The organism is Paraburkholderia sp. FW306-02-B, assembly GCF_058782725.1.
In genome coordinates this window covers 3,211,777-3,442,462 of record NZ_JBYSXZ010000001.1, presented here as the reverse complement: position 1 = coordinate 3,442,462, position 230,686 = coordinate 3,211,777, and the positions used below count along the sequence as shown (strand labels likewise).

Annotated in this window: 185 protein-coding genes, 5 tRNA genes, 7 pseudogenes and 1 riboswitch (2 of these 198 running past the window's edge); of the genes and pseudogenes, 111 read left to right on the top strand and 86 right to left on the bottom strand. The window is 61.9% G+C overall.

Annotation, left to right across the window (positions count from 1 at the left end):
- A protein-coding gene (gene ppk1, locus AC3WOG_RS15170; protein ID WP_492579812.1) for a polyphosphate kinase 1 crosses the window boundary here: on the bottom strand, positions 1-859 show its 5' end (the start). It extends 1,205 nt beyond the left edge of the window; 859 of the gene's 2,064 nt are visible here — the first part of the coding sequence; it begins with the start codon at positions 857-859; its stop codon lies off the left edge, out of view.
- A 202-nt stretch (positions 860-1,061) separates the two neighbouring features.
- Between ppk1 and ppx the strand changes: the two genes are divergently transcribed.
- Positions 1,062-2,669, top strand: coding sequence for an exopolyphosphatase (gene ppx, locus AC3WOG_RS15165; RefSeq protein ID WP_492578755.1), 1,608 nt, complete (start codon positions 1,062-1,064; stop codon positions 2,667-2,669).
- A gap of 85 nt (positions 2,670-2,754) precedes the next feature.
- Here ppx and AC3WOG_RS15160 read toward each other — a convergent pair whose 3' ends face one another.
- The 5 genes from AC3WOG_RS15160 to AC3WOG_RS15140 all read right to left on the bottom strand — a co-directional run bounded on the left by AC3WOG_RS15160 (position 2,755) and on the right by AC3WOG_RS15140 (position 5,313).
- A complete protein-coding gene (locus AC3WOG_RS15160) occupies positions 2,755-3,567 on the bottom strand; it encodes a GNAT family N-acetyltransferase (protein ID WP_492578754.1) in 813 nt (270 codons plus the stop codon).
- 204 nt (positions 3,568-3,771) lie between these two features.
- On the bottom strand, positions 3,772-4,230 hold the full coding sequence (sixA, locus tag AC3WOG_RS15155; protein ID WP_492578753.1) for a phosphohistidine phosphatase SixA: 459 nt from the start codon (positions 4,228-4,230) through the stop codon (positions 3,772-3,774).
- 280 nt (positions 4,231-4,510) lie between these two features.
- Positions 4,511-4,587: transfer RNA gene (locus AC3WOG_RS15150), tRNA-Pro, on the bottom strand.
- 188 nt (positions 4,588-4,775) lie between these two features.
- Positions 4,776-5,018: a hypothetical protein gene (locus AC3WOG_RS15145; protein ID WP_492578752.1), complete on the bottom strand. Its 243-nt coding sequence runs from the start codon at positions 5,016-5,018 to the stop codon at positions 4,776-4,778.
- A gap of 121 nt (positions 5,019-5,139) precedes the next feature.
- Entirely contained in the window at positions 5,140-5,313 is a 174-nt protein-coding gene (locus AC3WOG_RS15140) for a hypothetical protein (protein ID WP_341314790.1), read from the bottom strand.
- A gap of 156 nt (positions 5,314-5,469) precedes the next feature.
- Between AC3WOG_RS15140 and AC3WOG_RS15135 the strand changes: the two genes are divergently transcribed.
- Positions 5,470-5,640: a hypothetical protein gene (locus tag AC3WOG_RS15135; protein ID WP_492578751.1), complete on the top strand. Its 171-nt coding sequence runs from the start codon at positions 5,470-5,472 to the stop codon at positions 5,638-5,640.
- 241 nt (positions 5,641-5,881) lie between these two features.
- Here AC3WOG_RS15135 and AC3WOG_RS15130 read toward each other — a convergent pair whose 3' ends face one another.
- On the bottom strand, positions 5,882-7,279 hold the full coding sequence (locus AC3WOG_RS15130) for an MATE family efflux transporter (RefSeq protein WP_492578750.1): 1,398 nt from the start codon (positions 7,277-7,279) through the stop codon (positions 5,882-5,884).
- On the bottom strand, positions 7,276-7,584 hold the full coding sequence (locus tag AC3WOG_RS15125) for a DUF2288 domain-containing protein (RefSeq protein ID WP_492578749.1): 309 nt from the start codon (positions 7,582-7,584) through the stop codon (positions 7,276-7,278). Before AC3WOG_RS15125 ends, AC3WOG_RS15130 begins: the two co-directional genes overlap by 4 nt.
- Before the next feature lie 109 nt (positions 7,585-7,693).
- On the opposite strand from AC3WOG_RS15125, the gene AC3WOG_RS15120 reads away from it, so the two are divergent.
- The gene (locus AC3WOG_RS15120) at positions 7,694-8,410 is read left to right on the top strand and encodes a pentapeptide repeat-containing protein (protein WP_492578747.1); all 717 of its coding nucleotides are present in this window, start codon (positions 7,694-7,696) and stop codon (positions 8,408-8,410) included.
- A 658-nt stretch (positions 8,411-9,068) separates the two neighbouring features.
- Here the strand turns inward: AC3WOG_RS15120 and AC3WOG_RS15115 are convergent.
- From AC3WOG_RS15115 to AC3WOG_RS15105, 3 genes are all read right to left on the bottom strand, one after another.
- On the bottom strand, positions 9,069-9,395 hold the full coding sequence (locus AC3WOG_RS15115) for a hypothetical protein (RefSeq protein WP_492578746.1): 327 nt from the start codon (positions 9,393-9,395) through the stop codon (positions 9,069-9,071).
- 172 nt (positions 9,396-9,567) lie between these two features.
- The gene (locus tag AC3WOG_RS15110) at positions 9,568-10,284 is read right to left on the bottom strand and encodes a peptidoglycan DD-metalloendopeptidase family protein (protein ID WP_492578745.1); all 717 of its coding nucleotides are present in this window, start codon (positions 10,282-10,284) and stop codon (positions 9,568-9,570) included.
- Positions 10,285-10,413: 129 nt separating this feature from the next.
- Positions 10,414-11,322 (bottom strand): aldose epimerase family protein, encoded by a 909-nt coding sequence (locus AC3WOG_RS15105; RefSeq protein ID WP_492578744.1) that lies wholly within the window; start codon positions 11,320-11,322, stop codon positions 10,414-10,416.
- A 663-nt stretch (positions 11,323-11,985) separates the two neighbouring features.
- Between AC3WOG_RS15105 and AC3WOG_RS15100 the strand changes: the two genes are divergently transcribed.
- Together AC3WOG_RS15100 and AC3WOG_RS15095 are read left to right on the top strand one after the other, a co-directional pair.
- Entirely contained in the window at positions 11,986-12,816 is an 831-nt protein-coding gene (locus AC3WOG_RS15100; protein WP_492578743.1) for an undecaprenyl-diphosphate phosphatase, read from the top strand.
- A 286-nt stretch (positions 12,817-13,102) separates the two neighbouring features.
- Positions 13,103-13,176, top strand: a tRNA-Arg gene (locus tag AC3WOG_RS15095).
- Positions 13,177-13,253: 77 nt separating this feature from the next.
- Here the strand turns inward: AC3WOG_RS15095 and AC3WOG_RS15090 are convergent.
- A complete protein-coding gene (locus AC3WOG_RS15090) occupies positions 13,254-13,637 on the bottom strand; it encodes a DUF427 domain-containing protein (protein ID WP_492578742.1) in 384 nt (127 codons plus the stop codon).
- A 266-nt stretch (positions 13,638-13,903) separates the two neighbouring features.
- Complete coding sequence (locus AC3WOG_RS15085) at positions 13,904-15,481, bottom strand: acid phosphatase (RefSeq protein ID WP_492578741.1); 1,578 nt, start codon at positions 15,479-15,481, stop codon at positions 13,904-13,906.
- Positions 15,482-15,695: 214 nt separating this feature from the next.
- Between AC3WOG_RS15085 and AC3WOG_RS15080 the strand changes: the two genes are divergently transcribed.
- On the top strand, positions 15,696-17,096 hold the full coding sequence (locus AC3WOG_RS15080) for a cytochrome-c peroxidase (RefSeq protein WP_492578740.1): 1,401 nt from the start codon (positions 15,696-15,698) through the stop codon (positions 17,094-17,096).
- A gap of 39 nt (positions 17,097-17,135) precedes the next feature.
- Here the strand turns inward: AC3WOG_RS15080 and AC3WOG_RS15075 are convergent, their stop codons facing one another.
- Entirely contained in the window at positions 17,136-17,375 is a 240-nt protein-coding gene (locus AC3WOG_RS15075) for a hypothetical protein (protein WP_492578739.1), read from the bottom strand.
- A 263-nt stretch (positions 17,376-17,638) separates the two neighbouring features.
- Between AC3WOG_RS15075 and AC3WOG_RS15070 the strand changes: the two genes are divergently transcribed.
- Complete coding sequence (locus tag AC3WOG_RS15070; protein WP_492578738.1) at positions 17,639-18,046, top strand: hypothetical protein; 408 nt, start codon at positions 17,639-17,641, stop codon at positions 18,044-18,046.
- A 67-nt stretch (positions 18,047-18,113) separates the two neighbouring features.
- The gene (locus AC3WOG_RS15065; RefSeq protein WP_492578737.1) at positions 18,114-18,563 is read left to right on the top strand and encodes an NUDIX hydrolase; all 450 of its coding nucleotides are present in this window, start codon (positions 18,114-18,116) and stop codon (positions 18,561-18,563) included.
- Between the two features lie 43 nt (positions 18,564-18,606).
- On the opposite strand, the gene AC3WOG_RS15060 is transcribed toward AC3WOG_RS15065, so the two are convergent.
- Together AC3WOG_RS15060 and AC3WOG_RS15055 are read right to left on the bottom strand one after the other, a co-directional pair.
- The gene (locus AC3WOG_RS15060; RefSeq protein WP_492578736.1) at positions 18,607-19,521 is read right to left on the bottom strand and encodes a transporter substrate-binding domain-containing protein; all 915 of its coding nucleotides are present in this window, start codon (positions 19,519-19,521) and stop codon (positions 18,607-18,609) included.
- A 234-nt stretch (positions 19,522-19,755) separates the two neighbouring features.
- Positions 19,756-21,465 (bottom strand): glutamine--tRNA ligase/YqeY domain fusion protein, encoded by a 1,710-nt coding sequence (locus AC3WOG_RS15055; RefSeq protein WP_492578735.1) that lies wholly within the window; start codon positions 21,463-21,465, stop codon positions 19,756-19,758.
- A gap of 256 nt (positions 21,466-21,721) precedes the next feature.
- Between AC3WOG_RS15055 and ggt the strand changes: the two genes are divergently transcribed.
- Together ggt and AC3WOG_RS15045 are read left to right on the top strand one after the other, a co-directional pair.
- Positions 21,722-23,476: a gamma-glutamyltransferase gene (gene ggt, locus AC3WOG_RS15050; RefSeq protein WP_492578734.1), complete on the top strand. Its 1,755-nt coding sequence runs from the start codon at positions 21,722-21,724 to the stop codon at positions 23,474-23,476.
- 48 nt (positions 23,477-23,524) lie between these two features.
- The gene (locus AC3WOG_RS15045; RefSeq protein WP_492578733.1) at positions 23,525-24,085 is read left to right on the top strand and encodes an RBBP9/YdeN family alpha/beta hydrolase; all 561 of its coding nucleotides are present in this window, start codon (positions 23,525-23,527) and stop codon (positions 24,083-24,085) included.
- Positions 24,086-24,217: 132 nt separating this feature from the next.
- On the opposite strand, the gene AC3WOG_RS15040 is transcribed toward AC3WOG_RS15045, so the two are convergent.
- On the bottom strand, positions 24,218-25,438 hold the full coding sequence (locus tag AC3WOG_RS15040) for a CaiB/BaiF CoA transferase family protein (protein ID WP_492578732.1): 1,221 nt from the start codon (positions 25,436-25,438) through the stop codon (positions 24,218-24,220).
- A 296-nt stretch (positions 25,439-25,734) separates the two neighbouring features.
- Here AC3WOG_RS15040 and alaS point away from each other — a divergent pair, with 296 nt between their 5' ends.
- Positions 25,735-28,359: an alanine--tRNA ligase gene (alaS, locus tag AC3WOG_RS15035; protein WP_492578731.1), complete on the top strand. Its 2,625-nt coding sequence runs from the start codon at positions 25,735-25,737 to the stop codon at positions 28,357-28,359.
- A 368-nt stretch (positions 28,360-28,727) separates the two neighbouring features.
- On the opposite strand, the gene AC3WOG_RS15030 is transcribed toward alaS, so the two are convergent.
- Positions 28,728-29,633, bottom strand: coding sequence for a LysR family transcriptional regulator (locus AC3WOG_RS15030; protein WP_492578730.1), 906 nt, complete (start codon positions 29,631-29,633; stop codon positions 28,728-28,730).
- Between the two features lie 116 nt (positions 29,634-29,749).
- On the opposite strand from AC3WOG_RS15030, the gene AC3WOG_RS15025 reads away from it, so the two are divergent.
- The 10 genes from AC3WOG_RS15025 to AC3WOG_RS14980 all read left to right on the top strand — a co-directional run bounded on the left by AC3WOG_RS15025 (position 29,750) and on the right by AC3WOG_RS14980 (position 41,032).
- On the top strand, positions 29,750-31,024 hold the full coding sequence (locus AC3WOG_RS15025) for a YbfB/YjiJ family MFS transporter (RefSeq protein ID WP_492578729.1): 1,275 nt from the start codon (positions 29,750-29,752) through the stop codon (positions 31,022-31,024).
- 257 nt (positions 31,025-31,281) lie between these two features.
- Positions 31,282-32,313, top strand: coding sequence for a threonine aldolase family protein (locus AC3WOG_RS15020; protein ID WP_492578728.1), 1,032 nt, complete (start codon positions 31,282-31,284; stop codon positions 32,311-32,313).
- 72 nt (positions 32,314-32,385) lie between these two features.
- On the top strand, positions 32,386-32,916 hold the full coding sequence (locus tag AC3WOG_RS15015; protein WP_492579811.1) for an NUDIX domain-containing protein: 531 nt from the start codon (positions 32,386-32,388) through the stop codon (positions 32,914-32,916).
- 23 nt (positions 32,917-32,939) lie between these two features.
- Positions 32,940-34,088 carry a 4-hydroxybutyrate dehydrogenase gene (gene gbd, locus AC3WOG_RS15010; protein WP_492578727.1) on the top strand — a complete coding sequence of 383 codons (1,149 nt, stop codon included), beginning with the start codon at positions 32,940-32,942 and terminating at the stop codon, positions 34,086-34,088.
- 48 nt (positions 34,089-34,136) lie between these two features.
- Positions 34,137-34,586, top strand: a complete 450-nt coding sequence (locus AC3WOG_RS15005) for an acyl-CoA thioesterase (RefSeq protein WP_492578726.1) — start codon at positions 34,137-34,139, stop codon at positions 34,584-34,586.
- A 4-nt stretch (positions 34,587-34,590) separates the two neighbouring features.
- Positions 34,591-35,529: a branched-chain amino acid ABC transporter permease gene (locus AC3WOG_RS15000; RefSeq protein ID WP_492578725.1), complete on the top strand. Its 939-nt coding sequence runs from the start codon at positions 34,591-34,593 to the stop codon at positions 35,527-35,529.
- Positions 35,522-36,796 (top strand): branched-chain amino acid ABC transporter permease, encoded by a 1,275-nt coding sequence (locus AC3WOG_RS14995; protein ID WP_492578724.1) that lies wholly within the window; start codon positions 35,522-35,524, stop codon positions 36,794-36,796. Before AC3WOG_RS15000 ends, AC3WOG_RS14995 begins: the two co-directional genes overlap by 8 nt.
- Complete coding sequence (locus AC3WOG_RS14990) at positions 36,796-37,548, top strand: ABC transporter ATP-binding protein (RefSeq protein ID WP_492579810.1); 753 nt, start codon at positions 36,796-36,798, stop codon at positions 37,546-37,548. Before AC3WOG_RS14995 ends, AC3WOG_RS14990 begins: the two co-directional genes overlap by 1 nt.
- Positions 37,545-38,258, top strand: coding sequence for an ABC transporter ATP-binding protein (locus tag AC3WOG_RS14985; protein ID WP_492578723.1), 714 nt, complete (start codon positions 37,545-37,547; stop codon positions 38,256-38,258). Before AC3WOG_RS14990 ends, AC3WOG_RS14985 begins: the two co-directional genes overlap by 4 nt.
- Before the next feature lie 446 nt (positions 38,259-38,704).
- Positions 38,705-41,032 carry a hypothetical protein gene (locus AC3WOG_RS14980; protein WP_492579809.1) on the top strand — a complete coding sequence of 776 codons (2,328 nt, stop codon included), beginning with the start codon at positions 38,705-38,707 and terminating at the stop codon, positions 41,030-41,032.
- A gap of 1,025 nt (positions 41,033-42,057) precedes the next feature.
- On the opposite strand, the gene iolB is transcribed toward AC3WOG_RS14980, so the two are convergent.
- The 7 genes from iolB to AC3WOG_RS14945 form a co-directional block, all read right to left on the bottom strand.
- On the bottom strand, positions 42,058-42,858 hold the full coding sequence (iolB, locus tag AC3WOG_RS14975) for a 5-deoxy-glucuronate isomerase (RefSeq protein WP_341314839.1): 801 nt from the start codon (positions 42,856-42,858) through the stop codon (positions 42,058-42,060).
- On the bottom strand, positions 42,855-43,781 hold the full coding sequence (gene iolE, locus AC3WOG_RS14970) for a myo-inosose-2 dehydratase (protein ID WP_492578722.1): 927 nt from the start codon (positions 43,779-43,781) through the stop codon (positions 42,855-42,857). Before iolE ends, iolB begins: the two co-directional genes overlap by 4 nt.
- A gap of 10 nt (positions 43,782-43,791) precedes the next feature.
- Positions 43,792-45,765: a 3D-(3,5/4)-trihydroxycyclohexane-1,2-dione acylhydrolase (decyclizing) gene (gene iolD / locus AC3WOG_RS14965; protein WP_492578721.1), complete on the bottom strand. Its 1,974-nt coding sequence runs from the start codon at positions 45,763-45,765 to the stop codon at positions 43,792-43,794.
- On the bottom strand, positions 45,762-47,801 hold the full coding sequence (locus AC3WOG_RS14960; protein WP_492578720.1) for a bifunctional 5-dehydro-2-deoxygluconokinase/5-dehydro-2-deoxyphosphogluconate aldolase: 2,040 nt from the start codon (positions 47,799-47,801) through the stop codon (positions 45,762-45,764). Before AC3WOG_RS14960 ends, iolD begins: the two co-directional genes overlap by 4 nt.
- Before the next feature lie 65 nt (positions 47,802-47,866).
- Entirely contained in the window at positions 47,867-48,700 is an 834-nt protein-coding gene (locus tag AC3WOG_RS14955; RefSeq protein WP_492578719.1) for an ATP-binding cassette domain-containing protein, read from the bottom strand.
- Between the two features lie 13 nt (positions 48,701-48,713).
- Positions 48,714-49,895 carry an ABC transporter permease gene (locus AC3WOG_RS14950; RefSeq protein WP_492578718.1) on the bottom strand — a complete coding sequence of 394 codons (1,182 nt, stop codon included), beginning with the start codon at positions 49,893-49,895 and terminating at the stop codon, positions 48,714-48,716.
- Between the two features lie 199 nt (positions 49,896-50,094).
- Positions 50,095-51,141 (bottom strand): sugar ABC transporter substrate-binding protein, encoded by a 1,047-nt coding sequence (locus AC3WOG_RS14945; protein ID WP_492578717.1) that lies wholly within the window; start codon positions 51,139-51,141, stop codon positions 50,095-50,097.
- A gap of 272 nt (positions 51,142-51,413) precedes the next feature.
- On the opposite strand from AC3WOG_RS14945, the gene AC3WOG_RS14940 reads away from it, so the two are divergent.
- The 4 genes from AC3WOG_RS14940 to AC3WOG_RS14925 all read left to right on the top strand — a co-directional run bounded on the left by AC3WOG_RS14940 (position 51,414) and on the right by AC3WOG_RS14925 (position 55,749).
- Complete coding sequence (locus AC3WOG_RS14940; RefSeq protein WP_492578716.1) at positions 51,414-52,295, top strand: MurR/RpiR family transcriptional regulator; 882 nt, start codon at positions 51,414-51,416, stop codon at positions 52,293-52,295.
- Positions 52,288-53,310, top strand: coding sequence for an inositol 2-dehydrogenase (gene iolG, locus AC3WOG_RS14935; RefSeq protein WP_492578715.1), 1,023 nt, complete (start codon positions 52,288-52,290; stop codon positions 53,308-53,310). The genes AC3WOG_RS14940 and iolG overlap by 8 nt, the downstream gene beginning before the upstream one ends.
- A complete protein-coding gene (locus AC3WOG_RS14930) occupies positions 53,310-54,362 on the top strand; it encodes a Gfo/Idh/MocA family oxidoreductase (RefSeq protein WP_492578714.1) in 1,053 nt (350 codons plus the stop codon). The genes iolG and AC3WOG_RS14930 overlap by 1 nt, the downstream gene beginning before the upstream one ends.
- A gap of 1,159 nt (positions 54,363-55,521) precedes the next feature.
- Positions 55,522-55,749 carry a sulfurtransferase TusA family protein gene (locus AC3WOG_RS14925; RefSeq protein ID WP_025600552.1) on the top strand — a complete coding sequence of 76 codons (228 nt, stop codon included), beginning with the start codon at positions 55,522-55,524 and terminating at the stop codon, positions 55,747-55,749.
- A 213-nt stretch (positions 55,750-55,962) separates the two neighbouring features.
- Here the strand turns inward: AC3WOG_RS14925 and galU are convergent, their stop codons facing one another.
- Positions 55,963-56,844, bottom strand: a complete 882-nt coding sequence (gene galU, locus AC3WOG_RS14920) for a UTP--glucose-1-phosphate uridylyltransferase GalU (protein WP_492578713.1) — start codon at positions 56,842-56,844, stop codon at positions 55,963-55,965.
- A 72-nt stretch (positions 56,845-56,916) separates the two neighbouring features.
- On the bottom strand, positions 56,917-59,796 hold the full coding sequence (locus tag AC3WOG_RS14915) for a valine--tRNA ligase (protein WP_492578712.1): 2,880 nt from the start codon (positions 59,794-59,796) through the stop codon (positions 56,917-56,919).
- Between the two features lie 1,310 nt (positions 59,797-61,106).
- Between AC3WOG_RS14915 and AC3WOG_RS14910 the strand changes: the two genes are divergently transcribed.
- Positions 61,107-63,458, top strand: coding sequence for a UvrD-helicase domain-containing protein (locus tag AC3WOG_RS14910; protein ID WP_492578711.1), 2,352 nt, complete (start codon positions 61,107-61,109; stop codon positions 63,456-63,458).
- Positions 63,455-64,261, top strand: coding sequence for a 5'-methylthioadenosine/adenosylhomocysteine nucleosidase (locus AC3WOG_RS14905; RefSeq protein WP_492578710.1), 807 nt, complete (start codon positions 63,455-63,457; stop codon positions 64,259-64,261). The genes AC3WOG_RS14910 and AC3WOG_RS14905 overlap by 4 nt, the downstream gene beginning before the upstream one ends.
- A 15-nt stretch (positions 64,262-64,276) precedes the next feature.
- Here AC3WOG_RS14905 and AC3WOG_RS14900 read toward each other — a convergent pair whose 3' ends face one another.
- Positions 64,277-66,181: a propionate--CoA ligase gene (locus AC3WOG_RS14900; RefSeq protein ID WP_492578709.1), complete on the bottom strand. Its 1,905-nt coding sequence runs from the start codon at positions 66,179-66,181 to the stop codon at positions 64,277-64,279.
- Between the two features lie 228 nt (positions 66,182-66,409).
- A complete protein-coding gene (locus AC3WOG_RS14895; RefSeq protein WP_492578708.1) occupies positions 66,410-67,678 on the bottom strand; it encodes an MFS transporter in 1,269 nt (422 codons plus the stop codon).
- Positions 67,679-68,170: 492 nt separating this feature from the next.
- Here AC3WOG_RS14895 and AC3WOG_RS14890 point away from each other — a divergent pair, with 492 nt between their 5' ends.
- Positions 68,171-69,847 carry a methyl-accepting chemotaxis protein gene (locus AC3WOG_RS14890; protein WP_492578707.1) on the top strand — a complete coding sequence of 559 codons (1,677 nt, stop codon included), beginning with the start codon at positions 68,171-68,173 and terminating at the stop codon, positions 69,845-69,847.
- A gap of 941 nt (positions 69,848-70,788) precedes the next feature.
- Here the strand turns inward: AC3WOG_RS14890 and AC3WOG_RS14885 are convergent.
- The 4 genes from AC3WOG_RS14885 to AC3WOG_RS14870 are packed head-to-tail and all read right to left on the bottom strand — an operon-like array spanning position 70,789 to position 75,643.
- Positions 70,789-71,649, bottom strand: a complete 861-nt coding sequence (locus AC3WOG_RS14885) for an efflux RND transporter periplasmic adaptor subunit (protein ID WP_492578706.1) — start codon at positions 71,647-71,649, stop codon at positions 70,789-70,791.
- 13 nt (positions 71,650-71,662) lie between these two features.
- Positions 71,663-71,863 (bottom strand): DUF1656 domain-containing protein, encoded by a 201-nt coding sequence (locus tag AC3WOG_RS14880; protein WP_120345994.1) that lies wholly within the window; start codon positions 71,861-71,863, stop codon positions 71,663-71,665.
- Complete coding sequence (locus AC3WOG_RS14875; protein ID WP_492578705.1) at positions 71,853-74,063, bottom strand: FUSC family protein; 2,211 nt, start codon at positions 74,061-74,063, stop codon at positions 71,853-71,855. The genes AC3WOG_RS14880 and AC3WOG_RS14875 overlap by 11 nt, the downstream gene beginning before the upstream one ends.
- An 11-nt stretch (positions 74,064-74,074) precedes the next feature.
- A complete protein-coding gene (locus AC3WOG_RS14870; RefSeq protein ID WP_492578704.1) occupies positions 74,075-75,643 on the bottom strand; it encodes an efflux transporter outer membrane subunit in 1,569 nt (522 codons plus the stop codon).
- A gap of 155 nt (positions 75,644-75,798) precedes the next feature.
- Between AC3WOG_RS14870 and AC3WOG_RS14865 the strand changes: the two genes are divergently transcribed.
- Together AC3WOG_RS14865 and AC3WOG_RS14860 are read left to right on the top strand one after the other, a co-directional pair.
- Positions 75,799-76,737: a LysR family transcriptional regulator gene (locus AC3WOG_RS14865; protein ID WP_492578703.1), complete on the top strand. Its 939-nt coding sequence runs from the start codon at positions 75,799-75,801 to the stop codon at positions 76,735-76,737.
- A 210-nt stretch (positions 76,738-76,947) separates the two neighbouring features.
- On the top strand, positions 76,948-77,109 hold the full coding sequence (locus AC3WOG_RS14860) for a hypothetical protein (protein ID WP_341314860.1): 162 nt from the start codon (positions 76,948-76,950) through the stop codon (positions 77,107-77,109).
- Between the two features lie 63 nt (positions 77,110-77,172).
- Here AC3WOG_RS14860 and AC3WOG_RS14855 read toward each other — a convergent pair whose 3' ends face one another.
- From AC3WOG_RS14855 to wrbA, 5 genes are all read right to left on the bottom strand, one after another.
- A complete protein-coding gene (locus AC3WOG_RS14855; RefSeq protein ID WP_492578702.1) occupies positions 77,173-77,964 on the bottom strand; it encodes an SOS response-associated peptidase in 792 nt (263 codons plus the stop codon).
- Positions 77,965-78,043: 79 nt separating this feature from the next.
- A complete protein-coding gene (locus AC3WOG_RS14850) occupies positions 78,044-78,850 on the bottom strand; it encodes a metallophosphoesterase (RefSeq protein WP_492578701.1) in 807 nt (268 codons plus the stop codon).
- A 42-nt stretch (positions 78,851-78,892) separates the two neighbouring features.
- Entirely contained in the window at positions 78,893-80,311 is a 1,419-nt protein-coding gene (locus AC3WOG_RS14845; RefSeq protein ID WP_492578700.1) for an FAD-binding oxidoreductase, read from the bottom strand.
- Between the two features lie 50 nt (positions 80,312-80,361).
- Positions 80,362-80,769, bottom strand: a complete 408-nt coding sequence (locus AC3WOG_RS14840) for a DUF2069 domain-containing protein (protein ID WP_492578699.1) — start codon at positions 80,767-80,769, stop codon at positions 80,362-80,364.
- A gap of 56 nt (positions 80,770-80,825) precedes the next feature.
- Positions 80,826-81,428: an NAD(P)H:quinone oxidoreductase gene (gene wrbA, locus AC3WOG_RS14835; RefSeq protein WP_492578698.1), complete on the bottom strand. Its 603-nt coding sequence runs from the start codon at positions 81,426-81,428 to the stop codon at positions 80,826-80,828.
- 121 nt (positions 81,429-81,549) lie between these two features.
- On the opposite strand from wrbA, the gene AC3WOG_RS14830 reads away from it, so the two are divergent.
- The gene (locus AC3WOG_RS14830; protein WP_492578697.1) at positions 81,550-82,866 is read left to right on the top strand and encodes a YihY family inner membrane protein; all 1,317 of its coding nucleotides are present in this window, start codon (positions 81,550-81,552) and stop codon (positions 82,864-82,866) included.
- Between the two features lie 35 nt (positions 82,867-82,901).
- Here the strand turns inward: AC3WOG_RS14830 and AC3WOG_RS14825 are convergent, their stop codons facing one another.
- The 3 genes from AC3WOG_RS14825 to AC3WOG_RS14815 form a co-directional block, all read right to left on the bottom strand.
- Positions 82,902-83,222 carry an Mpo1-like protein gene (locus tag AC3WOG_RS14825; protein WP_492578696.1) on the bottom strand — a complete coding sequence of 107 codons (321 nt, stop codon included), beginning with the start codon at positions 83,220-83,222 and terminating at the stop codon, positions 82,902-82,904.
- Positions 83,223-83,433: 211 nt separating this feature from the next.
- Positions 83,434-84,267 carry an alpha/beta fold hydrolase gene (locus AC3WOG_RS14820; RefSeq protein WP_492578695.1) on the bottom strand — a complete coding sequence of 278 codons (834 nt, stop codon included), beginning with the start codon at positions 84,265-84,267 and terminating at the stop codon, positions 83,434-83,436.
- Entirely contained in the window at positions 84,264-85,634 is a 1,371-nt protein-coding gene (locus AC3WOG_RS14815) for an O-acetylhomoserine aminocarboxypropyltransferase (RefSeq protein WP_492578694.1), read from the bottom strand. Before AC3WOG_RS14815 ends, AC3WOG_RS14820 begins: the two co-directional genes overlap by 4 nt.
- A 239-nt stretch (positions 85,635-85,873) precedes the next feature.
- Here AC3WOG_RS14815 and AC3WOG_RS14810 point away from each other — a divergent pair, with 239 nt between their 5' ends.
- The 3 genes from AC3WOG_RS14810 (at position 85,874) to aroC (ending at position 89,651) form a co-directional block, all read left to right on the top strand.
- On the top strand, positions 85,874-86,335 hold the full coding sequence (locus AC3WOG_RS14810; protein ID WP_492578693.1) for a CBS domain-containing protein: 462 nt from the start codon (positions 85,874-85,876) through the stop codon (positions 86,333-86,335).
- A 182-nt stretch (positions 86,336-86,517) separates the two neighbouring features.
- Positions 86,518-88,455 carry an MFS transporter gene (locus AC3WOG_RS14805; protein ID WP_492578692.1) on the top strand — a complete coding sequence of 646 codons (1,938 nt, stop codon included), beginning with the start codon at positions 86,518-86,520 and terminating at the stop codon, positions 88,453-88,455.
- Positions 88,456-88,550: 95 nt separating this feature from the next.
- Positions 88,551-89,651 (top strand): chorismate synthase, encoded by a 1,101-nt coding sequence (gene aroC / locus AC3WOG_RS14800; RefSeq protein ID WP_492578691.1) that lies wholly within the window; start codon positions 88,551-88,553, stop codon positions 89,649-89,651.
- A gap of 919 nt (positions 89,652-90,570) precedes the next feature.
- Here the strand turns inward: aroC and AC3WOG_RS14795 are convergent.
- Positions 90,571-92,244, bottom strand: coding sequence for an electron transfer flavoprotein-ubiquinone oxidoreductase (locus AC3WOG_RS14795; RefSeq protein ID WP_492578690.1), 1,674 nt, complete (start codon positions 92,242-92,244; stop codon positions 90,571-90,573).
- Positions 92,245-92,432: 188 nt separating this feature from the next.
- Here AC3WOG_RS14795 and AC3WOG_RS14790 point away from each other — a divergent pair, with 188 nt between their 5' ends.
- Positions 92,433-93,209, top strand: a complete 777-nt coding sequence (locus tag AC3WOG_RS14790; protein WP_492578689.1) for an SDR family oxidoreductase — start codon at positions 92,433-92,435, stop codon at positions 93,207-93,209.
- Positions 93,210-93,380: 171 nt separating this feature from the next.
- Positions 93,381-93,812 (top strand): acyl-CoA thioesterase, encoded by a 432-nt coding sequence (locus tag AC3WOG_RS14785; RefSeq protein WP_492578688.1) that lies wholly within the window; start codon positions 93,381-93,383, stop codon positions 93,810-93,812.
- 57 nt (positions 93,813-93,869) lie between these two features.
- On the opposite strand, the gene AC3WOG_RS14780 is transcribed toward AC3WOG_RS14785, so the two are convergent.
- The gene (locus tag AC3WOG_RS14780; RefSeq protein WP_341314876.1) at positions 93,870-94,415 is read right to left on the bottom strand and encodes a LuxR C-terminal-related transcriptional regulator; all 546 of its coding nucleotides are present in this window, start codon (positions 94,413-94,415) and stop codon (positions 93,870-93,872) included.
- Positions 94,416-94,682: 267 nt separating this feature from the next.
- Here AC3WOG_RS14780 and AC3WOG_RS14775 point away from each other — a divergent pair, with 267 nt between their 5' ends.
- The 17 genes from AC3WOG_RS14775 to AC3WOG_RS14695 all read left to right on the top strand — a co-directional run bounded on the left by AC3WOG_RS14775 (position 94,683) and on the right by AC3WOG_RS14695 (position 110,820).
- Positions 94,683-95,387, top strand: a complete 705-nt coding sequence (locus tag AC3WOG_RS14775) for a CoA transferase subunit A (protein WP_492578687.1) — start codon at positions 94,683-94,685, stop codon at positions 95,385-95,387.
- A 2-nt stretch (positions 95,388-95,389) separates the two neighbouring features.
- Complete coding sequence (locus AC3WOG_RS14770; RefSeq protein ID WP_028200193.1) at positions 95,390-96,031, top strand: CoA transferase subunit B; 642 nt, start codon at positions 95,390-95,392, stop codon at positions 96,029-96,031.
- Positions 96,032-96,283: 252 nt separating this feature from the next.
- Complete coding sequence (locus tag AC3WOG_RS14765; protein WP_492578686.1) at positions 96,284-97,195, top strand: alpha/beta fold hydrolase; 912 nt, start codon at positions 96,284-96,286, stop codon at positions 97,193-97,195.
- Positions 97,196-97,278: 83 nt separating this feature from the next.
- Entirely contained in the window at positions 97,279-97,632 is a 354-nt protein-coding gene (locus tag AC3WOG_RS14760) for a RidA family protein (RefSeq protein WP_492578685.1), read from the top strand.
- Positions 97,633-97,694: 62 nt separating this feature from the next.
- The gene (locus AC3WOG_RS14755) at positions 97,695-99,941 is read left to right on the top strand and encodes a RelA/SpoT family protein (protein ID WP_492578684.1); all 2,247 of its coding nucleotides are present in this window, start codon (positions 97,695-97,697) and stop codon (positions 99,939-99,941) included.
- 135 nt (positions 99,942-100,076) lie between these two features.
- Positions 100,077-100,153: transfer RNA gene (locus tag AC3WOG_RS14750), tRNA-Val, on the top strand.
- A gap of 252 nt (positions 100,154-100,405) precedes the next feature.
- Positions 100,406-102,313 carry a threonine--tRNA ligase gene (thrS, locus tag AC3WOG_RS14745; RefSeq protein ID WP_492578683.1) on the top strand — a complete coding sequence of 636 codons (1,908 nt, stop codon included), beginning with the start codon at positions 100,406-100,408 and terminating at the stop codon, positions 102,311-102,313.
- A gap of 49 nt (positions 102,314-102,362) precedes the next feature.
- A complete protein-coding gene (gene infC / locus AC3WOG_RS14740; RefSeq protein WP_084585254.1) occupies positions 102,363-102,887 on the top strand; it encodes a translation initiation factor IF-3 in 525 nt (174 codons plus the stop codon).
- Between the two features lie 237 nt (positions 102,888-103,124).
- Entirely contained in the window at positions 103,125-103,322 is a 198-nt protein-coding gene (gene rpmI / locus AC3WOG_RS14735) for a 50S ribosomal protein L35 (RefSeq protein WP_012433738.1), read from the top strand.
- A 29-nt stretch (positions 103,323-103,351) separates the two neighbouring features.
- Positions 103,352-103,711: a 50S ribosomal protein L20 gene (rplT, locus tag AC3WOG_RS14730; protein ID WP_006052502.1), complete on the top strand. Its 360-nt coding sequence runs from the start codon at positions 103,352-103,354 to the stop codon at positions 103,709-103,711.
- Positions 103,712-103,868: 157 nt separating this feature from the next.
- A complete protein-coding gene (pheS, locus tag AC3WOG_RS14725) occupies positions 103,869-104,882 on the top strand; it encodes a phenylalanine--tRNA ligase subunit alpha (protein WP_492578682.1) in 1,014 nt (337 codons plus the stop codon).
- A gap of 152 nt (positions 104,883-105,034) precedes the next feature.
- Complete coding sequence (gene pheT, locus AC3WOG_RS14720; protein ID WP_492578681.1) at positions 105,035-107,470, top strand: phenylalanine--tRNA ligase subunit beta; 2,436 nt, start codon at positions 105,035-105,037, stop codon at positions 107,468-107,470.
- 69 nt (positions 107,471-107,539) lie between these two features.
- Positions 107,540-107,950: an integration host factor subunit alpha gene (locus AC3WOG_RS14715; protein ID WP_054040433.1), complete on the top strand. Its 411-nt coding sequence runs from the start codon at positions 107,540-107,542 to the stop codon at positions 107,948-107,950.
- 46 nt (positions 107,951-107,996) lie between these two features.
- Complete coding sequence (locus tag AC3WOG_RS14710; protein WP_341314886.1) at positions 107,997-108,404, top strand: MerR family transcriptional regulator; 408 nt, start codon at positions 107,997-107,999, stop codon at positions 108,402-108,404.
- A 64-nt stretch (positions 108,405-108,468) separates the two neighbouring features.
- Positions 108,469-108,545 (top strand) — tRNA-Pro (locus AC3WOG_RS14705).
- Positions 108,546-108,975: 430 nt separating this feature from the next.
- Positions 108,976-109,227 carry a hypothetical protein gene (locus AC3WOG_RS14700; RefSeq protein WP_492578680.1) on the top strand — a complete coding sequence of 84 codons (252 nt, stop codon included), beginning with the start codon at positions 108,976-108,978 and terminating at the stop codon, positions 109,225-109,227.
- Positions 109,228-109,446: 219 nt separating this feature from the next.
- The gene (locus AC3WOG_RS14695; RefSeq protein WP_492578679.1) at positions 109,447-110,820 is read left to right on the top strand and encodes an LLM class flavin-dependent oxidoreductase; all 1,374 of its coding nucleotides are present in this window, start codon (positions 109,447-109,449) and stop codon (positions 110,818-110,820) included.
- Between the two features lie 67 nt (positions 110,821-110,887).
- Here AC3WOG_RS14695 and AC3WOG_RS14690 read toward each other — a convergent pair.
- Positions 110,888-112,090 (bottom strand): annotated as a pseudogene (locus tag AC3WOG_RS14690) (MFS transporter).
- A 462-nt stretch (positions 112,091-112,552) separates the two neighbouring features.
- On the opposite strand from AC3WOG_RS14690, the gene AC3WOG_RS14685 reads away from it, so the two are divergent.
- The 3 genes from AC3WOG_RS14685 to AC3WOG_RS14675 are packed head-to-tail and all read left to right on the top strand — an operon-like array spanning position 112,553 to position 117,466.
- Positions 112,553-115,345, top strand: a complete 2,793-nt coding sequence (locus AC3WOG_RS14685) for a type VI secretion system Vgr family protein (protein ID WP_492578678.1) — start codon at positions 112,553-112,555, stop codon at positions 115,343-115,345.
- Positions 115,342-116,754 (top strand): hypothetical protein, encoded by a 1,413-nt coding sequence (locus tag AC3WOG_RS14680; RefSeq protein ID WP_492578677.1) that lies wholly within the window; start codon positions 115,342-115,344, stop codon positions 116,752-116,754. The genes AC3WOG_RS14685 and AC3WOG_RS14680 overlap by 4 nt, the downstream gene beginning before the upstream one ends.
- A 19-nt stretch (positions 116,755-116,773) precedes the next feature.
- The gene (locus AC3WOG_RS14675; RefSeq protein WP_492578676.1) at positions 116,774-117,466 is read left to right on the top strand and encodes a hypothetical protein; all 693 of its coding nucleotides are present in this window, start codon (positions 116,774-116,776) and stop codon (positions 117,464-117,466) included.
- A gap of 179 nt (positions 117,467-117,645) precedes the next feature.
- Here the strand turns inward: AC3WOG_RS14675 and AC3WOG_RS14670 are convergent, their stop codons facing one another.
- From AC3WOG_RS14670 to AC3WOG_RS14660, 3 genes are all read right to left on the bottom strand, one after another.
- Positions 117,646-118,779 carry an acyl-CoA dehydrogenase family protein gene (locus AC3WOG_RS14670; RefSeq protein ID WP_492578675.1) on the bottom strand — a complete coding sequence of 378 codons (1,134 nt, stop codon included), beginning with the start codon at positions 118,777-118,779 and terminating at the stop codon, positions 117,646-117,648.
- Between the two features lie 12 nt (positions 118,780-118,791).
- Positions 118,792-120,000, bottom strand: a complete 1,209-nt coding sequence (locus AC3WOG_RS14665; RefSeq protein WP_492578674.1) for an acyl-CoA dehydrogenase family protein — start codon at positions 119,998-120,000, stop codon at positions 118,792-118,794.
- A 94-nt stretch (positions 120,001-120,094) separates the two neighbouring features.
- On the bottom strand, positions 120,095-122,215 hold the full coding sequence (locus tag AC3WOG_RS14660; protein ID WP_492578673.1) for a 3-hydroxyacyl-CoA dehydrogenase NAD-binding domain-containing protein: 2,121 nt from the start codon (positions 122,213-122,215) through the stop codon (positions 120,095-120,097).
- A gap of 140 nt (positions 122,216-122,355) precedes the next feature.
- On the opposite strand from AC3WOG_RS14660, the gene AC3WOG_RS14655 reads away from it, so the two are divergent.
- The 3 genes from AC3WOG_RS14655 to AC3WOG_RS14645 all read left to right on the top strand — a co-directional run bounded on the left by AC3WOG_RS14655 (position 122,356) and on the right by AC3WOG_RS14645 (position 124,383).
- Entirely contained in the window at positions 122,356-123,255 is a 900-nt protein-coding gene (locus AC3WOG_RS14655; RefSeq protein WP_492578672.1) for a LysR family transcriptional regulator, read from the top strand.
- A 456-nt stretch (positions 123,256-123,711) separates the two neighbouring features.
- A complete protein-coding gene (locus tag AC3WOG_RS14650) occupies positions 123,712-123,900 on the top strand; it encodes a hypothetical protein (RefSeq protein ID WP_492578671.1) in 189 nt (62 codons plus the stop codon).
- Between the two features lie 102 nt (positions 123,901-124,002).
- Positions 124,003-124,383: a DUF5594 family protein gene (locus tag AC3WOG_RS14645; protein ID WP_492578670.1), complete on the top strand. Its 381-nt coding sequence runs from the start codon at positions 124,003-124,005 to the stop codon at positions 124,381-124,383.
- Between the two features lie 49 nt (positions 124,384-124,432).
- Here the strand turns inward: AC3WOG_RS14645 and AC3WOG_RS14640 are convergent, their stop codons facing one another.
- The 3 genes and pseudogenes from AC3WOG_RS14640 to AC3WOG_RS14630 form a co-directional block, all read right to left on the bottom strand.
- Positions 124,433-126,013: a methyl-accepting chemotaxis protein gene (locus AC3WOG_RS14640; RefSeq protein ID WP_492578669.1), complete on the bottom strand. Its 1,581-nt coding sequence runs from the start codon at positions 126,011-126,013 to the stop codon at positions 124,433-124,435.
- 72 nt (positions 126,014-126,085) lie between these two features.
- A pseudogene (locus AC3WOG_RS14635) lies at positions 126,086-126,337 on the bottom strand (methyl-accepting chemotaxis protein); the annotation flags it as partial.
- A gap of 286 nt (positions 126,338-126,623) precedes the next feature.
- Positions 126,624-128,015, bottom strand: coding sequence for an aminotransferase-like domain-containing protein (locus AC3WOG_RS14630; protein ID WP_492578668.1), 1,392 nt, complete (start codon positions 128,013-128,015; stop codon positions 126,624-126,626).
- 349 nt (positions 128,016-128,364) lie between these two features.
- Between AC3WOG_RS14630 and AC3WOG_RS14625 the strand changes: the two genes are divergently transcribed.
- From AC3WOG_RS14625 to AC3WOG_RS14590, 8 genes are read left to right on the top strand one after another with little or no spacing between them, the layout of a single operon-like run.
- Positions 128,365-128,847 carry an MSMEG_0572/Sll0783 family nitrogen starvation response protein gene (locus tag AC3WOG_RS14625; RefSeq protein WP_054040483.1) on the top strand — a complete coding sequence of 161 codons (483 nt, stop codon included), beginning with the start codon at positions 128,365-128,367 and terminating at the stop codon, positions 128,845-128,847.
- A gap of 19 nt (positions 128,848-128,866) precedes the next feature.
- Entirely contained in the window at positions 128,867-129,901 is a 1,035-nt protein-coding gene (locus tag AC3WOG_RS14620) for a Nit6803 family nitrilase (protein WP_492578667.1), read from the top strand.
- Positions 129,894-130,964 (top strand): MSMEG_0568 family radical SAM protein, encoded by a 1,071-nt coding sequence (locus AC3WOG_RS14615; RefSeq protein WP_492579808.1) that lies wholly within the window; start codon positions 129,894-129,896, stop codon positions 130,962-130,964. Before AC3WOG_RS14620 ends, AC3WOG_RS14615 begins: the two co-directional genes overlap by 8 nt.
- Positions 130,965-130,966: 2 nt before the next feature.
- Entirely contained in the window at positions 130,967-131,554 is a 588-nt protein-coding gene (locus AC3WOG_RS14610) for an MSMEG_0567/Sll0786 family nitrogen starvation N-acetyltransferase (protein WP_492578666.1), read from the top strand.
- Positions 131,551-132,534, top strand: a complete 984-nt coding sequence (locus AC3WOG_RS14605) for a sll0787 family AIR synthase-like protein (protein ID WP_492578665.1) — start codon at positions 131,551-131,553, stop codon at positions 132,532-132,534. Before AC3WOG_RS14610 ends, AC3WOG_RS14605 begins: the two co-directional genes overlap by 4 nt.
- On the top strand, positions 132,531-133,700 hold the full coding sequence (locus AC3WOG_RS14600; protein ID WP_492578664.1) for an MSMEG_0565 family glycosyltransferase: 1,170 nt from the start codon (positions 132,531-132,533) through the stop codon (positions 133,698-133,700). The genes AC3WOG_RS14605 and AC3WOG_RS14600 overlap by 4 nt, the downstream gene beginning before the upstream one ends.
- A gap of 13 nt (positions 133,701-133,713) precedes the next feature.
- Positions 133,714-133,998, top strand: coding sequence for an MSMEG_0570 family nitrogen starvation response protein (locus AC3WOG_RS14595; protein ID WP_492578663.1), 285 nt, complete (start codon positions 133,714-133,716; stop codon positions 133,996-133,998).
- 27 nt (positions 133,999-134,025) lie between these two features.
- A complete protein-coding gene (locus tag AC3WOG_RS14590; RefSeq protein WP_492578662.1) occupies positions 134,026-135,315 on the top strand; it encodes an MSMEG_0569 family flavin-dependent oxidoreductase in 1,290 nt (429 codons plus the stop codon).
- A 95-nt stretch (positions 135,316-135,410) separates the two neighbouring features.
- On the opposite strand, the gene AC3WOG_RS14585 is transcribed toward AC3WOG_RS14590, so the two are convergent.
- From AC3WOG_RS14585 to AC3WOG_RS14570, 4 genes are all read right to left on the bottom strand, one after another.
- Positions 135,411-137,522, bottom strand: a complete 2,112-nt coding sequence (locus AC3WOG_RS14585) for a phosphocholine-specific phospholipase C (RefSeq protein WP_492578661.1) — start codon at positions 137,520-137,522, stop codon at positions 135,411-135,413.
- A 72-nt stretch (positions 137,523-137,594) separates the two neighbouring features.
- Positions 137,595-137,921: a hypothetical protein gene (locus tag AC3WOG_RS14580; RefSeq protein ID WP_492578660.1), complete on the bottom strand. Its 327-nt coding sequence runs from the start codon at positions 137,919-137,921 to the stop codon at positions 137,595-137,597.
- A 132-nt stretch (positions 137,922-138,053) separates the two neighbouring features.
- The gene (locus tag AC3WOG_RS14575; RefSeq protein WP_492578659.1) at positions 138,054-138,515 is read right to left on the bottom strand and encodes a RidA family protein; all 462 of its coding nucleotides are present in this window, start codon (positions 138,513-138,515) and stop codon (positions 138,054-138,056) included.
- 94 nt (positions 138,516-138,609) lie between these two features.
- Complete coding sequence (locus tag AC3WOG_RS14570) at positions 138,610-139,473, bottom strand: IclR family transcriptional regulator (RefSeq protein ID WP_492578658.1); 864 nt, start codon at positions 139,471-139,473, stop codon at positions 138,610-138,612.
- 118 nt (positions 139,474-139,591) lie between these two features.
- Between AC3WOG_RS14570 and AC3WOG_RS14565 the strand changes: the two genes are divergently transcribed.
- From AC3WOG_RS14565 to AC3WOG_RS14555, 3 genes are all read left to right on the top strand, one after another.
- Complete coding sequence (locus AC3WOG_RS14565; protein ID WP_492578657.1) at positions 139,592-140,800, top strand: aminotransferase class V-fold PLP-dependent enzyme; 1,209 nt, start codon at positions 139,592-139,594, stop codon at positions 140,798-140,800.
- A 158-nt stretch (positions 140,801-140,958) separates the two neighbouring features.
- Positions 140,959-142,077 carry a porin gene (locus AC3WOG_RS14560; RefSeq protein WP_492578656.1) on the top strand — a complete coding sequence of 373 codons (1,119 nt, stop codon included), beginning with the start codon at positions 140,959-140,961 and terminating at the stop codon, positions 142,075-142,077.
- A 79-nt stretch (positions 142,078-142,156) separates the two neighbouring features.
- On the top strand, positions 142,157-143,527 hold the full coding sequence (locus AC3WOG_RS14555; protein ID WP_492578655.1) for a GntT/GntP/DsdX family permease: 1,371 nt from the start codon (positions 142,157-142,159) through the stop codon (positions 143,525-143,527).
- A gap of 82 nt (positions 143,528-143,609) precedes the next feature.
- Here the strand turns inward: AC3WOG_RS14555 and AC3WOG_RS14550 are convergent, their stop codons facing one another.
- The 4 genes from AC3WOG_RS14550 to AC3WOG_RS14535 all read right to left on the bottom strand — a co-directional run bounded on the left by AC3WOG_RS14550 (position 143,610) and on the right by AC3WOG_RS14535 (position 148,226).
- Complete coding sequence (locus AC3WOG_RS14550; protein ID WP_492578654.1) at positions 143,610-144,440, bottom strand: alpha/beta fold hydrolase; 831 nt, start codon at positions 144,438-144,440, stop codon at positions 143,610-143,612.
- An 8-nt stretch (positions 144,441-144,448) separates the two neighbouring features.
- Entirely contained in the window at positions 144,449-146,041 is a 1,593-nt protein-coding gene (locus AC3WOG_RS14545) for a benzoate-CoA ligase family protein (protein WP_492578653.1), read from the bottom strand.
- A 90-nt stretch (positions 146,042-146,131) separates the two neighbouring features.
- The gene (locus AC3WOG_RS14540; RefSeq protein ID WP_492578652.1) at positions 146,132-147,739 is read right to left on the bottom strand and encodes a 3,4-dehydroadipyl-CoA semialdehyde dehydrogenase; all 1,608 of its coding nucleotides are present in this window, start codon (positions 147,737-147,739) and stop codon (positions 146,132-146,134) included.
- Positions 147,740-147,758: 19 nt separating this feature from the next.
- The gene (locus AC3WOG_RS14535) at positions 147,759-148,226 is read right to left on the bottom strand and encodes a DUF4863 family protein (RefSeq protein WP_492578651.1); all 468 of its coding nucleotides are present in this window, start codon (positions 148,224-148,226) and stop codon (positions 147,759-147,761) included.
- A 184-nt stretch (positions 148,227-148,410) separates the two neighbouring features.
- Between AC3WOG_RS14535 and AC3WOG_RS14530 the strand changes: the two genes are divergently transcribed.
- The 4 genes from AC3WOG_RS14530 (at position 148,411) to boxA (ending at position 154,044) form a co-directional block, all read left to right on the top strand.
- Positions 148,411-149,403 carry a helix-turn-helix transcriptional regulator gene (locus tag AC3WOG_RS14530; RefSeq protein ID WP_492578650.1) on the top strand — a complete coding sequence of 331 codons (993 nt, stop codon included), beginning with the start codon at positions 148,411-148,413 and terminating at the stop codon, positions 149,401-149,403.
- Between the two features lie 118 nt (positions 149,404-149,521).
- The gene (boxC, locus tag AC3WOG_RS14525) at positions 149,522-151,192 is read left to right on the top strand and encodes a 2,3-epoxybenzoyl-CoA dihydrolase (RefSeq protein WP_492578649.1); all 1,671 of its coding nucleotides are present in this window, start codon (positions 149,522-149,524) and stop codon (positions 151,190-151,192) included.
- Between the two features lie 113 nt (positions 151,193-151,305).
- Complete coding sequence (boxB, locus tag AC3WOG_RS14520) at positions 151,306-152,733, top strand: benzoyl-CoA 2,3-epoxidase subunit BoxB (protein ID WP_341314949.1); 1,428 nt, start codon at positions 151,306-151,308, stop codon at positions 152,731-152,733.
- 72 nt (positions 152,734-152,805) lie between these two features.
- On the top strand, positions 152,806-154,044 hold the full coding sequence (gene boxA / locus AC3WOG_RS14515; RefSeq protein WP_492578648.1) for a benzoyl-CoA 2,3-epoxidase subunit BoxA: 1,239 nt from the start codon (positions 152,806-152,808) through the stop codon (positions 154,042-154,044).
- Between the two features lie 73 nt (positions 154,045-154,117).
- On the opposite strand, the gene AC3WOG_RS14510 is transcribed toward boxA, so the two are convergent.
- Entirely contained in the window at positions 154,118-154,882 is a 765-nt protein-coding gene (locus AC3WOG_RS14510) for a TetR/AcrR family transcriptional regulator (RefSeq protein WP_492579807.1), read from the bottom strand.
- Between the two features lie 301 nt (positions 154,883-155,183).
- On the opposite strand from AC3WOG_RS14510, the gene AC3WOG_RS14505 reads away from it, so the two are divergent.
- From AC3WOG_RS14505 to AC3WOG_RS14470, 8 genes are all read left to right on the top strand, one after another.
- Positions 155,184-156,491 carry a Zn-dependent hydrolase gene (locus AC3WOG_RS14505; protein WP_492578647.1) on the top strand — a complete coding sequence of 436 codons (1,308 nt, stop codon included), beginning with the start codon at positions 155,184-155,186 and terminating at the stop codon, positions 156,489-156,491.
- A gap of 133 nt (positions 156,492-156,624) precedes the next feature.
- Entirely contained in the window at positions 156,625-157,974 is a 1,350-nt protein-coding gene (locus tag AC3WOG_RS14500; RefSeq protein ID WP_492578646.1) for an NAD(P)-dependent oxidoreductase, read from the top strand.
- A 70-nt stretch (positions 157,975-158,044) separates the two neighbouring features.
- Positions 158,045-159,385 (top strand): NAD-dependent dihydropyrimidine dehydrogenase subunit PreA, encoded by a 1,341-nt coding sequence (gene preA / locus AC3WOG_RS14495; RefSeq protein ID WP_492578645.1) that lies wholly within the window; start codon positions 158,045-158,047, stop codon positions 159,383-159,385.
- A gap of 114 nt (positions 159,386-159,499) precedes the next feature.
- Entirely contained in the window at positions 159,500-161,011 is a 1,512-nt protein-coding gene (locus tag AC3WOG_RS14490; RefSeq protein ID WP_492578644.1) for an NCS1 family nucleobase:cation symporter-1, read from the top strand.
- 78 nt (positions 161,012-161,089) lie between these two features.
- Positions 161,090-162,541, top strand: a complete 1,452-nt coding sequence (hydA, locus tag AC3WOG_RS14485) for a dihydropyrimidinase (protein ID WP_492578643.1) — start codon at positions 161,090-161,092, stop codon at positions 162,539-162,541.
- Between the two features lie 345 nt (positions 162,542-162,886).
- On the top strand, positions 162,887-163,669 hold the full coding sequence (locus AC3WOG_RS14480; protein WP_492578642.1) for an amino acid ABC transporter substrate-binding protein: 783 nt from the start codon (positions 162,887-162,889) through the stop codon (positions 163,667-163,669).
- A 22-nt stretch (positions 163,670-163,691) separates the two neighbouring features.
- Entirely contained in the window at positions 163,692-164,369 is a 678-nt protein-coding gene (locus AC3WOG_RS14475) for an amino acid ABC transporter permease (protein ID WP_492578641.1), read from the top strand.
- Complete coding sequence (locus AC3WOG_RS14470; RefSeq protein WP_492578640.1) at positions 164,369-165,136, top strand: amino acid ABC transporter ATP-binding protein; 768 nt, start codon at positions 164,369-164,371, stop codon at positions 165,134-165,136. Before AC3WOG_RS14475 ends, AC3WOG_RS14470 begins: the two co-directional genes overlap by 1 nt.
- Positions 165,137-165,499: 363 nt before the next feature.
- Here AC3WOG_RS14470 and leuA read toward each other — a convergent pair whose 3' ends face one another.
- The 3 genes from leuA to AC3WOG_RS14455 all read right to left on the bottom strand — a co-directional run bounded on the left by leuA (position 165,500) and on the right by AC3WOG_RS14455 (position 169,039).
- The gene (gene leuA / locus AC3WOG_RS14465; protein WP_492578639.1) at positions 165,500-167,218 is read right to left on the bottom strand and encodes a 2-isopropylmalate synthase; all 1,719 of its coding nucleotides are present in this window, start codon (positions 167,216-167,218) and stop codon (positions 165,500-165,502) included.
- A 268-nt stretch (positions 167,219-167,486) separates the two neighbouring features.
- Positions 167,487-168,356 (bottom strand): class I SAM-dependent methyltransferase, encoded by an 870-nt coding sequence (locus tag AC3WOG_RS14460; RefSeq protein WP_492578638.1) that lies wholly within the window; start codon positions 168,354-168,356, stop codon positions 167,487-167,489.
- A gap of 62 nt (positions 168,357-168,418) precedes the next feature.
- Positions 168,419-169,039, bottom strand: a complete 621-nt coding sequence (locus tag AC3WOG_RS14455) for a cadmium resistance transporter (RefSeq protein ID WP_492578637.1) — start codon at positions 169,037-169,039, stop codon at positions 168,419-168,421.
- A gap of 256 nt (positions 169,040-169,295) precedes the next feature.
- On the opposite strand from AC3WOG_RS14455, the gene AC3WOG_RS14450 reads away from it, so the two are divergent.
- Positions 169,296-169,850, top strand: coding sequence for a hypothetical protein (locus tag AC3WOG_RS14450; RefSeq protein WP_492578636.1), 555 nt, complete (start codon positions 169,296-169,298; stop codon positions 169,848-169,850).
- 104 nt (positions 169,851-169,954) lie between these two features.
- Here AC3WOG_RS14450 and AC3WOG_RS14445 read toward each other — a convergent pair.
- A pseudogene (locus AC3WOG_RS14445) lies at positions 169,955-170,392 on the bottom strand (glycosyl transferase family 1); the annotation flags it as partial.
- 36 nt (positions 170,393-170,428) lie between these two features.
- Between AC3WOG_RS14445 and AC3WOG_RS14440 the strand changes: the two are divergent.
- The 4 genes from AC3WOG_RS14440 (at position 170,429) to aspA (ending at position 175,786) form a co-directional block, all read left to right on the top strand.
- Positions 170,429-171,340, top strand: a complete 912-nt coding sequence (locus AC3WOG_RS14440) for a LysR substrate-binding domain-containing protein (RefSeq protein ID WP_492578635.1) — start codon at positions 170,429-170,431, stop codon at positions 171,338-171,340.
- Between the two features lie 178 nt (positions 171,341-171,518).
- Positions 171,519-172,808 carry a dicarboxylate/amino acid:cation symporter gene (locus AC3WOG_RS14435; protein WP_492578634.1) on the top strand — a complete coding sequence of 430 codons (1,290 nt, stop codon included), beginning with the start codon at positions 171,519-171,521 and terminating at the stop codon, positions 172,806-172,808.
- The gene (gene cuyB / locus AC3WOG_RS14430) at positions 172,805-174,274 is read left to right on the top strand and encodes a cysteate racemase (RefSeq protein WP_492578633.1); all 1,470 of its coding nucleotides are present in this window, start codon (positions 172,805-172,807) and stop codon (positions 174,272-174,274) included. The genes AC3WOG_RS14435 and cuyB overlap by 4 nt, the downstream gene beginning before the upstream one ends.
- 93 nt (positions 174,275-174,367) lie before the next feature.
- Entirely contained in the window at positions 174,368-175,786 is a 1,419-nt protein-coding gene (gene aspA, locus AC3WOG_RS14425) for an aspartate ammonia-lyase (RefSeq protein WP_492578632.1), read from the top strand.
- A gap of 327 nt (positions 175,787-176,113) precedes the next feature.
- On the opposite strand, the gene AC3WOG_RS14420 is transcribed toward aspA, so the two are convergent.
- Entirely contained in the window at positions 176,114-176,989 is an 876-nt protein-coding gene (locus AC3WOG_RS14420) for an SDR family oxidoreductase (RefSeq protein ID WP_492579806.1), read from the bottom strand.
- 339 nt (positions 176,990-177,328) lie between these two features.
- Complete coding sequence (locus AC3WOG_RS14415; RefSeq protein ID WP_492578631.1) at positions 177,329-177,964, bottom strand: malonic semialdehyde reductase; 636 nt, start codon at positions 177,962-177,964, stop codon at positions 177,329-177,331.
- A gap of 342 nt (positions 177,965-178,306) precedes the next feature.
- Here AC3WOG_RS14415 and AC3WOG_RS14410 point away from each other — a divergent pair, with 342 nt between their 5' ends.
- Positions 178,307-180,295: an acyl CoA:acetate/3-ketoacid CoA transferase gene (locus AC3WOG_RS14410; protein WP_492578630.1), complete on the top strand. Its 1,989-nt coding sequence runs from the start codon at positions 178,307-178,309 to the stop codon at positions 180,293-180,295.
- An 85-nt stretch (positions 180,296-180,380) separates the two neighbouring features.
- Here AC3WOG_RS14410 and AC3WOG_RS14405 read toward each other — a convergent pair whose 3' ends face one another.
- Positions 180,381-180,557 (bottom strand): hypothetical protein, encoded by a 177-nt coding sequence (locus tag AC3WOG_RS14405; protein WP_492578629.1) that lies wholly within the window; start codon positions 180,555-180,557, stop codon positions 180,381-180,383.
- Positions 180,558-180,945: 388 nt separating this feature from the next.
- On the opposite strand from AC3WOG_RS14405, the gene AC3WOG_RS14400 reads away from it, so the two are divergent.
- Positions 180,946-181,170, top strand: a complete 225-nt coding sequence (locus AC3WOG_RS14400) for a hypothetical protein (RefSeq protein WP_492578628.1) — start codon at positions 180,946-180,948, stop codon at positions 181,168-181,170.
- A gap of 286 nt (positions 181,171-181,456) precedes the next feature.
- On the opposite strand, the gene AC3WOG_RS14395 is transcribed toward AC3WOG_RS14400, so the two are convergent.
- Positions 181,457-181,666, bottom strand: coding sequence for a hypothetical protein (locus tag AC3WOG_RS14395; RefSeq protein WP_492578627.1), 210 nt, complete (start codon positions 181,664-181,666; stop codon positions 181,457-181,459).
- 598 nt (positions 181,667-182,264) lie between these two features.
- Between AC3WOG_RS14395 and AC3WOG_RS14390 the strand changes: the two genes are divergently transcribed.
- The 4 genes from AC3WOG_RS14390 (at position 182,265) to AC3WOG_RS14375 (ending at position 187,169) form a co-directional block, all read left to right on the top strand.
- Positions 182,265-182,822, top strand: a complete 558-nt coding sequence (locus tag AC3WOG_RS14390; RefSeq protein WP_492578626.1) for a Uma2 family endonuclease — start codon at positions 182,265-182,267, stop codon at positions 182,820-182,822.
- Between the two features lie 327 nt (positions 182,823-183,149).
- On the top strand, positions 183,150-183,860 hold the full coding sequence (locus tag AC3WOG_RS14385) for a lysophospholipid acyltransferase family protein (protein WP_492578625.1): 711 nt from the start codon (positions 183,150-183,152) through the stop codon (positions 183,858-183,860).
- Between the two features lie 1,036 nt (positions 183,861-184,896).
- Positions 184,897-185,775 carry a PKD domain-containing protein gene (locus AC3WOG_RS14380; protein WP_492578624.1) on the top strand — a complete coding sequence of 293 codons (879 nt, stop codon included), beginning with the start codon at positions 184,897-184,899 and terminating at the stop codon, positions 185,773-185,775.
- 281 nt (positions 185,776-186,056) lie between these two features.
- Positions 186,057-187,169: an NHL repeat-containing protein gene (locus AC3WOG_RS14375; RefSeq protein WP_492578623.1), complete on the top strand. Its 1,113-nt coding sequence runs from the start codon at positions 186,057-186,059 to the stop codon at positions 187,167-187,169.
- Positions 187,170-187,494: 325 nt separating this feature from the next.
- Here AC3WOG_RS14375 and AC3WOG_RS14370 read toward each other — a convergent pair whose 3' ends face one another.
- The 3 genes and pseudogenes from AC3WOG_RS14370 to AC3WOG_RS14360 form a co-directional block, all read right to left on the bottom strand.
- Positions 187,495-187,698: a hypothetical protein gene (locus AC3WOG_RS14370; RefSeq protein WP_492579805.1), complete on the bottom strand. Its 204-nt coding sequence runs from the start codon at positions 187,696-187,698 to the stop codon at positions 187,495-187,497.
- 16 nt (positions 187,699-187,714) lie between these two features.
- Positions 187,715-188,443 carry a hypothetical protein gene (locus tag AC3WOG_RS14365; RefSeq protein WP_492578622.1) on the bottom strand — a complete coding sequence of 243 codons (729 nt, stop codon included), beginning with the start codon at positions 188,441-188,443 and terminating at the stop codon, positions 187,715-187,717.
- 64 nt (positions 188,444-188,507) lie between these two features.
- Positions 188,508-188,618 (bottom strand): annotated as a pseudogene (locus tag AC3WOG_RS14360) (DUF2844 domain-containing protein); the annotation flags it as partial.
- 333 nt (positions 188,619-188,951) lie between these two features.
- Here AC3WOG_RS14360 and bamC point away from each other — a divergent pair.
- Positions 188,952-190,181 carry an NlpB/DapX family lipoprotein gene (gene bamC, locus AC3WOG_RS14355; protein ID WP_492578621.1) on the top strand — a complete coding sequence of 410 codons (1,230 nt, stop codon included), beginning with the start codon at positions 188,952-188,954 and terminating at the stop codon, positions 190,179-190,181.
- 814 nt (positions 190,182-190,995) lie between these two features.
- On the opposite strand, the gene AC3WOG_RS14350 is transcribed toward bamC, so the two are convergent.
- The 6 genes from AC3WOG_RS14350 to AC3WOG_RS14325 all read right to left on the bottom strand — a co-directional run bounded on the left by AC3WOG_RS14350 (position 190,996) and on the right by AC3WOG_RS14325 (position 198,051).
- Entirely contained in the window at positions 190,996-191,922 is a 927-nt protein-coding gene (locus AC3WOG_RS14350; protein WP_492578620.1) for a DMT family transporter, read from the bottom strand.
- 368 nt (positions 191,923-192,290) lie between these two features.
- The gene (locus tag AC3WOG_RS14345) at positions 192,291-193,889 is read right to left on the bottom strand and encodes an L-lactate permease (RefSeq protein ID WP_492578619.1); all 1,599 of its coding nucleotides are present in this window, start codon (positions 193,887-193,889) and stop codon (positions 192,291-192,293) included.
- Positions 193,890-194,090: 201 nt separating this feature from the next.
- Positions 194,091-194,525 carry a hypothetical protein gene (locus tag AC3WOG_RS14340; RefSeq protein ID WP_492578618.1) on the bottom strand — a complete coding sequence of 145 codons (435 nt, stop codon included), beginning with the start codon at positions 194,523-194,525 and terminating at the stop codon, positions 194,091-194,093.
- A gap of 213 nt (positions 194,526-194,738) precedes the next feature.
- Entirely contained in the window at positions 194,739-194,951 is a 213-nt protein-coding gene (locus tag AC3WOG_RS14335) for a YMGG-like glycine zipper-containing protein (RefSeq protein ID WP_492578617.1), read from the bottom strand.
- 290 nt (positions 194,952-195,241) lie between these two features.
- The gene (gene thiC / locus AC3WOG_RS14330) at positions 195,242-197,173 is read right to left on the bottom strand and encodes a phosphomethylpyrimidine synthase ThiC (protein ID WP_492578616.1); all 1,932 of its coding nucleotides are present in this window, start codon (positions 197,171-197,173) and stop codon (positions 195,242-195,244) included.
- Positions 197,174-197,306: 133 nt separating this feature from the next.
- Positions 197,307-197,425: riboswitch (TPP riboswitch) on the bottom strand.
- 215 nt (positions 197,426-197,640) lie between these two features.
- Positions 197,641-198,051, bottom strand: coding sequence for a GreA/GreB family elongation factor (locus AC3WOG_RS14325; RefSeq protein ID WP_492578615.1), 411 nt, complete (start codon positions 198,049-198,051; stop codon positions 197,641-197,643).
- A 513-nt stretch (positions 198,052-198,564) separates the two neighbouring features.
- On the opposite strand from AC3WOG_RS14325, the gene AC3WOG_RS14320 reads away from it, so the two are divergent.
- From AC3WOG_RS14320 to AC3WOG_RS14295, 6 genes are all read left to right on the top strand, one after another.
- Positions 198,565-199,026 (top strand): hypothetical protein, encoded by a 462-nt coding sequence (locus AC3WOG_RS14320; protein ID WP_492579803.1) that lies wholly within the window; start codon positions 198,565-198,567, stop codon positions 199,024-199,026.
- Positions 199,027-200,184: 1,158 nt separating this feature from the next.
- Positions 200,185-201,033, top strand: a complete 849-nt coding sequence (locus AC3WOG_RS14315; protein WP_492578614.1) for a DUF1223 domain-containing protein — start codon at positions 200,185-200,187, stop codon at positions 201,031-201,033.
- 41 nt (positions 201,034-201,074) lie between these two features.
- The gene (locus AC3WOG_RS14310; RefSeq protein ID WP_492578613.1) at positions 201,075-201,713 is read left to right on the top strand and encodes a cytochrome b/b6 domain-containing protein; all 639 of its coding nucleotides are present in this window, start codon (positions 201,075-201,077) and stop codon (positions 201,711-201,713) included.
- A gap of 23 nt (positions 201,714-201,736) precedes the next feature.
- Complete coding sequence (locus AC3WOG_RS14305) at positions 201,737-202,501, top strand: molybdopterin-dependent oxidoreductase (protein ID WP_492578612.1); 765 nt, start codon at positions 201,737-201,739, stop codon at positions 202,499-202,501.
- A 110-nt stretch (positions 202,502-202,611) separates the two neighbouring features.
- Positions 202,612-202,854 carry a pentapeptide MXKDX repeat protein gene (locus AC3WOG_RS14300; protein ID WP_492578611.1) on the top strand — a complete coding sequence of 81 codons (243 nt, stop codon included), beginning with the start codon at positions 202,612-202,614 and terminating at the stop codon, positions 202,852-202,854.
- 375 nt (positions 202,855-203,229) lie between these two features.
- Positions 203,230-204,180, top strand: coding sequence for an EamA family transporter (locus AC3WOG_RS14295; protein ID WP_492578610.1), 951 nt, complete (start codon positions 203,230-203,232; stop codon positions 204,178-204,180).
- A 66-nt stretch (positions 204,181-204,246) separates the two neighbouring features.
- Here the strand turns inward: AC3WOG_RS14295 and AC3WOG_RS14290 are convergent, their stop codons facing one another.
- Positions 204,247-206,322: a 2,4-dienoyl-CoA reductase FMN-binding domain-containing protein gene (locus AC3WOG_RS14290; protein ID WP_492578609.1), complete on the bottom strand. Its 2,076-nt coding sequence runs from the start codon at positions 206,320-206,322 to the stop codon at positions 204,247-204,249.
- 1,164 nt (positions 206,323-207,486) lie between these two features.
- A complete protein-coding gene (locus tag AC3WOG_RS14285) occupies positions 207,487-208,692 on the bottom strand; it encodes an MFS transporter (protein WP_492578608.1) in 1,206 nt (401 codons plus the stop codon).
- Between the two features lie 214 nt (positions 208,693-208,906).
- Between AC3WOG_RS14285 and AC3WOG_RS14280 the strand changes: the two genes are divergently transcribed.
- Entirely contained in the window at positions 208,907-209,401 is a 495-nt protein-coding gene (locus tag AC3WOG_RS14280) for a DUF2569 domain-containing protein (RefSeq protein ID WP_492578607.1), read from the top strand.
- 13 nt (positions 209,402-209,414) lie between these two features.
- On the opposite strand, the gene AC3WOG_RS14275 is transcribed toward AC3WOG_RS14280, so the two are convergent.
- The 6 genes from AC3WOG_RS14275 to AC3WOG_RS14250 form a co-directional block, all read right to left on the bottom strand.
- Entirely contained in the window at positions 209,415-210,242 is an 828-nt protein-coding gene (locus tag AC3WOG_RS14275; protein ID WP_492578606.1) for a phosphodiesterase, read from the bottom strand.
- A 48-nt stretch (positions 210,243-210,290) separates the two neighbouring features.
- Positions 210,291-211,340, bottom strand: a complete 1,050-nt coding sequence (locus tag AC3WOG_RS14270; RefSeq protein ID WP_492578605.1) for an ABC transporter ATP-binding protein — start codon at positions 211,338-211,340, stop codon at positions 210,291-210,293.
- Positions 211,337-212,248, bottom strand: a complete 912-nt coding sequence (locus AC3WOG_RS14265; RefSeq protein ID WP_492578604.1) for an ABC transporter permease — start codon at positions 212,246-212,248, stop codon at positions 211,337-211,339. Before AC3WOG_RS14265 ends, AC3WOG_RS14270 begins: the two co-directional genes overlap by 4 nt.
- Before the next feature lie 32 nt (positions 212,249-212,280).
- Entirely contained in the window at positions 212,281-213,105 is an 825-nt protein-coding gene (locus AC3WOG_RS14260) for an ABC transporter permease (RefSeq protein ID WP_410837180.1), read from the bottom strand.
- The gene (locus AC3WOG_RS14255; RefSeq protein WP_492578603.1) at positions 213,102-214,181 is read right to left on the bottom strand and encodes an ABC transporter substrate-binding protein; all 1,080 of its coding nucleotides are present in this window, start codon (positions 214,179-214,181) and stop codon (positions 213,102-213,104) included. The genes AC3WOG_RS14260 and AC3WOG_RS14255 overlap by 4 nt, the downstream gene beginning before the upstream one ends.
- Before the next feature lie 92 nt (positions 214,182-214,273).
- Positions 214,274-215,344, bottom strand: a complete 1,071-nt coding sequence (locus AC3WOG_RS14250; RefSeq protein WP_492578602.1) for a LacI family DNA-binding transcriptional regulator — start codon at positions 215,342-215,344, stop codon at positions 214,274-214,276.
- 168 nt (positions 215,345-215,512) lie between these two features.
- Between AC3WOG_RS14250 and AC3WOG_RS14245 the strand changes: the two genes are divergently transcribed.
- Positions 215,513-215,597, top strand: a tRNA-Leu gene (locus tag AC3WOG_RS14245).
- 209 nt (positions 215,598-215,806) lie between these two features.
- On the opposite strand, the pseudogene AC3WOG_RS14240 reads toward AC3WOG_RS14245, so the two are convergent.
- Positions 215,807-216,981, bottom strand: a pseudogene (locus AC3WOG_RS14240) (IS3 family transposase).
- Positions 216,982-217,613: 632 nt separating this feature from the next.
- Between AC3WOG_RS14240 and AC3WOG_RS14235 the strand changes: the two are divergent.
- The 7 genes and pseudogenes from AC3WOG_RS14235 to AC3WOG_RS14205 form a co-directional block, all read left to right on the top strand.
- On the top strand, positions 217,614-218,297 hold the full coding sequence (locus tag AC3WOG_RS14235; protein WP_492578601.1) for an OmpA family protein: 684 nt from the start codon (positions 217,614-217,616) through the stop codon (positions 218,295-218,297).
- A gap of 494 nt (positions 218,298-218,791) precedes the next feature.
- A complete protein-coding gene (locus tag AC3WOG_RS14230; protein WP_492578600.1) occupies positions 218,792-222,934 on the top strand; it encodes an ESPR-type extended signal peptide-containing protein in 4,143 nt (1,380 codons plus the stop codon).
- Positions 222,935-223,220: 286 nt separating this feature from the next.
- A complete protein-coding gene (locus AC3WOG_RS14225) occupies positions 223,221-224,378 on the top strand; it encodes a DUF2827 family protein (RefSeq protein ID WP_492578599.1) in 1,158 nt (385 codons plus the stop codon).
- Positions 224,375-225,529, top strand: a complete 1,155-nt coding sequence (locus AC3WOG_RS14220) for a DUF2827 domain-containing protein (RefSeq protein WP_492578598.1) — start codon at positions 224,375-224,377, stop codon at positions 225,527-225,529. The genes AC3WOG_RS14225 and AC3WOG_RS14220 overlap by 4 nt, the downstream gene beginning before the upstream one ends.
- Positions 225,530-225,679: 150 nt before the next feature.
- On the top strand, positions 225,680-226,807 hold the full coding sequence (locus AC3WOG_RS14215) for a DUF2827 domain-containing protein (protein WP_492578597.1): 1,128 nt from the start codon (positions 225,680-225,682) through the stop codon (positions 226,805-226,807).
- 213 nt (positions 226,808-227,020) lie between these two features.
- Positions 227,021-227,197 (top strand): annotated as a pseudogene (locus tag AC3WOG_RS14210) (SRPBCC family protein); the annotation flags it as partial.
- Between the two features lie 24 nt (positions 227,198-227,221).
- Positions 227,222-227,533 (top strand): annotated as a pseudogene (locus AC3WOG_RS14205) (DUF1801 domain-containing protein); the annotation flags it as partial.
- Between the two features lie 823 nt (positions 227,534-228,356).
- On the opposite strand, the gene AC3WOG_RS14200 reads toward AC3WOG_RS14205, so the two are convergent.
- Positions 228,357-228,731, bottom strand: a complete 375-nt coding sequence (locus tag AC3WOG_RS14200) for a hypothetical protein (RefSeq protein ID WP_492578596.1) — start codon at positions 228,729-228,731, stop codon at positions 228,357-228,359.
- A 119-nt stretch (positions 228,732-228,850) separates the two neighbouring features.
- Between AC3WOG_RS14200 and AC3WOG_RS14195 the strand changes: the two genes are divergently transcribed.
- Both AC3WOG_RS14195 and AC3WOG_RS14190 read left to right on the top strand, forming a co-directional pair.
- On the top strand, positions 228,851-229,513 hold the full coding sequence (locus AC3WOG_RS14195) for a response regulator (RefSeq protein ID WP_492578595.1): 663 nt from the start codon (positions 228,851-228,853) through the stop codon (positions 229,511-229,513).
- Positions 229,513-230,686, top strand: partial view of a hybrid sensor histidine kinase/response regulator gene (locus tag AC3WOG_RS14190; protein WP_492578594.1) — the 5' end (the start) only. It continues 2,069 nt past the right edge of the window; 1,174 of the gene's 3,243 nt are visible here — the first part of the coding sequence; the start codon lies at positions 229,513-229,515; its stop codon lies off the right edge, out of view. The genes AC3WOG_RS14195 and AC3WOG_RS14190 overlap by 1 nt, the downstream gene beginning before the upstream one ends.

Genomic DNA, 230,686 nt, shown 5'->3' with positions numbered 1-230,686 from the left:
TGTCCGACAGACTGCTTTCGTCGAGCAGACGCCGCACGACGTGCGTGGGCGTTTCCGCCGACACTTCCAGCCGCACCGCATTGCCCAGGTGCCGAGCCGGCAATTCGCCCTGCAACGCGACGCGCAGATTGGTGATTTCGTCTTCGTCGACGAATAGTTCGCTATTGCGTGTGATGCGAAACTGATTGCAGCTGCGCACCACCAGATTCGGAAACAGCTCGCCCACAAAGCGTTGCAATAGCGAGCTGAGCAGCACGAAGCCATGCGGATAGCCCGACAGCTCCTGCGGGATCCGCACGAGGCGCGGCAACGCTCGCGGCGCCTGGACGATGCCCATCATCGCCTGGCGGCCGAAGGCATCCTTGCCTTCCAGTTCGACGACGAAGTTCAGGCTCTTGTTGAGCACACGCGGGAAGGGATGTGCCGGGTCGAGTCCGATCGGCGTGAGCACCGGCAGCAGTTCGTCGAAGAAGTAGTTGCGCGCCCATTCGGTCTGCGCTTCGTTCCATGCTTCGGTACCGTGAAAGTAGATGCCTTCTGCTTCGAGCGCGGTGAACACGGTGTCGTGCAGCATCGTGTACTGACGATGCACGAGCCTCTGCGCGCGTTCGACCACGAGGTCGTACACGTGTTGCAGCGACATGCCGTCGGGCGACAGCGCGCCCGGGTTGTCGCGCATCTGCTCCTGCAGTCCGGCCATCCGGACTTCGAAGAATTCGTCGAGGTTGCTACTGGTGATACAGATGAAGCGCAGGCGTTCGAGCAAAGGGACGGCGGGGTCGGCAGCTTGTGCCAGCACACGCTCGTTGAAACCCAGAATGCCCAGCTCGCGATTCAATAACGGGTAGCGGATGGACATCGGCAGCGAGAATGGAATGTCAGGAAGAGAGGCGGAAAGACGCTCGGAAATTCTCACAGTATGATTACGTAGTTATGACATTCTCGATGTCTTAAATTCTACGCTGTATTCTTCGCGTGTCGTCAATATGACGCAGTGTATATGGGACCATGGCGCACACCCTACACTGCGAGGTGACAACGTGAGGTCCGGTACGCTTAAAATGGCGTCTTTGAACAGCGCGGCCGGCTACAAGACGCATACGGCGTCTTCTGCATCCTCGGCTGCCGCGCTCGCGCGCATGGAGTCCGCTCAATCGATGGTCAATACTCCACAACTCCTCGCTGCCGTGGATCTCGGCTCCAACAGCTTCCGGCTGATCGTGGGCCGGGTCGAGGAAACCGACGCGGGCAGCCAGATTTATCAGGTCGACGCGTTGCGCGAACCGGTGCGCCTCGCCGCCGGTCTGTCGAGCGACAAGATGCTCGATCGCGCGTCGCAAGTGCGCGGCTGGGATGCGCTGAAGCGCTTCGGTGAACGGCTGCGCGACTTTCATCCCGATCATGTTCGCGCGGTCGCCACCAACACGCTGCGCATCGCCAAGAACGCCAACGAGTTTCTCGGCGAGGCGCAAGCCGCGCTTGGCTTCCCGATTGAAGTGATCGCCGGCCGCGAAGAAGCCCGTCTGATTTATGCCGGCGCCGCACACTCGGTGCCCGCGAGCTCGGGCAAGCGGCTGGTGGTCGATATCGGCGGCGGCTCGACGGAATTCATCATCGGTTCGCACTACACGCCGATCAAGATGGAAAGCCTGTATATCGGCTGCGTGAGCCATAGCCGCGCGTTCTTTCCAGCGGGCAATGTCGACGAATACACGATGCGCCAGGCCGAACTCGCCGCGAGCCGCGAAATCCAGATCATTTCCGCCGAGTACAAAAAGACCGGCTGGGAGCAGGCGATCGGCTCATCGGGCACGGCGCGCGCGCTGGCCGAACTGGTCGAGGCGAACGGCTTCAACGATCCGGGCGTCACGCACGGCATTTCGCGCGGCGGGCTCGAACGGCTCAAGCGCGCGTTGATCAAGGCGGAGAACGTCAATCGTCTGAAGCTTGTCGCGTTGAAGGCCGATCGGATTCCGGTGCTGGCTGGCGGTTTGTCGATCATGCTGGCGGTGTTCGATGAACTCGGCGTCGATTACGTCGATACAACGGACGGCGCGTTGCGTCTGGGCGTGCTGTACGACCTGCTGGGCCGCGCGCAGCACGAAGACATGCGTACGGTGACCGCCGGGGGTTTCATGCGGCGCTATGGCGTCGATCGTGCGCAGGCGGGACGTATCGGCGAACTGGCGGTGAGTTTCTACGATCAGTTCTCGGAGCCGGATGACGAGCGTCGCGTGGAAAACCGGATGTTCCTCGGTTGGGCCGCGGCTTTGCATGAAATCGGTTTGTCGATTTCGCACAGCGCATATCACAAGCATTCGGCCTATATCGCGAGCAATGCGGACATGCCGGGTTTTTCGCGCACCGATCAGGCGCGGCTCGCCGCGCTGGTGCTCGGCCACGCGGGTAAGCTCGGCAAGCTGTCGCAAACGCGCGAAGTGGAATGGCCGCTGTTGTTCTGCTTGAGGCTCGCGGCGCTGCTGTGCCGTCGGCGTGCCGATGTCGGTTTGCCCGGCATCGCGGTCGCGCAGGCGAACGGTGGCTACGAAGTGCGCTTGCCGAACGAATGGGTCGCGAACAATCCGCTCACGGATTACAGCTTGATTCAGGAGGCTGCGGAGTGGGAGAAGGTTGGCATCCCGTATCGCGTGGTCTACACGGACGAATAAAAAGCGTTGGTTGAAAAAAAGCCCGGCAGAATTCGCCGGGCTTTTTTTATGCGCGTCGCAGATGCGTCGAGCGTCTCCGGGGCAATCAACGCGGCAGCGTATCGCCCAAAAAGTGCCTTGCGTAACGTGCGTTGATTTCGGAAAGACGGAGCAGCGTCAGAAAGTCCGCCGTGTTGAAGTCGGGATCCCAGGCCGGTGCGCCGCAAATTTTCGCGCCAAGACGCAGATAGCCCTTCACCAGCGGCGGCGGTGCGACGTCCGCGCCTGTTTGCAGCTCGTCGACCGGCAGCGGCGTATGCGCAAACGCGCGATATTCCGGCGTCGTCAGCGCATTGTCGCGCAGCGAGCAATACAGATTCGCCGCGTAGTGACCGCCGTCGACCATCGCGACGCTCGCGCAGCCGAGCATCGTTTCGTAGCCGTTGTGCTTCATGTACGCGGCGAGGCCCGCCCACAGCGACATGATCACCGAGCCGCTGCGGTAGTCCGGGTGCACGCATGAACGGCCGACTTCGACCATCTTGGCGCGCAGGTGCGTGAGACGCGATACGTCGAACTCGCTCTCCGCATACAGACGGCCGATACGCGCGGCCTGATGCGGCGGCAACGCGCGATAGGTGCCGACAACTTTCAGCGTGTCGAGATCGCGCACCAGCAGATGATCGCAATACGAATCGAACGAATCGACGTCGAGACCGGCGGGGCCCGTCAGGCGGGCACCCATTTCATCGGCGAACACCCGGTAGCGCAGCCGCTGGGCCTCGCGCAGTTCTTCGTCGGTACGTGCCCATGTGACTTGCAGGCGATGCTGGGCGGTGACCGTCTCTTCGGCGCGCGGCAGACGGCGCAACTCGAAGATCGAAGCGAGGGGCAGGGTGGGCGTCGGCAGTTCTCGCATGTGGCGTCCTGGTCGAAAAAAGGGAGATTTCTTTTTTCGCCAATGTAGTAACGCCTGGTGACGATCGCATGGCAAAGTCGTGACGATTGGATGACTGCCCGTAAGCTGCGGGCTCGCGGCTTGTCATGTCACGCGGATGTGTTGTGCCGGCGCGACCGTGTGTGGCCGCGCCTGGGGTAGCGTTCGAGGCCGCGCCGCGCAGGCTCAGATCAAATCGGGACTCATCGCCGCGCGCAGTACGGCCTGTTCGTCGCCGTTGCGTTCACGGTTGGAGATCCACCACACACCGGCCTTCTTCAGCGGCCAGCTCGCTTCGCTGTTGGCGAGCAGCAGGGCTGCGACGTGGCCGAGGGTCGGCTGGTGGCCGACGATCACGACGGTTTGCGCGATGCCTTCGGGCCAGCCGGCGGCGGTGAGCACGTCGTTGGCGCTGGCGTTGGGGGCGAGCTCACGCACCACGCGATACTGGTCGCTCAAGGTTTCGGCGGTCTGGATGGTGCGCACCGCGGGGCTCGCGAGAATCACCGCGTCCTCGGGCAGGCGGGTGCGCAGCCATTTGGCGACGTTCTGTGCCTGTTTGCGGCCCTTCGTGGTGAGCGCGCGGGCGAGATCGCTCGGGGCGACATCTTCGGCTTCGGCGTGACGCCAGAGGATCAGATTCATGCGTGTCTCCTTGACTCTGGTTGCGGTGGGGAAAGCGGCGCCGGTGTTTCGATCACTGTCGCATGCGGGCTTGCGATGCCGCAAGGCAATGGCCCGGGCGGGTTGTATAAGCGACAGCGTATATCGAAGAAGTCCGCTGGATTTCGCTAGCGATTCGCCGCACGTCAAACGCTGCCCGCAGCGCGCTCAAACGTCCAAACAGACGCCACAATGCCCAAAATGCGGCCCAAAAGCAAAAACCCGCGAAGCCGGAGGCGACGCGGGTTTCGTAATGCTTTCGTGGTCGGAGCGATAGGATTCGAACCTACGACCCTCTGATCCCAAATCAGATGCGCTACCAGGCTGCGCTACGCTCCGACGAATCCGAGATTCTACGTGGCATTGGGTGCCAGAGTCAATGGTGAATTGCGTCGGACTGAAAACGGAGCGCAAAGGCGCATGTCCGCATGCCTATATGCGTCCTATCAACAGCAACCCGATCACGATGATCGACGCGACGCCGGCCACGCCGGAGGGCATCGCGTGGCGATGCCGGCAAGACCGTATCAATGCGCGGTCGCGGTGCTTGTTTGCCGCCTGTTGGAGAGATTGAAGCCCGTGCGCCACAACAGCGCTGCGGCGTGCATCAGCGCGCGACGGTCGGCGGCCGGCAGATCGTCGCGGCGGTTAAGACAGTCGGCGAGCCCGAGGATCGCGCTGTCGACCGTCAGCGCGTCGCCTTCGTGAAGCGCGACGTGCCGGATTTCCCAAACGATCTTATCGAGGCTGCTGCCGCTCATCCTGCTCATGGCTACCCCATCCCTTGCGCGTCGCTGTTAGTGTTCTTTCGAGTGTGCGAGCGCAGTGTATCGGCGGCTTAATAGCCGGAATGTGCGCAAGCGCACAAACGCACGAGCGGGTGGTTCTTCCTCAATGCCGGCGATGCATCCAGTCCGGCAGGTGCTGATGAGTCAGCCAGTGGTGCAGCATGCCTTCGCCGTCGTGTTCGCGCCGGTAGGTTCTCATTTCGAAAATCGACAAGGCGAGCAGCACGAGTAGACCAATTCCGAGTCCGACCAGACCCGCGATCGATTCAGCGTCCATAGCAGTCTCCTTTGATGATGCAGCCATGCCTCCATAGTAGGACACGCGTAACGAAATGGGAGGGGGGAGGCTGTGTGCCGGGGAACCGTGGATTACGCTTTGCAGGTAGACTCTTGGCGCTTTGCCGCCGCTATGTTCATTCTGCCTTGAGAGTCTATGAATCGCGTTCTACTGATTGCGCTGTTGCTGGCTGCCGGCCTGACCGGCTGTGCGGACAACCCATCCGGTCATCATGGCGGGCCACCGCCGAAAGATCCGGCCGACTATCACGGAGTGCCAACCGACGACCGGCCGCCTTCGATGATGCCCTCGCCCGCCGCGCCTTGATGGGTTGTGGTCAGCGTGACGCGACCTGCTTGACGGGCCGCTTCGGAAGCCGCGCCGTGCCGGCCGGGCTCGCTGCTTCAAGGAGAAAAAGGAAAGACGAAGCGCCGGCGCGGGCACGCCGGCGCTTCTGACCCGCGCAGACTGTTCGCGCGGAGAGCACGGGCTGCAAGCATTCTAGGGCGAGCGGTGTGCCGCATATGTATGCGCTTGTTTCAAGCCGTAACGGCATACTGCACAAACGTTAAATGGGCACGCCTGGCGTCCTTGGCACCTTGGGCAGACCGCGCACGACGCCCGGCAAAAAGCGCGCGAGCGTCGCGCCGCGCGCGGCCATGAAGATCAGCATCGCGGCCCATAAGCCGTGATTGCCGTACAGCGTCAGCAACGCCCACGACGCCGCGACGAACACCGCAAACGACACCGCCATCGACATCATCAATTCACGCGTGCGGGTCGCGCCGATGAACACACCGTCGAGCAGAAAACCCCATACGGAAATCACCGGCGACAGCGCCGCCCACGGCAAATAGGCTTCAGCAGTGGCGCGCACCGCAACCTGATCGGTCAGGCGTTCGACGATCCACGCCCCCGCGCCCCAGTACACCAGCGAGAAACCGACTGCGCCGAGTGCGGACCACAGCGCCGTCACCTTGACCGACTGACGGAACGCGTGCCGGTCGCGTGCGCCGATCGCGGCGCCGACCAGCGCTTCGGCGGCGTGCGCGAAGCCGTCGAGTCCATAGGCCATGAAGGTCTGAAAATTGAGCAGCAGCGCGTTGGCGGCGAGCGTGGCGTCGCCCTGTCTCGCACCGAGATGCGCGAACCAGCCAAACGATGCAAGCAGACACAGCGTGCGCACGAAGATGTCGCGATTCAACGCCACCAGACGCTTGAGGGCCGCCGCGTCGAATAATGCGGCGCGGTTCAGCGCGGGCAGGCCGCGCGGCCGTCCGTGCCACAACAAAGCGGCGCCGAGCACGAAGCCGAGCGCGTCGGCCGTGGCCGTGGCCGCGCCGATGCCGGCTACGCCCCAATCGAATACGTACACATACAGCAGCACTGCCACGATGTTCACGCTGTTGATGAACACCTGCGACAGCAGCGCGAGCCGCACCCGCTGCGTGCCGAGCAGCCAGCCGAGCACGACGTAGTTGGCGAGGGCGAGCGGCGCGGCCCAGATGCGCGCGTGGCAGTAGATCTGTGCGTGGCGCTGTACCGCGTCGCTGCCGCCGAACGCGCGCAACGCGTAGCCGATCAGCGGTGCTTGCAGCAGGAGCAGCGCCGCGCCGATCGCGGCCGCCAGCAACAGCGCGCGCACGACGTTATTGCGCAACTCGGCCTGGTCGCCCGCGCCATGTGCTTGCGCGACGAGCCCCGTGGTGCCCATGCGCAGGAAGCCGAAGCCCCAGAACACGAAGTTGAAGAACAGACCGCCGAGCGCGACGCCGCCGAGATACGACGCGCCGTCCAGATGTCCGGCGACGGCCGTATCGACCGCGCCGAGGATCGGTTGCGTCAGATTGGCGAGGACGATCGGAAACGCCAGCGTCAGCACGCGCCGATGCCAGTGTATTGGCACCGCGGGCACGGCGGACGCTGCCGCGTCGAGCACCCCCGCGCCGGGCGCGGTCTCGCTCAACTACGTTCCTGCACACAGACCCACGGCGACACGACCACCGCCCACAGGTCGGGATCGCGCGCGGCGAAATCGGCGGCGGTCTTCGCCTGCACGCGTTCGACGAGGCCGGACGACAGCCATTGCGTGACTTGCGTGGCGTCGTCGCTGGCGATTGCTTCGGCGACGCTGACCAGATCGAGGTCGCGCGCGACGCGCAGCAGCATGCCGCGCGCAAAAAAGCGTTCGAGTTCGGTCCAGCCGATTTTGGCGGTTTCCGCGAGCAGCTTGGCGTACAGCGGGCTATGAGAGGCGTCGTTGGAAGTCATTGTGGGCGGGGTTTCTGACGGGCCGTTACTATAAACCAAAGGCGACGACCGCCATGGCGGCACGCGTTCCGGTACGCTTAGGATCTTTCGATTTTTATTCTCCACCTTCATGTCACAGGATTCAACGGCGCCGGTTTCGGGCGCGCAAGCTCACGTGGTAACCGACGCGACGCTCACGCGCGCCGACGTGGAGCGCCTCGTCGCGCTCAGCAAGGAGCCACTGCATTTCACCGACTGCGATTTCGAAGGTGCCGATCTGTCGCGACTCGATCTGCGCGGCGCCGAGTTTCATCGCTGCACGATCGTCGAGACTTCGTTTTTCGGCGCGATGCTGTCGCATAGCCGCTGGGTCCGGTGCCGCGGCCGCGAGGCGGATTTTGCGTCGGCTGATCTGGTCGATGCGGCGTTCCAGTCGAGCGATCTGAACAACACCGGCTGGCGGCGCGCGAAGCTTGCGTCGGCGTCGTTTCACAGCTGCAAGCTGACCGGCGCGAATTTCGAAGGTTGCGCGGCGCTGGGCTTGAGCTTTGTTGAGACCTTGCTGGTGGGGGCGCATTTACGCGGGCTGTCGTTTCGCAAGGCGACGCTGCAACAACTCGATTTCTCCGACGCCGATCTCGCCGGGGTCGATTTCCGCGAGGCGGTTTTCGACGGCGGCAGTCTGAAGGACGCGCATCTGAAGGGCGCGCGCTTTGAGGGCGCAGACTTGCGCGAGGCCGATCTGAGCGGCGTGCGGCTCGTCGATGCCGGGCTCTTCAAAGGCGCGACGATTTCACATCAGCAGGCGGCCGTGCTGGTGACCGAACTCGGCTTGCGAGTCATGTAAGCGACGGTTTTAAGCCGGCCGATTTTAGCCGTTCGGCCGGCTTGAACGAATGACCGGCAATGCCTATGATCCATTTCATCGAATGAATAAAAATGCCTGATTGGTTGGTGCGGGATTTGTCGGTGGATTTAAAAATTTAAATATCTTCGCTATTCTCGAATTTATGGTGTGGAGGCGGTGGCTTATTTGCGCCGCCTGAATACCAATTAATAGCTCCGTATGGTGCGTTGGCGCACCAAAGGCACGTCACGTGCAGGGCATCGGAATCATGCCAGGCGGGGTTAGTTTGAATCGGCCAGGCGCCTTTCGTCAGGATTATTGAGATAATCGGGGGAATGCTTGCTGTGCTTGGCTTTGCCAGTCGATTGAGGATTTTCGTCTGCTGATTTTATGGCGTTTTGTGCGGCGACATTTAACACATTTATTCTTCTTATTTTATTGATTCCGGCATCGCATAATGCGGGCTCCGTACGCCGCATCACATTGCATGCGAAATTAATAGATTGCGCGAGTATAGGCGGATTGTTAGATTTCCTTCTGGCGCATGGTGAACCGGTCCTTTGCCGATATGCGCCGAACCCCCGTTAGCCCGGCCTCGTGCCGGGCTTTTTTTATCCGCTCCACTATCGATGCGCACGCGCGCGCGGCCGGCTTGCTGTCACTGTTTGCAGCGCACTACCATCGACCGGTTCTTCACGTTCGCACCGAAGATCCCGCCGATCGAGCCACCTGAGGTGGCACCGTTGTCGACGTCCTTCGAAACGACGTCGTAGCCGTAGTTGCCGCAGACTTCGCCGGCGCGCTTGTAGCACTCGGCCCAGCTTGAGCTCGCGTCGCTACCGCTGCAGTTGATCGCGAAGCCGGTGTCGCCGCTGGGCAGATAAGTCATCGTGGTGGTGCTGGAGCAGCCGCTGAGGCTGCCGAGCGCCAGCACGCCGAGGCCAACCGCCGCGGCCATGGCCACCGACGCAAATGCGCTCTTCATTGCAGATTCCTTACAAATAACAAGAACGACGTGGCGGTTGGCCACGTCGCGTATCAGATTGAGCGTTTTATAGCATGTTGGGTTCCCCGGGGCCCCGGTTGCAGTCCGCCGTGCCCGGCGCCGCTAACGCGTGGATAACGGGCCACGAACGACCCGCTAATGGCCCGACCCGCTAGCGAGCAGGTAGTGCGCGCGACGGATCGATCGAGCGGCCCTGATAGCGCAACTCGAAGTGCAGCATCACGCGGTCGGTGTCGGTGTCGCCCATCTCGGCGATCTTCTCACCGCGCGCGACCGTCTGACCTTCCTTCACTAGCAGCACGCGGTTGTGCGCGTAGGCCGTCAGATACTCGGCGTTGTGCTTGAGAATCAGCAGGTTGCCGTAGCCGCGCAGGCCGTTGCCGGCATAGACCACCGTGCCCGCCGCCGCGGCCACCACGGGGGTGCCCGACGCAGCCGAAATATCGATGCCCTTCGAATTGGCGCCGTCGAAGCTTCGTATCACCGTGCCGTCGGCCGGCCATACCAGCGAGATCGACGAAGCCGGCGCGGACGACGGCGAACTGTCGGCGGGCGCTGCGCGTGGCGTGGCCGAAGCGCTTGCGCTCCCGCCACCGCTGCTGCGTACAGCGCCGCTCGTCGCTGCCGCGTTGCCCGGTGGCGCCACGCGCAACACCTGACCGACCTCGATGCTGTCCGGGTTCGTCAGATTGTTCCAGCGCACGATGCTTTGCACCGACTGCCGGTTGCTGCGTGCGATCTTCGAGAGCGTATCGCCCCGTTCCACGCGGTAGAACCCCGGACCCACCGTCGCAGACCCGCAGGCGGTAAGCACTGCCAGTAACGACGCGCAGGCAAGCCGCTTCATCATTCTTGTTGTGTCAAACATTGGACCTCGCAAAGCGCTGCCACGCGCCGATCCCGATCACGCGGCAGGTAGATGCAAAAGCTGTCGATTCTAACGGTTTTGCGTTGCAGCATCCGAAAAACGGGTTGCAGCGCGTGGATGGGGCCGCAATCAGCTAAGCGCGCTAACGCTGATGCGCAACGCAGCCGTCTCGCTTTGACCGGGTTCGAGCCAGCGCAAGCCCATGCCGTTGTGAATCGCATCCGGCAGCCCCAGCCATGGCTCGACGCAGTAGAAATCCGAGCCGGGGGCTTCGGTCCATGTCGTCACTGCATACCAGGGCGCCGAGTCCGGGCGTTGCAGGTCGATCGTGATGACCCGGTTCAGGCCGGGCGCGACGAGGCGTACGGGCCGATCAGGCGCGCCGTCGAGACAATGGAAGCGGTCGAGAATGCGCGCCTCGTCGAGCGTATAGTGCGTCTCGCCCGGCTCGGCCGCGCTGATCGAGCCGTCGTCCTGCTGATAGCGCCGTTCGGTGCGCGGCAGTTCCAGTGAGGTCTCGCCGCGCTGGGTGTGCGGCAGCGTGAAATAGAAATGGTGGCCGGCGTAGTAGGGCAGCGGCGCGTCGCCGGTGTTGGCGGCGGTCAGCGTGACTTCGAGCGTGCGCGCGTCGATCAGGCTGTACGCGGCTTCAAAACGGAAGCCGAACGGATAGCCGCTGCGGGTCGCGTCGCTGTCGGTCAGGATCATGCGCAGACCGGCGCCGTGCCCGTCCGCGTGAGCCTCGAATGGCAGGTCGCGTGCAAAGCCGTGCATCGGCAACGCGCGCACCGTACCTTCGGCGTCGCGCCAATAGCCGATCTTGCCGTCGACGCGATGCCGTCCGAGAAACGGAAACAGCAACGGATTGCCACCGCGGATCCTGGCGGGCTGGCTCCAGTCGGCGTGCTCGGGCCAATGGATCACCGGTTCGCCGTCGACGGTCCACGACAGCAGCCGGCCGCCGGCTTGTGGCGCGAAACGGAGCACGGAGGCGTCCTGGGCAATCTCGAGAATGTCCTGTTGCGGGGAGAGGGGCATGGTCGATGGGCCTGGTTGGTAATGGTTAATTGCGGGTTGATAGCAGGTTAATAGCGGGTCGAGAGCGCCGGAACGCGCGAACACAAAGCGGGCGCGACGGCGAATCCAACTCGCGGCTGGACCCGGCGGCAAGCGCCACGCGAGACGAAGATTCTGCGCTGCTTCGCGCTACGGGGAAACCCTTCTCGGGAAATTGCGGGTGTCGCAGACGCGCCATCCTTGCCGATAATCCGTCTGACTGCCCGGTGTCTTCGACTGCCGGGCGAGACCGGCTCAGGAGGCATTATGGATCTCGCAATGGCAATGGCTGTGTCTTTGTTCGGCATGTTCGCAGCAAGCACGGTCTACTTTTTCTACAAGCTCGAACGCTGATCCTACTGTCCTGTTTCGCCATCCACCGGTCCGTTCATTGCGAGCCGGGCGTTTGAGCGCACCGAATTCCGTATGAAACATAGGGCCGCCGCCACAGCGGCCCTATTTGTTTATCTGCCGCGTAACAATGGTTTCGAGTTGTGACGCGGTGCATCAAAATTTTCCCAAACGCGGTTCAAAAGCTTGGCGGTGTCATTGCAGCCAGGCATAATCGGTGCGCTTTGACGCGCCGGTTCTATCGTTTCGCGGCGCGCTGTTCCCCGACACTTTCCTTACGAAGAGGACCGCCGCGTGAACCTATCGTTTCTGATTTTCCTAAGCGTGTTGCAAGGCGTCACGGAACTGTTTCCGGTTAGCAGCCTCGGCCATACCCTGCTCGTGCCCGCACTGTTCGGCATGCATATCGACAAGCACGCGCCCCAGTTGCTGCCGTTCCTCGTCGCGTTGCACCTCGGTACCGCGCTCGCGCTGCTGTGGTACTTCCGCAAGCGCTGGTACGCACTGGTGCGCGGTTTCTTCGCGTCGTTCGGCGGCCGTCCCAACGACGATGCGCACCTGATGTGGGCGCTCATCATCGGCACGATTCCGGCCGGTCTGGTCGGGCTGCTGCTGGAAAAGCGGCTCGAGCGGCTCTTTCACGATCTGCGCATCGTCGCGATCGCGCTGATCGTCAACGGCGTGCTGCTGTGGTTCGGCGATCGTCTGCAACGCTCGCGTGCGCATCAGCCGCCGGAGAAGCTGACCTTCCGTCAGGCGTTTTTCGTCGGGCTGGCGCAGATCGGCGCGCTGATCCCGGGCTTTTCGCGCAGCGGTCTGACGATGATCGCCGGCAATGCGGCCGGCCTGACGGCAGACAAGGCCGCTGAGTTTTCGTTTTTGCTCGGCACGCCGATCATCTTCGCGGCCGGCGTTCTCGAATTGCCGAAGCTGTTCCACGCGCCGGGCCAACTCGCCGATGCGCTGCTGGGCGGCGTGTTGACCGCGATCGCGGCTTATCTCAGCGTGCGTTTCCTGATGCGCTATTTCGAAGGCCGCGGACGTCTGGCCTCGTTCGGCGTGTACTGTGTGATCGCGGGGATCGGGTTCCTCGGCTGGTTCATGTTGCATCCGCAGCCGGTTTGATTGCATTCGATTCGCCTGCTGCGTGCTGGCGGGCGAGAATCGATCGGTTATAATCCGGGCCCGGCGCAACCTGCCGGGCCCGTTTGTTTTCGTGACATGACATGACGACGACTGCTGAGCATGGTTGAGATTTCCAGTCCCGGCCCGGTCAGTTACAATTTCGGTATCCCGCGAACCCTGCGGCGCGCGCTGTAGCGTGCAGGGCACAGGTTGCCAAAGCCCGAGAGCGGGTTCTCATTGCGGGTGATGCACATCGTAAGTTGGTGTGGCATCGCCTCTCTTCATTACGGCAGTAGCTCAGCTGGATAGAGCATCGGCCTTCTAAGCCGAGGGTGGGGGGTTCGAGTCCCTCCTGCCGTACTTCAAATGCTCGCACCGCGGTCCGCGGTGCTTCAGAGCCTTCTTCTCCCGAGCGTGTGTTCTTGCCGCCGATGGCTTCACGATGCCGGTTGCACGTCGATCGAATCGACGCGATCCGGATAGAACGCCAGATGCTGCGCAATCTCCTTTACCGCCGCGTACGGCGACTCGTACGTCCACACTGCATTCACCGCGCGCTCGCCGCCCACGGGAATGCTGTAGTACGCGCAGTCGCCCTTATACGGGCAATAGGTCGCGTGATCGGTGCGTTGCAGCAGCGCCATCTCGACGTCCTTGCGCGGAATGTAATACACGGGCGGATACGACGCTTCGCGCAGCGTCAGCGCATCGCGCGTGTCGGCGATCACGCGGCCGGCTACGGTCACGACCACGCGGGCTTTGCTCGGCTCGATCGTAATCGGATGATCGGGACCGGGGACCTTGATGGTTTTTTCAGTCATGCTGTCGAACTCCTTGGTGAGTGGGCCAGGCCTGTAACACGCTGCTTGAAGTTTCGAGCCGCCATCGACGGGAACGATCGCGCCTTTGCTGGAAGCATACGCCGGGTAACGACGGCGCGTTTGGGGCTCGGCTTGTGTCCCTGCTCGCGTCATGGCTTACGTCCGGCACGAGCGCGCCACCCCGCCCCCCGCGCGACGAAAACAAAAAAGGGCAGCCGAAGCTGCCCTGTCAAAGCCGCGCCGTCAGGCGGACTGTTGCCTGGCGATTATTGCTTGATGTTCAGCGCGGCCGTCAGATCGCCCATCGGCTTGGCGCCGTTGCTGACCAGCGCGGCGTCGCGAGCCGAGATGCCCGGCAGCGTCGGCAGCGAGAAGCGGTGCGTGATGAAGCGCAGGATCGACGTCGTGTCGTACTGCGTGTGATCGACGAAACCCTTCTTCGCGTACGGCGAGATGATCAGCGCCGGAATCCGCGTGCCCGGACCCCAGCGATCGCCTTTCGGCGGCGCCACGTGATCCCAGAAGCCGCCGTTTTCGTCGTACGTGACGACCACCAGCATGTTGTTCCACTGCGGGCTCTTCTGCAGATGCGCGATCACGTCGGCGATGTGCTGGTCGCCCGACGCCACGTCGGTGTAACCCGGGTGCTCGTTCAGGTTGCCCTGCGGCTTGTAGAACGACACTTGCGGCAGCGTGCCGGCGTCCACGGCCTTGATGAACTCGGAGCCGGCCATGCCGCCGTCGAGCAGGTGCTGCGCGCGGTTCGCGGTGCCCGGTGCGAGATCGGCGAAGTAGTTGAACGGCTGGTGATGCGGCTGGAAGTTCGGCGCCGTCAGATTCGGGCCGTAGATCACGTTCGACGTGCCGGTTTGCGTCGCCGACAGCGCCGCGCCCCATGCGCCGCCGTACCATGCCCACGATACTTGCGCGTTGTTCAGCAGGTCGCCGATGTTCTGCTGCGTCTGCGCCGGCAAGGTGGTGACGAGGCTCGGATCGGCCAGCGTGGCGTCGCCGCCAGAAGCCGCCTTATTGCCGCTCGGCTGAAACGGCGGCTGCATCGTGTTGATCGCGTAGAAGTCAGGCGTGAGGTTGCCCGAGAGCACATATTTCGGCGGACCGCTCAGCGCCGAAGCCGGTGAATTGGCCGCGAGCTTCAGCGTGACGCCGTCGCTTTCCACCGCCGAGATCGATACCGCCGCCGGGCTCTTGTCCGCGTTCGGATAGGTCGGCGTGCATGAGCAAATCAGCCACTGGTGGTTCAGGAACGAGCCGCCGAACGCGCCCATGAAGAAGTTGTCGGCCAACGTGTATTGCTGCGCGATCTTCCACAGCGGCAGCTTGTCGGCGTTGAGCGTGTAGTGGCCCATCACGAGGCCGCCGGAATCCGCCCATGCGGCGAACTTGTCGTTCTTGCCGCCGTTGATCTGCATCTGGTTCTCGTAGAACCGGTGGTACAGGTCGCGCGTCGTGGCGGTGATCGGCGTGTTGAAACCGTTCGGATCGTCGATGGCGAACGGGCTGTTCGGCAGGTTGGCGGTCATGGCCTGCGTCACCGCCGGCGTCACGCCGGTTTGCGTCAGGCCGTTCCATACCTGCGGCAGCGTCGCGAGCGGTGTGCCGCTCCGGTCGACCTGCGTTGCGCTCGCCGCCGTCACGTTCTGCAAGCCGTTGGCGCCCGGGAAATTGCCGTACAGATTGTCGAAGCTGCGGTTTTCCGCGTAGATCACCACGACAGTCTTGATCGACGTGATGTCCGGCTGCGTGACTTCGCTGCCGCCGCATGCATACAGGCTCAGCGCTGCGGCGATCGCGACAGGCGTCGCGCAGATCAGTTTCTTGTTCATTGGGTATGTTTTCTCTCTCGCATTGGGGACCGGCTTGTCCAGTGCTTACACGGATGGCCACGGACGAAAGTTTCGCAAGGGAATTTGACAGAGAGATGTAATTAATTACGAATGCATTCGTTCCAAGGTTTTTCGTCGGCTATATGTCATTTAAACGACATGTCGATGAAATACGCTCGCGCACTTCAACATCGAAAGCACTCACATCATTCTTATGCGGCTTGGTCTGACGGGGATTCGGGAAAGAGCGGTTCGGCTGGCGGCGCGGCGTCTTGTGCGGCCGGCTGGGGTTGGCGCCGCGCTGGCGATGGCAATGACATTGGCGGCGTGCGATGCACGGGCGCCGTCGGCCGGCGGGGCGGCTGCTGTGGTGTCGGATGTGGCTGCAAGCGCGTCGCTCGCCTCGGCGCCCGCGGTCGCTGCCGCACCGGCGGCGGCCTCGGTGGTGCAAGCGGCCGCGCATGACGGTGGCCAGACCCGCGCGCAAGTTTACGAATCGGTGCGCCAGATGACGGCGCTCGGCAAGCGGCTGTTCTCCGACGCGTCGCTGTCCGGCTCGGGCAAACTGGCGTGCGCGTCGTGCCACAGTCCCGATCACGGGTTCGCGCCGGCCAATTCGCTGTCGGCGCAACTCGGCGGCAGCGATATGCACCGCACCGGCATGCGCGCCGCGCCCACGCTCAAGTACCTGCAATCGGTGCCTGCATTCGCCGAGCATTATCACGAGTCGGATGACGAAGGCGACGAAAGCGTCGATGCGGGTCCGACCGGCGGTTTGACGTGGGACGGCCGGGTCGACCGCGGTGCGGACCAGGCACGGATTCCGCTGTTGTCGTCGTTTGAAATGGGCAGCTCGCCGCGGAAGATCACGGCCGCCGTGAAAGCCGCGCCGTACGCCGACGCCTTCCGCGCGGCATTCGGCGAGCACATTTTCGACAATGACGACGCTACCTTCAAAGCCGTGCTGCAAGCGCTGGAAACCTTCGAGCAAACGCCGGAGCTTTTCTACCCGTACACCAGCAAATACGACGCGTATCTGGCCGGCAAAGCGCAACTGACCCAGGCCGAACTGCACGGCCTGCAACTCTTCAACGACGAAAAGAAGGGCAATTGCGCGAGCTGCCATATCAGCCAGCGCAGCAGGGACGGTGCACCGCCCCAGTTCAGCGATTTTGGTTTGATCGCGATCGGTGTGCCGCGCAACTGGGCGCTGCCGGTGAACCGCGATCCGCATTTCTACGACCTCGGCGCCTGCGGGCCGGAGCGTACCGATCTGAAGGGGCGCGACGAGTTTTGCGGCATCTTCCGTACGCCGACGCTGCGCAACGTCGCGTTGAAGAAGAGCTTCTTCCACAACGGTATTTATCATTCGCTGGACGAGGCGGTGCGCTTTTATGCCGAGCGCGATACGAATCCGGAGAAGTTCTATCCGGTCTCGAAGGGGAAAGTGCAGAAGTTCGACGATTTGCCGCAGCGTTACTGGGCCAATCTGAATACCGAGCCGCCATTCGATCGCAAGCCGGGCGACAAGCCGGCGCTCGACGAGGCCGAGATCAAGGACGTGGTGGCGTTTTTGAATACGCTGACCGATGGATACAAGCCGGCCGCGCAGTGAACACGATCCGGGCGGCTTGGGCCGCCGCCCGGGTCGCGTTCAACTGCCTGTGCCCGTGAGTATCAGATAGCAGCCGACCAGCAGCAGCGCAAACGATGCGAGCAGACAAGCGGTGCCGACCCGTGTCAGCAGATTTGGCCAGCGTGCGCGCGGTAATCCGTCCATACGCACGATGCGCCGCGCGAGACCTGGATCGCGGCGGATGGCAACCGGCATGAGCGCCACGCAAAGCAGCGCGAGGACGACGGTGAAAGTTTCGAGGGCGAACGAGATATCCATGATGAGCTGTTTGAAGCTTGATCTGCGCTGATGCGCAACAATCAATCTTAAGCAGGCTTTTCCTACGAAGGTATGAGACTTGTCCTAAAACACTGAGCAGAACGGCGTGCCCGTTTGTGCCGGCTCGGCGTCAATCGGCAGCCGCGGGTTGTCTCGCGCGGGCACTCCCGGCGGGGCGCCATGCTATGCTTTTGGGGTCCAGATCACGAGCAGAGGCTTGCGCGCTTGTGACCGCCCGAATCACGCTTCGAGGAGAACCCTTCATGTCGATGCGAACCCGTGCTCTCTTTCATCTGACCGTCGGCGACCTGCCGCCTGGTGGCGCGATCAGCGCGCAAGCGGCGAACCGCGGTTTTCTGAACGACACGCCGCTCAGCGGGATGAAACAGCGCGACGTCGACTCGATCAATGCAGCCGTGATCACCGCGCTGAACACCGGGCAGGACGGCGAAAGCGCGGACTGGATTAACGAAGGCGCCGGCAACAGCGTGAAAATCGACGCCGTGATCACTGTCGCGAGCACGGCTAAGGACGGCGATCGTACCTGCCGCGACGTGGGCGTCGTGTTGGACGCGAAAGGGCAGTCGGTGAGCCTGCGTCCGCAGTTGTGCAAGCAGGGCAGCGGCGCCTGGCAATTGCAGAAAAAGCACTGGGCATGCAGGCCGGTATGACGAGGCGCGTGGCCTCGCGGCCGGCGCTGTTCGGAGCCGTGCACCCGCCCGATGGCGCGGTGCGGCGATGAGCGCGCGGGTCGTGTCGTGCGGCGTCGTGCTGCTCGATCCGGATGGCCGGGTGCTGCTCGCGCACGCCACCGAAACGTCGCATTGGGATATTCCGAAAGGACACGGGGAAGAGGGCGAGGCGCCGCGCGTCACCGCGCTGCGCGAGATGGTCGAGGAGACCGGAATGGCGATTGCGGCCGAGCGCCTGAACGATCTCGGCCTGTTCGTCTATCGGCGTGACAAGGATCTGCATCTGTTTGCCGCTCGCGCCACCGCCGGCGAACTCGATCTGTCTTCGTGCATTTGCACGTCGTTGTTTCCGCGCCGCTCGGACGGCACGCTGATTCCCGAAATGGATGCGTACCGCTGGGCCGCGCCGGACGAAGTCGAACGGTATGCGAGCCGCAGCCTCACAAGGCTCTTTCAAACCACGCTTTCGCTCGCGGACCTGCATCGCTCGCTGTAGCGGCAGCCGTGCGGGCGGTCCCACGCCCCGGCTGCCCGGCGCTTCAGTCGAGCGCGCGGTCGTTCGGATGAGCGAACAGCGCGCGGTTTTGTTCCGACAGCGGAAAATTCAGATTGATGCCGTGCGGCGGAATCGGCTGCGTGAACCACAGCTTGTACAGACGTTCCGCGTCGCCGGACGTCTGGCCGCGCGCGATCACCCCATTCACCAGATTGCGGAACGGCTCGTCGCCCTTGCGGAACATGCATGCGTAGACTTCATAGCCGAGCGGCGTGCCGGTCACCACGAAGTCTTCGGGGTGCGGGTCGGTCGATTTGAAACCGTACACGATCGGCTCGTCCATCACGAAGGCCACCGCCCGCTCATCCTTGAGCGCGTCGAATGCTTCCTGATGATCGCGCGCGCTGGTGATGCGCATGTTTAGATGTCTATCGGTGTTCAGGCGGCGCAGCAGGCGTTCGTCGGAGGTGCCGGCGGTCGTGACCACCGTCTTGCTGGCTAGATCCTGAAAGTCCGTGATGCCGCTGCCCTTGCGCGCGATCATGCGCACCGCGTACTGGAAGAAGCTGTTCGAGAAAGCGGCCAGATTCTCGCGCTCGACCGTGTGGGTGGTCGAGCCGCACTCCAGATCGATCTGATTGTTCAGCAGCATCGGCGTGCGGTTCGACGAGGTCACGGTGATTTCGTGCACCTTCAACTGCGGCATGCCGAGCGTCTTCCTGATTTCATCGACGATCTGCAGCGCGATAGTCTGCGAGTAGCCAATCGTCTGCTTGCCGTCGAAGTAGGAGAAGGGAATCGATGCTTCGCGCACGCCGAGCACGACCACGCCGTCGTCGTGGATTTTCTTCAGCGTGCCGGTCAGCTCGTCGGCGTGAGCGGTGCATGTAAGCGACGCCGCGCCGCACATAAGCAGCGCCACGAGCGCACCACGTGCTCCGCATGTGCTAAGTGCCATGCGTGCGGAATGTATTGCAGGAAGTACTGCGGGAACGGTACGCGCGTGACGTGTGCCCCATGCACTCGCCCCGCAGCGGGCTGCAACTTTCATCGGATCTCCCGGACCGGCGCGCACGTATGCCGCGCTGTCACTGTCGATGGAACGTGATGCAACGAAACGGCGCGCACCTCGCTCACAAGATGCACGCCGTGTTCAACTCCAGATCTTCTATAAGCGAAAAGCCGTTCCAGCTTACGCCGGCTTGCCCCAACTGTCGCGCAGACTGACGATGCGATTGAATACGGGTTTGCCCGGTTTCGAATCGACGCGGTCGGCGACAAAGTAGCCGTGGCGCTCGAACTGATAGCGCTGTTCCGGCAGCGCGTCGCGTGCGCCAGGTTCCAGGTAGGCATTGACCACGCGCTTCGAATCCGGATTGAGCGCTTCGAGGTAGTCGCGGCCGCCCGCGTCCGGTTGCGGTTCCCTGAACAGACGGTCGTAGATGCGCACCTCGGCCGGGCACGCGCCTGCGGCGCTGACCCAGTGGATGTTGCCCTTCACCTTGTAGTTGTTCGCGCCTTCGGTGCCCGATTTGCTGTCCGTGAAGTAGTTGCAGTGGACTGCAACGACGTTGCCGTTCTCGTCCTTTTCAGCGCCCGTGCATTCGATCACGTAGCCGTAGCGCAAGCGCACCTTGTTGCCTGGGAACAGGCGGAAATAGCCCTTCGGCGGCGCTTCGGTGAAGTCGTCGCGCTCGATCCACAGTTCGCGGGAGATCGGGAATTCGCGCACGCCGTGTTCCGGATGGTGCGGATGCACCGGCGCGTTGCAGGATTCGGTGACGCCTTCGGGGAAGTTGTCGATGATCAGTTTGATCGGGTCGAGCACAGCCGCGATGCGCGGCGCCTTTTCATCCAGATCGTCGCGCAGCGCGCCTTCGAACACGCTCATGTCGATCCACGAATCGACCTTGGTGACGCCGATGCGCTCGCAGAACAACTGGATGCCCTCCGGCGTGAAACCGCGCCGGCGCAGGCCGACGATGGTCGGCATACGCGGGTCGTCCCAACCGTCGACGTGGCCTTCGGTCACCAGTTGCAGCAGCTTGCGCTTGCTGGTGATCGCGTAGGTCAGGTTCAGGCGCGAAAACTCGATTTGTTGCGGCAGCGGGCGCGTGAAAATGCCGGCTTCGGCCAGCTCGTTCAGAATCCAGTCGTACAGCGGACGGTGGTCTTCGAATTCGAGCGTGCACAGCGAATGCGTGATGTTTTCCAACGCGTCCGAGATGCAGTGCGTGTAGTCGTACATCGGGTACACGCACCATGTGTCGCCGGTGCGGTAATGATGCGCGAAGCGGATCCGGTAGATGACCGGATCGCGCATATTGAAGTTCGGCGACGACATGTCGATCTTCGCGCGCAGCACGTGCTCGCCTTCCTTGAACTCGCCGGCTTTCATGCGGCGGAACAGGTCGAGGTTGTCCTGCACGGAACGATCGCGGAACCGCGACGGCGTGCCGACTTCGGTTGCCGAGCCGCGGTTCGCGCGCATTTCTTCGGCCGACTGGCTATCCACATACGCCTTGCCGCGCTCGATCAGCAGCTCGGCGAATTCGTACAGTTTGTCGTAGTAGTCGCTTGCGAAGTAGAGCTGTTCCTTGCCGTCTTTGTCCCACTCGAAGCCGAGCCAGCGCACGGAATCGATAATCGAGTCGACGTATTCGACGCTTTCCTTTTCCGGATTCGTGTCGTCGAAACGCAGATGGCACACGCCGCCGTAGCTGCGCGCCACGCCGAAATTCAGGCAGATGCTCTTTGCGTGACCGATATGCAGATAGCCATTCGGCTCAGGCGGAAAGCGCGTTTCTACGCGTTGGCCCCACTTGCCGGTGCGGTTATCGTCGTCAATGATGTTGCGGATGAAATTGGATGCCGCTGGCGCGTCGTTGCGTTCGGTATTCATGCGAAAAGGTCAAAGTCTGTCGGGGGCGCGCAATGCGCTCACTTATCCGTCAATTCTACCTGACGACTCTCTTCGCGGCAGGCGAATGCGGCGCGCAGCCAACGTTTGAGCGGTTTGGGCGGAATTTCGAGGCCGGGCGACGTGCGGCGAAATGCGGTAGAGGTGCTATAACGACAGGCCACGCCACCCTTGGCCGCCTTGCACGAACGCCTGCCGTTCGTGCAACATGACGCCCTTGGTTCCCGGAGTTTCTCGGATGTCCGTCCCGACGCACGACGCGCCTCGCGCGCCTTTCGCCTCTCTTTCCCTTGCTCGAATCCTGACGGCCGCGGCCGTGTTCGCCGCATTCACCGGCAGTTTCGTCGCCCCGGCGCCGGCGCTGGCGAAAACCGCCACGCCGAAGGCCGTGCTGGACGCGTCGGCGGTGGCCGTGCCGGATCGCTACAGTGCCGACACCGCGCAGCTGATCTTCGCCGCCGGCGGCAACGCGGTGGATGCCGCGGTGGCGATCGCCTTCACGCTCGCCGTGACTTATCCGGACGCCGGCAACATCGGCGGAGGCGGTTTCATGACGGTGTTCATGGACGGCAAACCGTACTTTCTCGACTACCGCGAACGCGCGCCGCAACTGGCGACCCGTGACATGTACCTCGACGACAAAGGCAATCTCGTGGCGGGCATGAGCCTCGTCGGCCATCGCGCGGTGGGCGTGCCGGGAACTGTAGACGGCATGTGGGAAGCGCAGCAGCGTTTCGGCAAGCTGAAGTGGAAGCAGGTGCTGGCGCCCGCGATCCGTTACGCCACCGACGGTTTCCAGGTCGAGCCGTGGCTGCAGAAACGCCACGACGACGCGGCGAAGGATTTTGCCGGCAAAACCAATTTCGATGCCTATTTCTCGAATCTGAAAGCGGGCGTCGCGTTCCGTCAGCCCGAGCTTGCGCAAACCCTGTCGCGCATCGCCAGCGACGGCGGGCGTGAATTCTACGAAGGCCGCACCGCCGATCTGATCGCGCGGCACATGTACGGCCACGGTCTCGTGACCAGACAGGACCTGATTCAATACAAGGCGGTCTGGCGCCAGCCGGTCACGGCAGAGTGGAATGGCTACCGGATCGTCTCGGCGCCGCCGCCGAGTTCGGGCGGCGTCGGACTGATCCAGATGCTGAAAATGAAGACGGATCTGAAGCCGGCCTTCGACGGCCTCGAACTGAACTCCGTGCCGTACATCCACCTGATCGCGCAGATCGAAGACCGCGTATTCGCCGATCGCCAGCAGTACCTGGGCGACCCGGATTCGTACAAGGTGCCGGTCGACAAATTGATCGACGATGCCTACCTCGCGCGACGCGCCGACGAGGTCAAACCCGACGCAGTGCCGGGCGCGACGCCGGTCAAACCGGGCCTTGGCGACACGATGCCGGAAAAAGCGCAAACCACGCATTTCTCGGTGGTCGACAAGTGGGGCAACGCCGTATCGAATACCTACACGCTGAATGGGCCGTTCGGCTCGGGCGTGGTGGTGGACGGCGGCGGCTTCCTGCTGAACGACGAAATGGACGACTTCGTCGTTAAACCGGGCACCGGGAATCAGTTCGGCGTGACCGGCAACGAAGTCAACACGGTAGCGCCGGGGCGCCGGCCGCTGTCGTCGATGGCGCCGACCATTCTGTTGAAGGACGATAAGGTGTCGCTCGTGATCGGCACGCCGGGCGGCTCACGCATTTTCACGTCGATCTTTCAGGTGATGACGAACCTGTACGACTTCAATATGGCGCCTGCCGATGCGCTGGCTGCAATGCGTTTCCATCACCAGTTGCTGCCGCAGAAGACGATCTACTGGGAGCCGTATCATCCGATCACGGGCGAGTTGGCCGAGCAACTGCAAGCGAAGGGCTATACGTTGCAAGGACAGCAGTTCAACGGCGACGTGCAACTGATTCGCGTCGACGGCACGAACCCGGAGCCGGCAGCCGATCCGCGCGGCGTGGGCGTGGGACGTGTGATTCATTGAACTGCGGCTTCGGCCGATCCAAAAAAACGATCTGTGACGGGGAAGGTGATGAGCGGACAAAAAACAGAAGTACTCGTGCTGCCGGGCTACCAGAATTCCGGCGAGGGCCACTGGCAAACGCGCTGGGAAGCGCTCGATCCCGCGTTCGCGCGCGTGCAGATGCCGGACTGGGATCATCCCGCGCGCGGTGTGTGGTGCCGTACGCTCGACGCGGCGGTAGCCGCTGCCGATGCCCCTGTGGTGTTGGCCGCTCACAGCCTCGGCTGTCTGACCACGGTTTTCTGGGCGGCGCAGTACGCCAGCGCCGTGCAGCTTGCGAAGGTAGCGGGTGCGTTGCTGGTGGCCGTGCCCGATCCGTCTGGGGCGCAGTTCCCGCAGGATGCCAGCGGGTTTGGGCCGGTGCCGCTGGCGCGCTTGCCGTTTGCGAGCATTGTCGTCGCCAGCAGCGACGATTCATACGGCGCCGTGCCGTTCTCACAGGCCTGCGCGACGGCGTGGGGCAGCCGCTGGATCGGCATTGGCCCGCGCGGGCATATCAACGCCGACAGCGGGCTCGGCGATTGGGACGAAGCGCTGCGCTGGCTGGCTTCGTTCGGTAAGCCGGCGTGAGCCTCGGCGTGAGTCACCCTTGGCGGGCTGGGCGCGACGAGCGCTGGCCTTGAGTGACTGTGGCGCGCTGCCATGGGTGCCGCCAGGACTGGACGCTCCGGTTCGGACGCCGACACCGCTCCGCTGCCACGCTTAAATCACCGACTGTTCCCGCAACGCCGCGATCCGCGCCTCGTCATAACCGAGCACGTCGCGCAGGATGCGGTCGGTGTGCTCGCCGAGCGTGGGCGGATGGGCAAGCGCCTCGGGCGGCGTGCCGCTCATATTGATCGGATTGCGCACCAGCTTGACCGTGCCTCCTGACGGATGCGGCAGATCGACTCGCATGCCGCGCGCCACCACCTGCTCGTTCTCGAACACCTCGCCCAGATCGTTGATCGGCCCGCACGGCACGCCGGCGGCTTCCAGCGCGGCGATCCATTGCTGCTTGCCCTGCAGGCGGACCATGTCCGCGAGGATCGGCACCAGAATGTCGCGGTGGCGCACCCGAGCCGGGTTGCTCGCGAAGCGTTCGTCGTCGGCCAACTCCGCACGGCCGCCGGCTTCGACAAACTTGCGGAACTGGCCGTCGTTGCCGACCGCGACGATGATCCAGCCGTCGCTGGTCTGGAAGGTCTGGTAGGGCACGATGTTCGGATGTGCATTGCCCCAGCGCACCGGCGGTTGGCCGCTGGCGAGAAAATTCGAATTCATGTTGGCAAGCATCGCCACCTGCACGTCGAGCAGCGCCATATCGATGTACTGGCCTTCGCCCGTGCGGTCGCGATGCGTGAGCGCGGTCAGCACGGCGATGGTCGAATACATGCCGGTCATCAGGTCGGCGATCGCGACGCCGGCTTTCTGCGGGCCGCCGCCCGGCTGGCCGTCGCGCTCGCCGGTAATGCTCATGAAGCCGCCGATGCCTTGCACAATGAAGTCGTAGCCCGCGCGCTGCGCATACGGCCCGGTCTGCCCGAAGCCGGTCACCGAGCAGTAGATCAGATCGGGCTTCACTTTTTTCAGCGACGCGTAATCGAGACCGTACTTCTTCAACTGGCCGACCTTGTAGTTCTCCAGCACCACATCGCTTTGCGCGGCCAGTTCGCGGATGATCCGCTGGCCTTCGGGGGACGCGATATCCACGGTGACCGAGCGCTTGTTGCGGTTTGCCGCGAGGTAGTAGGCGGCCTCGCGCGTATCGTCGCCTTGCGGCGTTTTCAGATACGGCGGCCCCCAATGACGGGTGTCGTCACCGGCCTCGGGGCGTTCGATCTTGATGACGTCGGCGCCGAAATCGGCGAGTGTTTGCGCGCACCAGGGCCCGGCGAGCACGCGGGTGAGGTCCAGCACGCGGATATGACTGAGAGCGCCCATATTCTTCGATGTCTCCTGGGTAGCCGAAGCGGCGCGTGAGGCGCCGTCGATGTGGGCAATCTTAAGCGATTCCCGCGCGGCGGCGCAGTCAGCCGAACGGCATAGGACGAATGACGCGCCTCGCCATGTCCCGCGCTACCCGGCCAAACCTGGCCGAACGGCTAACGGTGCACAACGGGTGCAGGGCGCGCCGCCGCGCACGGGCGCCGATCCCGTATAATCAGTCGTTTAAGAAACAAACAGTTGGCGCATCCCCATGATGCCGCCGGAAACAGTCAGGACCGTCCCCGCACGCTATGAAAGCCGCCGAAATCCGCGAGAAATTCCTCAAGTTCTTCGAATCGAAGGGCCATACGATCGTCCGCTCGTCGAGCCTTGTGCCCGGCAACGACCCGACACTGCTCTTCACCAACTCGGGAATGGTGCAGTTCAAAGATGTGTTCCTCGGCGCGGAATCGCGTCCGTATTCGCGCGCCACGACCGCGCAGCGCAGCGTGCGCGCCGGCGGCAAGCACAACGATCTGGAAAACGTCGGCTACACCGCGCGTCACCACACGTTCTTTGAAATGCTGGGCAATTTCTCGTTCGGCGACTACTTCAAGCGCGACGCGATCCACTACGCGTGGGAATTGCTGACGGGCGTGTACCAGCTACCGAAAGACAAGCTGTGGGTCACCGTCTATCACGAAGACGACGAAGCACACGACATCTGGGCGAAGGAAGTGGGCGTGCCGGTCGAGCGGATCATCCGCATCGGCGACAACAAGGGCGCGCGCTACGCGTCGGACAACTTCTGGCAGATGGCCGACACCGGCCCGTGCGGCCCGTGCTCGGAAATCTTCTACGACCACGGCCCGGACGTGTGGGGCGGCCCGCCGGGGTCTCCTGAAGAAGACGGTGACCGCTACATCGAGATCTGGAATCTCGTGTTCATGCAGTTCAACCGCGATGCCCAGGGCAACATGACGCCGCTGCCCAAGCAGTGCGTCGATACCGGCATGGGTCTGGAGCGGATCGCCGCGGTGTTGCAGCACGTGCACAGCAACTACGAGATCGACCTGTTCCAGGCGCTCATCAAGGCGGCTGGCCGCGAAACCGGCGTGGCCGATCTGACGAACAACTCGCTGAAGGTGATCGCCGATCACATCCGCGCGTGCTCGTTCCTGATCGTCGACGGCGTGATTCCAGGCAACGAAGGCCGCGGTTACGTGCTGCGCCGTATCGTGCGCCGCGCGATCCGCCACGGCTACAAACTCGGCAAGAAGGGTTCGTTCTTTCATCGCATGGTCGCGGACCTCGTTGCGCAGATGGGCGGCGCGTACCCGGAACTCAAGGAAGCGGAACAGCGCGTGACCGACGTGCTGCGTCAGGAAGAAGAGCGTTTCTTCGAGACCATCGAGCACGGCATGTCGATTCTCGAAGGCGCGCTGGCCGACCTCGAAGCGAAGGGCGGCAAGACACTCGACGGCGAACTCGCATTCAAGCTGCACGACACTTATGGTTTCCCGCTCGATCTGACGGCGGACGTGTGCCGCGAGCGCGAAGTGACGGTCGACGAAACCGCCTTCGACGAAGCGATGGCGCGTCAGCGCGAACAGGCTCGCGCGGCCGGCAAGTTCAGGATGGCGCAGGGCCTCGAATACTCGGGCGCGAAGACCACGTTCCACGGTTACGAAGAAATCGTCTTCGACGACGCGAGAGTGATCGCGTTGTACGTAGACGGTGCGTCGGTGAAGGAAGTGACCCACGGCCAGCAGGCGGTTGTCGTGCTCGACCACACGCCGTTCTACGCGGAGTCGGGCGGCCAGGTCGGCGACCAGGGCGTGTTGGCTAACGCGAGCGTGCGCTTTGCGGTTACCGATACGCTGAAGGTGCAGGCCGACGTGGTTGGCCATCACGGTACGCTCGAGCAGGGCATGCTGAAAGTCGGCGACGTCGTGAAGGCTGAGATCGACGCAGTGCGCCGCGCGCGCACGGCCCGCAATCACTCGGCTACCCACTTGATGCACAAGGCGCTGCGCGAAGTGCTCGGTTCGCACGTGCAGCAGAAGGGTTCCCTGGTGGACCCGGAGAAGACCCGTTTCGACTTCGCGCACAACGCGCCGATGACCGACGAGCAGATCCGTCGTGTCGAAGAAATCGTCAACGCTGAAGTGCTGGCGAACGCGCCGGGCATCGTGCGGGTGATGCCGTTCGACGAAGCGGTGAAAGGCGGCGCGATGGCGCTGTTCGGCGAAAAATACGGCGACGAAGTGCGCGTGCTTGACCTTGGTTTCTCGCGTGAGTTGTGCGGTGGCACGCACGTGCATCGCACCGGCGATATCGGTTTCTTCAAGATTGTGATGGAAGGCGGCGTTGCTGCGGGCATTCGTCGCGTGGAAGCGATTACTGGCGACAACGCAGTGCGCTTCGTGCAGGACCTCGATGCGCGGATCAATGCGGCTGCTGCTGCATTGAAGGCGCAGCCGTCGGAACTGACGCAGCGGATCGTGCAGGTGCAGGATCAGGTGAAGTCGCTGGAGAAGGAGCTTGGCGCGTTGAAGTCCAGGTTGGCTTCGAGTCAGGGCGATGAGCTTGCCGGCCAGGCGATTGAAGTTGCCGGCGTGCATGTGTTGGCTGCCACGCTTGAGGGCGCGGATGTGAAGACGCTGCGGGAGACTGTCGATAAGCTGAAGGACAAGTTGAAGAACGCGGCGATTGTGCTGGCCTCGGTTGAAGGCGGCAAGGTTAGTTTGATTGCCGGTGTGACGGCGGACGCCAGCAAGAAGGTCAAGGCTGGGGAGTTGGTCAATTTTGTCGCGCAGCAAGTAGGGGGGAAGGGTGGTGGGCGCCCTGATATGGCGCAGGCTGGCGGGACTGAACCGGCTAATTTGCCTGCGGCGCTTGCGGGGGTTAAGGGGTGGGTTGAAGGGCAGCTTTAAAGCTGCGGGAGTTTGCTGCGCGGGATGGGGTTGTGGTTTGCTCGCGCAGCAGTGGTCTTTTTGCCTCCGCGGCGCTCATGTTCCTTGTGCTCACGGCGTTGGCCTTTTCTTGCTTTGTTTGCCTTGCGCGGCGCTTTATTTCTGTGTGCCTACGGCGGTGGCCTTTCCTTGAATTGATATTGGTTTATTAGCGTTCCCCCCGCACAGGGGGAACGCCAATAAACCAAAAAGAAAAGAAAAAGCCACCGTCGCAGGCGTACAAGCAAAACCGCCTGGAGGGCAAACAAATCAAGAAAAGCCCACCGCCGTAGGCATACAGCCAACAAACCAACGCCAAAGGCAAAAACAAAAACAAAAACAAAAGCACATCAAGAAAAAGCCACCGCCGAAGGCGACTCAACCGCACCATCAACACCGACCAGCGTGTTCTTCAACGCATTCAGGGCAGAAGAAAAATGCCCCCGCCGCCAGACGAGAAGCGTCTCGATCACCCCAATATCAGCAAGCGCATGCACGGCAATATTGCTAGCATCGGATTGCAAATCCAACACCGACCGTGGCGCCACAGCCACCCCAGCCCCAGCGGCGACACAAGCCACAATCGCATGATAAGAACCCAGCTCCAGCACCCGGGGTGGCCTGACACCGTGTTCCAAATACCACTTCTCGATATAAGCGCGATACGCACACCCGCGTTCAAACGCAATCAAAGTCGATAAAGCAATATCCCGCACTTCGCGAATCGGCCGATGCCCCCGCGGCGTCAGCATCACCAGTTCCTCGCGGAACACCGGCACTGTCTCGAACAACTCGCCGAGCACGGCAGGATCCGGCGGCGTCGCCACCAGTGCGGCATCCACTTCGAATTCGCGTACCCGCTCAATCAGCTTGCCAGTGGTGCCCGTTTCGAGTTCGAGCGCGACGTCTGGCCAGTTCTGATGATAACGCGCGAGCAACCCAGGCAGGCGCGTGGCCGCAACGCTCTCCATCGTGCCCAGCCGCAATCGCCCACTCGGACGATCCTGGCGCACGGCGTGACGCGCTTCGTCGGCAAGCGCGAGCAGCCGCTCGGCGTAGGGCAGTAGCGTCTCGCCAGCAGGCGTCAGCACGAGGCGCCGGCCGTCGCGGATGAACAGATCAGTGCCCAATTGTTCTTCAAGCTGCTTGATACGCGTCGTCACGTTCGATTGCACGCGATTGAGCTTGGCAGCGGCGCGCGTCACGCCGTTTTCCCGCACGACGGCGCGGAAAATAGTCAAGGCGGCCAGATCCATGATTCTCTCCAGGCGATAGATTGCATCCAAATTATTCATTTTTCATGATCGAACGGTCAAGCTAATATGGATCCAATGCGCCGGCGACCGCCGGCTCCGCTGGATTGCCGCCGCCTATGAACGATCTCGCCTCGAATGTGCACGATGTACGTGCCGAACGCCATGCTGCCCGTCGCGCGGCGCTTGCCTGCATGGTCACGCTGGCGGTGGCGCTCGGCATCGGACGCTTCGCGTTCACGCCGTTGTTGCCGCTGATGCTCCACGGTAGCGCCTTCGGGCAGCCGCAAATCGATATCCAGCACGGCGGCTGGCTCGCGTCGTTCAACTACGCGGGCTATTTCGTCGGCGCCATCACCTGCGCGGCGCTGCGGGTCGAGCCGGCGCGGATGGTTCGAGTCGGCCTCGTCGTCACGGTCCTGCTGACGCTGGCGATGGGTATCACGAGCCAGTTCTGGATTTGGGCAGTGGTGCGTTTCGCCGCTGGCGCAATCAGCGCCTGGACCTTCGTATTCGCGTCGCAGTGGGGCCTGCGGCGGCTGGCCGAACTCGGCGCGCACGGGTGGGGCGGCGTGATTTACATGGGCCCAGGCGTCGGCATCGTCGGCACGGGATTGCTGGTCAGCGTCGCGGGTGGCTATGGCGCGACGGCGGGCTGGATCGGCTTCGGGCTCATCGCGGCAGTGCTGTCGATCGTGGTTTGGCCGGTATTCGGCGCAGCGCCCGCCTCCACCGCACGAAGCGCGAGCGCCCGTGCGGCCTCGACTACCGCCGCTCACACGGAGCAACACACCGTGAGCCAACGCACCCCGCACCGCGCCGACGCCTTCTGGCTGGTCTTGCTCTACGGCGTGCCCGGCTTCGGCTACATCATCACTGCGACCTTCCTGCCGGTGATCGCGCGCCATGCGCTGCCGGGCTCGGCCTGGCCCGATCTTTTCTGGCCGATGTTCGGCGCGGCGCTGATCGTCGGCGCGCTGCTGGCGGCGCGGCTGCCGGTGCATTGGGACAATCGCACGCTGCTTGCCGGCTGTTATGTGCTGCAGGCCTTCGGCATTGCGCTGGGCATCGTCTGGCCGACGGCGGGCGGCTTCTCGTTCGGCAGCGTTCTGATCGGTCTGCCGTTCACCGCGATCACCCTGTTCGCGATGCGCGAGGCGCGCCGTTTGCGCGGCGACGATGCGGCAGGCCTGATGGGCTATGCGACCGCGGCGTATGGCGTCGGTCAGATCGTCGGCCCGCTGGTAGCCGCGCCGATTGCCGAACATACCGGATCGTTTTCGCCGGCGCTGTGGCTGGCGGCGGGCGCGTTGCTGCTGGGCGCGGCCGGCCTGATCATCGTGGCCCGCACGCCGCGCGGCCGTGGTCGCATGCCGGATTGCGGCTGCTCCTGACGGCACGCCAAAGGACGCCGCGTGGCACGTATTCGAGACACTCGCCCACAGCCGCTCTGCAAAATCTTCTGCGTCGACCGAGTCCGCAAGTGCGCGCCCGTCAAGTCCATCGGCCCGCGCTTCGGCGAAAACATGTGCTTGTCGCACCAGCCGTCCTGCAAATCTCAGGCAACCGAAAAACAAATAACCCCTTGGCGCACTAAAATGACCGCTTTCCGGTCATCTCAGCGCGCCCGTCGCCGGGCGCGTCGCCAGCCATGCAACATTTCGCGTCCGACAACTACGCCGGCATCTGTCCCGAAGCGCTCGATGCGCTGATCGCCGCCAACAACAGCGGCCACGAACCGGCCTATGGCGACGACTCCTGGACCAACCAGGTGTGCGACCGTCTGCGCGAACTGTTCCAGACCGACTGCGAAGTGTTCTTCGTGTTCAACGGTACGGCCGCCAATTCGCTGGCGTTGGCGTCGCTGTGCCAGTCATATCACTCGGTGATCTGTCACGAACTCGCGCACATCGAAACCGACGAATGCGGCGGCCCCGAATTCTTCTCAGGCGGCTCGAAGCTGCTGACCGCGCCGGGCATCGGCGGCAAGCTCACGCCGGACGCGATCGAAGCGGTCGTCACGCGCCGCGCCGATATCCATTACCCGAAGCCGAAAGTCGTCACGCTGACACAGTCGACGGAAGTGGGCACTGTCTACAGCGTCGAGGAAGTGCGGGCGATCGCGGCGATTGCGAAGCGGCGGCATCTGAAAGTGCATATGGACGGCGCTCGTTTCGCGAACGCGGTCGCCGCGCTCGACGTGCATCCGTCCGAGATCACGTGGCGCGCCGGCGTCGACGTACTGTGCTTCGGCGGCACCAAGAACGGTTTGCCGGTCGGCGAAGCGGTGGTGTTCTTCGACCGGGCGCTCGCCGACGACTTCGCCTACCGTCTGAAGCAGGCCGGCCAGCTGGCCTCGAAGATGCGTTTCATCTCGGCGCCCTGGCTCGGTCTGCTCGACGGCGACGTATGGCTGCGCAACGCGCGTCATGCGAACGCGATGGCGCAATTGCTGCAATGGCGGTTGCAGGAAATTCCCGGCGTGAGCATCATGTTCCCGAGCGAATCGAACGCGGTGTTTTCGCAGCTGCCGGCGCAGGCTGCCAAGGCGATGCGCGCGCGCGGCTGGAAGTTCTACGAATTCATCGGCGCGGGCGGTTGCCGGTTGATGTGCGCATGGGACACGCAACCGGAAACCGTGGAGCGTTTTGCCGCTGAAGTGCGCGAACTGTGCACGGCTTGAAAACGCGCGCCGGGTACAGCGCGGCACGCAAAACATAATCAGACACAAGACATGCAAGACGTCCCTCTCGCCATGACTCAATATCAATTTTGTCCACGCTGTGCCACGCCTCTGGTCGAGCGCGCCGACGCCGAGCACGAAGGCGGCCGCGTGCGCCAGACCTGTCCCGATGCGGAATGCGGCTACGTCCACTGGAACAATCCGCTGCCGGTGGTGGCCGCGATCGTCGAGTACGAGGGCAAGATTCTGCTCGCGCGCAACGCCGCGTGGCCGGAAGGCATGTTCGCGCTGATCACCGGGTTTCTGGAGAACGGCGAGACGCCGGAAGAGGGCATCGCCCGCGAAGTGCTCGAAGAAACCTCGCTGCACGCGGAGACGGTCGAGCTGATCGGCGTATACGAATTCATCCGCAAGAACGAGTTGATCATCGCGTATCACGTGAAGGCATACGGCACGATCGCGTTGTCGCCGGAATTGCTCGAATACCGGCTGATCGAACCGGCCAGGCTGCGTCCGTGGCGCGCGGGCACCGGTCAGGCGCTCGGCGAATGGATGCGCCGGCGCGGCTTGCCGTTCGAATTTGTCGAGAAGCCTGGACAATAGGTTCGAATAAAGGAGGGGGCAACATGGCCTACATCTACTATCTGACCCATATCCATCTTGGCTATGACGCGCTGTCGCAACTGCCGTCGGAATGCGCGCGAATCGGTATCAAGCGGCCGTTGCTGATTACCGACAAGGGCGTGGTGGCAGCCGGCATCGTGCAGCACGCGCTCGATGCGTTGAAGTTCGGCGACGTACCGGTGTTCGACGACACGCCGTCGAATCCGACCGAAGCGATGGTGCTGGCGGCCGCAGAGCGGTATCGCGACGAAGGTTGTGACGGGTTGATCGCGGTGGGCGGCGGATCGTCGATCGATCTGGCCAAAGGTGTGGCGATCGCGGCCACACACCCGGGCGCGCTGACCCAGTACGCGACCATCGAAGGCGGCAGCCCGAAGATCACCGAGGCCGCCGCGCCGCTGATCGCCGTACCCACCACCGCGGGCACCGGCAGCGAAGTCGCGCGCGGCGCGATCGTGATTCTGAACGACGGCCGCAAGCTCGGCTTCCACTCGTGGCATCTGCTGCCGAAATCGGCGTTGTGCGATCCGGCGCTCACGCTCGGGCTGCCGCCCGGTTTGACCGCCGCGACCGGCATGGATGCGGTCGCGCACTGCATCGAAACCTTCCTCGCGCCGGCCTTCAATCCGCCCGCGGACGGCATCGCGCTCGACGGCCTGGAGCGCGCGTGGGCCAACATCGAACGCGCGACGACGGACGGCAGCGATCGTGCAGCACGCCTGAACATGATGAGCGCGTCGATGCAAGGCGCGATGGCATTCCAGAAAGGCCTCGGCTGCGTGCATTCGCTGTCGCATCCGTTGGGCGGTCTGGTGGTCAACGGGCGCACGTCGCTGCATCACGGCACGCTGAACGCGGTCGTGTTGCCGGCAGTACTGCGCTTCAACGAAACCGCCGACACCGTGGTCGCTGAAAAGCGCTATGCACGGATGCGTCGCGTGATGGGTTTGCCGGAGAACGCGGATCTTGCGCAGGCGCTGTTCGACATGACCGCGCGGCTTGGTTTGCCGACGGGTCTGAAGCAGATGGGCGTCGACGAAAGCGTGTTCGACAAGGTCATCCAGGGCGCGCTGGCCGATCACTGCCATCGCACGAATCCGCGCGAAGCGACAGCCGACGACTACCGCCGCATGCTGACCGAGTCGCTTTAAGGCAACCAGGCAGAACAACGACCGAGACAACCACCAAGACCCGTCACGATGAATAAACCCGCACCGGCCGCGCGCGCGGCGTACCAGTACTTTCTGCCGATCACGACGCGCTGGATGGACAACGACGTCTACGGCCATGTGAACAACGTCGTTTACTACAGCTACTTCGATACGGTAGTGAACGAGTATCTGATCCGCGCCGGTGTGCTCGACTTCGAGCACGGCGCGACGATCGGCCTCGTGGTCGAGACGCATTGCAACTATTTCGCGCCGCTGGTGTTTCCCGACCGGGTCGACGCGGGCTTGCGGGTCGTGCGGCTCGGTACGTCGAGCGTACGTTACGAAGTGGGGCTGTTCAAGGAAGGCGAAGATCAACCCGTCGCGCAAGGTCATTTCGTGCATGTTTATGTGGATCGCGCGACGCGTCGTCCGGTGACGCTGCCGGCGCAATTGCGCGCCGCGCTCGAACCGTTGACCGTCGCAGCGGTGGCGGAATAGGCGCGTGCAGTCGTTCGTCATCAATCTGCTGAACGGGGTCAGTTACGGGCTGCTGCTATTCATGCTGTCAGCAGGCCTGACGCTGATTTTCAGCATGCTCGGCGTGCTGAATTTCGCGCACGCGAGCTTCTATATGCTCGGGGCATACGTCGGATTTTTGGTGGCGGCGCATGCGGGGTTCTGGCCCGCGCTGGTGATTGCGCCGCTGATCGTCGGTGTGATCGGCGCGGCTATGGAACGCTGGCTGTTGCGTCGCGTGCGTCCTCACGGTCATCTTGCCGAGTTGCTGCTCACCTTCGGCGCGGCCTATCTGCTCGGCGAAACAGTCAAGCTCGGCTGGGGCTTGAGCGCACTGAGCGCGAGCGTTCCGGCCGCGCTCGAAGGTCCGTTGTTCACCGTCTACGGCGCGGCCTTTGCGCGATATCGGGCGTTCATGATGGCCGTGTCGCTGGCGATGCTCGCGGTGCTGTACGCGGTGTTGGGCGTGTCGAAAGCCGGGTTGATCGTGCGCGCCGCGCTTACGCACGCGAGCGCTGTCGAGGCGCTCGGCCACAACGTGCCGCGCGTGTTCACCGGCGTGTTTGCCGCGGGCACGGCGCTCGCCGCGTTGGCCGGTGTGATCGGCGCACCGCTCTTCGTGATCGAACCGGCGATGGCGGAGTCGGTCGGGTCGATCGTCTTCGTGGTGGTCGTGATCGGCGGGCTCGGCTCGTTGAGCGGGGCGCTCGCGGCTTCACTGATCGTCGGCTGCGTGCAGACCTTTGCGGTGGCAAGCGATGTTTCGTTGGGCGACGTCATGTCGGTATTCGGAGCATCGCTGCCGTCCGAATGGGATGCGCTGACGCTCGCGCAACTCGCGCCGCTGCTCCCTTATCTGCTGCTGATCGCGATGCTGGCGCTGCGCCCGCGCGGACTCTTCGGCCGGCGTGACGACCATGCGTGAAGCGCCCGAAGCGCCCGTGACTCAGTCTCGCTCGAGGTGGCGCCTGATCGCGCCGTGGCTCGCGCTCGTCACCTTCCTCACGGTGCCGCCGCTTGTCTGGCCGCAAAGCTGGCTGCTTGCCTATCTCGCACAGACCGCGACGATGATCGTTTTCGCGCTTTCGTACAACTTGCTGCTCGGTGAAGCGGGGCTGCTGTCGTTCGGCCACGCCGCCTATTCCGGGTTGGGCGCGCTCGTTGCGGCGCAAGTGTTCAACCGGATCGGCGTGCCGCTGGTGTTGCTGCCGCTGGTGGGCGGCATCGGCGGCGCGTTGTGCGGCGTGCTGCTCGGTTTCGTCTCGACGCGTCGTGCCGGCACCGCGTTCGCGATGATCACACTCGGCATCGGCGAACTCGTCGCGGCGGCCGCGTGGACATTGCCCGACTGGTTCGGCGGCGCGGCCGGCGTGCCGATCGATCGCGCGAGCGGGCCAATGCTGGGGCGCTGGAGTTTTGGCGCGGCGTCGCAGGCCTATGCGTTGATCGCGCTGTGGTGCGTGCTGGCGACTGCCGCGATGTTCGCGCTATCGCGCACGCCGTTCATGCGGCTCGCCAACGCCGTGCGCGACAACCCGGCGCGCGCCGCCGCGATCGGCTGCTATCCGCGCCGCATCCGCTGCGGCGTGGTGGTGTTGTCGGCATTTTTTGCGGGTATCGCGGGGACCTTGGGGTTGATCAATGTCGAACTGGTGTCGACCGAAAGCGTCGGCATGATGCGTTCGGGCGCAGTGCTGATCGCGACGGTGATCGGTGGTACGGCGGCGTTTTTCGGACCGGTGGCGGGCGCCGTCGTCTTGACGTTTTTCAGCGTCGCGGTGGCGAGCGTCACGCGGGCGTGGCTGTTCTATCTGGGGCTGTTCTTTATCGTGGTCGTCGTGGCCGCGCCCGATGGCCTCGCGGGCTTCGTGCAGCGGCACACGGCTCGCGCCGCCGACTACGGCTGGCGCGTGTGCAGCAAGGCTTATCTATGGGGTGCGGCGTCGGCGCTGCTGTGGACGCTCGCCGTCGTGCTCGCTGTGCAGTGGGCGTACGCCGCGCAATTCGGCGCGGACGACGGTGCGGCCTTCAACGTAATCGGCATGCCGATGGAAAAACCCCCGTCGCATCTATGGCTGGGCATAGCGGTTTGCATACTCGCGGTACTCGGCGCGCTCGCGGCGCATTACGCGGCTCGCGCGCGAGCACGCCTTGTCGCGTTGCGCCGCGCGCCGATAAGCGGAGACGCATGATGATCCCGGCCCTCGCGCTCTACGGCATCGAGAAACGCTTCGGCGCGACGCAGATTCTGCGCGGCGTCGATCTCGCGATCGAGCCGGGCGAGCGTCACGCGCTGATCGGCCCGAACGGCGCCGGCAAGTCGACGCTCTTCAATCTGATCGCCGGCGGCGCGCGTCCGAGCGCTGGGCGCATCGACATGTTCGGTGCGGAGATCACCCGTCTGGCGCCGGCCGCGATCACGCGCCGCGGCCTCGCGCGCAGTTTCCAGACCACCAGCGTGTTCGCGCGGCTGAGTGTGTTCGACAACTTGCGTTGTGCAGCGATGCTTGCCGAGCGCGATCGCACGCGCTGGTGGCAGCGCTTCAGGGGTTCACGCACGGTCGATGCGCGCGCCGAACAAGTGCTGGAAGCGGTGGGGCTGAGCGCGCGCCGAACCATCCAGGCCGGCACGCTCAGCTATGCGGAGCAGCGCGCGCTCGATCTCGGTCTTGCACTGGCGGGCGGCGCGCACACCTTGCTGCTCGACGAACCGACCGCCGGCATGAACCGCGCCGAAGCCGCGCGCGCGATCGAACTGATTCGCCAGACGACCGCCGGCCGCACATTGCTGATGGTCGAGCACGACATGGACGCCGTGTTCGGTCTCGCCGACCGCATCTCCGTGCTGGTGCAGGGCCGCATCATCGCGACCGGCACGCCGGCGGCGATTCGCGCGGATGCGGCGGTGCGCGCCGCCTACCTCGGCGACGGTTTCGGCGCATGACGGCTCTGCTCGACATTCAAGGACTGAACGCCTGGTACGGCGCAAGCCAGGCGTTGCACGGCGTCACGCTGCGGCTCGACGCGGGCGAAGTGCTCGCGCTGGTCGGGCGCAACGGTTCCGGCCGCTCGACGCTGGCGCGCGCCATCATGGGTCTCGTGCGTAGCGAGGGCGAGCTGCGCTTTGCCGGCCATTCGCTCGGCGGGCTGCGCACGTTCGAAATCGCCCGTCTGGGGCTCGGCTATGTGCCCGAGCATCGCGATGTGTTTCCGACGCTGAGCGTCCACGAGAATCTGCAACTCGGTGTCGCACCGCGTGAGCGGGGCCGCACGCCGCGTTTCGCCTTCGACGACGCCTATGAACTATTCCCCGCCTTGCGCGAACGAAAACGCACGCGTGCCGGCGCATTGTCGGGCGGCGAGCAGCAGATGCTGACGCTCGCCCGGGCGCTGCTCGGCGACCCTGATCTGCTGGTGATCGACGAGCCCGGCGAGGGCCTCGCGAGCCAGGTGATGGGGCAGGTCGCGCAGTGTCTGCGGATGCTGCGCGATCGCGGCGTGGCGATGCTGCTGATCGAACAGCGGCTGGTGATCGCGCAAGACATCGCCAGCCGTGTCGCGGTGATGGGGCATGGCGAGATTGTCTTTGACGGCGCGCTCGCTTCGTTTCTCAGGCGGCCCGACGTGATGCAGGAATGGCTTGGCGTGGGTTAGCCGCTGAGCGGCGCGCCGCGGTTTTATTGCGTCGCGGCATTCGAAATTGTGATCGGTTTGCTCTCCTTTTGCTCCCCTGGTGTGAGTTCGACGCGCAATGAGCCTCGGTCGGGGCGTCAATCGCGCCAACCTTGCCGTTTGAATCCCATTTGCGGATAGGCCGTTCGCGCCCGATGCATGCGGCTTTGCGATGAAACGCTCGAACGATTCAAACGCTTGATCGTTTGGTGAGCGTCCTCCAGAAATCTTGTCGGCAGCGCGCCGACAAAAAAAGACAATCAGGTCAAAGGCACGCAGCGGCGGCTCGGTGTTTAAAGCCGTCGTATGCGTGACGAACCATGCCGTGTCAGGTGCGCGAGAGACGCACCGCGGCTTCAGGAGGAGACGTCATGAAACAGACAGGCGCATCAGGCGAAGCACGGGCCGATAGCGGCTCACGTGCGCAGATGCATACTCGATCACAGGCAACCGACGCGTGGCGCACGCGGGCCAGCGCCGGCGCAGCGCTGGTTGCAGCGGCGCTGCTGATGTCCGCGTGCGCCGACGCCAGTTCGACCACGGGCGATGTGGCATCCACGCCGTCGACCCAGACGAGCGCCGCAACGGGTGCGGCAAGCGCAGCCAGTAATCGCGACATCCGCCTGAGCGTGGCATCGACGCCGGACGTAGGGCTCGCCGCCAATTCGGCGAACGGCGCGGCCACAACAAACGCAGACCAACTCGCATCCGCGTCACGTTCCGCGCTCGAACTGGCGAAGGCCAAACAACTGGCAGCCGAACAGCGCATCGCCGGGCGCGTGCCATCGGCGAGCGGCATGGCCGGGAAGCGCACCCGCCCGCTGACGCTGCGCGATTCCGGCATCGACGGCTCATTGATGTTCGCGCGCGACGTCGATTTCCGCGTGACCGGCGACATCGGCTTCATGATTCACGACATGGCGGCCACGCTGAGCCCGGCGCACGCTGGCCAGCCGATCGTATTCGACGATCCGACCAGCGTGACGATCAACGTCCACCGCGGCCAGGTCACGCTCGACAGCGCCAGGCTCACCGCGATTTTCGACCGCTACCTGTTCCAGTACCAGGGCTCGCCGCTGCGCAATATGCGCGTGGTGCCGCAGGACGGCGGCAACTTGCGGATTACCGGCGAGATGCATCGCGAGACGTGGGTGCCGATCGTGCTGATCGGGTCGCTGTCGATGCGTGGCGCCGACGAACTCGTGTTCCATGCCGATCACGTCGAGGTGGCCGGCGTCGGCGCTGACAAGCTGATGCACGCCGCGCACGTGAAGATGGCCGACCTGCTGAAAGTGGACACACCGATTGCGCGCCTGGACGGTGACGACGTCGTGATGCAGGTCGCCAAACTGACGCCGCCGCCCGCATTGCGGATGACGATCACGCAGATCGACACCCGTGCAGCCGGCGTGCGCTTCACGCTCGACGACCGCACCGTGCCGAAGATCGACTGGCCCGCGACGATGCCTGCGCGCGGCATGCTGGTGCAGGGTGGCGACGTCAAGTTCATGCGTTCGATGCCGATGAACATCGACATGGCGCTGACACCGATCGACGCGAACGCGCCGTTCGTGCTCGATCTGTACCACTACCGCGACCAGATGTCGGCCGGCTACTTCACCTTCGACGAAGCGGGCGCACTGGACGTGCATCTGCCGTCGTATACGACGCTAGCCAGCGCTGCGCAAGATGCGCCGGTGCAGACCGGCAGCGCGAGCGCGCGCTTTAACGACAGCTTCATTCGCGCGCAACAGGCGTCGCTCGCGCAGGCGCGCGAGGTGTGGCAACGCGTGCCGCCGGCTTTACGGAGCGCTTCGGCGGCACGAGCGATTCCGGTGGGCACACGAGCCGCGCTTTCCGGCCGGAGCATGGCCATGCCTGGATCGGCGATTGGTGACGAACGTCATTCGGCTGGACCCGCGCCGTTGATTCATGTCGAGAACGTGGACTTCTACGTAGCGGGACGAATCGGTTTTCATGTGCGTACGCTCGATGCGCAGATGGTGCCGAAGAAGGCAGGCCAACCGGTCGACCTCGACGATCCCAATCAATACGACATCCGCATTATCGGCGGTGAGGTAGTCGAGCCGTGGCCCGCGATGGCGGCGTTATTCAACGATTACTTGCTGGATTACGAACCGCGTTCACTGAACGATTTGCAACTGAAGCCTGTGGATGGGCAATTGCAGGTGAAGGGCGGGATCAAGCTGTGGAATCACTTTCCAGGGGTTTGGTTGCCGACTACGATGAGCGGCACGATTGTCGCCAAAGATGAGCAGCACCTTGTGTATGCACCGACTTCGGTCAAGGTGCTTGGGGTGCCTCAAGCTGGGCTGTTGCGTGCGTTGGATATTCCGTTGGAATCGTTGACGCCTTTCAGGCGGAAGGGGGTTGCCTTGCAGGGCAACGAGTTGGTGTTCGATCAATATACGGTGTTTCCGCCGCCGGTTTTGCAAGGGCGTTTGGCTAGTGCTAGTGTCACCGACGAGGGTTTGGTTTTGAAGTTCAAGCGTGATGGTTCGTTCGCTGTCGCGAGGCCGCCCGCTGGCGCGGGGAAGAGCTTTGTCTGGATCGAGTCCGGTGATGTGAAGATGTTTAATTCGTTAGTCACGAATGCAAGGACTTTGATTCGGGATCAGGGTAATCCTGGTGTCATGAAGTTTGATCTTTATGGGTATAGAAGGGATGTGTCCAAAGGGAAGGTTAGGATGGCCGCCGATGGAGCCTTGGATGTGGATTTGACTGGCAGGAAGTAGTGGTTCTTTTGCGCGTAGCGCCTGAGTGGGGTTTTGCTTTCGGTTCTGTGTGCCTACGGTGTTGGCCTTTCCTTGCTTTCTTATTGGTTTATTAGCGTTCCCCCCGTGCTGTTTGCCTGCTCGGCGCTTCTGGTTGTACGCCTGCGGCGGTGGCCTTTCCTTGTTTTGTTATTGGTTTATTAGCGTTCCCCCTGTGCGGGGGAGCACCTACTTTTCTTTGCCTGCCGCAAAGAAAAGTAGGCAAAAGAAAGCGGCTTTACACCGCCAGCTTTGAAGCGGGTCCCCTGGCTTGGAGGAGGTAGCGGAGCATCTGGAATCGGTGTTCCCGCACACTCCGCGCTGGTGACAAGGCCGTCATGCTTCCGGCGGCGCTGCGCGCGCCGTAGCGGTACTTCAACAACCGCCCGCCGGTTTTGGCGCCCGCGCCCAGGTCGGCGCTGTGGCTCGCACTGCGTCCAAAATGACTCGTCCTCGCGTCCCCCATGCCTCACCAAGGTGCTCGCGTTTTGCCCGGCGCGGCAGCCCGCCGTTGCATCGCCAGTCCTCACTGCCGTACCGGCGCTTCGCTCCACGTGATGGGACGCACTCGCACATTCGGGTGCCTCGCCGAGACAAAGCCGATGGCCCCCACGAAACCAAAACGAACCCACTGGTTTCCCTGGCAAACCGTTCCAGCAAGCACGTAGTGCGAGGCGGGAAGAATAATGCGGGAAGCGCATACCGCCAGTTGGTGTTGAGAAGTACCGCTGCGGCGCGCGTAGCGCCGCCGGAAGCATGACGGCCTTGTCACCAGCGCGGAGTGTGCGAGAGCACCGATTCCAGATGCGCCACTGCCTCCTCCAAGCCAGGGGACCCGCTTAAGAACTGGCGGTGTAAAGCCGCTTTCTTTTGCCTACTTTTCTTTGCGGCAGGCAAAGAAAAGTAGGTGCTCCCCCGCACAGGGGGAACGCTAATAAACCAATAACAAAAGAAAAAGCCACCGCCGCAGGCACAACACCCATAGCGCCGCGCAGGCAAAACCCCCATCAACTATCCTTATTAATAATCCACTCATGCGCCGGATCATTCCGAAAATGCCAAACCCTCTGCCCACCAGCCATAACATTCAAATAATAAGACTCATACCCGTAGGGTACGACCACAGGATGATACCCACGCGGCACCATCACGACGTCGTGATCTTCAACGGCCATGGACTCATCGATATCGCGCATATCCGTATACACGCGCTGAAAAGCAAACCCTTGCGGCGGATCGAGCCGATGATAATAAGTCTCCTCGAGCGAACTCTCATGAGGAACATTATCGGTATCGTGCTTATGCGGCGGATAGCTGGACGCATGCCCCCCAGGGGTCCTAACCTCGACAACAAGCAAAGATTCAGCAAGCTCAGTCTGCGGAAGAATATCGCATACGTATCGCGTATTTAACCCCTTCCCACGAGTCGAGCGCTTCATGGAAGAGGGCTCAATCAACCTCGCCGGATAGGCGCCTTTAGCGGGCGCACTAGCCACGCCAATCTCCGCGTCGCGACAAGCCCGAACAGTAGCCCGCACGCCCGGCGGCAAATACAAGGCATACGGCGCGGCATCCTCGAACACGCTATCGCGTGACCCCAACGAACGCCATGTCGAGTCAGCGGTCTCGACATCCACCGTGCCCGTCAGCACCACAATACAAACCTCTCGCGACGGCTCGAGCACATGCACGACCTCATTCTCACCCAGCCGATACGCGGCAAACCCCACATACCGCCAACACGCCGATTCCGGCGTCACCCGCGCGATCGTTTGGCCCTCGCGCTGCGCCTTCACCAATAAACTCATGCTGCCTCCTGCTCAGTCGTGCCACCGGCATCAAGCGGTGCATCGACCAACGCGCGCAAGGTCCGATATCCCTTCTGCGCATATTCAAACGACGGTGCGACCACTGGATCCTGTTCAGCTTCGACCACCAGCCAGCCGCGATAACCATGCCGCTTCAACCGGTCGATGATCGCCGGAAAGTTCACTGCGCCATCGCCCGGCACGGTGAAAGCACCGTTGATCACCGCCTCAAGAAAACTCCAGTTGCGATTGCGCGCGAGCTTCATCACCGCCGGCCGCACGTCCTTGCAGTGCACGTGGCACACGCGCGCAATATGTTTGTCGAGCACCGCCAACGGATCGCCTCCCGCAAACGTGATATGCCCCGCGTCGAACAGCAGACCGACCGCGTCGCTCGTGCGCGACATCAGTTGATCGACGTCGGCCGGCGTTTCGACATACGCGCCCATGTGATGATGGTAGGCAAGCCGCACGCCGCGGCTGAGCGTGTAGCGCGCGAATTCATCGACGCGAGAGGCGTAGGCGTGCCACTGCGTCTCGCTGAAAAAACGCGGCCGTTGATACAGCGGTTGCGGCGCGCCCTGGATCGAATCGGCGACTTCGCCATACACCATCGCCGTCGCGCCATTCTGCGCAAGCAGTTCGAGATGTGGACCGACTTCCGCGATTTCCGCTTCGACGCTGCGTCGCGCCAGCCGTCCCGAGTACCACCCGGAAACCAATGCCAGATCGTATTGAGCAAGCAGCTTCTTCAGCGCTTGCGGTTCACGTGGGAACTTGTTGCCGAGCTCGAAGCCCTGATAGCCGATTGTGCGTCCTTCGGTCAGCGCGACGTCGAGCGGCGTTTCGCCGCCCAGCGACGGCAGATCGTCGTTCATCCACGATAAGGGGTTGATGCCGATACGTACGTCGAAAGCAGTCATGCGGGCGTCCTCATTCGTTGTCGGTGGAGCCGGCGGGATCGGCAAGTTCGGCAGGTTCGGCGCGTGCGGCGAGTTGCGCGTCGTATCGCGCACGCGCGGCGCGCACGGTGTCGCGCGCCGACACTTCAGGCACGGCGACTTCCCACCACCAGCCGCCGTCGTCGGTGGTGCGGGCAGGGTCGGTGTCGATGCTGATCACGTAAGTGCGATCGGCGGCGCGCGCGCGTTGCAGCGCGCTTTCGAGTTCGGCGACATTCGCGACGTGCTCGGCCTGAGCGCCGAGCGAGCGTGCATGTGCAGCGAAGTCGATCTTTGGCGCGCCAAGCGGACCTTGCATGCAATCGTCGAGCAGGTTGTTGAACGGTGCGCCGCCGCACGCCTGCTGCAAGCGGTTGATGCAGCCGTAGCCGCGATTGTCGAGCACCACGACGATCAGTTTCGTACCCAGCATCACCGAGGTGGCGATCTCGCTGTTCATCATCAGATAACTGCCGTCGCCGAGCATCACGATCACTTCACGCGCGGGCCGCGCGAGCTTCACGCCGAGGCCGCCGGCGATTTCGTAGCCCATGCATGAGTAGCCGTACTCCACGTGATACGCGCCAGGTTTGCCGGCACGCCACAGCTTGTGCAACTCGGCAGGCAAGGTTCCAGCGGCGCATACGACAATGTCGTCGACGGCGGACCGCGCGCTCGACCGCTGCACCGCGCCGATCACGTCGCCTTCATACGGCAGCACGGTGTCGCGTTGCGGCGCATGCGTGAGCGTGCTCACCGTCTCGCGCCAGCTCGCTGCAAGTTTGTGCGCACGCGCGGTCCATGTTCGATCCGCGTGCCAGCTCTGCAGGTGCGCGGCAAGCGCATCGAGCGCGAGACGCGCGTCGGCTTCGACCGCCAGTGCGCGATGCTTGAGGCCGTCGAACGGATTGGCATTGATGCCGATCACGTCGGCCTGAGTAAACAAGGTGTTCGAGCCGGTCGTGAAATCCTGCAAGCGCGTGCCGATCGCGAGCACGCAATCGGCGTCGTGCGCGAGTGCGTTCGCGGCGGGCGAGCCGGTCACGCCCAACGCGCCGGCGTTCAACGGATCGTTCCACGCGAGCGAGCCTTTGCCGGCCTGCGTCTCCGCTACCGGAATGCCGTGCGCGGTGGCGAAGCGGTGCAGCGCATCGGTTGCGCGTCCATACAGAACGCCCCCGCCCGCGACGATTAACGGACGCTTGGCGCGCCGCAGGCGCATGAAGGCTGCTTCGATATCTTCGGCGCGCGGCGCGGGCGAATGAAACGTGACGACGCGCGGCGTAAAGAAGTCAGTGGGGAAGTCCCACGCCTGCGCTTGCACGTCCTGAGGCAACGCGAGCGTGACAGGTCCGCACAACGCGGCATCGGTCAAGACGCGCACGGCGCGCGGCAACGCGTTGAGCAATTGCGCCGGATGCACGATGCGGTCGAAGTAGCGCGACACGGGCTTGAACGCATCGTTGGCGGAGATGCCGCCGTCGTGGAAATCTTCGACTTGCTGCAACACCGGGTCGGGCGCACGGGAGACGAATACATCGCCGGGCAACAGCAGCACCGGCAGACGATTCACATGCGCGAGCGCGGCGGCCGTCACCAGATTCGTCGCGCCCGGGCCGATCGATGTCGTGACCGCCATCATGCGGCGCCGGAAATGCGCCTTCGCATAGGCAATCGCGCTATGCGCCATCGCCTGTTCGTTATGGGCGCGCAGTGTGGGCAGTTCGTCGCGATGCTGATACAAGGCCTCGCCCATGCCGGCGACATTGCCGTGGCCGAAGATCGCGAATACGCCACCAAACAGCGGCTCGGTGCCGCTGCCGTCTTCAGTCGCGACGCGCAGCGCCGCGAGATAACGGACCAGCGCTTGTGCGGTCGTCAGGCGGACCGTGCCGCCCAACGGCGCGTGCGTCTGGGTGGCGTCGTTGGCGGACGCCGTATCGTGATGCAACACGCGTTGGTTCATGCCGCCTGCTCCTGATGAACGTGGCTCGCCGCGCTACGCTGCGTGGCCGCCGTGCCGCGGGTCGCGCGCCACGATGCGATCAGCGTTTCGAAAGTGCGGCGCACGCGCGCGATCAATTCGTCGTCGCCGATCTCGCCGGCGAGCCACGCATGGCTCGGCTCGTGAAAGATCGTGCGGCCGACCGTAAAGCCGCGGCACGTCGCCGATTGCGCTGCCGCGCGAAAGCCCTCGTTCAACTGCTCGACGGCCGCCGACAAACCGAGCAGCACCACGCCCCGGCAATACGGATCGCGTTCGGCGATCAGCGCATCGACGGCTTGCCATTGCGTGGCATCCATCGGTTCGAGTTTCCACCACTCCGGATAGATGCCGATGTTGTAGAGCCGCTTCAACGCGCGATAGACGATGTCCGGCGCTTGCGGCAGATGCGCGTGCTTCGGCGGAATCACTTCGAGCAGCAATTCATGGCCGCTCGCTTGCGTGGCGTCGTAGAGCGCGCGCAGTTGCGCCTCCTGTTCGAGGCGCTGTTCGACGGCTTCATCCGGATGGTATTGCACGAGGCACTTGGCGATGTGCTCCCGCGGCCAGGCGATCAAGGTTGTGCCGATCGAGCGGCCATGATCGAACACCAGCGGCACGGAGCCGGGCAATTCCACCGGGCGGCCGATCCACCAGCCGCGGCCCGTCGCATCGTTCAATGCATCCTGACCGTAGCGGTCGTCGATCAGTACGCCGACGCGGCCTTGCAAACCTAGCGCGCTTTCCGTCTGCGCGACGGCTTCGACAAACAGTCCCTTCAGTTGCGCGATGCGCGCTTCGTCGGCGCCGGTTTGCTGCGCGAGTTCGAAGAACTGGTTGCGGTGATCGAACGCGAAGCCGAGTACTTCGTCCCATTGCTTGCGGGCAGGGGAAACGCGATGCAGACGCGCTAGCGTCGCGTCGCGATCGGGACGGCGCATGCGTTGCGGATCGGCTTTGGCTTCGCGCAGGAAGTAGTCGAGTTCGGCGGGCGTCGGCATCGCCGGGGCACAGCCGTGACGCGACACGACCAGCGCGCCGCTCGCATTCGCGGCACGCGCGCAGGCTTCAAGCGATTGATCGCGCAACCATCCGGAAAGGAAGCCGGACGCGAACGCATCGCCTGCGCCGAGTACGTTCAGCACTTCCACTTCCACGCCGCCATGAATCGGCGCATCGTCAAGCGTTGCGGGCACGTTGCCGTCGATGATCTGGCAACCCATCGGTCCGCGCTTGACAACCAGCGTGGCCGGCGTCACGGCGCGGACCATCGCGAGCGCGTCGATCAGGTCGGTCTTGCCGCCGGCGATGCGGAATTCTTCCTCGGTGCCGATCACCAGATCGAAGAGTGGCAGGATGCGCTGCAAATGCGCGGTCACGCCTTCGTCGGCGACAAAGCGGGTTTCGCCGTCCGCTTTGCCCGTGAGACCCCACAACACCGGACGGTAGTCGATATCGAGCACGGTGCGCACCTGGTTGCGCCGTGCGTAGTCCAAGGCGCGGCGGCTGGTGCGGTTCACCTGTTCGGTCGAGAAATGTGTGCCCGTGATCAACAGCGCCTTTGACGACGCGATGAACGCCTCGTCGAAATCCGCTTCATCGACGGCCATGTCCGCGCAGTTCTCGCGATAGAAGATCAGCGGGAACGTGTCGCGGTCTTTCAGGCCGAGCAGAACCAAAGCGGTCAAGCGCGCCTGATCGACGCGCACGTGACTGACGTCGCAACCTTCCCTGGTGAGCGTCTCGGTGAGAAAGCGGCCCATGTGATCGTTGCCGACGCGCGCCAGCATCGCCGACGCGAGTCCGAGCCGCGCGCAGCCGAACGCGATATTCGCCGACGAACCGCCGAGGTACTTCGCGAAGCTCGACACGTCTTCGAGCCGCGCGCCCACTTGCTGCGCGTACAGATCGACGGCGAGGCGGCCGAGGCAGACGATGTCGCGGCTGCGGCCCGGCGCGAAACGGCTGGCGCCGGCCGGGCTTACGCCGACTTCGCTGGAGGTGCTGGAATGATCCATGAATGTTCCTGAATAGCTGAGCGCGGCAGCAGGCACGGCAAGCGCCTGCAACACGCGCGAATGAATCAGATCGTCGCGCCGTCGAGTTCGCCGATCATCTTCTGCATCTCGGCGCCGCCGGCCATCATGTCGAGCACTTCGTCCTTGCTGATGGTGTCCTTCGTGAACGTGCCGAGCGATTTGCCGCGATTGAGCAGCGTGAACGAATCGCCGATCGGATACGCGTGGTGCACGTTGTGCGTGATGAAAATCACCGAAATGCCCTTTGCGCGCGCCGTGTGAATCAGTTTCAGCACGTTGAAGCTCTGCTTGACGCCCAGCGCGGCAGTCGGCTCGTCGAGGATCAGCACGCGCGCGCCGAAGTGAATCGCCCGCGCGATCGCGAGACATTGTTTCTCGCCTCCGGACATCGTGCCGATCGGCTGATGCGGGTCACGCACGTTGATGCCCATTTCGGCGAGCTTGTCGCGTGCGGTTGTCGCGCTGGTTTCGAGGTCCATCACGTTCAGGAAACCGAACAGTTTTTTCTGCGGCTCGCGTCCCATGAAGAAGTTGCGTGCCACGGACAGCAACGGCACCAGTGCAAGATCCTGATAGACGGTGGCGATGCCGAGATCGAGCGCGTCTTTCGGCGACTCGAACTGCACCGGCTTGCCGTCCACCAGATACTGACCGGACGAGGGCTGGTGCACGCCGGCGAGTGTCTTGATCAGCGTCGATTTACCCGCGCCGTTGTCGCCGAGCAGGCAATGCACTTCGCCGCGCTTCAGGCGCAAGGTCACACCGCTGAGTGCGATGACTCTGCCGAAGTACTTGCTGACGTCTTCGAGCGCGAGAATCACGTCCTCCTGCGGCGCGCCCGTCGTGCTCACAGTGCTCACGGTATTCGTATCGGACATGTCCGTCTCCTCGTTACGATTGCGCGACGCGGCGGCGCACATAGTGATTGAACAGCACGGCGATCAGCAGCATCACGCCGAGGAACACGCGGAACCAGTCGGAGTCGACGTTCGTGTAGGTGATGCCGATCTGTACGACGCCGAAGATCAGCGCGCCGAAGCAGGCGCCGATCACCGAGCCATAGCCGCCGGTCAGCAGCGTGCCGCCGATCACCGCCGCGATGATTGCTTCGAATTCGGCTTGCAGCCCACGGTCGGCCGCGGCCGAGCCGATATCGCACACTTGCAGCACGGCGAACAGGCATGCGCAGAACGCGGTCAGCACGAACAGCGAGATCTTCACGCGCCGCACCGGCACGCCGACGTTCTTCGCCGCATTGGCGTCGCCGCCGACCGCGAAAATCCAGTTGCCGAAGCGGGTTTTGGCGAGCGTGAACGCGCAGACCGCGGCCAGCGCGAACCACCAGAGCAGGACCTTCGGAATGCCGGGCACGAGCGGGTTGCCGTTGTCGAGCAGCTTGACGATACCGATGTGGCCGAGCCAGACGAACAGGCCCTTAAACGCGACGCCCTGAAAGAACGTATGGGCGAACCAGTCTTGAGCGGCAACGTCGCCCACGCCGGAGATGATCGTGCGGTCGGCGAACATCACCGAGAGCGCCAGCGTGAGCCCGCGCAAAATGAACAGAAACGCCAGCGTAACGATGAACGACGGCAGCCGCGTGCGCATCACGAGGTAGCCGTTGAGCGCGCCGAGCAGCATCGAACCGGCGAACGCAAATACGATCGACAACGCAATCGGCCAATGGAAGTACATCGTGGGCAGCGCGACCATCATGCCCGCAAAGCCGATCATCGAACCGATCGACAGATCGAATTCGCCGGCGATCATCAGCAGGCACGCGCCGACCGAAATCAGGCCGAGATATGCGGCCACCTGCGACCAGTTCATCACGCCGTCGAGGTTGAACATGCCCGAGTTGCCGGCCGCCAACCCGAACACGAGGAACACCATCACCGTGCCGGCGAGCGCCGCGAATTCCGGACGGTTCAGCAGATGCTTGAACCAGGATTCCTGGCGGACACGCTCGTCGGACGTTGCGGCCGCACCGCTCGACGTCGACGTTGAAGCTGTCTCGGTTGTGGAAGGGGGCTGCTTGCGCGAATGGAAGTGGAAGGGGTTGGCTACGCCCATTGAAGCTCTCCTTGATGCGCCGGTGGATGGCAGCGAGTGACCGACCGTGGCGCTTAATGCATATAAAAACGCATGTAAAAGCACGTAAAACATGGCGAATGCAGGCGTGGGGCGGCCCGGCCGATCGCGGCCGGCCGCATCCACTTTCTTCATACTTGCCGGAACGGTTCTCCCGTGTCCGTACTCCCTGCGCAATACGTCAGCGGTACTGCCCGGCGTATTTCACGACCTTGTCGATATTGGCCTTGGTGATGAAGCCCGGGCCGGAGCCGATATTGCGCGGCCCATAAGCGGGCGCCAGGCCGTAAGTGGCGAGACGTTGCTGGAACTTCGGATTCGCCTGCAGGATCTGGCGGATCTTCGCTGGATCGGTGGTGTGCTCCTTCTTCACGACGGCGAGCACGGCGACCGGGATATAGCCTTGCAGGTAGGGTTGCTGGTCGATCGCGAACTGGATCGTGCCGTCCTGGATGCCCTTGGCGATGTCATTGTCGAAGTCGAAGGTCGCGAACCAGACCTTGCCGGCGAGACCCATCTGCTGCAGCGCCTTGATGGTCGGTGCCGCCGACAACGGGCCGAGGGTCAGTACCGCCTGGGTGTTCGGGTGATTGCGCAGATACGCGCTTACCTTGGATTGCACGCCGGTCGGATCCTGGCCGGCGTCGAGCGTGGAGGCCTTGAAGTCGACGCCGATCGCTTCGGCAAAGCCGCGGCAGCGTTCGAACGAAGCCGGGTTGGTCGCGTAATGATTAACGCACAGGAACGACTTGATGCCCGCTGCCTTCGCCTTTTCGCCGGCGGCTTTGCCCGCGGCGTATTCCGGCTGGCCGACGTGCATGATTGCGCCGAGCTGCGCGCTTTGCTCTTCGGTGCCGGAGTTGATCGTGACGAGCGGGATGTGTTTCTGAGTGACCTTGGCGATCGAACTCTTGAGCACGTCGAAGTCGGCGATCGAGACGATCACGCCGTCGTAGTTGCGTGCGGCGCCCTGTTCGACCAGGCGTGCCATGTCGGCGATGTCGCCGTTCGGCGGATTGCGGTAGTCGGTCTCGACGTTGAAGTCCTCGTCGGCCTGTTTGATGGCGTTCTTGATGGTGTTCCACCACGAATCCGAATCCGGCGCGTGGCTGATCAGCACGAAGTGGGCGTCAGCCGCGCGGGCGGCCGATGCCGCACCGAATCCCGTCGCCAACGTCAATGCCGCTACCAGAATCCTGAGCGTAGCCTTGCCCTTGGAAAGTCTCATTGTCTCCACCTTTCTCGGTCTGTCGTTATTGAATGAGCGTCTGGCGGGCTGCCCATCCGCACATGTATCGGCAGATGTCGGCGAAGCACCATCGCTCACGACCAAGATTAGGTCATCTTTCGAAGCGTTGCAATGAAAATTTCATGACAAATAAAAATGGAAAATACGTTCCATTTGACGTAACGCCTGCCTATAATCGGCAGCGTCAACATGCCGTGCGGCGGGCTTGCAGAGGCCCTGCCGCACTGCAATAGAGCAACGAAGAGAGAGCCATGGCGGAAGAGAGCACAGAAGAATTGCCGAGCGTCGAAGAATTGATGCAGCGCATCGCGGAAAACTACGAAGCGTTGCCGCGTCAGTTGAAGAGCGTCGCGACGTATATCGAGCAGCATCGCGCGAGCGTCATGGTGGATCGCACCAGCGATATCGCCGCGAGCTGTGGCGTGCATCCGTCGGCGGTGGTGCGGTTTGCGCAGCGCTTCGGCTTTTCCGGGTTCTCCGATTTGCAGGCGGTATTTCGTCAGGCGTATACAGGGCAGGGCACGTCGTCGCCGAGTTATCAGCAGAGGATTCGCAAGCTGATCGACGAGAAGCCCGGCGCGTTGTCCGGTGGCGCCGTGGCGCGCGAATTCATCGCGGCCGCTCGTGGCGGTCTTGAAGAACTCGAAGCCGGTCTCGACGACACGCAATTCGATGCCGCGGTGAAAATGCTGCAACAGGCCGACAACATCTATGTGATCGGTGTGCGGCGCTCCTTTCCGGTGGCGAGCTACATCGTCTACGCGTTGCAGCACACGCCCAAGCGCGTGCATCTGGTGTCGGGTTTCGGCGGCATGTATCGCGAACAGATCCGCAGCGTCAAAAAGGGCGACGTGGTGATCGCGATCAGCTTCGCGCCGTATGGCAAGGAAACGCAGTACTGCTTGCGCGTCGCGCATCATCATCAGGCGAAGACGCTGGTGATTACCGATAGCCAGTTGTCGCCGCTCGCGCGCTATGCGACCACGCAACTGTATGTGAAAGAGGGCAGCGCGTTTGCGTTCCGCTCGCTGACCAGCACGATCTGTTTGTGCCAGGCGTTGTTCATTGCGCTCGCGTACAAGCTCGAATTGAACGTAGAAGAATCCAAAGACACTGGAGGATACGATGACTGAAACGGCAGGCGGCAGGACGATTAACGTAGCGGTGTTCGGCGCGGGGCGCATCGGCAGGATTCACGCGGCGAATCTTGCGCGGCAACCGGGTGTGCGGCTCAAGTATGTGGTCGATGTGAATCGCGAGGCGGCCGCGGCGCTCGCTGCCGAACACGGCGCACAGGTCGCGGATATCGACGGCGCAATGGGTGACGCGTCGATCGGCGCGACAGTGATCTGTTCGAGTACGGACACGCATGCGGATCTGATCATGAAATCCGCCGCGCAGAAGAAGCATGTGTTCTGCGAGAAGCCGGTGGACCTGACCTTGGAGCGGGCGCGTGCGTGCGCCGAAGCGGTCGAGCGAGCGGGCGTGGTGTGCATGATTGGTTTCCAGCGCCGCTTCGATCCTACGTTCTCCGCGTTGAAAGCGCGCGTCGAAGCGGGCGAAATCGGCACGCCGGAAATGCTGGTGGTGACGAGCCGCGACCCGGGCGCGCCGCCGGTCGAGTATATCCGCCACTCGGGCGGCATCTTCAAGGACATGCTGATTCACGACTTCGACATCTTCCGCTGGATTCTCGACGACGAAGCCGACACGCTGCACGCCACCGGCAGTTGTCTCTCCGACCCGGCGATTGCCGAGGCGGGCGACATCGATTCGACCGCGGTGACGATCCGCACGAAGCGCGGCCGCCTGTGCCAGATCAACACGGCGCGGCGCGCGGCGTATGGCTATGACCAGCGCTTCGAGGTACTCGGCAGCACCGGCATGTTGCAGGCAGGCAATGTGCGACCCACTGAAGTCACCGCGTACTCGAAAACCGAAGTATCGAGCGACGTGCCTGAAGCATTTTTCCTCGAACGCTATCGCGCGGCTTATGCACTTGAAATCGCGCATTTCTTTGACGCGATCACACACGGCAAGCCGGTGCGCACGACCGTCGCCGACGGCCTGAAAGCGCTCGAACTCGCCGACGCCGCCACGCGCTCGTGGCGCGAAGGGCGTGCGGTAAAACTGGGCGAGGTATTGTGATGAAGACGGGCACGCAAGCAGTGCGTATAGGCGTGGTCGGCCTTGGGCGGTTGGGCAAGCGTCACGCGGAGAATCTGGCGTATCGCGTGCCGGGCGCTTCGTTGGTGGCCGCTTGCAGTCCGCTGGAAGAGGAACGGGCGTGGGCACGCGAGGCGTTGCCCGAGTCGCTTCTCTATGACGATTACGCGGACTTGCTCGCCAATCGCGAGGTGGATGCGGTGTGGCTCGTTACGCCTTCGTCGTTGCACGCGCAACAGATCGTCGATGCGTTGCGCGCCGGCAAACATGTGTTCTGCGAGAAGCCGTTGTCGCTGGATATTGCCGAGTGCGAACGCGTGCTGGCTGAAGCTGCGCGCTATTCGCATCTGCAAGCGACTATCGGCTTCATGCGCCGTTTCGATCCGAGCTACAAGGACGCGTTCGACAAGATCGAGGCAGGCGTGATCGGCCGGCCTTTTCTGGTCCGCTCGCAAACGACCGACAAGAACGATACCGATGGTTTCTTCGTGCGTTTCGCCGCGACTTCCGGTGGGATCTTTCTCGACTGCACCGTGCACGATATCGACGTCGCGCGCTGGCTGCTCGGCAAACCGCGCGCTAAACGCGTGTTCGCGACGGGCACCATCGCGCTGCATGAAGGCTTGCGAGAATTTGGCGACGTCGATAACGGCGTGGCGATCTGCGAGTTCGAAGACGGCAAGCTCGCGATGTTTTATGCGTCGCGCACGCAGGCGCATGGTAACGATACGCATAGCGAAGTGATCGGTACGGGCGGTGCATTGGCGATCGGGCATAACCCGCGGGCGAATCGCGTCGAGATTTATGATGCCACGGGCATTCGTAACGAATGTACGCCGAGTTTTTTTGATCGATTCGAGGAGGCGTTTTTGCACGAGGCGCGGGCGTTTGTTGCCGCAGTGCAAGGTGGAGTGCACGCGGGCGCGGTAGCAAATGCGCCTGCGGGCGCGACGCTCGCAGATGCGCTTGAGGCGACGCGGATCGCTACCGCGTTGCGGACTTCGCTTCAGAGCGGGGAGGCGGTGATGCTATAGCGGTTTGGTTTTTTATTGTTCTGCTTGCCTACGCGGCGCTATGGGTGTGTGCCTGCGGCGGTGGCCTTTCCTTGTTTTGTTATTGGTTTATTAGCGTTCCCCCTGTGCGGGGGAGCACCTACTTTTCTTTGCCTGCCGCAAAGAAAAGTAGGCAAAAGAAAGCGGCTTTACACCGCCAGTTCTTAAGCGGGTCCCCTGGCTTGGAGGAGGTAGTGGTGCATCTGGAATCGGTGCTCTCGCACACTCCGCCTTAGTGACACGGCAGTCATGCTTCCGGCGGCGCTACGCGCGCCGCAGCGGTACTTCTCAACACCAACTGGCGGTATGCGCTTCCCGCATTATTCTTCCCGCCTCGCACTACGTGCTTGCTGGAACGGTTTGCAAGGGAAACGAGTGGGTTCGTTTTTTTTTTTCGTGGGGGCCATCGGCTTCGTCTCGGCGAGGCAGCCGAATGTGCGAGTGCGTCCCATCACGTGGAGCGAAGCGCCGGTACGGCAGTGAGGACTGGCGATGCAACGGCGGGCTGCCGCGCCGGGCAAAACGCGAGCACCTTGGTGAGGCATGGGGGACACGAGGACGAGTCATTTTGGACGCAGTGCGAGCCACAGCGCCGACCTGGGCGCGGGCGCCAAAACCGGCGGGCGGTTGTTGAAGTACCGCTACGGCGCGCGCAGCGCCGCCGGAAGCATGACTGCCTTGTCACCAGCGCGAAGTGTGCGAGAACACCGATTCCAGATGCTCCACTACCTCCTCCAAGCCAGGGGACCCGCTTAAGAGCTGGCGGTGTAAAGCCGCTTTCTTTTGCCTACTTTTCTTTGCGGCAGGCAAAGAAAAGTAGGTGCTCCCCCGCACAGGGGGAACGCTAATAAACCAATAAGAAAACAAGGAAAGGCCAACGCCGCAGGCGTACAACCAGAAGCGCCGAGCAGGCAAACAGCACAGGGGGAACGCTAATAAACCAATAAGAAAGCAAGGAAAGGCCACCGCCTCAGGCGTACAACCAGAAGCGCCGCGAAGGCAAACAGAAGAACAAGAACAGGCATACAACCACCCCGCCCGGCGGCCAATCACGGCGGCCAATCACATCGTGCGGTAGAATTTGACCCTAACGTCCGGCGTCGTCCACGACGCCTCATCCCGAAGGTCATCGTCGATGCAAATTCAGGTTCACAAGGAAGTCGATGCGCGCGGGCTGATGTGCCCGCTGCCCATTTTGCGCGCCAAGAAGGCGCTCGCCGACATGGAAAGCGGCCAGATCCTCAAAGTGCTGGCCACCGATCCGGGCTCGCAACGCGATTTCGCCGCGTTCGCGAAGCAAACCGGCAATGAAATCGTCGAAAGCTCGGCGCACGACAAGGTTTTTACCTTTCTGATGAAACGCCGCTGAAAGGCGTGCACCGAAACTCGCCTACGAAGAGAACCTCACGCACTGAGTCGCGCCCGGCTAGAGGCGCCCTTGGCCGCGCGCCCCTATAGGCGGGCCCCAAAAACAAAAGGCGCTGTGTCCGCGAATGCGGGGCACAGCGCCCTTTTTACGTCTGACTGACGCCTATCGCGAGAGGCTAACAGCGCAACGGGTCCTGCGTGGCTGTCCAGTTGCTCAGCCTTCCAGCACCGGCGAACGCGTACGCAGATACTCTTCGAAATCCGCCGCCACTTCCGGGTGACGCAGCGCGAACTCGACCGTCGCCTTCAGGTAACCGAGCTTGCTGCCGCAGTCGAAACGCGTGCCGTGATATTTGTACGCAAGCACCTGTTCGTCGGCGAGCAGCGATTGAATCGCGTCCGTCAGCTGCAATTCGCCGCCTGCGCCCGGCTTCAGCGCGCGCAGATGTTCGAAGATCCGCGGCTTCAGCACATAGCGGCCCACCACGCCGAGATTCGACGGCGCAACGGCCGGCTCCGGCTTTTCGACGATGCCCGACATCTTGATGATCGAGTCTTCCCACTCCTTGCCGTCGACGATACCGTACGACTTCGTCTCCGCGGCCGGGATCTCTTCGACGCCGATCACCGAGCTGTGATAGTGGTCGAACACCTCGATCATCTGCGTCATCACAGGCGGCGTGCCGTACAGCAAGTCGTCCGCGAGGATGACGGCGAACGGGTTGTCGCCCACCAGTTTTTCGGCGCACATCACCGCATGGCCGAGACCGAGCGCTTCCGGCTGACGCACGTAGAAGCAGTCGACATGGCTCGGCTTGATGCTGCGCACCAGCTCCAGCAGCTTGTCCTTGCCGCGCGCTTCCAGTTCCGCTTCGATTTCGTATGACTTATCGAAGTGGTCCTCGATCGCGCGCTTGCTGCGGCCCGTGACGAAGATCATTTCGGTGATGCCGGCCGCCATCGCCTCTTCCACCGCGTATTGAATCAGCGGCTTGTCGACAATCGGCAACATCTCCTTCGGGCTTGCCTTCGTGGCAGGAAGGAACCGGGTGCCGAGACCTGCTACCGGAAATACCGCCTTTGTAACTTTTAGCATGTGAGTACCTTGAGTCCACTGGTTTAGCTTTGGTCCTTGCCCGCGCGCAATAGGCGGGCAAAGAGCCTTCGATCAGGCGGGCAAGCGCGCCAGTTGGGCTTTCAGCTTGCCGATAGTGGTTTCAAATTCTGCCAGCCTTTTCTGCTCCTGCTCAACGACTGCGGGCGGCGCCTTCGCAACAAAGCTTTCATTCTGCAATTTGGCATTGCATTTCGTCACTTCCGTGGTGAGCCGCGCAATCTCCTTCGACAGGCGTTCGCGCTCGACGGCCACGTCGATTTCCACCTTCAGCACTAGCTTGTCATTCCCTACGATAGCAATTGGCGCGCCATCCGCCTGCGCGTCCAGGCTCGCCTCGTCGGCAATGATCTGCACTTCCGACAAACGGGCCAACGCCTGAGCGTACGGCGCAAAGGTGCGCAGGCGCTCGGCGTTGCCGGTCGCGAGCAGCGGCACCCTGGTCGCCGGCGACAGATTCATTTCGCCGCGCAGATTCCGGCATGCGTCGATCACTGCTTTCAGGTCCGCCGCCCATTGCTCCGCCTCCTCGTCGAGCTTCGACGGCTCGGCGACGGGGTAGGGCTGCACCATGATGGACGCTTCGCCCTCTGCCTTGCCTTGCGGATAACGACCGGCCAACGGCGCTACTTTTTGCCACAACGCTTCGGTAATGAACGGAATTACCGGATGCGCGAGGCGCAATACGGTTTCGAGTACGCGCAGCAGCGTGCGGCGCGTGGCGCGCTGCTGGTTCGGCTGACCCGTCTGGATCTGAACCTTGGCGAGTTCGAGATACCAGTCACAGTATTCGTCCCACACGAACTTGTATAGGGCGTTGGCCACATTGTCGAAGCGATAGTCGGCAAAACCCTTGGCGATTTCCGCTTCGACGCGTTGCAGGTGCGAGACGATCCAGCGATCGGCCGACGAGAAATTCAGGTGGCCGTCCGGGCCGCATTCGCCGCATTGTTCCGGCTTGCCGAAACCGCAGTCATGGCCTTCGCAGTTCATCAGCACGAAACGCGTGGCATTCCACAGCTTGTTGCAGAAGTTGCGATAGCCTTCGCAGCGCGCCAGATCGAAGTTGACGTTGCGGCCGAGCGTGGCCATCGACGCCATCGTGAAGCGCAGCGCGTCCGTGCCGAAGGCCGGGATGCCGTCCGGGAATTCCTTGCGGGTTTTCTTTTCGATCGACGCGGCCTGCTTCGGATTCATCAGACCGGTGGTGCGCTTGGCGACAAGCGTATCAAGATCGATGCCGTCGACGATATCGATCGGGTCGAGCGTGTTGCCCTTGCTCTTCGACATCTTCTGGCCTTCGTGGTCGCGCACCAGACCGTGCACGTAGACCGTGTCGAACGGCACCTTGCCGGTGAAGTGCGTGGTCATCATGACCATGCGGGCGACCCAGAAGAAGATGATGTCGAAACCGGTGACCAGCACCGACGACGGCAGGAAGTGCTTCAGCTCCGTCGTTTCGTTGGGCCAGCCGAGCGACGAGAACGGCACCAGCGCCGACGAGAACCACGTGTCGAGCACATCTTCATCGCGCTTCAGGGCGCCCGTGTAGCCGGCCGCGGAGGCCTTGGCGCGGACTTCCTCTTCCGTTTTGGCGACGAAGATTTCACCGTTTTCGCCGTACCAGGCCGGGATCTGATGACCCCACCAGAGTTGGCGCGAGATGCACCAGTCCTGGATGTTTTCGAGCCATTGATAGTAGGTCGTGGTCCAGTTTTCCGGCACGAGCTTGATTTCGCCGCGGCGAACCACGTCCAGCGCCGTTTGCGCGATCGATTTGCCCGGATTGAAGGTGCCTTCCGGGGCCGGCTTGCTCATCGCGACGAACCATTGGTCCGTCAGCATCGGCTCGATGATGACGCCGGTACGGTCGCCGCGAGGCACCATCAGCTTGTGCGGTTTGACCGATTCGAGTGCGCCGATTGCTTCGAGGTCGGCGACGACTAGCTTGCGGGCATCGAAACGGTCCAGACCGCGGTATTTTTCCGGCGCGTTGTCGTTGATCTTCGCGTCGAGCGTGAGGATTTCGATTTGCGGCAGGTTGTGGCGCTGACCGACCTGATAGTCATTGAGGTCGTGCGCGGGCGTGACTTTGACGACACCGGTGCCGAATTCGCGGTCGACGTAGTCGTCGGCGATGATCGGGACTTCGCGGCCGGAGAGTGGCAGCGTGACCGTTTTGCCGATCAGGTGCGCGTAGCGTTCGTCTTCCGGATGGACCATCACGGCGGTGTCGCCGAGCATGGTTTCCGGACGCGTGGTGGCGACCGTCAGATGCCCCGAGCCGTCCGTGAGCGGGTACTGGATGTGCCAGAGGTGGCCGTTTTCTTCCTCGCTGACGACTTCGAGGTCGGAGACGGCGGTCATCAGGACCGGATCCCAGTTGACGAGGCGCTTGCCGCGATAGATCAGGCCTTGTTCATACAGACGTACGAAGACATCGCGCACGGCGGCCGACATTTTGTCGTCCATCGTGAAGTATTCGCGCGACCAGTCGATCGATGCGCCGAGACGGCGCACCTGATTCGTGATGGTCGAGCCGGATTGCTGCTTCCATTCCCAGACGCGTTCGGTGAATTTTTCGCGGCCGAGGTCGTGGCGCGAGATGCCTTGGGCGTCCAGTTGACGTTCGACGACGATTTGCGTGGCGATACCCGCGTGGTCCGTGCCGGGCACCCAGAGGGTGTTTTCACCGAGCATGCGGTGATAGCGGGTGAGGCCGTCCATGATCGTCTGATTGAACGCATGGCCCATGTGGAGGGTGCCCGTGACGTTCGGGGGCGGCAGTTGAATCGAGAAGTCTTTCTTGTTCTCGTCGAAGGATGGCGCCGCGTAGGCGTGCTTTTCCCATTCGGGACCCCAATGGGCTTCGATGGTGTGGGGCTCGAAGCTTTTTGCAAGGGTGGAGGTGGTGTCGCTCGGGGTCTCGCTCATTTGTCGGTCTGCTGGAAGATGCAAAGAATGCTCGATTATAAGCGGCGCTGCGGTTGGGGGGCTTTGGGGGGGTGGGTTTGGCTGTTTTTTTGCCTTTGGCGGCGGCATTGTCTGTATGCTTACGGGGTTGGGTTTTTCTTGGTTTTTTGCGTGCGCGGCGCTATTGGCTGTTCGCCTGCGGCGGTGGCCTTTCCTTGATTTGATATTGGTTTATTAGCGTTCCCCCTGTGCGGGGGAGCACCTACTTTTCTTTGCCTGCCGCAAAGAAAAGTAGGCAAAAGAAAGCGGCTTTACACCGCCAGCTTTGAAGCGGGTCCCCTGGCTTGGAGGAGGTAGCGGAGCATCTGGAATCGGTGCCCTCGCACACTTCGCGCTGGTGACAAGGCAGTCATGCTTCCGGCGGCGCTGCGCGCGCCGTAGCGGTACTTCAACAACCGCCCGCCGGTTTTGGCGCCCGCGCCCAGGTCGGCGTTGTGGCTCGCACTGCGTCCAAAATGACTCGTCCTCGTGTCCCCCATGCCTCACCAAGGTGCTCGCGTTTTGCCCGGCGCGGCGGCCCGCCGTTGCATCGCCAGTCCTCACTGCCGTACCGGCGCTTCGCTCCACGTGATGGGACGCACTCGCACATTCGGGTGCCTCGCCGAGACGAAGCCGATGGCCCCCACGAAAAAAAAACGAACCCACTCGTTTCCCTTGCAAACCGTTCCAGCAAGCACGTAGTGCGAGGCGGGAAGAATAATGCGGGAAGCGCATACCGCCAGTTGGTGTTGAGAAGTACCGCTGCGGCGCGCGTAGCGCCGCCGGAAGCATGACGGCCTTGTCACCAGCGCGGAGTGTGCGAGAGCACCGATTCCAGATGCGCCACTGCCTCCTCCAAGCCAGGGGACCCGCTTAAGAACTGGCGGTGTAAAGCCGCTTTCTTTTGCCTACTTTTCTTTGCGGCAGGCAAAGAAAAGTAGGTGCTCCCCCGCACAGGGGGAACGCTAATAAACCAATAACAAAACAAGGAAAGGCCAACGCCGCAGGCGTACAACCAGAAGCGCCGAGTAGGCAAACAGCGCAGGGGGAACGCTAATAAACCAATAACAAAACAAGGAAAGGCCAACGCCGCAGGCGTACAACCAGAAGCGCCGAGTAGGCAAACAGCGCAGGGAGAACGCTAATAAACCAATAACAAAGCAAGGAAAGGCAACGCCGCAGGCCCACAGACACAACCCGCCGGGAGGGCAAGAAACCCCAAAAAAACCCAAAAAACCCGCAACCCCGGAGGGGCATATAATGTCGGACGCACTCGCCGTCCCTCCCACAAAATGCCCGATCTGCTAGCCAATCTAAACCCCGAACAACACGCCGCGGTAACGCTGCCAAACGAGCCAGCGCTCATCCTGGCCGGCGCGGGTAGCGGCAAAACCCGTGTCCTGATCACGCGCATCGCGTGGCTCATCCAGCACGGGCTGGCATCGCCCGCGACCATCCTGGCGGTGACCTTCACCAATAAAGCCGCCCGCGAAATGATGTCGCGTCTCTCGGCGCTCTTGCCGATCGACACAAGAGGCATGTGGATCGGCACCTTCCACGGTCTGTGCAACCGCATGCTGCGGGCCCACCATCGTGATGCCGGATTGCCGGCCACCTTCCAGATCCTCGATACCGCGGACCAGCTCTCCGCGATCAAGCGTCTGATGAAGGGCCTCAACATCGACGATGAAAAGTACCCGGCGAAAAATCTCCAGTACTTCATCAACAACGCCAAAGAACAGGGCCTGCGCCCGAAAGACGTCGACGCTACCGACAATTTCAACCGCAAATTTGTCGAGCTCTACGAAGCCTACGATCAGCAATGCCAGCGCGAAGGCGTCGTCGATTTTCCGGAACTGCTGCTGCGCTGCCATGAGCTTCTCGCGCACAACCCGCCGCTGCGTGCCCACTACCAGGCGCGCTTTCGCCACATTCTGGTCGACGAGTTCCAGGACACCAACAAGCTGCAATACGCATGGCTCAAGCTGCTCGCGGGCCAGACCAACTCGATCTTCGCCGTCGGTGACGACGATCAGTCGATCTACGCGTTCCGCGGCGCGAACGTCGGCAACATGCGCGACTTCGAACATGAGTTCAATGTCCGCCATCTGATCAAGCTCGAGCAGAACTATCGCTCGCACGGCCATATTCTCGATGCGGCCAATCAGCTGATCGCCAATAACTCGCGCCGTCTGGGCAAGAATCTGCGCACCGACGCGGGCCACGGCGAACCGGTGCGCGTGTATGAGTCCGCGACCGATTCGCAGGAAGCCGGCTGGATCGTCGAGGAAATCAAGGCGCTCATCAGCACGGGCACGTCGCGCAGCGAAATCGCGATCCTGTACCGCAGCAACGCGCAGTCGCGCACGATCGAACACACGCTGGTGAACGCGGGCATCGCGTATCGCGTGTACGGCGGTCTGCGCTTTTTCGAGCGTCAGGAAGTCAAGCACGCGCTCGCGTATCTGCGCCTGATCGACAATCCGAACGACGACACCGCGTTCGCGCGCGTCGTCAATTTCCCGACGCGCGGCATCGGCGCGCGTTCGATCGAACAACTCGCGGACGCGGCGCGTCTCTACAACTGTTCGATGGCCGCGGCGATTCCGTATGTCGCGGGCAAGGCGGGTTCGAGTCTCGCCGGCTTCGCGAATCTGATCGGCAGGATGCGCGCGGAAACGCAGCAGATGAGCCTGCCGGAAACGGTCGAATACGTGGTGCGCGCGAGCGGTCTCACGGAGTTCTACCAGAACGAACGCGAAGGCCAGGACCGGCTGGAAAACTTGCAGGAACTGGTCAACGCCGCCGCCGCTTTCGTCAGCGAGGAAGGCTATGGCATGGATACGCCGGCGCGCTCGATTCCGCTGCGTCCCGGCGCCACCGCGGCACCCGAACTCGCCGTTGCCACCGACGATCCGAATACCGTCGTGCTGGATGCGCCGGACATCGCCGATCCGGCGCAAAACCCGGACACGATGACGCCGCTCGCCGGTTTCCTGTCTCACGCGTCGCTCGAAGCGGGCGACAACCAGGCGCAAGCAGGCCAGGAAGCCGTTCAGTTGATGACGGTGCACGCGGCCAAGGGCCTGGAATTCACCGCGGTATTCATCACCGGTCTCGAAGAGGGGCTGTTCCCGCATGAGAACAGCGCGATGGAATCGGACGGTCTGGAGGAAGAGCGCCGTCTGATGTACGTGGCGATCACGCGGGCGAAGGAGCGTTTGTATCTGTCGTTCGCGCAAAGCCGGATGCTGCATGGTCAGACGCGCTACAACATCCGTTCGCGTTTCTTCGATGAATTGCCGCAAGAAACGCTCAAGTGGCTCACGCCGAAGGTCGAGGCGGGCGCGCGCTGGGGCGGCCGGTCGGATAACGCCGGTTATGGACGCGACTGGTTTGCGCGGCCGGGGTATACGGGCGCTGCGTCGTCGACGCCCGCGCCGTTGCCGGCCTTTGCCAACGAACAGCGCGCGGCGGAAACCGGTTTCCGCGTCGGCCAACAAGTGTTCCACACGAAGTTCGGCGAAGGCACGATCACCGCGCTCGAAGGCGGCGGCACCGACGCGAAAGCGCAGGTCAAATTCAAGCGGCATGGCGAGAAGTGGCTGGCGCTCGCGGTCGCCAAACTGCAGGCGGTCGAATGAGTACAGCCAGTGTCGATGTCGCCCATAGCGGCGCTCCTGTCACGCATCGTCCGCTCGGCATTCTGGCGGCGTTGCCCCAGGAGCTCGGCGATCTGATCGAAGCGATGCGCGGCGAATCGGGTGTGCGCACCATCACGCACGGTCAGCGCGACTATCACCTCGGCACCGTGCACGGCGCGCCGTGCGTGGTGACGTTGGCGCGAGTCGGCAAGGTCGCGGCGGCGGCAACCGTCAGCGCGCTGATTCATGCGTTCGATGTCGAGGCGGTCGTGTTCACGGGCGTCGCGGGCGGCGTGGGGCGGGAGGTGCGGGTCGGCGACATCGTCGTTGCCCACGCGCTGCTGCAACACGATCTCGACGCGTCGCCGCTGTTTCCACGCTTTGAAGTGCCCCTGCTCGGCATGTCCCGGTTTGCAGCCGACGCGGCGCTTGCCGGGCAACTCGCTGCCGCGTGCGAGCGGTTTGTCGCCGAAGAGGGCACGGCCTCGGCGGCGCGCTTCGGTACGCACACGCCGCGGGTGCATTGCGGGTTGATCATCAGCGGCGATCAGTTCGTCGCCAGCGTGGCCGGTGTACAGGCCTTGCGCGATGCGTTGCCGGATGCACTGGCCGTCGAGATGGAAGGCGCGGCGATCGCGCAGGTCTGTCACGAGTACGGCGTGCCGTGCGCGGTCGTGCGAACCATCTCGGATACCGCGGACGATCACGCGCCGCAGTCGTTCGCGTCGTTTCTGACGGAGATTGCCGGGACGTATTCGAACGCGATCCTGAAGCGGTTTCTGGAGGCGCGCAGCACGGTTTGAATCGCGCTTCGCGAGCTAACCTTGTCCCGATCCGCCTAGCGCCTCGCGCACCTGCTGCAACGCCGCCGGATCTTCGATCGTCGGCAAATCCCCCGGCTCGCGTCCTTCCGCCAACGCCGCAATCGCGCGGCGTAGCAGCTTGCCGGAGCGCGTCTTCGGCAGCATCGACACCACATGCACGCGTGCCGGCCGCGCAATCGCACCGAGCTGCCGGTCGACCGTCGCGGTCAGCGCCGCTTCCAGCTTCTCCCGCGCCTGGTCGCCATCGTAGGCCTGTGCGTCGCGCAGCACCACGAACGCCATCGCCACCTGGCCCTTCAGCGCGTCCGTCACGCCGACTACCGCGACCTCCGCGACCGCCGCGTGGCTCGACAACGCTTCCTCGATTTCGCGCGTGCCCAGCCGATGACCGGCGACGTTGATCACGTCGTCGGTGCGGCCGAGGATCGTCACGTAACCGTCTGTGTCCTGGATGCCCCAGTCGAACGTCGAGTAGACCTGCTGGTTCGGGATGCTCGACCAGTACGTGCTGACAAAGCGCTTATCGTCGCCCCATACGGTCGACATGCAGCCCGGTGGCAGCGGATAACCGAGCGTGAGCACGCCTTTTTCACCGGGCGCGCAGGGCTCGCCGGTTAGTTCGTTGCGCAAGGTCAGGTTGAAGCCGGCGGACGGTACGCCCGGCGAACCGAGTTTGGTCGGCAACGCCTGAACGCCGCGCGGAATCGCCAGCATCGGCCAGCCGGTCTCGGTCTGCCAGTAGTTGTCGATCACCGGCTTGCCGAGCGCGTCGGCGATCCATGCGGCGGTCGGTTCGTCGAGCGGTTCGCCGGCCAGGAACAGCGCGCGCAGGCTCGACAGGTCGGCTTTCTTCAGCAGCGCCGGGTCCTGCTTTTTCAGCACGCGCAGTGCGGTCGGCGCGGTGAACATCAGGTTGATCTTGTGCTGCGCGACGAGGCGCCACCAGATGCCGCCGTCCGGGCGAATCGGCGTGCCTTCGTACATCACGGTGGTCAGGCCTGCAATCAGCGGCGCGTAGACGATGTAGCTATGGCCGACCACCCAGCCCACATCCGACGCCGTGAACATCGTGTCGCCGGGCTGGCCCTGAAAGATGTGTTCCATCGATGCCGCCAGCGCCACCGCATAGCCGCCCACATCCCGCTGCACGCCCTTCGGCTTGCCGGTCGTGCCCGACGTGTACAGCACATACGAGGGCTCGTTCGATTCGAGCCATTCGCACGGCACATGGGCGTCGAAAAACTGCTCGCGCAGTGGCTCGTAGGCGACCAGATAGCTTGCGTTGAGACGCTCGGGGGCGAGCTGCCGGTCGATCAGCAACACGTGTGGGGCCTTGTGCGCCGCCCGCGCGAGCGCTTCATCGACCAGTGGCGTGTAGTCGATCACTTTGCCGCCGCGCGCGCCGGCGTCGGCGGTGACGATCAGCACGGGTTTCGCATCGTCGATGCGGGCGGCGAGATTCGGCGCGGCGAAGCCGCCGAACACCACCGAGTGAATCGCGCCGAGCCGCGCGCAGGCGAGCATCGCGAACAGCGCTTCGGGAATCATCGGCAGATAGAGCAGCACGACGTCGCTACGCTTTACGCCTAGCGAGCGCATCACCGCGGCCATGCGGTTGATTTCCGCGTACAGCTCGGCGTACGTGTAGCGTCGCTCGATGCCGGTTTCCGTCGACACATACACCAGCGCGTTCTGCTGCGCGCGCTCGGCAAGATGCCGGTCCACCGCGTTATGGCACAGGTTCGTGCGCCCGCCGATGAACCAGCGCGCAAACGGCGGATTCGAGCGGTCGAGCACGCTGTCGAACGGCGTCTCCCAATGAATCCGCCGCGCTTCATCGCGCCAGAATGCCTCGGGGTTCTCGATCGAACGGCGGTGGAAGTCGCGATAGCTTGTCATCGGCGTCGATCCTTCTGCTGCGTGCGTGAACGAATCTCGAGTCACACGCGCGGTTTGTACGGCGCGAGAGCGGGGCGTGTATCCGCACAAGCATAGAGCACGTGCGGCCGTGCGGACAACGCGGGTTCACCATGAGCGGGGGCGGGGCGATCCAGATGGCAAACCCTCGGCCCAAAGAAAAAAGGCGCCGCAGCGCCTTCTTCCTCATGCAACTGCCGGGCGAACCCATCACGCTTTCGCGCGCTTGCCTTCGACATCCGGCAGAAACACCGTCAGCATGCCGATCAGCGGCAGGAACGAGCAGACCTTGTACACATACGCGATGCTGGTGGCGTCGGCCAACTGGCCGAGCACGGCCGCGCCGATTCCGCCCATGCCGAACGCGAAACCGAAGAACAGCCCCGCGACCATCCCCACTTTGCCGGGGATCAGCTCCTGCGCATAGACCAGGATCGCCGAGAACGCCGAGGCCAGCACCACGCCGATGATCACGGTCAGCACGCCGGTCCAGAACAGATTCGCATACGGCAGCAGCAGCGTGAACGGCGCGACGCCGAGGATCGACACCCAGATCACATACTTGCGGCCGATCTTGTCGCCGATCGGACCGCCGATCACCGTGCCCGCGGCAACCGCCGCGAGGAACACGAACAGATGGACCTGCGCGGCCTGCACCGGCAGATGGAATTTGTCGATCAGATAGAAGGTGAAGTAGCTGTTGATGCTGGCGAGGTAGAAGTACTTCGAGAACACCAGCAGGATCAGCACGCCCATCGCGAACATGACCTTGTTGCGCGACAGCGTCGCGTGCCCGGCCACATTGCGCGCCTTCTTCACCGACGGATGCTGCTTGTACCAGCGGCCGATCTGCGTGAGCACGACGATCGCGACGAGCGCCGCCACCGAAAACCACGCGATGCTGCGCTGGCCGTGCGGAATCACGATCAACGCGGCGAGCAGCGGCCCGAGCGACGAACCCGCATTGCCGCCCACCTGGAACAGCGACTGCGCGAGACCGTGGCGGCCACCCGAGGCCATCCGCGCTACCCGCGACGACTCCGGATGAAACACCGACGAGCCGCAGCCGACCAGCGCCGCCGCGACCAGCAGCACGCCGAAACTCGGCGCGATCGACATCAGCAGCAGGCCAGCGAGCGTGAAGCCCATGCCGACCGGCAGCGAATACGGCTTCGGATGCTTATCCGTATAGATGCCGACGAGCGGTTGCAGCAATGACGCGGTGATCTGGTAGGTCAGCGTAATCAGGCCGATCTGACCGAACGACAACGAAAAGTTGTCTTTCAGCATCGGATAGATGGCCAGAATCAGCGACTGGATCATGTCGTTGAGCAGGTGCGAAAAGCTGATCGCACCGAGCACGGAATAGACCGTGCGCTGGACTTTGGCCGCCGGCTGCGCGGCGGCGGCGAGGTGGGCGGGATTGGCGGTACCGGCTGACGCGCCGGCAAGGGCGCTTTTTTCGAGGCTCGTTTCCATACGCTAGATGAGAGAGAAGGAAAAGGATGACGGGTAATGCATCGAGGCTGCCGGCTTAGGTTCATTGCTGGTTTCGATGCCGCGGCATTTCGACGCGGCGCCCGGCGCTGTCAGCTATTTGTCTAAGTTTAATGTGGCTTACATGAATTATAAGGACAAGTTTTGTCGCAAATCGGACGACTTTGGGTGTCGCAAATAGGTGGGGATCCGACGTTTTCGGCACCATGACGGTGCCTGGCGGCGGATGCGTGCCACGGATAGGCGCGGCTGGCAAGCCGTCTCAGAAATACGGTTCGGGCATTTTTGGCCATGTATAAAACGGTCGCGGGCGCGCGGCTTACGAGGCGGCGCTGCCCGGGACCGGGCGACACGCGGTCGGCATGAATGCGGGCGGCGCTAAAGATCGCAGACGTTTATGCCGTAGACCCGGAGAGATAGGAAGCAATGCCGGAACCGACCTTTTCGGCAGTTCGACACGTGGGGACTAGAAATATGAAAGCAGTTTCGCTGGGTGGCCAGACGGGCGCGGGCTTCGTACCGGAAGGAGAAGTGGCAGGCAAGTCGCAATCGCATGGGCAGGGCAGCCGGGGACGGGCTGTGCGGCTCAAGGGCTTGTCGGTGAAGGCGATGTTGCGGCTGGCGTTTGCGGTGCTGCTGATCGGCACGCTTGCGATCGGCGTGTTTTCGCTGACCCAGATCAGCCGCCTGAACGGTTCCGCGCAGTCCATCTACGACCAGGGGCACGTCGCCAGCCGCGCCGCCGAAGAGGCGCGCGGCCACATGCTGCGCGCGAGCCGCGCGCAAAAGATGCTGCTGACCGCGACCACCGCGAAGGAGCGCGACGAGCTCGGCGCCGACATCGACAAGGGTTTGAGCGGCCTTGCCGCGCAACTCGGCACGCTGCAACAGTACGTCGACGCCTCGGACGCCAAGGCGGCCGATCAGCAGAAGAAATTCGCCGCCGCCGTCGCGACGTGGAGTGGTCACTTGCGCGATTTCGTGACGCTGGTGAAAGCGCAGCCGCTCGATCTGTCGCAGATGAACTGGCAGGTCGGCACGCAGGATGTGTCGCTGCTGGTTGAAACCGGCAAGCTGGAAAAACTCGTCGACGAGCTGGTCGCGCAGCGCGGCACGGCTGCGAAGGCGACCATCGAGGCGTCGGGCTTTATCTACCACTCGTCGTTCGTGATGATCGCGGTGATGACGGTCGCACTGATCGCGCTGGCATTCGGCATCAGCGAGTGGGTGGTGCGACGCCTGGGCGCGCAACTCGGCGGCGAGCCGGGATACGCGAAGGAGATCGCCAGCCGGATCGCGGCGGGCGATCTGTCGAATCAGATCGCGCTGGGCCGCAAGGACAAGTCGAGTATGTTGTACGCGCTGCACGACATGCAGAGCGGCCTCTCGACCACTGTCTCCGACATTGCTGCGAGTGCTGACGCGATTGCGACTGCATCGGGCGAGATTTCGATGGGCAACCAGGATTTGTCGCAGCGCACCGAGCAACAGGCGATGGCGCTCGAGCGGACTGCGAGCAGCATGGAGCAGTTGACGTCGACGGTACGGCAGAACGCGGACAACGCGAAGCAGGCTAGCACGCTGGCTAATAACGCCTCGGAGATCGCGGAGAAGGGGGGCGCGGTGGTGGGGCGTGTGGTCGCGACGATGAATGAGATCAACGATAGCGCGCGCAGTATTGGCGACATCATCGGCGTGATCGAGGGGATTGCTTTTCAGACCAATATTCTGGCTTTGAATGCGGCTGTTGAGGCTGCGCGGGCTGGTGAAGAAGGGCGCGGGTTTTCTGTTGTTGCCGCCGAAGTACGGAATCTGGCTCAGCGGAGTGCGGCTGCTGCGAAGGAGATCAAGGGGTTGATTAGTACCTCTGTCGAGCGGGTGAGCAATGGGTCGACTTTGGCCCAGGACGCTGGGCAGACTATGGACGAAGTCGTTAAAGCCGTGAAGCGCGTGACCGACATCATGGGAGAGATTTCGGCTGCTTCTTCCGAGCAGAGTGCCGGGATTGAAGAGATTAACCTTGCGGTTACGCAGATGGATTCTGGTACTCAACAGAATGCCGCTCTTGTTGAGCAGGCTACTGCGGCTGCTCGGTCTTTGGATGACCAGGCGCGAGGGTTGAAGTTGATGGTGGGGAAGTTTAGGTTATAAGGTTTGTTTTTTTATTTGCCTGCGTGGCGCTATTGGCTGTACGCCTGCGGCGGTGGCCTTTCCTTGCTTTCTTATTGGTTTATTAGCGTTCCCCCTGTGCGGGGGAGCACCTACTTTTCTTTGCCTGCCGCAAAGAAAAGTAGGCAAAAGAAAGCGGCTTTACACCGCCAGCTTTGAAGCGGGTCCCCTGGCTTGGAGGAGGTAGCGGAGCATCTGGAATCGGTGCCCTCGCACACTTCGCGCTGGTGACAAGGCCGTCATGCTTCCGGCGGCGCTGCGCGCGCCGTAGCGGTACTTCAACAACCGCCCGCCGGTTTTGGCGCCCGCGCCCAGGTCGGCGCTGTGGCTCGAACTGCGTCCAAAATGACTCGTCCGCGCGTCCCCCATGCCTCACCACGGTGCTCGCGTTTTGCCCGGCGCGGCGGCCCGCCGTTGCGTCGCCAATCCTCACTGCCGTACCGGCGCTTCGCTCCACGTGATGGGATGCACTCGCACATTCGGGGCCCTCGCCGGGGTGAAGCCGATGGCTCGCATCACACGGAAGCGAAACCTCAGTGACAAACTAAATTTGGGTACCGAACCTGGCAAGTAGTCTGGAAACTACCGTGCGGCTTGCGTGTGAAAACGCGGGCGCCGAACCTCCCGCTGGTTTGGGGAAGTACCGCCACGGCGCGCGCAGCGCCGCCGGAAGTATGACTGCCTTGTCACCAGCGCTGAATGTACGAGAACACCGATTCCAGATGCGCCACTACCTCCTCCAAGCCAGGGGACCCGCTTAAGAGCTGGCGGTGTGAAGCCGCTTTCTTTGCTTACTTTCTTTGCGGCGGCAAAGAAAGTAAGTGCCTGCCCCGCACAGGGGCGACGCTAATAGACCACTAAGAAATCAAGGAAAGGCCAACGCCGCAGGCACACAACCAATAGCGCCGCGAAGGCAAGCAGAATCAGCCGGGTCTAACAACAACAGTACAAGTAATGCCTGCTGCAAGCACAACATCATCAGGCACAGAATCAATCCTCACCCGAACGGGCACTCTCTGTGCCAACCTAACCCAGTTGAAAGTCGGATTCACATCAGCCAGCAACTCGCGGCTTTCGGGATTATCCCGATCATAAATCCCTCGAGAGATGCTCTCGACATGCCCCTGGAGGGTGCCGCCACTCATCAGCCGAACTTCGGCCTTATCTCCAACGCGAACATGAGGAAGCTTCGTCTCCTCAAAGTACCCATAAACCCAGAAGGAATGACTATCGACAATAGCCAGCTTGGCAGAACCAGCAGTCGCATAATCCCCACGAAAAACATTGAGATTAGTGACATAACCGTCAACAGGCGAAATCACCCGCGTCCGCGCAAGATTCAGCCTGGCAGCATCAAGCGCGGCCAAAGCTTGCTGATACGCGGCATCAGCAGCGGAAGCCGTGTGAGTAGCATTCTCACGGCTTTCTTTGGACACGACCAAAGCATCCATATCCGCGCGCCGCTGCGCATCATCCCGTTTCATCTGCAACTCAGCCTTGCGCGCCGCAACCGCAGCTTGAGCCTGCTCGACAGCAATCTCATAGTGCGACGGATCGATCTGCATCAACAGATCGCCCTTTTTCACCAACTGGTTGTCCTTCACCGGCAGGTCGACAACCGCGCCGGAGACGTCAGGCGCAACATTCACAATCTCAGCGCGCACGCGCCCATCGCGAGTCCATGGTTCGTCCATGTAATGAACCCACAACACGCGTCCAATCAAAATCGCGACGATAAAAATAATCGCTGTCGCGATGAAGCCCACAATATTTCGGATGGTCATGTTTCGACTCTGATCAACGATAAACGGCGAGACCCAGCACGCCGCACACACACACGAGCAAGCTGGCCCGGAACAGGGATGGATGCCACACCACGCGATACAAGCCCGTATAGGCAATCGCGCGGTCCAACACCCAGGTAAGCGCGGCGCCCGCGATAAACAGCAGCACGATGGCCGGCACGTAGGCGTCGAAAACGGCAATATCACGTGGCATGACGAACTCCTTCAGACGCGTTGGCTCGTCCGCTCACCAGCGTTTCCAGCGGCGATTGCGGATCGAGCAGCGCGGTACGAATGAAATGCAGTTGACTCAGGATGCGTTGCAGTCGATGTCGCTCCTCACGCGGCGGCGTGAAAGTCGCCAGCATCTGCTGAACCGCGGCGATCGCGTCGATGGTCGCCGCCAACGCGCGGTCGAAGCGGTCCGCGCGCGGCCGCTCGAAGAGCGCGGTCACCGCATTGCGCATCGCCCGCAATGACACGCGCCACGGCATCGTCTTCGCATAGCGCGCGTCGGCGGGCAGCGCCGCCACTTCGCGGCGCAGATCGATCATCGCGTTGCCCACTTCGAGCACCGAGAACAGCCAGCGCAAGGTGTCGCGCTTGAGCTCAGGTTCGTTCTGCGCGAGCGCGTTGATCTGGAACATCAGATCGCGCGCGCCGCTCTCGAAGCGCGAACGCACCCGGCTCATGCCCGCGCGGCTCGCCAGCACCACCTGGCGGCGCAGGTCCATCAGCAGGCGATTGCGCAGCCAGGGCGTCGACGGCGGCAGCAGCACCGCAAAGGCAATCGACGACACCAGCATCGACAGCACCAGCGCTATCGCATCATTGATGAAGCCGCTCGGATCGTAGTGAATCACGTTGTCCGGGCCGGCCAGGAAACAGAAGAAGATGCAGTAGCCGACGCCGTAGCCGGCCAGCGACGGGCGTGTCGTCATGAATACGCCGAGCAGCAGGAACGGCGTGAGCGCGGCGCACAGCAGCGGAAAACCGTCGATGTGCGGATACACGCCGAACACCGCGATCATCCCCATCACCGAGGCGATCAGCGTGCCGCCGCCCATCTGGATCGCCGTGCGCATGGGATTCGGCGACGACGACGCCAGCGCGCAGGTCGCCGCCGCGGTCAGCACGAGCGTCGTGCCGCTCGGCCACGCGGTCGCGATCCAGAACGCGCCGAGCACCATCATGACGATGGCCGCGCGCAAGCCGGCTACGCCCGCTGCGATCGCATTGGTCTTCGGCTCGTAACGCTCGATCCAGCGTTCGCGCTCGTGCATATCGACGGCGAGCGACGCGTAAGTCGCCGCGTACGCGTGCAGATCGTCGACGAAGCGGTACAGCAGTTCGGCGCCGGTGTCGAAATCGAGCAGGGGCGCATCCGCATGCGTTTCCAGCGCGTCGCGCGTCGCGCGCACGCGCTTGGGCAACGCGGCTTTGTAGGCCTCGAGTTGCGCGGCGGCGTGGGCGGCGTCGGCGGCGCTCAGCACGGGTTCGCCAGACTTCGCGAGCTGCGGGGCGATTTCCTTGAAGTACGGTTCGAGCGCATCGATCGCGACGGTCGCGCCGTTCGTGTTTGCATCGCGCAGCCGGTTCATCAACTGATGCAGCGCATGAAAGCGCGTCGATGCCGTCATGAACTCGCTGTTCAGACGCGCCAGGCGCCCGCCGCGCATCCGCGAGTCGGGGCCTTCGAACACGGCCACGCTGCGCGCCGCTTCGAAACCGACGATGTCGGCGACAAAGCGCGCGTTGGTGGCCTCGATCTGCGCGCGGTCGTTGCGGCCCGCCAGCGATGCGGACACATACTCGACGAACGCCGAGAAGCGCGCGCGCACGGTGCTGCGCATCTGCAAGCCGGCATACTGCGGCAATACGAGGCCGCTGACCGCGCCCGCGCAGATGATGCCGACCACCACTTCGGCGACCCGCGTGAGGGCGCTCAGAAACGCGCCGTCTGGATGCTGCGAAGAGGGAATGCCGATCAGCGCGGCGGTATAGCCGGCCAGCACGAAACCGTAGGACTTGAAGTTGCGGTTGCGCGCGGCGCCCGCCGTGCAGATGCCGACCCAGATGGCGGTCGCGACAATGAACATTTCCGGCTGCTGCGCAAACAGGCCGATGAACGCGAGCATCACGACGAGGCCGATCAGCGTGCCACAGATCCGGTAGAAGCTCTTGGCGAACACCATCCCGCTTTGCGGCTGCATCACGATGAACACGGTGGTCATCGCGGTGCGCGGCTGCGGCAGGTCGAGCTTCATCGCGATGCCGAGCGCGAGAAAACAGGCCGCGAGCGCCTTGAACAGATAGACCCAGGTGCGGCCGTCGGCGCGGGCCCAGTCGGCGACGGCTGCGCAGAGCGCGGCGAACGAGCCCGGCTGCGAGGCGGGAGAAGGGGCGGCGGACATGGTTGGCTTCCTTACTCTGCCGCGTTCGCGTCTGAGGACGAGCGGTTTGTACTTGCCGCGACGCTCGAATCTGCCGCCGCTGCTTTCACTTTGCCTTTGCCATGCGCGGGCAACGTTTCGTTCGCCTGTGGACCGTTGGCCGGTTCGTCGAGGCCGCCGCCCAGGGCGGTGACCAGCGACGCATGCGCGCCGAGGCGCTCGGCCTGAATCTTCGCGACGCCTTCCTGCGCGCGCAGCAACTGGCTTTGCGCGACCAGCACGTTCAGATAGTCGGTCAGGCCGCGCCGGTAGCCTTCGCGCGACAGATCGTAGTTCTTGCGAGCCGCCGCGACCGAGCGGTCGGCGTCGGCTGCCTGGGTGCCGAGCGAGCGGATTCGCACCACCTGATCGGCGATGTCCTTGAGCGCGCTGACGATCGACTGGTTATAGCGATCGACGGCTTCGTCGTAGCCCGCCGACGCCGCGCCAAGTTGCGAGCGCAGCCGCCCGCCGTCGAAGATCGGCAGCGACAGCGCCGGACCGGCGCTCCAGCTATGCGACGGGTTCTTCAGAAACTGGAACAGCGGCCCCATCGCCGCATAACCGCCGATCGACGCCAGCAGATTGATGTCCGGATAGAAATCGGCCTTGGCGACGTCGACGCCGCGCGCCTGCGCCGCCACCGTCCAGCGCGCCGCGACCACATCGGGCCGGTGACCGATCAGATCCGCGGGCAGCGTGCCCGGCAGGCCGGCCGGCGCGTCGAGCGCGAGCGTCGGACGCCGGATCGAATCGCCCGCGCCCGGACCTTTGCCGGCCAGCGCGGCCAGTTGATTGCGGCCGAGCGCGATCTGCTCTTCGATCGCATCGATCTGACGCTCGTATTCCGGTAGCGGCGTTTCGGCCTGGCTCACTTCGAGTTGCGTGCCGATGCCGCCCTTCAGACGGCGTGTGGCCAGATCGGCGATCTGCTGCTGTTGCTGCAGCGTGGCCCTGGCGATATCGAGCAGCGCGTAGTTCATCGACATCTCGATGTACGTGCGTACCACATTGCTCTCCAGTTCGAGCTGGGCGGCGCGGGCATCCGCGGCACTCGCGTGAGCGGCGTCGAGCGCGCGTTCGGCGGCGTTCCTGTCCTTGCCCCAGATATCCAGGTGATACGAGAGCCCGAGCGTGCCGGTGTTGTTCCACGATTGCTCGCCCGCGAGCGGGCCCGGGCCGTAGTACAGGTTGTCGGCCCATTTCTGACGCTGGATCGACAGACTGCCGTTGACCTGCGGCGACTGCGTCGAACGGGCAACGCCCGCCATCGACACGGCTTCGCGCACACGTGCCTGGGCGACGGCCAGAGTCGGATTGCCCGCCTGCGCCGCTTCGATCCAGTCGTTGAGTTGCGGGTCGTTATAAGCGCGCCACCAGTCGGCGGCAGGCCATTGCGCGTCGGCATTGGCTGCCCGGATGGCGTTGCCCGCGTCGAGCGAGGAGGGCTCGATTCCGCTGGCTTGCGGCGCGATGCCTCCGGTACTGGCACAGCCGGCGATTGTTAATAGGATCGTAAGAACCGCGGCGGCGGCGACCCCTTTCAGTACCGGAGACTGCACGATTTCCTCCATAAATGACTATAGAACCTTGTGCGTCATTATATTTTTCGATTGATTGGGGAATAACCGGTAAAGATGCAAGGCATTTTTACGGATAATGTGATAATCGCCTTTGCGAATCGTGTAACAATCGCTTCCGATCACCAAGGAATGCTATGGATACGCTTCAAAACATGCGCGTATTTGTCCGCGTCGTCGAAGCGGGCAGCTTTACGGGTGCTGCGCAGCACCTGAACACGACCACGGCGTACGCATCGCGCGCGGTTTCGGATCTGGAAGCGCACCTGCGCACGCGGCTTCTGAACCGCACCACGCGCCGCATCGCGCTGACCGAGGCAGGCGAGCGCTATCTGCAACGCTGCGAACAGATCCTCGCGTACGTCGATCAGGCCGAAGCGGAAGCGAGCGACGCCCACGCGCGCCCGTCCGGCAAACTCAAAGTCCACGCGATGACGAGCTTCGGCCAGCACTATGTGGTGCCGGCCGTCGGCCGCTATCAGCAGCGCTATCCGGACGTGCATATCGAGCTCACGCTTGCGCAGCGCATGCCCGATCTGCTCGACGAAGGCTTCGACGTGTCGCTGACGCTCGCCACCGGTCTGCCGGACTCGGGGCTGGTGTCGCAGCGCCTGGGCAGCGCGTTCAGCATTGCGTGCGCGTCGCCGGCTTATCTGGAGCGGCACGGCGTGCCGCAAACGCCTGCGGACCTCGTGCGCCACACCTGCCTGCAGATGGTCACGCCGGTGTTTCCCACCGACAAATGGACCTTCGACGGCCCGAACGGCGAAGAAACGGTCGCGCTCGGCCCGGCCACGTTCCAGGTGAATGTTGCCGAAGCGATGGCGGTGGCGGTGTCGAGCGGCATGGGCGTCGGGCTGATTCCGATCTACTCGGCGATCAGCGGTTTGCGTAGCGGCAAGCTCGTATGGCTGCTGCCGGAGTACACGTCGCAGGAAATGAATCTGTATGCGCTGTATCCGTCGCGGCAATATCTGGACGCAAAAATCCGCACCTGGGTCGAATTTCTGCGCGACGAGCTACCCGCGACGCTGGCGGTCGACCAGGCCGAATTGCGCCAGTTCGCGCGCACCTGAAGCCGCGCCGAGCGGGCGGTTGACCATCGTTGACCATCGCCGGCGCGTTGGCGTGACAGCCTGTTACACAAGTGCCGCGTCGCAACATTTCCTTACTTCTGCGCCGCGGTCGATTTGCTAACGTGTCATTGATGCGCTGCCGGCTTCAGCCGGACGTGTTCAATCAGCCGCCGTTCGGCAAATCGCAATAACTGGAAGGACGAGGGATTCATGGATACGCATCTGATGATCGGCGTGGCCGTCATGTTGGGACTGATCGGAATCGCCGCATCGCGCGATTTGCTGCGCCGTTTGCGTGAACAGCAGCCGCAGCTGGTGCCGATCAAGGTCGAGCGCCCGGTGGATTTGTCTGCACAAAGGCGCGACCGCTGAGTTTAGCCGCGGCGCTCATCTGCCACGTTCAGCTATCGAGTTTTTACGATCGAAGCCGCGCTTTCAGTGCAGCGCTTCGATCAGACCCGGCTCATCATTGAGCGTGCGGTCCACCTCGGGGCTCACCCGATGCCAGCGAAAGCGCCCGGCGGGTACGCAGGCGCCGCGCGCGAGCTGCTCGAGTTCACCCGGCGGCAGCGCCGGATCCAGCCAGCGGCGCGCCGCTTCCGGCGCGAACACCAGCGGGCGGCGGTCATGAACGTCGATCAGGCCCGCGTCGGCGGTGGCTGTCACAATCACCAATCCCATGCCTTCTGTTTGCGGCTCGGTGCCGCGCACGCTAGATAACGCGGCGAGGTACATCGGCGCGGCGCTTTTCAGGTGCACGAAATAGGGTTGGCGGACCTTTCCGGCGCCCTGCGCTATGTCATCGCCGGTGTCCGTGCTGGGCGCCACTTCCACGCGCCATTCGAACCAGCCGTTCGCGGGCACCAATACCCGTCCGGTTTTCCACAGATCCTTGAAGTAGCGGGCGTTCGCCGCGGTTTCGGCGCGCGCATTGATCGTCTGCGGCAGATGCTGCGCGCGTGCCCAATCGGGGCAATAACCCCAGTGAATCGCACGCAGCGTTTGGTCGGGATAAATCGCGAGCGGATGCGTGCCGGGCGACAGGTTGTAGCCGGGGCGGCGGTCGGCTGCGTCGAACAGCATCAGCGGATCGCTGAGGCCAAGATGCTGCGCATAACGAAGCGGATCGCCGTACTGGCTGATTCGACCACACATGAGCGACCTCCTGCTGCGACCGATCTGACCGGCATGACTGGATTCGGCCGACGAGACCGATGCGGCCGGCACGTCAGTCATTACCCGGCCGACGACAACAGCGTAGTGCGTGCCGCGCAGCCTGGCTACCCAGATCGGCCCCAAGCCGACGTTAGATCTCCACCACCTTGGCCCAGTCGAACTGCGGATTTTCCAGTTCGCGGGTACGCCGGTCGAGATAGCCGCGCGGATTGCAGATCACGCGCGTGCCGTTCACCGTGTAATCGAACGACGTATGCGTATGTCCGTGAATCCACAACGCGACGGGCGCTCGCACCAGTTCCGGCAGATGACTGACGAAGCCGGCCGAGACGCGGTCTTGCGCGTAGCGCTCGGCCAGACTCAGCCGATGCGGCGCGTGATGCGTGACGACGATCGTCTTGCCTCCGAACGGTTTGGCCAGCTCGCGTTCGAGCCATGCGCGTGCCTGCCTGTGCAGCGCGAGGGAGTCGGCGGGTGTGAAATCGCGCGGAGAATCCAGCGTGTCGTGCGGCCAGTTCATCTGGATCAGGCCGCGGAAGTCGAGCATCACCCGGCGCGATGCTTCGATGGATTGGGCGAGCGCGGCTTGGTCGGCGCCGTATAACGCGAAGTCGGTCCATAAGGTCGTGCCGAGCACGCGCCAGCGGCCCTGTGGGTCGACCAGCGCGGCGTTGTTCAGCACGTGCACGTTGTCGACCGAGGCCGCCGCGTCGTAGAGCGCCGTTTCGAGTGCGCCGAATTCGCCGTCGTAGTACTCGTGATTGCCGGGCACGTAGATCACCGGCACGGCGCCGTCGAAAGTTTGCGCGGCCCAGCGCGGGCCGGCCGCGTGATTGTGGATGTCGCCGGCAAGCACGATCAGATCCGCCTGCGCATGCGGGATCAGCTCGGGCTCGTCATTCTCCAGATGCAGATCGGACAGCACTCGAATCTTCACGAACGGCTCCTGCGATGAGCCTCGAATCAGAGGCTTCAGACCTTAGCGTAGCACCTTGCCCGGGTTCATCAGATTGAGCGGATCGAGCGCGTGTTTGACGGCGCGCATCAATTGCACCTCGACGTTCTGCTTGTAATGCATCGCTTCGTCGATCTTCAATTGGCCGAGCCCGTGTTCCGCGCTGATGCTGCCGCGGTGACGGTGCACGTTGTCGTACACGAGCTGATTGATCGAGCTTTGAAACGCATCGAGGAACGCTTTCGCGTCGACGCCCTCGGGCGCTTGCACGTTGTAGTGCAGGTTGCCGTCGCCCAGATGGCCGAACGTGACCATCCGCGCGCCCGGCGCCGCCTGCGCGATCGCCGCGTCGGTTTCTTCGATGAAGTGAGCGATGCGCGAAATCGGCACGGCGATATCGTGCTTGATGTTCAGACCTTCTTCCGCCTGCGCGAGCGGAATATGTTCGCGCAGATTCCAGAACGCCCGCGATTGCGTGAGGTTTTCCGCGACCACCGCGTCTTCGACGAGGCCTTCTTCGAGTGCGATTTCCATCAGGCGCTCGAACAGGCCGCGCGCATGTTCCTCGCTTTCGCTGTCCGATAGTTCGAGCAGCACCACTTGCGCGTGCGGCTCGGCGAACGGATAGCGCATCTGTGCAAAATGCCGGCCGACCAGCCGCAGACAGAAATCCGACATCAGTTCGAAACCGGTCAGAAGCGGTCCGGCGACGCGTTGCGTCAGCGACAGGAAATCGAGCGCCGCATGCGGCGACGCCAGTGCGGCGAGCGCCGTGACGCGCGCAGCCGGCTGCGGATGCAGCTTGAGCACGGCGGCGGTGATGATGCCGAGCGTGCCTTCCGCGCCGATGAACAGATCGCGCAGATCGTAGCCGGTGTTGTCCTTGCGCAGTCCGCGCAGGCCGTCCCACAGTTCGCCTTGCGGCGTCACCACTTCGAGGCCCAAACACAACTCGCGCGTGTTGCCATAGCGCAGCACACCGGTGCCGCCCGCGTTGGTGGCGAGATTGCCGCCGATCGTGCAGCTGCCTTCGGCGGCGAGGCTCAACGGGAACAGCCGGCCCGCTTGCTCAGCGTGCTTCTGCACTTCGGCGAGGATGACGCCGGCTTCGACGGTGATCGTGTTGTTGTGCGGATCGATGTCGCGCACGCGGTTCAGGCGCCGCAGACTGACGACCGCTTGCGCGCCGCTCGCATCCGGCGTCGCACCGCCGGCCAGCCCGGTGTTGCCGCCCTGCGGCACCAGCGCGACGCGATGTTCGACGGCGAGCTTGACGAGCGCCGCGACTTCTTCAGGCGTGGCCGGGCAGAGCACCGTGCAGGCCGCGCCGGTGTAACGGCGGCGCCAGTCGGTGAGATAGGGCGCGGTGTCGTGCGGGTCGGTCAGTACATGGGCGGCGCCGATGGCGTCGCGGCAGGCGGTGAGAAAAACGGCTTGGGTCATGATGGTCGGTCAAGGTGTTCGGCGGATAGGTTACGTGGGAAGCACGGTCCTCATTGGGCGCTTCCCTTGGCCTGCTTTGCGTTCTGTTTTGCTGCCTGTTTTGCCGCGCGCTTGAACGGCGCGACATACGCGAGCGTGCAGACGAAAAAAACCACGGCGAGGGCGGCTTCCAGCCAGCCGAGGCGCGCACTCAGACCGTGGTCGCTCCAGCCGCGTACGACGCCCTCGGCAAAATACAGCAAGATCAGCATCGACGCCCATTGCAGCGTGTAAAGCCGGCGCCGCCAGACGCCCGGCAGCGCGATCAGCAGCGGCACCGCTTTGAGCACCAGCGCCGAGCCGCCTGGCCGCAGCGGCGCGAGCCACCATTCCCAGGCGACCGACAACACGATCAAAGCAAGCAGGGTGGCTGTGGCGCCGAGCGCGGCCGGGCGGTTTAGCGGCACGAGTGGGGGCATGGCGGTTGTGGTCGTTGGGCTGGCTGCCGCGCGGTTTGCCGCGTCCGGCCCGCCGCTCACGGACGTTCGCTCATCGACGCCGCCGTGCGCGCGACGCGTGCGCCCAAGGCGATCGCGAGCGTTTTTTCGTCGGCGGAGATGCCGTGTTCGGCGCTGCCCGCACGGGCGAAATGCGATGCGCCGTACGGCGTGCCGCCGGTTTGCGTGGTGCTCAGCGCGTTCTCGGTGTACGGAATGCCGACGATCAGCATGCCGTGATGCAGAAGCGGCAGCATCATCGACAGCAGCGTGGATTCCTGGCCGCCGTGCAAACTGCCGGTCGACGTGAACACGCACGCCGGTTTGCCCGCCAGCGCGCCGGACAGCCATTGCGGCGTGGTGCCGTCGAGAAAGTACTTGAGCGACGCAGCCATATTGCCGAAGCGGGTGGGCGAGCCGAGCGCCAGACCGGCGCATTCTTCGAGGTCGCGCAGTTCGACGTAGGGCGGGCCTTCGGCGGGAATGTCCGGCTGGGTCGCTTCGCAGACGGTGGAAACCGCCGGCACGGTACGCACGCGTGCCTGCATGCCGGGGACGCTGTCGACGCCGTGCGCGATCGCTAGCGCGAGCTCGCGCGTGGCGCCGTGACGGCTGTAATAGAGCACGAGAATGTCTTTCATAGGCCTCATCGGTGAACGGGTATTATAGGGGTTGGGTCTGCTGCAGAGGCCATCCATAGCCGTTCGGCCAGGCTTCGCGCACTGTCCTGAAACACCGGTTCACGAAGCAAGGAGGTGGGGTTTGTTGTCTAGGGTGCGTTTCGATCTCGACACGCTCAAACGGCTCGCGCAGTTTGCCGCGAAGCGCGGCAGCGAAGACCGTATTCCGCAGGTGGCCGGCAGTCTCACGTTCACCACCATGCTTGCGCTCGTGCCGCTCGCCACGGTCGCGTTCGCGTTGTTCACCGCGTTTCCGATTTTCAGCTCGTTTCAGGAGTCGCTGCAGATTTTCCTGGCCGATCATCTGATGCCCGCGCAACTCAACAGTCAGATTTTCAATTATCTGAACCAGTTCGCGTCGAAGGCCAAGGGGCTCACTACGATCGGCATGATCCTGCTGTTCCTGACCGCGGTGATGACGATGATGACGGTCGAATCCGCCTTCAACGTGCTCTGGCGGGTGCGCAAGGCGCGGCCGTTTGCGCAGCGCGTGCTGGTCTATTGGGCGATCATTACGCTCGGGCCGATTCTGATCGGTGTGAGCTTGTCGATTTCGTCCTATCTGTTCACGCAATCGATGGCGTTCACGGCAACCCAGCATATTCCGGCGATGATCGAATGGGCGCTCGCCGGAGCGGCGCTGCCGTTGACGGCGCTCGCCTTCACGATTCTTTACGTCTATCTGCCGAACTGCCGGGTGGAATGGCGCGATGCGGTGATCGGCGGAGTCACGGCCGCGATCGCGTTCGAGCTCGGCAAGCGCGGCTTCGGTTACTACGTGCGCCGCATTCCTACCTATACCGCGGTGTACGGCGCATTTGCCGCCGTGCCGCTGTTCCTGCTGTGGATGTACCTTTGCTGGTTCATCACGCTGGCGGGCGCGATGATCGCCTCCGCATTGCCGGCCATCCGCATTGGCCAGTTTCATCGCCCGACTTTCGAGGGCAGCAATCTGTTCGACTCGCTCGAATTGCTCGCGCGGCTTTCGGAAGCGCGCGACGCGGGCAAGCGCGGCTACACGGTGCAGGAACTCTCGCGCATGCTTCGCCGCGACATGGACACGACGCTCAACCTGCTGCAAAGGCTCGAAGAGATCGAATGGATCGCGAGCTTGCAGGAAGACGGCACGCGCCCGCACTTCCTGCTGCTGGCGAATCCGGCCCAGGTCACGGTCGAGCGCTTGTTCGGCCTGTTCGTGATCGATCGCGCGGAGCTCGAATATCAGCTTGGTCTCAACTCGACGCGCGTGGATGGCGCAACGCTTCTGGCGGCGCTCGAGAACGACAAGCTGAACGTGACGCTCGCCATGCTGCTGGCGGCGCGCGCCGCCGCGCGTGGTGCGGCTCGTGCCGAGGAAGACGAGCAGGGTGCTTCTTCAATGCCGCATCAGGCCGCCTGAAGCGACAGTGAAACCGCAGTTAAACTGCCGGGAAACTACAGCGAAATCTTCCCGACGCAGATGTCCTTGAACATGACCCAGTCGCCCATCAGGCTGTAGAGCGGATGCCGGAAAGTCGCCGGCCGGTTCTTCTCGAAAAAGAAATGCCCGACCCAGGCAAAGCCGTATCCGCAGACAACGGCAGCCGGCAACCATAGCCAGTCGCCGGTGGCGAGCGCCATGGCGAGACAGCCGATCACGCCGAGCGAACCCACGAAATGCAGCCGCCGCGAGACCGTGTTGCGATGCTCGCTCAGGTAGAACGGATAGAACTCCGCGAAATTCGCGAAGTGATCGGTGTGCGCGGTTTGAGCCATCACAGCCTCCGAATTTCGACTCTTCTCGACTCCGTACCTGCCGTTTCGCAGGTTTCGGACGCGCGTGGACCTGCTTAAGGCGCGCTCAAAACCGGACAGGCTTGAACCATTGTGCGGCTATCGGCTCATGCGCGCAACCGGGCCGTTCTGCCGATGGCGTGCGCGCATCGGCGTGGCTATCGTGACGATTCGTGGCGGCTATTCGTGGCGACTACTGAGTGACGGTTGCCGCCTTCGAAGCGAAGTCGAACAGGGCGTCGAGCGTTGCATCGGGCTGCTCGGTCATCAGCGCGTGACCGGCGTCGAGCGTGATGGTGTCGACCGGTACGCCGGCTTGCGCGAAAGCATCGGCGAGCGCTCTGGCCGCGCGCGGCGGCGTCATCGCATCGCGCCTGCCGAGGATTAGCCGTGTCGGGCAGCGTACCTGCGCGGCGCGCGCGAGGCCGTCCGCGTAGCCGTTGCAGGCGGTGAAGTCGGTGTGGAACAGATGCGGTTCGCCGTTCGCCGAGACGCGCTCCATCAGCCGCTGATTCATGCCGTGCAGCCAGAAGCCGGGGCCGGGGCACGAAGGCTTGGCGGCGAGCGTCGAATGCGACCACTGATTGACCATGCCGATCGCCTCGGGCTCGCGGTGCAAGGCGGCGTCGAGCAAGGCGTCGGAGACGGTCATCGGCACCGCGGTGGCGAGGAGAGCAAGGTGCGTCGCGCGTTCCGGATAGCGGCCGGCGAAGTCGAGTGCGACCAGCGAGCCCATACTGTGACCGGCCACGAGCGCGCGTTGCACGCCGGCGGCGTCGAGCAGGGCGGCCAGCCAGTCGGCCATTGCCGCTACGGTGGCAAGCGCCGGGCCGTCGCTGCGGCAGTGCCCGGGCAGATCCACTGCCAGCACGCCGAAGCCGTGGTGCGCGAAGTAGCGCGTTTGCAACGCCCATACGCTATGGTCGTGCTCGGCGCCGTGAATGAACACGGCGGTCGGCAGGCTGGCGTCGAACGGTTTGCCGCCGGTATAGGCGTAGGCCGGTTTGGCTTGAACAGTGAGGATCATGCGGACTCCGGGCGCGGTGCGCCGCCGGCAGCGGATGCGGCGGATGAACTGGACGGACCGGCTGTGGGCGTAGTCGACCCGCCCGCTTTCTGGGCGGCTTTCAATGCGCGCTTGAGGTCGTCGATCAGATCGTCGGGATCTTCCAGGCCGATCGAAAGGCGGATCGTGCCTTCGGCGATGCCGGCTGCGGCGAGCGCGGCGGCGTCCATACGGAAGTGCGTCGTCGATGCCGGATGGATCACCAGCGAGCGCGCGTCGCCGACGTTCGCCAGATGCGAGAACAGCGACAGCGCTTCGATGAAGCTGCGGCCGGCCGCGCGGTCGCCGCGCAGATTGAAGCTGAACACCGCGCCCGCGCCGCGCGGCAGCAGACGCTTCGTGAGCGCATGGTCAGGATGCGTCGGCAGTTCTGGATAAGCGACGGTTTCGACCGCCGCATGGGCGGCGAGAAATTCGACCACTTTGCGCGTATTCGCAACGTGCCGTTCCATGCGCAGCGGCAGCGTCTCGATGCCTTGCAGCAGCTGCCAGGCGGCCTGCGGATGCAGGCAGGCGCCGAAGTCGCGCAGGCCCTCGCGGCGCGCGCGCAGCAGGAACGGCGCGACGCTGCTTTCTTCGGCGAACACCATGCCATGAAAGCCTTCGTACGGCTCGGTGAATTCGGGGAAGCGGCCCGACGCCTCGAAGTCGAAAGTGCCGCCGTCCACCAGCACGCCGCCGATCGTCGTGCCGTGGCCGCCGAGGAATTTGGTCGCCGAGTGGTAGACGAAGTCGGCGCCGTGCTCGAACGGTTTGAGCAGGTAGGGGGTGGTAAAGGTCGAGTCGACCAGCAGCGGCACGCGGTGCTCATGCGCAATCTGCGCGACCGCGGCGATCTCGAGCACGTCGAGCCCCGGATTGCCGAGCGTTTCGCCGAACAGGAGGCGCGTGTTCGGACGCAGCGCCGCGCGCCATGCGTCGAGATCGCCCGGTTTGACGAAGGTCGTCTCGATGCCGAAGCGCCGCAGCGTGTAGTGCAGCAGGTTGTGCGAGCCGCCGTACAGCGCGCTGGAGGCGACGATATGGGAGCCGGCGCCCATCAGCGTGGCGATCGCCAGATGCAGCGCCGCCTGGCCGCTGGCCGTGCCGATTGCGCCCGCGCCGTTTTCCAGCGCGGCGACGCGCTCTTCGAACACGGCCACGGTCGGATTCGAGATTCGCGAGTAGACGTGGCCAGCGCGCTCCATATTGAACAGCGCCGCGGCGTGGTCGGAATCGCGGAACGAAAACGAGGTAGTCTGGTAGATCGGCGTGGCGCGCGCGCCGGTGGTGGGGTCGGGGGCTGCGCCGGCGTGCAGCGCAAGCGTATCGAAACGGTTGGCGGACATCCTGGGCGGCGAAGCCACGGGCGGCCTCGCGAAAGGTGAAAGTGGCGGCCATCCTATCACCGGCACGAATCGCTTCAAGCGCGGTTTTCCCGATGGCCGCAGTCCGGTTTTTGCCGGGCGCGGCGTGCGAACTCCCGCTGCGCCTTGGTGGGCGGGCCGCTTTCCTTTTATGGGTCTTTCCGCTAGGATCGAAAGTCACTCATGCTTTACCAGCTTAGCGGGCATACGGGAGACAGATCATGCGAGTCAGCGACATTCTTAAAGTCAAAGGCAACACCCTTTTCACGGTCACGCCGGATACGACGCTGCACGACGCAGTCAATACGATGGCGGAGCACGATATCGGCTCGCTGGTCGTGATGGAATACGGCGACCTCGTTGGCATGCTGACGTTTCGCGAGATTATCCTGATCTTGAGCAAGAATGGCGGCAGCGTCGGCACCTCGACGATCCGCAAGGTGATGGACGATCATCCGCTCACCTGCACTCCGGAAACCGACGTCAATGAAGTGCGGCGCATGATGCTCGAGCATCACGTGCGCTATTTGCCGGTGCTGGAAAGCCGCACGCTGATGGGCGTGATCTCGTTCTACGATGTCGCGAAGGCGGTGGTCGAAGAGCAGGGCTTTGAAAACCGTATGCTCAAGGCATATATCCGCGATTGGCCGGAAGAACAGCAGGAACAGCAACCGGCGCGTTGATTCATGGGGCTCGCGCGGCGCTCGAGCCGTTGTGGCGAGCGTGAAGGTGCACTCAAGGCGCGCGCGAAAGCGTGCGCTTTTTTTGTGTCCGGCTCAGCGTCAATGTCCGTGGGCTGCCTGATGCCGGGTTTGCGCACGTCCCTTTGTCCTTCGTTGCTCTTTTAGCCCGTTCTCCGACCTTTATGAGCGATCGTCCGCTACCTGCCGCCCGCCGCGCCGCCCGCGCTCACGAGGCGCACGAATCCCAGTTCCGCCTGCTCAGCCAGCGCCGGTTTGCGCCGTTTTTCTGGACCCAGTTCCTCGGCGCGATGAACGACAACGTCTTCAAGATCGGGTTTACGTCGCTCGTCACGTATCAGGCCGCGCGCTTTTCCGGCGTCGATCCGAAGACCGCAGCGTTCCTGATTTCGGCGATTTTCATCCTGCCGTTCGTGCTGCTGTCCGCCACCTCCGGTCAGATCGCCGACAAGTACGACAAGGCGATGCTGACACGCTTCGTCAAGAGCTTCGAAATCGTCGTGATGCTGATCGGCGGCGCGGGTTTCTGGCTGCATAGCGCGCCGTTGCTGTATCTGTGCACCTTTTTGATGGGTGTCCATTCGACTGTGTTCGGGCCGGTCAAGTATTCGTACCTGCCGCAGCATCTGTCGAAGGCGGAACTGGTCGGCGGCAACGGGCTGGTCGAGATGGGCACCTTCGTCGCGATCCTGATCGGGACGATCGTCGGCGGCGCGGGGGCGGGTTTCGCCGAGCACGGCGCGGTGGTGCTGGCGTGCGCTTGCGTCGCGGTCGCGCTGGTCGGGCGGGCCGTCTCGAGCTTCGTGCCGGTCACGGCGGCGCCGCAGCCCGATTTGCGCATCAACTGGAATCCGGTCACCGAGACGTGGCGCAACCTGAAGCTGGCGCGCGAAAACCGTACGGTGTTTCTGAGCCTGCTGGGTATCTCGTGGCTGTGGTTCGTCGGCGCGACCTTTTTGTCTTCGTTTTTCCGTTTCGCGAAAGACGTGCTGTCCGCCAATCCGGATGTCGTGACCGTGCTGCTCGGCACGTTTTCGATCGGCATCGGACTGGGGTCGCTGCTGTGCGAAAAGCTCTCGAAGCGGCGCATCGAAATCGGCCTCGTGCCGCTCGGCTCGATCGGTATGAGCGTGTTCGCGATCGATCTGTTTTTCGCCAGCCACGCGCTGCCGGCGGTGGGTCACCTGTTGAGCGTCGGCGAGTTCCTCGCGCGGCCGGCCCATTGGCGCGTGCTGGCCGATCTGTTCCTGCTGGCGATGTTCGGCGGCTTCTACAGCGTGCCGCTCTATGCACTGATCCAGAGCCGCAGCCAGCCGAGCCACCGGGCGCGCATCATCGCCGCGAACAATATTCTGAACTCGCTGTTCATGATCGTCTCGGCGCTGATGGCGATGGGCCTGACCGCGGTGGGCTTCAGCATTCCGGCGATTTTCCTTGTCACGGCCTTGCTCAACATCGTGGTGGCGACCTACATCTATTCGCTGGTGCCCGAGTTTCTGCTGCGCTTCGTCGCCTGGGTGCTGGTCCATACGTTCTACCGGATTCGTCTGGTGCATGCCGAACGCATTCCGGAAGAGGGCGCGGCCGTGCTGGTGTGCAACCACGTGAGCTTTGTCGACGCGATCGTCATCATGGCCGAGAGCCCGCGGCCGATTCGTTTCGTGATGGACTATCAGATCTTCAAGACGCCGTTCGCCGGCTGGGTCTTCCGCCAGGCGAAGGCGATTCCGATTGCGCCCGCGCATCAGGACCCGGAGTTGCTGAAGCGCGCCTATGAGCGCTGCGCGCAGGCGCTCGCCGACGGCGATCTGGTTTGCATCTTTCCAGAGGGCAAGCTGACCAGGACCGGCGAGATGAATCCGTTCCGCCACGGCGTGACCGAGATCATTCGCCGCACGCCGGCGCCGGTCGTGCCGATGGCGCTGCGCGGGTTGTGGGGCAGCGTGTTTTCACGCGCCGACGACGCGCGCTGGCCACGGCCGATCCAGAAAGGCGTGATGAGCCGGCTGACGCTGGCCGTCGGCGAGCCGCTCGATCCGGCGGCTGCGACGCCGGAGGTGTTGCAGCAGATCGTCACCGAACTGCGCGGCGCGCGGAAGTAGTGGGGACCTGGCGCGAGGGACCGGCGCGCGATGCGGCCCCGGCCCCTTTGGGCTGGCATAATAGTGCCTTCCCCGCTTTTCTTTGGACGACGCCCATGTCCGGCAACACTCTCGGTACGCTTTTCACTGTCACGTCCTTTGGCGAATCGCATGGTCCCGCAATCGGCTGCGTGATCGATGGCTGCCCGCCGGGCATGGCGCTGAGCGAAGCCGACATCCAGCTCGAACTCGACCGCCGCAAACCCGGCACGTCGCGCCATGTCACGCAGCGTCAGGAAGAAGACAAGGTGGAAATCCTGTCCGGCGTGTTCGAAGGGCAGACCACCGGCGCGCCGATCGCGCTGCTGATCCGCAACACGGACCAGCGCAGCAAAGACTACGGCAACATCGCCGACACCTTCCGTCCGGGTCACGCCGACTACACCTACTGGCAGAAATACGGCATCCGCGACTATCGCGGCGGCGGCCGTTCGTCGGCCCGTCTGACGGCACCGACGGTGGCGGCCGGCGCGGTCGCAAAGAAATGGCTGCGCGAGCATTTCGGTACTGAGATTCGCGGCTATATGGCGGCGCTTGGCGAGATCGACGTGCCGTTCGTCGACTGGGCGCACGTGCGCGCGAATCCGTTTTTCGTGCCGAATGCGGAAATCGTGCCGCAACTCGAAGACTACATGGACGCGCTGCGCAAGGACGGCGATTCGATTGGCGCACGTATTAACGTCGTGGCTTCGGGGGTGCCGGTTGGACTCGGCGAGCCGCTGTTCGACCGCCTCGACGCGGACATCGCGCACGCGATGATGGGCATCAATGCGGTGAAGGGCGTCGAGATCGGTGCGGGTTTTGCCAGCGTCGCGCAACGCGGCTCGGTGCATGGCGACGAATTGACGCCGGAGGGGTTCGTCGGCAATCACGCGGGCGGCGTGCTCGGCGGCATTTCGACCGGACAGGACATCACGGTGTCGATCGCGATCAAGCCGACCTCGAGCATCCGCACGCCGCGCCGTTCGATCGACAAGGCGGGGCAGCCGGCAATTGTCGAAACGTTCGGGCGTCATGATCCGTGCGTCGGTATCCGCGCAACGCCGATCGCCGAATCGATGCTCGCCTTGGTGCTGATCGACCACGCGTTGCGGCACCGCGCGCAATGCGGCGACGTCTCCGTGGCCACGCCGAAGATCGCGGCGAGCGCGCCCTGATGTGCGTTCTTTGAACGCCTTCGTTCGACCCGCGCAGCATTGTTTCGATGACCGAATAGGTTTGGGTTTTTGCCTGCTCGGCGCTTTGGGTTGTTTGCCTACGGCGTTGGCCTTTCCTTGTTTTCTTTTTGGTTTATTAGCGTTCCCCCTGTGCGGGGGCACCTACTTTTCTTTGCCGCCGCAAAGAAAAGTAGGCAAAAGAAAGCGGCTCAAACCGCTAATTCTTAAGCGGGTCCCCTGGCTTGGAGGAGGCAGCGGAGCATCTGGAATCGGTGTTCTCGCGCACTCCGCGTGAGTGACAAGGCCGTCATACTTCCGGCGGCGCTGCGCGCGCCGTAGCGGTACTTCCCAACACCGATTGGCTGTACGCGCCTCCGGCATCATTCTTCCCGCCTCGCACTACGTGCTCGCCGGAACGGTCTACTAGGGAAACCAGGGGCTTCGTTTGCGCGCGGTGGGGGCCATCGGCTTCGCCTCGGCGGGGCACCGAAGTGATTTGCGGTTTGTGGATTGCTGGAAAAATAGCGCCCGGCGGTCAATTTGGCGGGGCGAGGAGTATTGCTACGGCTTGCGAAGTATCGTACCGAGACGGTCGCCTTAGCGTTGCGCGGAAACGACCAGATGGTTTTGTGAAGCACCGCTACGGCGCGCGCAGCGCCGCCGGAAGAATGACTGCCTTGTCACCAAGGCGGAATGTGCGAGAACACAGATTCCAGATGCTCCACTGCCTCCTTCAAGCCAGGGGACCCGCTTAAGTGTTAGCGGTTTGAGCCGCTTTCTTTTGCCTACTTTTCTTTGCGGCGGCAAAGAAAAGTAGGTGCCGCCCCGCACAGGGGCAACGCTAATAAACCAAAAACAAAAGAAAAACCCAACACCGTAGGCACACAGAAACATGCCGCCGCCAAAGGCAAAAAAAACCTTACATATTCGGATAATTAGGCCCACCGCCGCCCTCAGGCGTGACCCATACGATGTTTTGCGTCGGGTCCTTGATGTCGCAGGTCTTGCAGTGCACGCAGTTCTGCGCATTGATGACCAACCGCTCGCTACCATCATCGTTCTTGACGAACTCATACACCGCAGCAGGGCAGTACCGAGCCTCAGGCCCAGCGTAAGTCTGAAGGTTCACATTCACCGGCACTGAAGGATCCTTCAGCGTGAGGTGCGCCGGCTGATTCTCTTCATGATTGGTGTTCGAGATAAAAACCGAAGACAGCCGGTCAAAAGTCAGCTTCCCATCCGGCTTCGGATAAACAATCGGCTTGCACTGCGAGGCAGGCTTCAGCATCTCGTGATCGGAATGCCGATGATGCAGTGTCCACGGCACATTGCCGCCCAACACCTTCTGCTCGACACCCACCATCAACGTACCGAGGTACAACCCCTTGCTCATCCACTGCTTGAAATTGCGCGCCCGATGCAGCTCGGTATGCAGCCACGAAGTCTTGAACGCTTCCGGATAAGCCGCCAGTTCATCGGATTGACGCCCGGCCTGCACTGCATCAAAAGCCGCTTCAGCGGCCAGCATGCCGGTCTTGATCGCCGCATGGCTACCCTTGATCCGCGATGCGTTCAGGAACCCCGCCTCGTCGCCGACCAGCGCGCCACCCGGGAACACCAGCTTCGGCAGCGACAGCAGGCCGCCCGCCGTGATTGCCCGCGCGCCATACGACACGCGCTTGCCGCCGTCCAGAATCGCGCGGATCGCCGGATGCGTCTTGTAACGCTGGAATTCCTCGAACGGCGACAGGTACGGGTTCGTATAACCGAGGCCGACCACGAAGCCCACCACCACCTGGTTGTTGTCCATGTGGTACAGGAACGAGCCGCCGTACGTGTCGTTCTCGAGCGGCCAGCCGGCGGTGTGCATCACCAGACCCGGCTTGTGCTTCGCCGGATCGATTTCCCACAGCTCCTTGATGCCGATACCGTAGACCTGCGGATCGACGCCTTCGCGCAGCCTGAATCTGTCGTTCAGCTGGCGGCCGAGGTGCCCGCGCGCGCCTTCGCAGAACAGCGTGTACTTCGCGTGCAGCTCCATGCCGAGCTGGAAATTCTCGGTCGGCTGGCCATCCTTGCCGATGCCGAGGTTACCGGTCGCGACGCCTTTGACCGAGCCGTCGTCGTTGTACAGCACTTCGGCTGCGGGAAAACCCGGGAAAATCTCGACACCCGCCGCCTCGGCCTGCTGTCCCAGCCAGCGCGTCACGTTCGCGAGGCTGATCACATAGTTGCCGTGATTCCTGAAGTTATCCGGCAGCGCCCACGTCGGCACGCGCTTCGAGCCGGTCTCGGTCAGGAACAGGAAGCGGTCTTCGGTCACGTCCACGGTCAGCGGCGCGCCTTTTTCCTTCCAGTCGGGGATCAGTTCGTTCAGCGCGCGGGGGTCCATCACCGCGCCGGAGAGGATGTGCGCCCCGATCTCCGAGCCTTTTTCCAGTACGCAGACGCCAATTTCAACGCCTTTTTCCTGCGCCAGCTGCTTCAGGCGGATCGCCGCGGACAGGCCAGCCGGGCCGCCGCCGACGATCACCACGTCGTATTCCATCGACTCGCGCGGGCCGTACTGCTCAATGAGACTTGCGGGGGTCATTGATGCTCCTCTTACCGTTAGAATGCTTTTTCGGGATCGTATTGTGGGCGATGGTCTCCGCCACTGCAACCAGACGAACAGAGATTAGCACGATCGTTCTATTTCCGTGATACGGTATTGACCCGTACCGACGGTCTTACCACACCTGTCAACCGCATCTGCAGTTTCAACCGAACAAGGGAACGACAATGGGCCGTTCGATCAATCTGGAAGGCAAGGTCGCGCTGATCACCGGCGCCTCGAGCGGGTTGGGAAAGCGCTTTGCTCAGGTGTTGTCGCAGGCAGGCGCCAAAGTCGTGCTGGCAAGCCGCCGCACCGAGCGTCTGAAGGAGTTGCGCGCCGAAATCGAGGCGTCCGGCGGCGCGGCACACGTGGTCTCGCTGGACGTGACGGATTATCAGAGCATCAAGGCGGCGGTGGCCCACGCGGAAACCGAAGCGGGCACGATCGACATTCTGGTGAACAATTCGGGTGTATCGACCACACAGAAGCTCTCGGAGGTCACGCCGGCAGATTTCGAATACGTGTTCGATACCAACACGCGCGGCGCGTTCTTCGTCGCTCAGGAAGTCGCCAAGCGCATGATCATGCGCGGCAACAATGCGCAGAAGCCGTCGTACCGGATCATCAATATCGCGTCGATGGCGGGCTTGCGCGTGCTGCCGCAGATCGGTTTGTACTCGATAAGCAAGGCGGCCGTGGTCCATATGACGAAGGCCATGGCGCTGGAGTGGGGCAAGCACGGCATCAACGTGAACGCGATCTGCCCGGGTTATATCGATACCGAGATCAACCATCACCATTGGTCGACCGAGCAGGGGCAGAAGCTGGTGTCGATGCTGCCGCGTCATCGCGTCGGCAAGCCCGAGGATCTGGACGGCCTGTTGCTGCTGCTGGCGGCGGACGAATCGCAGTTCATCAACGGCTCGGTGATCGCCGCCGACGATGGTTTCGGGTTGGCCTGAACGCGGCTTTGCACACCTTTGTGCGGCTCAGCGACACTTCGGATTAGCGCGCGAGCGACGATACAGTTTTACGCACACCGGCCTTCTGAAGAGGGAAGGCCCGCGCTATCTTGATTCAACGCCGGTCTGCACGCCGGTTTCAACCTGGTTTTAACCCGTAAAAGAAGTGCAATGAGCGATTTTCACGCAGTTTTTGAGATGTCGATGCCGATCCGCTGGGGCGACATGGACGCATTCGGCCATGTGAACAACACGGTCTATTTCCGTTACATGGAGCAGGTGCGGATTTCCTGGTTCGAGCAACTGAGTCTCGCCGGCAGCAACACCGACGGGCAGGGGCCGGTGATCGTCAATGCGTCGATGGAGTTTCTCAAGCAGTTGCACTATCCCGGCGACGTGATCGGCCGGATGACGGTGGCCACGCCCGGCCGCAGCAGCTTCGACACCGGTTTCGAACTCGTCCGCGCCGACGACCCCGCCACCGTCTATGCGCGTGGCGCCGCGCGCTGCGTGTGGATCGATTACGCAGCAGGCAAGTCGGTGCCGGTTCCCGATCTGTTGCGCGCGACCATCGAGCGCGCCGCGCTGGTCAAGGCGGCTTGATAGCGACCTTCGAGCAACCCGCCGGTAACTGCCGCGCGGCGTTTCAGGGCGGAGTCCTCAATGCCCGAGCAGGCGCTGCAGCAGCTCGGTGGCGTTGCCCGTATCGTATTTGCGCATCAGCCGCGCGCGGTAGACATCGACCGTGCGCGGGCTGATCTCCAGCGCCCGTCCGATCTGCTTACTGGTTTTTCCGGTCACCAGTTGCGCGGCGATTTCCCGCTCGCGCGGCGTCAACTCGACCGCGACGCGCCGCGTCGCGCTCAGATCCTCGAACGTCCAGATGCCGGCCGCGTGTGCCTCGGCGCGTTGCCGCGAGCGGCCCGTCACGTGGCACCAGAACAATTCCCCGTTGGCGCGCTTCATGATGCGGTCGTCCGCGTAGCTGCCTTGCGCGGTCATGATCGGCGGAATCCGCGCGCCGATCCGCTCGAACTCATCCGTGGACGGATACAGCACCTGGAACGACTGGCCGAGCAGCGCCTCGCGCGTGCAGCCGAATATCGACGCCAGCTCGTCGTTGCAGTCTTCGATGATCCGTTCGCGCGACAGTACGAGCCCGATCGGCGCGAGTTGAAAAGCGGTTTGGTAATCCAGTGCGGGCATGGGCAGGCGGCAAGTACTTATGTATTTTTGCGTATTGTGCCGTACGGCGTGCCCAGCGTACTCTTTCGGGCACATCACAACGCGGCGAAGCCGTCCGCGGCGGGCATCGGCGCAAATAATCAGGCAACCCTGACAGTCTGAGCGCACAGCCGGCCACGGATGACTAGAATGACGTGTCGGGCTCGCGCCCGCTGAACGTCATACCAGCCGTAACGATCCGGCGGCCGGCGTACCGGTTTCGGGTTTCCATAAAGGAAGGGACAAACGATGAACAAGGTCTATCCAGGCGCGGCTGAAGCGCTGAAAGACATCGTCAAGGACGGGCAGACGTTTGCCGTCGGCGGCTTCGGGCTGTGCGGCATTCCGGAAGCGCTGATCGGCGCGCTGCGCGATTCGAAGGTGCAGGGCATCACCTGTATCAGCAACAATGCGGGCGTCGACGGTTTCGGCCTCGGTCTGCTGCTCGAAACGCGCCAGGTCAAGAAGATGATCTCGTCGTATGTCGGCGAAAACAAGGAGTTCGAACGCCAGTATCTGGCCGGCGAACTCGAGCTCGAATTCACGCCGCAAGGCACGCTTGCCGAGAAGCTGCGCGCCGGCGGCTCGGGCATTCCGGCGTTCTTCACGAATACCGGCTACGGCACGCTGATCGCCGAAGGCAAGGAAACCCGCCAGTTTGGTGACAACCACTACGTGCTCGAACATTCGCTGACGGCCGACGTCGCGCTCGTCAAGGCGTGGAAGGCCGACAAATCGGGCAACCTGATCTATCGCCGCACCGCGCGCAACTTCAACCCGATGTGCGCGATGGCCGGCAGGATCACGGTCGCGGAAGTCGAGGAAATCGTTGAAGTGGGCGAGCTCGATCCGGACGCGATCCACACGCCGGGCATCTTCGTGCAGCGCATCGTGCTCAATGCGCATCCGGAAAAACGCATCGAACAACGCGTCGTCCGCGCGAAAGGAGACTGATCATGGCATGGACTCGTGACGAAATGGCCGCGCGCGCGGCGAAGGAATTGCAGGACGGCTTTTACGTGAACCTCGGCATCGGCTTGCCGACGCTGGTGGCGAACCACGTGCCGCCGGGCGTCGAAGTGTGGCTGCAGTCGGAAAACGGCCTGCTCGGCATCGGCCCGTCGCCGACTGAAGAAGAAGTGGATGCCGACCTGATCAACGCCGGCAAGCAGACGGTGACGACGCTGCCGGGGTCGTCGATTTTCTCGTCGGCGGATTCGTTCGCGATGATTCGCGGCGGCCACATCAATCTGGCGATTCTGGGCGCGATGCAGATCAGCAAGAAGGGCGACCTGGCCAACTGGATGATCCCGGGCAAGATGATCAAGGGCATGGGCGGCGCAATGGACCTGGTGGCGGGCGTCAAGCGCGTGGTCGTGCTGATGGAGCATGTCGCGAAGGGCGATCAGCACAAGATCCTCGAAGAATGCACATTGCCGCTGACGGGCGTGGGTGTGGTCGATCAGATCATCACCGACCTCGGCGTGATCGAAGTGACGGAAGACGGTCTGAAGGTGACCGAACTGGCGCCGGGTGTCAGTGTCGAGGAAATCAAGGCGAAGACCGGCGCGCCGCTCGATGTGAGCGCGGTGAGCTGAGTTGCGTCGTGGGCCGGTCACGGTTTATGTAATCTAAACTGACTGGCGCGGCGGCAGGGCATGATCCGAAGCGGGCGAGGCGTGAGTCTCGCCCGCTTTGTTTTGTGCGGCGCGTGTTTGTTCCGATTCGCTCGTCTTAGACCGTTCGGCCGATCCTTACCGTGCGGCAAAGCGGTTTACAATCGTTTGCAGGTTGGACGCTCAATTCTGCTCGGCCTTTGGACCGCGCAGCGCTTTTGCAAGGAACCCCCGATGACCGCAACGTTCGCTTCCACCGCCGAGCGGCCCGTGCCGCGCCAACGTTATGTGCAGTGCGCGAGCGCCGCTGGCTTGCATCGCATTGCCTACACCGAGTGGGGCGATCCGGCCAACCCGCGCGTGCTGGTCTGCGTGCACGGCTTGACACGCTCAGGGCGCGATTTCGACCGCCTCGCGGCGGAATTCGCCGCCACTTATCGCGTGGTGTGTCCGGATGTGGCGGGGCGGGGCTTGTCATCGTGGCTCGCCAACCCCAACTTCTATGGCGTGCCGCAATACGTCGCCGATATGGTGACGCTGATCGCGCGCCTCAATGTCGAAACGGTCGACTGGTTCGGCACGTCGATGGGCGGCCTGATCGGACTCGCGCTTGCCGGGTTGCCGGACACGCCGGTCCGCAAGATGTTGCTGAACGACGTCGGTCCGCATCTGGAGCCAGTGGCCGTGGAGCGCATCGGCGATTATCTCGGCAAGCCTGTGCGTTTCGACACGCTGCAACAAGGTATCGATTACGCTGCGTTGCTCGCCCAGACTTTCGGTCCGCTCACGCCGGACGAATGGCGTGAGATCAATACGCCGCTTTTGCACGAGCAGGACGGCGGCTGGCAATTCCGCTATGACCCGCGCGTCGCGCAGCCGTTTGCCGCGACCACCGAAGAGGCGACCAAGCTCGGCGAGGCCGCGCTATGGCATTCGCTGGCCGCATTCCAGGGGCCGGTGCTGGTGGTGCGCGGTGAGCAGTCGGATCTGCTGTCGCGTGAAACCGTGGCGAAGATGGTCGAGACCGGGCGCGCGGTATCGAGCGTGGAAATCGCGGGCGTCGGGCATGCGCCGGCGTTTCTGTCGGCCGATCAGATCGATATCGCAAGGCAGTTCTTTATCGGCCCAGCCGCCGAGGCGTCATAATATGTAGTTCCGCACGGCGCCCTTGACAGGATGCAATGCGGAACGCATTTTCGATCAACTCTCGACCAACTTCAGGATTCTTCATGGCAGTCATTCGTCACCACGTCGGCAAGCGCCTCTCGGAAATCGCCGTGCACAACGGCACCGTGTACCTCGCGGGCCAGATCGCCGAAGACGCGGATCAGGACATCACGGGTCAGACGCGCGAAGTGCTCGGCCACATCGACCGTCTGCTGGCTGAAGTGAACAGCGACAAATCGCATTTGCTGTCGGTGCAGATTTTCATCTCCGACATGGCGCATTTCGCCGGTATGAACGCTGTGTGGGACGAGTGGGTCGCACAAGGCGCTACGCCGCCGCGCGCTACCGTCGAAGCCAGGCTCGCGAACCCGAAGTGCCTCGTCGAAGTGGTCGTGGTCGCTGCGCAGCGCAGCTAAGCCATTGTTGTTTTTGCTGTTGAAATTCCGTTGATCCGTCCCGCCTGGCGGCACGCCGCACCATGACTACCGAAACAACTGTTCCACACACGCCAACACCTCTTCCTTCCTTCGACGAAACGATGGCGTTCGTGCGCGAACACGCGGGCGAGGTGCGGCTGTCGTCGGGCGAGTTGCTGGCGGAGCATGCGGCGGGTACGGCGTCGATCATGCGCACGCTCAACGTCGATCCGCCGGCGGTTCTGGCGGCGGCGCTGTTCGCGCTGACGCCGCATCTGCAAGACCCGGAGCGCGTGATCGCCGATAACTTCGGCGAAGAGGTCGCGCAACTGGTCGGCGACGTGCGCAAGCTGCTGCGCTTGGGCACAGTCAGCTTGCGCGCCGCGCAGAATGCGATTCCTGAGGCCGGGCGTGACGCACAAGCGGCGCGGCGCGCACAGGTCGAGGCGCTGCGCAAGATGCTGCTCGCATTCGCGCAAGACATTCGTGTGGTGTTGATCCGGCTCGCGTCGCGGCTGCAGTCGCTGCGCTATTACGCGGCGGCGAAAGTGACGCCGTCGCCCGACGTCGCGCGCGAGACGCTCGATATTTACGCGCCGCTCGCCAATCGTCTGGGCATCTGGCAACTGAAGTGGGAACTCGAAGACCTCGCGTTCCGTTTCGAAGAGCCCGTCACCTACAAGCGCATCGCCAGGCTGCTCGATGAAAAGCGTGTCGAGCGCGAGAGCTATGTCGAGCAGGCAATCGCGCGCTTGCAGCAGGAACTGGCTGCCGCGCATATTCGCGCTGAAGTCAGCGGCCGGCCGAAACATATCTACAGCATCTGGCGAAAGATGCGCGGCAAGGAGCTGGACTTCGCCGAACTGTACGACGTGCGTGCGTTTCGCGTGATCGTGCCGGATATCAAGGATTGCTACACCGTGCTCGGCATCGTGCACAACCTGTGGCAACCGGTGCCGAAAGAGTTCGACGACTACATCTCGCGGCCCAAGCCGAACGGCTATAAATCTTTGCACACGGTCGTCATCGGCGACGACGGCCGCGCGTTCGAAGTGCAGATCCGCACGCAGGAAATGCATCAGTTCGCTGAGTACGGCGTGGCGGCGCACTGGCGCTATAAGGAAGCGGGTACGCGTGGTTACGGCGGCCAGTTCAGCGCGGACGAGAAGTACGACGAGAAGATTGCGTGGCTGCGTCAGCTGCTCGCGTGGAAAGACGAAGTATCCGAAGGCGAGCACGGCGAGAAGCGCGCCGCACAGCCGTGGGAACAACTGCGCCAGGCCACGCTCGACGACGACCACATTTACGTGCTCACACCGCAAGCGCGGGTGATCCCGTTGCCGCACGGCGCCACGCCGGTGGACTTCGCGTATCACCTGCATAGCGAGCTGGGGCATCGCTGCCGTGGCGCGCGCGTCGACGGCGCGATGGTGCCGCTCAACACGCCATTGCAAAACGGCCAGACGGTCGAGATCGTCACGGTGAAAGAGGGCGGTCCTTCGCGCGACTGGCTCAACCCGCAGTTGGGGTATCTGCAGAGTTCGCGGGGACGGCAGAAAGTGCGCGCGTGGTTCAATGCCGTCGAGGTACAGGAGCACATCGCGAGCGGCCGGGCGATGGTCGAAAAGACCTTGCAGCGCGAGGGCAAGACATCGGTCAATCTCGATCAGCTTGCGGCGAAGTTGGGCTTCAAGACCACCGACGATCTGTTCTCCGTGGTCGGCAAGGAAGAGTTCAGTCTGCGGCTGGTCGAGCAGGCGCTGCACGACGCGCCGCCGCCCGAGCCCGTGGTCGAAGCGCCGGAGCAGTTCGAGAAACGGAGCAGCGGCGCGAGCGTTGCGCGCGGTGCGTCGACCGGCGTGCTGGTGGTCGGCGTCGACGCATTGCTCACCCAATTGGCGCGCTGCTGCCGGCCGGCACCGCCCGATGAGATCAGCGGCTTTGTCACGCGCGGCAAAGGCATGTCGATTCATCGCAGCGATTGCCCGACTTTCCTGCGCATGGCTGAACGTGCGCCCGAGCGCGTGCTGCAAACCGCGTGGTCCGCGGATGTGATGAGCGGCCGCGGCCAGTCCGTCTATCCGGTCGACCTCACGATCGACGCAACGGATCGGCAAGGCCTGCTGCGCGATATCTCCGAAGTGTTCGCGCGCGAAAAGATGAACGTGATCGGCGTGAAGACGCAGACGCGTCGCAACGCCGCGTTCATGCAGTTCACTGTCGAGGTGTCGAGTGCCGCGCAGATTCAGCGCGCGTGTACGCTGCTCGGCGAAGTGACGGGTGTGGTGCGCGCTTCGCGCAAGGGGTGACGCGCGTGCCCGGCCGCGGGTATCGGCGCGCATCTGCTGAGACCGCCGAGACATTAGCGTGTGGGTAGAAATTTAAAGTCGGTGCATAAAAGTACTTGCCAAGCGATGTGGGGCTCCATATAATCTCGTTTCTTCAGGCTCGTAGCTCAGCTGGTTAGAGCACCACCTTGACATGGTGGGGGTCGTTGGTTCGAGTCCAATCGAGCCTACCAACGAAAGAGAAATTCCGGTTTTGCCGGGGTTTCGCAAGCTGCAGGAAGCGCCTCGGCGCAAAAGGCGAATACGGTTATGACACCGCGAACGTTGACCGAAACTACTTCGGAGCGACGCTAGTCGAGGACCACTTTCGCCAATGTAGTTTGCAGGAAATGTGAATGCGGCCCCTCGAAAGCGGGGCCGCATTTTTTTTTGGCTTTTTGACCTGGTTGTATGTGCCGCCGCCGGTCGGCACCACGGAGAACGCAATGGTTTCGATACGTCTGCCTGACGGTTCTGTTCGACAGTACGAGCATCCGGTGACCGTCGCCGAAGTGGCCGCGTCGATCGGCCCTGGTCTCGCGAAGGCCGCGCTCGGCGGCAAGATCGACGGCGAGTTGGTGGACACGTCCACGCTGATCGATCGCGACGTGGCGCTCGCCATCGTCACCGAAAAAGACCCTGACGGTCTCGACATCATTCGTCACTCCGCGGCGCACTTGCTCGCCTACGCGGTGAAGGATCTGTACCCGGAAGCGCAAGTCACGATCGGTCCGGTGATCGACAACGGCTTTTACTACGACTTCGCGTACAGCCGTCCCTTCACGCCTGAAGATCTCGAGAAGATCGAAAAGCGCATGCAGGAACTCGCGAAGAAAGACGAGCCGGTCTCGCGCCGCGTGGTGACGCGCGGCGAAGCGGTGGACTATTTCAAGAGCATCGGCGAAAAGTACAAGGCCGAGATCATTGAGTCGATCCCTGTTACCGATGAAATCAGGCTGTACTCGCATGGCGGTTTCACCGACCTGTGCCGCGGCCCGCACGTGCCGTCCACCGGCAAGCTGAAGGTCTTCAAGCTGATGAAGGTGGCCGGCGCCTACTGGCGCGGCGATTCGAAGAACGAACAGCTGCAGCGCATTTACGGTACGGCCTGGACGAAGAAGGAAGACCAGGAAGCGTATCTGCACATGCTCGAAGAGGCGGAGAAGCGCGATCACCGCAAGCTCGGCAAGCAACTCGATCTGTTCCACATGCAGGACGAGTCGCCGGGCATGGTGTTCTGGCATCCGCGCGGCTGGACGCTGTGGCAGCAGGTCGAGCAGTACATGCGCCGCCGCGTGAACGGCGCCGGCTACCTCGAAATCAAGACGCCGATGATCATGGACCGCTCGCTGTGGGAAGCGTCGGGCCACTGGCAGAACTATCGTGAAAACATGTTCACGACGGAATCGGAAAAGCGCGACTACGCGATCAAGCCGATGAACTGTCCGGGTCACGTGCAGGTGTTCAACCACGGTCTGCGCTCGTATCGCGATTTGCCGCTGCGTTACGCGGAATTCGGCTCGTGCCATCGCAATGAATCGTCGGGCGCGCTGCACGGTCTGATGCGCGTGCGCGGCTTCGTGCAGGACGACGCACACATTTTCTGTACCGAAGACCAGTTCATCAGCGAATCGATCGCGTTCAATACGCTGGCGATGAGCGTGTACAAGGACTTCGGCTTCGATCACATCGACATCAAGCTGTCGCTGCGCCCGGATGCGCGCGCCGGCACGGATGAAACGTGGGATCGCGCGGAGCAAGGCCTGCGCGAAGCGCTGACCGCCTGCGGCGTGAGCTGGGAAGAGTTGCAGGGCGAGGGCGCGTTCTACGGCCCGAAGGTCGAATACCACATCAAGGACGCGCTCGGCCGCTCGTGGCAATGCGGCACGTTGCAGCTCGATATGGTGCTGCCGGAGCGTCTGGGTGCTGAATATGTGGCTGAAGACAACAGCCGCCGCCGGCCGATTATGTTGCACCGGGCAATCGTCGGATCAATGGAGCGTTTTCTCGGTATTCTGATCGAGCACCATGCTGGTGCAATGCCATCATGGCTTGCGCCGATGCAGGTTGTGGTGATGAATATCGCGGAAAGTCAGGCTGAATATGCACAGTCTCTAGCTCAATCGTTGCAAAAACAAGGGGTTAGAGTCGAGGCTGATTTGCGCAACGAGAAGATTAGCTATAAAATACGCGAGCACACGCTGGAAAAGGTGCCGTATCTCCTTGTGGTCGGCGACAAAGAGCGTGATGCCCAAACGGTAGCCGTGCGTGCCCGTGGTGGTATCGATCTGGGTGTGATGCCCCTCGATGCCTTCATTGAGCGTCTGCGCCAGGATGTGCAGTCGTTCAATTGAGCCACTTGGCAGCGCGGCTCGTTTTTTTAATTTTTAGAGGAAACGTAACATCGCTACTGATAAGTCTGCGCACCGCATCAACGGTGAAATTACGGCACCAGAGGTGCGTCTGGTCGGAGTCGAGAACGAACCGCTCGGCATCGTGAAACTCGCTGATGCGTTCCGCATGTCGGAACAGCAAGACGTGGATCTGGTCGAAATCGCTCCGCAAGCGGTTCCGCCGGTTTGCCGCTTGATGGACTACGGCAAGTTCAAGTACTCGGAAGCGAAGAAGCAACACGAGGCCAAGCTCAAGCAGAAGGTCGTCCAGGTCAAGGAAGTCAAATTCCGCCCGGGTACCGATGACGGTGACTACAACGTCAAGCTGCGCAACCTCATTCGCTTCCTCGAGGACGGCGACAAGACGAAAATCACGTTGCGTTTCCGTGGCCGCGAAATGGCCCACCAGGAAATCGGTATGCGCATGCTCGAGCGCCTGCGCACGGACCTCGACGAAGTTGGTCAGGTCGAGCAGATGCCGAAAATGGAAGGGCGCCAGATGATCATGGTGCTCGCTCCGAAGAAAAAGAAGTAAGCGGCTGCGCGCCATGCGGCGCGCGCTAGTTGTACAAGATTCAAACGATGCTGCGGCGGGTGTCCGGTGCAGCATCGGCAGGTTTCGGAACGGTGTCCAGGCAAATGGGCGCCGGTTCCTGAAAAGCGGCCGCCAGCAGCATCGGTGGTCTGCATACCAAGTGGAGTGGGTTTCGAAGGGCGGGTTGTGGCTATCTGGCCGACCGCACACCCATATCCATCTAATAATGGAGTTGTCATGCCGAAGATGAAGACCAAGAAGAGTGCTGCAAAGCGCTTCGTGGTGCGTCCGGGCGGTACCGTCAAGCGCGGTCAAGCCTTCAAGCGCCACATTCTTACCAAGAAGACCACCAAGAACAAACGCCATTTGCGCGGTTCGACGGCAGTTCATGATGCAGATATGAACTCCGTGCGCGCAATGCTGCCGTTCGCTTAACCCTTAACCGAAACTCATAGGAGCGAAACATGCCTCGAGTAAAACGTGGGGTTACCGCACGGGCCCGTCACAAGAAGATCATCAAGCTGGCCAAGGGTTACCGCGGCCGTCGCAATAACGTCTATCGCATCGCCAAGCAGGCGGTCATGCGCGCAGGCCAATACGCCTACCGCGATCGCCGCAACAAGAAGCGTGTGTTCCGTGCATTGTGGATCACGCGTATCAACGCGGCGGTGCGTCAGCACGACATGACGTACAGCGTGTTCATCAACGGCCTGAAGAAGGCTTCGATCGAACTCGACCGCAAGGTGCTGGCCGACATGGCTGTGTTCGACAAGGCTGCTTTTGCTGCGATCGTTCAGCAGGTGAAAGCCGCCGTTGCAGCCTGATTGCGCTTTGGGCAATTAAACTGCGTGGTTCGTTGCAGCGAACATCCGGTAGTCTCGGTGACGCTGCAACAAAAACGGGGCTCCTCACCGAGCCCCGTTTTTGTTGTTAGAACCAGTTTTGCTTCGATTGAACACTGACGTTGAAATGATGGGATCAATGGATCTGGACCAGATTGTCGCCGACGCGCAAAAAGCCTTCGCAGAAGCCTCTGACGTCACCACCCTCGAGAACGAGAAAGCCCGCTTTCTCGGCAAATCGGGTGCGCTGACCGAGCTGTTGAAGGGCCTTGGCAAACTCGATCCCGAAACGCGCAAGACCGAAGGCGCACGGATCAACCTCGTCAAGCAACAAGTGGAAGCCGCGTTGACGGCCCGCCGTCAGGCGCTGGCCGACGCGTTGCTGAACCAGCGCCTCGCCGCTGAAGCCATCGACGTCACGCTGCCCGGCCGCGGCACCGGTGCCGGCAGCCTGCACCCGGTAATGCGTACATGGGAGCGCGTCGAACAGATTTTCCGTACGATCGGATTCGACGTGGCCGACGGCCCCGAAATCGAGACCGACTGGTACAACTTCACCTCGCTGAACAGCCCGGAAAACCATCCAGCGCGTTCGATGCAGGACACCTTCTATGTCGACGGCACAGATGCCGACGGCCGCCAGTTGCTGCTGCGCACGCATACCAGCCCGATGCAGGTGCGCTACGCGCGCACCAACACGCCGCCGATCAAGGTGATCGTGCCGGGCCGCACCTATCGTGTGGACAGCGACGCGACCCACTCGCCGATGTTCAATCAGGTTGAAGGCCTGTGGATCGACGAGAACATCAGCTTCGCGGACCTGAAGGGCGTTTATACCGACTTCCTCAAGAAATTCTTCGAGCGCGACGACATTCTCGTGCGCTTCCGTCCGTCGTACTTTCCGTTTACCGAACCGTCGGCCGAGATCGACATGCAGTTCGAATCGGGCAAGAACGCCGGCAAGTGGCTCGAAATTTCGGGTTCCGGCCAGGTTCACCCCACGGTGATCCGCAACATGGGCCTCGACCCCGAGCGCTACATCGGCTTTGCTTTCGGCAGCGGCCTCGAACGGCTCACGATGTTGCGATACGGCGTGCAAGACCTGCGTCTGTTCTTCGAAAACGACCTGCGTTTCCTGCGTCAATTCGCGTGAACTGACGCGTACGAACGCGACAAGCATAGAGCGCGGCACTGCACGCAGTGCCGCCAGCAGCGTCCCCGGCAGTGCCAGGTGAATCACTGGTACCGCAACACGTAAAGCACCGCCGGACGTGGACCTAACCTGATCAGAACGTACACAGAACCATGCAATTCCCGGAATCCTGGCTGAGAACCTTTGTCGATCCGCAACTGACGACCGATGAACTGTCGCACGCGTTGACGATGGCGGGTCTCGAAGTTGAAGACCTGCGGCCGGCCGCGCCGCCGACCTCGAAGATCGTCGTGGGCCAGGTGCTGGAAGTCGTCAAGCACCCGGACGCGGACAAGCTCAACGTGTGTCAGGTCGACGCCGGCACGGGCGCCACGCTGAACATCGTGTGCGGTGCGCCGAATGTCGCGCCGGGCATCAAGGTGCCGGTCGCGCTGGTCGGCGCGCAACTGCCGCCGGCCGAAGAGGGCGGCGCGCCGTTCGCGATCAAGCTCTCGAAGCTGCGCGGCGTGGAAAGCCAGGGGATGCTGTGCTCGGCACGTGAACTGAAGCTTTCCGAAGATCATAGCGGCCTGATGATCCTGCCGGAAGATACGCCGATCGGCCAGGACATCCGCGCAACGCTGAACCTCGACGACACCATCTTCGAAATCAAGCTGACGCCGAACAAGGCGGACTGCCTGTCGGTGTTCGGCGTGGCGCGCGAAACTTCGGCGATTACCGGTGCGCCGTTGCGTCCGCTCGAGATCAAGCCGGTCGAAGTGAAGCTCAACGAAACGTTGCCCGTCAAAATCTCGGCCCCCGATCTGTGCGGCCGTTTTTCGGGCCGCGTGATTCGCGGCGTGAACGCGCGCGCGAAGTCGCCGCAATGGATGGTTCAGCGTCTCGAGCGTTCGGGTCAGCGCAGCATTTCAGCGCTTGTCGATATCTCGAACTATGTGATGCTCGAACTCGGCCGCCCGTCGCACGTGTTCGATCTCGACAAGATCCACGGCGGCATGGACGTGCGTTGGGGCCGCAAAGGCGAAACGCTCAAACTGCTGAACGGCAACACCGTCGAACTCGATGAAACCGTCGGCGTCATTGCCGATGACCAGCACATCGAGAGCCTTGCCGGCATCATGGGCGGCGACAGCACGGCCGTCACGCTCGATACCACCAACATTTATCTCGAAGCCGCGTTCTGGTGGCCAGATAGCATTCGCGGCCGCTCGCGCAAGTACAACTTCTCGACCGATGCCGGCCATCGTTTCGAGCGTGGTGTCGACTATGCGACCACCGTCGAGCATATCGAGCGCATCACGCGGTTGATCCTCGATATCTGTGGAGGCGAAGCCGGCCCGGTCGACGATCAGATCGTCAACGTGCCGCAACGCACGCCGGTGAAAATGCGTGTCGCGCGTGCGAACCGCATTATCGGCATCAAGATCGATGCGGACGAAATCGCGCAAATCTTCACGCGCCTCGGCCTCACGTTCGAACGCGACGGCGATACCTTCTCGGTGATGCCGCCGTCTTACCGCTTCGACATCGAAATCGAAGAAGACCTGATCGAAGAAGTCGCGCGAATCTACGGCTTCGAAAAGATCCCGGCACGTCCGCCGGTCGCGACCAGCGAAATGCGCGCGACCAACGAAACGCAGCGCTCGATCCACGTGATTCGTCACGCGCTCGCCGCGCGCGATTACGCGGAAACAGTCAATTTCAGTTTCGTCGATGCGCAGTGGGAGCAGGACTTCGCGGGCAACGACAAGCCGGTACGTCTGTTGAATCCGATCGCCAGCCAGTATTCGGTGATGCGCACCACACTGTTCGGCAGTCTGCTCGACGTGCTGCGCACGAACCTGAACCGTCGCGCGGCCGATCGCGTGCGCGTATTCGAAGCCGGCCGCGTCTTCCTGCACGATCCGTCGATCAAGGCAGGTGAGTTGATGGTCGAAGGTTTCGCGCAGCCGAAGATGATCGGTGCGCTCGCCTACGGTCCCGCGCTCGAAGAACAGTGGGGCGCGCAAACCCGTACGGTCGACTACTTCGATGTGAAGGGCGATCTGGAGGCGGTGCTCGCACCGGCGGTGGCGCGTTTCGCGAAAGCGGCGCATCCGGCACTGCATCCGGGCCGCAGCGCACGGATTGAACTGGATGGTCGAGCAGTCGGCTGGATTGGCGAATTGCATCCGCGCTGGATGCAGAAATATGATTTGCCGCATGCGCCGATTCTTTTTGAAATCGAAGCGGAAGCATTAATGCAGCGCGTATTGCCGACTCCGGCGGAAGTGTCCAAATTCCCGCCGGTGCGTCGCGATATTGCGGTGGTCGTCGATCAGAAAATCGAGGTTCAGGCACTGCTGGACGAGCTGCAAAAGGCCCAGTCCGAAGAGGCCTGCAAGACTGTTCAGAGGGTTGCGCTTTTTGATGAATTCCGTCCAAAATCAAACACTTCCGGTGGTCTGGCTGTTCACGAGAAAAGCCTTGCGTTCCGTGTGACCTTGCAAGATACTGGCGGAACCCTTCAGGATGAAACGGTCGATCTGGCTATTCAAACTCTGGTGGAACGTCTGGCTCGAGTATATGGCGCACGGTTGCGTGGATAACCCGCATTTAACATTTGCACGGCAATTTTTCGCAACCTCCGTTTCTGCTTGGCGCGCCATTTGATAGATATGAATGAAATGAACTCGAGTGATTTCGAAGCCCTTCTTACGGCGCAACGCAGCGCCATGATTCGCGATATTCCGACATCACCCGCCGCCGTTTCCACCGAAACGCCGACGCTCACCAAAGCTGAACTTGCCGAGTTGCTGTTCGACAATGTCGGGCTCAACAAGCGGGAAGCCAAAGACATGGTCGAAGCGTTCTTCGAGGTGATCCGCGATGCGCTGGAGAGTGGCGATAGCGTGAAGCTGTCGGGGTTCGGCAACTTCCAGTTGCGCGACAAACCCCAGCGTCCCGGTAGAAATCCGAAGACCGGCGAAGCGATTCCAATCGCTGCGCGCCGCGTTGTGACGTTCCATGCAAGTCAAAAGCTGAAGGCACTGGTCGAGAACGGCGCTGAAGCGAGCTTCGCGCGCTGATCGACTGGCGCGTTCCTGCGCAACCCACCACGACGGCTAACTGACGATGACAGCGACGATCGAAAAAGTCGTCTTGCCTCCGATTCCGGCGAAGCGCTACTTCACGATTGGTGAGGTCAGCGAACTGTGCGGCGTGAAGCCGCATGTGCTGCGCTATTGGGAACAGGAGTTCACGCAGTTGAGGCCGGTCAAGCGGCGCGGCAATCGCCGGTACTACCAGCACCATGAGGTGCTGTTGATCCGGCGGATTCGTGAGTTGTTGTATGAACAGGGCTTCACGATCAACGGTGCGCGCAATCGGCTTGATTCACCTGGCGGCGGTGCGCACGGCGCGCCGGCCGATGTGGTCGAAGAGGGCGAAGGCGTGGCGGCGCCGGCTGCGTCGACGGCCGTTGTCGATGTCGACCAGTTACGTAAAGAGTTGCTGCATGTGATCGATTTGTTGAGCCACTAAGTTCGCTTTGTTGGTGTGTGGCGGTTCTAATCGAATGAAGTGTCTGTTATAATTTTGTGCTGTTCGGGGCGTAGCGCAGCCTGGTAGCGTACCTGCATGGGGTGCAGGTGGTCGGAGGTTCAAATCCTCTCGCCCCGACCAACGGAAATCAAGGCCTTATGGATGTATGTCCATAAGGCCTTTTGCTATTTCACGCACCTTGGATGGAAATCCTCGCCCCGAGCGTGTTTTCCTCTGCAATGCGCGCCCATCATACGGTCGTCGCCATCACCTGATCTTTGCTGATGACCAGGCCTTGGGCCCGCGGCCAGCACCAGCAAGATGTCGAATGCAACATCTCCAGGAGCCAACGACGTCACCGCCACATTTCAACTCGCGGCGAGCGCACGAGACTTCGCTCCGTGAAGACAAGCCCGTGCCGCGCTGCCAATAGCGCCTGGAAGGCGCACTAGCTCCAGCATGATCAGGGTTCGACGATTTCACCCCAAAGCAATCCACAAAAGCTTCTTTGCGCTCCCCGATTCAGATCGCTAGATTATTTAGCGGAGCAACGAGTCAACGGAGTCGCATCATGGCGAACGCAGCGGCGCTTATCTGGGACGGCCTTCGACATCCGGCGCGTACCGTGCAGAAGCGTTGGAAAACACGCGAGTCCACTTCCACCACACACGACCTCCCGCATGAAGCGGCGGCGGCCACGATACACGGCCGTCATTCGCCTGAGCAATTGGAACGCATCGCCGCTTACGCTCGCAGCGGTTATTTTCATATGGATTACACCGCAGGCATGTTCGTCGTGCCGCTCGACATCCCGCCTGAATGACAGCCTGGCGCGCCGTGTCTGGTCGAACGCGCGGTACGCCGGAGTGACGGCCCAAGCCCGGGCGACCAAACCGATGCTTCTTTAGAAATGACAATTAATTGGTTCGGGTTCGGCCACGTCTCTTTCATAGTGTCTCCTGATGGCCATAGGCGCCTGCCTGCGCGGAGCGGCACGATCTGAAACCGCCGCGAATCACAGCCAACACCGGAACATACCGTCATGACGAAGCAGATTCTGCTGAACGCGTTCAACATGAATTGCGTGGGCCATATCAATCACGGTTTGTGGACGCATCCACGCGATCAGTCGGTGGACTACAAGAAGCTGTCGTACTGGACCGATCTCGCGAAGCTGCTCGAGCGCGGCTTGTTCGATGGCCTGTTCATCGCGGATATCGTCGGCGTGTACGACGTATATCAGCAATCGGTCGAGCTGCCGCTAAAGGAGTCGATCCAGTTGCCGGTCAACGATCCCTTGCTGACCGTGCCGGCGATGGCCGCTGTCACGCAGCATCTCGGCTTCGGCGTGACCGTCAATCTGACCCATGAATTACCTTATCTGCTCGCGCGCCGCTTTTCCACGCTCGATCATCTGACCGGCGGCCGGGTCGGCTGGAACGTCGTCACCGGTTACCTCGAAAGCGCGGCCCGGGCGATGGGACTCGGTCAACAGATCGCGCATGACGAGCGCTACGATCGCGCCGACGAATTCCTCGAAGTCGCCTATAAGTTGTGGGAGGGCAGTTGGCAAGAGGGCGCAGTGCGAGCTGACCGCGAGGCCCGCATCTATGCGGATCCCACCAAGGTGCATCGGATCGAACATCGCGGGCAGTACTACAACGTCGACGGTTATCACCTGTCCGAGCCGTCGCCGCAACGCACGCCAGTCATTTTTCAGGCGGGCTCGTCGGGGCGCGGTCAGCAGTTCGCGGCGCGTCATGCGGAGTGCGTATTCGTTTCGCAGCAGAAGCCGGCCGCGCTGAAGCAACTGGTGGCCGACGTGCGCGCGGCAGTGCGCAACGAAGGACGCAATCCAGAGGACATCAAGTTCTTCATGGGTTTGTCCGTCATCGTGGCGCCGACCGAAAAGGAAGCGCGCGAGAAGTACGCCGAATACATGCGCTACGCGAGCCCGGAAGCAGGCCTCGCGCACTATGCCAGTTCGAGCGGCATCGATTTTTCTCGCTACGCGCCGGACGAGCCGATTCGCTACGCAAAAAACAACGCAATCGAATCGGTGATGAAGAACCTCACCGGCGCGAGCAAGGAGCGCACTGTCGCTCAGATTCTGCGCGAAGAACTGCAATTAGGCGGCCGCTATCCGGCGATTGTCGGCACTCCTTCGCAGGTCGCCGATGAGCTGATTGGGTGGATCGAGCAAACCGATATCGATGGTTTTAACCTGGCGCGGACCGTCACGCCGGAATGCTACAGCGACTTCATCGATCTGGTGATCCCCGAGTTGCAGGAACGCGGTGCGTACAAGACCGCATATGCCGAAGGGACGTTGCGCGAAAAACTGTTCGGCAGTGGGCGAGCGCATCTGCCGGACGAGCATATTGGTGCAGCTTTGAGATGGGGCTTGCCGGCTTGATTGCGGCAGGTTGGGCACGTGCGGCGTGAGACAGGAGCCCAGCCCCGCTTTTCTCAGTATGTGGTGCTCAGTGTCCGGCCGGCGCCGGACCATCGAAGCGCGTCGCGATGCCGCTGCGTTTGTCCAGCACGTCGCTCCAGGTCGTGATAGCGAGCGACGCCAGCACCACCAGCGCGCCGATCCACGCGGTGTGCATCATGCCCAGGTGCGTCACGATCAGACCGCCTACCCACGCAGCTGCGGCAATGCCGAGGTTGAACGCCGCGATGTTCAGGCCCGACGCCACGTCGACAGCTTGCGGCGTGAAGCGCTCGGCCTGCTTGACGACATCAACCTGCAAGCCCGGCACGTTGCCGAATGCGACCGCGCCCCACAGCAGCACCGTCAGCAGCGCCAGCTACTTGACGTGCGCGGTGAACGTTAGCGCGAACAGCACGACGGCGAGTAGTGCCAAGATGATCTGCAATGCCGGAATTGGCCCCTTGCGGTCGGCGAGCCGGCCGCCCCACAGATTGCCTACCGCCACCGACACGCCGTAGACCAGCATCACCCAGCCCACTGCACCCGCGCTGAAACCTGGGACCTGTTGCAGGATCGGTGCGAGGAAGATGAACGGGATGAACGAGCCGCCGTAGCCGATCGCGGCCTTCGCGCACACCATCAGCAGCCGCGGCTGCGCAAGCACCTTCGCCTGCTCCGCGAGCGAAGCGGGCGGGGTGTGGCGGATGTTGCCCGGCACGAATATCAGGCTGCCGACGAACGCGATCACGCCCAGTGCCGACACGGCGAGGAAGGTCTCGCGCCAACCGAAATGTTGACCGATGAAGGTGCCGAGCGGCACGCCGGTGACGAGCGCGACGGTCAGGCCGGTGAACATGATCGCGATCGCGCTGGCCGCCTTTTCCTTGGCCACGAGGCTGGTGGCGATGGTCGAGCCGATCGAGAAGAACACGCCGTGCGCAAGGCCCGTGAGCACGCGCGCGACGATCAGCGATTCATAGCTGGGCGCTTTCCACGCCAGCAGATTGCCGAGCGTGAACGGCGCCATCAGGGCGAGCAGCAGGGTCTTGCGCGGCAGCCGTCCGGTGAACGCGGTGAGCACTGGCGCGCCGACCGCGACGCCCAGCGCGTACGGACTGACCAGCAGGCCGGCCGAAGGAAGGTCGATGCCGAGATTGGCCGCGACGGTGGGAATGAGGCCGACGATCACGAACTCCGTCGTACCGATGGCGAAGGCGCTGAGGGTCAGCGCAAAAAGGGCGATGGGCATGGGAACACTCCGGTTTGAGTCTGGAACGGAGTGTGGGGGCATTATATTTGCATAAAATCCCCCGTTTTGGCATGCCATTTTTGATTTAAAATCAATAATGATGCGTGGTGGGCGTCTGACTACTACGGAGCCTTTACGATCGTCGCGGCGTGAGAGCTCATCGCGGAGCCGATGTTCGGCTTGTCCGCGCGAGTGAGCTTGTTTGCTCATGTGAAAATGGCCGGATTGCCGCACGCGCCCGCGACGATGCCCGCCACTTGCCGAGATCGACCGCTCACTTCCAGATATAAATTGTTAAATCGGCAATTCTTATATATCGAAGGACGAGCCGTATGAATACGGCTTCCTACATGACGTTACTACGAGTCTGAATGACGCTAATCTGTCATACAGATAGAGATTTCATCTGATATTTTGTAGAATCGCCGCGTTAATCAGACGGTGCATGAGTCAAGGGGCGATATGAATGCACAGGACATAATCGGGCTGACTACTGGCGGGGTGATGCAAAGCGACCGTCTGCTCAAGCTGGACACTCCGCTGGGCACGAATGTTCTGCTGCCGCAACGGGTAATCGGCCATTCACGGTTGGGTCGTCATTACGAATTCGTAATTGACGCGCTTTCAACAAGTGGCGACCTTGAACTTAAGAAGCTGGTCGCGCAGCCAGTTACTTTATGGATGCAGCAAGCCGATAAATCTTATCTGCCGCATCACGGTTATGTGCACACTGCCCGGCGTCTCGGTTCCGATAGCGGCCTGACTGCTTACCAGATTGGCTTTGCGTCGTGGATGCATTTTCTGCATTTTCGCAAGGACGCCCGCATCTGGCAGGATAAACCGGTCGACGACATCATTGCCGACGTTTTCAATCAGCATCCGCAGGCGCAAGGCGCGTTTCGCTTTGAGCTGCAAAAGCCGCTGCCTCCGCGCTCGTTTTGTGTGCAATACGAAGATGACTGGAACTTCTGTCATCGGCTGATGGAAAGCGAAGGCCTGTTCGGCTGGTTCGAGCAAGCGCGGGATGGCAAGTCGCATACGCTGGTCATTACCGATAACCTGTCGTCCCTGACAGCCCTTACCCCGCAGACGGTCCAGTTCTATCGCGCCGGCACTGGTAGCGAAACCAGCGCTCTGGTGCAATGGAGTGGCACGCGCACGCTGCAAAGCACCAGCCTCACCACTCGCACCTTCGATTACAAGGCGCCCGGTTCGCCGGTTAATCCAAAGGGCACGAATGTGCCTACGCGTACCGGTCAGGGCGAACTGCCGCTGCAGGCCGAGGTGTACGAGTACACCGGGTCTTATACGTACGGCAAGCAGCAGCGCGGCGACAGGCTCTCGGAAATTCGCATGGAGGAATGGGAGTCGCGCGCGAAGCGTTTTCACGGCGCCGGTGCGGTGAGGAGCGCCGATGCAGGTCGCTGGTTCGAATTGGACGATCATCCCGAGCATGATCGGGACAGTACGCGGGACCGGCAGTTCGCACTCGTCGAGGCGACCTGGTTCATTGAGAACAACCTGCCGGCTAACTCGCAGGTGCAGTCTTTTCCGCATGGCCTGCAAGACCGGCTCGCGTCGATAAAGGCCGCGCATGAAGGCGCCGTCGACGCACTCGCGGTACCGCACCACGACGGCAGCGCGGGATTTTTTCTGGTCGAGATCGAGGCACAGCGAAAAGCGGTTCCATACCGCAGCCCGTTCGAACATGGCAAGCCGACAGTGCAACTTCAATCCGCGATAGTCGCCGGTCCGCAAAACGAAGAGGTCCACACCGACACGCTCAATCGGATCAAAGTGCGTTTTCACTGGGACCGGCTTAACGACGGTGATGAGAGGGCATCATGCTGGGTCCGTGTCGCAATGTCTGACACGGGCGATGGCTATGGTGGCGTGCACGTCCCGAGAGTCGGCGAGGAGGTGCTGGTCGACTGGGTCGATGGTGATTGTGATCGTCCGTTGGTAACCGGGCGTGTGTACAACGGAGCGAAGGCACCCGAATGGCATTCGAACGGGATTCTGTCCGGCTATAAATCGAAGGAATATCAGGGCGCCGGCTACAACCAGATGGTGATGGACGACGCGACCGGGCAGAACCGCGTGCAGCTATACAGCACCAGTACCGATGCGCAACTGCATCTGGGGTATCTGATCGCTCAGAACGGCAACTCGCGCGGTGCGTATCTGGGCGTTGGCTTCGATCTGAAGTCGGACGCGTACGGGGCTTTGAGGGCGGCTCAGGGCTTATACGTTTCCACTTTCGCCAGGTCGGCCACGAGTCAGCAACTGGACGTCAGCGAAGCGCACACGCAACTGGTGAATTCGGAAAGTGTGGTCGAGGCGCTGTCGCAGGCGAGCGAGACACATCAGGCGGAAAGCCTGAAAGACGCGCGTGACGCCCTCAGATCTTTCGCGGACGCTACGCAGGATAGCGTCGCGGGCGCAACGGCCAGTGGCGGCAACACGGCGGGCGGTGGTACAGGCAATGTCAATGCGTTCAAGGAGCCGGTCGTGCTGCTCGGCAGTCCAGCCGGCATTGCCTTATCGACGCAGCGATCCGTGCATGTGGCCAGCGCCGAACAGGTGAACCTGGTGAGCGGGCAAAGCGTGCATACGGCGACAGGCAAGTCGTTGCTTGCGAGTGTGAGCGAAAAGATCAGCTTGTTCGTACAGAACGCCGGCATGAAGCTCTTCGCAGCCAAGGGCAAGGTCGAAGTGCAAGCGCAGTCGGACAACCTCGAGATTACAGCCCAGAAGACACTCAAGGTTCTGTCGGCCACCGAGAAGATCACGGCTGTTGCCGATCGGGGAATTCTGCTGACGAGCGGCGGCGCTTACATCAGGATCGCGGAAGGCAGCATAGAGATCCATGCGCCGGGCCGCATCGATATCAAAGGGGCCCAGCACGCCTTCGCCGGACCGCAATCGATCGGTGCCGGTTTGCCGACAATGCCGCAACTACCGCTCAGGCCATCCGATCTGGAATTCCGGCACGTCTACCCGGACGGCACGCCGATTGGCGGTGCGAAGTATGTCGCCAATCTGTCGGACGGCAGTGCAAAGCAAGGCTACCTGGACGGCGAGGGGTTTGCCCGTATCGGTGGCGTTCCATTAGGCACGTCGGCCACGATTAAATATGACCCGGACCCGAACCCGCCTCGCGGGGCAATCAGGATGGAGGTGGACGACGATCTGAAGAAGATCTTCGCGCGTGGTAAGGCCGCTCAACTGAACAAAGAGGGGGGCGAAGCGTGACAGATCTACTCGACAAGATTTGGGACAGCGTCGTCGGTGGCATGGTTTGGCTTAAGCAATTAATCGTCGGCGAGTTTTCCGAAGACCGTCCGATGAGCGTCGTCATAGCCGATATGCTGATCAGTTTCATTCCAGGTGTGGTCATTGTCACCAGTGCGCGGGATCTCGCTGCGGTCAGCCTGAGACTGGGCAAGCGCTACAGTGGCAGCATGGACTCGAAGGAAGTGGTCGCGCATCCCGAATGGACGGAATGGGTGTTGATAATCGCCTGCGCAATTCCGCTGATTATGCCGGTGCTAGCAGCGGCGGTCGGAGCGGCGGCGGCGGGGGTCGGAGCGATTGTCGGCGGCCTGGTCGGAGACGAGTTGGGCGCATTCCTGCGAGCGCTCTGTCTGCTGCTCATTCGTGACGCTGAGGTCATGCTGCACGCGGTGGTCGAGTTTCTCGGCAAATTTACCAAGGGAAATGTCGTCAAGATCCTGAGCGAGGTGCGGTTTGCGGTGTATGAAAGTGAGTTGGTCAAGTACGTCGGAACGTTTCTGGATGGACTGATCGACATCCTGAAAGAACTGCGGGCGGCTGCGGAGCGCTTTACGTGGTTCGACAGCGCCAAACGGTTGATTTCTCGCCTGGAAGAAATGGAGCGCTGGTTCTATGCTGTCCAGCACAATGCGGCGGCCGGCGTGCCTAAGGCATTGGGCGAACTGCAGAGGCTGTTGGACAATGCGCTCAAACAGGACCTCCAATACGCCACTCACACGGCATCGGCCGGGGTGAGGGCCGACAAGCCCGCTGTGACTGCTGCAGCTGATCAACCAAGGATTACGTCGGGGATTGGCGAGAAACCGCGTCCGATGGAAAGCAGGGGTGCGGATGGCGCAGCAGCAAACGGTGGCGGAAGTGGTGAGTTGCCCAAGCCTCCGGCAGACCCGGAAAAGGGACCAAACGTTCATGAACCTGGACTCAAGGCGAGAATTGGCGAGCGTCGCATTAGTCAGGAGCGTTATAAAAAGCTGCGAAGCAAAACGCCATCGGCGAAGATCCGGGATATGGTCAACGAGGGCAAGACTGCCCCGTATCCGGACCCCGCTCTGCCGGGTAAGATGGTTACGGGGCCACTGCAGGCAGATCACATAGTGTCGATGGACAAGATCACCAGAATGGACGGCTTCGACAAGCTGACCGACGCGCAACAACTTTCCGTATTGAACAACCCGGATAACTTCATTGGGCTAAGCCCGGCTGCGAACGCATCAAAAGGGGCAAAGAGTTTCGAGGACTGGCTTGAACACCAGGCGTCGAATACTTCGGTCGATCCAGGCTTCAGGCAGCAGATGATGGGCGTGGAGCAAAGTCTGGAAGGCAAGCTTCAGCAGCAGATAGATGAGTTCGTCAAGCTCAACAATTAAGTGAGAGGGTCAACAGGCAATGGCTACTGAAAAATTGACGTACCTGAAGCGTTTTCGCCCCAATGCGAAACTCGTTGAGTTATCGGATATGACTGCTGCGCAACTGGCGACGTTGCCTTCCGGTTGGATTGCCGCGCTCAAGGAGTCGGGTTCCATACGCGTATCGAAAATTCTGGATCTTTGGAAGCCGTTCAAGGATGGCGAATTCGATGGTGTATTTCTGATATTGAGCCAGAACCTTGCTGGCGTGGACCTTGTTCAGAACGGAGATGTTTTCTCGCTGATGTATGAAATTCACTATAACGGCGAAGTGATTTTCTACGAAGGTGGAAACCCTGACACCAAGGTCAAAAATGATCGTGTGGCGGCAATCTGGTCAAGATTGCCGCAAAAATTTTCGCAGTTTTACGATACGCTTCACAATGGCTGGTATCACCTGTCGTCAGCATCAGGTGGGCCGGCTCCTGTCGAGCATTTTTCGTTTTTGGATCAGAACGAATGGGGGATTCTGGAAGATCTCGAAGAGGTGCCCGTCGCGCTCGATAAGACTGTCTCTATTTTTACCAATGGCGGTGGCGGATATATCTGCCTTGAATTCAATGGGCCTGATCCAGCAACGCTAATTTGGTGGGCTGATGAAGCTCCTGAAATGGACACGGAAGGGTTCTGGCCGCTTCTGGATAGCTGGACCGCGATAGCGCTTGAAGGCTGAGGCCCTCGGGTGTTGTTTCTGTTTGCCTTCGCGGCGCTAGTTGTCTGTTTGCCTACGGCGTTGCCTTTCCTTGCTGTGATATTGGTTTATTAGCGTTCCCCCGCACAGGGGAACGCTAATAAACCAATAAGAAAAGAAACACCAACGCCGTAGGCACACAGAACTAGAAACGGCGCACTTCACCCGCGCCCAAGCGAAATATATCGTTCAAGATGATGATCCTCATCCCCAAGCTGATGATCGATCATCACCAACCGCTTGGCATAGTGGGAAAGCGGCAACTCCCATGTCATACCGATACCGCCATGCAACTGAATACACTCCTCGGCAACCAGCGCGCCAATCCTCCCAATACTATATTTAGCCGCCGAAAGAGCCCGCTCCCGCACCTTGCGCTCATCCGTCGCAAGCCCAGCAGCGGCATTGATCACCGCTGACCGCGCCTGTTCGATTTCGAGCAGCAGATCAGCCATCCGATGCTGCAACGCCTGGAAGCTGCCGATCGGCGCACCGAACTGCTTACGGGTACGCAGATACTCGAGCGTGTACTCCTTAGTAACATCCATCGCGCCGACGGCTTCTGAACACAACGCCAGCACGCCGCAGCCAACGCCGTATTCGAGCGTCGCAAAGCCTTCGCCGGCCACGCCGAGCAACGCGTCATCACCGAGCACGACATTGTCGAATGTGACTTCAGCCGCGCGTCCTCCGTCGATCTTGCCGTAGCCGCGCACGCTCACGCCCGCCGCATCGCGAGGCACGAGAAACAGCGTGATGCCGTCTTCGGCGTCTTCCGCGCCGCGCGTGCGCGCCGAGACCAAATACGACCCGGCACGTTCGCCGTGCTGAACCACTGCTTTCGCGCCGTTCAGCCGCCATGCTTTGCCGCTGCGCACCGCACGCGTCGTCACGCGTGACAGTTCATAGTGACTATCAGGCTCGCCATGCGCGAGTGCGACGATCCGTGAGCCGTCGATCAACCCGGCAAGCGCAGCTTTCTGCGTATCGTTGCCGCTGCGTACGATGGCCTCGCCGACGATCAGCGTGTCGAGAAACGGCTCGACCACGAGGCCGCGGCCCAGGCTCTCGAACACCACGGCGATATCGAAACCGCCGCCGCCAAAGCCACCATGCGCTTCATCGAACAACGCGCCGATAATGCCAAGCTCTGCGAAGCGATTCCACAGGTCGGTACTGAATCCTTCCGGCGAGCGCGCGATCTTGTCGCGCGTCTCGAAGCCGTATTGCTCGCTGACGAAGCGATTAAGCGTATCCGCCAGCATGCGGCGGTCTTCGGTGTGCTGGAAATTCATGAGGTGCGCCCCTTACAGTCCCAGAATCATTTTGGAAATGATGTTCTTCTGGATTTCGTTGGAGCCGCCGAAGATCGACAGCTTGCGATTGTTGAAGTAGAGCGAAGCGGCACTGGCAGCTTCGTCGGGGCCGACCGGCGTGCCCTCGAAACCGTCGTGCAATGCTTCCTCGATGAAGGGCTGCGCGTACGGCCCCATCGCGCGCCGCGTAAGCGACGAGATCTCCTGGCGAATCTCGGTGCCGCGAATCTTCAGCATCGAACTCTCCGCGCCCGGCACGCCGCCGCCGGCCACCGCCGCGATCACGCGCAGGTTGGTGGTCTTCATGTTCTCCAGATCGATCTCGACGCGCGCCATGCGAGCCGCGAACTGCGGGTCTTCCGCAAGCGGCCGGCCATTGCGCAATTGCTTCGCGGCGATCTTGCGCAGTCGATTGAGCGCGGCGACCGAGAAGCCGACGCCTGCGATATTGGTGCGCTCGTACGTGAGCAGGTACTTCGCGTAGGTCCAGCCCTTGTTCTCTTCGCCGACGAGGTTTTCAACCGGCACGCGCACGTCGGTGAAGAACACTTCGTTGACCTCGTGCTCGCCATCGAGCGTGATGATCGGCCGCACTTCGACGCCAGGCGTATTCATGTCGATCAGCAGGAAGCTGATGCCTTCCTGCTTGCGCACGTCGGTGGCGCTGCGCACCAGGCAGAAGATCATGTTCGCGTAGTGGCCGAGCGTGGTCCACGTTTTCTGGCCGTTGACGATGTAGTGCTCGCCTTGCGCATCGGCGCCGCGCACGGCACTGGTCTTGACCGAGGCGAGATCGGAACCGGCGCCGGGTTCCGAGTAACCCTGGCACCACCAGTCGGAGCCGTCGAGAATGCGCGGCAGCCAGTGGCGCTTTTGCGCTTCGTTGCCGTATTTGATCAGTACCGGCCCGAGCATGTTGACGCCGAACGGCACGACGCGCGGCGCACCCGCCAGCGCGCATTCGTTCTCGAAGATGAATTTCTGCACCGCGTTCCAGCCCGGGCCGCCGTACTCTTTCGGCCAATGATTGGCGAGCCAGCCTTGCGCGTTGAGGATCGCGTGCCACTCGGCCATGTCGGCGCGCGTCAGGCGGCGGCCGCCGTGCACCTTGTCGGCGAGCCGCTGCGGGAGTTTGTCACGCAGGAAGCCGAGCACTTCGGCGCGGAAGGCTTCTTCTTCAGGGGTGAAGTTCAGATCCATAGCGGGTTCTTCCGTAGATATTGAACGGACAGACGGCGAGCGCGTCGCTGCCTGTCGATGTGCTGTCAATGACGTACCGTCTTAACGAGCCGTCTCAAACCGTCTGATTGAGGCTCGCGAAATCGGCGCCGCGTTCGACCAGTTCCACGAGCAACGGCGACGGTTGCCAGAACAGCGGGTCTTCTTTGGCGAACTCGCGGATGTCGGCGAGGATCGCCGGCAGCCCCACCATGTCCGCATATTTCATCGGACCGCCGCGATAACGCGGAAAGCCGTAGCCGTACAGGAAGGTGACATCCACATCGAGCGGCCGTAGCGCGATGCCTTCATGCACGACGTTGGCGCCTTCGTTGATCGTCGCGGCCATATAGCGGCGCATGATTTCTTCGTCGGTGAAGCTGCGCGGCGTGATGCCGGCCCGTTTGCGTTCGGCGTCGATGATCGCTTCGACTTCAGGATCGGGCATGCCGCTGCGTGAACCTTCGGCATACAGATAGAAACCGCGGCCGGTCTTCTGACCGAACCAGCCGCGTTCGCACAGACGGTCGGCGATCTGCACGTAGCGCGCTTGCGGATTACGGGTGGCGGCGCGGCGCTTGCGCGTGGCCCAACCGATGTCGCCGCCCGCCAGGTCGACCACCTGAAACGGTCCCATCGGAAAGCCGAAGGCGCGCACGGCCTGGTCGATCTGATAGGGCGACGCACCGTCTTCCATCATCGCATCGGCGGCGGCACGATACACGGCGAGCACGCGGTTGCCGATGAACCCGTCGCATACGCCCGCGCGCACCGGCGTCTTGCGCAGCTTTTTCGCGAGTTCGAACGCGGTGGCGACCACGTCCGCGTCGACTTGCCCCGGCACCACCACTTCCAGCAGCTTCATGATGTTGGCGGGGGAGAAGAAGTGCAGACCGATCACGTCCGCGGGACGCGAGATGCTGGCGGCGAGCGCGTCGATGTCGAGGTACGACGTGTTGGTTGCAAGCACCGCGCCCGCTTTGCAAACGCGGTCGAGTTCGGCGAACACCGCCTGTTTGACCGACATGTCTTCGAAGACGGCTTCGATCACCAGATCGGCGTCGGCGAGCGCATCGTACGAAGTGCTGCCGCTCCAGCGCGTCATCACGTCCGTTTTCGCCGCGGCATTCATACGACCTTTGGAAATCAGACCGTCGTAGACTTTTTCGATGTGCGCGCGGCCACGCGCGAGCGACGCGTCGTCGCGTTCGATCATCGTTACCGGCAAGCCGGCGTCGAGCACCGCGACCGCGATGCCCGCGCCCATCGTGCCGCCGCCCACCACGCCGATCTTGCCGAGCGCGCGCGGTTTCGCGTTGCGCGTTTCCGGCGCCTTGAGTACTTCACGTTCGGCAAAGAACGCGTGGATCAGCCCCGCGCGTTGCGGGCTGTCGATGCACTGCAGAAAGAGTTTGCGTTCAAGGCGCAGGCCGTCCTCGAAAGGCTGTTCGATAGCGGCTTCGACGGCGTCGACGATTTTCATCGGTGAGAACAGGCCGCGCGACTTCTTCGCCGTTTCCGCGCGGGCCGTGGCGACTGCGGCAAGGCTGGCGGCGCGGTCCGTCAGCGCGTTGGCGTCTCGCGTGCGTCGTACCGGCGCGTGCGCGGCCAGCAGTTCGTGCACATAGGCGAGCCCCTCGGCGAGGATGTCTCCACTGCTGCCGAGGCGGTCGACCAGACCCAGCGCATGCGCTTCCTTCGCACCGATGTGGCGGCCGCTCAAGATCAGATTGAGCGCGGCCTGCGCGCCCACCAGACGCGGCGTGCGTTGCGTGCCGCCCGCGCCGGGCAGCAGACCGAGTTGCACTTCCGGCAAGCCGAGCTTCGCGCCTTCGACCGCCAGCCGATAGTGGGCTGCCAGCGCCACTTCCAGGCCACCGCCAAGCGCGGCGCCGTGAATCGCCGCCACGACCGGCTTGCTGCATGCTTCGATCCTGTTGCACACGTCCGGCAGCGAGGGCGGAACCGGCGGTTTGCCGAACTCGCGAATATCCGCACCGGCAATGAAGTGGCGGCCGGCACCGACGATCAGCACCGCCTCGATGGCCTTGTCGGCGTCCGCGGCTTCAATCGCGGCGAGCAGGCCGCGCCGCACATCGGCGGAGAGGGCATTGACCGGCGCGTGGTCGATCGTTATCAGCAGCACCTTGCCGCGCAATTCGCGCGTCACAACATCGGCCGAAGGGTTGAGGGTCATGGTCTTGTCTCCTGACTGTTATCCCGGCATGCCGGTCTGGCGAATTCTCCGATTGTCCTGATTGTCGGTTGGACAAGCTTTATTGACAATTACATGGACGGTTGACAGACTGTCAAAATTATTTTGACAAAGGCATCGTCATGGACGTCAATTCGCTGACCTTGCTGGTGGACATCCTCGACGCGGGCAATCTCAGCGAAGCCGCGCGCCGTCTGAAGATGAGCCGCGCGAACGTGAGTTACCACCTGAGCCAGCTCGAACGCTCGATCGGGCTGCAACTGGTGAGGCGCACCACGCGCCGGGTCGAGCCGACTGAAATCGGTCTGCAGTTGTATGAGCACGGCCGCACGATTCAGAACGCGCTGCTGGCTGCGCATGAATCGGTCACTACGCTCGGGCAAAGCTTGCGGGGGAGGGTGCGGTTGAGTGTACCTAGCGGTTATGGGCAACTGGTGATGTCGGATTGGCTGATCGCGTTCAAGCGTCTTTATCCGGGCATCGTGCTGGATGTGATGTTCGAGAACCGCGTCGAGGATTTGATGCGTGATGAAGTCGATATCGCGGTGCGGGTGATGTCGGAGCCACCGCAGAATCTTGTCGCGCGCGATATGGGGCCTGTGAGTTATGTCGCTTGTGCTTCGCCGGCTTTTGCTGAGAGCCATGGCATGCCGGAGAAGCTTGACGATCTGCGGACCGCGCCGCTGATTACCGCGGCAGTCGTCGGCAAGCAGTTGCGCGTGGCGGCCTATCTGCGCGATGAGCGGCATGAGGTGCTGCTGGAGCCTACGATTATTTCCGAGAATTTTTTGTTTTTACGGCAGGCAGTGCTTGCTGGTCTCGGTGTGGGGCTTGTGCCCGACTATGTGGTGCAGGATGATCTGCGGCGCGGTGATGTGGTGACCGCACTCGATGAATGGCGCTTAAGCATCTTCGGCACGAATATGTACATGCTGTATATGCCCAATCGTCATCACACGCGCGCTGCGTCGACCTTCATCGAGTTCGTGCTGGAGCAGGCGCGCGGCAGCGGGAGGGGGTGATCGCTTGAGCCGCAGTGGGGAGGAGCTTTTTTGTTTGCCTGCGCGGCGCTTTATGTCTGTGCGCCTGCGGTGTTGGCCTTTCCTTGATTTGTTAGTGGTCTATTAGCTTCGCCCCTGTGCGGGGCAGGCACTTACTTTCTTTGCCGCCGCAAAGAAAGTAAGCAAAGAAAGCGGCTTCACACCGCTAGTTCTTAAGCGGGTCCCCTGGCTTGGAGGAGGTAGTGGAACATCTGGAATCGGTGTTCCCGCACACTCCGCCTGGGTGACAAGGCCGTCATTCTTCCGGCGGCGCTGCGCGCGCCGAAGGGTACTTCCAAAACCGTTGGGTGTTCTGCGACGGTCTGGTTTCCCCGACTGCACCGTGTACGTCGCGCACAGGTATGCTTGGGCGACCAGTGGGGGCTCCCGGCGGGCCAGTTCGGGGTAATACTTCAGAACATTCGGGGTGGAGGGGCGATGAAATTGATGATCGGATTTCTAGCGATGCTCGCACTAGCCGTCGTCGTTGCGCTGATCTCCCGCCTATCCAGCGAAGACGCCATTCGGCTCGCCGGCTATGCAGCCACCGCCGCATTCGCGGCTCTCGTCGGGTTGCTCATTCGGTGGCGCGCCAGTCGGACCCAACGGAACAAGCGCGCAGGGTGAAGGAGCGCCGCCTCGAACCGCCGCACGCCTCGCACGGCGTGAGCGCGGCTGGTTCCGCATGCTACGATGCTCCGCACATTGCGCAGAACGTCGGAGACATCGATGAGTCCAGAGAGTGCCGCCCAGTTCGATCAACAGTTCGCGCCTCGCATTGCCGAGGCTATCGCGGCCTGTTTCGCCACGACCGTGCACACCGAGGTGCTGCCTTATCGCGGGCACGGACACCCGACGCGCGTGCGCATTCACGCCGCACCGCTCGAAGGCCTGCGCCACTATCCTCATCCGCTGAACCTGTATTTGACGTGGGATAGCGACGAGATCGAACGGCTGATGGGGGCGGGAGGGCAGGCGCGCTTCGCCGGCTATCTGGCGGCGCTGCCGCGCAAGCTCGAAGCATGGCGCCATGCACGCGAACTGGATTTTCTCTCGCATACGCAGGCTGAGGCCGTGGCGCTGATCGGCGGACTCGACTTCGAGTCGTAAGCGCCGCGCGAGCAACGCACGGCCCTCGAGCCCTTACTCGCTTACTCTGTTAGACCGCCGCGCCGAGCCGGAAGAAGCTCACGCTCTGCACCAGACCCGCTGCTTTACCCTGCACCGCGTCAGCCGCCGCGGCGGCTTGCTCGACGAGTGCCGCATTGCTCTGCGTCACCTGATCCATCTGCGTGAGCGCATCGTTGACTTCGGCAATACCGGCTGCCTGATCGACGCTGGCAGTCGCAATCGCCTCGACGATGCGCGTCACGCTGCCGACGCTTTGCACCACGCCGTCCATCGTATGGCTCGCGTGGTTGATCAATTGCGTGCCGGCGTCGATCGTCGCAACCGACTCGCGAATCAGCGCCTTGATTTCGCGCGCTGCATCGGCCGAACGTTGCGCGAGACTGCGAACTTCGCTCGCCACCACCGCGAAGCCGCGCCCCTGGGTGCCGGCGCGAGCGGCTTCGACCGCCGCGTTGAGCGCCAGAATATTGGTCTGCGCGGCGATTGCCTCGACCACGGCGATGATATCGACGATGCGTTTGGAGGCGGCGTCGATCTGCCCCATCGTGCGCACCGTGTCGGTCATCACCGCGCCACCGTCATGGGCCGCTTGCGCAGCGGTCCGAGCGAGCGTGGTGGCTTCATGGGCGTTGCTGGCGTTACGCTGAACCGAGTCGGTGAAATGCTGCATCGACGCGGCGGTTTCTTCGAGCGAGGCAGCCTGCTGTTCGGTGCGCGCCGACAAGTCGAGGTTGCCCGCAGCGATCTCCTGCGTCGCCGACGAAATCGTGTTCGCGCCTTCGCGGATTTCGCTGACGATATGCCGCAAGCGCTGGTTCATTTCGTTGAGGGCGACGAGCAACTGGCCGGTCTCATCGTGGCTCACGATAGTTACGTCGGCACGCAGATCGCCCGCGGCGACCGCTTGCGCGACGCCTACCGCCTGCCTGACCGGCCCCGTGATGCTGCGGCTCAGGAACCAGATCGCGAACGTGCCCATGCCGAGCGCGCAGAGCACGACCGTCAGCAGTAGCACACAGGCGAGCGTGTACGACTGCTCGGCGGCGGCGCTCGTGCGCACGCTGGAGTCTTGCGCCTGCTGCATCACCGAGGCGACGATCTCGTCGATGGCGGCGGTCGGCGCGCGATCGATACCTTTGACCAGGCCGTCGACGGTATGCGCGCTGCCCGGATCGGCAGCGTCATAGTGCTTGAGCGCGTCGAGGTAACGGTCTTGCAACGAAGCGTGCGTGGCGAGCGCCTTGTCGACGCTGTCGAGGTTCACACCCAACGCGCCCAACTGGTCTTTGAGCCGCAGCAGCGCGGCGTGCGTCGTGCCGCTTTCCTTGTTGAAGGCGTCACGGTACCTGGCGAACGCAGCCGGATCCGCGCCGCGCAGCAACAGGTCCTTCCACTCCTGCACCTGCTTCTTGAACTCGACTTGCGCGACGCGTGCGGTGTCGGCAGCCTGCGCGTACTGGCTGAGCGTCTGCGCCGACCGGATCTGCAACGCGTGCGTGTTCGACAGCGCATGCCAGCCTTCCAGACCCACCACGATCGTTGCGGCAAGCAGCACCGCGCCGAGCAGCGCCAACTTGACGGCGATCTTCAGATTTCTATAGAACGACACAGCGATTCCTTTGGCTTGCGCTCAATCCAGCTCGAATTGCGTCACTGTGCTCGCGAGACTCACGGCCTCGCCTTGCAATGCGGTGGCGGACGGGTCGAGTTGCAGCACCGCGTCCTGCAGCGATTTGACCATCTGGCTATTGGAGGCGACCCAGTCGCCGATACCGTCCACGTGGCCACTTTCAACAGCGGTCAAACTGCTGTTGATGGCATCGGCGTTATATGAGTTGGCGACGACATAGTTGTGAACCGCGTTAGCAGCGAGCGCGATCACAACGATGGCGACGCACGGGGCGACGATGCGCGCGCGAATGGAGGAGAACATGTCGGGAGTTTTTCGGAGTGAGCGGTGAACCGGAGTCGGTGAGGCGGGGGCCTCACATGACGTATACGGCGGCGCCAGGGCGAACTTGAGCGCGCGACGCTTGCCGCAGCTGACAAAGCCCGCGTAAGGCGCGCGTGGCGGCGTGCCGCGATGCTGCAAATTTTTTCACCCGATGCGGCATCTTCAATGGATGCCGAAACAGCACATGCGTAGGGGCATGCATGGAGCAGGACAAGCGCTATATTCGTCTGACGATAACGTTGCCGGGCGCTAGCGTGAGATCGCCTTACATTACCGGCGAATGCAGATGATGCGGATGATCGAGCGTTTCGCCCACGATGCGCAGCGCCTCTTCGCACTCGTCGCGCGTCTTCGAGCCGCCGAGACACACGCGCATGGCGTTGGGCGGATTGCCGTCGGTAGAAAACGCCGCGCCCGCGACCGCGGCAATGCCCTGATTGCGCAGTTGCAACGCGAGTTCGGAGGCACTCCAACCGCTTTCGACCGGCACCGGCAACCATAAATGAAAGCCGTCCGGATGTGCTTCGTAGGGCCATGCTTCGAGCATGCGCGACGCAATCGCCTGGCGTGCGCGCGATTCATTGCGAATCGCGTTGAGCATATCGAGCGCGGTCCCGTCGGCGAGCCATTGCGTCGCGAGCGTGACGGTGAATGGGCTCGCCATCACGGTTGTCGCGCGCAGCGCACCGGCCAGGCGCTGCGTCTGGCGCGGCGTCGGCGCATGCAGATGCGCCACCCGCAAACCGGCGCCGAGACTTTTCGACAAACCCGTCACGTAGTAGGTGAGTTCGGGCGCGAAGCTCGCGAGCGCATCGGGCGCGCTCTGCGGCAGCATCGCGTAGGCGTCGTCTTCGACAATCGGGACGCTATAGCGCAGCGCCACGTCCGCAAGCGCTTCGCGGCGTTTATGCGTGAGCGTCAGCGTGCTTGGGTTTTGCAGTGTCGGATTGCAATAAAACGCGCTCGGCTTGTCGGTCTTGCAGAGCGCTTCGAATGCGTGCGCGAGCGGGCCTTCGTCGTCGCGCGGCAATGCTTGGAGGCGCACGCCGAGTTGCGCGGCGATTGCCTTGATGCCGGGATAGGCGAGGGTGTCGAGGCAGATCGTGGCGCCGGGGCGCGCCAACTGCGAGACGAGCGCCACCAGCGCGCTGTGGATGCCGGGGCACACCAGCACGTTACGCGCATCGCAATGCGGCACGCGCCGCTTCAGCCATTCGGCGCCGGCGTCCTTGTCGGCGGGCGAGCCGCCGAAGTCCTGATAGCGCAGCAACTGATACGGATCGCTGTCGGTCATCAGCCTCGCCGCCGAGTCGCGCAAACGCGCGGCGTAGTCGGGCGGTTCGGGCGGCGTATTCATCGACATCTCGATGCTGCTGCCGCCGGTCAGCGGCAAGGTGGCCGTGCGGCCGCGCACGAAAGTGCCACTGCCGGCGCGCGAGTCGAGCAGACCGCGCTTTCGTGCTTCGGCATACGCACGCGCTACGGTGGTGTAGTTCAGTGCGAGTTCCAGCGCGAGATCGCGCAGGCCCGGCAGACGGTCGCGCGGACGCAGACGGCCGGTGGCGAGATCTTCTTCGATCAGATCGGGAATCGCGAGGTAAGCCGGTTTGCGGATATCGGCGAGGCGTTTGATCCAATGGTGTGTCGGGCTGCTCATTTTTGGCTTCGGCTGGAGGTCGATAAAAGTGATCGCATGTTGAGGCGGTCAATGATCGGATTGATCGTCCGTGGTGAATGAGTGCACCACGCCGACACGTTCGCAGCGGCAAACCGCACCCGGCTGGTGCGATTGCGCGGTGCCCGGCGTCGTTGCTCGCGACGCCTCGGCTCCACGCAAGCTTCGCGCCAAAAAAATTTTCGAGCCGCACTTCGAATCGAGGCGGAATTGATTGCTGATTGATCGCATTGGCGTGACCGATCAATGGCACGGGCGTTGCATTAGGAGAAGCGCGCACAGCTTGAATGGCGCGCCGTCTTTTACTTAGCAAACCTGATCGGAGAGTGTCATGCCAGCCGTCAACAAACCGCTGCATCAGAAAGGCGATTACCTTGTCGACTACGAAGAGAAAGTCTTCGAAGACGTGAAGGCCGAGCCCGGCGAGAAGGCGCTCGTCACGTTTCACACGGTCGCCTTCGAAGGGTCGATCGGCTTCGTCAATCTGTTGCAGGCCACGCGTCTGCAACGCAAGGGCTTCGAGACTTCAGTGCTGCTGTATGGGCCGGGCGTCACGCTCGGTCTGCAACGCGGCTTTCCGACGCTCGGCGACGAAGCGTTCCCCGGCCATCTGAACTTCAACAAGCAGTTGATGAAGTTCATGGAAGAGGGCGGCAAGGTGTACGCATGCCGCTTCGCGTTGCAAGCGTTGTACGGGCACGGCGAGGCGTCGCTGATCGAAGGTATCCGTCCGATCAGTCCGCTCGACGTGCTCGATATCCAGCTTCTTCATCGCAAGGACAATGCGCTGATCATCCACACGTGGACGGTTTGACGAGAGGCGGGTGACCACTATGTCCGACAAACGCATCGTGCGTGCCGCCGCGGTCCAGATCGCACCGGACTTCGAACGCAGCGACGGCACCCTCGACAAGGTGTGCGAGGCCATCGAGCAGGCGGCGCGCGAAGGCGTGCAACTGATCGTCTTCCCCGAAACCTTCGTGCCGTACTACCCGTACTTCTCTTTCGTGCGGCCACCGGTCGCCTCCGGCGCCGATCACATGAAGCTCTATGAGGAAGCCGTGATCGTGCCGGGTCCGGTGACGCAAGCGGTGGCCGAACGGGCGCGTTTGCACCGGATGGTGGTCGTGCTCGGCGTCAACGAGCGCGATCACGGCAGCCTCTACAACACGCAACTGATTTTCGACGTGGACGGCCAGCTGCTGCTCAAGCGCCGCAAGATCACGCCGACGTTTCATGAACGAATGATCTGGGGCCAGGGCGACGCAGCCGGTTTGAAAGTGGCGCACACGGCGGTGGCGCGTGTCGGCGCGCTGGCCTGCTGGGAGCATTACAACCCGCTCGCCCGCTATGCGTTGATGACGCAGCACGAAGAGATTCATTGCAGCCAGTTTCCCGGCTCACTGGTGGGGCCGGTCTTCGCGGAGCAGATCGAGGTGACGATCCGGCATCACGCGCTCGAGTCAGGCTGCTTCGTGGTCAATGCAACGGGTTGGCTGAGCGAAGCGCAGATCGCGTCGGTCACGGCAGACCCGAATCTGCAAAAGGCGCTGCGCGGCGGCTGTAATACCGCGATCGTGTCGCCCGAAGGACAGCATCTGGCCGAACCGCTGCGCGAAGGCGAGGGCATGGTGATCGCCGATCTCGACATGAGCCTGATCACCAAGCGCAAACGCATGATGGATTCGGTCGGCCATTACGCGCGGCCCGAATTGCTGAGCCTTGCGATCAACCGGCGGCCTGCGGAAACCGTGGCGCCGATGCCGTCATGGTCCGCTGCTTCGAACTCCGATTTCAACTCAACCGTGGGATGGCGCGATGAACTCCAGCGAGACGCTGTCGGCAGCGAGCCGGCAATTGATGACTGAATTGCAGTCGGCGGGTTTGCGGCTGGTCGCGCCGGATGCGGGCGCCGCGAGCCGGCGCGGCGGTGCCGGACCGTCGGATCACAAAGCGGTGACGGTGGACGGCGTGACGATCATGGTGCCGGTGCATACGAGTACCGCCTGGCACTCGCCGTTCGTCGCGCAGACGCCGGACGCGAATGGCTCGAGCGCGTTGCTGCGCGGCACGATTCCGATTGCCAGCATCAGCTTTCCAGAAGCACCGCGCTTTTACGGCATGCAGACGCTCGACGGCGTGCCGTATTCGCACATCGCCGCGCTGCATGGCGCGGACGTGCTCGCCACCACGGTGTTGCAAACCTGCATCCGCTACGAGAGCCGTCGCAAGAGCTGCAAGTTCTGCGCGATCGGGCAGTCGCTGGCGGCGGGACGCACGATCGCGCGCAAAACGCCGGAGCAACTGGCCGAAGTGGCGCGCGCGGCGGTGCTGCTCGACGGCGTCAAGCATATGGTGCTGACCACCGGCACGCCGCCCACGCCCGATCGCGGCGCGCAGATCCTCTGTGAAAGCGCTTTTGCGATCAAGGCCGCGGTCGATCTGCCGATCCAGGCGCAATGCGAGCCACCCGACGACGACCGCTGGTTCGCGCGCATGAAAGCGAGCGGCATCGATACACTGGGCATGCATCTCGAAGTGGTGACGCCCGCGCTGCGCGAACGCATCATGCCGGGCAAAGCGAGCGTGCCGCTGTCGCGCTATATGGAAGCGTTCAAGGCCGCGGTTGCCGTGTTCGGACGTGGCCAGGTCAGCACTTACATCCTCGCGGGGCTGGGCGATAGCGCGGAGGCGATCCTTGCGATGTCACGCGAGCTGATCGAACTCGGCGTGTATCCGTTCGTGGTGCCGTTCGTGCCGATCAGCGGCACGCCGCTCGAAGACCATCCGGCGCCGACACCCGAATTCATGAAAGCGGTCTTGCAACCGCTCGGCGCGATGCTCAACGCCGCCGCGATGCGTTCGAGCGATATCAAGGCGGGTTGCGGCAAATGCGGCGCGTGTTCGTCGCTGTCATCGTACGAGGAGTGATCATGTTCGGCGAAGCGATTGCGGGCGTTGCACTGGATGGCGAGGTCATTGCCACGCCCTATGCGCCGAGCGAATTCCGCATCAAGTGGACGACGCTCGATTGGGAGGCGGACGAAGCGTACAAGCTGCGGCGCGCGGTGTTCTGCATCGAGCAGGGCATTTTCGTCGGCGACGATCGCGACGACAAAGACGAACATGCGCAACAACTGGTGGCGGTGAGTTGTGTGGCCGGCATGCCGGAGCAGGTGGTCGGCACGGTGCGGATTCATCGCGACGAAAGCAGCGTATGGTTTGGATCGCGGCTCGCGGTGCACGCCGCGTTTCGGCGGCACGGCAAGATTGGCGCGACGCTGATTCGTCTCGCAGTGAGCAGCGCGCACGCGCTTGGCTGCGAGACTTTTCTCGCGCACGTGCAGAGCCAGAATGTGCCGCTTTTTCGCGCGATGCATTGGGATGTGCTTGCCGAGGAAATGTTGCTCGGGCGGCCGCATCATCTGATGCAGGCGCAATTGGACTGGTATCCGCCTTGTACCGCGCCGTTCAGCGGTTTTGTTACGCATGCGCACGCTTCGGCGCGGAGTGCGGCATGAGCGTGGCCGACCTTGTCGCCAGCTTGCGCGCGAGCCGGGGGTTTCGGCATAAGACCGATATCGTCGATGTCGTCGGCTCGCTGGCGCGGCGTTTGCCCGGCGGCACGCACGATCTCGCGCAGGCGGTCGCGCTCGGCGACGATTGCGCGGCGCTCGCCGATGGCGACGGCTATTTGCTGTTCGCGATCGAAGGCATGGTCAGCGATTTCGTGAGCGCGATGCCGTGGTTCGCCGGCTACAGCAGCGTGATGGTCAACGTCAGCGATATCTATGCGATGGGCGGCCGGCCGTCCGCGGTGGTCGATGCGCTATGGAGTCGAGGAATCGAGCCGGCGCATGAGGTTCTTGCCGGCATGGCGGCGGCTTCGGTTGCATATGGCGTGCCGATCGTCGGCGGCCATACGAATACGCGCAGCGATGCGGCGCAACTGGCGGTGTCGATTGTGGGGCGCGCGAAAGCGTTGCTGTCGAGTTTCAACGCGAAACCGGGCGACCGCCTGATGATGGCGGTCGATTTGCGCGGCCGCTTCGAAGAACCCTATCCGTTCTGGAATGCGTCGGTGGCGGCGCCCGGTGAGCGTTTAAGGGCCGATCTCGAACTCTTGCCGCAATTGGCGGAAAGCGGGCAATGCGACGCTGCGAAGGATATCAGCATGGCCGGCACGCTCGGCACCGCGTTGATGTTGCTCGAGTGCTCGCAAGTCGGCGCGCGGATCGATCTCGATCGTATTCCGAAACCCGCCGACGTGCCGTTGGAACGCTGGCTCACCGCGTTTCCCAGCTTCGGCTATTTGCTGTCGGTGCGCGCGGAACATGTCGAAGCGGTGCAGGCGCTATTCGACTCGCGGTCGCTGGCTTGTGCGGCGATCGGCTCGATCGATGCGACGCGGCAGGCGGTCGTGCACCAGCGCGATGACGCGGCCGTGTTGTGGGACTTCAATCGCGAACCGTTCATTGTCGCGAATGGCGGTGCGCGATGAACGCCTTGCGTATCGCGTTGCTGACGCATTCAGTCAACCCGCGCGGCGGGGTGGTGCATACGCTTGAATTGGCGACGGCGCTTACCGCGCTCGGGCATGACATAACCGTGTTCGCACCGGCCGTGCCGGGTGAAACGCTATTTCGTTTGCCGCCATGCCGCGTGATTTATGCGCCGATCACGCTTTCACAGGCCAATACGATAGCCATGGTGGAAGCGCGGATTCATGCATTCAAGCACGCATTGATCGAGCATGACGCAGCGTCGTTCGATGTGCTGCATGCGCAGGACAGCATCAGCGGCAATGCGCTCGCCGAACTCAAGGCGCAAGGACGCATTCACGGCTTCATGCGCACGGTGCACCACCTCGATCATTTCGACGATCCACGTTTGGCCGCGTGGCAGCAGCGCGCGTATCAGGACGCGGACCAGGTGCTTTGCGTGAGCGAGATGTGGACGCGCGAAATGCACTTGACCCACGGCATCGATGCGATGACGGTGCCGAATGGCGTCGACGTCGCACGCTTCACACCCCGCACGGATTCGCATGATGTGAAACTGAAGCAGCGCCTCGGTATCGACGGTGAACCGATCGTGCTTTCGGTCGGCGGTATCGAAGCGCGCAAGAACACGCTGGCTTTGCTCGAAGCGTTTGCTTTCGTGCGCCGTACGTTGCCGCGCGCGCAACTCGTGATCGCCGGCGGCGCAAGCCTGCTCGACCATGACATCTACACCCGCCGTCTGCTTCAGCGAGCGGCGGAACTGGGGCTGTCCATCGGTCCGAATGAAAGTGTGGTGGTCACCGGCCCGCTCGACGACGCCGCAATGCCCGCGCTGTTTCGCCGCGCCGACGTGTTGTCGATGGTGTCGTTGCGCGAGGGCTTCGGCCTTGTCGTGCTGGAAGCGCTCGCGAGCGGCACGCCGGTTGTGGCGTCGGCGATCGCACCGTTCACCGAATACCTCGACGGCACCACCTGCTACTGGGCCATGCCTACTGAGATCGAGTCGATCGCGTCGGCGTTGCTGCGCGCGCTGGCTGGAGGCGACGTCGATTTCGAGCACGCCGTGCCGGCCTTGCTCGCGCGCTTCAGCTGGCCGGCGAGCGCGCGGCGTCACGTCGATGCATATCGCCGCTTCCTCGCGAAGCGCGCGCTGGTTTTTCATTGATTGGGGATTTGCGATGCCTGTCATGCACTTTCGGATTCAATGGCCTGATGGCGACGAAGCGAACTGTTATTCGCCGTCGCTCGTCATCGGCGATTTCTTCACACCTGGCGAGGCCTATGCGCTGGGCGATTTCGTCGAACGTTCAAGGCAGGCGTTAGGCATCGCGTCGGAGCGCGTGCGCGAAAAATACGGCTTTGCCTGCTCGGCGGCGATGGATCAGCTGGCGCAGATCGAGCGTGACGCCGAGCGGTTTCGCGATCGGCCCGAGGCGACCGTCAAGGTTATCGAATTCAGCTAAACGCTTACCTTTTGCAAAGGATGCATCATGTCGAATCCAACACCTCAAGCGAGGACTGGTGAGCACTATGGCGTGCTCATCGTCGGCGGCGGGCAGGCGGGCTTGGCGGTCAGCTACTACCTCAAGCAAGCCGGCATCGACCATCTGGTCCTGGAGAAGAACACCGTGACGCACACGTGGCGCCAGCAACGCTGGGATGCGTTCTGTCTCGTGACGCCCAATTGGCAATGCGCATTGCCGGACTATCCGTACCGTGGCGACGATCCACACGGCTTTATGAAAAAGGACGAAATCGTCGAGTACCTCGACGGCTTTATCGCGCATGTCGGCGCGCCGGTTATCGAGCATGCGGAAGTCAAACGCGTGAAGCAGCGCGACGGCGGCATCTATGCGATCGCGACCACGCAAGGCGATTTCACTGCCGATCAGGTGGTGGTCGCCTCGGGCGGCTATCACACACCGATCGTGCCGCGCCTCGCCGAGCGCCTGCCCGCGCGGATCGTGCAGTTGCAATCGTCCGCGTACCGCAATCCCCAGGCGTTGCCCGAAGGCGCGGTGCTCGTAGTCGGCACCGGGCAATCCGGCGCGCAGATCGCAGAGGACCTGCATCTCGCCGGACGCAAGGTGATCCTCGCAGTGGGCGAGGCGCCGCGATGCGCGCGCTTCTATCGAGGCCGCGATGTGGTGGACTGGCTCGCCGACATGCAGTATTACGACATGCCGGTCGAAAAGCATCCGTTGCGTGAAGGCGTGCGCGACAACACCAACCACTACGTAACTGGCCGCGACGGTGGGCGCGATATCGATCTGCGCAAGTTCGCCGCCGAAGGCATGGAACTGTATGGCAGGCTCGACGATCTGCGCGACGGTCAATTGCGTTTTGCGCCGACGCTCGCCGCCAGTCTCGACGCCGCGGACGATACATATAACCGGATCAACGCAAGCATCGACGGTTTTATCGAAAGGCATGGTATCGATGCGCCGGCCGGCGGTGTCTATGAACCGCTCTGGCAGCCGGCTGAGGAACGTACGACGCTCGATGTCGACGCGAGCGGCATCTCGGCGATCATCTGGTGCATCGGCTTTACGCCGGACTTCAGCTGGCTCGACGCGCCGGTGTTCAACGGCCGCGGCTATCCGGCGCATACGCGCGGTATTACGCCGATCGACGGTTTGTATTTCGTCGGCTTGCCGTGGCTGCATACGTGGGGGTCCGGGCGTTTCTCCGGCGTCGCGCGCGATGCCGAGTTCATCGTGCAGGCGATTCGCGGGAAGGAGAGCCAACGCGCGTCGATGACCGCAGCGGTGGCGGCTTGAGGCGGATGCCCGCCAGCGCATGGTGAGTGAATAAAAAACGGCCGTTGCTGTTAATCGCAACGGCCGTTCCTGTCGCAGATGCGTCTTGCTGAAGCTTAACCGCCCAGTGCCGGATCGCTCATGCTGCTATTGCCGGTTTCCACGTGTCCGGCGAGGCGCCGCGCGAACGTCGGATCCGTATCGACCGTGATCGCCAGGTCGTACCAGCCATGCGCATTGCGCAGATCGAGGTACAACTGTTCGGTATCGCCGCCGCGCACCGCGTGCCTGATCACGTTGTTCGCGTCATACGCGTTGACGATGTTGAACACGCAACGCTCACTGCCGACATTTTCCAGACGCAGTTGCAGATTCCCGTTCGCGACGTCATAGCCTTCGGCGACTTCGGGCCGCGCGATACTGGACCCGTTCCACCAGCTTCTGGCAATCGGCGTACCCGAGAAGCGTCGCAGAAAACCGTTCGGGCCGTGCACCGTGAAATCGTATGAGCCGTCGGGATTCAGCGGCAACTGATCCTGAAGGCGTTTGCCCGCTTCGACCGTATAGGTGCGCGGCGCATCGAGGCTATACGCCGTGTAGACGAGAAACACCGCGCCGGCACGGCCCGTGTTGACGAAACGCATCGCCAGCTTGCCGGCCGCGCCTTCGCCGTGTACTCGCACGAACAGTTCGTACGGCAGCGCGCGAGCCGGGCGCACGCCGGGCTCCTGCCTGGGCACCGCCTGGACGGCCGGCGGCAGCGGAACATAGTCCGGATGCCGATTCTGATCGGGCGGCACGTAACCGCTCGTGCTCGGCAGCGTCGGGAATGCATCGTTCGGGTTGCTGAAGTTGAACGCGGACATCAGGTCGCCGCACACCGCGCGACGCCACGGCGTGATGTTCGATTCGCCGAGATTGTGCTGCTGGCCGAAGCGCTTTTCGATGAAGCGGATCACCGACGTATGGTCGAACACTTCGGAGCACACGTAGCCGCCTTTCGACCACGGCGAGACGACCAGCATCGGCACACGCGGTCCAAGACCGTACGGACCGGCGGCCGTGTTCGAATTGCCTGGATAGATTTCATTGGTGGTATCGACCGTCGACAACCCGTTCGCACTCGATGCCGGTGCGAACGGCGGCGCCATGTGGTCGAAGAAGCCGTCGTTCTCGTCGTAATTGATCAGCAGCACCGTCTTGCTCCACACCTCCGGATTGGACGTGAGAACCTGCAAGACCTGATCGATGTACCACGCGCCGTAGTTGGCGGGCCAGTTCGGATGCTCGGAATACGCTTCCGGCGCGACGATCCACGAGACTTGCGGCAGTGCGTTGTTCTGCACGTCGCGCTTGAGGATGTCGAAATAGCCGTCGCCCTTGGCCGCGTTGGTGCCGGTGCGCGCGTTATCGTACAGCGGGTTGCCCGGCTGCGCATTGCGATACTGGTTGAAGTAGAGCAGCGAATTGTCGCCGTAGTTGCCGATGTACGCGTTTTGTGTCCAGCCCCAGGAGCCGTTCGCGTCGAGCCCGGTGCCCATGTCCTGATAGATCTTCCACGAAATGCCCGCGTTTTGCAGCACTTCCGGATAGGTCGACCAGCCGTAGCCGAGTTCGGAGTTGTCGATCACCGGACCACCGCCGCTGCCGTCGTTGCCGACCCAGCCGCTCCACATGTAATAGCGGTTCGGATCGGTCGGGCCCATCAGCGAGCAGTGGTAGGCGTCGCAAATCGTGAAGGCGTCGGCGAGCTGGTAGTGAAACGGGATGTCGTCGCGCGTGAGGTAGGCCATCGTTGTGGCGCTCTTGGCGGGCACCCATTGATCGTAGCGGCCGCCGTTCCACGCAGCGTGCGTGCTGTTCCAGTCGTGCGCGAGGTCTTGCAGGAATTGCAGGCCGAGGTTCGGCGCGCTCGGGCGGAACGGCAGCACGTAGCCGAGATCCGCGGCGAGCGGCTGATACCACACGGGCTTGCCGTTGGGCAGCGTGATCGCGCGCGTATCGCCGAAGCCACGCACGCCCTTGAGCGTGCCGAAATAGTGGTCGAACGAGCGGTTTTCCTGCATCAGCACGACGATGTGCTCAACGTCGCGAATGTTGCCGGTTTGATTGTTGGCGGGGATCGCAAGGGCATTGCGAATGCCCAGCGGCAGCATGCTCAACGCGGTCGCGGAACCGGCGGCGTGCGCAGCGGAGCGCAGAAAATCACGGCGATTTTTTGAGGTCATGGTTTTGGCTTTCGATCTTCAGTAGAGGAACGATACACGTAGCGCGAGCGTGAGCCGCGAGGGTCACGGAACTCAATCCACGGTGTGAATGACGGGTGTGGCGAGTGGTGCGGATGCGGCGGCCGACAGAGCCGTGTCGGTGCCTGTTGCGAGCTGCGCCGGGGTTCGAATCGTGAGAGCGGGTGACACGGGTGAGGCAGACGACGGATTCGCCGACAAGACCTGCGCGGTGCTGCTGTCGTGATCCGCGGTGCCTGTCGAACTAACGGTGTTCGTGCCGGGCGCCTTGTCGTCGTCGTTGCTGCATGCGCCGATCAGCGTGCAGAAGAGCACGGCAATCAGCGCGCCTGCCAAACGTTTGCGACGCGATGCAGTAGCTGGCTTCGACACGACGGACATGGAATGTCTCCGGCACGGGGGACGGTGCGCCCGGGCATCCATGCGCCCAGGTAAGCGATCAGAAGAATAAACGCTTACCTGTGTAACTTTTGTGAATATATGGTGAGGAGTCGGTGTGGAAAGAATGCGCCGTCAATCCTGGATCGTGACGATCGCCTCGATCTCGACCGTGATATTGCCCGGCAACGAACCGACCCCGACCGCCGAGCGTGAGTGGCGTCCGGCATCGCCGAATACATCGACGAACAGGTCCGAGCAGCCGTTGATCACGTGCGGATGCTCGGTGAAATCCGGCACTGCGTTGACCATGCCGAACAGCTTGACGACGCGCTTCACGCGCCGTAAATCGCCCAGTTCGTTATGCAGTACGGCCAGCAGATTCAGGCCTACCATCTGCGCATGCCGATACGCTTCGTCCGCGCTCACGGTTGCGCCGACCTTGCCGGTCATCAGCGAACCGCTTTCGTCGAGCGGACCCTGGCCTGACAGGAACAGCAGATTGCCCTCGCGCGTGCAGTGCGTGAAATTGCCGATCGGCGTCGGCACTTGCGGGAGCTTGAGGCCGCGCGTGTGCAGCCGGTCGTAGCAGTTCATCGATAGGAAAGTGATGGTAGGCGGTCTGTAGGAATTGAGCGATGCGGCAGAAAACATCGGCAAACATCGGCAAACGTTAGCGCGCGCGGTGGTTTTATGCCGCTGGTTCCTGCTCGCGATGCCGCCAGCCGAGCCGCGCTTCGATGCGCGCCGCGACCGCTTGTACAGCCTGCGCGAAACGCTCGGTGCCGAGCGCGGCTTTCGCCTCGGGCATCACGATCGAAATGGTGAAGACGCACGTGCCGGTGTTATCGAGCACCGGCGCCGCGAGGCATGCCACCGACGCATCCGACTCGCCGATCTGGATCGACAGCCGCGCATCGAGCGCCTCACGCGCGATCTGCGCGAGCACTTGCGGCCGCGTTTCGGCGCGGCCCGTAGGTGAGCTTTGCGCGTGCTGCGCAAAAAAAGCAATCCGTTCCGCATCCGGCAGGTGTCCGACCAGCAAGCGGCCGGACGCGGTCCAGTTGAGCGGCACGCGGCTGCCGACACGCGAGGTCACGCGAAAATGGCCCGGCCCTTCGGCCATTTGCTGAACCACCATCATGCCGTCTTCGAGTCCGCAGACCTGCACGGTCTCTTCGACTTCAGCCGAGAGCCGCTGCATCTCTTCATGAGCGACCGCGAGGTAGTCGAGCGAGCTGGCGTACGTCAATCCATAACCGTACAGACGCGAGCCGAGCCAGATCGTGCCGTCCAGGCGCCGCGCCAGCAGATTCTTCTCGACCAGATCGTTGATGATCGAATACACGGTCGACAACGGCGCGCCCACCATGCGAGCGACTTCATACGCGGTGGCGGGGCGGTTCGCTTGCTGGAGCGCATCGAGAATCTGCACGGCACGGTCGATCGCGCTGGTGCGGGTGCGCGGCGCGGCCGTTTCCGCGCCGGTATCGACACTGGCGCTTGCCGCTGCGGATGCTGATTCGGACGTGGAAGGTCGTGACGTGCGAGCCATCTTGCTCCTCTGAAGCTGTATGTTTTTGTCCAGTTGACGCAGGGACATTGTATGCTAGACTGATCCTCAATTACAACATATATTCCATAATTAAGAAATAACCGGTTGGAGGCGCTTCATGGACATTCGCTCTCGTTTTGGCTTACGCCCTGTCATCAATGCTTCGGGCACGATGACGAGCCTGGGCGCGTCCATTGTCAGCGCGCCGGTGATCGACGCGGTGGCGCAGGTGCTGCCGCAATTCGTCGAGATCGACGACCTGCAACGCAAAGCCTCGGCGGTAATCGCGCAGGCATGCGGGAGCGAAGCCGGTTATATCACCGCGTCGTGCTCGGCGGCGATCACGCTCGGCATAGCCGCAACCATGACGGGCGACGACCACGGCCTGATCGAACGATTGCCGGACACGAGCGGCATGCCGGGCATGCGCAACGAGGTCGTGATCCAGACCGGCCACCTTGTCAATTATGGCGCGCCGGTGGACCAGGCGATCCGTCTGTCCGGCGCGCGTGTCGTGCCGGTGGGCGCGGCGACCGAAGCGCACGGCTACCAACTGAATACTGCCATCACCGAACGCACCACCGCGGCGCTTTACGTGGTGTCGCATCACACGGTGCAGTTCGGCATGATCCCGCTCGAAGAATTCATCGCCGTCGCGCATGCGAAGGGCGTGCCGGTGATTGTCGATGCGGCTTCCGAATACGACCTCAAACGCTTTATCGAAGCCGGTGCGGATCTCGCGCTTTATTCGGCGCACAAATTCCTCGGCGGCCTGACGGCCGGCATCGTCGCGGGCAAGAAAGCATTGGTGCGTGCCGCGTATTTCCAGAACGGCGGCATTGGCCGCGGCATGAAAGTCGGTAAAGAAGGCATTGCCGGCGCGATTGCCGCGCTCGAACAATGGCAGCGCCGCGACCCTGTCGCGGTCCGCGCCCGCGAACGCGGCTATCTGACGTTGTGGCGCGAGACTTTGAATCGTTGCAAAGGCGTCTGGGCCGAGATCGACGCCGATCCGACCGGCAATCCGCTCGACCGCCTGAAATTGCATATCGATCCGAAGCAGGCCCGTATCACCGCCTGGGATCTCGCCGATGCGCTAGCGCGCCCGCCCGCAGGCGAGGCACCGGTGATCGTGCGCGACCACGAAGCGGAGCTGCGTTTCTTTTTCCTCGACCCGTGCAATCTGCATGCGGGCGAAGAGCAGATCGTGCTGGCGCGGCTGATCGCAGAATTCGAACGTGCGCAACAGTCGCCCGAACCCATCGTGACACCGTTTTACCTGCGCGACGCCCGCCGCATCGCCGCGCGCCGCAACTGGCCGGATTAATCCTTTCCCGGTTCATATCGATTCGTCAATGACCGTTGTTTGACCGCAGCGCCGCACGCCGTTCCTGTGCTGCTTTGACTTGCCAGTTTAGTACTACTTATATCGCCGGAACATCTCCGTGTAACCGGCGTGCTTTTTTCTTTCGACTTGAGGAAACCATGAAGCACAATCAGATTCTTCGTACGGCCATCGCGTTCGCTGTCGCTGGACTCGCCGCGCAAGCCGCCAATGCGCAAAGCAGCGTGACGCTGTACGGTATCGTCGACGCCGGTTTTACCTTCACGAATAATCAGAAGGGAGAGAAGGCCTATCAGGCGACGCAAGGCAACGTGCAGGGTTCGCGTTGGGGCCTGCTCGGTAGCGAAGATCTGGGTGGCGGCAACAAGGTTTTGTTCAAGCTCGAAAACGGCTTCAGCCTGGAGACGGGCGCGGCGGGCCAGGGCGGCCGGATGTTCGGCCGTAGCGCATGGATCGCGCTGACCAACAACAAGGCCGGCACGATCACGCTCGGCCGTCAGTACAACAGCGTGCAGGACTATTTGTCGAACATGCAGATCAATGGCGTCGGCGCTATGAGCCAGTACGGCAATGCGATCTACGACAACGACGATATCAACAACACGTATCGCACCAACAACGCGGTCAAGTACACCACGCCGACCTACGCCGGCTTCACCGCCAACGCGATGTACGCGTTCTCGAACACCGCGGGCCAGTTCGCCAACAACCGTGCATGGAGTGTCGGCGCCGACTACGTGAACGGTCCGCTGCGGCTGGATGCCGCGTACTCGCTGGTCAATCAGCCGGCCACCAGCACCACGGGCGCGGCGCCTTCCGACAACTACTACAACACCGGTTCGTCGATCATCAGCGGCGTGAAGCGCAATCAGGTGTGGGGCGCGGGCGGTTCCTACGTGTTTGGCCCGGCCACGGTCGCGCTGCTGTACACGAACTCGCAATTCCAGTTGCTCACGGGTGGCAGCCTGCGCTTTGCCAATTATGAAGCCAGCCTGAAGTATCAATTCACGCCGGCCACGCTACTCGCGCTCGGCTACATCTACACGACGCAGAACACCAGCGGGACCACGGCCGCTAACGCCCACTACAACCAGTTGAGCATGGGCGGCGAGTACTTCCTGTCGAAGACCACTGACCTCTATCTGAACGGCATCTATCAGCGCGCTTCCGGTTCGCGCGCATGGATCGAAGGCATTTCGAATCCGTCGAGCAACAGCGGCCAGTTCGTGACCGTCGCCGGCATCCGCCACAAGTTCTAAGCACGCCGCCTGCGCCGTCGCTCATGTCGAATACCGCATAACAAAGCGGCGGCGCCGATCTTTCTTTTCAGGAGCACTCATGGCGACCGTTCAAGGAAGTCTGTTACTCGTCTATGCATTGATCGCCATCGTCGCGCTGGTCGTGCTGATCGCGCGCTTCAAGATGAACCCGTTCATCACGTTGATGATGGTGTCGGTGGCGCTGGCGCTGGCCGTCGGCATGCCGGCGACGTCGATTCTCAAGTCGTTCGAAACCGGTGTGGGCGGCACGCTCGGACACATTGCGATCGTGGTCGGTCTCGGTACGATGCTCGGCAAAATGATGGCCGAGTCGGGTGGGGCGGAGCGCATCGCGCGCACACTGATCGCTCTGTTCGGCCCGAAGAACGTGCACTGGGCGATGATGTGCATCGCGTTTCTCGTCGGTCTGCCGGTGTTTTTCGAAGTCGGCTTCGTACTGCTGATTCCGATCGCGTTCAACGTCGCGCAGCGTACGGGCACCTCGATGATTCGCGTCGGCATTCCGATGGTCGCGGGTCTGTCCGTTGTGCACGGTTTGATTCCGCCGCATCCGGCTGCGTTGCTCGCGGTCACCGCGTACAACGCGGATATCGGTCACACGATTTTCTACGCGCTGATCGTCGGTATTCCGACCGCGGCGATTGCCGGTCCGCTGTTCTCGAAGCTGATCTCGCGTTTTGTCGTACTCGACGGCATCAATCCGATGGCGCAGCAGTTCATCGAACAGGACGCGAAGCGCGCGCATCAGGAACTGCCGGGTTTCGGCATCACGTTATTGACGGTGTTGTTGCCCGTGTTGTTGATGCTGGTGGGCAGTTGGGCCGATCTGATCGTGCCGGCCAAAACGACAGCGAACAACGCGCTGCGCCTGATCGGTCACCCCGATATGGCGCTGCTGCTGGCCGTGCTGCTGAGCTTCTGGACCTTCGGCAAAGCGCGTGGCTTTAACCGCGCACAGATCCTCAAGTTCACCAACGAGTGTCTCGCGCCGACCGCGAGCATCACGCTGGTGGTGGGGGCGGGCGCGGGCTTCGGCCGCATTCTGATCGACAGCGGTGCGTCGAAAGCAATCGTCGATGTCGCGACCGGCGCGCATGTGCCGTTGCTGATTCTCGCGTGGCTGGTAGCGGCGCTGATTCGCGTGGCGACGGGTTCGGCGACGGTGGCCATGGCAACGGCCGCCGGCATCATCGCGCCGATCGCCGCAGCGGCGGCCGGCACGGCGGGCGGCGTGCGTCCCGAATTGCTGGTGCTGGCGACCGGCGCGGGTTCGTTGATCCTGTCGCACGTGAACGATGGCGGCTTCTGGCTGGTGAAGGAGTACTTCGGTATGAGCGTGCCGCAAACCTTCAAGACGTGGACGGTTTGCGAAACGATTATTTCGGTGACGGCGCTGGCGTTCACGCTGGGGCTCTCGACCGTGCTTTAAGCCGGTTTGGGTTCAATCGCGGCGCATTGTCTGGACGCGCCGCGGTTTCAAGGTGAACGGCGCCGGTGCGCCTGGGCAAGGTTCAGCGTTGCCGCAAAACGAACGCCGCAATCGCCTCATTCAACGCGTCCGGCGCGTCGCGATGCGGGGAGTGTCCGCAAGCATCGAGTTTGACCAATTCGGCATGCGGCACGCGCTCCGCGATCGTATCGATCTGCGCCATCGTGCCGTAGTTGTCGTCGTGGCCTTGCACCGCGAGCAAGGGCTTGCGGATACCCGCGAGTTCCCCAGCGATGTTCCACTCCCTGAACGCCGGATTCAGCCAGATGTCGTTCCATCCATAGAACGCGGAATCGACGTCGGCGTGATAACGGCCGAGCTTGCTGCGCAGATCAGTGGTCTCGTACAGTTGCCTGGTTTGCGCGATGCTCTCCACTGAAATGTCTTCGACGAATACGTGCGGTGCGATTGCCACGGCGCCCGCCAATGCATCCGGAAACAGCGCCGCATACAGCAGCGTGATCGAGCCGCCGTCGCTATGGCCGATCACCGACATGCGCCTGCGTTCCTGCATGTCGATATCGAGTGCATCGAGCAACGCGGGCAAGGTCTCGCGCGCTTGCGTCGTCATGAAATCGACCGGCCACTTCACTTGATGCGGACGCGGTGTCGAGCGGCCATAGCCGGGACGCGAATACACCAGTCCACGCATGCCGAGCCGCTCGCACAAACGCTGTGGCCAGTCGCGCCACATCGCAATCGAACCGAGTCCTTCATGCAGGAACACGGCGATCGGGGCGTCGCTAGCGACCTCGTTCACCCAGCGATATTCGATACTCAACGGCCCATGCGTCGCTGTGGCGGGAAGTTCGGCGAAGTCGCCATCCGTGGTTGCGGTTGCGGGGTTCTGCATGGATCACCCTATGACTGTTCGCGCAGTTTGAAGCGTTGAATCTTGCCGGTGGCGGTCTTGGGCAGGTCGTCGACAAACACGATATCGCGCGGATACTTATGCGGCGCGAGCCGTTCCTTGACGAAGGCCTTCAACTCATCCGCGAGTATCTCAGACGGCGCGAATTCACGCTGCAACACGACGAACGCGCGCGTCTTGACGAGCCCGCCATGATCCACGCCGACCACGGCCGCTTCCAGCACCGCATGATGCTGCACCAGCACCATCTCCACTTCGACCGGCGACACATACTGACCGCTGACCTTCAGCATGTCGTCGCTGCGGCCCGCATACACATAGCAGCCGTTCGCGAGGCGGCAATACTTGTCGCCGCTGCGAATCCATTCGCCGAGGAAGGTGGCGCGCGACTTCTCGCGATTGCTCCAGTACATCAGCGCCGCGCTCGGCCCCTTGATATACAGATCGCCGACTTCGCCATCGGGCACCGGGTGGCCGGCTTCGTCGCGTAGTTCGACTTCGTAGCCGGGCACGGGGCGCCCCGTGGTGCCGTATTCGACAGCGCCCGCGCGATTGGACAGAAAGATATGCAGCATTTCGGTGGAGCCGATACCGTCGAGAATGTCGCAGCCGAAGTGCGCGGTAAAGCGCTCGCCGATTTCGCGTGGCAATGCTTCGCCCGCCGACGTGCACACGCGCATCGCGACATCGGCGCGCGCGGGCAGATTGGGCGACACGAGCATGCTGGCGTAGAGCGTCGGCACGCCGTAGAAGACGGTCGGCCGATGCCGCACGAGGCGCGTGAAAATCGCGTCGGGGGTGGGGCGCTCCGCCATCAACACGGCGGTTGCGCCGACCGAAAGCGGGAACGTCAGGCCGTTGCCGAGACCGTAGGCAAAGAACAGCTTGGCCGCGGAAAACACCACATCGCTTTCCACGATGCCGAGAATCGGCTTCGCATACAACTCAGCGGTCCAGTACAGATTCGCATGCGTGTGGACCGTGCCTTTCGGCTTACCGGTCGAACCCGACGAATAGAGCCAGAAGGCGATGTCGTCGCAACCGCTCGCGGCCGCTTTGGTGGCAGGCGTGGCGGCGTCGAGCAGATCTTTCAGCAACGGTGCCGATATAGGCTCGCCTGCGGGCGGCTGTGACACGATCAGCTGACAGCCGTCGTGTTCGGCGGTATCCAGCGCTTCCTTGACAGTCGGCAACAGCGCGCCTGATGCGATCACCGCACGCGCATGACTATGCGTAAGCATGTAGACGTAATCGGCGGCGGTGAGCAGCGTGTTGGCCACTACCGGCACGACGCCCGCGTACAGCGCGCCGAGAAAGGCGATCGGCAGCTCGACGGTATCGAGCATCACCAGCAGCACGCGTTCTTCCGGATGCACGCCGAGCGTGCGCAACGCACTCGCGAAGCGCCGGGCGCGTTCTTCGAGTTCGCCGTAGGTCGTGGTGCCGGTGTCGTCGATATAAGCGACCTTGGGCGCGCGCGCTTCATTCAGGTGAAACAGATAGGCTGCGAAATTGAATTGCGCGGGCGGCGGCTCGACCGTCGCGGCGGGCTGACTCGCAGCGGGTTCCAGCAGGGCTTCCATATGTCTCCTCCATCGGGTGAGGGCGGTCCGGCTGTTATGTGCTCATGATCCGCTCGATGCTTGCTTGCCGCTTGTGTGTACCTGGTGCCACTAGGTCGTCGGCAAATTCGTCGCTTGCGTCAGTGCGTCGATTGCCGCGCTCGATGCCTGAACCGCCGAGCGCCGGTGATAGAAACCCAGCGCGCGAATACCGCCGAGTTCTTCGCCGCCGCCCGCGCGCCCCGGGCCGCCGTGCAGCGACATCGACATCACGTTGCCGTGACCGGTCTGACTCTGCTGGACGGCCGGCGAGATCGCATGCACGCGGCCGTGCGAATCGGCGAGTTCCGGCGCGAGCCGGCCGAGATGCGCGTCGTCGTTCGAATAGATCGAGGCGACCAGCGAACCCTGGCCGCGTCGCGCGAGCGCGATGGCTTGGGCTTCGGGCAGGGTGTCGCCGGCGTTGGCGTTTTCATTGAGGACACGATAGGGCGCCACGGTCGCCACCGGTCCGAACACTTCGATATCGTGCAGCAGCGTTGCGGTATCGGGATCGTTGACGACGAACAGGTGAGGCGCGACGCAAGCCGCAATCGTTGCGTCCGCATCGATGAGCGGCACGGCCGAACCGTCATAGGCGAGCACGGCTTCTTCGCGCAGTGCGGCGATGCCGGCCAGCACGTTATCGTATTGCTCGCGGCTCACAAGCGAGCCCATCCGCACCGCTTCGTTGCGCGGATTGCCGACCGTGATCTTCGCCAGTTTCGTTTTGAGCGCTTCGAGCACCGCTTCGAGCGATGCTTCCGGTACGAACGCACGCCGGATCGCGGTGCATTTCTGACCGGACTTCACGGTCATTTCGCGTACCACTTCCTTGATGAACAGCTCGAATGCCGGTGTGTCAGGCGTTGCATCGGCGCAAAGAATCGCGCTATTCAAACTGTCGGCTTCGACATTCAAACGCGCGCCGCGCTGCACGAAAGCCGGATGCGCGCGCAGCGTCGCGGCGGTTTCGGCGGAGCCGGTGAAGGACACCACATCGAATGCCCGCACCTGATCGAGCAGACCCGCCGAGCTGCCGCAGATCACCGACAACGCGCCGGCCGGCAGAATGCCCGCGTCGACCACGTCGGCGACCATGCGTTGCGTGAGCCATGCCGTCGCCGTGGCGGGCTTGATGATCACCGGCACACCGGACAGCAAGGCAGGCGCCGCTTTTTCCCACAAGCCCCACGACGGAAAATTGAAGGCGTTGATAAAGAGCGCCACGCCGCGCGTCGGCGTGAGCACGTGCTGCACGCTGAACGACTGGTCCTTGCTCAACGATACGACGTTACCGTCTCGCAGCGCATGCACGTCGCCGAGCGATGCACCGAGTTTCGCGTAATACGACAGCGTAAAAATCCCACCGTCGATATCGACTGCCGAATCGTTGCGCGTGGTGCCCGAGTTGGCGGTGGCGATCGCGTAGTAGTCGTCGCGCTTCGTTTGCAGTAGCTTGACGATGTCGGCGAGGCGGGCAGCGCGTGCGGAGTAGGTCAGCGCACGCAATGCGGCGCCGCCATTTTCGCGGGCGAAACCGAATGCTTGTGCGAGGTCCAGGCCCTGGCTTGAAACACGCACGAGCGATTCACCCGTGACCGGATCGGTCAGCGTGACGCCTTCGCCGCTGCCTGCGACCCATTGGCCTGCAACGTAGTTCTTCAATAGTTCGATCATGGCGCGGATCTCGCGATAGTCAGGCAGCAGTGAATTCGATGGCGCCTTGCGGCAGCAGATACAGCACCAGCGCCTGACCGTTCGCAACGGTCGGACGATGCGCGCTGCCGGGGCTGTACACGCACCAGCCGGCCGGATGGCCGTCGAAAGTGGCGCCTTCGGTGAGCGGCATGATCAGATCGATCTCGCCGTTTGGATGAATGTGATGTGGACCGGCAATATCCTTCATGTCGACCACATCGACGGAAAAGCCGTGGGTCTCGGGCAGCGCCTTGAAGATGCGGCCATAGCGGATGCCGCCGCCTTCGCGATTGCACAGCCAGCCTTCAGCGACGCCGGTGCGGCAGGCATCCGCGAGTTCGCGGAAGGTCGCGCCGTCGGCCGGATACGTGTCGTTCAGCCACGCGGCCAGCGTGCCGTCGAGTGGCCGGCCGGCGAGTTGCTCCGTGACGCCTGCAATCAGGCGTTGGAAGTCATGTGGGGACATGCGAGCCTCCAGATCAGCGCGCTCACGCACCTTGGTTCATGCGTGTTCGAGCGCCGTCTCCGTTGCGCCGCCGAAAAATCTCGACGACGTTTGTTATTGGATCAATATTTGGCGAAAATTAACCGCTCACTCAGTGCGTGTCAAGCACTATAGTACATGTATCGCAGTCAATAGGTAGTTAAACATGAACCAAAATTACTCTCCCGCACCGCTGGACGAACCGGCCGATGACGACGCAAGCCGCGCGAGTCGGGCCGACAGCGGGGCCGAGCGCGGCGGCGAGCGCGAGGAACGCGATCCTTTTCTGACTGCGATGGGCGAACGCGTGCGCCTGCTGCGCGCGCGCCGCGGCATGACCCGCAAGACGCTGGCGACCGAAACCGGTCTGTCCGAGCGGCATCTGGCGAATCTGGAATCTGGCGTGGGCAATGCGTCGGTGCTGGTGCTGCGGCAGATCGCGGCGACGCTGAACTGCCCGCTGGCCGAGGTGATCGGCGATGAAACCACGGCTTCCGCGGAGTGGCTGCTAATTCGCGAACTGCTGCAAGGGCGCGACCAGGCGGCGTTGCAGCGCGCCCGCGTGGCGCTTGCCGAGATGTTCGCGCAGGCGCCGCGCGACCCGCATCGCAAGGACCGGATCGCGTTGATCGGCCTGCGCGGCGCGGGTAAATCCACCCTCGGCCGGATGCTGGCGCAGGAGCGCAAGGTGCCGTTCGTCGAACTGACGCGCGTGATCGAGCAACTCGCGGGCTGTCCGCCGTCGGAGATTCATTCGCTCTATGGCGCGAGCGCTTACCGGCGCTACGAGCACCGCGCGCTCGAGGCGGTGATTCAGGAGCACGAGCGCGCCGTGATCGCGTCGCCGGGCGGGCTGGTGTCGGAGGCGGGCACCTTCAACGCGCTGCTGTCGCACTGCTTCACGGTGTGGCTGCAGGCCACGCCGGAAGAGCATATGCGCCGGGTGGTCGCGCAAGGCGATCTGCGGCCGATGTCGGGCAACAAGGAGGCGATGGACGACCTGAAGCGCATCCTGGCGGGGCGTAGCGAGCTATACGGCCGCGCCGACATGACCTTCGACACCAGCGAGAAAACGCTCGCCGACGCCTATCTGCAACTGCGCGACCGGCTTGCCGCAAGGCTCGCGGCCGAAACGCCGGACGACACGCGGGTGAGCTGAGAGGCAGTCGCACGCTAGGGGTTTACTAGCGAACATGCACTAAAGTGCTTTACATGAGTGTGACGATGCACTATTGTTCAAAAAACAAGTTTTGCTTCGTCCAGTCAGGAGACGCCCCATGTCCAAAGCAGAAACCGCCGTCGCGCCGGTCGATTACCGCACCGATCCCTCGCAGTACAAGCACTGGAAGCTGACCTTCAACGGCCCCGTTGCGACGCTCGGCATCGATATCGCCGAGGACGGCGGGATTCGTGGCGGCTACAAGCTGAAGTTGAATTCGTACGACCTCGGTGTCGATATCGAACTGCACGACGCGATACAGCGGATCCGTTTCGAGCACCCGGAAGTCAAGACGGTGGTGCTGACGAGCCTGAAGGACCGTGTGTTCTGCTCGGGCGCCAACATTTTCATGCTGGGTTTGTCGACGCATGCGTGGAAGGTCAATTTCTGCAAGTTCACCAATGAAACGCGTAACGGTCTGGAAGACTCGTCGCGTCATTCTGGTCTGAAGTTTCTCGCTGCCGTGAACGGCGCGTGCGCCGGCGGTGGTTATGAACTCGCGCTGGCTTGCGACGAAATCTATCTGATCGATGACCGCTCGTCGTCGGTGTCGTTGCCGGAAGTGCCTTTGCTTGGTGTGCTGCCGGGTACGGGCGGCCTGACGCGCGTTACTGATAAGCGCAAGGTGCGCCACGATCGTGCCGATATCTTTTGCACGGTGGTCGAAGGGATTCGCGGCGAACGCGCGAAGGAATGGCGTCTGGTGGATGAAGTCGTGAAGCCGAACCAGTTCGATCAGGCGATCCAGGCACGCGCACTCGAACTCGCCGCGCAAAGCGATCGTCGGTCGGACGCGCAAGGCGTGACGCTCACGCGTATCGAACGTACCAATCGCGAAGACGGCCTCACCTACAAAACGCTCGACGTCACGATCGATCGTGCAAAACGCATCGCGACGTTCACTGCCAAAGCGCCTCAAACAGAACAACCCACCGACGTCGACGCAATCGTCGCCGCGGGCGGGAACTGGTGGCCCCTGCAGTTTGCCCGCGAACTCGACGACGCGATCCTGTCGATGCGCACCAACGAGCTCGAGGTCGGCACGTGGGTCTTCAAGACCGAAGGCGATGCGCGCAACGTGCTCGCGGCGGACGCGACGCTGATGCAGCACAAGGACCACTGGTTCGTGCGCGAAACCATCGGGCTGCTGCGCCGCACGCTGGCGCGCATCGACGTGTCGTCGCGCTCGCTGTTCGCGTTGATCGAGCCCGGCTCGTGCTTTGCCGGCACGTTTGCGGAACTCGCGTTCGCCGCTGACCGCACGTATATGGCCGCGTTGCCGAGCAATGAAGACGAAGAGCCGGCGATCACGCTGTCGGAAGTCAACTTCGGTCTCTATCCGATGGTCACGCATCAATCGCGCCTTGCACGCCGCTTCTATGAAGAAGCCGGGCCGCTCGACGCCGTGCGCTCGAAGATCGGTCAGGCGATCAAACCGGTCGAAGCCGAACGACTGGGGCTCGTGACCGCGTCGCCCGACGATATCGATTGGGCCGACGAAATCCGCATCGCGCTCGAAGAACGCGCGGCGATGTCGCCGGATGCGTTGACCGGTCTCGAAGCGAATCTGCGCTTCAACGGTCCGGAAACGATGGAAACACGCATCTTCGGGCGGCTTACCGCATGGCAGAACTGGATCTTCAACCGGCCGAACGCAGTGGGCGAGAAGGGCGCGCTCAAGGTGTACGGCAAGGGCAGCAAGGCGCAATTCGACGTCTCGCGTGTTTGACGCGCGTTGGGACGTGCTCAACGCGGCATAAAGAAACGTCTCCTGCTCCGATACGCGCCTCTCACACTTAAGCACTGCTGTTTCCCGTCCGGAAATCGACTAAGGAACCGACCATGTCAACGATCAATTACAGCGAAAAGATTCCGAACAACGTCAATCTCGCCGACGACCGCGCGCTGCAACGCGCGCTCGAACAATGGCAGCCGAATTTTCTGTCGTGGTGGGGCGATATGGGCCCGGAGGGCTCGCATGGCTATGACGTGTATCTGCGCACCGCGGTGAGCGTCGATGCGGGCGGCTGGGCGCATTTCGATCATGTGAAGATGCCGGATTATCGCTGGGGCATTTTCCTCACGCCCGGCGAGCAGGACCGCAAGATTCACTTCGGCGAGCACAAGGGCGAAGCCGCGTGGCAGGACGTGCCCGGCGAGCATCGTGCGAATCTGCGCCGCATTATCGTCACGCAAGGCGATACGGAACCGGCCTCGGTCGAGCAGCAGCGGCACCTGGGTTTAACCGCGCCTTCGATGTACGACCTGCGCAACCTGTTCCAGGTGAACGTGGAAGAAGGGCGTCACCTGTGGGCGATGGTGTATCTGCTGCATCGCTACTTCGGCCGCGATGGCCGTGAGGAAGCCGAAGCACTGCTCGGCCGCCGTTCGGGCGACGAAGACAATCCGCGCATTCTCGGCGCCTTCAACGAGAAAACACCGGACTGGCTTGCGTTCTACATGTTCACCTACTTCACCGATCGCGACGGCAAATTCCAGTTGTCGGCGCTCGCCGAGTCGGGTTTCGATCCGCTCGCGCGTACGACGAAGTTCATGCTGACCGAAGAAGCGCATCATATGTTCGTCGGCGAATCGGGTGTGTCGCGCGTGATCCAGCGCACCGCGCAGGTGATGAACGAACTGGGCACGGATGACGTCGCCAGGATTCGCGCGGCGGGCGTGATCGATCTGCCGACTATCCAGCGCTATCTGAATTTCCATTATTCGGTGACGATCGACCTGTTCGGTGCCGATCATTCGTCCAATGCAGCCACGTTCTATAGCTCGGGTCTGAAGGGCCGCTATGAAGAGAACAAGCGCGACGACGATCATCAATTGAACGGCCAGAGCTACAAGCTGCTCGACGTGCAGGACGGCAAGCTGGTCGAGCGCGAAGTGCCGATGCTCAACGCCATGAACGAAGTGCTGCGCGACGATTACATCAAGGATTCCGTGGCGGGCGTCGGGCGCTGGAACAAGGTGCTCGAGAAAGCCGGTATCGACTTCCGCATGACGGTGCCGCATAAAGCGTTCAACCGGCAGATCGGCACGTTTGCGGGCACCCGTGTGTCGCCGGACGGCCGCGTGGTGAGCGAGACCGAATGGGCCGCCAACGAAGCGAAGTGGCTCGCGACACCGGAAGACCGCGCGTATGTCGCCTCGCTGATGGGTCGCGTCACGGAGCCCGGCAAGTTCGCGAACTGGATCGCGCCGCCGGCGATGGGTGTGAATCGTCAGCCGATCGATTTCGAATACGTGCGCTTCAACTGAGCATAAGCGGAAGAAGTGCACGGACGAAGTGCGCGGCGAACGCATGCGCGGTAATACATGGTGGAGGAAGTCATGAACGGTCCAGTATCGATCGAAGTCCTCAGGCAGCATCTGATCGATCCGGAAATCTGCATTCGCTGCAATACCTGCGAAGAGACTTGCCCGGTCGATGCGATCACGCACGACGAAAACAATTATGTGGTCAAGGCGGATATCTGCAACGGCTGCATGGCGTGCGTGCCGCCGTGTCCGACCGGCGCGATCGACAACTGGCGCACGGTATTGAAAGCCGACGCGTATTCCATCGACGAGCAGTTCACCTGGGACGTGTTGCCGGAACAGAACACGATGGCAGTACCCGCCGCCGATGAAGCGGCAACCGGGGCATCGGGCGACACGCCTGCTGAAGCGAGCGGCATCGAAGTCGATACCGTGCGTGGTTCGGTCGTGCCGCCGTGGTCCGCCGCGAAGCCGTATGTGAATCTCTACACGCATAAGGATCCGATCACGGCAACGGTGGTCGGCAACTACCGGCTCACCGACGGTTCGACCGATAGCGACATTCATCACATCGTGCTCGATTTCGGCTCGATGCCGTTTCCGGTGCTGGAAGGCCAGTCGATCGGCATTCTGCCGCCGGGCTCGACCGCCGATGGCCGCGCGCATCACGCGCGGCAGTATTCGATTGCCAGCCCGCGCGATGGCGAACGCCCTGGCTACAACAACGTCTCGCTGACCGTGAAGCGCGTGGCCCAGGAGCACGGCGATGTGACTGATGGCGTGTGCTCGAACTATCTGTGCGATCTGAAGAAGGGCGACGTGGTCAAGGTAATCGGGCCGTTCGGCGGCACCTTCCTGATGCCGAATCATCCGAACTCGCATCTGTTGATGATTTGCACGGGCACCGGTTCAGCGCCGATGCGCGCGATGACCGAGTATCGCCGGCGGCGCCGTCTGAAAGGCGCGACCGGCAAACTGATGCTGTTCTTCGGCGCGCGCACGAAAGAAGAATTACCTTACTTCGGGCCGCTGACGAATCTGCCGAAGGATTTCATCGATACGAATCTGGCGTTTTCGCGCACGGTGGGGCAGCCCAGGCGTTATGTGCAGGACGTGATGCGCGAACGCGCGGTCGATGTCGCGCACATGCTCAAGGACGACAACACGCATATCTACGTGTGCGGATTGAAGGGCATGGAAGACGGCGTGTTGCAGGCGCTCAAGGAAATCGGCGAACAGCATCAGATGGATTGGGAAGCGCTGTGGGTGAAGCTGAAACGGGAGGGGCGGTTGCATCTGGAGACTTATTGAAACGCTGCGCCTTCAATGGCGTAATGCAATAGCGAAACGGCCCTGCTGCTTCTCACAAGCAGCAGGGCCGTTTTTATCTTGCGGGGTCCGCGCCGTCTTCATGCTGTGCCGGCGACACCGCCCCGCACGCCCGGATCACCAACTGCACGACTTCCTCTGTCGTCGCCTCGAACGCCTTCTGCGACAACGCGCGCTTGCCCTTGAGCGCGCGAATCTGCGCGTCGAAGTCGGCGTAATGCTGGGTGGTTGCCCAGATCATGTACATCAGCGTTTGCGCGTTCACGGGCGCGAGCAGGCCGCGCGCGATCCAGTCGTCGATCACCTTCACCCGGCTGTCGAGCCACGGCTTCACGCGCCCGGTGAGGATGTCCTGCATATGCTCCGCGCCGTGGATGATCTCGCTCGCCCACACCTTCGAGCCGAGCGGCCGGCGGCGCGACAATTCCATTTTCGCGCGCACGTACCCGCCAATCGCTACGACCGGATCGTCGTTGCATTCGAACGTATCGGCGGCGCGATACCAGTCTTCGAACAGATCTTCGAGCACGCGCCGATACAGCGCGAGCTTGGTCGGGAAGTAGTAATGCAAGTTAGCTTTCGGTAAGCCTGCACGTTCCGCGATCATCGCGGTGCTGGTGCCGTCCAGCCCGCGCTCCGCGAAAACCGCCTCGGCGCACGCCAATAAATGCGCTTCATTCGACTCGCGAATGTGCGCCTTGCGCCGCCGCAAAGGTGTGCGGGTTTCGTCGTTTATTTCGTCGCTTTTGGTGATGTCGGCAGCCACGTCGTCGTCTCTCATGTTCGCCCTGAGCGGCATGTGTACCGCGTCGCGCTTCATTCTAGTCGTTTGGACGCCGATGGACACGCGCATTCTCGACGCGCGATAAACGCATGTTGCAACGCAATGGCACGCTTCTCGCTATGTTTCCCACCGTACGAAAAGCATTGATTTGGCGGCTTTAATCGTCTACAACCTGTCCAACTGGACAGGATTGGAAGAGCGGGCGATGCCCCAGGGTTTGCCCTCTGTACAAGAGGCGATCGAAGGCATCGAGTGTGCACCGCCGCCGTGCGGCCACGCCCCAAAACCGCCGCCGATGCACCAGTTTCATGTCGGTTCACCGAAAGGAGCGAGACGAATGAACGCGGTATCCGAAGCGCAGAAGCGCGCCCCGAAGGAAGTCCCCTTGGGGGACTCTGAACCCGCTACATCGATCAAGGTCGATGGCAAGCGGCTGTGGGACAGCCTGATGACGATGGCGAAGATCGGCGCGACGCCGAAAGGCGGAGTCTGCCGCCTGGCGCTGACCGACCTCGACAAAGAAGGGCGCGACCTGATCGTCAGTTGGGCGAAGGAAGCGGGGTGCGCTGTCTCAGTCGATCAGATGGGCAACGTGTTCATGCGCCGCGCCGGGCGCAACCCCGATGCGTTGCCGGTGATGACCGGCTCGCACGCGGATTCTCAGCCTACCGGCGGCCGTTTCGACGGCATTTATGGCGTGCTGGGCGGACTCGAAGTGATCCGCAGTCTGAACGATCACGGCATCGAGACCGAGCATCCGGTCGAAGTAGCGATCTGGACCAACGAGGAAGGCTCGCGCTTCGCGCCGGCGATGGTTGCCTCAGGCGTATTCGCCGGCGTCTTCACGCTGGAATACGGCCTCTCGCGCAAGGACGTGGACGGCAAGACGATCGGCGAGGAACTCAAGCGTATCGGCTATGCGGGCGATCTTCCGTGCGGTGGCCGTCCATTGCATGCGGCGTTCGAATTGCACATTGAACAAGGGCCGATTCTCGAAGCGGAGCAGAAAACCATTGGTGTCGTGACCGATGCGCAAGGTCAGCGCTGGTACGAAATCACGCTGACGGGACAGGAAGCGCACGCGGGGCCGACGCCGATGCCGCGACGTCGCGACGCATTGCTCGGCGCCGCGCGCGTGGTCGATCTGGTCAACCGCATCGGTCTCGACAACGCGCCGTTCGGCTGCGCGACGGTTGGCATGATGCAGGTCTATCCAAACTCGCGCAACGTGATACCAGGGCGTGTGTTTTTCACCGTCGATTTCCGTCATCCGGACGATGCGGTGCTCGCGAAGATGGATGCCGCGTTGCGCGAAGGCGTGGCGGCCATTGCGAGCGGCATCGGTCTGGACACCGAGCTCGAGCAAATCTTTTACTACGCACCGGTCGCTTTCGATGAAGCCTGCGTGAAGTCCGTGCGCGCCGCGGCTGAACGCTTCGGCTATCCGCATCGCAACATGGTGTCCGGCGCGGGGCACGACGCCTGTTATTTGTCGCAAGTCGCGCCGACCTCGATGGTGTTCGTGCCTTGCATCGACGGAATCAGTCACAACGAGATCGAGGACGCCACCTTCGAATGGATCGAGGCGGGCGCCAATGTGTTGCTGCACGCGATGCTGGGGCGTGCATGCGAGCCGGTTTCATAACGCTTCAGCGGTAGCGGTCGATAGCGGTCGATTCACTAGCCTCACCGTAGTGCCCATAAAACATGCCGTCCCGGCTCCGCTCCAGCGCAGCCGGCAGGTACGGCTACGTCCTCACATCGAAGAAGGAACGTGTATGGCCATCAAGCAAACCGGCGACATTGCCGCTCAGCGCCTGTCGCCCGATCAGCTCTCGTGCGAGTTCGCCGACATTGCGCCGTTGCTCGACGCGAGCGCCGCGGCCGCGGCGGCGAGCCGTTGTCACTACTGTTACGACGCGCCCTGCGTGAATGCGTGTCCGACGCAAATCGACATTCCCCGTTTCATTCGCAAGATCAGCAACGGCAATCTGAAGGGTGCGGCCGTCGACATTCTGTCGGCGAATCCTTTGGGTGGCATGTGCGCGCGCGTTTGCCCGACCGAGATTCTTTGCGAGGGTGCTTGCGTGCGCAACCATCAGGACGCGAAGCCGGTGGCGATCGGCGCGCTGCAACGCCATGCGACCGATTGGGCGATGGCGCGCGGCGAGGTGCTGTTCAAGCGCGCGGCTGAAACGGGCCGGCATGTCGCCGTGGTCGGCGCGGGGCCGGCGGGGCTCGCTTGCGCGCATCGTCTCGCGTTGGCCGGTCATCGCGTGACGATTTTCGATTCGCATGAGAAAGCGGGCGGTCTCAACGAATACGGCATCGCCGCATATAAAACAGTCGATGATTTCGCACAGCGTGAAGTGGCATGGCTGTGCTCGGTCGGTGGCATTGAAATCAAACACGGCGTGGCGTTAGGGCGTGATGTGAGCCTCGATGCGTTGCGCCACGAATATGACGCGGTGTTTCTCGCGATTGGCCTGACTGGCGTGCGTGCGTTGGCGATGGAAGGCGAAGACTTGAGCGGCGTCATGAACGCGGTGGATTTCATCGAACAGGTGCGCAGCGCAGGCGACTTCGGCACGGTGCCGGTGGGCCGGCGCGTTGTCGTGATCGGCGGTGGCAATACCGCGGTGGATGCGGCGGTGCAGAGCCACAAGCTCGGTGCGACGTCGGTGACGATGGTGTACCGGCGCGGCGTCGAATCGATGAGCGCGACGTGGGCCGAGCGTGAATTTGCGCAGACCAATGGCGTCACGCTTATTACACATGCAAAGCCGATGCGTTTGATTGGCGAAGGTGGCGCGGTCACAGGTGTCGAATTCGAACGCACGTCGAGCGAAGGCGATCAGGAGCGTTTCGTGGTTGATGCCGACATGGTGCTCAAGGCGATCGGCCAGACGCTGGTGCCGGTCGGTATCGAGCGGGAGCTTTTGACGCTGGACGGCAGCCGTATCGCGGTCGATGCAAACGGGCAGACCTCGCTGCCCGATGTGTGGGCAGGCGGCGATTGCGCGGCGACGGGCGCCGTCGATCTCACGGTGCAGGCCGTGCAGGACGGCAAGGCCGCCGCTGCCGCGATCGACGCTTTGTTCGCCGGTCTGGCGGTCAAAGCCGCGTAGTGGACAAATGAGGGGCAAATAAGCCGACCCTCACACCAGGACAAAAACAGCAGTCCCCAAGGAGCCGAACATGGCCGATTTGCGCTGTACGATTGCCGGCATCACGTCGCCGAACCCTTTCTGGCTCGCCTCCGCGCCGCCGACCGACAAAGCCTATAACGTGAACCGCGCGTTCGAAGCGGGCTGGGGCGGTGTGGTGTGGAAGACGCTGGGCCTCGACCCGCATGTAGTGAACGTCAGCTCGCGCTATGGCGCGGTGCAATGGAACGGTCAGCGCATCGCCGGGCTGAACAACATCGAACTGATTACCGACCGTCCGCTCGACATCAACTTGCGCGAGATCAGGCAAGTCAAACGCGACTGGCCGGACCGCGCGATGATCGTCTCGCTGATGGTGCCGTGCAACGAACGCGACTGGAAATGGATCTTGCCGCTTGTCGAAGACACCGGCGCGGATGCGGTCGAACTGAACTTCGGCTGCCCGCACGGCATGAGCGAGCGCGGCATGGGCGCGGCGGTCGGCCAGGTGCCCGAGTATGTCGAGATGGTCACGCGCTGGGTCAAGGAGGGCACCAGGCTACCGTGCCTCGTGAAGCTCACGCCGAATATCAGCGATATTCGTCTCGGCTCGCGCGCGGCCTACAAAGGCGGCGCGGACGGCGTGTCGCTGATCAACACGATCAACTCGATCGTCGCGGTCGATCTCGACGCGATGTCGCCCTTGCCGATGGTCGACGGCAAAGGCACGCACGGCGGCTACTGCGGCCCGGCGGTGAAGCCGATCGCGCTGAACATGGTCGCCGAAATCGCCCGCGACGTGGAAACGCCGAATCTGCCGATCTCCGGCATCGGCGGCATTTCGACGTGGCGCGACGCGGCCGAGTTCATGGTGCTCGGCGCGGGCAGCGTGCAGGTCTGCACGGCGGCGATGCACTACGGTTTCCGCATCGTCTCCGATCTCGCCGACGGCCTGTCGAACTGGATGGACGAAAAAGGCTACGCGACGCTCGACGACATTCGCGGCCGCGCCGTGCCGAACGTCACCGACTGGAAGTACCTGAACCTCAAATACGACATCAAGGCGCGCATCGACCAGGACAAGTGCATCCAGTGCGGCCTGTGCCATATCGCCTGCGAAGACACGGCGCACCAGGCGATCATGAAAGAAAAAGATGGCGTCCGGCATTTTGAAGTGATGGACTCCGAATGTGTCGGCTGCAATCTGTGCATGCACGTGTGTCCGGTCGAGCAATGCATCACGATGGAGCGCGTGGACAACGGCGAGTACGCGAACTGGACCACGCATCCGAACAACCCGTCGCGGGTGGATGCCGGGGAGAGCGAAACGGCAGAAACGACAGAATCCGCCGAGCACGCACATGCTCATGCGGCAGCGGCGAAAGCAGCCTGAAACATGAAGCCCGTATAAAAACGATGCGCTTGTACTGAACCCTTGTTTCCCCCCAAAGGCCTGACGCGCCACCAGAAGATGCACAGGCCTCAACGATCCAGTGGAGATCTTTCGATGAAGCAGACAGCGCAACCCGTCGAACCGCACTTTGCGGCCGGCGCGCAGGGCAGCAGTCTTTACAACGACGACCTTGCGCCGACCGGCGCCGCGCAGCGCACATGGAGGTGGTACCACTTCGCCGCGCTCTGGGTGGGGATGGTGATGAACATTGCGTCGTACATGCTCGCCGCCGGCTTGACGGAGGAGGGCATGTCGCCGTGGCAGGCGGTGGTGACCGTGCTGCTCGGCAATCTGATCGTGCTGGTACCGATGCTGCTGATCGGTCATGCGGGCGCGAAGCACGGCATTCCTTATGCGGTGCTGGTGCGTTCGTCGTTCGGCACGCAAGGGGCAAAACTACCGGCGATGCTGCGGGCGATCGTCGCGTGCGGCTGGTACGGGATTCAGACATGGCTCGGCGGCAGCGCGATCTACACGCTGCTGAACATTCTCACCGGCAACGCGCTGCACGGCGCGGCCTTGCCGTTTCTCGACATCTCGCTCGCACAGCTGGCGTGTTTTCTCGTTTTCTGGGCATTGCAGATCTATTTCATCGTGCACGGCACCGATTCGATCCGCTGGCTCGAAAGCTGGTCCGCGCCGATCAAGATCGTGATGTGTATCGCGCTGGTGTGGTGGGCGACCTCGAAAGCGGGCGGCCTTGGCACGATGCTGTCGGCGCCGTCGCAGTTCGTCGCCGGCGGGAAGAAAGAAGGACTGTTCTGGGTAACGTTCTGGCCGGGGCTCACGGCGATGGTCGGTTTCTGGGCCACGCTCGCATTGAACATTCCGGACTTCACGCGCTTTGCCAAATCGCAACGAGACCAGATCGTCGGTCAGTCGATCGGCCTGCCGGTGCCGATGGCGCTGCTCTCGGTGATTTCGGTCGTGGTGACGTCGGCTACCGTGGTGATCTACGGCAAGGCGATCTGGGACCCGATCGATCTGACGAGCCGCATGACCGGCATCGGTGTCGGTCTCGCGCTGATCATCCTGACGCTCGATACGATGTCCTGCAATCTCGCGGCGAACCTGGTCGGCCCCGCCTATGATTTTTCCAGCCTGTGGCCGAAGGGCATTTCGTATCGCGCGGGCGGCATGATTACCGCGACGATCGCGATCGTGATGATGCCGTGGAAGATTCTCGCCACCACGCAAGGCTATATCTTCACGTGGCTGGTCGGTTACTCCGCGTTGCTCGGGCCGGTGGCCGGCATTCTGATGGTCGACTACTTCCTGATTCGCGGCACCCGCCTCGACGCGCGCGAACTGTTCGACGAAAACGGCGAGTACAGCTACACGGGCGGGTGGAATATCGGCGCGGTGGTCGCATTGCTGGTCGGCGTGCTGCCGAATCTGCCGGGCTTCCTGCACACCGCGTTTCCGGCATCGTTTCCGAATGTGCCGGCGTTTTTCAATACGCTTTACACGTATGCATGGTTTGTCGGACTCGCGTTGGCGTCGATCGTATATAGCGCCTGGATGAAGTTCAGTAAGGGACCGAGTGCGAGAGTGGCGAGCGCATGACACGAGCGCATGCAGCAAGCACATGCAGCAAGCGAAGTACGTAGCACCGAACCCAGCAGTTGATAAGGAGGCGGCAACATGACGACCCTGATTCGCGGCGGCACGGTTATCGACGCGGAGCGCACCTATCGTGCGGACGTGTTGTGTGCGGACCCGCAAGACGGCGGCACGATCCTGCAGATCGGCGCGGACCTCGAGGCGCCCGCGGGCGCCTCGATCGTCGATGCGGGTGGGCAGTATGTAATGCCCGGCGGCATCGATCCGCATACGCATATGGAATTGCCGTTCATGGGCACCACGGCTAGCGACGATTTCTATACCGGCACGGCGGCTGGTTTATCCGGCGGTACGACCAGCATCATCGATTTCGTGATTCCGAGCCCGAAACAGCCGTTGATGGATGCGTTCAAGGAATGGCGCGGCTGGGCCGAAAAAGCGTCGGCCGATTACGGCTTTCACGTTGCGGTGACATGGTGGGACGATTCGGTCTATCGCGACATGGGCACGCTGGTGCACGAACACGGTGTATCGAGCTTCAAGCACTTCATGGCCTACAAGAATGCAATCATGGCCGACGACGAAGTGCTGGTGAACAGCTTCTCGCGCTCGCTCGAACTCGGCGCGCTGCCCACCGTCCATGCGGAAAACGGTGAACTGGTGTTCCAGTTGCAGCGTCAGTTGCTTGCAAAAGGCTTTAAAGGTCCGGAGGCGCATCCTTTGTCGCGGCCGCCTGAAGTGGAAGGCGAGGCGGCCAATCGCGCGATCCGCATCGCGCAAGTGCTGGGCGTGCCGGTTTATATCGTTCACGTGTCGGCCAAGGACGCAGTCGATGCCATCGCGCGCGCTCGCAGCGAAGGCCTGCGCGTGTTCGGCGAGGTGCTGCCGGGGCACCTGGTGATCGACGAGGCGGTGTATCGCGATCCCGACTGGACCCGGGCGGCGGCGCACGTGATGAGCCCGCCGTTCCGTTCCGCCGAACATCGCGAGGCATTGTGGCGTGGTTTGCAAGCGGGTCAGTTGCACACCACGGCAACCGACCACTGCGTATTCTGTGCGTCGCAGAAGGCAATGGGCCGTGAGGACTTCACGAAGATCCCGAACGGCTGCGGCGGTGTCGAGGACCGGATGGCGGTGCTCTGGCATCACGGCGTGAATTCGGGGCGTCTCACGCCGAACGAATTCGTGCGCATCACGTCGACCAACGCCGCGCAGATTTTCAACCTGTATCCGCGCAAAGGCGCGGTGCAGGTCGGCGCGGATGCCGACTTGGTGGTTTGGGATCCGGCTGCGAGCAAAACCATTTCGGTGAAGACGCATCATCAGAAGGTCGACTTCAATGTGTTCGAAGGCATGACGGTGCAGGGCGTGGCAATGCATACGCTCACGCGCGGCGCGCTTGCATGGACCGACGGCGAGTTGCGGGCGGAGCGCGGCGCGGGGCGTTATCTGAAGCGGCCGCCCAATCCGGCTTACTTCGATGCGATCCGGGTTGCCAACAAGCTGAAGGAGCCGCATCCGGTGGAGCGGTAAGCTGTTTGCAACCAAACGGGCGACCCTGGTGTCGCCCGTTTCTTCACGCCGTGCGCTCGCCGCGGCGACACATCTCTCGCGTTTTCCCCGATGGCGCCCGGCACGTGTTCCGTGTTGCGATGCATGCCGCATCTGTCTTATCTGCTGTAGAGTCTATTTCCATGTCGCATAAGATGCCTTGACTGTCCGCTTAGCACGCAAGCGCATATTGATCGGAAACCTGATCCTTTGTAAAAACACAGACCGTTTGCTACAGTCCGGCCACTCTGCCGGGCTCGACGGTCGGCGGAAAGTGCCGAACACAAGACCAGGCAACCGACCTGGCAAACTTTACGGAGCCACCTGATGAAGTCGATTCGTTCTATCCTGCTGATCGCGCTGCTGCAAGCGGTGACCCTGAGCCCGGCATTCGCCGCCGAAGGCCTCGCGCAGATCAAATCCGCCGGCGTATTCAAAATCGGCACCGAAGGCACCTATGCGCCGTTCACATATCACGACGAATCCGGCAAGCTGACGGGCTTCGACGTCGAGATCGGCACGGCGATCGCGCAGCGTCTCGGCGTCAAACCGCAATTCGTCGAAGGCAAGTGGGACGGCCTGATCGCGGGCCTCGACGTGAACCGCTACGACGCGGTGATCAATGAAGTCGCCGTCACTGACGCACGCAAGGCCAAATACGATTTCTCGGACCCGTACATCACGTCGCACGCGGCGCTGATCGTGCGTTCCGACAACACCACGATCAAGACCTTCGACGACCTGAAGGGCAAGAAGTCGGCCAATACGCTGACCAGCAACTTCGGCAAGATTGCGGCCGCGCATGGCGCGGAGGTGATCCCCGTGCAGGGCTTTAACGAATCGATCGATCTGCTGACATCGGGCCGAGTGGATGCGACCGTCAACGATTCGTTGTCTTTCCTCGACTTCAAGAAGCACAAGCCGGATGCGAAGGTGAAGATCGCCGCGCTCGATACGTCGTCCGACGGCAGCGACAAGTCCGCGGTGCTCATCCGCAAGGGCAACCCGGAGTTGCAGGCGGCGATCAACAAGGCGCTCGCGGACATCAGGAAGGACGGTACCTACGAGAAGATCTCGCAGAAGTATTTCGGCAAAGACGTCTCCCAATAAGCGTCATCTGCGAGTCTGAATCATGCCGGCCTGGTTGCATTTGATGGCGCAGTCGCTGTGGCCCCTGCTGTATGCGGGGCTCGTGTTCACCGTGCCGCTGACGCTGGCATCCTTCGCGATCGGGCTTGCGCTCGCGTTCATCATCGCGCTGGTCCGGCTGTTCGGACCGCAGTGGGCAGTGGCGATCGTGCGCTTCTACGTGTGGTTGTTTCGCGGCTCGCCGCTGCTCGTGCAACTGTTCGTGATCTTCTATGGACTGCCCAACGTGGGCATTGTGCTCGATCCGCTGACGGCGGCGATCATCGGCTTTTCGCTGAACGTCGGTGCGTACAACTCCGAAGTGATTCGCGGCGTGATCGAATCGATTCCGAAAGGGCAGTGGGAGGCGGCGTATTCGATGGGGATGACGCGTGCGCAGGCGCTGCGCCGCGCGATCCTGCCGCAAGCGGCGCGCGTTGCGCTGCCGCCGTTGTCGAATTCGTTCATTGCGCTGGTGAAGGACACTTCGTTGGCCGCCGTGCTGACCGTGCCTGAAGTATTTCAGGCCGCGCAGCGGATCGCGTCGGTGACCTATGAACCGCTGATTCTCTATACCGAGGCCGCGCTGGTTTATCTGGTGTTCAGTTCGGTATTGTCGTCGGCGCAAGTCAGGCTCGAGCGCAAGTTCGGTCGCCACGCACTTTTCCAGGCAGGCAACTGATGATCCGACTGGAAAAAATCGACAAGTATTTCAGCGGCCACCGGGTACTCGATTCGGTGGATTTGCATCTGGCGCAGGGCAACGTCACCGCGTTGATCGGACCGTCGGGCAGCGGCAAGAGCACGCTGTTGCGCTGCGTGAATCTGCTGGAAATTCCCGAGGCCGGCACGCTCGAGCTCGGCGATCAGCGGCTCGAATTCAGCCGCGAGCACAAACCGTCACGTGAGGCAGTGCTGACGATTCGCCGCCGCACTGGCATGGTGTTTCAGAACTTCCAGCTGTTTCCGCATCTGACCGTGCGGCAGAACGTGATGGAAGGCCTGTTGACCGTGCTGAAATGGGACAAGGAAAAAGCCCGCGCACGGGCGGACGAATTGCTGGAGAAGGTCGGCATTGCGCACAAAGCGGACGTGTGGCCCGCGACGCTTTCCGGTGGGCAGCAGCAACGTGTGGCGATTGCGCGGGCGTTGGCGCCGTCGCCGGAAGTGCTGTTGTGCGACGAGCCGACGTCGGCGCTGGACCCCGGCCTCGCCGCGGAAGTGGTGGAAGTGCTCAAGCAACTCGCCAAAGAAGGCATGACGATGCTGATGGCGACACACGACTTACGGCTCGCCGCGACGATTGCGCGTGACGTGGTGTTTCTGAATAACGGCGTGGTGGTGGAAGCGGGCGCTTCGCGCGACGTCTTCATGCGCCCGCGTGAAGAGGAAACGGCGCGTTTCGTTTCGACGCTCACGCACAGTCTGCCTGACGAGTGGACCGCATGAAACCAACCGGAAGGCTGGACCTGAGAGAAAGACGTTTCGCCCGCCGGCCGGTTTGATGAAGTACCGCCACGGCGCGCGCAGCGCCGCCGGAAGCATGACTGCCTTGTCACTCACGCAAAATGTGCGAGGGCACAGATTCCAGATGCACCACTGCCTCCTCCAAGCCAGGGGACCCGCTTAAGAGCTGGCGGTGTAAAGCCGCTTTCTTTTGCCTACTTTTCTTTGCGGCAGGCAAAGAAAAGTAGGTGCTCCCCCGCACAGGGGGAACGCTAATAAACCAAAAAGAAAGCAAGGAAAGGCCACCACCGTAGGCAAACAGAAGAAAGGCCAAAGAAGCCAGAGCAAGGAAAAACCAGCAAAAAATCAAACAACAGCCTGCTCAACTTCCCCATTCAAAGCAACCTCAAAAAACCGCCCCTGCGCGGCGACATCACACCGGGCGTAAGCCCGATTAACCCCACTAATAACAGCTCGAATAGAAGCGGTAACCAGATTGGCGTCGATCCCAACCCCAAACGCGCTACCCGCCACATCGGCCCCGGCCATCTCAGCAACAGCGACAGCCCGAGCATCGGCGCCCTGAGCCAAGGCTCGCTCTTCATAGTGCTGAATCCGCATCGGCACCCCCATCGCATGCATCAGCGCGTCGAGAGGCCCGTTGCCCTCTCCAGCGAGAACGCGCCGCGAGCCGTTAATCTCGACTGTGAGCTTGATATGTTCGCGATCGCCTCGCTCAGACAGGCTATGCCCAACATACCGCACCGGCGCATCGCTCTTAACATACTCCTGCTGAAACAACGCCCATATCTGGGAAGGCGTCACCTCAGAACCACTATCGTCAGTCAACCGCTGCACAGCGGAGCTGAAATCCACTTGCAAGCGCCGCGGCAACACCACCCCATAACCCTGCTCGAGCAGATAGGCAATCCCACCTTTACCAGACTGGCTATTCACCCGAATAATTGAATCGTAGGTACGCCCAAGATCGCCAGGATCGATCGGCATATAAGGCACTTCCCAGATGGTGTCGGGTTTTTGGGCGGCAAAGCCCTTCTTGATAGCATCCTGATGCGAGCCGGAGAAAGCGGTGAACACCAGATCGCCCACATAAGGATGACGCGGATGCACCGGCAACTGCGTGCATTCCTCAGCAGTACGCGCGACTTCGTTGATGTTCGAAAAATCGAGACCCGGATCGACACCTTGCGTGTAGAGATTCAAAGCGAGCGTCACGAGATCCACATTACCAGTGCGCTCGCCGTTACCGAACAAACATCCTTCGACACGATCGGCTCCAGCCATTACAGCGAGCTCGGCGGCGGCCACCGCGGTGCCGCGGTCGTTATGCGGATGCACGGAGACGATCAACGAATCCCGTCGTGCGAGATTGCGGTGCATCCATTCGATCTGGTCCGCGTAGACATTCGGCGTAGCCATTTCGACCGTAGCGGGCAAGTTGACAATCGCTTTGTGCTCGGGCGTCGGTTGCCAGATATCGAATACCGCATCGCACACTTCCTTCGCGAATTCGAGTTCGGTACCACTGAATACTTCCGGGCTGTATTGCAGCGTGAAGTGGGTTTCCGGCGCGGCGTCGGCGAGACGCTTCATCGTGCGCGCGGCATTTTGTGCGAGCTCTTTCACGCCGCTCTTTTCCAGGCCGAACACGATGCGGCGGAATTCAGGCGCGGTCGCGTTGTACAAATGGACGATTGCGCGCGGCGCGCCACGCAGCGATTCGAAGGTGCGTTCGATCAGATCGTCGCGCGCTTGCGTCAAGACTTCGATGGTGACGTCGTCGGGAATATGGCCGCCTTCGATCAACTCGCGCACGAAATTGAAGTCGGTTTGCGAGGCGGACGGAAACGCGACTTCGATTTCCTTGAAGCCGATCTGCACCAGCGTTTTGAACATGCGCATCTTGCGTTGCGCGTTCATTGGCTCGAACAGCGCCTGATTGCCGTCGCGCAGGTCGGTGCTCATCCAGATCGGCGCGCGCGTGATGGTGCGCGACGGCCACCGGCGGTCCGTCAAATTGACGGGTTTGAACGATCGGTATTTGGCTGCAGGGTTTTTCAACATTTTCATCATCCTGGGTTTCGACAAAGCTGGGTAGTCGACCGGACGACGAAAAAGACAAAAGCATAGCCGCCGGTCGGGAACCGGGGCTGGGTCAGTTACTGGGGAATTGAGCGGTGCTTCAGGTGTATCAGACGGAAGCGCGCAGCAGCAGACCTAGCCCGGTAGAGCGGGCTAGTAGTAGCGATAGGATGGTCTGGGCGCGGTACATAGTGCGCAATGGGACCACATTATCTGGATGGCGTCAAGCTCGGGGCGCGGCAATCCCAGCTTACTTCGGTTTCACGAACCGCAAGGTCATGCGATCCGATTCGCCGATTGCCGCATATTTCGCTCGATCGGCGTCGCCGCCCTCGTACGTGGGCGGCAGCGACCACACGCCGTTCGGGTAGTTTTTGGTGTCGCGCGGATTGCTGTTCACTTCGCTCTGGCCGAGCAATTCGAAGCCCGCCGCGCGCGCATGTTCGATCACATAGGTTTCGGTCACGTAACCGGTGTCGATGGTCTGCTGCAACGAGGTGCCCGGCGCCGCGCGATGTTCTTCGACGCCGAGGATGCCACCCGGTTTCAGCGCCGCATAGAAGGCGCGCAGATTCGCGTCGATCTGGCCGTCCTTGATCCAGTTATGGATATTGCGGAACGTCAGCACCCGGTCGACGCTGTTATCCGCCGGGAAACCGCTGAATTGGCCCGCTCGCAGCGTGCCGACCACCACGTTGCCGTAGACGGCGGGCGTGGCCGCCAGCTTGCGCGCGAATGCCGCTCGTCCCGCCTGTTCTTCTTCCGCCGCCGACGCGAGCGGGCTGTCGTATTGCGCTTCGTATAACTTGCCGTGGTCGTGCAGATAGGGCGCAAGGATGTCCGTGTACCAGCCGCCGCCCGGCGCGATCTCGAGCACGCTCTGCGACGGCGCGACCTCGAAGAATTGCAGCGTCTCCTTCGGATGACGGTACACGTCGCGTGCGCGGGCCTTATCGCTGCGCTGCGCGCCGGAAATCGCGGCGTCGAGCGAAACCGGATCGGGCGCGGCCGACGGTGTCGACACTGTCGGTGCGGCGCATGCTGCCAGCAGCAGCGCGGCGCTCAATGCCGCAAGCGTCTGACGCCGCGCGCGGGCTTTGGAGGTGGAGTGGGCGTTCATGATCCCTATTATCGGGCGCGTTCGTCCCGGACAGAAATCGGGAATCGGTATAACGATATGCTTCAGAGACCGAACACGGCCCGCAGCGTATCGTTGTGCACGATCACCGAGACGCCGATCACCAGCAGGATCAGCGGCAAGAGCGCGGTGCCGTAGCGCCGGATCGGCGCGCCCAGCAACGGATGCTCGACCAGCCATACCGCGCCGGCACACCACAGGCCGATCATCGCGACGAACACCAGCGAGATCAGTGCACCATCGCGGTGCGAATGACTCGCGTACAACGGCACATAGACGGCGATATTGTCCGAGCCGTTGGCGACGGCCACGCACGCCACTGTCCACCACGACGAGCCGTTGTTCGATACAGGCGTGCCGGCGACGGCGTGCGCTGCTGCTTCGTCGTCACGTGCGTTGCCGGGACCAAAGCGCGTCCATGCTTTGCTCAGACCCACACCGATCGGCAAGAAGCCGAGCAGACCGGCATAGCCGGCCGGCAAACGCGTCAACAACGCGGCGAGCAGGATCGACACCACGATCAGTGCTATCGAGCCGGCGAACTGGCCGGCGATCACGCGACGCCGGCGGCCGCGCGCTTCCGCAAGGAAGGCGAGCAGCACGAACAGGTTGTCCATGTTGGTGGCGGCGTAGGCCGCGACGGCGAGCAGGGCGAGACTGAGCATGCAGGAAAGCCGATCGGTACGGAGTGGAAGACGAAGCTGGACCATCAAGCTGGACCCAGGCGGAGGTGGCGGCAGCACCTTTAGGCAATGCGGCCGGTCAACACGATGCCGATGCGCGGCGTTGCGGTCAAGGCGTCGCGTTGTCTTGCCTGATGTTCGCACCGGTGTTTGGCGCCGTGCACGTGCCGCGCCGCCCCGGTGCCGATGGAGCGGGCCGTAAGCTACAATTGCCGACGGCCTGAAAAACGGAACATCAATGAAGATTCGGATTCTCTCTATCGCCTGCGTCACGACCGCTGCCGCGCTGCTGGCCGCCTGCACGGCCGTCTACAAGAACTCGGATGCGTGCGAGCAGTTGATGCGAAGCAAGCTGGCTGAAACGTCGTCGGATACGCTGAAGATCGCCCATACGGGCGCCGGCATCGACGGCTCGCGAGTGGTCGTCGAAGGGTCGATCGAGCATGTGATGACCGCGTCGGAAGTCGCGGCGGCCTCGGCAGCGTCCGCGGCTACAGCCGCTTCTGCCGCTTCTGCCGCGCGTGTGGCGAATGCGCCTCACGCGGCGTCGGGTGTGCGCGCGGCTTCCGCGGTGTCTGCCGCTTCGGAGGCATCGGCGAGTTTGGCTGCGTCGTCGGCTTCCGCGTCCGGGGCCGAGGCGGTCTCGCTCAAACCCGCCAAGCCGAAGAAGACCATCAAGGCCGCCGCCGCGGAGTGCACGTTCCACGGCTCGGCGCTGAACGTATTCAGCTGGCTGGCGCCGGAATCGCTGGCCGCGCCCGCCGATGGCGCCGCCAGCGAAGCCGAGGAGTAGCGTTTCCCGCCGCGCCTGGTTCTCCGGGCAGTGCTCCGCTTAGGCCCGGTGCTCAACGAGCACAGCCGGATCTGGCCGGACCCTGATCGATCTCAAGCCGCCGCCTACGCGTGGCGGCTTTTGTTTTCGCGTACCAGTTTCAGCATGCTTTCGCCGAACGCCTGCGGCCGTCCTTCGAAGCAACGTTCCACGGCCAGCATATCGATCAGGCGCTGCCGCAACGCGGTGCGTTCATCATGCTCGTCGATCATCCGCACGGCTGCCGTAACGTAAGCCTCGACGCTGTCGGTAGTGGTCCACGACGGCATGCCTACGCGCTCGAATAGCGCGCCGTCGATCTGCTCGAACACTTCCGGCCCGCGCTTGCAGATGCCGGGCAAGCCGAGCGTGAGCGCATCGACGATACCGTTGGTATTGCCGAACGGAAACGGGCTGAGGAACAGATCGGATTGATTGACGCGCGCCAGATAGGCCGCGTAATCGTGAAAACCGTGCGCGACGGTATCGGGTACCCAGGAAGCGGCCCGGCGTAGAATCTCTCGGTCTCGCAGGCGCTACGGCTTGTCACAGGACCAGACATGGAAATCAAGTGGATTGAAGACTTCATCGCGCTTGCCCGATATCAAAGCTTTTCACGGGCAGCGGAATTTCGGAATGTGACGCAGTCAGGGTTTAGTCGGCGAATCCAGTCGCTTGAGCAATGGGTGGGCGCTGACCTCATCGACCGGAGCAGCTTTCCTCCGACGCTAACGCCAGCGGGGCGACTGTTCCAGGAAGCAGCCGAAGACATACTCGAGAAGCTTTTCGATACGCGCGCCATCATCCGCACCGAGCAACGAATGGCCGGCAAAGGCTTGCAGATTGCGGCCGGCCACACCATCGCGCTGAGCTTTCTGCCTGCATGGCTGAAGACGCTCACCGCGCACTTTGGTGAGGTACGCGCTCGGGTTATTCCGACCAACGTGCACGATTCGATTCTGATGCTCGTCAACGGTAACTGCGAACTGATGTTTGCGTATCACCATCCAGAGTTGCCGCTGCATCTGGACCCGGCGCGATACCAGCATCTGACCGTAGGCGTCGACACGTTCATGCCGGTCTGCAGACCCAATGAACGCTCAGCCCCTGCGTTCCGGTTGCCGGGAACGGCGAACCGTCCACTGCCGCTCATCTCCTATACGGAAACCAGCTATTTCGGCCGGTGCCTTGCGTTACTGCTTGAGCAAGCAACTGCTGCCCCGGCGCTGCAGCTTCATTACGAATCGGACATGGCGGAAGTGCTGAAAAAACTCGTGATGGAAGGTGAAGGGGTCGCATGGCTGCCCAAAAGTTCCATCAGTACCGAACTCGAATCAGGCGAACTGGTGCCTGCCGGGCGCTCCGAATGGCATCTCGAGGTCGAGCTGCGCGTATACCGCGATGCCTCAAATCGCAGCGAGTTTCTGGAGAAGCTTTGGGGGCACATTCGCGCTGCTTCGCAGCCCTCCTGATGGGGTTTTCACGGGTTATGCGAAACTCGCATACGCGCATGCAGTAATAGCATCAACGTATTTTTGACGTTCCTTAACATCCGTCCATACACAAAAACCTGCTAAGTCAGCGACGTTTTTGCCATTCATGCGCCCGGTGATGCATCCCATCGCCGAGCGCCACTCTGGACGGATTCAAATGAAGAATCGCCTCACACTTTATATTTTTGTCGGCATGGTGCTCGGCGTTGTCGTCGGATACATCTGCCACCGGTCGGTCGCGGATGCCGCTGAAGCGAAGGCCATCGCCGGCTACTTTTCAATCATCACCGATATCTTTCTTCGCCTTGTGAAGATGATTATCGCGCCGCTGGTCTTTGCGACGTTGGTGTCTGGACTTTCCGGCATGGCGGGAACAAGCGACGTACGCCGAATCGGATTCAGGTCGGTGGGATGGTTCCTTTGCGCGTCTCTCCTCTCCCTCGCTCTCGGTCTTGTCCTGGCGAACCTGTTTCAGCCAGGCGCAGGGTTACATATGGTCCAGACAAGCGCCGATGTCACGACAGGTCTGAATACCGCTGGCCTGAACTTCAAGGACTTCGTAACCCATGCGTTTCCGACGAGCATCATCGATGCGATGGCCCGAAACGACATCCTTCAAATCCTTGTCTTTTCTGTACTGTTTGGGGTCGTGCTGAGCGTCATCAAGACCGATCCACGCGTGGCGCCGTTGATTGCAGGCGTAGATGCCCTGGTGCCCGCAATGCTGAAGCTGACCGACTACGTCATGCGCCTCGCGCCCATTGGTGTATTCGGCGCGCTCGCTGCAGCAATTACGGTACACGGCCTGGATGTATTGACCACTTATGGCAAGCTCATCGGCAGCTTCTATGTCGGTCTGGCGCTTCTTTGGACGCTTCTCATCATCGTTGGCTATTGCTTTCTCGGAAAGCAGATTTGGGCGCTGTTAAAGGCGGTTCGGGAGCCTGCGATGCTCGCTTTCTCGACGGCGAGCAGCGAAGCGGCTTACCCCCGCCTGACCGAAAAGCTTGAAGAGTTCGGGGTCGACAAAAAGGTTGTCGGGTTCACCTTGCCCCTTGGGTACGCATTCAATCTGGACGGTTCGATGATGTACCAGGCATTCGCTGCGATTTTCATCGCACAGGCTTTCGGCATTGATATGCCACTGGGTGCCCAAATCATGATGTTGCTGGTACTCATGATTAGCAGCAAGGGAATGGCAGGTGTCGCCCGAGGCTCGGTGGTCGTGGTTGCTGCTGTCGCACCGATGTTCCATTTGCCGCCGTCCGGAGTCGTGCTCATTCTCGCCATCGACCAGGTCCTTGACATGGGGCGAACCGCCACAAACGTGATTGGCAACAGCATCGCAACGGCCGTCATCGCGAAGTGGGAGGCCAAGCGCTCAGCCAGGCATGCGAAACGCGCCAGCGACACTGCTTTCGTTCAACTGCAAGGTGAGACGGAATGAGGGAAGTGAAGGAAAGGAACGTGCGCAAGTTCGGGGTCGTGGGTGGCCTGGGGCCTTTGGCAAGCGCGGACGTATTCTTCAAGCTCGTCAAATCGACTCCTGCTACCAGCGACGCGGAGCACTTCGACGTGGTATTCGAACAGCATCCGTTCGGGAGTTTGGGTACTGGGACTGAGGCCACGACGCAACGCAAGCTGTATATCTTCGACCTGATTGGCCGCTTCGAGAAGCAAGGCGTGACGACGGTCGTGCTTCCTTGCTTCCTCAGTCACACGTTCATCGACGAGCTGAAGGCAAATTCACCGCTTCAGATTGTCAACATGGTTGAGGCTGTTCGCAGTCACGTTCGGCGAAAATTTCCTACCGCGCGTCGAATCGGTGTGCTGGCGTCCGATTACACGCGTAGGAAAGGTTTGTTTGAGAAATATTTTGCACCGCCTGAGTTTGAGGTTGTCTATCCCCGCCACCGGGAGAGCCTGGACCTCGTCACAGAAGCCGTATATGGGTCTGAGGGCGTTAAGAGCGGGAACCTGAGCGGCCTACCGGTGAAGCTTTTGCGCGAGGCGTGTGAGGACCTCATCTCGCAGGGCGTCAACATCATTGTCCCGGGTCTGACCGAAATCGCTCTGGTAGCCGAGGAGATTGGTCCGCTGCAGGTGCCGCTACTCGATTCGAATCTGGCCTATGCGCAATACGTAGTATCGGGTCAGTTTTCTTCGCCCGAAACGCTGTTCAAGGTCGGTGTAGTCGGTGGGGTTGGACCAGCGGCAACCGTCGATTTCATCCATAAGATAGTGCGCAACACGCCCGCTAAACGGGACCAGGACCACATCAAACTGTTGGTCGAGCAGAACCCGCAGATTCCGGACCGCACAGAAAGCCTGATTGGCGATGGACCTGACCCGACCATCTCCCTTTACGCGACATGCAAGAAGCTCGAAGCCGGAGATGCGGACATCATTGCTATCCCATGTAACACTGCTCACGCGTTCGTCGAGCGTATCCAGCCCTATCTCGGCATACCTATCGTGAACATGCTGACGGTTACTGTCCGCTACCTTCGCGAGACCTTTCCCTCGCTGCGTTCAGTCGGCGTGCTGGCGACCTCGGGTACGGTCGAAAGCGGTGTATACAAAAAGGCGCTCTCCTCACAAGGGTTAACGCAGGTCGTTCCGGGCCCGGCTTTGCAGGCGCGAGTAATGGATGCAATTTATGGCAAGGAAGGCGTGAAAGCAGGATTCACGACCGGGCGATGCCAGTCTGATATCGCTGCTGCGATAGATGGACTCATTTCCCAGGGCGTAGAAGTCGTCATCCTTGGCTGCACCGAGTTGCCGCTACTGCTTCCGCGGGCGGATTTCGTCGGTACGAGTGGCACATCGGTCCGCCTGGTGGACCCTACAGACGTACTTGCCCGGCAGTGCGTTGCATACGCAACTGCAGCATCGGGATCGCACCGCCCATAAGCGACCGAGCGAATCATTCTTTCCCCCGACCTGTGGTGTACACGGGCGTCGGGTGTTGCACTTCGTCCAAATTTTTGCCTATTAAGGATAGCTATGCTTATGGCCATCGAACGCATCGAACACGACCTTCTCGGCGACCTCGCCGTACCAGCGGCAGCCTACTATGGCGTCCACACGCTGCGCGCACTCAAGAATTTCCCCATCACAGGAATTCCTATTTCGGCTTATCCGAATCTCATCAACGCGCTTGCGAACGTTAAAGAGGCGGCTGCGCTAGCGAATTACGACCTTGGGCTTCTCAGCGAGGTCAAAATGTCGGCTATTGTGCAAGCCTGCAGGCAGGTCCGTTCCGGTATCGCACACGAGCACTTTGTCGTTGACGTCATTCAGGGCGGTGCCGGCACCTCAACCAACATGAACGCGAATGAGGTGATTGCCAATCTTGCTCTTGAGCACCTCGGGCACGAACGAGGCGAGTACCACATCCTTCATCCCAATGAGGACGTCAACCTCGGGCAAAGCACGAACGATGTATACCCGACTGCATTGAAAATCGCGACGTACGCGGGAATCATGCAACTGGTAGACGCAATGGCCGTGCTTCGAGCATCGTTCGAACGGAAGGCCGAAGAGTTCAGGGACGACCTGAAAATGGGGCGAACTCAACTGCAGGATGCAGTTCCCATGACGTTGGGACAGGAGTTCAGCACGTTTGCTGTCATGCTCGGCGAAGACGAGGAGCGTCTCAGGGAAGCATCGAAGTTGATTTGTGAGATTAACCTGGGCGCAACAGCCATTGGAACGGGCATCAACACTCATCCCGAGTATGCGCAACTCGTATGCCGTCACCTGAGCAACGTAACCGGTATTCCGTTGACTACGTCTCCAAACCTGGTCGAAGCGACGCAGGATGTCGGGTCATTTGTGCAACTGTCTGGTGTGTTGAAGCGCGTTGCGGTGAAGCTTTCGAAGACGTGCAACGACCTCCGGCTCCTTTCAAGCGGCCCCCGCGCAGGTCTTGGGGAAATCAATCTGCCACCGGTTCAGGCCGGCTCCAGCATCATGCCGGGCAAGGTCAACCCGGTCATACCCGAGGTCGTCAATCAGATAGCGTTTGAGGTCATCGGTAATGATGTGACCGTCAGCTTTGCCGCAGAGGCCGGGCAGCTTCAACTCAACGCGTTCGAGCCAATCATCGCGCACAGCCTCTTCAAGAGTGTCGCCCATCTGCGGGCAGGATGTTTGACGCTGGCGTCCAGATGTGTCGACGGAATCACAGCCAATCGGGACCGGCTGCGGTCAATCGTCGAAAATTCGATTGGAATCGTGACAGCGCTTAACCCATACATTGGGTATACGCATGCGACGGAGGTTGCACAGGAAGCCCTTGCATCCGGTCGAAGCGTGGCGGAGATAGTGATTAGCAAAGGGCTATTGAGTCAATCTCAGCTCAACGAGATTTTGCAGCCCGCCATGCTGACCCAGCCGAGGAAAGCCGCGTCGGCTGCTTAAAGAATAGTCAACCGGGGCGCGTGGCTCGCTCCGGTCATCGACTTTAAGTTCCGGTGGATGTAACTGGTTGCCACTGGCGCTACTTGTGTGCCTTTCGACTTCTGTCGCTCACGCGTCATTGCGCGGCGGCTACGCTCGATGTCTCGTCCACAATGAGAAGCCGTCGCTACTCGTGAATGTTGTTCACTGGACGGAAACATTATCTCGCGGTGCACCGACTTCAAGCAGTCCCACTCCGACAGTGTCCGCAAAGACCGCGCCCAGACGCATTCGGCAAGGCAGCTTTGTTGAGTGAAAGAATTCCGACCGAGGCGCCTGGAGCAAGTCTCACGGAGCCTTGGTACGCTTCGTCATATTGTCCGCCGGTAACATGCCCGGCAAGGCCTCGACAAAAAAATCTGCTTGCAATGCAGCCCCAGCCTGCACGTCGTACTGCGCAAAGTCGCGCACACCGGCTGCCAGCAGGACTTCGTCGTCGAGGAAGAAGTTTCCCGAACACTCTTTGGCTGGGCGCGTCAGGATATAGTGGGCCGCGTCGGCGACTATCTCAGGCTTGCGACACGCTGCAATCATTTTCGCGCCGCCAATCTCGTTTCGCACAGCAGCAGTCGCGATGGCAGTTCTGGGCCATAGTGAATTGACCGCGACACCACGGTCCTTGAACTCGCCGGCAAGCGCCAAGGTGAACAGGCTCATCGTGTATTTTGCAATGGTGTATGCCGGAAAGTCGCTAAACCACTTCGCGTCACTGACCAATGGCGGTGACAGCGTGAGGATGTGCGGGTTCGACGAATTGAGGAGGTGAGGCAGGCACGCTTGCGCGCACACGAACGTGCCTCTGCCATTGACCCCATGCATCAGGTCGTACCGTTTGACGGGTGTGTCAAGTGTTCCAGTCAGTCGAATGGCGCTGGCATTGTTCACGAGGATATCGATGCCACCGAACAACCCAACGGTCTCGGCAACTGCGGCTTTCACGCGTTCTTCGTCGCGAATATCCACAACGAGCGGGAGCGCCTTGCCACCAGCAGCTTCAACAGCGGCAGCCGCCGTATAAATCGTACCCTCGAGACGCGGGTCTGGGTCGGCGGTCTTCGCGGCAATCACGACATTCGCGCCGTCGCGTGCGGCTTTAAGTGCAATCGCGAGTCCGATGCCGCGACTGCCGCCGGACATGAAAAGTGTCTTGCCAGCAAGGCTCATGGTTGTCTCCTGATGATTCACAACAGCATACGCTTCTGCGGTCATTGGAGCGCTGGGGTCAGTGCAGACGGTGACAATGACCAGCAGATGCCGTCCGGTTAGAGCGCGCTTGCGGATAAACGCGTCTTTCGGACGGACGAACGTGGAGAGACCGAAGCCCAGCAGGAGCGTTTGGATAAATGCGGAGGTGACCGCAATGTTGCTCCCCGCGTTGTGAGTTCTGAAACCGGATGTTTCGGGCAGCGCCAGTTGATGCGGCGCGGTCAAGCCACGTCACGCGCGCCCGGTTGAAACAACGACCGCGCGTACGTGAACAAATTCCGTCGAATGTTGCGTGGGTCACATAAGGGTGCAGGCCTGGTCGAAATCGAGGCGCGGGCCGCGCGGGTACAGAGTAGAAGCATCGCCGTAGCCCAGGTTGCACAAGAAGTTCGATTTGAGGTGTCCTTCCGGGAAGAACTCTTCGTCGGTGCCCCGGTCGCTTTTCCCCGCTGCGAAAAATTCCTCGTCGACTTTCGCGTTATCGAAGCCGGACATCGGCCCGCAATCGAGCCCCAGTGCACGAGCGGCGAGAATCAGATACGCGCCCTGCAGAGAGGAATTGCGCTTGGCGGTCGTGTCGACCAGTTCCGGCGCACTGGCGAAGTGGTCGCGCATGCCGGGGTTGTGCGGAAAAAGCGTGGGCAGCTTTTCGTAAAAATTCAGGTCGTAGGCGATGATGGCCGTCACAGGGGCGCTTATCACCTTGTCTACGTTCCCCGGGGAGAGGGCTGGCACCAGCCGTTCCTTGGCCTCTTTCGTGCGGAGGAAAACGATTCTTGCGGGGTTGCAGTTGGCGCTGGTGGGAGCCCACTTCATGAGGTCATAAAGTTGCCGCAGTGTTTCATCGGCGACCGGTTGGTTCAGCCACGCACTATGCGTGCGTGCTTCACGGAACAGAAGATTGAGCCCGTCATCATTCAGTATGTTGTTCATGAAACCTCCTCGAATGGGAAGACGGCGGTGACCACGCACGGTGCGCTCCCGCATAACAGAATTGTAGTTGCAGCTCCCGCGTTTATTCTGTCGAGTCCGACAGGAGTAGCCACCGACCGCTTCGGTGGTTCGTCTTCCTCTCTCTTGATCATTTGCTCGTTCTTCCGGCACCATCACCGCGTTCGGGCCGAAAAATGTCGTCAAGGAGCAAGCATTTGTGTTCGTCTCGCGCTAGGCTAATACCGCGTGGGCAAGCGCTCGACCCTGAATCTTCCGGGCCGCGCCGCGCTCGACCAATAATCAGACAGCGCCGGATAGGTTCAGGCGCGCAGCGGAGACATCATGAGCGCAGGTTTTCAACACCCGTTCCCCGCGTCCGCGCGAAGTGTCGAGCGCGGAAAAATTGTGACGGCCCGGGAAGCGGTGCAGCTCATACATCCCGGAGACACTGTTGCCACCAGCGGCTTTGTGGGGATTGGCTTTGCGGAAGAAGTGGCTGTCGCGCTTGAGCAGCTCTTCCTTGAGAGCAAGGTGGCCGGCGCTCCATCGATTTTCGACCTGACTTTGGTCTACGCAGCCGGACAGGGTGATGGGAAGACAAAAGGTTTGAACCATTTCGCCCACGACGGTTTGGTGCGCAGGGTGGTCGGCGGCCATTGGGGGCTTGTTCCAGGTTTGCAGCAGTTGGCCATAGAAGGGCGTATCGAAGCGTACAACCTCCCGCAAGGGGTGATTTCCCACCTGTTTCGGGACATTGCGGCGCACAAACCTGGACACCTTTCGACCATTGGCCTGGGCACGTTCGTCGACCCGCGGCACGGCGGAGGGAAGTTGAACGCAAGGACGACCGAAGACCTGGTAAGCCTGATAACGGTTGGCGGAAGCGAATACCTGTTTTACAAGACGTTTCCGATAAACGTGGCAATTGTCCGGGGTACGACCGCCGATGCCAGCGGCAACATCACGATGGAAAAGGAGGCACTGACGTTGGAGGCGCTATCCATTGCGATGGCGGCCCGTAACTCGGGAGGCATCGTTATCGCGCAGGTTGAACGCGTGGCTGATGCGAACAGCTTGAGTCCCCGGGAGGTCAAGATTCCCGGAATCATGGTCGATTGCGTGGTGGTTGCGAAGACTGAGAACCATTGGCAGACGTTCGCCGAACCATATAGTCCGGCGTACTCGAGCGAATTGAGGGTTGCAGCGAGTTCCATCCCGTCCATGCCCATGAGTGAGCGCAAAGTCATTGCGAGGCGCGCAGCGTTCGAACTGATGGCCAATGGCGTCGTGAACCTGGGTATCGGCATGCCCGAAGGAATCGCCAGCGTTGCAAACGAAGAACAGGTCATCGACCTCTTTACGATGACAACGGAACCAGGCGTTATCGGCGGCATTCCGGCAGGCGGACTGAACTTCGGCGCAGCAACCAACACACAGGCCATCATCGACCAGCCCTACCAGTTCGACTTCTACGACGGCGGAGGGCTGGACATTGCTTTCCTTGGTCTTGCCCAGGCAGACAGGCAGGGCAATCTTAATGTGAGCAAGTTCGGTCCCAAACTGGCTGGTGCGGGAGGGTTTATCAATATCAGCCAGAGCGCCAAAAAGGTGGTGTTCGTCGGCACGTTCAACGCCGGGAAGCAGGAAATTGCCATTCAAAACGGCACGGTGAAAATCCTCAGGGAAGGTATATGTCAGAAGTTCGTCGACTCCGTTGAGCACCGGACCTTCAGCGGGGAGTATGCAGTAAGTAGAGGGCAATCCGTGCTCTATATAACGGAGCGCTGCGTGTTCCAGCTCACTCGCGACGGCGTTGAGCTGGTTGAGGTTGCACCGGGCATTGACGTCAAAGGTGACATCATTTCGCAGATGGGCTTTACGCCGGTCATCAAAACGCCGCCTCGGGTAATGGACGCGCGCATTTTCCGCGACGTGCCGATGGGCCTGCGGGCCACTCTGCTCAGCCTGCGGCTGAGCGAACGATTCAGCTACGACTCCACGAAGAATATGTTCTTCATCAACTTTGAGGGACATGAGGTTAGAAGCGTGGATGACGTCGAGGCCATCCGGTCACAGGTGGAGTCAAACTTGTCGGGCCTTGGGGTGAAGCCATACGCCATAGTCAACTACGACAACTTCTCCATCCGTCCCGAAGTTATCGACGCGTATTCAGACATGGTGACGGACTTGGTGAATCGCTTTTATTCCGGCGTTACCAGGTATACGACTAGCAGCTTCCTCAGAATGAAGCTCGGGGATGCGTTGCAACGGCGAAGCGTTGCATCTTATATCTACGAAAGCCCTGAAGAAGCCAAGGCGCATGCAGAGTGACCCGGCTCTCCCCTGTTCATCAGCGACGGCGGCCCCAGCCTTCATCCAGAATGAAGGTGCCGCCGCCGCAGGCAGTCTGGGTGCGTTAGGCCTGGAAGCTGAAGGTTTCGTGCGCCGCGACGTCACGTGCCTCGAAGTAGGGCAAAAGCCCTGTATTCGGATGGCAGTTCACGTACTGGACGTCGAGTTCGCCCTCTGCATCCGTGTCAAAGTCACCCGACGAGTTGGTGCTCTTCGACGCAGACTTGTGCTTTGCGGTCATCGTGGGCTCCGGGAATCTCTCAGTGGGGCGACGTGAAATTGAACGACAGGGACAATCAGCCCCGGTTGCCCATTGAGTCGAGTGAGTAGCGCGCAAGGTGGATTTCGCTGCGAGACCAACGAGTGTTAATTTTGTTTTACGACATCAGTGTGTCCATCAGTCGCCGATGTTCGTTGCCATCTGGCGCAAACCGGATAACGAAACTCGGCTGGACCATCAGAGCGGGCCGCGAATCGTTGCTACTGAAACACCTTTCTTTGAAATTGCCAGACATGGTCAGTCCGACGTCCGTGTGTGGGTCGATATTGTGTTGGCGTCAACACGCAATCGGAAAGAAGTCGGGCAACGGTGATGTCCAATCAACCATGACGTTGCGGGTGACCAGGACATGACGGCAGAAATCACGGCGTCGCCGGAGGCCGTGGCGCTTGAGCGCGTCGCTGACGCCGCACGGGAAGTGCAGGCAGCGTCGGCTGCGCTGGAAAAGCATTTTGATGGCAATGGAGTTGTGCAAACGTCGACGCTTGAACTCGCGCGGTTTGCCGCCACGCAGGAACTGCGCGATGCGCGTGAGGAATTCGACCGCCTGCTTTCGCATAAGCGGCAGCAATGATTCGTCCCGTCTGTGTCGTCCTGGTCGGCGGTTGGCAGCATGTCCATTCGCAACGCACACAAGCGTTTGGCGAGCGCGTCATGAATCCTTCCGCCAGTCTGAATCCTCGCACCGCTCCAGCTCAGGTTGAAGGGTGGTCGGGCTGACTGGCAAAAAGAGGCGCTTGACTTTCGTTTATCGTGATGCGCAGGCTGCCCGGTGCTCAGGGGCAAAAGCGGCACGTCTGCTGATTCCGGTGTCGATTAACGAACGGACCTTACAACCAGGACAACCAGGACGGCTTGGGCTATTGCGACTCGACTGCGTCGAGGCGCGCCTGCGCCGTCTCATCAGGGTACTGGCGCTGATACGCGTCGAACAGGTGCGAGCAGAGTTGCGCCAGCGCAGCAAGATGTACCGCCTGGTCGGCATGCTCTACCTCTCCTGCGTTCAGCAAGTCGTCGAGGACCGGGGCGAGACGGCGCAGTTGCCGGAAAGTGGCGTCGTCAAGTTTCATGTTGGACTTCCTGTCTTCAGCCGATACGGCTCATGCCGCACGGACTTGGCTCACGGCTTTCCCTGTGGCCGTCCTGTGTCGCCGGAGGGACCTGTTGGCAGCCCCGAAGGCGCTTTTTGATGTCTTTACCTGGGAGGGACACATAACACCCGGGCAGGTACGGATAGTGCCAGCGCTCGCAGCGAAGGCTCGCGGCTTGCACACCAAAAAGCGTTACGGCTTACCACGGCTGGAGTCGCCAGGGTCCGCATGTTCGGGCTTAACAACCCTTCTCCGAGCGAGCGCATGGTGCTCGTGGTGCACCCTGGCGGCCAATGCCTTGTTTGACATCGTAAAGCATCAGAGCGAGAGGCGCGAATTGCGGTCTTCGTGCCCTGCCACTGCGCTGCACAACAAATCTGGGAAACCAGGTGAGAATTAGACCTTGATTGCCCGCAGCATAGGGATAAAGCGCGCCGGACGATGCGGTCAATGCGAAAGAATCATATGCCGGATGCGCGCATTACCATAGCTATATTTGTGCAATGCACAAAAATAAAATAATTGTCAAATCGCTCGGGGAGGGTTTACGCTTAGGTGACTTCCTCGCGAGATGACTATGGCCACGCCTGCTCTTCTGGACCGCTATGAACTGCTCGCAGCCTGGCGTCGCCTCATTCCGCATACAGAATTTGTCGAGCGTTACCGCTATGAGCTGGACGAACTCGGCGAGGCTGTTCTGAATCCTTCCCCGTCTGCCAGGCGCCAGATAGTGCTCACAGATGTCTACTGTCACCTGACCGAACACATGGGTCATCTCGCCGCAATGTCGGTGGCTGTTTCGACCCGGTCATTTGGCATCAGGGTCCCGGACGTCGTATGGATGCCGTGCGACAAGTGGGAAGGCTTCGACCGCGACGACCCGGTGCCATTCGTGCCCGACCTCTGTGTCGAGGTGCTTCTCGATAGTGACAGAACCCGTGACATCGACCGGAGGGTCCAGGCCTACCTGGAAGGCGGGGCTGCCGAAGTCATTGTCATCGGCCAGCGTGGAGAGACTGAGTTCTGGGGTAGCAAGGGCCAGCGGCAAAGTTCGATTTTCGGGATAACGCTATCGCTTGACCGCATGTATTTCGAAGAAGGTGACGTGTCCTCCATTCTCAGCGTTCGTTGTTGAGAACGTATCATTCACATGAGGTCCGCACAGGGCGAACGTCATCAGCAGTTCAACACGGCAACTCGTTCGCTTGAATACTTCGCGTAACCATCGCTCGACAAAGCCGTAGAGTGGGCATGAAATTGGCTGCCGGTGGAACCAGCGAACGGGCTGCTTAGGTACTCGCGGAGTCGATGCCACTTAGTCGCCGGGGCTGAGCCGCTTCATCACTTCCTGCTGCGCCAGGCCACTGCAGCGACGCCAACGCGCCAACGTATCGCCTACCGCACAGTCTCTGTCGGTAGCGGCGAAAGCCTCCCCTGCCACCCCCATTTCATTCGGCTCACCATGCGCTCTACGTTCGTCAAATGGCTGTTCATTGTCTGCCTGCTCGGCAGCGGGACGTTCTACTCGATAGGGATACTGATGCTATTCCCTTTCGTCGGAAGGTCCGGTCGCTACTGGCTTGCGGCGCAGTGGTGTCGTGCGATGGTTGCCGCGATGCGCTGGCTACCTGGCATCACCTGTTCGGTGGAAGGACTCGAGCATCTTCCGGAAGGGCCATCAATAATCTTGTGCCGTCACGAATCCACATGGGAGACTCTGGCATTCCTCGCACTGTTTCCACGACGCATCAGCTTTGTGTTCAAGGAAGACCTTCTGCGTATTCCGTTCTTCGGATGGGTGCTGCGTGGCCTCGACATGGTCAGCCTGAATCGTGGTTCGCCGCGCCAGGCCCATCTGGCAGTGACACAGGAGTGTGCCGAGCGGCTAGCAAAGGGCGACGTCGTAGTCATATTTCCGGAAGGCACCCGCGTGCCGCACAGGGCACCATTGAGACTGACGTCGGGTGGCATTCGTCTGGCATGCGCGACCGGCGCTCCGGTCGTCCCTGTCGTGCACAACGCCGGAAAAGTTTGGCCCGCGAAGGGGTGGCCTCACGGGGTGGGGCACATCCGGGTGGTCGTCGGTCCCGCATTCCCTTCCCAAGACACGTCGCAACAGGAATTAAGTCGCGCAGTTCACGACTGGATGAAGGCAGAATTGCTGACGCTCTGACGGCCGCCGTGCCAAAGGTCTTTCGCGTCTGCCATGGTCAGGTCGGAGAGGGGCGGCGTCACGTGACACGCGCTGTGTTGCTCTCGCGGAAAGGTCCTGGGTACTAAGCATCGCAATGTACGCAGACCGAGCGGGTGACCGTCGCTGTCATGTGTTGCCCGGCCGACGAGTGAAGTGCGGGCCATCGTTCTTGATTACCCGACGGCATTATGACGGAGTTACCCCTTGACAGGTGCATCGCATTTTCGGACGAAAGCGATGTCAATTACCTGGGCGGCGAATATCACGTCTTCCTGGATATTGCCGCATGAGACGAAACGCTACCACTCGCGAAAAAGCCGAAAGTGGCGTTGGAGGGGGCGCCGCGTCCGCATCCAGCGCTGCGTGAATAATCATCAGGCAATTTGTCGCATTCGTTAAATTAGACATATTCCGTGCAGCCTCCTTTTCCAAACTATCTTGAGCGTGCCTTTTGGCGACCCATAATCCGGCACTCGCTCTAAACTCGAAGACGCTTTCACGAATTGGCTCGTTTCGAGCGCCAATAGTCGTATGAAATTCAGCGATTGACTTCGCCCGGTATTGCTCAGACTACGGAAACTTGAAACACACGGCGTCCCTATTCCATGAGGGTTTTAGCCATATTTTCATTGCCTGACTTCAATGGACCGTTTTCCCGGTAGAGGTTTGCAATCCATCAAATGCTCGTCTATCGTTTATCAACAATCAAATAGAAGTACCGCTCACCTCATCGTGGGCTTGCTTGGTGTCCGGGGCGGTGTAGTGAACTAAGACTAAGCGGCGACTATGGACACTTGCTTCCAGCACACACTCTCGATACCCCGTCAGTAGCGCCCTACCGCGCGCCATCTCCGGCGTAACGCACGCGCTTGTCTCTACGGCGTCCGAAACATCGAGGCACCACGCCTGTGCGTTTGCTCGTCCTTTGATTCATCCGGAGAGGCGCGTGACGCGGCACGCCGTGCGAAGCCGGTTGTTACCCCGCCGAAACCATTTTCTTCGAAAGAGTATGGCCGTGCGCAGACTTCTTCTTTCCCTGCAGGGCGTGCTGTCGCTTTTGATGGGTCTGAGTGCAGCGCCGAGCGCGCTGACCACGACGACGCTGACTTTCGATGAGTTTCAAACGGGAACCGGTGTTACGAACCAGTACCAGAATCTTGGGGTGCTGGTTTCTGGCGCGACCGCTTTAGCGGCCAAAGCCAGCCCTTGGTCTGCCAACACCCCGCCGAACATAGCCTACTCGCCACTTGGCCTGATGTCGTTCACCTTGAACCCCACCATCACCGGCAACGTTCAATCGGTGTCGGCCTACCTCTCGGAGGGCGTGGGGGTCAATGTCGGCATCTACGCCTATGACGCTTCGGGTGCCCTGGTTGGGCACGCGATTGCGCCCGCCGATGCCGTTAATACGTTCGTGTCCGTCACCTCCACGGGCAACCCGATTGCCATGGTCCAGATTCATGACGGTCGAGGCGCCTTCTTCGGGGTCGATACTGTGACGTTCACCACTGCGGCCGATGCGATACCGATAGCCAATGGCGGGCCCACGCGGGACGCAGAGGTAGGGCACCTGGTCACGCTGAATGGCAGCAAGAGTTATGACCCGGACACTCCGCCGCAGCCGTTGGCATTTCTCTGGACGCAGGTCTCAGGTCCAGCCGTGACGCAGTCGGGCGCAACCACGGCCACCCCGACGTTCAGGCCATCGGTCGCGGGGGTGTACGTGTTCTCGCAGGTCGTCAATGATGGCCAGAGCGGCAGCAAACCCGCGACGGTGAAAGTGGATGTTGAGCCAGCAGACAGAGGTTGGAAAGGCCGCCCTCGGTCTTGCTCAATGTTCGAAAGCAGCAGGCACCTCCGTGGCCGTCTGCGTTTTCTCGATAGCGATGAATAACTCGTCAGTTTCGCCCCTCGTTGGAGGTCCCCATGAATGACTCGGTCCCGCTCGTCAACAGAGCATTGCAGGCATTGACAATCGCGATATTGGTTACAGCGGTATTGGCGGGATGCGGGGGTGGCGAGAGTGCCGGTGCGGCCGGCTCCGCAACGACCCATGATTCGGTTTCGTCGACACCGGCAAACGGCGGATAGAACGCCTTAGGCAGTCGACGCCGCACTTACCGCGACGTTTGTGTCGTCACACGCAGTAAACAACGTATTAAATGGAGGCATCAAATGATTGCACGTTCTCTCGTCTCTTCGCGCTGCGGCTTCCCGCAGCCAAAACATCGGTCAACTTATCGCAAGGTGCTGCGCTCCATCCTGTTGTCCGCAGCGGTAGGGTTCAGTGCGTGGTCGGTTGGTCACGCCACGCGGGCGGAAGCGCAGGCGCTATTCATCGGCGATGCCGGGGACAACTCCGTCAAGCAGTTCGACGTTTCAAACGGAATCTATCCTGGCGCTTTTGTCGCTGCAGGTAGTGCCGGGCTGAACGGGCCCAGGGGGATGATTTTTACGGATGGGCAACTCGTGGTCGTCAATCAGAATGTAAACCGAAACCTTTCCGGCGAGGTTCTGCGATTTGACGGCACGACAGGCACATTTGTCGGCAAGCTTGTCGCCTCGAGCGACCGAAGCGCGCCCTTCGCGCCGCGCGGCATCGTGCGCGGGGGGCCCGGCAACCACTTTTACGTGGCCGATTTCGGCGACCAGGCTAGCAACTGCAAGAATGAAGGCAACGTCAAGGAATATAACGATACGGGCGCATTTCTGGGGAATCTAGACCGGAGAGCATTCACCGACGAATTCCATCCGCGCGGCGTGGTGTTTGGCCCGGACGGTCTTCTATACGTCTCGTCGTCGGGTTGCCTGGACCCGACGGACCCGCTTTTTAAGCCGTTGCCCGGATACATCTTGCGCTTCAATGCCAACATCGGAAAATTTGTTGATGTGTTTGCGTCCACCGCCACTGTTGCGGATTTACATCGCCCCGAAGGCCTGGTCTTCGACGGCGCAGGCAACGTGTGGGTGACAAGCTTCCGCGCGAGTACGAGCGATAGCGACAAAATCCTCAAACTCGATGGCAAGACCGGTGCGCTCGTCGATGAGCTCGTGTTATCTACGCCTCCCCAACCCAGGGCCTTTGCCCAGGCACTCATTTTTGGGCCCGGCGGCAATCTGTACATCCCCATCACTGGCAACACCCCCTCGACGACAGGTCAGTTGCGGCGTTGCGACCCCACGACCAAGGTGTGCGACGTCATCGTCAAGGCCAACGGCCCCCTTCAGCAACCGTGGTATTTAATCTTCAGGAACAGCGACCCCGGGACGCTTAACTACGGGAACTAGAAACTACGTGAGGCATGGGCAGGATGGGCCTGGCAAGCTGTCAGGCCTTGCTTGTTGACAGCGAGTGTTTCAACGCGGCAACGCGGAGCAGCTCCAGCGGAACGCCTAGCGTTAAGGCGCCGGCCTGAATTGCGTGTTGTTTCCAGTTAAACCCTCGGGAGACTGCCATGTGCGTGATGCCGGCCTCGTTCTGCTGCTTTTGGAGCAATCGTCGAGGTTGTGCAGCAAAAGCGATTCGTGCGTTGGCGCATGGCATCGACGGTTTTGAAGAACGAATGGCCCTCCATGGGCCATTTGTTGTTTCAGGCCTTCGGAATGCCGGACGCTAGCTGTGGTTATCGACCCACGCACGTGCCCATCGCTGTCCCGCGAGTTGAGCCTCTTCTTCCGTTTCGAAATAGGCGAGAACGGCCGAGGCTTCGACGAGCTCGTTGTGTTGCGTGATGGTCCCGCTTCCGGCGTATCGCCCATGCTGAAGGATGTCTTCCTGCCTGGCTATGGCATGCCCCCAGATGCGGTAGCTTTTCAGTCAATCCCTGTGCACGTCATCTGAAATATAGCTCCTCTAGCTCCGGTATATCTTCACCCTTTAGGTTTCGTATCCCAGTAACGAGCGCCTGATGCGCGTCTAAAACTTCAACGCATTTTCTTTCGATAAAATATTTCGTTTTTTGCACGGTAGCCGCGGCCTTATCGTTGCGGTCCTTGATTGAGTCGAAGTCCCGAAATACGAGCGGGGTGCGCAAGTCGGGGTCCGGATGGTTGGGTATGCTGAATTCCCTCCACACATTCTTGGCGATGGGAGGAGGGTTGCCTTGAAATCGTGATTTGAATTTTATGTTGGCAACTTTTCGCCCGTCTTTTAACGGGACTTCGCAAGACGCGAGAACAGAATGGATGTTCGTTGAATACGAGTCATGGGATTTGTGAGTGGTGCCGCTTAACGCGATGGCATCTTCGATAAGTTGGAAACACTTCAGGACATCAGCCGAATCCAAATCAGCCGGAGAAGTGCTCAGGAAGCGTATGCACTGTGAGGATAGTTTGGCGGAATTCAGCAAGGCAATGAGAGGGCGGACGGTGTTCTCCCCGACGGGGCATTCGAGAGACCGTAGTGCCGCTTCAAGAAGTCCGCCACGCTTGACTCCGGCAATGTCGAAATCGACAACAGCGTCACGCACTCTCATCTTGCCGACGATTCGCCGGAAAACCTGGAGCGATACGCCTGTACGTGTCCAGGTATGATTCGGAAGCGGTTGGTCGGCTAAATCCATACAAAACGAGCATTTATGCTCGCTCGCTCAGTTGGTCACAGTTCACTACAGGACATATCCGGACGTACGCGATGATCTGGCCCGTGCTCGACGCGTATTCGTTGAGGGTGGTATTGCCCGCATCGGTCAGTGTGGGCATGCGCAGCACGCCGTTCAGCAGGGTTTGCGGCGAGGCCGGAAAGCGTCTTTTAAAACAAGGCCCTGACGATGATGTAGGGGCTGCCTGACAGGCTAAAAAGAAGTGTTGTGAACTGTTATTTCGCCGCTCGATGAAGCGATCGAGGGAACCGGCGAGCTCGGCGCCGGACCGTTTTGGGATGCCGGCAAGCTCGCCGGACACGGCGACTCGACGGCTTGCTCGAACACAATCGCGGCGTGTGTTTCGCCCGCCTCGCGCTGTCCAATTCGCCGGCAAACCCCACTTTTTGCACATGTGCCGCCGGGATCGGTAAAATGTTGGGTTGATCCACGGAAACTTGCCGTGGCGTAGCGGAAGGATTCCCCGAACATGACTGATCTTCGTCTTACCAAGCGGTTTGCAGTAATGCTGATGGCAGGCGGGCTGGTCGCCGGCTGCGGTACCTCGTCGCCGACCAAAATCGACTACAAGAGCGACTCGAAATCGAAGCAAGCGTCACTTGCCGTACCGCCGAACATGATCGATGAGACGTCCGATCAGCGTTCGTTGCCCCCGCAAGGCGGCGAAACCTCGCTGTCCACGCTCAAGCAGGTGCAGGCGCAAGCGCCGGCCGCGAACACGGTGGCAGTCGTGCCGCCCGTTACCGGCATGCATATCCAGCGCGACGGCACCGAAAGCTGGCTGGTGATCGACAACAAGGCGCCCGACCAGGCGTGGGCGCAAATCCGCCGCTTCTGGCAGGAACAGGGCTTCCTGCTGGTGGTCGACCAGCGCGACAAGGGCGTGATGGAAACCGACTGGAACGAAACTCACGCACAGATCAACGAAGGCCTGATCCGCGGCACGCTGTCGAAGGCGATGGGCAACAGCTATGTGACCTCGGAGCGCAACAAATACCGCACGCGTCTCGAAGCGGCGCCCAGCGGTGGCACCTATGTGTTCGTCAGCCAGAAAGGCATGCGCGAGGCGCTTACCGGCACGAACAACGAATCGAGCAAGTGGGAACCGAAACCGAACGATCCCGGCCTCGAAACCGAATATCTGAAGCGCCTGATGGCTTCGCTGGCGCTCGCCGATTCGCGGGCCAAGTCGGGCGATACGCAAGCCGAGCTGTCGCCGGCCGGCGCGCAAACGGCGCCGAATGCCGCCACGGCGGGTGCGAAGTCGGCGGCTGCGGCCACCGCGGCGCAAAACGTCGCGCTGTCGGCGCAGCAGCCAATGCCTGACGCGGACTCGACGAATACCGCGGCGCAGTTCTCGTCCACCGAGTTGACGCTCGGCGAGCCGTACGACCGTGCCTGGCTGCGCGTGGGCCTCGCGCTCGATCGCAGCAACTTCACCGTCGACGATCGCGATGTCGGCCGGGGGCTGTACTTCGTGCGCTACGTCGATCCGAAGGATATGACTTCGGCGGAGCAAGGCTTCTGGAGCCAGGTGTTCCATGGCAAGAAGGAAAAGGTCGCCAAGCAGTATCGCGTGAACGTGCGCGCGGTGACGCCGGACCAGACCCGTGTGGCAGTGGTCGACGACAAGGGACAGATCGATCAGAGCGCGCCGGCCAAGCAGATCATGAGTCTGATGGTCGACCAGTTGCACTGAACGAAGCCTTAGTACGCAAAAGCGCTGTCTGAAAACCCGCCCGGAATGCAAACCGGGCGGGTTTTTTTATGCTTCGCGCCATTGGCCGTGGACGCGTGCCTTGCTGCGCACGCGTTTTGCTTCCGTGCAGGCATACCGGTACAAACCGGCTTATCGACGGGGGGTGGCCATGTTTGACGTGATTCCTTACTGGATGTGGGTGGCGAGCCTGCTCGCCCTGGCACTCGTGTGCGGCGCAGCACTGGCGCCGCCTGAACCGCGGCGGCCGACCGGACTGCGGACGCGGCCTACGGCGCAGCGTACGAAATGACCGGTGCCTTGAAATCAAAGCGCTTCACAAGCGCTTGAAGCAGCGCCTCGCGGCCGGCGCGTGCGGCCGCATGTAACGTGACGTTACGTCGGTGACGTAACGCTCGAAGCGCTCGAAACGCCTTCCATCGCTCGTCGTCAGACGCTCGGAACGCAGGGAATTCTAATAATAATCAATGCCTTGCGAACCATTTCTCATGGTGCGCCACCACTGGCACGCAAGCTGCTTACTAAGACTCATGGGGCCGGATGAGCATCGCCGACGTGAGTTTTGCGGCGAGTCTCAGCCCGGCGGTTCCCAGACCATTCCAGCACCGGCCGACGAACCGGTGCTTAGCCGATGACGGCCTGCGCGCGTGGCGCGCGGCCTCGGTGGCCCCGTCGCCTATCCTCGTAAGGCGACGGTTTTGCCCGCACTCCATTGGAGTGCGGGCTATTTTTTGTGCGCGGGAATTGATGCGATCGGTAGATGCGGCGACGCTGAGGACGTTGCCGAGGCGGGGATTCAGGTGTCGGCGCGGCGCGGTCCGACCCACGGCAGCCGTTTGACCACGCCGGTAGCGAGCGCGGTGCCGACCAGAATCACGCCGCAACCTTCCAGCATGCCGGGCGACACGCTTTCGCCGAGGAACAGCGCGCCCCACAGAATGCCGAAAATCGGAATCACGAAGGTCACCGTGATTGCACGTGCCGGTCCGGCCACCGCGATCAGGTGGAAGAACAGCATGTACGCGACGCCGGTACACGCGACACCCAGCGCGATCACCGCCCCCCATGCATGCAGCGAGATCGGCGCGGCCGGCCAGTAGATCACGGCGAGCGGCAGCAAAACGATGGTGGCGCCGGTCATCGTGCCGGTTGCGACGGTCAATGCGTCGACGCCGGTCAGGTGCCGTTTCGTGTAATTGGCGGCGACACCATACAGCAGCGTGGCGCCGAGCGCGGCGCCGGCCGCGAGCGCGGTTGTCAGCGGCGTGGCGGCCGAGCCGTTCGGCGCGGCGATCTGATCCCACACCAGCATCAATACGCCGAGAAAGCCGATCACGAGACCGAGCGTGCGCAGCGCGCTCAGGCGATCGCGCAGCCATAGAAACGCGACGAGCGCGCCCCACAACGGCGTGGTTGCATTGATCACCGACGTGACGCCCGCCGACAGCGTCAACTCCGCATACGCGAAGAGACAAAAGGGCGCCGCCGAATTCAGGATGCCGACTACCAGCAGCGGAAAAGCCCGCGTGCGCAGCGTCGTTGCGGACTGGCGCAGCGGCCGTCGCGCGATCAGCACGATCGCAAGGAAGGCCGCGCCGATGCCGACACGCAGCGCCATCAGCGGCGCGACGCCGAAGTCGGTCACGCCGACGCGGATAAACAGAAACGACGCGCCCCATAGGGCGGCAAGGATCAGCAACTGCAACAGGTTTCCAGGATTCATTGTGGTGGCGCCGCGCGCGGTTGAGTCGAGACGCCAGCGCATCGTAGCAGCGCGATCGCGCGAAACGTTTCAGGCTGGGATGAAACGGCAAGATTCGGGAGACCAAAGGCGTCTGATCGTGTGATCGTAAGCGCAGTCGGGGTGCGCGCAAAGCGAGCAATTCTCACGCTGATGTGAGAAAAATTGCGATGAAAGTGAGGCGGAGCGGCGGGCAAGGCAGGCGTGACGGGGTGGGTAGTGGGTGCACGTGAATTTTATTGCGGCAGTGCACCACTTGCGCAAACCTCCCGGGCGAGACAACCGTACGGCCCAAAACAAACCGGGCGCGCCATCCGAAAAGCGCGCCCGCCGATGAACACACGCAGCATTCAGTGCGGAATCATCCCCTGCAAGAAGTTCTGCTGCAGCCAGACGAGCAGGCCGAGTATCACCGTCAGCAGAATCGAATGCTTGAAGGTCTTGGCGAACACGACGCCTTCCTTGCCTTTCAGGTCGGTGGTCGCCACCCCTGTCGAGATGTTTTGTGGCGAGATCATCTTGCCCATCACGCCCCCGGACGAGTTGGTCGCCGCCATCAAAATCGGGTTGAGGTTCAACTGGTTGGCGGCCACCACTTGCAGGTTACCGAACAGCGCGTTGCCCGACGTATCGCTGCCGGACAGGAACACCGCGACCCAGCCGAGGAAGGCGGACACCAGCGGAAAGAATGGTCCAACCGACGCGACACCGAGACCGAGCGTGTAGTTGAGGCCCGAGTAGTTCATCAGGTACGCGAGCCCGACGATCGTCGCCACCGTGAGAATGGCGATACGCGTCTGAACCCAGGTATCCATGATCGCCGCGCCGAATTCGCGCACGCCCGATCCCACCACGAGCGACGTGATGATGGCGGCCACCAGAATCGCCGTGCCGGTGCCAAGCGGCTGGAAGTCCCACACCGCGCTGTACGGCGTGTTGTACAGCGTAATGAAGACGGCTTTGTCGAGTCCCGGCCACGGCACTTTCACGTCGCCGATCAGGAAGATCTTCGTGATGGTCCAGACAATCACCACGACCGAGACGATGATCCACGGATACCAGCCCTGCCCGCCGCTGATCTTGCCACGCACCTCGCCGACGCGGTCGATGTTGATGGCGAATTTCGGATCGGCGGCGGGTTTCCAGACGCGCAGAAAGGTGATCGTCAGGACCAGCGACACCAGTGACGACAACACGTCGGTCAGGCTGTAGTTCACGTAATTCGACGCGACGAACTGCGTCAGTGCGAAGCTCGCGCCCGACACCAGCAGCACCGGCCACACGCGCAGCATGTTGCGAATGCCCGCGTATATGCCGATCACATAGAACGGCAGCAGGAGGGCGAAGAACGGTAGCTGGCGGCCGACCATCTTGGCGAGCGAGTCAGCGGGCAGGTGCGTGACCGCGCCGAGCACCGTGATCGGCACGCCCAGCGCGCCGAATGCGACCGGCGCGGTGTTGAAGATCAAGGTGAAGGTGAGCGCCTCGAGCGTCGGAAAGCCGAGCAGGATCAGCAGCGAACTGGTGATCGCGACCGGCGTGCCGAAGCCCGAGATTCCTTCGAGCAGCGCACCGAACGAGAAGCCGATCACCACCAGCACAACGCGGCGGTCGTTCGGCAGGTTGTCGATCATCCACATGCGGAACGCCGCAAAGCGGCCCGAGCGCTGCGAGATGTTGTAGAGCAGGATCGCCGCGAACACGATCCACATGACCGGCCAGCAGGCGAACACCGCGCCCGCGACCACCGAATCGACCGCGAGCCGCACCGGGAACTGCCAGACGAAGATCGCCACAATCAACGCGACGATCAGACCCGCGAGCGAAGCCTGCCACGCCGGCCGGCGCGCCCAGCCGAGCAACAGCAGCACGACGACGATCGGCAGTGCGGCGACGAGGAACGATGGCAATAGCGAATTGCCGACGGGAGTGAGTAGTTGGTGAAACATCGCGTCTCCTTCGTTGTTATTCGAACTCGACGCGGGACTACGCACTACCGGGCGCGTCGCTCTGGTCTGACGGATGGGCGTCGGCGGCCCGTCTGAAAGGCGCGCCGGGGCGCTTATTTAAACGAGTACTGCGTGTGGCAACCCCAAGCATAGAGCCCGGGCGCGGCGCGTCAAGAAGGGAAACTACGGGCGACGGGGACTTTAGCGATGGTGGCCATGGCCGCCCCACGAATAGCCGAAGCCGATCGACAGGGATGGCCCATACCAGCCGGGATAGCCGTAGTAAGCCGGATACACGGGCGGCGGATAGTAAGCGGGGTAGACCGGCGCAACATAGACGGGCGGCGGTGGTTGCGCGACCACATAGGCCGGCGGCAAGTATTGCGCATCGGCTTGTGCTTGTGCTGTCGAGCCGTTAGTCCCCACCGGCACTTCGCGTTGTACCGCAGCGGCGGGGACGGTAGTGTAGTAAGGGTAGTACCCGTACGGGTAATAGCCGTACGGGTAATAGCAACCGGACAAGGTCAAAACGCAGACCGCGCCGGTAAGCGCAATTCCCATCTGTGAAATGCGTGGCATGCGGCGTGGCAGCCGCTGGCTCGTCACGCTGAAGGTATTGATGACGCGGGACTTCATGACGCGCTCCTGTTTGCATCGGACGCCGCTGTCTGGGCGCCATGCCATGAGCTTACGCCGCGGTCGTCCGCGCAGGATTGCAAAACCGTAACGGCTTATTTCACGTCATTGCACAGCGTGTTTGAAGCGGCCGGCGTCATACCCTGGCCAGTCGTCGCGGCGCTTGCAGCCATGCGCGAGCCGCAGCCACGAGCGCGGCTCGCTTCACGTTATTTACTTGCCGACCTGATTGCCGATAATGCCGCCGGCCGCTGCACCGCCGAGAGTCGAAAGCGCGTTGCCGCCGATCGCCGCACCCGCCACGCCGCCGACGCCTGCGCCGATTGCCGTATCGCGCTGCCGTGTGGTCATGCCGTCACACGCCGAAAGACTCGCGACAATCGCGACGATCGCCGCGAGGGTACCGATCTGACGAATCGATTTCATGATTTCTACTCCAGTGGTTATTCGGAACAGGACAGGCTCGCGCCGTCCTTTGTTTGATCTTATCGCCGCAGCCCGTATCCAGATGTGTGCGCTTGTCAGCGAACTGTCGGTTTCGTAATCAAATGTTTCCCATGGAGCAGCATGCGCCGTGCCCGCTCTTGCAGAAACGCAAAAGCCCGCCGGTGGCGGGCTTTGACGCTGCAACGCAGCGGTTCAGGTGGTTCAGGCGGTTTGGGCGGTTTGGGCGGTTCAGCAGCGGGCGCGCGAAACTGCGCCCGCCTTTCCGACCCTTACTGTCGCTGATAAATTTCCGCGCCTTTCTTCATGAACTCGATCGACTTCACTTCCATGCCTTTGCGCAGCGCCTCGTCGTCGGTGACACCCTGTTGCGCGGCGAACTCGCGCACGTCCTGGGTGATCTTCATCGAGCAGAAGTGCGGACCGCACATCGAACAGAAGTGGGCGACCTTCGCCGAGTCCTTCGGCAGCGTTTCGTCGTGGAATTCGCGTGCCTTGTCCGGGTCGAGACCGAGATTGAACTGGTCTTCCCAACGGAATTCGAAACGCGCCTTCGACAACGCATTGTCACGCACCTGCGCGCCCGGATGGCCCTTTGCCAGATCGGCCGCGTGCGCGGCGAGCTTGTACGTGATGATGCCGGTCTTGACGTCGTCCTTGTTCGGAAGCCCAAGGTGTTCCTTCGGCGTGACGTAGCAGAGCATCGCCGTGCCGAACCAGCCGATCATCGCCGCGCCGATGCCCGAGGTGATGTGGTCGTAGCCGGGGGCGATATCGGTGGTCAACGGTCCCAGCGTGTAGAACGGCGCTTCGTCGCACCATTCCAGTTGCAGGTCCATGTTTTCCTTGATCAGCTGCATCGGCACGTGGCCCGGGCCTTCGATCATCGTCTGCACGTCGTGCTTCCACGCGATCTGCGTGAGCTCGCCGAGCGTTTTCAGCTCGCCGAGTTGCGCTTCGTCGTTCGCATCGTAGATCGAGCCGGGACGCAGACCGTCGCCGAGCGAGAAGGCCACGTCATACGCCTTCATGATTTCGCAGATGTCTTCGAAGTGCTCGTACAGGAAGCTTTCCTTGTGGTGCGCGAGGCACCACTTGGCCATGATCGAGCCGCCGCGCGACACGATGCCGGTCATGCGTTTTGCCGTCAGCGGCACGTATTGCAGACGCACGCCCGCGTGGATCGTGAAGTAGTCGACGCCTTGTTCGGCCTGTTCGATCAGCGTGTCGCGGAAAATTTCCCACGTCAGGTCTTCCGCGCGGCCGTTGACCTTTTCGAGCGCCTGATAGATCGGCACCGTGCCGATCGGCACCGGGCTGTTGCGGATGATCCATTCGCGCGTTTCGTGGATGTGCTTGCCGGTCGAGAGATCCATCACCGTGTCGCCGCCCCAGCGGATCGCCCAGGTCATCTTGTCGACTTCTTCGCCAATCGACGAAGTCACCGCCGAGTTGCCGATGTTCGCATTCACCTTCACGAGGAAGTTGCGGCCGATGATCATCGGCTCGCTTTCCGGGTGGTTGATGTTGTTCGGGATGATCGCGCGGCCGCGCGCGACTTCTTCGCGCACGAATTCAGGCGTGATTTCCGTGAGGCCGTTCGGACCGAACGCGCTCGCGCCGAACGCCTGGCCCGGATGCTGGCGGCCCATCATTGCCGCGAGTTTTTCGCCGTTCGGGCCGCTTGTCTTCAGGCTTTCCAGATACGCGGCGCGCTGCTGGTTCTCGCGAATCGCGATGTATTCCATTTCCGGCGTGATGATGCCGCGACGCGCGTAGTGCATCTGCGAGACGTTCTTGCCGGCGATGGCGCGGCGCGGCGTGCGGTGCAGGCCCTGGAAGCGCAGATCGGCGGTGGCGGTATCGGCGGCGCGTTCGCGGCTGAAGTCGCTCGTGAGGCCGGTTAGCGCTTCGGTGTCGCCGCGTTCTTCGATCCAGCGCTGGCGCAGCGCCGGCAGACCTGCGCGAATGTCGATCTTTGCGTCCGGATCGGAGTAGGGGCCCGACGTATCGTAGACGAAGACCGGCGGGTTCTTCTCGCCGCCGAAGCTATCCGGCGTATCGGCCTGGGAGATTTCGCGCATCGGCACGCGGATATCGGGGCGCGAGCCGCTCACGTAGACCTTGCGGGAATTCGGCAGGGGGGCGACAGCGGCTTCATCGACGTGAGCGTCGGCGGAAAGAAACTTCGGATTGGCGTTCATGCATATCTCCTGTGTCGACCAGAGTTGACGCTTTAGCATCTTGCTCTGGTCCCATGCAAAGCAATGTGGGGCCGCTAAGCAGGAGACGAGATGGAAGTTGTCGGATTCGCGAGGGATGAAACGGTAGACCTGGGTGCGAAATCCGTACGCTTCCCTGCGCTGGCATTATCCAGATCAGGTTCAAAGGGTATTTCTCACCCACGCAACACGGACCTCCAACCTCCGTGCGACGCAGGACCCCCGCGTTAGCAGCGCACACGATACACCGGCCGGACGCTGCTTGGCAACCCGTCCTGAAATTATGAGTGGCGGATATAACACCGGTCAGTTGCGGACTATTCTTATGTTGATTGGGCTGCCAGGCTTGATGCGGTGCAACAGCGGCGGTGCAACAGCGGCGGTGCAACAGCGGCGGTGCAACAGCGGCGCGCCGCGAAAGCGCGTTCGTGTTTGTTTGAGTTTGTGGCTTACAGCGTGAAATCGTCGGCGGCTTCGGGTTGAAACAGGATCTGTTCGAGCTTCAGCACTTTTTCCGTACCGCTTGGCGGCGTGAAGCGGATGCGTTCGCCGCGTTTGGCGCCGAGCAAAGCGAGGCCGACCGGCGAAAACACGTTCAGGCGGCCCTGCGCGAAGTCCGCGTTGGGCGGATAGACGACCGTCCAGGTCATGTGCTCGCCGCTGGTTTCGTCGACTAGCGTAGCTTGCGAATTCATCGTGACGACATTCGCCGGAATGTCGCGCGAGTCGACGATGACGGCGCGCTCCAGGACGTCGTCGAGCATGTTTTGCAACCTGGCGTCGGCGCCGGGCGCGGCCGCGTGCTTTTCAAGGCGGGCGACGTCGAGTTCGGTGAGGTAACAGGTTTTCGTCTTTTTCATGACGGGTTCTCCAATTCGATCTGCATGTAACGGGACAGCGTGCGGATGAGATCGGCCCGGAGCCCGACGACGAGGCTCCGGTGAAGGGGGAGCAGCGTTCAGATCGGGCGCCGGGCGGCGGGAAGCGGGAGCGTTCGGGGCGGCTGGCCGAGGCGACGCGGCGATACGTCCGCGCGTGCGCACCCGGTTGCGCGGCGCAGGCGCAAGCGGGTGAAGACACGGGAGATCGGAAAACGCATCGGGGACCGGCGGACAAAGAAGGAAGTTCAGGTGAGCGCCGGATGTAAGCGAAATCGGCGCAATCGAAAGGTGAATGCTAGCACGAGCTGGGACGTCTCTTTGTTCGGTGCTGGGTGCGGGCGGGGCGGTAGAGGTGTTTCTCGCTGCTGCGCGTTAAAGGGCGCCGCGGCCTGTGCCGTTATCCCGTTGGTAGGGGAGGTTGCCGCCCGGTAGCGCGATGGGTGGCATTGATAAGCGCGATGCCGTTTTGAGACGACGTAAGGGGATGTGCTGATGAAAACGAGATCATGGCGATTCGGAGCGCTGACCACGGTGGCGGTGATGGCCGCAATGTTTGCCGGGCCGACTGTGGCGACGGCATCGAGCGGTGGGACGATTGCCTTTTCGGGGGCGATTGTGGCGCCGCAGCTGGAGATTTCTGCCGCGCCGGCCGCGGGCGTTGGCTTGACTGGCGCGCAGGTTAAGCATGGGGCGTCGGCAGTGACGCTGACTTTCAATGCGCCGCCGGGGGTGGCGACTGGTGCTGATGTGGCCTTGCAGGTGAACGGCGGCGCGGCGGCGCGTGATGATGCGATTGCTGCGCGGTTTGTCGATCGCGGCGGGCGTGTTTTTGCCGCTGCGCGGGATGGGCATTATCGGGTCGGCCGCGATGGTGGGGTGTTGTCGCTTTCTGCTAGGAAGGGGAATGGCGTGGGCGCGGAGACGCGGGTGATTGTTGTTGTTAGCTATGATTGATTGCCTTTGGCGGCGGCATTTGTCTGTGTGCCTACGGCGGTGGCCTTTCCTTGAATTGATATTGGTTTATTAGCGTTCCCCCTGTGCGGGGGGCACCTACTTTTCTTTGCCTGCCGCAAAGAAAAGTAGGCAAAAGAAAGCGGCTCAAACCGCTAGCTCTGAAGCGGGTCCCCTGGCCTGGAGGAGGCAGTGGAGCATCTGGAATCGGTGTTCTCGCGCACTCCGCGCTGGTGACAAGGCCGTCATTCTTCCGGCGGCGCTGCGCGCGCCGTAGCGGTACTTCACAAAACCGCCCGCTGTTTTTTTCGCGGGCGTTTCGCTTGGTGCGGTGGCGCGCAATTGCACCATCCGCAGCAATATTCTGCGTCTCGCCGTTTTAATCGCCGGGTGTCACTCTTTCCGCAAATCGTAAATTACTTCGGCGCCCTGCCGAGGCGAAGCCGATGGCCCCCACCAAACCAAAGCGAAGTCCCTGGTTTCCCTGGCAGACCGTTCCGGCGAGCACGCAGTGCGAGGCGGGAAGGATGATGCGGGAAGCGCGTACGCTCCATCGGTTTTGAGAAGCACCGCTGCGGCGCGCGCAGCGCCGCCGGAAGTATGACGGCCTTGTCACCAGCGCGGAGTGTGCGAGAACACCGATTCCAGATGCTCCACTGCCTCCTCCAAGCCAGGGGACCCGCTTAAGAGCTGGCGGTGTAAAGCCGCTTTCTTTTGCCTACTTTTCTTTGCGGCAGGCAAAGAAAAGTAGGTGCTCCCCCGCACAGGGGGAACGCTAATAAACCAATAACAAAACAAGGAAAGGCCACCGCCGGCCACCGCCGCAGGCGTACAGACAGAAAGCGCCGCACGGGCAGAAGAAAGCGCCATACGGAGCAGAAGAAACCGAGAAAAGGCCACCGCCGAAAAAACACAGAAGAATGCCGTCGCCAAAGACAAAAAAACAAAGCCAAACCCCAACACCACAAGGCGCACAATAAACAACACCAGCCACGGAAGGTGGCAAAACACCAAAACCCAATCGCACGCCAACCACCCCGTGCAATGAGCACAAACCCCCTCCCGAGGCGCGCCCAAAGAAAAAAACAAAAATATTATCTAACCGGTTGTCATAACCGGCCCCCACCTTCGACAAACGTGCAGATCCAGATGGAGCACGCTATGCAAACTGCACCGACCCGCCGAGCCAATCGGCCCTTCACGCGAGCGATCGCGCTAACAATCGCGTTGGCAACGCTCGCCGCCAGCGGCCTGGCACAAGCAGCCACCGCAATGTGCACGTCCCACAGCCCATCCCACCGCGTAGCGCTAGTGGAGCTTTACAGCAGCGAAGGCTGCAACAGCTGTCCTCCAGCCGACAACTGGCTGAGCCAATGGAAAAACAGCGACGCCACCCAAAGCATCGTGCCCTTGGCACTACACGTCGACTACTGGAATAGCCTGGGCTGGACCGACCGCTTCTCGCAGCATCGTTTCACCGAACGTCAGCAAACCCTGACTGACCTGGCCGGCGGCCACACGATCTACACGCCCGAAATCTTCGTATCAGGCCGTGAGCTACGCAGCTGGTCGCAACAGCCCAGTTTTCAGAGCCGAATCGAGAAGGTCATAGCCGAACCGGCACAGGCCAACGTCGCCCTGGAACTGAAACCGCAAGCGACGGGCGCATTCAACGTCAACGCACAATTTACCGCCAAAGCGGCCAACTTCGCGACCAAACCCGCGGACACGCTAAACGCTTACATAGCAATCTATGAAAACGCGTTGACCTCACAAGTGCGCGCCGGCGAAAACAGCGGCGTAACCCTGCATCACGAAAGAGTGGTACGGCAATGGATCGGCCCAGTGCCGCTGGTAGCCGGAACCGCGCAAATCCACCGCGACATCCGTATCGACGACGCAGACGTCAGCACCACCGCATCGGCCGACCGTTTCGGCGTAGTCGCCTTCGTCGAAAACGCCGCGACCGGCGACGTATTGCAAGTGGCCGAACTGGCCGCCTGCCATTGATCGCGCCGCGGCTGCCACGCCTCTATTCAACGGAGATTCTCATGGCAACCCCTCACACACTAAGCAAAACCGCGCCGCCCGCGGCGCCGCTCAGCAGCACGATTCATCCGGTGTGGGTGCGTGTCACGCATTGGCTCAACGCGCTGGCGGCCATCGTCATGATGCTGTCAGGCTGGCGCATCTACGACGCCTCGCCGATCTTTCCAGGCTTCACCTTTCCGCCGGCGATCACCCTCGGTGGCTGGCTCGGCGGCGCGCTGCAATGGCATTTCGCGGCAATGTGGCTGCTGGTCTTCAACGGCCTGCTGTACCTCGCGCTGAACCTGATAAGCGGACGTTTCGTGCGCAAGTTCCTGCCGATTTCACCGCGCGCCATCCTGCACGACTTCATCGCCGCGCTGACCGGCAAGCTCTCGCACGCGGATCTGCGCGTCTACAACGCGGTGCAGAAATTCGCCTACCTGTTCGTCGTCTGCGATCTGATCGTGCTGGTGCTGTCGGGCCTCGCGATCTGGAAGTCGGTGCAGTTCCCGCTGCTGCGCGAATTGATGGGCGGCTACGACAACGCGCGCATCGTGCACTTCTGCGCGATGTCGCTGATGGCCGCTTTCATCGTCGTGCATCTGGCGATGGTGGCGCTCGTGCCGCGCTCGCTTCTCGCAATGTTGCGCGGACGCTAAGCAAAGCTTAAGGACATCCAATCATGAAACCCGCTAACAAACTCGACCGCGAATCGATCCTGATCGACGCACGACGCGAACTCGCGATGCCGTCGCGGCGGCTGTTCGGCAAACGGCTGCTGACACTCGGCGGACTGTCGATGCTGACCGGCTGCTCGCTGACCGACGACGAATCGGTCAACAAATTTCTGATGATGGTGTCGCGCCTGAACGACCGCGCGCAAGCCGCGCTGTTCGATCCGAAGCAACTCGCGCCGACCTACACCGAGGCGCAGATCACGCGGCCGTTCCCGTTCAACGCGTTCTACGGCATCGACGAGGTGCCCGAGGTCGACGCTTCGGACTACAAGCTGAAGATCAGCGGCCTTGTGACCGGCCAGCGCGTCTGGACCTTGCCCGAGTTGTACGCGCTGCCGCACGCGGAGCAGATCACACGGCATATCTGCGTGGAAGGCTGGAGCGCGATCGGCCGCTGGGGCGGCACGCCGTTCGCCGACTTTTTGCGGCGCATCGGAGCGGACACCAATGCGAAGTATGTCGGCTTCAAATGCGCCGACGATTACTACGAAAGCATCGACATGCCGACCGCGCTGCATCCGCAAACGCTCCTCACGTTCTCGTACGACGGCGAGCGTCTGCCCGCGAAATACGGCTTTCCAATGAAGCTGCGCATGCCGACCAAACTCGGCTACAAGAATCCGAAGCACATCGTCGAGATGTTCGTCACTAACACGTATCCCGGCGGCTATTGGGTCGACCAGGGCTACAACTGGTTCGGAGGCTCCTGACGCGCGCGGGTCGGGTCTGAAATCAAATGCGCGACCCCGAGCGGCAGAAGCTTCGGAAATACGCCGGCCCAGGCCGGTTCTGATTCATCCACAACAAACGGAGTTACCCCATGAAAAAATTCGCAATCGCAGCAATGGCCGTCGCCCTCCTGACCAGCGGCGGCGCCGCGTTCGCGCAGGCAAGCGGCGCGATGTCAAACGATTCGATGTCGAAAGACACGATGTCGAAGGACACAATGTCCAAAGACAGCATGTCGAAGGACAACATGAAGAAGGACACGAAGAAGCACGACAAGATGAAAAAAGGCAGCGATGCGATGAAACCCGAAGCGTCGGGCGCCATGGGCAACTGAGACATCGCGCGATGCTGATCACATAGCGCGAACGCGGCACGTCGGAGCACGTGGCAGCACGTAAAAGCCGGGGAGACGCCCCCGGCTTTTTTGTTGCAAGTACACCAAAAAGTTACGATTCTTTCAAGCGGCGCGGTGTGCGCTTACTGCATAATGCGACGTCGCGCCAGACGTTTGGCGCGTGTCAGCCGTGGCTCGATTCCTGTCGAGCGCCGCGGCGTTGTGGCCCCATTGGCCATCTTTCGTCCTTCCGTTCCACCGACATGTCCGCCAGCCTCGCCCGTCAGACCGCATCGCCGATGCGGCGTCCGCCATCCCGCCACAGGGTCTTCAGCGGAGGCGCAGCGCCTCGAGCGGCATGGGCGGGCTGAACGCATGTCGCTGCAATTTCCCAGCCTCTTCTCGCGTATTTCCCTACGCCTGCCGCGTGGTTTGGCCATCCGTTTGCCGCAGTCCCGCACCGGACAGATCGCGCTTGCGCTCGCCGTCGTCTATCTCGTGTGGGGCTCGACTTATCTCGCCGTGCACGTGGCGCTCGGTTCGTTTCCGCCGTTGTTGCTCTCCGGCTTGCGCAACCTGTTTGCGGGGATCGGGCTGTTCATCTTTGCGGCGCGCCGCGACCCGGTCTGGCCGGGTTTCGCTGAAATCCGCAACGCGGGCATCGTCGGCACGATGCTGGTCGGCTTGTCGAGCGGCATGCTGGCCTACGGGATGCGCACCGTCGGCACCGGCACCGCCGCGGTGATGGTCGCCACCGTGCCGTTATTCGCGACGGTGATCGCGGCGGTGGCGGGGCGGCGGATCGCCAGGGGCGAGTGGTTCGCGGTCGGTCTCGGGCTGGTTGGGATCTCGATCCTGAGTCATGGCGACAACGCGCCGGGCTCGGCGGGCGGCAGCCTCGCGATTCTGTGCGGCGCACTGTTCTGGGCCGGCGGCGCGCATCTGGCCGGGCGGTTGAAGCTGCCGTCGGATCTGTTTCTATCGACGTCGTTGCAGATCGGCCTTGGCGGTGCAATGTCGACGATGGTCGCGTGGATATCGGGCGAACGGATGCTCGAGGTGCATTTTCTGCCGGTGCTGGCGTTCATCTACCTGATGCTGATCGGGACGATGACCGCGTATGTCGCCTATGGCTTTCTGATCCGGCATACCAGTCCGATCATCGCCAGCAGCTGCATGTACGTGAATCCGGTGGTCGCGGTGGCGCTCGGCGCGCTGCTGCTCGGCGAGCCGGTCACGCATTCGACGGTGATCGCCACAGTGGTGATTCTGGCAAGCGTGGGTCTGTCTTTCTGGTTCGATTACCGGAAGAAGCGTCCCACTTGAGTCCCACTTGAGTGCCGCTTGAGTCCCGTTTGAGTCCCGTTTGAGGCGGGCGGCGGCCTGCCGTCCTTAGAGCGCCGCCGCGACTTCCGCGCCTTCGCGGATTGCGCGTTTCGCATCCAGTTCGGTTGCGACCCTGGCGCCGCCGATCACGTGATAGCGCGGACCGTTTGTCGCGTTGTTCACGGTGGTCGCGTTCGCCGTTTTGGCGGCATTCTTCCGCGCCGTGACCGGAAGCAGGTCGCGCAACGATTCCTGCCCTGCGCACACGACGATCGTGTCCACCTGCAGCCATTCTTCGACGCCTTCACGCGCAATCTTCAAGCCGCGCTCGTTGATCTCCAGATACGACACGCCGCCAAGCATCTTTACGCCGTTTCGCGCCAGCGTCGCACGATGCACCCAGCCCGAGGTCTTGCCGAGCCCCATGCCGAGCTTGCCCGCCTTGCGCTGCAACAGCCAGATCTCGCGGACCGGCTGCACTGGCGCAGGCGGCTTCAAGCCGCCGCGCTCCCGCACCGCGAGGTCGACGCCCCATTCATCGAGCCACGCATCGCGTGGTATCGGCAGCGGTTCGCCTGGCCGATGCAGCAGGAACTCGCTGACATCGAAGCCGATTCCGCCCGCACCGATCACGGCGACGCGGCGTCCCACCGGCGCACCGCGCAGCACGTCCACGTACGACAGCACGTTCGGCCCGTCGATGCCTGCGATTGCCGGCCGCCGCGGCACGATACCTGTCGCGATGATCACATCGTCGTAAGCGCCTGCCGCGAGCAGCGCCGGATCGACGCGCGTGCCGAGCCGCACGTCGACGCGATGCCGTTGCAACTGGCTCTGAAAATAGCGGATCGTTTCTCTGAACTCTTCCTTGCCCGGCACGCGCATTGCCAGATTGAACTGGCCGCCGATCGTTGCGCTCGCATCGAACAGCGTCACGCGATGCCCGCACGAAGCCGCGACCGTCGCCGCCGACAAGCCCGCCGGTCCCGCGCCGACCACCGCCACCGAACGCGCTGCCTGCGGACCGGAGACCGGCCGATAGACCAACTCGGTCTCACGTCCCGCGCGCGGATTCACCAGACAGCTTGCGCGCTGGTTCTTGAACGTGTGATCGAGGCAGGCCTGATTGCAGGCGATACAGGTGTTGATTTCGTGCGCGCGACCCTCGGCGGCCTTCAGGACGAACTCGGGATCGGCAAGCAGGGGCCTTGCCATCGAAACCAGGTCGCCCGCGCCCTGCGCGAGCAGTTCTTCCGCGACCTCGGGCGTGTTGATCCGGTTCGACACGATCACCGGCACCTGGACGGCGGCCTTCAGCCGCGCGCTCAGCGACGCGAAGGCCGCGCGCGGCACCGAGGTCACGATGGTCGGCACACGCGCCTCGTGCCAGCCGATCCCGGTGTTGAACATCGTCACGCCGGCGGCTTCGAGCGCTTGTGCGGCCTGCACGGTTTCGTCCCAGGTGTTGCCGCCTTCGACCAGATCGATCAGCGAGAGCCGGTAGACCACGATGAAGCGTTCGCCGCATACCGCGCGCACCTGCTCGACGATTTCGCGCGCGAGCCGCATGCGGTTTTCGATGCTGCCGCCATAGCGGTCGGTGCGCCGGTTGGTGCGAGGGCACAGGAACTGGTTTAGCAGATAGCCTTCGCTGCCCATGATCTCGATGCCGTCGTAGCCGGCACGCTGAGCGAGCCGTGCGCAACGCGCGTAGTCGCGCACCGTCTTCGCAATACCGGCCTCGCTGAGCGCACGTGGTTTGAACTTCGAGATCGGTGACTTGAGTGCCGACGCCGATACCACGAATGGCTGGTAGCCATAGCGTCCGGCATGCAGGATCTGCAAAGCGATTTTGCCGCCTTCTGCGTGCACGGCCTCGGTCAGCAGCCGATGATTGCGCAGGTCGAACACGGAATTCAGCGTGCCGCCGAACGGCAGCAGCCAGCCTTGCCGGTTTGGCGAGATCCCACCGGTCACGATCAGCCCGACGCCGCCTTTCGCGCGCTCGCGGAAATAGGCGGCCAGTTTCGGGTAATTCCAGAAACGGTCCTCCATGCCGGTATGCATCGAACCCATCACCACGCGGTTGGAGAGGCGAGTGAAGCCGAGATCGAGTTCGGCCAGTAAGTGCTGATAAGACATGCAGAGGACCGTGGAAGTATTGGCGTTGGATGCGGACGAACAATACACCGGTAATTGGGGCAACCTTCTGAGGGAAAATTCTAATCCTCTTGGGTTGTTGCTCCGTAAGGCATATTTCTTTGGTTTTTCCTTGTTGTGGGTGCCTGCGGCGTTGGACTTTTCTTCTGTGTACCTATGGCGTTGGGTTTTTCTTTTGTTATTGGTCTATTAGCGTTCCCCCTGTGCGGGGGGGCACCTACTTTTCTTTGCCTGCCGCAAAGAAAAGTAGGCAAAAGAAAGCGGCTCAAACCGCTAGCTCTTAAGCGGGTCCCCTGGCTTGGAGGAGGCAGTGGAGCATCTGGAATCGGTGTTCTCGCACATTCAGCCCTTGTGATAAGGCAGTCATACTTCCGGCGGCGCTGCGCGCGCCGTGGTGGTACTTCTCAACACCAATAGCAGATAGGCACCTCCGGCATCATCCTTCCGGCCTCGCACTGCGTGCTCGTCGGAACGGTTTGCAAGGGAAACCAGTGGGTGATTCTTCGTTCTGCGGGAGCCATCGGCTTCGCCTCGGCGAGGCGCCGAAATGGTTTGTGGTTTTCGGCAAAAGTAGCGCCCGGTGGCTAATACGGCGAGACGCAGGATATTGCTGCGGATTGTGCAACTGCGAGCCACTGCACCAAGCGAAACGCCCGCGCAAAAAACCGGCGGGCGGTTTTGTGAAGTACCGCCACGGCGCGCGCAGCGCCGCCGGAAGAATGACTGCCTTGTCACCGGCGCGGAGTGTGCGAGAACACCGATTCCAGATGCTCCACTACCTCCTCCAAGCCAGGGGACCCGCTTAAGCGTTAGCGGTGTGAAGCCGCTTTCTTTGCTTACTTTCTTTGCGGCGGCAAAGAAAGTAAGTGCCTGCCCCGCACAGGGGCGAAGCTAATAGACCACTAACAATTCAAGGAAAGGCCAACGCCATAGGCAAACAGACATAAGCGCCGAGCAGGCAAACAGCACAGGGGCGAAGCTAATAGACCACTAACAATTCAAGGAAAGGCCAACGCCATAGGCAAACAGACATAAGCGCCGAGCAGGCAAACAGCACAGGGGCGAAGCTAATAGACCACTAACAATTCAAGGAAAGGCCAACGCCGCAAGGCAAACAGACAATAAAGCGCCGCGAAGGCAAACCAATCACCCCAAAACCCTATCCCCGGCTGCAAGCCGCAAATGATTCCATGCTGCCAGCCCGGCAAAAACAAGCCCTGCAAGGCTAACCCCAATCCATCCAAAAGTCGGCCAAACAAAAGCGCCGACCCCCGACCCTATGGCTCCGCCAATAAAATAAGCGACCATATAAACCGTATTCACCCGGCTCCGCGCGTCAGGCTTCAGCGCATAAATCCTGGATTGATTGGAAATCTGCGCCGCCTGCACACCGACATCAAGAATGATCACGCCGATCACTAACCCAGCAATGCTCTTCGCCGATAAGGCAAACACGAAAAACGAAATCGCCACCAGCACGATCGACATCGTGATAATCGTCCGCGGCCCGCGTCGGTCGGAAAACTTGCCGGCCAGCGGCGCGGCAAGCGCCCCCGCAGCGCCGACAATCCCGAATAACCCGGCGGCCTGCGGTCCAAGATGAAACGGTGCGCCCGCCAGCAACAACGCCAGCACCGACCAGAAAATACTGAACGCCGCGAACATCGCCGCGCCCGTCAGCGACGCCTCGCGCAACGCCCGATGCTCGACCACCAGATGCCACATCGAGACCAGCAGCTTGCCGTACGCCAGAGTCGAGGTGGGCTTGCTCTTCGGCAGACGCAGGATGATCACCACCGCCAGCACGAGCAGCGCGACAACGGAAGCGCCGAATACCGCGCGCCAGCCGAAATACTCGGCGACAAGACCCGCCGCGGTCCGGGCCAGTAAAATCCCGAGCAACAAGCCGCTCATGACCGTGCCGACCGCATGGCCACGTTCGGACGGCGGCGCCAGTTCCGCCGCGAACGGCACGGCCTGCTGCGCAATGGTGGCGAGCACGCCGATCGCGAGGCCCGCGAAGATCAGTACCGGCAGCGTCGGCGCCGCAGCCGCCACCACCAGCGCGACGCACATGCCCGCGATCTGCAACAGGATCAACAGGCGTCGATCGAACCGGTCGCCGAGCGGCGCCAGCAACAGCATCCCGGCCGCGTAGCCGAGCTGTGTCACGGCCGGCACCGCGCCGACCCACGACGCGCTGTCCGGAAACGACTGCCGGAAGTTGTCGAGCAGCGGCTGGTTGTAGTAAATGTTCGCGACAGCCACGCCTGCAATCGTCGCGAGCAGCAGCAACAGGCCGCGCAATGACCGGTCAGTGGATGCGGAAGAAGAGGTGTCGGAAGTGGACATGAGAAGAGCTATCGATGGACCGGCCCATGCGCGGTCCTCAAGCGTGCCGATCATACCGGAGCAGGGCGGATCGTGCTGACGGTCACGGTCTGCGCTTACGAGCCGCAAGCAATGCGCCGGTGGCGCTGACCCGTCCGCGCAAAAATGAGATGGTCGTTCGCTTTCCGTTCGTAGAATCGTCACGCGCTAAAGGACTCATCACGTAACGGACTGCATGACAGTAACAACAAAACTAACAAAACTCGAACCGAAGGCCTTCGGCGGCTGGCTTCTGGTGGCCTTGCTCTGCCTCACCGCATGGGCGCTCTCGACCGCGATCGCACTGCGCGATCCACTCAAACTGATGCTCGAATGGGAGCTGCTCGCGGTGTTTGTGCGGCCCGACACGCACGGTTGGTATCGCACCGTGATCACGGCAGTCGGCTTCGACGTGATCATCGGCGCGTTTATCGTGGCCGGCGCGGGCTGGCTGTCGTTGCTCGCGCGGCGCAAATCGGCGCGCTTCCCGGTTCAGGTTCAAGCCTGGCTGTTCGCGATCGTCGTCATGCGGACCGGCGCCTACCTGCTCGGCGACTCTATGAGCTACGCGATCGGTATCGACATCGCGATGCCGTTCGACGGTTTCATCCAGGCCGTTGTCGCCGCCGCGCTCGGGATACCGTACTTCAGGCTGTCCCGGCGCGTGCAGGCTACCTTCGTCGTCAACTGAACCGGCAACGCCGTCAGTCGATCAACTCGCCTTCAGGCTCGTAAAACGGATACGGCCCGTCGGCGGCATCCACATACGCATGATGCGTGACGATGCCGGTCGCCGGGTCGTAGCGATGCAGCGCGAACGCAGGCGGCTCCATCACGAACGCGGAGGGCCCGTTGTCGCGCAAGTCGAGCACGACCTGATGCGCGGGCGCCGGCACCGCTGACGCAATCGTGCCGCCAAAGCGCACGAACATCGGCCGATGCACATGTCCGGAAATCACCCGCTCGACGTTCGGATAACGCGCGATCAACGCGGCGAGTTGGTCCGCCGCGGCCGGATCGAGCCGCAGTTCATCCATATGCGCGATCCCGCACACGAACGGCGGATGATGCAACGCGACCACCGTGGGCTTGCCTTGCGCTGCATCGAGTTGCGTCGCGAGCCAGGCGAGCCGCGCGTCGCACAGATTGCCGGCGCTTTGACCCGGCACCGTCGAATCGAGCGCGATCACGCGCAGCGGACCGACATCGACCGCGTATTGCACGAACTCGCCGCCGCCTTGCAACTCCGCGCGTTTCGGGAACGCCGCGCGCAACGCGACGCGCTCGTCGTGATTGCCGACCAGCAGGTAGTAGGGAATCTCGAGCGGCGCGAGCAGCGTCTTGAGGTGTTCGTACTGCGCCGGATCGCCTTGATCGACCAGATCGCCGGTCATGATCACCGCATCGGGACGCGGATCCAGCGCATTGAGCGCGGCGATACAACGTGCAAGGTAGGCGCTGGTGTCGACGCGCCGATAGGCCAGCGCGCCGGGCCGTTTGATGTGCAAGTCGCTAATTTGAGCCAGCAGCATGGGGATGTCCTTGGTTTATAGCGCGCAAAAAAATGCGATGCGAGCTTGTCACGATAGCGCGATCAGCGCGTCCTGCGCGAGCGAAATGCCGACCGGCGTACCGCGCGCCAGCTCGATGCGGCCCGCGACGTCGATCAGCAACGCGTCCGGTGCGGCGCCGCCGATTGTCAGCCGGGTGCGCTCGCCGAGAAACGCCGTGCTTTCTATGTTGCCGCGCAAGTGGGCGCTCGCCGGGTCGGCGAGATAGGCATCCTCGGGACGGAAGAAAAATTCGTACGTGTCGCTGCTCGCGTGGACACGGTCGGACGGAAGCGGCACGGCGCCGCCGATCGTCGTCAACAGGCCGGCGCGGCGCTCGCCCGCCAGCCGGTTGATCGTGCCGACGAACTGCGCAACCGTCCGGTTCGCGGGACGATAGTAGATGTCGCGCGGCGAGCCGATCTGTTCGATGCGCCCGGCGCTCATCACGACGATCCGGTCGCCGAGTTCCATCGCTTCGGCCTGATCGTGCGTCACGTAGACGGTCGTGATGCCGAGTTCGCGCAGCAGCGTATTCATCTCGCTGCGCAAGGTGTCGCGCAGGCGGGCGTCGAGTGCGGTCAGCGGTTCGTCGAGCAGCAGCACGCGCGGCTGCACAGCCAGTGCGCGCGCCAGTGCAACACGCTGACGCTGGCCGCCGGAGAGCTGGTCGACCGGTTTGTCCGCGTGGGCCGTGAGACGCATCATCGCGAGCAACTCGTCGACCCGTTGCCGTGCGGTCTCAGCCGGCACGTGCTTGATCTTCAGTCCGTAGCCGACGTTGCCGCGCACGCTCAGGTTCGGAAACAGCGCATAGCTCTGGAACACCATGCCGACCTGGCGTTTTTCGATTGGCAGCGCGGTGACGTCGTCGTCGCCGAACGCGATCCGGCCGCCGGCGTCGGGTGTTTCGAGACCCGCGATCATGCGCAGCGTGGTGGTCTTGCCGCAACCGGACGGCCCGAGCAGCACCAGCGTTTCACCGGCGCCGATGTGCAGATCGAGCGGTTCGAGCACGCGGGTGCCGCGAAATGTTTTCGCGCATTGCGTGAGCGTGATGGGAACGGAGGCGAGTTTCATGGCGTTGACGTCGGTATAGGCTTCGAACGGGAGGCAGCGACGCGCTTTTTCGCCACGCTGCGCTGGCCGGTCGCATCGACGCCGAGCCATTGCATCGCGACGAGCAAAGGCATCGTCATGATGAAAAACAGAATCGTGTACGCGCTGCCGATTTCGATGCGCAGCGATGCGTAGGTGTCGGCGAGGCCGACCGGCAGCGTCTTGGTATCGGGCGTGTGCAGCATCCACGTCAGGTTGAATTCGCCGATCGACAGCGTCAGCACCGCCAGCGCACCGGCGACAATGCCCGGCCGCGCATTCGGCAACACGATCGTCACGAAGCGCTGCAGGAAGCTCGCGCCGAGACTGGCCGCGCCTTCTTCGAGGGTGCGCAGATCGCTGCTTGCGCAAACCGCCGCGACGGCGCGGACCATGAACGGCAGCGTGAACACCACATGCCCTACGACGATGAACGCGACGCTCATGCGGAACATCGTAAAACCGCCGTAGACCACCAGCAAGGCGAGCGCCGAAGCGAGCCCGGGCAGCGCGATCGGCAGCACCAGAAACTCTTCGATGATCCGCGACAGACGCGTTTTGCTGCGAGCCAGCACATAGCCGGCAGGCACGCCGGTCACGAGCGTAATGAGCAGGGTCATGGCCGCCACTTCGAGCGACAGAAACACCGAGCCGTGATATTGCGTCCACACTTCGATCAGCCAGCGCAGCGTGAGTCCGCTCGATACGCCTTTGAAGTAGTTGACCGTGAGTCCGGCCACGATCGACATCACGACCGGCACGATCAGAAACGCGCACAGCAGCAGCGTGACGAGCCATTGTCCGGCTGCGAGCAAGGTGCGCGAGCTCGGCAACCTGAGCCGTGAGCGCCGCTTCGCGCCGGGATGGATTGGGGCGGTGATCGAATTCATCGAGGTCTTGTCATCCGGTTTGGAAACACCGCTCACGCGCTGGCCGCGACGGCCGAGCCGGTCACGCTGCGCGCGAATGCCAGCACGAGCCACGTGACGATGCCGAGCACGATGGACAGGCCCGCGGCGGTCATCATGTTCGCGTTCAGCGTGAACTCGGTGTAGATGGTCATCGGCAACACGTCGATGTCGGTGGCGAGCGTGAAGGCCGTGCCGAACGCGCCCATCGCAGTGGCGAAGCACACGGCGCCCGCCGCGATCAGACCCGGCGACAGCGCGGGCAGCACGATGTCGCGCGTGATCCGCCACGGCGACGCGCCGAGCGAGCGCGCGGCTTCTTCGAGCGAGGCGTCGAGCTTGGTCGCCGACGCCATCACCGTGACGATCACGCGCGGAATCGAGAAGTACAGGTAGCCGAGAAAGAGGCCGCTCATCGAATACGCGAACACCCAGCGGTCGCCGGTCAGCTTCAACGACAGTGCGCCGATCAGGCCTTGGCGCCCCGCCAGCATGATGACCATGAAGCCGACCACCACACCGGGGAAGGCCAGCGGAAACGTCAGCAACGCGAGCAGCGTGCGCTTTAACGGAAACTCGCGGCGCGCCAGCAGCAAGCCGGCGATCACCGAGAGCACCAGCGTCGCCGCCGTCACCGCCGCGGACAACACGATGGTCGCACCGAGGCTCGACATGTAGCGCGGATTGGTCAGCATCGCGCGATAGGTCGCGAACGCGTGGCCGTCGCCGCTGATCTGCGCGAGCGCGCCCATCGGCAACAGCCAGAACGCGATGAAAACCGCCAGCGCCGGCGCGATCAACGCGATACGCCAGCGCAGCGGGAACGTGATGTCGTTCAATGCATCACCTGTAGATAACGCTCGCCGAAGCTAGACTGCTTCTCGGCCATCTTGCCGAAATCGACCGGCTTGACGTGTGCGTAGTCGCTGGCCGGCAGGAATTTCGCGGCGGTTTCTGGGCTCATCGCGTTGGCGCGCACCGGACGCAGATAGGCGTCGGCCCACAGTTTCTGGCCTTCGTCGGAGAGTACGAAATCGAGCACCTTCTTGCCGTTGGCATCGTGCGGCGCGCCCTTCACGAGACTCATCACATACGGCACCGAGATCGTGCCTTCCTTCGGAATCACGAACTCGACGTTCGCGTGATCCTTGTACTTTGCGCGGTAGGCGTCGAAGTCGTAGTCGAGCAGGATCGGAATTTCACCGGACATCACGCGCGCATAGGCGGTCTGCTTCGGCACGATCGGCGCGTTGGCCTTCAGCTTGCGGAACCAGTCGAGGCCCGGTTCGAAGTTGTCGAGCGTGCCGCCGAGCGCCTGATTCACCGCGACCGCGCCCGCATAGCCGACGAACGCACTCGACGGATCGAGGTAGCCGATCATGCCTTTGTACTCGGGCTTCAGAAGATCGGCCCACGAACGCGGCACCGGCTTGCCTTCGAGTGCGTCCTTGTTGACGAAAAAGCCCAGCGTGCCCGAGTGAATCGTGAACCAGTAGCCTTGCGGATCCTTCAGGTTCGCGGGAATGTCGTCCCAGTGCGCCGGCTTGTACGGCTGGATCACACCCTTGTCTTTCGCCTGGAAGGCCGACGACACGCCGAGATACACCACGTCGGCGACCGGGCTCTTCTGCTCGGCCATCAATTGCGCAATCGACTGACCGGAGTTCTTGTTGTCGAACGGCACGCGGATGCCGGTCTTTTGCTGGATCGCCTTGATCTGGCTTGCCCAGTCTGCCCATTCGGGCGGGCAGTTGTAGCAGATGGCGGTTTCGTCGGCGTGGGCGAGTTGCGGCGCGAAGATCACAAGCGCGGTGCTGACGATGGCGCAAGCCGACAGCGCGGCGGCCACGGTGCGATTGAGACGGTGCGAGAGGGGTTTGATCGGCGAAGCTAAGCGTGCTGAAGGGCGGATCACAGCGGGTCTCCAGGGGAAGAAGCGAGTGAGTGGTTCGAGGTTTAAGGGTGTTATACAAACGGAGTGATGCAAACGGGGTTATGCAAACGGGGTTATGCAAATGGCCTCGCGGCCGGCTCCGTGAAGCGCGCCGGCGAGGCTGCGTTCAGGTTCGAAATCGCCGCGATGGTGGCGCCTTCGCGCAAGGTGTGCGGCAAGGTCAGCGCGAGCGAGGTTTCACCGAATGCGTCGTATGTGCCGGTCACGCGGGCCAGCAACCGCTGCCACGCCGCGCAGCCGATCTCGCGATTCGGCGCGCAGACGCTCGCCAATGGCGGCGACAGCAGTTCGCCCATCGCGAGGCCGTCGAAACCCAGAATCGACATGTCGTGTGGAATTTGCAGACGCGCGCGGCGCAGGCCGCGCATCACGACCATCGCCAGCAGATCGTTGCTGCAGAAGAGGGCGGTCGGGCGGTTCGGGCCGCTCGTCAGATGCGCGAGCACGGACGGCGCCAGTTCGTCGGCGTTGAAATCGACCTCGAGCGCCGGCGCGGGGGTGAGGCCGGCCTGCTGCATGGCCTGCGCGTAGCCGAGATGCCGCTGGCGGGCGCGGTCGGAAGCGGCTAGCGTGCCCGCCAGCATCAGGATGCGGCGATGGCCGTGCGCGATCAGCATGCGCACGCCGTCGAAAGCGGCGAGGCGATTGTCGACCGAGACCGACGGGCGCCGCACCGTGTCGTTATGCATCAGCGTGTACAGCAGGCCGGCGCGGTCGAGATCGTCGAGCAGCGGATGCGTGTCCGCATCGGCGACCGTCAGGATCAGGCCTTCGACGCGGTGTTCGCGCAGCGTCTCGATGGCGTGGCGTTCGCGGTCGGCGTCGTACTGGGTGGTCATCAGCATCAGGCGGTAGCCTTGCGCCGACGCGAGATCGTCGATGCCTTGCAGGCATTCCGCGAACACCGGGTTGGCGAGCGTCGGCAGCACCACGCCGATGAGGCGCGTGCGCTCGCTGCGCAGTTGGCGGCCTAGCGGACTGGGACGGAAGTTGAGCGCGTCGATCGACTGACGTACTTTGTCGAGCGTGACCGGGTTGACGGTATGCGGCGCGTTGATCGCGCGCGAAACCGTGGCGATGGAAAAACCCGCGTGTGCAGCGACATCTTTGATCGTTGGGATCATTGTTTCCGCCCGAGATGTAAACGTTTTCGTCGGGGGGATTATCGGCAGTGTCTGTGACTTCCGGATGACGTTAAAATTGCGGCGTGCCGCCTGGGTCGCGGGTTGTTCGGCGCGGCTTCGTCCGGTTTGGTGCGCCCGCGGCACAATGGTAGAATCGCGTCCGCCCTTGCCGGGGTGATGAAATTGGTAAACATAGCGGACTTAAAATCCGCCGCTTCACGGCTTGCCGGTTCGAGTCCGGTCCCCGGCACCAGGAATTCTTCCCAAGGATTCCGTTGAAATCCAGAAACCCGCCATAGATTATGGCTTTGCGGGTTTTCTATTTCCCAGAGAGTCTGCACAGTTCCGTTGATATCTGGAGTATGTGGGGCATCTTAGGGGGCATGTTGGCGAAAAAGCCGACGTCCTTGCAAAAAATGCCTCCAGGAGTGAGGTCGGTCGGAAGCCGTGGACGTCAACGGGTTAAGCAGCGACCTGATTCAGATAGTCGCGCTGCGTGAATGCCACGGGCGACAGATAGTCGAGACGGGCCCGCGTGCGTTGCCGGTTGTAGAACATCTCGATGTATTCGCTGACTGTGCGCTTTGCCTGCCCGCGTGTCGTGAATCGCTGATGATAGACCCGTTAACTTTTTAGCGTTCCCCAAAACGATTCAATCGGCGCGTTGTCGAAACAGTTTGCCCGGCGACCCATTGACGTCTGCATCCGGAACTGGCCGACAAGCTCCTGGTATGCGTGAGCGCAATATTGACTGCCGCGACCGGTGTGGTGGATAAGGCCGGCTGGCGGACGCTGCGAGGTAACCGCGCGGAACAATGCCTGCATCACCAGATGCTTCGCCAGACGCTCGCTCATCGCGTAACCAACCAGTTCTCCGCTGAACAGGTCTTTCAGGCCTGCGAGGCATAGCCAGCCTTCGTCGGTCGCAATGCAGGTGATGTCACTGCATCACGCCTGATTCGGTGCAGTTACCTTGAAATTCCGGTTCAGCAGGTTCGGCGCCACCGGTAGGTCGTGCTTCGAATGGGTCGCCGCCTTGAATTTGCGTTTCTGCCTGCACTTCAGCCCAAGCTTTTTACGTAGCCTTTTTCTGCGGTGAACGCCGACCCGCACGCCTCGTTCCTCGAGGTGCCTCTGCAAGCGTTCGGGACCAAAGCGCTCATCTGTGCGCTGATGTATCGCGAGTACTTCGGCTTCGAGGCGTGGTTCCCGTTGTGCTCGCAACGACAGCGGCCGTTTGCGCCACGCGTAATAGCCGCTCACGGAAACACCCAGCAGCCGGCACATTGGTGGTACCGGGTAGTCCTGTCGCATCTGTTCAATCACGCCGTACCTCACCACGACGCCTTCGCAAAGTGCATCGCGAATTTTTTTAGTAAGTCGCGCTCCATCTTCACTTCGGCCAGTTCGCGCTTGATGCGCCCCAGTTCCGCTTCGATTTCCGTGAGTGGCTTCTGATGCTCTCCGACGCGGTCCAGTTCGCCGGCCTTCGCGGCGCGTACCCAGTTCGCCAGCGTCTTCACCGATATTGAAAGTTGACGGGCAGCCTCCGATATGCCGACACCGTCGGTCATTGCCAGCTTCACAGCCTCTTCACGAAATTCCTTCGTGTAGACAGCCCTGGGGATTCGATTCATATGTGCGTCCATTCCTGAATTCTACGGAATGTCGGCGTCTACTTTCTCCGGCCGCCCTCACCTGCAAACCCGTACGGCCGACAAGTTCCGCACTCGTGGATAAACCAACGAAATTTCGAAGAACTGCGATATCGGGGCGAGCAGTCCATCACTAATCTTTCGGCCTAGGGAAGCGGGGGAAGGTGTTCCACGCGACTTGCTATCACTAATTTACGCTGGCTTTTGAGGCGTCCGGTCGATCGCTCGCGTCACGGGCGATCGAATCGGCTTGCTGATTGAATGGAGATTGATAAGGGTCATGAAATATCTTGCGCTGTTGCTTGTAGCAGCCCTTGCGGGGTGTTCGTCGTCTTCCACGCCGTTAACTAACGATTATTCGATAAAGACGGACAGCGGTGTTCAGCGCTTCCGCGTAGCCTGTTCGGGGCTGTTGGGTGGGAAGGACGTCTGCCTGCGCAGGGCGAAGGCCATTTGCGGCGACCAGAGTGTCAGTCTGGTCGGTGCTCCGGAGCGTGACGCAGTGATATTCCAATGTGCAGCGCCTCAGTCTCCCGTGCGGAAGTGATCTGGCGGTTGTTGGCCTGAAGAGGCGGTAAGCCTGTCGACTTGATGAGAAATGGAAATTTTCGAAAATGAAAAGTATCGCTTTTGTTGTCCTGTTGTTTCTCGCTGGGTGTACCGTCTATTCGGGGCCTACCGCAAACATGCGACCGGTGGGCAATGGGCATGGTGACGAACAGGTGTATCAGGTCGAATGTACGGGGCTCTTTGAGGAGACCGGTTCCTGCCTGAGCAAGGCGCAGGAGATGTGCGCGATCCAGCCCGGCTCGCCGGCGCTTCACGTTATTGAGCAGATTGCACCGCGCGGTCGCACGCCGGATCGGCTTCTGTTCCGGTGTGAGGTTTCCCGAATGTCCGTCCCGGCTGCTGTGCCTGCTCCCGCTTCCGCGCCAGCCCCTGTTCAGTCGCCGGCGAAGGTATTGCTGCATGGCGACGCGCTGTTCGATTTTGACAAGTCCACGCTCAAGCCTGCTGGTCGGCGAGCGCTGGACAAGCTCATCACTGACGCGGGTGGAACGCGATTCCGCGTGGTTCAGGTCTCGGGCTATACGGACTCTATCGGCTCTGAGAGCTACAACAATGCATTGTCGACGCGTCGGGCACGCACAGTTGCGACTTATCTGCGGGAGCATGGATTGCAGGCGGATCGCTTCGTTGTGAATGGCTTCGGTAAGTCCAACCCTGTGGCGTCGAATGCGACGGATGACGGACGTGCGCAAAACCGACGTGTCGAGCTTGTTCTCGAGCAGAAATAAAGGTGGTGTCGGCGATCGGCTGATCTTAATCATCCGCTAGATGCTGATCGTGGTTCGAGGAGCGTGGGTGAAGGGATCGGCGATTTTGGGGGGCCGCAAATCGCCGGCGAATTCGGCGTGCGGGCTCTCGCCGCGGAAGCCGGATCGCCCCAAAGCAAAATTATGCCGACATGTGACCGCGCAGTCCGTTTCCCAGTGACTGCGCTGGGTTGGCCGTCTTCGACTCGTCCTCTCGTACCGAGCTAACGGATGGAGTCGCCTGATATTTCGAATAAATGCGATATCGGGCGCTGTTGTCTCTCGGTATCTTTCATGGTTTAGAGGAATTCGTTGGGCTGATGGCGGACTAGTGGCACGTGGTGGCGCCTTTGTATTCGGTCGCAGCTGGGTGGCTTCTAATTATCTGAAGGCGGTATCACTGACTTGGGTACACGTTTTCTGATCCTTTTGCTCATGTAGTAGTGCGAATTTAATAACGGTATAGGAGTAGAGGTTTGAACAAGATCTTCAAAACAGTATGGTGCGAAAAGACGCGTACCTGGGTCGCGGTGTCCGAAGAGGCGACCGGGCACCGCGGTGCGACTTCTAGCACTGTTGCGTCGGGCGGGAGTCAGAAAAAGCTGCTTCGCCTGTCGATGTTCGCTGTGGCATCGCTCTCCGCCATGGGCTTCGTTGGGCCGTTCCAGTCGAGCGCAATGGCGGCCAACAGCGCGTCGATGTGCGTCAATTATGGCGGTTCAGCTGGCGGCTACTCGGCAGGCATGACGATTTTTAATGTCTGTAACGATCCGGCGTCTTGGGCGGGCGGCGTGCAGGTGGCCGGCTCCGGGGATTGGGTGGGTCTCAATGCGGACGGCACGCAGGTCGTTGTGGACGGTACGAAGGGGGAAGTCTATTTCCGCCCCGGTGGCGAGACCGGAAACATTCTCACCATGTCGAACGGTACGGGCGGCGTAACCCTCTCTGGCCTGGCTGCGGGCATCAATGCTACCGACGCAGTGAATATGTCGCAGTTCACCTCGCTGTCGACTACGGTCGCCGGTTCGGGATTCGGACTGGTGTCGCAGGATCAGACTACAGGTGCACTCTCGGTAGGCGGGACCGCTGCAGGTGCCACGGTCAACTTCGCCGGTACACAGGGCAATCGCACGTTGACGGGTGTTGCAGCGGGCGTGAATCCAACCGACGCTGTCAACATGGGTCAGTTTTCGACGCTGTCGACCGCCGCAGTCGCGTACGACGGCGTTTCTCACAACCGGGTGACGTTGGGCGGAGTGGATCGCACGTCGCCTGTCATGTTGACCAACGTGGCCGCAGGCGTGGACGCTCTGGACGCTGTGAACATGACGCAGCTCACGACGCTCTCCACGTCGACTACGTCAAGCGTGGCTTCGCTTTCGACTGCAGTTATTACCGCGGGCATTGGTCTGGTCAGTCAGGATCAGGCCACGGGCATCGTTACCGTCGGCGCGAACGTCGGCGGCACGAACGTGAACTTCGCCGGCATTCAGGGCACACGCACGCTCTCGGGTGTGGCCGACGGTGTCAATGCGACCGATGCGGTGAACTTAAGCCAGCTCACCTCGCTGTCGACGTCGAACGCAAGTCAGTTCGGCTCGCTTTCCACCGCACTGAACACGGGTCCCGGGATTCTGGTACAGAACACCTCCACCGGCAATATCACGCTGGGCGCAAACATCGTCGGTACCAGCCTGAATATCGCCGGCACCCAGGGCGCGCGCACGCTCTCCGGTGTGGCTGACGGTGTGAATGCAACGGACGCCGTTAATGTTAAGCAGTTGACGTCCCTGTCGACCGTTACGTCCGCTGGTCTCGCTTCGACCGCTGGCGATGTTGCTTCCCTGTCGACCGCCCTCGGCACATTCAACGATAATCTTGCGTCGTTGTCGACGGGCGCTCCGTCGTCCGAAACCAGCAACGCGTCGCTGTCGACCGCTCTTGCAAGCACTGTCGACGATGTCACCTCGCTGTCGACCAGCCTCGGCGGGATTAACTCGAATCTGAGCAACGTCGGCAATAGCGTGACGAACCTGCAGACGGCGATGGCCAATGCCGTTGCGTATGATGACTCGGTCAAGGGACAGGTTACCTTCGGCGGTGTCGGCGCGACGATCCCTGTGCTGCTCAGGAATGTTGCCGCCGGCTCCATTTCTGCAGGGAGTACGGAAGCGATCAACGGTTCTCAGTTGTACGCCCTGCAACAACAGGCATCAGAACAGTTTGGCCTGCTAACCTCGGAATTTGCTTCGTTAAGTACGTCTGTGTCGACACTGCGGGACAGTGTTGCGTCCGGCAATGGCGCCACGTCGGGTAATAATTCCGTCGCGACCGGCGACAATGCGACTGCATCCGGCGACAACAGCACGGCGACCGGCGATAACTCGACCGCTACCGGTGACAACAGCACGGCGACTGGCGATAATTCGGCCGCTACCGGCAACAACAGCACAGCGAACGGTTCGAACTCCACGGCGTCGGGCGACAACAGCACCGCGAACGGTTCAAACTCCACGGCGTCGGGCGACAACAGCACGGCTGCCGGCGACAACTCGGCTGCGACCGGTAACAGCAGCACGGCGAACGGTTCGAACTCGACGGCGTCGGGCGACAGCAGCACGGCAAACGGTGCGAACTCGACGGCCTCGGGCGAGAACAGCACGGCGACTGGTGACAACTCGGCCGCGACGGGCGAAGGCAGCACGGCGACCGGCTCGAACTCGGCGGCGTCGGGTGACAACAGCACGGCGACGGGCGACAACTCGGCGGCGACGGGTAACAGCAGCTCGGCGGGCGGCGCGAACTCGACGGCGTCGGGCGACAACAGCACGGCGACCGGCGCCAACTCGACCGCAACGGGCGAAGGCAGCACGGCGACGGGTGAAAACGCAGCAGCGTCCGGCGACAGCAGCACTGCATCGGGTAACAACTCGGCAGCCTCGGGCAACAGCAGCTCGGCGAACGGTGCGAACTCGACGGCCTCGGGCGACAACAGCACGGCGACCGGCGCCAACTCGACCGCGACGGGCGAAGGCAGCACGGCGACGGGTGAAAACGCAGCGGCGTCTGGCGACAGCAGCACTGCGTCGGGTAACAACTCGGCAGCCTCGGGCAACAGCAGCTCGGCGAACGGCGCGAACTCGACAGCCTCGGGCGACAACAGCACGGCGACCGGCGCCAACTCGACCGCGACGGGCGAAGGCAGCACGGCGACGGGTGAAAACGCAGCGGCGTCCGGTGACAGCAGCACTGCATCGGGTAACAACTCGGCAGCCTCGGGCAACAGCAGCACGGCGGGCGGCGCGAACTCGACTGCCTCGGGTGACAACAGCACGGCGACCGGCGCCAACTCGACCGCGACGGGCGAAGGCAGCACGGCGACGGGTGAAAACGCAGCAGCGTCCGGCGACAGCAGCACTGCATCGGGTAACAACTCGGCAGCCTCGGGCAACAGCAGCACGGCGGGCGGCGCGAACTCGACTGCCTCGGGTGACAACAGCACGGCGACCGGCGCCAACTCGACCGCGACGGGCGAAGGCAGCACGGCGACGGGTGAAAACGCAGCAGCGTCCGGCGACAGCAGCACTGCATCGGGTAACAACTCGGCAGCCTCGGGCAACAGCAGCACGGCGGGCGGCGCGAACTCGACTGCCTCGGGTGACAACAGCACGGCGACCGGCGCCAACTCGACCGCGACGGGCGAAGGCAGCACGGCGACGGGTGAAAACGCGGCAGCGTCCGGCGACAGCAGCACTGCATCGGGTAACAACGCCGCAGCCACGGGCAAGAACAGCACGGCCAACGGTGCCAACTCGGCTGCATCGGGTAGCGGTGCGACGGCGACCGGCGAAAGCGCAGTCGCGTCCGGCGACAACAGCACTGCGTCGGGTAACAACGCTGCCGCCTCGGGCACGAACAGCACGGCCAACGGTGCCAACTCGATCGCATCGGGCGACACGAGTTCGGCTTACGGCACGAACGCAGCGGCATCTGGCGACGGTGGTACTGCGCTGGGTGGTAACGCCGTGGCCGCCGGCACTAACAGCACCGCAACAGGTACGAATGCTGTTGCCGCCGGCAACAAAAGTACTGCCACGGGTGCCAGCGCCGTTGCTTCCGGAACTGGCAGTGCTGCGTTCGGCGAGAGCGCCAGCGCAACGGGTGCGGGCAGTGCGGCAATCGGCCAGGGGGCTAAGGCGTCTGCCGCCAACTCTGTTGCCCTCGGCGCGGGTTCAGTTGCAAGTGAGCCGGATACGGTTTCGGTTGGCTCGCAGGGTAGCGAGCGACGCATCACGAACGTCGCGCCTGGTGTCAACGCAACCGATGCCGTCAACGTCGGCCAGCTCAACGGCGCGATGTCGGGTATGCAAGGCCAGATCAATTCGATGGCCCGTAATGCGTATTCCGGTGTGGCCGCCGCTACGGCACTGACGATGATTCCGGACGTCGACCCGGGCAAGACGCTGTCTATCGGGGTGGGGACTGGTAACTACAAGGGCTACCAGGCAACTGCTCTCGGCGGGACGGCCCGCGTCACCCAGAACCTGAAGGTGAAGGCTGGTGTGAGCTACAGCAGCGGTGGCACCGTTTGGGGCGCGGGTATGTCGTACCAGTGGTAATTGCCTCACTTGCCACCGGATCTGGTCGCTGACTAAGACGTTCTCCGGCCAGATCCTCCGGCTTGGGCCGCCGCATACTCGGTATGCGGCGGCATTTTTTTTGCGAAGCGATGTTCCGCGCGGAATTGTCCGGAACCTGTCTCCATGTGCTCTGAAACGCTCGTAGAATGAATGCAGCTGATTGCCATGGCGACAGGTTGTCGCGCCGGGAAACGAGTACTCACCGCAGCGGTCTGGAGTTAAGGTGGATATAGGAATATCCGTACGCCGGGAGAGGTCGGAATCTATGGTTGACGAAAAGTACCTACGCATTGGAATTTCCGTAGACACAAGCCAGCAGCATATCTGGCAGAACGGCCCGTACCAGAATGCGATCTTTCTCGCCGCGGCGTTTCAGCGGTTGCCCTTCGTGCGCTCGGTGACACTGGTCGATGTCGCGTGCGGGAGTGTAGCCGCCGCACCAGACACGGATATCGTCAGGCCACTTCCACTCGTCACTCCACAGCATGCCGCTGACGTGGTGGACGTCCTCATCGAACTGGCAGGCGCTTTTGATCCGAAGTGGCTGGAACTGATGCGGGCGCGGGGTAAAAAGGTGGTGCTCTATCAGGCGCGCGATTCTTTTACCGAGCTTGCCGAGCCGGCACTATTCGGGCGCCTCGCTGCAGTTCGCTGGGGAATCCGTTTTGACGAAATCTGGACAATGACAAAAGACCGGCCGTTCGAGTCGATGATGCGGACAGTGCACCGGTGCGAAGTGCACGAGGTGCCTTTCATGTGGCATCCGGAATTCGTGCGACAGCGAGCGAGACAGTTACAGGCACACGGACTTGAGTTCGGATATGGTCGGCAGGTGCAAGTCGCAGGTACTGCCAACAGCGTTCGAGTGGCCATTTTCGAGCCCAATGCTTCAGTGGTCCGAAACGCCAGCATTCCGATGCTGATCTGTGACGAAGCCTATCGGCATGACAGAACATCGGTGCAGGCCATGCACGTGCTGAACAGCCTTCATATGAAGGACCATCCGACAATGCTTTACCTTGCCAACTCGCTGGATATCGTACGCGAGCACAAGGCCACGTTCCATGGATTCCACGATGTCGTGAGCTTCATGCCGCAGTTCGCAGACGCTGTCGTCGCCCATCAGTGGCAAAACGCGCAGACGTATACTGCGCTGGACGTGCTGTACGGAGACTATCCTCTGGTCCACAACGCCGAATGGATGAAAGAGGCAGGTTACTACTATCCCGATTTCGACGTCATCGAAGGTGCGCGCCTGTTGAGGCAACTTGCCCATGATCATTCCAGGACCCTGACGGATTACAGCAGCCGATCAGCGAAGGTGTTTGAGCAGGTCGACCCTTTCCAACCGGGCACCCTTGCTGCATATTCGGCAAGGCTTCTACACCTGTGCCGCAGTGAAAGGAAAGGAGAGGCCGTATGACTTCGGCGTCCGTCAATTCAGTGTTTAGCCGAAAGCTGCGTGTTGGCGTTTCGATGCACGTGCGCGCCGGGGGGCAGTCGCTCTGGGAGAACGGCATTTATCAGAATTGCATTTTCCTGGTCATGCTCCTCATGCGTTCCCCGATCGTCAGCGAGACTTACCTGGTAGTCGACGGGGCGACCGCGAATGAAGTGAAATCGAAGGAATTTCTACGGGAGTCACCGGTGCCGGTTATCGGCATGAGCGACGCAGCGACGACCTTGGACGTCATGATCGAGATGAGCGCGCAGCTTAAAAAGGACTGGATCGTTTCGTTTCGCGAGCACAAGGGAAAGGTCGTGTCGATGCGCGTAGGAAATGATTATGTGATTGATGTTGAGCGCATGATCTTCGGCAAGCCGAACGGGATGCTCATTCCCGGTGAACCGTATGACGCCATCTGGACTCTGCCCCAATATGAAAAGATTGGGGCGCCATACTACGGAAGCGCCTTTCGCGCGCCTGTGCGGATTCTCGGACACTTGTGGAGCCCGGTTTTTCTGCAACGCGAGATCGCAAATCTCCCGTCCGGTTCGTCGTTTGGCTATCAGCCCGAGCGTCGTCGCTGGCGCGTCGGCATCTTTGAGCCAAATCTCTGCCTGGTCAAAACGAGTTTTATCCCGATGCTATGCTGCGAAGCCGCACATCGAGCCAATCCTGACTTTCTTGAATATGTCAGGGTCTACAACACGCTTGCCATGAAGGAAAACGCGACCTTCGGAAGCTTCGCCCGCAGCCTGGATATCGTGAAGCACGGCCTTGCCTCATTCGAGGGGCGTTTTCCGCTGTACCGCGTCGTGGCGTCAGACGTGGACGCGATCGTGTCGCATCAGTGGGAGAACGCGCAGAACTACGTCTATTACGAAGCGCTTTTTGGTGCCTATCCGCTCGTTCACAATTCTCATCTGATTGGCGATTGTGGTTACCGTTACCATGATTTCGACTGCGAGGAAGGCGCGCTGGCACTGCAGCGAGCGTATATGGAACATGATACCAATCTCGATCACTACCGGCGAACCGCAGGCGAATTCCTGCGCGGACTTGCGCCGGAAAACGACGCCAATGTGCGAGCCTATACCGAAGCGATCGCTTCGCTCTACGACGAGCCCTGACGATCGCCTCGGATCGCGGAGCGAGCTTCGCGCACGGATGGCAGACGCCAGCCCCTTGTCTGATGCGGCTGCCGACGAGCAGGCAGGGCGGTTCGCGGCGGACTGTTGGCATTGGGTATCCGCGCCGTCAGCGCGGGAATGGATTGCTAGATGAAAAAGTTGAAAATCGGTATCACGATCGGATTGCATCATCCGGCAGAAACCCTCTGGAATAACGGGATCAAGCAGAACGCTGCATTTCTCGCCCTGGCGTTGCGCAACTGCCCGAACGTTGAGAGCGTCACGCTCGTCAATACGACGGCGACGCCCATCACCGATGCGTTGCCGTGGAGCCTCGAGCAATTTCCTACTGTCGCTTTCGATGTGGCGAAAGATGTTGTTGACATCATGATTGAGCTCGGCGGCCAGATCGACTGTAACCAGACCGATTACCTCAAGGCGAGAGGCGCGCGCCTGATATCGTATTGCTGCGGATCTGAGTATGTCCTTGCGATGGAGGCTGTCCTGTTTCGCAAGTCTTTATGGGGACCGCACCTGTTCGTCAACCAGCGGTATGACGATATCTGGGCCGTTCCTCAGGTCGCTGGGCTGAACCTGCCTTATTTCGAGGTGATCCGCCGGAAAAAAGCCCGCGTGATTCCATTTGTATGGAGCCCGGTTTTTCTGGAAGACCAGGTGAGAGCGTTGCCCGGTGGCGGTGTGTACCAGGCTTCATCGCGACCGAGGCGGCTAAGCGTGATGGAGCCGAATATCAACGTAGTCAAGTTCTGCCTGTATCCCGTGTTGATCGCAGAGCTGGCATATCGCGCACGTCCGGACAGCATTGCGCGGCTTCAGGTCACCAATGCGGAGCAGTTGGCCACGCAAAGTCCTGAATTTGTATCTTTGATGAATCAGCTAGACATCGTCCGTGACAGAAAGGCTGTCTTTGTGGGGCGATATGAAACCCCATCCTTCCTTGCCGAATACACGGATGTCGTCATATCGCATCAACTGGGAAATCCGCTTAACTATTTCTATCTGGAGGTTTGCTGGCAGGGCTATCCGTTGATCCATAACGCATCAATGTGCCGGGACATGGGCTACTACTACGAGGACAACGACGTCGCTGGTGGAGCAGACGAGTTGATCCGCGCACTGTGGTTTCACGACGCAGATGCGGTCCAATACCGGCAAGCGCAGCGCGACGCCATTGCGCGCCATTTGCCCGATAATCCGGATGTCGTTTCAACGTATTCAGGTCTGCTTGATGAAATCATGGCCCGACCGATCTGTTGAGCGAGGGTGTGCCGGACTGGCCGGCCCACCGTCTTTCGCTGCTACCTTTTGCGTGAAGTCGGCCAGGCTGGGCTTATTTTTCCTTGGTATTCAGTTCGTGGGCGACGCCACGCGGCCTTTGCGAACGTTCCAGCCGTTTATCGGCCGAGTGCACCAACCTGCAGACGACGGCGCCCTCACATGGCCAGTGGCCCCCGTGGCGAGGATCATTGTGCCGTTGGTCTCGAGAGTGTCGTCACGTGGACTCTCACCCCTACGAGCACAGGGACGCATCTGCGCATGGAGCAGTCGGGCTTCCGGCCGGATCAGCAGCAGGCCTACCAGGGCGCCAGGGGCGGGTGGCAGCAATTCTTTGCGGTCCTGAAGCCGGTGTTGGCGTGGATGGATTGATGCCGACACGATTCAAAGCCAGGAATCGAGGAATGGAAGTGGATGGGAAGCCCGGGGTGGTCTCACGACGGAATAATCGCGGTCGCCAACGCGCACAAAGAGAAGGCGAAGCTTACCTTTGCCCGGGGGGCGAGTCTCGCAGATCCTGACAAGTTCTTCAACGCGGGCCTCGAAGGCAACGCGAGACGAACGATCTATTTTTTCGAGGACGACAAGATCAATGAGCGTGCTCTAGAAAATCTCGTCCGTGCCGCTATTGATTACAATCAGAGCACATTGAAGAAGAAAGCGCCTGTGGGTACTCGAGCGAAAGTACGCAAAAGTAAAAAGACGTGAAGCTATTGATTCTTCTCGCCAATTGTCTCGCCGACTCGAGTCCGCTGCTTCGCCGGGCGTGAGGTGGAAGACGAGCGGGGCGCCTCGGGCATCGCTGAGACAATGAACTTTACAGGTGAACCCGCCCCGCGAACGGCCAAAAAAAACTTGTTCGCGAGTCCTCCTTTTGCGCCAGCAGGCGGGACCCGGCTGCGAACCGTGCGGGAGTTGTCAGCCATTGCCCGAGCAAGGGGCGTGGCGACCGCTTCCCAGCTGCCGCGAAGACACCTCATCAAATTTGGCTGGGCCCGTTCGGTCTGTCTGTCGCAGAGGGCCGAAAAGTTGTTGGTTCTTCCTCGGCGCGAGCCAATAGCGTGTTGATTGGACAGCGCATTGGCGTGGCAGAAGCGCTTAAGGGGGCTGCACCATTGCCGGATTTCTAACTCCTGCGATATGCGCGGAGTGGCGTTCGACTTAATCTGCTCCGCCTGTTATGGCGCGATGTCTGGGCAATTTGCCCACATGGGAAGCCGTTAGCAGCGTCTTCGCAGTCCTTTGCAAAGTGCGCGGTCCGGGCAACGTCGGCGGAGGCAGCCAGAATCCATGGGAGGGTTCGATGCGGGAGAATTTGTCTGTGTCATCGCTCGGCACGTACCGGGCGCATGTGAACAATGTCGGGCTCAGCCTGTTCCTGGTCCCTCTTCTGTTTGTCATGTTCTGTGCACTCCTTTTTTCGGTCTGGTATGCCGACGTTTTGAGTGGCGGCCTGGTCCTGGCTTTCGCCTTGCTTGTGACTATCATGCTGATGGTTATCGGCGTCCTCGCACTTGCGATGGTACGGACATCAAGGCAGGGATTGCTTCAACTTCGCCAGGCGTCGGTCGTCGACCGTGAGGAAGCGGAGGTGGGCTGCTCCGACCTTGGCGACGCACCCATAGCCGTCGGATTCGACCGGATTGAGACGGTTCGCTGCATATTCAGATCCGGGCAGAGCGGCGGATTTCAGGTGCGTTGCTACAATGCGAGCTGTCCTCGCTTCCGGTTCCCAGACGGTGATGAACGGTATAAGCAGCGGGAAGCATGCCGTACAATAAAAGAGCCACGTGGCGCCTAGTGCCTCGTCGCGCTGCACCGCATGTGCCTCCGGCAGGCTGGACGGTTCCGGGCCGATGTCCATGGGCGCCGAATATTCCACGCAACAGATGGCCAGACTGTTCACCGCTCTCCTGACGCGGCACATGTTTGACGATTATGCGTAACGAGTATTAGACGCCGCGTGCATGCCGCCGAAGGGGTGAGGAGGCTGCTGGTATTCGATAATCGTCTCTTGGAGTGGCCATGTTGAATGCATCCCGTCAGACGAGGGTCGTGATCGCTGACGATCATCCGGTCATTCAGCTTGCAGTTGCTGACTGTTTGAATTCGCTCCCGGGCTTCCGGGTTGTTGCGACTGTGGCTTCCGGGGACGGATTGATCAGCGAGTTGGCAGCGCAAGAGGCCGATCTCGTTGTGACGGATTTCACCATGCAGCAGGCTGACGACGACAAGGACGGTCTTCGTCTTATCACGCATCTGCGGCGGGCGTACAAACGCACGCCGATTGTGGTATTCACTATGCTGACCAATAGTGGCGTGCTTAGCCGTCTTTCCAGCATCGGCGTGGCCGGTCTTGTTGGCAAGGATGAGGCGATGGACGAATTGGGGCAGGTCTGTCTGCGCGTCATTCGCAGCGGGAAGCAGTGCCTTTCCCCCGGCATGGAGCGCAGGCTGGCCGTCGCTGGGGTGGTAAAGCCCGGTCGCCCCGATTTTCAAATGCTTACGCCAAGGGAGCTGGAAGTTGTACGGCTGTTCTCCAAGGGCATCTCACTGACCGAAATTGCGCGCATGCTCAATCGGTCGCTTGGAACGGTGGCAACGCAAAAGCGCTCTGCCATGCGGAAGCTGCACGTCGATTCGAACATTGATCTTGTGACCTGCGCACGGGAACAGGGACTGGTCTAATGCAAAAAATCCTGCAAGAGTTGGATGAGTCGCCTCTGAAGAAATTTTATTCCATTGAGTCGAACCTCAAGCGAGAGCGCCGAGTTTTCTCAATTGTCATTCTTCTTCTGATATGCGCCGCCATTGCTATCTCAGGAATGACGGTCGCGGGCCTCTTCCAGAGTGCATTCAAGCAGGAGGAGCAGGCGGCGCGTATCCACGAGAAGGAAGTCGTAGACGCATTCCTGCAGCGGCGCGTGATGTTGACAACAGCGAGTCTGGTGCTGCAGTTGCGCATGAACAGTTTGCCATCAAACGAGCATACGCCGACGCTTCATGCCTGTGGTCCGATCGCCGAAGGTCTTGGGGACAACGTTGCGCTGCGAGAAAGCTGTGATTACGCAGTGCAGCTTCTTACGAACTCGGGTCAAACGCCTGGCATTGCGATGATCATGGCAGACGGAACGTCGGCGTATGGACATCTGTTCCCTCCTGGGGACTCTTTTCCGCTTAGTCCGGGTTCGCCGTCAGCGGTTGTGGACGCGATCCTCGCGCGATTCCGGAATCGCGGCATGGATCCATTGGACGCTGCTCGGAAGAAGTGGGTCGTATGGTTCGCAGTCCATGGCGATGGTCCAGGAAAGGAACCGCGGATGATCGGTGCGTCGCTTGTCCCCAAAGACGATCGGCTATATGCCGTAGTGCTGTCAAGCATGGACGTCGATAGCCTCGTATCGCCTCTTGAAAAGGCAGGACGAGCTCAGGAACCGGTTGTCATCGATGCAGATGGCGTGCCGCTCGTTTCAACCGGGCAGACCGATCTGGTGCGTCGCATCGATGCGCGGCTCGAAGGGAAGCAGGACGGGCTGTATCACTGGATACCCAATTACGGGTGGGCATTGCGTCGGCCGGCTTTGTTCGCGGGTTTCGGACATATGACGTATCTCCTGCCTTTCTCACTGCAACTACAGACGTTACGATACGAACTGCTACTTATTCTAGGTGCGACAGTTGTCTTGGTAATACTTCTGCTAGTAGCTTACCGATACTGGAACTATCGGTTTTTGACGCGTATTTACTCCGAAGCGTCGCGGGCGCTTGACAGCGAAATGTTGAACCATCTGCTGGTTCACGCGACGCCAGTTGGCCTCTGCATCGTGCGACGTTCCAACCTCGAGATTGTTGTTGCGAATC

Excerpts from the sequence above, each read along its gene's own strand:
- ppx (WP_492578755.1), top strand. The coding sequence starts at position 1,062 with ATGGCGTCTTTGAACAGCGCGGCCGGCTACAAGACGCATACGGCGTCT.
- AC3WOG_RS15160 (WP_492578754.1), bottom strand. The coding sequence starts at position 3,567 with ATGCGAGAACTGCCGACGCCCACCCTGCCCCTCGCTTCGATCTTCGAG.
- sixA (WP_492578753.1), bottom strand. The coding sequence starts at position 4,230 with ATGAATCTGATCCTCTGGCGTCACGCCGAAGCCGAAGATGTCGCCCCG.
- AC3WOG_RS15145 (WP_492578752.1), bottom strand. The coding sequence starts at position 5,018 with ATGAGCAGGATGAGCGGCAGCAGCCTCGATAAGATCGTTTGGGAAATC.
- AC3WOG_RS15140 (WP_341314790.1), bottom strand. The coding sequence starts at position 5,313 with ATGGACGCTGAATCGATCGCGGGTCTGGTCGGACTCGGAATTGGTCTA.
- AC3WOG_RS15135 (WP_492578751.1), top strand. The coding sequence starts at position 5,470 with ATGAATCGCGTTCTACTGATTGCGCTGTTGCTGGCTGCCGGCCTGACC.
- AC3WOG_RS15125 (WP_492578749.1), bottom strand. The coding sequence starts at position 7,584 with ATGACTTCCAACGACGCCTCTCATAGCCCGCTGTACGCCAAGCTGCTC.
- AC3WOG_RS15120 (WP_492578747.1), top strand. The coding sequence starts at position 7,694 with ATGTCACAGGATTCAACGGCGCCGGTTTCGGGCGCGCAAGCTCACGTG.
- AC3WOG_RS15115 (WP_492578746.1), bottom strand. The coding sequence starts at position 9,395 with ATGAAGAGCGCATTTGCGTCGGTGGCCATGGCCGCGGCGGTTGGCCTC.
- AC3WOG_RS15110 (WP_492578745.1), bottom strand. The coding sequence starts at position 10,284 with ATGTTTGACACAACAAGAATGATGAAGCGGCTTGCCTGCGCGTCGTTA.
- AC3WOG_RS15105 (WP_492578744.1), bottom strand. The coding sequence starts at position 11,322 with ATGCCCCTCTCCCCGCAACAGGACATTCTCGAGATTGCCCAGGACGCC.
- AC3WOG_RS15090 (WP_492578742.1), bottom strand. The coding sequence starts at position 13,637 with ATGACTGAAAAAACCATCAAGGTCCCCGGTCCCGATCATCCGATTACG.
- AC3WOG_RS15085 (WP_492578741.1), bottom strand. The coding sequence starts at position 15,481 with ATGAACAAGAAACTGATCTGCGCGACGCCTGTCGCGATCGCCGCAGCG.
- AC3WOG_RS15080 (WP_492578740.1), top strand. The coding sequence starts at position 15,696 with ATGCGGCTTGGTCTGACGGGGATTCGGGAAAGAGCGGTTCGGCTGGCG.
- AC3WOG_RS15075 (WP_492578739.1), bottom strand. The coding sequence starts at position 17,375 with ATGGATATCTCGTTCGCCCTCGAAACTTTCACCGTCGTCCTCGCGCTG.
- AC3WOG_RS15070 (WP_492578738.1), top strand. The coding sequence starts at position 17,639 with ATGTCGATGCGAACCCGTGCTCTCTTTCATCTGACCGTCGGCGACCTG.
- AC3WOG_RS15065 (WP_492578737.1), top strand. The coding sequence starts at position 18,114 with ATGAGCGCGCGGGTCGTGTCGTGCGGCGTCGTGCTGCTCGATCCGGAT.
- AC3WOG_RS15060 (WP_492578736.1), bottom strand. The coding sequence starts at position 19,521 with ATGGCACTTAGCACATGCGGAGCACGTGGTGCGCTCGTGGCGCTGCTT.
- AC3WOG_RS15055 (WP_492578735.1), bottom strand. The coding sequence starts at position 21,465 with ATGAATACCGAACGCAACGACGCGCCAGCGGCATCCAATTTCATCCGC.
- ggt (WP_492578734.1), top strand. The coding sequence starts at position 21,722 with ATGTCCGTCCCGACGCACGACGCGCCTCGCGCGCCTTTCGCCTCTCTT.
- AC3WOG_RS15045 (WP_492578733.1), top strand. The coding sequence starts at position 23,525 with ATGAGCGGACAAAAAACAGAAGTACTCGTGCTGCCGGGCTACCAGAAT.
- AC3WOG_RS15040 (WP_492578732.1), bottom strand. The coding sequence starts at position 25,438 with ATGGGCGCTCTCAGTCATATCCGCGTGCTGGACCTCACCCGCGTGCTC.
- alaS (WP_492578731.1), top strand. The coding sequence starts at position 25,735 with ATGAAAGCCGCCGAAATCCGCGAGAAATTCCTCAAGTTCTTCGAATCG.
- AC3WOG_RS15030 (WP_492578730.1), bottom strand. The coding sequence starts at position 29,633 with ATGGATCTGGCCGCCTTGACTATTTTCCGCGCCGTCGTGCGGGAAAAC.
- AC3WOG_RS15025 (WP_492578729.1), top strand. The coding sequence starts at position 29,750 with ATGAACGATCTCGCCTCGAATGTGCACGATGTACGTGCCGAACGCCAT.
- AC3WOG_RS15020 (WP_492578728.1), top strand. The coding sequence starts at position 31,282 with ATGCAACATTTCGCGTCCGACAACTACGCCGGCATCTGTCCCGAAGCG.
- AC3WOG_RS15015 (WP_492579811.1), top strand. The coding sequence starts at position 32,386 with ATGACTCAATATCAATTTTGTCCACGCTGTGCCACGCCTCTGGTCGAG.
- gbd (WP_492578727.1), top strand. The coding sequence starts at position 32,940 with ATGGCCTACATCTACTATCTGACCCATATCCATCTTGGCTATGACGCG.
- AC3WOG_RS15005 (WP_492578726.1), top strand. The coding sequence starts at position 34,137 with ATGAATAAACCCGCACCGGCCGCGCGCGCGGCGTACCAGTACTTTCTG.
- AC3WOG_RS14995 (WP_492578724.1), top strand. The coding sequence starts at position 35,522 with ATGCGTGAAGCGCCCGAAGCGCCCGTGACTCAGTCTCGCTCGAGGTGG.
- AC3WOG_RS14990 (WP_492579810.1), top strand. The coding sequence starts at position 36,796 with ATGATCCCGGCCCTCGCGCTCTACGGCATCGAGAAACGCTTCGGCGCG.
- AC3WOG_RS14985 (WP_492578723.1), top strand. The coding sequence starts at position 37,545 with ATGACGGCTCTGCTCGACATTCAAGGACTGAACGCCTGGTACGGCGCA.
- AC3WOG_RS14980 (WP_492579809.1), top strand. The coding sequence starts at position 38,705 with ATGCATACTCGATCACAGGCAACCGACGCGTGGCGCACGCGGGCCAGC.
- iolB (WP_341314839.1), bottom strand. The coding sequence starts at position 42,858 with ATGAGTTTATTGGTGAAGGCGCAGCGCGAGGGCCAAACGATCGCGCGG.
- iolE (WP_492578722.1), bottom strand. The coding sequence starts at position 43,781 with ATGACTGCTTTCGACGTACGTATCGGCATCAACCCCTTATCGTGGATG.
- iolD (WP_492578721.1), bottom strand. The coding sequence starts at position 45,765 with ATGAACCAACGCGTGTTGCATCACGATACGGCGTCCGCCAACGACGCC.
- AC3WOG_RS14960 (WP_492578720.1), bottom strand. The coding sequence starts at position 47,801 with ATGGATCATTCCAGCACCTCCAGCGAAGTCGGCGTAAGCCCGGCCGGC.
- AC3WOG_RS14955 (WP_492578719.1), bottom strand. The coding sequence starts at position 48,700 with ATGTCCGATACGAATACCGTGAGCACTGTGAGCACGACGGGCGCGCCG.
- AC3WOG_RS14950 (WP_492578718.1), bottom strand. The coding sequence starts at position 49,895 with ATGGGCGTAGCCAACCCCTTCCACTTCCATTCGCGCAAGCAGCCCCCT.
- AC3WOG_RS14945 (WP_492578717.1), bottom strand. The coding sequence starts at position 51,141 with ATGAGACTTTCCAAGGGCAAGGCTACGCTCAGGATTCTGGTAGCGGCA.
- AC3WOG_RS14940 (WP_492578716.1), top strand. The coding sequence starts at position 51,414 with ATGGCGGAAGAGAGCACAGAAGAATTGCCGAGCGTCGAAGAATTGATG.
- iolG (WP_492578715.1), top strand. The coding sequence starts at position 52,288 with ATGACTGAAACGGCAGGCGGCAGGACGATTAACGTAGCGGTGTTCGGC.
- AC3WOG_RS14930 (WP_492578714.1), top strand. The coding sequence starts at position 53,310 with ATGAAGACGGGCACGCAAGCAGTGCGTATAGGCGTGGTCGGCCTTGGG.
- galU (WP_492578713.1), bottom strand. The coding sequence starts at position 56,844 with ATGCTAAAAGTTACAAAGGCGGTATTTCCGGTAGCAGGTCTCGGCACC.
- AC3WOG_RS14915 (WP_492578712.1), bottom strand. The coding sequence starts at position 59,796 with ATGAGCGAGACCCCGAGCGACACCACCTCCACCCTTGCAAAAAGCTTC.
- AC3WOG_RS14910 (WP_492578711.1), top strand. The coding sequence starts at position 61,107 with ATGCCCGATCTGCTAGCCAATCTAAACCCCGAACAACACGCCGCGGTA.
- AC3WOG_RS14905 (WP_492578710.1), top strand. The coding sequence starts at position 63,455 with ATGAGTACAGCCAGTGTCGATGTCGCCCATAGCGGCGCTCCTGTCACG.
- AC3WOG_RS14900 (WP_492578709.1), bottom strand. The coding sequence starts at position 66,181 with ATGACAAGCTATCGCGACTTCCACCGCCGTTCGATCGAGAACCCCGAG.
- AC3WOG_RS14895 (WP_492578708.1), bottom strand. The coding sequence starts at position 67,678 with ATGGAAACGAGCCTCGAAAAAAGCGCCCTTGCCGGCGCGTCAGCCGGT.
- AC3WOG_RS14890 (WP_492578707.1), top strand. The coding sequence starts at position 68,171 with ATGAAAGCAGTTTCGCTGGGTGGCCAGACGGGCGCGGGCTTCGTACCG.
- AC3WOG_RS14885 (WP_492578706.1), bottom strand. The coding sequence starts at position 71,649 with ATGACCATCCGAAATATTGTGGGCTTCATCGCGACAGCGATTATTTTT.
- AC3WOG_RS14880 (WP_120345994.1), bottom strand. The coding sequence starts at position 71,863 with ATGCCACGTGATATTGCCGTTTTCGACGCCTACGTGCCGGCCATCGTG.
- AC3WOG_RS14875 (WP_492578705.1), bottom strand. The coding sequence starts at position 74,063 with ATGTCCGCCGCCCCTTCTCCCGCCTCGCAGCCGGGCTCGTTCGCCGCG.
- AC3WOG_RS14865 (WP_492578703.1), top strand. The coding sequence starts at position 75,799 with ATGGATACGCTTCAAAACATGCGCGTATTTGTCCGCGTCGTCGAAGCG.
- AC3WOG_RS14860 (WP_341314860.1), top strand. The coding sequence starts at position 76,948 with ATGGATACGCATCTGATGATCGGCGTGGCCGTCATGTTGGGACTGATC.
- AC3WOG_RS14845 (WP_492578700.1), bottom strand. The coding sequence starts at position 80,311 with ATGACCCAAGCCGTTTTTCTCACCGCCTGCCGCGACGCCATCGGCGCC.
- AC3WOG_RS14840 (WP_492578699.1), bottom strand. The coding sequence starts at position 80,769 with ATGCCCCCACTCGTGCCGCTAAACCGCCCGGCCGCGCTCGGCGCCACA.
- wrbA (WP_492578698.1), bottom strand. The coding sequence starts at position 81,428 with ATGAAAGACATTCTCGTGCTCTATTACAGCCGTCACGGCGCCACGCGC.
- AC3WOG_RS14825 (WP_492578696.1), bottom strand. The coding sequence starts at position 83,222 with ATGGCTCAAACCGCGCACACCGATCACTTCGCGAATTTCGCGGAGTTC.
- AC3WOG_RS14820 (WP_492578695.1), bottom strand. The coding sequence starts at position 84,267 with ATGATCCTCACTGTTCAAGCCAAACCGGCCTACGCCTATACCGGCGGC.
- AC3WOG_RS14815 (WP_492578694.1), bottom strand. The coding sequence starts at position 85,634 with ATGTCCGCCAACCGTTTCGATACGCTTGCGCTGCACGCCGGCGCAGCC.
- AC3WOG_RS14810 (WP_492578693.1), top strand. The coding sequence starts at position 85,874 with ATGCGAGTCAGCGACATTCTTAAAGTCAAAGGCAACACCCTTTTCACG.
- AC3WOG_RS14805 (WP_492578692.1), top strand. The coding sequence starts at position 86,518 with ATGAGCGATCGTCCGCTACCTGCCGCCCGCCGCGCCGCCCGCGCTCAC.
- aroC (WP_492578691.1), top strand. The coding sequence starts at position 88,551 with ATGTCCGGCAACACTCTCGGTACGCTTTTCACTGTCACGTCCTTTGGC.
- AC3WOG_RS14795 (WP_492578690.1), bottom strand. The coding sequence starts at position 92,244 with ATGACCCCCGCAAGTCTCATTGAGCAGTACGGCCCGCGCGAGTCGATG.
- AC3WOG_RS14790 (WP_492578689.1), top strand. The coding sequence starts at position 92,433 with ATGGGCCGTTCGATCAATCTGGAAGGCAAGGTCGCGCTGATCACCGGC.
- AC3WOG_RS14785 (WP_492578688.1), top strand. The coding sequence starts at position 93,381 with ATGAGCGATTTTCACGCAGTTTTTGAGATGTCGATGCCGATCCGCTGG.
- AC3WOG_RS14780 (WP_341314876.1), bottom strand. The coding sequence starts at position 94,415 with ATGCCCGCACTGGATTACCAAACCGCTTTTCAACTCGCGCCGATCGGG.
- AC3WOG_RS14775 (WP_492578687.1), top strand. The coding sequence starts at position 94,683 with ATGAACAAGGTCTATCCAGGCGCGGCTGAAGCGCTGAAAGACATCGTC.
- AC3WOG_RS14770 (WP_028200193.1), top strand. The coding sequence starts at position 95,390 with ATGGCATGGACTCGTGACGAAATGGCCGCGCGCGCGGCGAAGGAATTG.
- AC3WOG_RS14765 (WP_492578686.1), top strand. The coding sequence starts at position 96,284 with ATGACCGCAACGTTCGCTTCCACCGCCGAGCGGCCCGTGCCGCGCCAA.
- AC3WOG_RS14760 (WP_492578685.1), top strand. The coding sequence starts at position 97,279 with ATGGCAGTCATTCGTCACCACGTCGGCAAGCGCCTCTCGGAAATCGCC.
- AC3WOG_RS14755 (WP_492578684.1), top strand. The coding sequence starts at position 97,695 with ATGACTACCGAAACAACTGTTCCACACACGCCAACACCTCTTCCTTCC.
- thrS (WP_492578683.1), top strand. The coding sequence starts at position 100,406 with ATGGTTTCGATACGTCTGCCTGACGGTTCTGTTCGACAGTACGAGCAT.
- rpmI (WP_012433738.1), top strand. The coding sequence starts at position 103,125 with ATGCCGAAGATGAAGACCAAGAAGAGTGCTGCAAAGCGCTTCGTGGTG.
- rplT (WP_006052502.1), top strand. The coding sequence starts at position 103,352 with ATGCCTCGAGTAAAACGTGGGGTTACCGCACGGGCCCGTCACAAGAAG.
- pheS (WP_492578682.1), top strand. The coding sequence starts at position 103,869 with ATGGATCTGGACCAGATTGTCGCCGACGCGCAAAAAGCCTTCGCAGAA.
- pheT (WP_492578681.1), top strand. The coding sequence starts at position 105,035 with ATGCAATTCCCGGAATCCTGGCTGAGAACCTTTGTCGATCCGCAACTG.
- AC3WOG_RS14715 (WP_054040433.1), top strand. The coding sequence starts at position 107,540 with ATGAATGAAATGAACTCGAGTGATTTCGAAGCCCTTCTTACGGCGCAA.
- AC3WOG_RS14710 (WP_341314886.1), top strand. The coding sequence starts at position 107,997 with ATGACAGCGACGATCGAAAAAGTCGTCTTGCCTCCGATTCCGGCGAAG.
- AC3WOG_RS14700 (WP_492578680.1), top strand. The coding sequence starts at position 108,976 with ATGGCGAACGCAGCGGCGCTTATCTGGGACGGCCTTCGACATCCGGCG.
- AC3WOG_RS14695 (WP_492578679.1), top strand. The coding sequence starts at position 109,447 with ATGACGAAGCAGATTCTGCTGAACGCGTTCAACATGAATTGCGTGGGC.
- AC3WOG_RS14685 (WP_492578678.1), top strand. The coding sequence starts at position 112,553 with ATGAATGCACAGGACATAATCGGGCTGACTACTGGCGGGGTGATGCAA.
- AC3WOG_RS14675 (WP_492578676.1), top strand. The coding sequence starts at position 116,774 with ATGGCTACTGAAAAATTGACGTACCTGAAGCGTTTTCGCCCCAATGCG.
- AC3WOG_RS14670 (WP_492578675.1), bottom strand. The coding sequence starts at position 118,779 with ATGAATTTCCAGCACACCGAAGACCGCCGCATGCTGGCGGATACGCTT.
- AC3WOG_RS14665 (WP_492578674.1), bottom strand. The coding sequence starts at position 120,000 with ATGGATCTGAACTTCACCCCTGAAGAAGAAGCCTTCCGCGCCGAAGTG.
- AC3WOG_RS14660 (WP_492578673.1), bottom strand. The coding sequence starts at position 122,215 with ATGACCCTCAACCCTTCGGCCGATGTTGTGACGCGCGAATTGCGCGGC.
- AC3WOG_RS14655 (WP_492578672.1), top strand. The coding sequence starts at position 122,356 with ATGGACGTCAATTCGCTGACCTTGCTGGTGGACATCCTCGACGCGGGC.
- AC3WOG_RS14650 (WP_492578671.1), top strand. The coding sequence starts at position 123,712 with ATGAAATTGATGATCGGATTTCTAGCGATGCTCGCACTAGCCGTCGTC.
- AC3WOG_RS14645 (WP_492578670.1), top strand. The coding sequence starts at position 124,003 with ATGAGTCCAGAGAGTGCCGCCCAGTTCGATCAACAGTTCGCGCCTCGC.
- AC3WOG_RS14630 (WP_492578668.1), bottom strand. The coding sequence starts at position 128,015 with ATGAGCAGCCCGACACACCATTGGATCAAACGCCTCGCCGATATCCGC.
- AC3WOG_RS14625 (WP_054040483.1), top strand. The coding sequence starts at position 128,365 with ATGCCAGCCGTCAACAAACCGCTGCATCAGAAAGGCGATTACCTTGTC.
- AC3WOG_RS14620 (WP_492578667.1), top strand. The coding sequence starts at position 128,867 with ATGTCCGACAAACGCATCGTGCGTGCCGCCGCGGTCCAGATCGCACCG.
- AC3WOG_RS14615 (WP_492579808.1), top strand. The coding sequence starts at position 129,894 with ATGACTGAATTGCAGTCGGCGGGTTTGCGGCTGGTCGCGCCGGATGCG.
- AC3WOG_RS14610 (WP_492578666.1), top strand. The coding sequence starts at position 130,967 with ATGTTCGGCGAAGCGATTGCGGGCGTTGCACTGGATGGCGAGGTCATT.
- AC3WOG_RS14605 (WP_492578665.1), top strand. The coding sequence starts at position 131,551 with ATGAGCGTGGCCGACCTTGTCGCCAGCTTGCGCGCGAGCCGGGGGTTT.
- AC3WOG_RS14600 (WP_492578664.1), top strand. The coding sequence starts at position 132,531 with ATGAACGCCTTGCGTATCGCGTTGCTGACGCATTCAGTCAACCCGCGC.
- AC3WOG_RS14595 (WP_492578663.1), top strand. The coding sequence starts at position 133,714 with ATGCCTGTCATGCACTTTCGGATTCAATGGCCTGATGGCGACGAAGCG.
- AC3WOG_RS14590 (WP_492578662.1), top strand. The coding sequence starts at position 134,026 with ATGTCGAATCCAACACCTCAAGCGAGGACTGGTGAGCACTATGGCGTG.
- AC3WOG_RS14585 (WP_492578661.1), bottom strand. The coding sequence starts at position 137,522 with ATGACCTCAAAAAATCGCCGTGATTTTCTGCGCTCCGCTGCGCACGCC.
- AC3WOG_RS14580 (WP_492578660.1), bottom strand. The coding sequence starts at position 137,921 with ATGTCCGTCGTGTCGAAGCCAGCTACTGCATCGCGTCGCAAACGTTTG.
- AC3WOG_RS14575 (WP_492578659.1), bottom strand. The coding sequence starts at position 138,515 with ATGAACTGCTACGACCGGCTGCACACGCGCGGCCTCAAGCTCCCGCAA.
- AC3WOG_RS14570 (WP_492578658.1), bottom strand. The coding sequence starts at position 139,473 with ATGGCTCGCACGTCACGACCTTCCACGTCCGAATCAGCATCCGCAGCG.
- AC3WOG_RS14565 (WP_492578657.1), top strand. The coding sequence starts at position 139,592 with ATGGACATTCGCTCTCGTTTTGGCTTACGCCCTGTCATCAATGCTTCG.
- AC3WOG_RS14560 (WP_492578656.1), top strand. The coding sequence starts at position 140,959 with ATGAAGCACAATCAGATTCTTCGTACGGCCATCGCGTTCGCTGTCGCT.
- AC3WOG_RS14555 (WP_492578655.1), top strand. The coding sequence starts at position 142,157 with ATGGCGACCGTTCAAGGAAGTCTGTTACTCGTCTATGCATTGATCGCC.
- AC3WOG_RS14550 (WP_492578654.1), bottom strand. The coding sequence starts at position 144,440 with ATGCAGAACCCCGCAACCGCAACCACGGATGGCGACTTCGCCGAACTT.
- AC3WOG_RS14545 (WP_492578653.1), bottom strand. The coding sequence starts at position 146,041 with ATGGAAGCCCTGCTGGAACCCGCTGCGAGTCAGCCCGCCGCGACGGTC.
- AC3WOG_RS14540 (WP_492578652.1), bottom strand. The coding sequence starts at position 147,739 with ATGATCGAACTATTGAAGAACTACGTTGCAGGCCAATGGGTCGCAGGC.
- AC3WOG_RS14535 (WP_492578651.1), bottom strand. The coding sequence starts at position 148,226 with ATGTCCCCACATGACTTCCAACGCCTGATTGCAGGCGTCACGGAGCAA.
- AC3WOG_RS14530 (WP_492578650.1), top strand. The coding sequence starts at position 148,411 with ATGAACCAAAATTACTCTCCCGCACCGCTGGACGAACCGGCCGATGAC.
- boxC (WP_492578649.1), top strand. The coding sequence starts at position 149,522 with ATGTCCAAAGCAGAAACCGCCGTCGCGCCGGTCGATTACCGCACCGAT.
- boxB (WP_341314949.1), top strand. The coding sequence starts at position 151,306 with ATGTCAACGATCAATTACAGCGAAAAGATTCCGAACAACGTCAATCTC.
- boxA (WP_492578648.1), top strand. The coding sequence starts at position 152,806 with ATGAACGGTCCAGTATCGATCGAAGTCCTCAGGCAGCATCTGATCGAT.
- AC3WOG_RS14510 (WP_492579807.1), bottom strand. The coding sequence starts at position 154,882 with ATGAAGCGCGACGCGGTACACATGCCGCTCAGGGCGAACATGAGAGAC.
- AC3WOG_RS14505 (WP_492578647.1), top strand. The coding sequence starts at position 155,184 with ATGAACGCGGTATCCGAAGCGCAGAAGCGCGCCCCGAAGGAAGTCCCC.
- AC3WOG_RS14500 (WP_492578646.1), top strand. The coding sequence starts at position 156,625 with ATGGCCATCAAGCAAACCGGCGACATTGCCGCTCAGCGCCTGTCGCCC.
- preA (WP_492578645.1), top strand. The coding sequence starts at position 158,045 with ATGGCCGATTTGCGCTGTACGATTGCCGGCATCACGTCGCCGAACCCT.
- AC3WOG_RS14490 (WP_492578644.1), top strand. The coding sequence starts at position 159,500 with ATGAAGCAGACAGCGCAACCCGTCGAACCGCACTTTGCGGCCGGCGCG.
- hydA (WP_492578643.1), top strand. The coding sequence starts at position 161,090 with ATGACGACCCTGATTCGCGGCGGCACGGTTATCGACGCGGAGCGCACC.
- AC3WOG_RS14480 (WP_492578642.1), top strand. The coding sequence starts at position 162,887 with ATGAAGTCGATTCGTTCTATCCTGCTGATCGCGCTGCTGCAAGCGGTG.
- AC3WOG_RS14475 (WP_492578641.1), top strand. The coding sequence starts at position 163,692 with ATGCCGGCCTGGTTGCATTTGATGGCGCAGTCGCTGTGGCCCCTGCTG.
- AC3WOG_RS14470 (WP_492578640.1), top strand. The coding sequence starts at position 164,369 with ATGATCCGACTGGAAAAAATCGACAAGTATTTCAGCGGCCACCGGGTA.
- leuA (WP_492578639.1), bottom strand. The coding sequence starts at position 167,218 with ATGTTGAAAAACCCTGCAGCCAAATACCGATCGTTCAAACCCGTCAAT.
- AC3WOG_RS14460 (WP_492578638.1), bottom strand. The coding sequence starts at position 168,356 with ATGAACGCCCACTCCACCTCCAAAGCCCGCGCGCGGCGTCAGACGCTT.
- AC3WOG_RS14455 (WP_492578637.1), bottom strand. The coding sequence starts at position 169,039 with ATGCTCAGTCTCGCCCTGCTCGCCGTCGCGGCCTACGCCGCCACCAAC.
- AC3WOG_RS14450 (WP_492578636.1), top strand. The coding sequence starts at position 169,296 with ATGAAGATTCGGATTCTCTCTATCGCCTGCGTCACGACCGCTGCCGCG.
- AC3WOG_RS14440 (WP_492578635.1), top strand. The coding sequence starts at position 170,429 with ATGGAAATCAAGTGGATTGAAGACTTCATCGCGCTTGCCCGATATCAA.
- AC3WOG_RS14435 (WP_492578634.1), top strand. The coding sequence starts at position 171,519 with ATGAAGAATCGCCTCACACTTTATATTTTTGTCGGCATGGTGCTCGGC.
- cuyB (WP_492578633.1), top strand. The coding sequence starts at position 172,805 with ATGAGGGAAGTGAAGGAAAGGAACGTGCGCAAGTTCGGGGTCGTGGGT.
- aspA (WP_492578632.1), top strand. The coding sequence starts at position 174,368 with ATGCTTATGGCCATCGAACGCATCGAACACGACCTTCTCGGCGACCTC.
- AC3WOG_RS14420 (WP_492579806.1), bottom strand. The coding sequence starts at position 176,989 with ATGAGCCTTGCTGGCAAGACACTTTTCATGTCCGGCGGCAGTCGCGGC.
- AC3WOG_RS14415 (WP_492578631.1), bottom strand. The coding sequence starts at position 177,964 with ATGAACAACATACTGAATGATGACGGGCTCAATCTTCTGTTCCGTGAA.
- AC3WOG_RS14410 (WP_492578630.1), top strand. The coding sequence starts at position 178,307 with ATGAGCGCAGGTTTTCAACACCCGTTCCCCGCGTCCGCGCGAAGTGTC.
- AC3WOG_RS14405 (WP_492578629.1), bottom strand. The coding sequence starts at position 180,557 with ATGACCGCAAAGCACAAGTCTGCGTCGAAGAGCACCAACTCGTCGGGT.
- AC3WOG_RS14400 (WP_492578628.1), top strand. The coding sequence starts at position 180,946 with ATGACGGCAGAAATCACGGCGTCGCCGGAGGCCGTGGCGCTTGAGCGC.
- AC3WOG_RS14395 (WP_492578627.1), bottom strand. The coding sequence starts at position 181,666 with ATGAAACTTGACGACGCCACTTTCCGGCAACTGCGCCGTCTCGCCCCG.
- AC3WOG_RS14390 (WP_492578626.1), top strand. The coding sequence starts at position 182,265 with ATGGCCACGCCTGCTCTTCTGGACCGCTATGAACTGCTCGCAGCCTGG.
- AC3WOG_RS14385 (WP_492578625.1), top strand. The coding sequence starts at position 183,150 with ATGCGCTCTACGTTCGTCAAATGGCTGTTCATTGTCTGCCTGCTCGGC.
- AC3WOG_RS14375 (WP_492578623.1), top strand. The coding sequence starts at position 186,057 with ATGATTGCACGTTCTCTCGTCTCTTCGCGCTGCGGCTTCCCGCAGCCA.
- AC3WOG_RS14365 (WP_492578622.1), bottom strand. The coding sequence starts at position 188,443 with ATGGATTTAGCCGACCAACCGCTTCCGAATCATACCTGGACACGTACA.
- bamC (WP_492578621.1), top strand. The coding sequence starts at position 188,952 with ATGACTGATCTTCGTCTTACCAAGCGGTTTGCAGTAATGCTGATGGCA.
- AC3WOG_RS14350 (WP_492578620.1), bottom strand. The coding sequence starts at position 191,922 with ATGAATCCTGGAAACCTGTTGCAGTTGCTGATCCTTGCCGCCCTATGG.
- AC3WOG_RS14345 (WP_492578619.1), bottom strand. The coding sequence starts at position 193,889 with ATGTTTCACCAACTACTCACTCCCGTCGGCAATTCGCTATTGCCATCG.
- AC3WOG_RS14340 (WP_492578618.1), bottom strand. The coding sequence starts at position 194,525 with ATGAAGTCCCGCGTCATCAATACCTTCAGCGTGACGAGCCAGCGGCTG.
- AC3WOG_RS14335 (WP_492578617.1), bottom strand. The coding sequence starts at position 194,951 with ATGAAATCGATTCGTCAGATCGGTACCCTCGCGGCGATCGTCGCGATT.
- thiC (WP_492578616.1), bottom strand. The coding sequence starts at position 197,173 with ATGAACGCCAATCCGAAGTTTCTTTCCGCCGACGCTCACGTCGATGAA.
- AC3WOG_RS14325 (WP_492578615.1), bottom strand. The coding sequence starts at position 198,051 with ATGAAAAAGACGAAAACCTGTTACCTCACCGAACTCGACGTCGCCCGC.
- AC3WOG_RS14320 (WP_492579803.1), top strand. The coding sequence starts at position 198,565 with ATGAAAACGAGATCATGGCGATTCGGAGCGCTGACCACGGTGGCGGTG.
- AC3WOG_RS14315 (WP_492578614.1), top strand. The coding sequence starts at position 200,185 with ATGCAAACTGCACCGACCCGCCGAGCCAATCGGCCCTTCACGCGAGCG.
- AC3WOG_RS14310 (WP_492578613.1), top strand. The coding sequence starts at position 201,075 with ATGGCAACCCCTCACACACTAAGCAAAACCGCGCCGCCCGCGGCGCCG.
- AC3WOG_RS14305 (WP_492578612.1), top strand. The coding sequence starts at position 201,737 with ATGAAACCCGCTAACAAACTCGACCGCGAATCGATCCTGATCGACGCA.
- AC3WOG_RS14300 (WP_492578611.1), top strand. The coding sequence starts at position 202,612 with ATGAAAAAATTCGCAATCGCAGCAATGGCCGTCGCCCTCCTGACCAGC.
- AC3WOG_RS14295 (WP_492578610.1), top strand. The coding sequence starts at position 203,230 with ATGTCGCTGCAATTTCCCAGCCTCTTCTCGCGTATTTCCCTACGCCTG.
- AC3WOG_RS14290 (WP_492578609.1), bottom strand. The coding sequence starts at position 206,322 with ATGTCTTATCAGCACTTACTGGCCGAACTCGATCTCGGCTTCACTCGC.
- AC3WOG_RS14285 (WP_492578608.1), bottom strand. The coding sequence starts at position 208,692 with ATGTCCACTTCCGACACCTCTTCTTCCGCATCCACTGACCGGTCATTG.
- AC3WOG_RS14280 (WP_492578607.1), top strand. The coding sequence starts at position 208,907 with ATGACAGTAACAACAAAACTAACAAAACTCGAACCGAAGGCCTTCGGC.
- AC3WOG_RS14275 (WP_492578606.1), bottom strand. The coding sequence starts at position 210,242 with ATGCTGCTGGCTCAAATTAGCGACTTGCACATCAAACGGCCCGGCGCG.
- AC3WOG_RS14270 (WP_492578605.1), bottom strand. The coding sequence starts at position 211,340 with ATGAAACTCGCCTCCGTTCCCATCACGCTCACGCAATGCGCGAAAACA.
- AC3WOG_RS14265 (WP_492578604.1), bottom strand. The coding sequence starts at position 212,248 with ATGAATTCGATCACCGCCCCAATCCATCCCGGCGCGAAGCGGCGCTCA.
- AC3WOG_RS14250 (WP_492578602.1), bottom strand. The coding sequence starts at position 215,344 with ATGATCCCAACGATCAAAGATGTCGCTGCACACGCGGGTTTTTCCATC.
- AC3WOG_RS14235 (WP_492578601.1), top strand. The coding sequence starts at position 217,614 with ATGAAAAGTATCGCTTTTGTTGTCCTGTTGTTTCTCGCTGGGTGTACC.
- AC3WOG_RS14225 (WP_492578599.1), top strand. The coding sequence starts at position 223,221 with ATGGTTGACGAAAAGTACCTACGCATTGGAATTTCCGTAGACACAAGC.
- AC3WOG_RS14220 (WP_492578598.1), top strand. The coding sequence starts at position 224,375 with ATGACTTCGGCGTCCGTCAATTCAGTGTTTAGCCGAAAGCTGCGTGTT.
- AC3WOG_RS14215 (WP_492578597.1), top strand. The coding sequence starts at position 225,680 with ATGAAAAAGTTGAAAATCGGTATCACGATCGGATTGCATCATCCGGCA.
- AC3WOG_RS14195 (WP_492578595.1), top strand. The coding sequence starts at position 228,851 with ATGTTGAATGCATCCCGTCAGACGAGGGTCGTGATCGCTGACGATCAT.